The following is a 230686-nucleotide window of genomic DNA, read 5'->3' as shown; positions in this document are numbered from 1 at the left end:
CTCCGAAATGCCGAGATGATACGCGAGCGTCGCACTGGAAACATTGCCATAACCGTTTCGGTTGTATAGCCGCCTCGCCTCCATCACGATCCGGTCGCGGGTTTTCAATTCAGTAATTCTCCAGCTTGACCATCATCTTCTTGTATCCGTGCACAAAACAGGCCGGGACGCGCTCTGGCTCTTCAAGCACATCCACCCGTAGTCGTCGCTTAGCCATTTCCTCCAGCAACACGTGCAGTTGCAACTCAGCAACCCGCGCGCCAACGCAGCGGTGGATACCATAGCCAAAGGACAAGTGTCGCCGCGCGTTTTCGCGATCAACGCGGATGCTGTCGGGATCGTCAAACACGCTCTCATCGCGATTGGCAGAGATATACCAGAGCACAACTTTGTCGCCCTTTTTCATCTGCACGCCTTCGAACTCGGTGTCTTCCATCACCGTCCGGCGCATATGGGAGAGCGGTGTCTGCCAGCGGATCAGCTCACTCACCGCATTGGGGATAAGAGACGGATCAACTTCCAGCTTGGCGCGTTCTTCCGGGAACTGGCTTAGACCATAAGCATAGGCGCTCATCGAATTGCGCGTCGTGTCATTGCCGCCAACGATCAGCAATATGAGATTGCCAATAAATTCTTCCTGGCTCATCTCGCTCATCGCGTCGGATTGCATCATCACCGAGATCAGATCCTTGCCCGGTTCACCGGCTGCCTTGCGCTGCCAGAGTTCGGCGAAGGCCCCAGCCATTTCCATAGCAATGGCATTGCGCCGGGCAATCCCACCCTCCTGATGGACCAGTTCGACATCGCCGAGCATGTTGGACCAATAGGTCAGCTTGTCGCGTTCTTCCCAGGGAAAGTCGAACAGCTTGGCCAGCATGCCGGTGGTCAGTTCGATAGATAGCTTCTCAACCCAGTCAAACGGTTCTCCAATGGGAAGAGAATCGAGAACTTCTGCTGTGCGTTGGCGCACTTCGTCCTGCATTGTCTTGACCTCGCTGGGGCCAAAGGCTGGAGCAATTGTCCGGCGCTGGGCTGTATGCTGTGGCGGGTCCATAGCTATAAATTGCGGCTGGCGAAACTCGTCCGGCAGAAGGCGATCCGGATAAAATGCTATCGAAATACCGCCATATTCAAACGAAGAAGAGAAAATTTTCGGCAGCGCCTCGATGTGGACAATAGGCTTGTAGGTGGAGACCGACCAATAGGGACCGAATTTTGAATCTGGGACATATTGGATAGGTGCATTTGCGCGCAGTTTGCGGAACGGCTCCTGCCAGCGGTCCTCTGTGTAAAGTTCAGCCAGCGAAACGTCGATTGGATCAAATACAGTTTTTTCAGGTGCCAGTGTTGTTGCCATTTACTTTCTCCTCCTCAATCGCTGCTGCGACTCTCCATGTTTAGGGTTATGACCCTATTTTTTTAGTTTGGCAATCTAGCTCTGCGGCTTTGATCCTAATTTTGGGGCGCGATTACTGCGACGGCTGTGCGCTTCAATACTTATTCGGCTCCAAATTCTGTTTCCTAGTGACTGTTACCCAGTCCGAGAAGTTATTCGGCCGTCCGCGTTCAACCAAGATAGTTGGGTAGGCAAACGCCCACAAATGCGTGGTGATTTCAACTGATCGTCATATCAATCTAATCTTTTGAAAGAAGATGGGGCGTTGAAGATGAAACAGAGTCAGCGGATATATTTACCGACTTTCAGAAGTACGAGATATGGGATCGTTGGCAGCGCGGGGAGTCGATAAGCTCGAGTGGTCGCGGGGTTGACCGGTTTCCTCATCGATTTGTCCCTTTTTGTCGCGCACTGACGGCATTCATCCACCAAAGTAGAAGCGATCCAGATTAGGTCTTACGCTTGCTGAGCGCGAAGCGATTTCCGGTTCAATTCGCCCATCTTCATCCCAAAACTATGATCAAGGCTTTCCGATGTTCATCAAGCTCTGTATAAATTGATCCATGTAAATCGCTAGATCCCGGTTGGGGACTTTGGCAAACTGCATTAGTGCGAGAGTATGTCCGCCGCCTATGAACAATCTGGCCGCTGCTTTCACATTGAGATTTTCGCTCAGTATACCTTCACGTTTGCCACGCGAAAAAACCGGTCGAGCAATCGAGTGTAGCTTGTCCAACAAAGTAAGATATCGGGGCCATACGCCAGCGCGAACACCGGTGCTCCAGTCTAGCCAAACTTTAATGATATCAGATTTCGTGGTCGCGTCGTTGGCAAATCGGGTTGCTAGCGTCGTAAGCGCTTCTTCCACGGATTTTTTCCCACCAAGCGAATCAGTGACGAGTTTGATCAGGTAGTTTTCTACTTCGTCGAGCACCGCTGACTCCAGATCCTCCCGTGATCTAAAATAGGAGTGCACGGTTGGTATCGCAACTCCGGCCAGCTTCGCGACGTGAGAATGAGTGGCACGAGCGACACCGTTCTCCGCAAAGGCTTGGAGCGCGCAGAGTGTCAATTGTTTGCGCCTGTCGTCCGGCTTCAGGCGCCTTTTCCCCAATTCGTGCTTGTATTTCAATATACTAGGCTCCTGATTGATGGCCGGCATCACCGCTTAAATCCGAGAGCGCTTGTGTGCCGGTCATCAAAAAAAATCGCAACAGATTTTCCTTGTTGACATTATACTCACTTATAACTGATACTATACTCAATAAAAATCATATATCATCAGAGAGGATGGCCAGCATGACACGAACCGGCACTGAAGCTGCGTATGCGATACCACTTGATAAAATCGACGTAAGCTCACCAGCGCTTTTCAAGGACGATTCGGCTGGCACCTATTTTGAACGTCTGCGCAAAGAAGACCCTGTCCACTATTGCGCTGAGAGTGCTTACGGGCCCTATTGGTCGATCACCAAATATAAAGACATCATGCATGTTGATACCCATCATGACATCTTTTCGTCGGCGGCAGGCTTCGGCGGCATCATCATCGATGACAATATTCAAAAAGGTGGTGGTGAAGAGGGGCTTGACCTTCCTAATTTCATTGCGATGGACCGACCGCGCCATGACGAACAGCGAAAAGCCGTCAGCCCCATCGTAGCTCCCGGTAACCTTGCTCTTCTGGAAAGCACCATTCGCGAGCGTGTCGGGGCCGTATTGGATAGCCTGCCAATAGATGAAGAATTTGACTGGGTTGATCGGGTCTCGATCGAAATTACCACCCAGATGCTGGCCACTCTCTTTGATTTTCCTTTTGAAGATCGCCGCAAGCTTACCCGCTGGTCGGATGTGACGACAGCTGCACCTGGCGGGGGCGTCGTTGATTCATGGGCGCAGCGCAAAGATGAATTAATGGAATGTGCGCAATATTTCCAGACGCTTTGGAATGAACGGGTAAACGAGGATCCAGGCAATGACCTGATTTCAATGTTGGCCCATTCCCCGGCGACCCGAAACATGACACCGGAAGAATATCTCGGCAACGTGCTGCTGCTGATTGTGGGCGGCAATGACACAACGCGAAATTCGATGACGGGTGGGGTTCTTGCGCTGCATCAGAACCCGGACCAGATGGCCAAATTGAGGGCCTCTCCAGCGCTAATTGAAAGCATGGTGCCGGAAATTATCCGCTGGCAGACACCCTTGGCGCACATGCGGCGTACAGCAAAGGAAGATTCGGTTGTTGGCGGTAAAACCATCCGCAAAGGTGACAAAGTCGTCATGTGGTATTTTTCGGGAAATCGTGATGATGAAGTCATTGATCGGCCTGACTCATTTATCATCGACCGCCCGAACCCTCGCCAGCATTTATCCTTCGGGTTCGGCATCCACCGATGCGTTGGTAATCGGCTTGCCGAAATGCAACTGCGAATTTTGTGGGAGGAAATACTCAATCGCTTCGACCGCATTGAAGTGATCGGTGAGCCCGAACGTGTTCAGTCGAATTTTGTTCGAGGTTACACCAAAATGATGGTCTGCGTTCACGCGCGATAAGAGTGAAGGAATACCAATGCCATTAGTAAAGTTTATTACCGCTCAAGGTGACGACCATCTTGTCAATGTAAATGCCAATTCATCAGTCATGGAGGCAGCCCGAGACAACGGAGTCCCGGGCATCGATGGCGATTGCGGCGGATGTGCAGCTTGCGGCACCTGCCATGTTCATATCGACGCGGCGTGGATTGAAAAAACCGGTCACGCTTCGGACGGCAGTGAGAGCGATATGCTCGAATTTGTGGAAGGAGCCGATGAATATAGCCGTCTGGCCTGCCAAATATCGATTACGGAAGAGCTTGACGGACTGATCGTTCGCTTGCCTCTCGCGCAGCATTGATTTCCGTTCAATGACCGGGGCCAGCCGGAAAAATAATTTCGACTATATAATCGTTGGGGCAGGTTCAGGCGGATGCGTAGTGGCTAACCGTCTTTCAGCGAACCCGGCGTTACAGGTCTGCTTGATTGAAGCTGGCGGAGATGACGATCAGATGCTGGTCAACGTGCCGCTCGGCATGGCTGCCATGTTGCCGACCAAAATCAATAATTACGGCTATCAAACTGTTCCGCAGCCGGGACTCAATGGCCGAAAAGGTTATCAGCCGCGTGGCCGTGTGCTTGGTGGATCAAGCTCGATCAATGCGATGTGCTATATCCGCGGCCAGGCCGAGGATTATGACGCTTGGGCGGCGGACAGTGCGCCGGGCTGGTCCTATGATGATGTGCTGCCTTATTTCAAGATGTCGGAATGCAATGAACGCGGTGAAGATCAATATCACGGCGTGTCGGGACCGCTTAACGTAGCAGATCACCGTTCACCCAACCCCGTTACCGATCTCTTCATCGAGGCTGCAGCGGAACAACAACACAAAACAACAAACGATTTTAACGGAGCCGAACAAGAAGGCGTTGGGCGTTATCAGGTAAACCAAAAGGATGGCCGGCGTTGGAGTGTAGCGCGCGGGTAACTAAGGAATTTTGAGTATGCCTTGTTGAGTATGCCTTGTTGGAAGATAAATGGATGACTGCGCAATCTAAGCCAGATGAACAGACGGGTGAGAAAATGCGGGTTCGACTTGTAACCCCTTACCAATTGACGCTCGGTATGGAATTGCTGGAATGCAGCAGCGGGCGTTCGATCAGTCGAATGAAAGCCAATAGGCGGATTGCCAAAGCTCCGGGAAATCCAAACCTTGATCCGCTAGCACTCTTGGGCTTTATGGACCAAGGATTGTCCCAATCGTTGCAAGGTTTGATTGGGACAGAAATCGGGATTTCAACTTTTGATTTGCGGATCGGACTTTTATCAGGATCTTCGATGGGAGATGAATTGACGTTGACCGCCGAAGCGGTGATGGTTGGTAAAGCATCTGCCACTGTAACAGGCAGTGTAACCAACTCGTCCCAAGATATCGTCGGAACAGCAACAGGCCTGTTTCGTTTGGGGAGCTTTCCGGGGGGTGCTCCGGCCGACTATAATTTGGTCGGTGATTTCGATCCTCAAGCAATGCCCGGACCGATGAGCACCAGTTTGGGCTTATCGGGCGCACCAGGCTCGCCACAAATTGCTGCAGGAAACCGGGCCGTTTTGGGCTGGGAGAGCGGAAATATTGTCCATGGCGGCGCCGTTGCCGCTGCGCTGATGTCTGCATGCCAGGGCCGTGTGGCAGGCGGTCAAAGTTCGATCGGCCAGCAGCTAGAGTCAATTGACATTCGTTATGTGCGTCCAGCCATAGGTTCGCGCGATCTATTCACGAACAGCTGTTTTGAACGTGAAGGCAAAGCCGCGAGCTTTGTCCGCGCCACCTGTTTCCATGAACCAGAGAAACCACTAGCCACAGCCATTGCAACCTTTGTGCGCTAGCGCATATTTGATTGGTGTCCCGGCAGGTATCAACGGTATAATTCGCCGTCCGATAATTATTAAATTATTTGGCCAGGACTGCAAAAAAATGGAGCGAATGGCCCCCACCACTCGCTCCGACTGATCCAACGGGAGAGAAGGATCAGAATCAGTTAGATTTTGGGATTGGAGGTGTTCAGCACACCCTTAGATTCCCGACCATTTTTTCCATCGCGTTTCGTATGATGGCCACGTCTGCGTTGGAAACGCCTTTGAACATCTTCTTATAAACAGCGTTAGCTTCTTTCCGAAGTTCCGGAATAATATCGATCGCCTTTGGACGCAGGAATATTCGCCAGACACGCCGGTCACCTTCTGCGGACCGACGTTCGACAAATTCCAGTTTTTCGAGATGATCAATCGTCAATCCGATCGTAGCCCGTTCCAGCTCAAGGCAATTTGCCAGCTCTGTTTGCGTCATTCCCTCGGTCTTGATTAGATAGGCCAATGTTCTCCACTGTGTGCGGGACAGGCCGAACTGGGCAATCGATTCATCAAATGCCTTGCGCAGAACTCGGGGTACTTCCTCCAGCAAAAACGCAAACTCATCGGTCTCATTAAGGAACCCGTCTTGCGCGTTGGCACTCATTGTAGCTGTTTCGGTTGTCATGATAGTGACCATATCGTAAATTCAATATAATATAAAGCTCTTTACTGTCTATCACTATACAGCCTATAAAATCGGTATGGATCATGAAGAGAGCACCTTTACGGGCCACAACGGCTTGAAGATTAAGGCAAGCACGACTGGGCAAAAAACCGGCTTTCCGGTAATGCTTGCGCATGGCGGCGGGCAAACCCGTCATGCCTGGGCGAAGGTACTGGATGAACTCGCCAACGCTGGCTACCGCGCGACGGCCATCGATATGCGTGGCCATGGGGACAGTGAATGGGCATCAGATGGCGCTTACGATATGCGCGATTTTGCGCGTGATCTAATCGCTATTTCCAAGCAGCTTGAAAATCCTCCAGCGTTAGTCGGAGCGTCACTGGGCGGAATCGCGGGTATGATTGCTGCCGGTGAGCTTGCCCCTGCAAGTTTTAGGTCACTCACCTTGGTTGATATCGCGCCGAAGATGGAAGCCGTCGGAGTATCGAGAGTGGTCGGGTTCATGCAGGCCCACATGACAGATGGATTTTCCTCCCCAGAAGAAGCTGCCAAAATTATCGCCGAGTATATGCCACAGCGAGAGAAACGCACCGGCACAGGCAAGCTTGATCGATATTTACGCAAACGGGAAAACGGGCGATATTATTGGCATTGGGACCCCAATTTTATTCACCATGTGACGCACGCTCGGGACAACGCTGCCGAAGCAAAAGAGAATGGTTTCGACAGGTTAAGCGCTGCGGCTGCCAGGTTGACACTGCCGGTTCATCTCATACGCGGAGGTTCCAGCGACATGGTCTCTGAAGAAGCTGTGGCCCATTTCCAAACGCTGGTTCCTAGCGCGCTTTTAACCGACATTGCGGATGCTAGCCATATGGTCGTCGGTGACCGCAATGATGCGTTTTGTTCGGCGATAATCTCCTTTTTGAATGCGACCCACAATCGCGGTGCCGCAGCATGAAATATGATACGGAAAATCTTGCTGACGTAATGCAGATTGCGCCTTTCCATCGCTGGTTGGGTCTGAAAATTGTTCAGCAAAACAACGATCAACTGGAACTGGAAATGCCGTGGCGGGACGAACTCGTATCTAATCCCGTGATTGGAGCCGTGCACGGCGGCATATTGGCGTCTCTGATCGATTTAACCGGGCTTTATGCGATTATTGCTGCAGGGGGTATTGCCAGGGCGACCGTGGATCTGAGGGTAGATTATCATCGGGCAGCCACCAACGGCCCGCTTCGTGCAATTGGGCAGGTCGTGAAGCTAGGAAAAACCATAAGCACCGCAGACACCCGCATTTTAGATGATGATGATCGCTTGGTAGCCAGCGGGCGCGGGACATATTTGAGCACGTAAATGGGTGTCAAAAATATCATATTTCTCTTGTCTGTAGCCATGCTGGGCTTGGTTTCGGGCTGTGCGAACGACGATACTGCGAATGCCAATGATGATGACATTCAAACAAGCGCCGCATTCGAAGTAGACTTTCTGATAGCGAAGTCCGAACCTTTGGCCGATCCTGTCGAGGTTTTTGGAACGATTGCGGCCAAGCAGAGCAGCGCAATCGGCGCTCTCGTGGAAGGACCGCTTGAAACTATGTTTGTGACCGTCGGCGATAGGGTCAAAAAGGGCCAAGCGCTTTTCCAGATCAGGCAAGCAGATTATAAAAGACGTGTTGCAGAAGCATCCGCAGCGCTGCGTTTAACGGAAGCACAGGCTATACAGGCCCAGCGCCAATATGACCGCGTAATTGCGCTTGCCCCGAGAGGCTTCGTGTCAAAAGCGCAAGTCGAACAGGTCGAAACGGACTTAGCCGTCGCCAGAGCACAAGTATCTCAATCGCAATCGCTACTGGCCACGGCCAAACAGGCGCTGCGCGATACTGTTGCCCGCGCTCCATATAACGGCGTCGTTACAGCCAGATTGGTCGATGAGGGGTCCTATCTCAACAATCGCTTTTCGATGGGTGAACAATCTGCAGCCTTGCAACTACAGGAATTAGAAATAGTGGCAGCAATCGTCAGTGCTCCGCAGGCCCGGGTTGATGATTTCAAGCTCAACCAGAAGGCAAAAGTTTATATTGATGGCTTTGATGAGCCTTTCGACAGCTTTGTGTTCATCATCAATGACCGGGTTGACCCGGAATCCCGGACGGTCGAATTGCGATTGCCGATAAGAAATCCTGACTATCGGATCAGTAGCGGACTTGGAGCGCGCGCACTAATCGAAACGCCTCCAGAAGACGTGATTATTCTGCCTAGATCAACAGTTAAAGGCGACAGCGCTGCTGCATATATATTCTTGTTTGAGAAAGGCATCGCACGCCGAAGGGATGTAAAGGTCGAAAGCATAGATTTCGAACGGGTCAAGGTCACCCAGGGCGTCCGGACCGGCGAAAAAATCATCCAAAACCCACCATCCACTTTGCGCGATGGGCAAAAAGTAGAGCGCAAGCAAAGAAAGCCTGCACGGTAAGCTGATGTGGATTTCTGATGTCTCGATCCGGCGTCCCGTTTTTGCGACAATGGTGATTGCTTCGCTAGTCGTTCTGGGTCTGTTGAGTTTCGGGAGACTGGGTGTTGATCTGTTCCCCAAAATCGAATTCCCTTATGTTTCGGTAACAACGACTTTGCCCGGCGCGTCTCCAGATACGATCGAGACTGAAATCACCGACGTTATCGAGGAAGAGGTCAACAGCGTTTCTGGCATTCGGCAAATGCGTTCAGTCAGCGCCGAAGGCGTCAGTCAGGTCGTGTTGGAGTTTGAGTTGTCGGAAGATGCCGACGTCAAGGCCCAGGATGTCAGGGACCGGGTGGCCAGCATATTAAGCAATTTGCCGGAAGAATCGGACGCGCCTATTGTCGAAAAGCTTGATCCGGACGCAGCGCCGATACTGTCGCTGCTTATCGCAGGAGATGCGCCGGTCCGAGAACTCACGGTCTTTGCCGATGAGGTCGTTAAAGAGAGGCTTCAGCGTATTCGCGGCGTAGGTTCTATCTCCATTGTAGGTGGGCGCGAGAGAGAAATGCGGGTCTGGCTTGATCCGGCAAAAATGCGGGCAAGCGCTATTAGCACGGATAATGTCGTAGCCGCCTTGAGAAACGAAAATGCCGAGTTGCCGGGCGGCCGCCTTGAGATTGATGGTCGCAGCAAGCAATATGGGACCAGAACATTGGCGGAAGCCAATACAGCCTCGGAATTTGGCAATCTCGCGGTAGCATATCGGCCCAACGGACAGGTCACACGGGTCCGCGATATCGGTCGCGTGGAAGACTCGGTCGAGGATGAAACCAGCTATGCCCAATTAAATGGTCGCCCCGGGGTTGTGCTTGAGGTTCGCAAGCAATCTGGAAGCAATACCGTTGCAATGACCAGAGCAATCAAAGCGGAAATCGAGCAGATCAAGGACCAGCTGCCGAGCGGGGTTGAAATTGTTGTCACGAGAGAAACAGCGAGATTCATCGAATCGGCCATTGGTGATGTTTTGTTTGATCTGATGATCGCGGTGGTATTGGTTGTTTTTGTCACATTCTTTTTTCTGCTCAGCTGGCGGGCAACTTTTATCGTTATGCTGGCCATCCCGACTTCCGTTATTGCCACGTTCGCTGCCTTTGCCGCCTTCGATTTTACGCTTAATTTCATGACATTATTGGCCTTGACGGTCGCGATTGGATTGCTTGTTGATGACGCTATCGTCGTTGTTGAAGCCGTGCAAAGCGATGTCGATGAAGGCGCTGATCCAATGGAGGCCGCACCAAAAGCAACCAAGCGGGTCGCATTGGCGGTGCTTGCCGGGACATTTGCCACGTTGGCAGTGTTTGTGCCTATTGCCTTTATGGAAGGGATAGTCGGACGTTTCTTTTTTCAATATGGCTTGGCGATAGTATTTTCGGTTAGCGTCTCATTGCTGGTGGCGCTTACCCTGTCGCCCATGCTTGCGTCTCGATTCCTGAAATCGGAAAAAGAGAAAACAGGCTGGCTGGGAAAAATTGAAATCTTCCACGAGATCATGCGGATGCGATACGAGCAGCTTGTAGGTTGGTCGATCAGGAGACGATATCTCGTTTTTTTGGGAGCAATCATAAGCCTTTTGATCGGAGGTCTTTTTGCAGGTATGGTTCCTGCCACATTCATGCCACTCACAGATAGGTCAGAGTTCCTCGCAAGTGTTGAACTACCTTTGGGAACGGGGATTGAAACTGCTAAAGAGGCATCGTTGCTTGCCGACCAGGCATTGCGCAAAATTGAAGATGTAGAATATGTTTTTGTAACCATAGGGGCAGGAACCAATCAGAAAACCAACTTGCTCGATTTCTATTTTGATCTCAGTCCCAAACAGGGTCGATCAGTCGAGCAGGGTGCCATCATGGACCAAGCGCGTGAGGTCCTTGCAAAGACGCTGCCAGAAGCCACGGATATTTCGGTTGTAGAAGTTCCATGGGTTTCCGGTGCCGGTGTGGGATCGGCTCAGATAGAGCTTATAATTTCTGGCTCCGACCTTACGACGATCAACGAATATGCAAATATCATCGCGGAGGAAATGCGCGCTACCCCAGAATTGGTGGATGTCGCCTCTACTTATGAAGGCGGCAGGCCGGAATTGCAGATCAGATTAGACCGCAATCGGGCCGCAGATTTAGGGGTGACGGCACGGGACGTCGCAGCAGCATCGCGAACTTTAATTGGCGGGAGTGATGCGGGAACATTTGAAGCCGACGGCAGACGCTATGATGTGAGAGTGCGAGTGGATGAAGATAAACGGCAAACTTTGAACGACATTGCCCGGCTTCCGGTTCGATCAGGAAGTGGTAGTTTGGTCGATCTTGCGGCAGTTGCAGATATTGAAGTTGCCGACAGCCCAGCTCAGATTGATCGCGTGGACCGAGCGAGGCAAATTACAGTCATGGCAAACACGCCGCCCGGCGTAGCATTGAGCGTCGCTGTCGGTCAGGTTGAAGAAATCCTGATCAACAATCCCCCACCTGAAGGAATGTCGACCAAAATGGAGGGTATGGCGCGGAGGCTGGCAGACACAACTTCTGCCATATTGCTGGCATTCGCGCTTGCTTTTGTGACCCTATACATTGTCCTTGCCAGCCAATTTAACAGCTTCGGACAACCTGTCCTGATCATGCTTACGGCTCCCCTTTCTTTTTCCGGGGCTTTTATCGCACTTTGGCTTTCGAACCAGGAATTGAGCATGTTCGCCCAAATCGGAATGATTGCCCTGATGGGGATCGTGATGAAAAACGGGATTCTTCTGGTGGACCTTGCCAATGAATATCGACGGGGAGGTATGGTCGCAGCGGAGGCCATGCAAAAAGCCGCACCCGAACGGCTCCGGCCAGTGTTAATGACGGCTCTGGCAGCAATTTTCGGAATGATGCCTGTCGCCTTTGCTCAGTCGGATGGAGCCGAATGGCGCAATGCCATGGGCTTTATCATTATGGGCGGATTAGCGACATCGACCTTTTTGACATTGTTGGTAGTGCCTGCTGCATATGCTTTGCCCGATGACTATGCTCGGTTCAAAACTCGCGTACGCGCAAAGCTATCGGGAGGATTTTGAAGGGCCCCTCGGGCTTAGTCAAATTGTCTTATCACATTGTCAACGTCACCTTTTGCAGATGCCGCTGCAACACACGTGATCGGTGTCATAGTTGGCGCTCCACAATCAGCCAATCCAAACCAATCGAATCCTTTTCATCGGTTTGAGCCATTTATTGCAGTCCCATATGGAAGCCGCCGCTTGTTCGCTGCCTTTGCAGTTTGGCAATCATCAAAGTCCGCTTTGGCGAAGCCCAATGTCGAAAGCGCAGTCGGCAAACGGCCGATTACGAGCCTTCATGTTCTGTCCGATTTAGTGGCAGGTTTTAGGTAACAGAAGTTTCGCGCTAAACGACCGCAAGTAGGGCGTTAGCGGAAGGGCAGCTTTATGGTCAAACGACAGGAATTTTAGGAGTCGACGGATAAACGGATATTGGCTACCTAAAATGTAATCTGTTTATCGATCCAGCTATCAATATCAGCCTCTAACCAAGCCACTGCATAGCCACCGAGCGAGTGCGGCCTTGGAAACTTGCCTTCGTCCATCCAGCGATAAATTGTTGATCGTCCCAAGCCAACTCGGTTTTGTACTTCTTTGAGTCGAATTAAACGTTTTACGGGTCGCGGGGTTGTACAGTATTCAATACTGTCACTCATTGCCGCCACCTATTGAATCTCCGTATGCATTACGAAGCAGTACATCCCTACGTGCCAGCTCATCAATATGTTCACCAAGCAGACGCGCAACCCGCTGTGCGGTTCCTTTAGCCCAGCGCGGCTTGATATCGTGGAGCTGATTTCCGAGTTGCTGCTCGAGCGCTTGAGGCATCTGACGGACAAATTCATCAAAGAAGAGCGCGAGATCGGTTTGGAGCCAATCGGCAGCGCGATCTCCATCTGCTGTTATATATAAAGCCAGATGAGCATGTGGAGATGCGCCTGATGCGGCAAGAATACGCAATACTTCACTGACCGTCGGATTGCGTTCGCCCTTCAATACCCGTCGCAATGCATCCCGGTGCATATTCGCCTCTCGCGCGATGGCGCAGCGCGGCCGACCTGACGTTTCAGTTGCGCGGGAAAGCAGTTTTGAAAGACCTGCCCTTATGTGTTGTTCGGAGATTTCAAATTGCTCAGTCATGTCTTTCTTCCATCTTTTTAACAAGAACGACTCACCTGCTACCGCACCGATATGCCTGTAGGAAAATGAAAAGAACATAAAAAGAACAAATAGGATAATCCGAATCACTGTTTCTACGTGATTCGCGCAGATTCCGGTCGATGATGCGCAAAATCCGGCACACTTCGCGCATAATCCAGCACAATCAGCGCGAATAGAAGCACAAGCTGCGCAGATTCAGATCAACTCGCCCAAAATTGTCACTTTTTGCTTGGTGGGCCGCCCCAAAATCCATTTCCTGTTTTCCTACAGGCGGGTCACTGACACAATAAGAACATACAGCGAACACAAGCTGTTCCATGTTTCTCAAACGAAAGTGATTTTTATGACCTCAACCACTCAGACAAAACGCAACCGCGTTACCGATTATATCCTCCCTGCCGCGATTGCGCTCGCTTGCGCTGGTGCTGCCTATGCCGGTGCGGACAATACATTTGATCCAGCGCTTACCAAATTTACGGACTTCCTCGAAGGCTCGGGCGGCAAGATCATCACCGTGCTTAGCCTCGCCGCTGGTCTGATCGGTCTTGCTTCAGGGCGCTTCTCACTCGGGCAAATCGCCGTTCCCGTGGGCGTGGGCATCGGGGTCGGGACCGGCGTTCCCATCGTCACTTCGGTTGTCACCGCGGTCATCTGAACCGCGAACGGCAAGGAGGGCGGCGAACCATGGCTGACAGATATCTTTTACCCCGGCGACTGGATGATCCCGAACTCATCGGACTTTGGACGATCGATGAATTTTTGGGACTCATTATTCCATTCGCCTGGGGCATATTGGCCCAGCATATTTTGGTAGGAATATTTTTAGCGTTCATCGTCTGGTTTGCCCTGCGAAAGGCAAAATCAGGACGTGCAGCGACGCACCTCCTCCATGCTGCCTACTGGTATCTGCCCGGCTCCTTTTTGGGGCTCAAAGCCACGCCGCCCTCCCACTGCCGACTGCTGGCCGGTTGAAGGAGGATAATATGGACGCGTCTATTGCCCATGAAACAGCCCAAAGACTGCTGCGCCAGCGCAACTGGCTTGCGCTTGTCGCAGGAGGATTAACGATTACCAGCGTGATCGCAATTTCCAGCGCGGCAACACGGGAACGCGAACTGGTGCTTGTCCCCATCACCGGACACTCACTCACCATTTCAAGCGCGGGCGTGGCGCAGGAATATATGGAGCTTGTCACCCGCGATACCGCGCTGATGCTGCTCAACCGAAGCCCGGAAAGCCTGGACTATTGGATGGAGCAGATCCTCAAGCTCGCTGATCCCAAGGCGCATGGGAGACTCAAGGCAGAACTGATCAAAATCGTCACCGAACAGCGCGGATCGGACATTGCGCAGGCCTTTGTTATCAGTTCGCTCAAAATCGACACGCACGGACTGACATCAGAAGTTTCCGGGACGCTCAAAACCTTTGTGGGCGCCCAGGTGATCGCCAGCGAAGAACGGCGGTTTCAATTTCAATGGACCTATTCGGGCCTGCGGCTTTCGCTCAGCGGCTTTTCGCAGCTCGCGACTGATGCGGACAAAAACACCAATCAAAAGGATGTCTTGCAATGAGCAGTCTATTCACACCTGCCTGTCTGTTCGGATCTGGTCTCGCCAGCATTAGCTGGGGCGCGACCAGAATTCCTGATACTGGCTTCAAGGAAATTGGAGCGGCGCTGCTTGTTACAGCGGTCGCGCTTACAGCGTCCCCTGCCCGTGCTGATCAGTTTGTCGAAGCGGCCGATGGTGCGCGCGTTGATTGCACTTTGTCGCGCGATGAACTCACCCGGATCGCATTGGTCGGGGACGAATTTTCCAGCGTCTCGAAGATCGCCACCGGCTATCCTTATAATGATTTTGGCGTGACACACGAACCGCTGCGCGGTGATATCTATATTTCCGTGCCGCCCAGCTTTGCCGCAAGATCGCTCTCCTTCTTTGCCACCAGCAAGCAGGGATTTGTCTATAAATTTGCCTGCCGCACGGAACTGATCGAAGCACATCAACTTTTCATCACCAATACAGCGCTAGCCAAACCCAAGGCTGCAGAATGGGAAAATAGCGCAAACCCCGACGACACCGCCATTGCGCTTATCAAAGCAATGGCGGAAGGGATCGCGCCAGTTGGATATGCCGTACGCCAGAAAATGGCGCGGCCCGTTCGCACGGGCGCGGTAGAAGTCCAGCTGATCGCCGAATATCAAGGCGCAGCTCTCAGCGGCCAGCAACTTCTGCTGACCAATCGCGGCAAAACAGCCATTTCGCTCGAGGAAACCGCCCTTGCGCCCAAATCTGCGCGCGCGATTTCTTTGGGGCAAAATATGCTCAATCCCGGCCAAAGCACGTCTGCCTTTGTGGTCACCGCCACACGGGGAGAAAGCCGATGATGGGTGATCGCAAAAACGCCGCAGGACCGCAAACGCTCTCTTCAGCTTCTGAAGCGCAGGGCGGCCAGGCGCGTGCAGGGCTAAATCAGCATATTGCCAAACGGCAAATTATGTTGCTCGCCGGTATTGGCAGCCTCGCCTTGATCGGCGGCGCATGGTTCCTGTTTTCTGGTGAGAATGATGATGAAGTGGATGATGGAAGCGGGATCGTGGCCATCGACACCGGCGGCATCATCAACCGCAACATCTCCGAGCGCGAATTTGTCGCGAGTTATGGAAACCGCCTCAACAATCTGGCGCGCGAACAGAAAAAGCTCAAGGAAGGACAGCTGCCGCAGGAGAAGATTGACGAAAAAATTGAAGCGCTTCGGCAAGAAAATGAAGAAATGCGCACCAACGGCCAGGCGGCCATTGATGCAATCTCGGCAGAGAATGCCGTGCTCAAAACGCAGATTGCAGAAGCAGAGACAGCGCCGCCTTCAGCGCAAGCACCGGCTTACGGTCCGGAAGCCGGGGGTTTTGATCGGCAAGCAGGCTCGCTTGGCAATCCGGACGGCACGGCCATCAGCGCGGGTGGTTCGCCGTCAAGCGCCGTCAAAGTGCTCAGTTTTGAAAGCGCGAAAGCGTCCGGTAAAAATAGCAAATCACGCGATACAGATGTTTCGCCGCTGCTGCTCGAAGACAGCCCGGAATATCTGCCGCCCAACAGCTATGCACCTGCAAAAGTCATTGTCGGTGTTGATGCCTCGGTCGGGGTAGCAAGCCAGAGCGATCCGCTGCCCGTGGTGCTGCGCATCACCGGGCCAGCCCGTTCGGTTGTTAAAAACGGCAAGCTGCTGACCACGAACATTACCGGCTGCATTGTCAATGGCGCGGCGCGCGGCGATCTTTCATCGGAGAAAGTCTACGTAAAACTCGCCCGCATGACCTGCAACCAGCCCGGCGGGCGCGTTGCGGTCAGCGAGGTCAAAGGCTTTATCAGCTTTGCCGGAAAATCCGGTGTCCGCGGACGCGTCGTAAGCCGCGAGGGCAGTCTTGTGAGCCAGGCATTGCTCGCTGGTATCGTCGGGGGGTTCGGTCGCGGTTTTTCAGCCAATGCCAACAGCATTTTTACCGGCAACCTCGACGAGGATGGAAATCGCAAAAATCTTTCCGGCGCCGACATAATCACCGGCGGACTGGGACAGGGCGCGGGCGATGCGGCCGACACCGTCAGCAAATATCTCATCGAACGCGCGGAACAATATCAACCCGTCATCGAGATGCCGACCGGCATCAACGTCGAGATCGTCTTTCTCGATGGCGTCCATGTAAGGAGTGAAGCCAAGTGAATTTTACCAATACAAGAACATCCGTTAAGGCAAAACTTGCGACAATCGCGCTCGCAACCCTGGGTGCAGGGACAATTACCGGCCTTGCGGTAGCAGCTGTGACCTCCGTTCCAGCCCATGCGAAGGAAATGCTCCGTGACGTGCGGACAGCGATCGAGCTGCGCCTTCCGAAAACGCCAATTACCAGTCTGAATTGCGAAGGCTTTGGTGGACTGTGCGAAGTGGTCTCCAAAAAGACCTTGTTCTATATTGATGAACGTGCGCGTTATTTGTTTGTGGGCCGGCTCTATGACATGGAAAGCCGCGCAGATCTGACGGCTGCAAAGCTGCTCGAACTTAATCCGGAATTGCTGGTAGCGAATAATGCGCGCAACAATGTCCGCGACCAACCGGGCACAAATACCGCCTCAAAACCAGCGCAAAACGTCCCCATAGGTGATCTTCCCGCTGCGGGCGCAATCCATTGGGGCAACAAGGCAGGTGCGAAACTGGTTGTGTTTTCGGATTTCAATTGCGGCTATTGCAAGCGCCTGACCGGAGAACTCATCAAGGCGCGCGTCCAAGTCGAGGAGCGGCCAATCTCGATCTTTGGGGAGAAGAGCCGGAAGACTGCAGAAGCGGTAATCTGCGCCCACGATCCTGCAAAGGCGTTGCATGATGCTTATGCCGATAAGCCGGTCAAAGCCAAAAAACCATGTGACACCGCGGGGCTCGATGCCAATGAAGCTTTTGCCCGCAAGCATGGCTTTGGCGGGACGCCGGTTATTGTGCGCGCAAGCGACGGCGCAGTCATTGAAGGTTATCGCAGTGCATCTGATATTCGCGTTTTTGCGGGTCAAACCAAAGAAGCCGCGAAATGACCCGGCATCATCACACAGCAGCGTTACTTATCTCCAGCATCGCGCTTTCGGCCTGCGCCAGTCTTGGCACCAATGTGAGCGGCAGCTTTGACTGCAAGGCGCCGGGCGGCAGCTGCGCGCTTACATCAGAAATTGACGCGGCGGCAAGCGCAGGCCTGCTCGAAGGAGCATCAACAAAAGGACAGCGCCGATCGGCCGTATCAGCCGAAGCCGCGCGCACCGGCGAACGGGTTTTGAAAATCGTCTTCCCGGGTTTCGTTGATATAAACGGCAATCTTCATGATGTGCGCACTGTTCATGTCGTAGCGCGTACGCCCGAGTGGGAATCAGCAGTGATCGGGCGCGAAACACCCAATATTGCAAGATCATTGTCACGCGCCATAGCGAAGCAATCAATAAATGCTTCGCCTCAAGGTTCGAGCGCGCAGGCTTCATCAGAGCCAGAACATTCTCCGGATGCATCAGGCGACGCCGATCCATTTCTCAAAAGTTCATATGAATTGCCTTCGCGCCTTGTCACTCCCTTCTCGGTGCGAGAGGCTATTGCCGGAGCCAAGGCGCCGGCAATCGAGGGGTTCGATTGGTTCCCTCCCCCAGAAAATCGGACCCCTCACTCTGTTCCCGCTTCATCGCCGAAGATCTTTCCGAGCATTGAAGCCATTGAAGCCGCCAAAAAGCCGCGCGCGGACAAAAAATCCCCGCAGGAGAAGGAATGATGGATTTCTCTCTCGGCAAGGCGCGCGACCGGATGCTGGCGGGACTCTTTGGCGATAGCCAGAGCCCTGACCATCAGCGGCCAAGCATGGCGCTCGACATGCTGTCCGACTGGCTTCCCTACCGGGTGTTTGACCCTGGCCCCCGGCTGTATCGCAATGCGCATTCCAAAGGCTTTATCCTGACCGCTGCCCCGCTAATTGGTGCGGATGAACGCACCGGCGAGATTTTGGGGCAATTTTTCTCCGAGGGCATGCCCGAAGGCGCGTGCCTGCAAATTCTTCACTTTGCCAGCCCTCGCATCGGCAAGGTCGTCGCGCCCTGGTTTGCCGCGCGCTACAAACAAGGCGGAGTGTATGAGGCAATGGCGCGGCACCGCGCCAAGAAACTCTATGATCTCGTCTGGCATAGCGGCTCGGATCATGCACCCTTTCATGCGCGCTCGCATAATCTTGTGATTTCGCTGGGCGTGCCGACATCATCAAACATTGATGACAGCGAACTTCTGCAATGCCGCGAAGGATTGATCGGCATGCTGACCTCGCTTGGCATTGATGCAAACGAAATGATGCCGGAAGAGCTGATCGGATTGATTGATGATCTGACCTCACCAACGACGGCGAGCCAGGAAGACCGGATCAACTATAACGTGCTTGATGATATCGCATCCCAGGCCATCCGCCGCGATATCGAACTGGAGGTCGAAGATGACCGGATGATCCTGCGCACCGAACGGTTTCGCGAAATTGGCCGCAGCGCAGATGGCACGCCAGAAATTGGCGCGATATATCCCGATAGTTTTGATTTACGCCATTTTGGCATCCGCCAGATGCCCGAGCGCTGGGCACCTTGGGAATGCGCGCGGCTGATCGGCGACATGTTTACTGACAAGCTGCGCTTCCCCTGCCCGGCTGCCACGATGCTGTGTCTTGTCTATCCCGACCGCGAATCTGCATCCGCCAAGGCCGGGTTCAAGTTCATGCGCACGACCAGTCTCAGCCAATCCAAAAGCGCGCGCTTCCTTCCCAAACTTGCGCAGCAATCTGCCGAATGGAACCATGTTCAGGCGGAACTGCAGGCCGGAAAGCGTCTGGTGCAGCTGTTTTACGGGATTACCAGCTACTCCCCGCTCGGAATGGGCGATGCACATGAGCGTTCGATCAAGGCGATCTACAAAGCGGCAGGCTGGGATCTCGCGGACGAACGTTTTCTTCAGCTCCATGGCTTGATCGCGGCGATGCCGCTTACGCTTGGCGACGGGCTTGCCCATGATCTTAAGCGCCTCAAACGCCTTAAGACGATGCTCTCTACCAGCGCTGCTCATATCGCGCCGATGCAGGGGGAATTTCTGGGCGGTCCGCTGCCGCATCTTCTGCTGGTCGGGCGGCGTGGTCAGCCTTTTTACTGGTCGCCGTTCGAAAATGATGCAGGCAATCACAATGTCGCGATCTGCGGCAAATCAGGATCGGGTAAGTCGGTTTTACTACAGGAGATGTGCGCGAGCCTGCGCGGTGCGGGCGCAAAAGTCGTGGTGATCGATGATGGTCGCTCGTTTGAGCATTCAGCGCTCTTACAAGGCGGGCGTTTTGTGGAGTTCACCCTCAAATCCGGTTTTTCGCTCAACCCCTTCTCGATGGTCGATGATGCGCGTGCGGGCGAAGATGATGATTACAAGCTCGATTGCTTTGCGATGATCAAGGCGATTGTCGGCCAGATGGCGCGCCATAGCGAGAAACTCAGCGATACCGAACGCGGACTTATCGATGAAGCGGTGACCGCAACTTGGGAAGGTCTGGGAAGCGGCGGTTCGATCGATAATGTCGCTGGCCTGCTCAAAGACCATGAAGCCGCGCAGGGACAGGAACTTGCCCAAGCGCTGACGCCCTATACCGCCAAAGGAAGCTATGGCGGGTTCTTCACCGGGCAAGCAAGCTTTGCGCTCGACGATGATTTTACCGTCTTTGAAATGTCCGACCTTGCAAGCCGCGAGGAGTTACGATCTGTCATTCTCTCCGCAATCATGTTCATGACCAGCCAGGCGATGACGAGAACGCCGCGCAGCACCAAGAAATTGCTGCTCATTGATGAGGCCTGGTCGATGCTGAAGGGCGGATCGATGGGCGAGTTTGTTGAAACCTATGCGCGAACAGCGCGCAAATACGGCGGCGCGCTGGCGACCGCCACGCAATCCTTGAATGATTATTATAAATCTGACGGCGCTACCGCCGCACTTGAAAATAGCGACTGGATGCTGGTGCTCCAGCAAAAGCCGGAAACCATTGCCGACTTTCGCAAGAATGACCGTCTCGATATGGACGACCGGACCGAAACGCTGATCCGCAGTCTCAAACGCTCGGGCACCGAATATAGCGAGATATTTATAAAAGGCCCCGATACGCAAGCGGTCGGCAGACTTGTGCTTGATCCCTATTCGGCGTGTGTTTTTTCATCTTCGCCCGATGTCTATGCTGCGATTGAAGACGAGCAGAATGCAGGCGCTAGTCTTTCCGAGGCCATCGCGATTGTCTCTGGCGTTTCGGACGACCGGGACAATGTCGGGAGGAACAGCTGATGCCCGGCCAATCCGATACGTTGTTCGACCAATATCTCGCGCTCGATAATCCCTATCGGCGTAAAACTGGCAAAGCTCGCCTTCCGTGGCGAACCTACTTTGAGCATGCCTGTGAGATAGCGCTGCTGGCGGGCGGCTTTGTCTTCAGCACCGTGATGATCACGCTTGGCCTGCCATTGTTTTTCTTCCTCGCCATTTCAGGCTGGGATTTGGGCGGACTATTCGCCCACCTGGATAATCTGTCCTCGCGCTATCTCGAAGCCGATGCGGTGCGGCGATTGACCTTCTCCTCCGATCTTAAATGGGTGTTTTTCACCGCAACCGCGCTGATCGCCGCGATCCGTTTTCCGGCTTTCTTCAAGCAGATAACCAGCAACTTTCCAGTCGGAGACAGCGATGAATAAGCACGCTCTGGAACGCCGCTTGGTCCCTAGCATCAAATCGATTGGCGCAGTGCTCGTGGTCGTAGCTGCTATTCTCTGGATAATCTGGGTGAGCATCAGTCTCACGAGAAACCAAAAGCCCGAAATCATGCAGGTGCGCCTCTCGGAAATCATGAACGAATTTGTAGACGCCGAAGCGCGCAAGGATGGTGATCCTGAAGTCACGCGGGAAACGATCGCACGCTATTTGAAGATCATGGAAGACACGGTTGCCGATATGAGCCGCGAGGGCCGCGTCATGATCGTTTCGGAAGCAATCGTTTCCCCAAATACGCCCGATGCAACGCCGCTGCTCAAGCAGCGGATTGCACAAAAACTGGCGCAAGGCTCCGGGGAGAAACGCAAATGAGCGCGGCCTTCCCGGTGACACGCGGTTTTCTGGCGCGCCTGAATAGGCCCTTGCTATTGGCAGCGCTGGTTGCATTGCCGCTTATCTATGCGCCAATAGCAAAATTCAGCGACGATCATGCTTTGTTAATCAACGCCTCTCCCAGCCTGCCCCATTGGGCGTTCTGGCTGACGAAAAACAAACCGGTCGGGCGCGGTAGCTTGATCTTTTTCGAGCCGCCTGTTTCACCGCTTCTGGTACATCACTTTGGCGAAAAACCCCTCATATTTGGCAAACGCGTAATGGGTTTTCCGGGCGATAAAGTCCGGCATGTTGATCGGCATGTCTATATAAACAACCGCCGGATCGCGGGCACAAAACCGCGCTCTCGTCTTGGCGTCAAACTCGCTCGAGGCCCAGACGGGATTATTCCGGAAAACTGCTATTATGTCGGCACGGATCATATTGATGGTTTTGACAGCCGCTATGCAGCGATTGGCTGGGTGTGCGCTCGGCAGATTATCGGCACCGGAAAGGCAATCCTGTGAGAGCGCGGCTTCTCCTGTGTCTGGCATTCGTCGCAATGCCAACGCCGCTTTTGGCTCGTGATTACGGTCAGCAGGGCACGCATTTTCCGATTATCGAGCTTGATCTGCTCGAGCAGATCAAGCTGAGGCTCCATGCGATGGAGGCAAGCGGCGAAATTAATCGCCTGAACAACAAACTCAAAGCCAGAACAATCGCGCGCGTCAACCGGCCCACACCGGTCGCGGGTATCGTGCGCGCAGAAAAAACGCGGAGCTGGCAATATGATCCGACGATCACGCTTGCTACTGATATTTTCGATGACAAGGGACGCCGCATCTGGGCGAAAGGCACGCGGGTCAATCCGCTCGATACGGTTCCGTTGCGGCAAAAGTTGATTTTTATTGATGGCGATGATCCGGCGCAGCTCAAATGGGCGATGAACGACAATGCCGCGAGCAAAGCCAAGCTCATATTGGTACGCGGCGCGCCATTGAAATTGATGAAAGCCCGGCAAAAGCGGTTCTATTTTGACCAAGGCGGCAAGCTGACCGAGCATTTTGGCATTAAAGCAGTGCCAGCGATGGTTGATCAGCAGGGACGAGTTCTGCGCGTCAGAGAAGTTGCACTACCTCCCCGAAAAGGATCGATCCAATGATGCGGATTCTCTTCTCTCTTCGCGCATTGCGAATGCTGTTTATGAGCCTGGCTTTGGCAGTGAGCATTTCCGCAGTGCCTGCAAAAGCCGATGCTGGACCGGGCCGATGCACCGGAAAGTTCGTCAATCCGATCACCGATATCTGCTGGTCGTGCCTGTTTCCATTGTCGATTGGGGCGCTGGAAATCTGGCCATCGAGCCGCCCTGATCCCAAAAACCCATCGCTGCCCGTTTGCCTGTGCGGGATCAGACCCGGCATCGCGATGGGGTTCTGGGAGCCTGTCCGGCTTGCCGATGTCAGCATGAAACCCTGGTGTTTTGTCAATCTGGGCGGGCTTAAAATCGATCCCGGTTTTGATATCGGCTATCGCTCGATATCCGGACCATCCGCGATTGGCGGTGCCAGCCAATATTATTCAAGCTGGCATGTGCACTGGTATGCATATCCACTGATCTACTGGATGGAGATTGTTACCGATTTCCTCTGCCTGGAAGCCGGTTCAATCGATATTCTCTATATTTCCGAGATTGATCCACTCTGGCAGGACAGCGAGCTTACCGCCATCATCAATCCCGAAGCCGTGCTGTTTGCCAACCCGCTGGCGCTCGCTGCCTGCGCGGCGGATTGTGTCAGCGCCACCGTCAACCTGCCACGCGATGAGCTCTTCTGGTGCGCGGGCTGTCAGGGCAGCATGTATCCGATGAACGGCAATGTCTCGGCTAGCATCGGTCATGTCCAAGCGTCCAGACTCGTGCTGTCGCGCTTTGCTTTTAAATTGCACCGCCAACTCGTGTCATGGGGGACAATGGGCAAAAAGGGCTTGTGCGGCAAATATCTGATGCCGATCATGCGCAAACAGCAATACCGAATTCAGGCTACCAATCCCAATCCTGCCACCAAGGGCCGCTTCGCATGCCCGCCGATTGGCGCTTCCACCACTTTTCAATCAGCCGGACAGGTCATTCCCGCCATTGGCGAGGATATGGGGTATCTTGTCTGGCGCAAACGAAACTGCTGCGCGCTATGAAAACGCCCCTCATTCTCACCTGCCTATTTGCTTTTGGCGCCACTGCAGCTTTTGCAGCAGCGCAAAACTATGATGGCGAGCCATTGGACATCGAGGCCATTCGCGCATCAGCCAAGGCATACAATGATGAAGCCGAAGCGCTGGCGGAAAATGTCCGCTCGCGAAGCGAAGCCGTGCGTGATGACGCTCGCCAGACACAAGACCAGGCAAAAGCCAATCGCGAACGATACGCGAGGACTGTCGATCAGAAGCACTCAACCAACAATGACGACATCTTCGACTTTGACACGATGATCTCGGATCAGGCGAAAATGGCAAAGACAGACTTTGGCAGCGCGCCGCGCTTCGTCGCCTTTGCGAGCCTGTCAATGCCGCCGCAGGCTCTCAAAATACTCATCCATGATATGGCGGCAGCGGGCGGTATTACGGTGCTGCGCGGTTTTCCAAAAGGTAGCGCGAAGGAACTCACGCGCGCGCTCACAAAAATCGCCACAAAGGGCGAAGAATTACCTGCGCTCGGCATCGATCCAAGGCTCTTCCGTGCGTTCGACATCAAAGCGGCTCCCAGTTTTGTAATCGCTTCCACTGATTTCACGCTTTGTGACGGCTTTGATTGTGTGGGTTCTGTCCCGGCGCACGACCGTATGTCGGGCAATGTGAGCGTCGAATATGCGCTCGAAACATTTGCGCGCGGCGGCGGTCCGGGATCGCATATCGCGCGCCTTCATCTCAATCACCTGAACGGGAGCGCCAGATGATGGGATCATTCAAAACACTCGCGTTTCTTGGGCTTATGGCCGTACAACTGATCGCCCAAGCCCCTATCCATGCGCAGGACCGGGAAGCCGCGAAAGCCGAAGGCAAGGCGTTTGCGAACGAGCAAAAAGCGCGCACGCAGCAAAATGCATCGACGACGCCCGATGCATCGCGGATACCTAATTTTGCGAACAATCCCTCCCAAAGCCGGTATGCAGACGATCCAGACACAATTGAAGGCGATGCAAGGGCTGCGGCGCGGTCGCATGAAGGTCTGAAAGCCATCAAGAATTCCAGCGCGCGCCGCGCAAAATTCTCCGCCGAAGACATCAGAAACACAACATCGCGCGCAAAAGAAATCAACGAAACGCCGCTCGATTATACCAGCGGTATGGATATTGGTGGTAGCCAGGGGCGCTGTGTTCCATTGCCGCCCTCCCCTGGTTCACCGGGCCGCTATACCGCGACCTGCAATAGCGGCGTTGCGCTCGACGAGACCACCGGCAGCTGCACTATCCCGCTCGACGTCACCATTGAGACACCCAGCATCCATCAATATCTCTGCAGCTTTATCAGTCTCTATGGCTTTGGCGGCGTTCCCTCGTGTGAAGTTTTCGTAAGTCGCGGCTGCCGCGCAACCGGGCAGCGCCCCGGCCCCTGCCTCCAGTGGGGCGGTGGTAACGAAATCAATCGCTACTGCGTTGAACCGGGAGAACCTTACATTGAAATGAGCTGTTCCTCACCGGTGCCTGGCGAAACACCCTTTGCGATAACCTCGGAAAATATCGTCACCACAAACCGCAATGATGCGGCCTGTCGGGGATATGCGGACGACGAAAATTGTGCGCTCACGGAAGAAACATGCACCGACAGTGATCCGGTAACGCGCATCATCGACGGCGTGTCGGTCAACCAGCCATGCTGGGCATGGGAACAAAATTATCAATGCAGCGAAAGACGGCCCGCCAATGATTGCGCGGAGCTGGACGCGCGCGGGGATTGCCGGCTGATCCGCGAGGATTGTATCAGCGAGGATATACCCTGTTCAACGATTGAGCGCGTTTATGATTGCCCGCTACCCGGAACGGACGATTCCGGAAATCAATTTATCTGCGACGGCGATGTCTATTGTATCGACGGGTCGTGCGAGACGATTGAGCGCGAGGCCAATGATGAATTTCGGGACGCAGCTGTTGCGCTCCATGCGATGGATGATGCGCGCGGACAATTTGATCCCGACACATTAACGCTGTTCAAAGGCGAACGGGAAACCTGCGGCTCCAAAGTTTTTGGTGTGCTCAATTGCTGTAAAGGCAAGGGTTTCCCTCTTATTCCCGGGATCAGCCTGTTGGTCGCTCTCGGATGCAATACAGAAGAAATTCTGCTGCATCAGCGCGATGCTCAGGGGCTGTGCGCCTATGTCGGAAGCTATTGCTCGAAGAAAATCCTGGGCATCTGCATCACCAAACGCAAAGCCTATTGCTGCTTCGAGTCAAAACTTTCGCGTATCCTGCAGGAACAAGGCCGGGCGCAACTTCCAAAGCCTTGGGCACGTGCGAAGGACGAGCAATGCGCGGGTTTCACCATCGACGAATTTGCCCGGCTTGATCTATCACAAATGGATTTTTCCGAAATCTATTCGGAGTTCACCGAAGCGGCCCGCCTGCCCGACGAGCTCGAAGCGGCCAATGACATCCAGCAAAAAATACAAGCATTCTATGAAAGGTCAGGACCATGAAATATGTTTCTAGCTCTACTCTTCCCCTGCCCTTGGCGCTCGGCGGCTTAGCTGTAATTGTCCTTGCAATCACGTTTCTTATTGATGTCGCTATCAGTCCGGCATTCGCGCAGTCGCTTGCGTCCAAACCAATTAATCCGCAAACCAATGCGGCGAACACAAGCGCGGATGAACTTTACTGCGAGAAGCGTAAACTCGGCTACTGGTTCTATTGTACCAAGCCTAAACGGCCTGAAGTAGAAGTGCTGCCGCCAGAACCCCAAGCCAGCGCAAGTGAGCAACTCGATGCGGTGACAAAAGAGCTACGCGAACTCAAAGCCAAAGCCATCCTCCAACCAACCCGCGAGAATGTGATTGCTTATATCCGCTTTCAGCGTGAACAACTTGATCGGGCATCACTATTCTCCGACGTCTGGCAGCGCGCGATCTGGCAGCAGCCGGATCTCGATTACACTTTGCAGCGCCCGGTCTCGACGCTTGCCAAACGGCAATGGCAGGACAGCCGCAACGAAGCGCGCGATAGCGTCATGGCAAATCTCGGAAAACGCTACGGGCTGTTTTACTTTTTCGCCCAGAGCTGCGGCGCCTGCGAGGTCATGTCGCCGATTGTCAAATCGGTTTCAAGCCGCTGGAAACTGACACTGCGCGCGGTTTCAACCGATGGCGGTCCGTCTAGGCATTTCCCAAAATACACCGTCGAAACCGGACAGCGCACAAAAATGGGGCTGGAGCCGAAAATTACGCCTGCTCTTGTCCTCTGGGATGCCCTCAAAAACCGGCCGATCCCGATTGGCTACGGCATTCTCTCCGCCGATGAACTCCAGGATCGCATCTATTTGCTCACATCAAAGGAAGCCGGACATGATTTTTAGAAAAACTATCGCAGCCCTGGCAGCAGCAAGTCTCATCATGACACCTGTATCCGCCAATGTGGGTGACAGCATGGACCGGTTCATGGACGATATGGGCGGCGCGGCCAATGTCACCGGACCCACAGCGTTCGAAGGCCAATCAGCCGGCTATTATAGTCTTGGCAATGTCTGGACGCGTTTCCCGCAAAAAACGACCAATATTGCCAATCTGCAATTACCTTCTGCGAAAGCAGGCTGCGGCGGCATTGATATTTTTGCAGGCAGCTTTTCTTTCATCAACGCCAGCGAAATTGTCGCGATGCTGAAAGCGGTCGCCAATAACGCAGTGGGGTTTGCCTTCAGCCTCGCCATCGACACCGTGTGTCCGGAATGCTCGAAAATCATGCAGGAATTTTCGCAAAAAGCGCAGCTCATGAATAATCTCAATATCAACAGCTGCGAGATGGCGCAGGGGCTGGTCGGCGGCATCTGGCCCAAGGGCGATCTCGCCGACAAGGCAATTTGCGAAGCGATTGGCAATTCGGAAGGCATCTTTACCGACTATGCCGCCGCAAAACATGGCTGCGGGACCAAAGGGCAAAGAGATTCAACGAATGACGCTGCAGGCGCGGATTATGCCGATGTCCATCCCGGTGTCGCGCGCAACTACACATGGCATATCCTGAAAAAATCAGCCTTCTTCAATCCCGGCGGCACGTTCGACCGGGAACTCGCCGAATATGCAATGACACTCATTGGCACGATCATTTACGTGCCGCCCAGGGATAATGCTCCGGGCAAATTCGTACCTTTTGCAGGCGATGCCTCTTCGACTTTGGTAACTGCGCTCCTCGACGGCACATCGGGGCAGACAATCAAGGTCTTTGATTGCGCTGAGCCGGACCAATGCCTTGATCCGACATTCCGCAATATGAGCCTTGCAACGTCCAAAGCGATACGCCCGCGTGTCGCGGCGCTGATCACCAGCATGGTCGAGGCCATCAGAACCGATACCGCGATTGGCAACGCGGAGAAGGAACTGCTGCAGGTGGCATCGGTGCCGCTCTATAAAATTCTGACCGTCCAGGCCGCTTATGGCCGGGGCATGCCCACCGATGACCGTGAGACCTTGGCTGAAATTGCTTCGGTCGATCTGCTCTTTGCGGTGCTTGAACGTATTGTTGGTGAAGCCGGCCGCTCGATGTCCACCTTCATCGGCGCGGATGAGGCCAAGCTTGCCATGTGGCAGGGACAGATGAGCGAAGTGCGCCGCGCATTGGCTGACAGGCAATCAAATAGCCAGATCAAGGTCAGCGCGATCATGCAGATTATCGAGAAAACCGCGATGATCGAAAACATGCTCTCCGCTTCCATGTCGCCGTCGATGGCAGCAGCGCTCGACTGGTCGCGAGCGGTCCAAAACCGCTCGCTCACCCCTTGAGCGGGAAACCCAAATAGATGGTCGAGATATTCACAATTGGCGGCGGCGAATATATCGTCAATGTGCTGAACGCGATCGCGGCATGGACCGGGGCTGGCGGCTATAAAAGCCTGATCCAGGTCGCGCTTGTGATGGGATTGGCACTGTCAGTGATCGTGGTTGCATTCAACCAAGACTGGCGCGCATGGCTACACTGGTTCCTCGGCGCGACGCTGATCTATATGTGCCTGATGGTGCCCCGTCTGGATGTCCATGTTACCGACCGTATCAATCCATCATTGGCTCCAGCCGACGTCGCTAATCTTCCACTAGGCCTTGCTCTTATGGCGAGCTTTACCAGTCAGGTTGGCGATTATCTGGTGCGCTCATCCGAAACTGTGTTCGGGCTTCCCAATGATCTCGATTATTCCAAAAATGGAATGATCTATGGTTCGCGGCTATTTGATGCGACGCGGAGTTTGCGTATTTCTGATCCGGAATTTGCCGCCAATCTGGATGAACATTTTAAGCAATGTGTGTTTTATGATTTGCTGCTCGGCCGTTATTCAATGAAGGAATTGTCGGAAAGCGATGATATCTGGGCGGTGATTGCTCCGGGCAGCGCAGCGCGCGCGCAGAAATTCCTGACCCGCAATCCCGATGACAGCGTTACAGCAAACATCATTACATGCCGCGCTGCTTACACCAGCCTCAATGGCCAATGGACTGCGATGATTGATGAAATGGGGGCGATTTTTGGACGCCAGCTCTATCCCAAGCAGACCGAAGCGCTTGCCAAAGCCAAGCTGTTCGCTGATTTGCCCATCGCATATAGTTATTTGAGCGGAGTTTCCAAAAACGCCAGCGAGATCTTTCGGCAAGTGCTGACAATCAATGCGATGAACCAGGCGATGCACGGCATGGCGGGTTCAAGCGGCACATCAAGCGTAGATGTTTTTGCCCAAACCAGGGCTGATATCCAGACCGAAAAAACTTATTCATCAATCGCGCAGAACGCCATGAAATGGGTGCCCATCCTCAATATCGTGCTGACGGTGGTTTTCTATGCGCTATTTCCGGTACTGTTCCCGCTCTTCCTGATGCCAAAGACAGGACCGCTGGCGCTGAGGGGCTATATTACTGGATTTTTCTATCTCGCGGCATGGGGGCCATTGTTCGTTATTTTGCACATGATACTGATGTTTAAGGGTGCTTCAGACGTTGGTGGTGCAGCAGGCAGCGCCGGTCTTAGCCTCGCCAATTTTTCCGGTATGGTGGATGTCAACAATGATATTGGCGTGTTGGCTGGTTATCTGGTGGCGTCCATACCGTTTCTGGCAGGCGGGATCGCACGCGGCGCGCTGGCAATTTCGGGGCAAGCCACGTCTTATCTCAACCCCTCTCAAAACGCCGCCGAAGAAGCGGCACGCGAAGCCAGCACAGGCAATGTATCTCTGGGCAATAGCAATATTGAAAACTCCAGCGTGTTCTCTCGGCAATTTGCGCAAGGAACGATTGCGCCCAATATATCTTACGGCGCAGCCCAAACAAGAAGCTTCAGCGCAAGCGGAACGCAGACGACCAGTTTTCCCGACAACTCGTTCGACCAAGTTCCAAATTCTGCCTATCCATTTACACCGACATTGGGACAGGATTTTACCTCGAGACTATCGACGCTGGCGTCTAACAGCCGCTCGCAAAGTGAATCATTTTCCAATCTTGCCCAGCAATCGACGAGCTCGGCGGTCACCAGGTTTAACGAGTTCAGAAATACCTACAGCCAAGGTTCGTCCTCTGAAACTGCTGTAGGAACCAACGAAAGCAACAGCGTCAACAAGGCGTTCACCGAGGTCGATTCAGCATCGAGGAACTTGCAGCGGCAATATGGACTGTCGCGACGTGCTGCAGACGACATTACGGTATCGTGGTTCTTGAATGGAGACGGCGCACTAGGGGTAAAAGGAGAGAAAGGAGCGGGAAGCGCTTCGTTAGGCATCAAGGGGGGACGTAACCAAAGCTGGACCGACAGCGACATCGGTATAGCATCCGAAGATCGAAACCGTATCATGGGAAGCCTCAACCAAATTTCTGATAGTCGGAACTGGTCAAATACTCGGGATGGCTTTGTCCGGAGTGTATCATCCTCTAGCAGTTCGGCAGTTTCAAGCAGTGCGTCGGGTTTGACTAGCTCGCTTACTGAAGCGCAAAGCTATACGGTCGAAGCGAGGCGGGCAGAGGAGCTTGCCAGCCGTCTTGAAAACCAGGCGACGTGGTATGAAAGCAATAGTGCAGCAGGATCGCTTAACCTCAGCCAGGCATATCGGGAGTGGGGCATGGCAGAGATGGAAGCCAATCGCGACTTTTATGGAAATGCGCGTTTTGACGATATTGAGTTCCAAATGAGCGCAGAAGGTCAGGAACTGCAGACACGCTTTGTAGCAGGATATGCGGATCGCCTGCATAACGACATCGAGGATAAACTGACGCTGCCGGAATTTGAGCCGGTTCAGCGACCAAATGTGGGGAGCGCTACCGCTGTCAGAGGAAGTGTGTCACTCGGCGGGTCAGGAGGTGGACAAGTATCCGCACCACCTGATGTTGATGGCATAAGAGAGGAAGTATCTGGCGCTCAATCGCGAGGCAAAAAACGCGTAGGGACGGTCAGAGGTGCAATGGAAAGGAAAACGCGAAACGCGCGGGGTGCTAGCGAAAAATCAGCGGATGATATCAAAGAATGGTAGGAACTAAATTTTGATCAACCCGTCATATATCGCCACAAAAATCGCGAATCCAATGAGTCCAATGAAAATGGTAACTAGCTTCAAACGACCCCACGGGTCTGCCCAGGTTTTTTTCCAAGTATAAGCGGTGAGGCGGTTTTCTGCGAGAGCCTTGTCGACTTCGGACAGGCCAGGCCAGTTTTGCTGATCGCCAGATTGTGGTTTTTTGTCCTCGGTCATTTTTCCTACTCCAAGTTCTCGGTTCAGAAAGGACCAAGCACCCTCTTCTCTTGGGCATAACCGAAAACGAGTGGATAGTCATTTTGAAAAACACTGTGCAAAAGCGGCCAACAACGAAATGAGGCTTGAGATTGCGGTCAATCGCCTCATTGTCCAGAATCTTACCTACCTTTGAGCGCCGCGACGGAGACACCTGGAGTTGATTGAACTACTTTTACTTGGCGCAAGCATCGTCGCTGCTGGTGAAACCTTTGAATGTACGCCTGTTCGTGTCTGGGATGGCGATGGTCCGATCTGGTGTGCAGAGGGACCAAGGGTGCGCTTATCCGGCATCGCATCCCGCGAGATGGACGGGTCATGTTCCAATGGTCATCCATGTCCTAAGGCTAGCGGGATTTCTGCAAGGGATGCGCTTGTAAAACTGGTTGGCAAACCCAAAGGAAAATTGAAGGAAGGCCATATCCTGGTTTCCGGTCCAACAATGACTTGCCGTTCAGACGGAGCCGGAAAGCTGAAAGGCTTGTTTGTTGGACATGAAAGAAGGCAGTCAAAACAATGGATGCGGATGGGCTATCGCCATTGTTTTGGGTCTTCTTCTGATTGAACAATGTTCCGACGATCCCCCAGATTCCGATAGTGACTACCTCCAGACAGCGCCCCAGACAACGTCATCGCTGCTGGACCGAAACTTGGATGGCGAGATAGAAGATATTGACCCAATAACCATGTATGTAACCGCCAGCTCGGTAAACTGCAGATCGGGACCGAGCACTTACCATCGGAAAATTAATTCGTTCGGCTATGCTGAGGCATTGTCCGTATCCAACACCGATTCAGGCTGGTCGGAAATTCCGCAATCGAGCTGCTGGATTTCTTCGCGTTTCTTGAGTGAAGAAAAGCCCGAGCCAGCTCCTGTAGTCCAGAAGCGAGAATATTCAGCACCTTCCCGGCTCTATAATGCGCCTCCACAGTCCAGCCGATCATGCGGCGGCAAGTGGAAATGCGGGCAGATGAATAGTTGCAACGAGGCCTATCACTATCTCAACAATTGCGGTCTGGGCCGCCTAGATGGGGACGGTGACGGCGTGCCGTGCGAGAGTATTTGCTAACCTTAGTAGAGTGTTCAAAATAGCTGCAAATCAGTTGTGGTTATTTGGAATTTTGCATGTTTTAAGACTGAGATTCAATCAAATGGTTGGCATTCGCCAACGGATTCAAACGTTTTCACTCAATGCGAGCAAGTATCGCGAGGTATAAATGTTCAAATAAATCCCAGTCCGGTTTGGTCAGGTGGGAACACACGGCGAGCGATAAAAACACCGATTATTTGGGCTGTAGGATAATGTTGAGATAGGATGGTGTGCATTGCACGATAATGTGTGCCAGCTGTTAGAACATCATCGACGATTGCGATTTTTGTTGGGCTGAAAGATGGGTCGGGCGGATTGATCTCATAGATTGCTAACAGATCATTCACGTCAACTCTATGCCCACCGGCTACATGCGCAGCATCGGTTGAGGTTTGCTGGGTAACCAACTCAATAGTGTCGTGTGTTGCGCCAATTCTCTGACAAACAAGCGTCATTCGATTGTCAAATTCAGCATGATCGATCGCTTTCGAGCCGGGGATGGGAACGAGGACGGCTCCTTGTAGCCATCCCGCGTTCAACCCCAGACGAAGAGCTGCAGCGCATTGATTGATTGCCTGAACTTTATATCGGCGTTGGGCAGCTGGACAGTTTGGTGACTTTTTCAGATTGGAAATCAGTTGATTGGTCTTACTGTAGCTGTAATTTTTGCCACTGGTGTATTCGTACAGAAAATAGCATTCGTCGTTAGCATTAAGCCTGACATGATCACCGATATTGCTTTCATCAATTCGGGTTAGTCTAATCACCTTTTTCTAACGCCGCCCAAATATCTTCAGGTTCCTTGATCCTGATGGCACCCAATGCCTCGAACTTTGCAGGCCAGGTAATGTCCGTCCGTTCGAAGCATGATTCCAGAATCAGCAACTTCCGACCTTGAAAAAGAGCTGCTTTTGCCTGAGTTAGGGTGCCAGACGTGTCTCCAGCTTCGACAATTATGGTTGCTTCCGTCAGCGCGCTCATCGTTGCATTTCTCTCAGGGAAAAATGCTCGATTTTGCCGATAATCTTGCCGGTGGTACCTCAAAAATGGCACTTGTGATATTAGCAGGTGGTCGCGCGCTATCAGATCCTGCAACTGTGCGTTTTCCTTTGGATAATAGACTCCCAAAGGAGTTCCAATCACGGCGATCACATTCCCATTGATCTCGATAGCCGCGTCCAGCGCAGCTTTGTCGATTCCCTTTGCTAAACCGGACACTACTGTTACGCCATTCTTCACGAGTATTTTTGCGATCTTGGCCGCTCGTCGCAAACCGAGGTCACTCGCTTCTCGACTACCAACAATCGCTACACTTCGCGTCTCCGATAATTCCCATGTACCTTGGAAATAAAGCACCTCAATTGGGTGCTTTGCATCCCTTAGGCTGAATGGATAGTCTCCCGCGTGATTGATCCGGATTCCAAAGTTTCTGACGTTTGTATTCCGAAGTTGATCAAATACCTTATCCACGCATTTTCTGGCGACATTAGGCTCAACGAAATCAGACGGTAATGCAGTTGGATCTGCACGAAATCGGTCAGCTAATCTTTTGAAAGTAGCGCCTTTTTCGATCCACAATGCTTCGTAAGCGCCTATCTCCAGCTTTGGTTCAATCGGAGATACAGCGGGGCCGTCTTCCGTTTTTATCGCCAAACTCATTATCGAATCCTCATACTCAACGTTACAATAATCACTGTCGCCACGCAACGCTTGCGGGATTTGCGTTCGGACATCGATTTCGGGATAACATTATATAGAACATTAAGTGAACAAATGCAAATGCCGAGGAGATAACGACTATTGTCGTTGCAACTTCTCCCGGAGTGCTACTCAAGTTTTTCCAGATAAAATTCGACCTTCTTCAACGTCCTCAGCCTCGGTCTCCGTCCTGCCCTCAAGTCCACGACAAACCTCGGATCCCCTACTGCCCGCCTTCCAAAGCGCGACGGCGACATGTGGGTGTCCCTCAGATGTTTTTCGATACGTTCCAGCAGTTTCATCGCCACCTCGAATCATAAATCACTTGTGTTCTTGATTTGTTCCTAGTAGGAAGTTTGCTTATTGTCTAGGATAAATCCTATTACGGGTTCGAAAGGCACAAAAGATGGATGATGTAAGAGAAATACTGGAACGCCTGATCCGGCAAAACGGAGACGATTATTCCGGCCTTTCAAAAATGCTTGGCCGTAACGCTGCCTATATCCAGCAGTTCATCAAACGCGGAAGCCCGCGCAAGCTTGATCCCGATGACAGACGGGCGCTTGCCAGTTTTTACGGAATAGATGAGCAGTTGTTGGGCGGGCCAGCCCCCAAGGACACCGACGGTATGGTGGAAGTCCCTGTTCTGGATGTCAATGCCTCTGCCGGATATGGCGCACTAGCAACAAGTGAGGACAAGGAAACCCGCTTTTCCTTTGACGAGCGCTGGCTACGCAGATTAACGCCCGCTAAAGGTGCCAGTCTTTCGGTGATCCGCGTGATCGGGGATTCCATGGAGCCAACGCTGTCCGATGGTGATGACGTTCTGGTTGATGCATCCGATTATGGCTCGCGGCTGCGAGACGGCATTTATGTGGTCCGGGTCGATGACACGCTTATGGTTAAACGTATTGCGCTACGACCCGATAGCAAGTTTGTGAGCATTTCCAGCGACAATCCAACCTATCCGACATGGAATGATGTTGATCGCGGTACAATCCATATTGCTGGCCGCGTACTCTGGTTTGGTCGCGCGCTTTAATCAGCAGATCGCTGCTGAACCCATTTAAATCCCCATGTCCAGCGGCTTGCTATGTTCTTTCTCCAGTTCTCGCTGGTCCTTTTGCGGTTCTTTGAGCGCCATTTCCTGCCCTTTCGCAAGTCCGGCGGCAGCAGCTTTGCCGAGACGCGCCGTCACTTCGAGCGCTGATGTTTTTGCGCCGTCATTCTTCTCAACCACCGCTTCCAGTTTCTCGCGATTATCAACGATGAGGGTCAATCCATCGCGGAGACGTGTGATTGTGACCAGAAAGGTCTGCTTGTTGGAAAGATTGCGCTCGCGGCTATCCATCACGGCAATCCCGCGATCCGAGGTTAGCCCCTGCGCCATATGGGCATTGAGCGCGTAGGCCAGATCAATGCGTTTGAGCATCGGATCATCATGGGAGAGCCGATGTTCGATACCGGACGATGTTTGGAGGCTGACATGTTTGTCATCAATTGCCGTGATCTTCGCCTGATCGGCGTTAAATAGCCCGCGCTTATGATCGCTGTCAGTCCAGCGGATTTTATCGCCAGCAAAAATTGCGAGCTGTTTCTTTTCATATAGAGCGATTTGATCCTCGTTAGCATTTGCGCGCAGCTTGCTCACCTGAAAGCTTTGCCCCCTTCCCATTCGATCCTTCAGAACAAGCTGTTTTGTGCGCTCATTGACCGAAACGACATGATATTGTCCCTTGCCGAGGCGCTGACTGCGATCGGCTGTTTTAAGTTCGATCATCATGCCGGGTTTATAGCTGTGCACATAGCGCAGTTCCTCGCGGGTGCTGTTGACGCGGTTATACGTCTCCAGTTTCAGTCTGCGCTTTCCCAGTTCGCCGTTTGCTTTAAGGCCAGTCTGGACCGCTTCATTGACCGCTGTGCGCAGTGCCCGTCCGGATGCGTAGATTGCGGTAGCTTGGCGTTCCGCAGGCGGCAATGCGAGCCAGCGTTCGGCAGCAACAAGCGCGCTGCCTTCTGAGGTCTCGACAATATGATCTTTCAAATAGGACATAGCCTCGCCAATTTTGCCAGCCTGGGCTGAATATTGCGCGCGGCGCAGCGTCTTGTCGCGCGCGCGCAAATTGGTGATCATCTTGGCGGTATCAATGCTCGCAGACTGCACCAGAGCAAAAGGCTTTCCGGCATCAACGGCGCCAAGCTGCTTTTTGTCACCGATCATCACCAGACGTTCCACCTCCAGCAGGTTGGCAAGCCGAATGAGCTTTTCCTTTTCGACATTGGAGACCATCGAGGCTTCGTCGAGCACCAGCACATGATTTTTCATGGCAGCTTTGGCTTCCAGAATTTCTTTCTTGCTAGAGTCAGCCTCGAGGATTTTCTTGTGGCTTCCAATGAACCGCGCCAAAGTCATCGACGTAATCCCGGTATCGCGTTCGAGCATTTGCACCAACGTATTCTGCACCGCGAGACCCAGAACCGTTTTGCCGTTCTCGCCAAGAAGCTGCGAGACGGGTTTGAGAAGACTGCTCTTGCCAGCCCCTGCAATGCCCTGGACCGCGAGGGTGCGATTGGACGATGATAAAATCATTCGCCCGGCCGATTCCTGGCCTTTGTTGAGTGTCATTCCAAAATTAAGGCCCGCGACAGCCTGCAACTGCTCGCCTGCCAACCCAGAGGCCAAAACCGGTTCTGTCTTGGCTCTGCCTGCTTCTACCTGACCAATTATACGGTCTTCGATCTGCAATGCATCACGGGTGGTAACAAAATCGCGGTCGCGTCCTTTGGCACGAACAAGTTCGCCCTCTCTGACAAGCGCCCTGACCCGGCGTTCGACATTAGCAATGGATGTGGGGAGGCCAAAATCGAGAGCGGTTTTATAAACCTCGTGGATCCCAAATGCGGCTTCGCGCTGCCCGAGATGACGAATGGCTGAAGCGACCGCCTGCGCAGCGGCTATCTCTTCGCAGGGTTTATTCAGGATATGCGCTGGTACCAAAGGATCGGCGGAAGGCTTTGCAGCATATCCGTGGAGCCTTTCGGCAAAAGCGCGAAGGAAGTTCATTCCCTTTTGTGTCAGCGACAGACCCGGGTTTTTGTCGATACCCAAGCCCGCCGCACGCATATTTGCTTTTTCGATCAGGCGGCCAAGGTCCAGGTCCATCGCCTGTGCGGCGTCTTGCCAGGTTGCGGACAGCGCATCCCTGTCCTTGATGGTTTCTTTGGGCGCGCGGGTTGCAAGGGCGGCAATCTTGCCAGCTTCCATTCCCGGACCGCGCCGGGCGTCGAGCACCTCCTCGCGGCGCGTAGAGAAGGCCATGACCGCATCGCGCGATATGCCTGCTGCTTCAAAATTACCATGCTTGCCCTGCCGGGCGGGCTGATAACCCAGTTTTTCCACCTCGAGTCTAAAACGCGCCATAGCGATGCTGTTGAGAAGCGTATTATTGGACCATAGTTTATCATTGTGAAGCGCTCGCCATTTTGCGTCCGGGCCTTGCGTCACATTGGCGACAACCGCATGAAAATGAACATTGGGTTCCTGATTGCGATTGGTATCGTGCTGAAACAGACCGATCGCGAGATTGCCCGTGCCAACGGCCTTGACCTTGCCGCGAGAAAAAACCCGTGTCTCTGCGATATTTTTTTCGGCCCATTGCAGGGTTTCGGTAACAGCTGATTTGTACGCATCAATGAGCCGTTTATCGCCGCCAACCAGAGCGAGCAGCGACCAGCTTTTTGGTAGCGAGAAAGTGAGATCAGTTCCGGCGCGGTGATATTGTTTATCGCTGCCCACACGCTCGCCATTTGGCAATTCGCCGCGCAGCAGGGCCTCGAAGGCGGGCGCTTCGACCTGACCTCGAAGCCCTAGCCGCTCCGCCCCACCACCAATCCACTCACCGGATCGATCAGCATCGGATTTGGTATAATAATTATCCGCTGCAAAATAGTTCGCGGCACCGCCCGCAGACCGGACATTGGAGGCGGAGAGCATAGGTCAGTTCCTATCATTTGGGCGCGCCCTCCACCGCGCAGGTTTCACATATCATAATCGCCGATATCGCGGTCTGGCTCATCGCGTACCGCGCCTTCACGCAGATCGCGGCCAGCATCGCGGGCCGGGTTGCTGATTATGCGGCTTTTGTTTACCGGGTCAGACGGATCAGGTAGATCGGAGCGCCGCAACTTGTCGTCCTTGGAATCGAATGACTGCGCTAATTCGTCTTCATCCCTCGGGTTCTGAGGTGCATCAGCAACCGGATCCACAGCACTGCCTTTGAGCAATTCCGGAGCAGGTTCGCTGGTTAGCTGAGCATCCGCGATTTCCGAAACTTCATCGAACGCCAACTCTTGCTGGGTGGACTCCGACTGTTTCACGCCTTCTTCATTATCATCGCCGTCGGCTCCGCGCTGCGCCTCAGTGGCAGCGGCGCTATCACTTCCCTGATCACGCTTTGAAGGAGACGGGGTTTCGTCTGCCGGTTCATCTGGTTCATCAAATGCCCGCGCGATAAATCCTTCGGCCTTGCTGGGCCAGGATTGCGGAACCAGGTTAACCGGAGCAGCGGGAAAACCATCGGGGAACTTGATGTAGCCGTTAAGGCGCGGCAAGTTCATAAACTGGTCGGGCAGCAGCAGCGGTTCGACCTGCCTTTTGGGCGTCAGGCTAACCGCATCGCGGGCGTTATTGTAACCATAGCTATAGCCTTCTTCCATGTCGCGTATTTGCCGGTGACCGATAAAATCGGAACACCATGTTGCCGTTTCCCGGTCAGCCGTCGCAAGGATCAATTTGGTGCGCGCCAATGACGACAAGGTCATTGCCATATTTTCCCCGTACACCTCCTTGAGTTTGGCAAAGGCATGGATACCAGTGACGATGGCACCGCCAAAATTACGGGCCGTTTGCAGTCCTTTTTCCAGCGCCGGCAAACGGTGCAATGCGCCGAGCTCATCGATCATGAACCATACGCGCAATTCGGACGTCCGGTTCATCGACATAAGCGTATTCATCGCTGTGTTCATCCACAAGGTCAGCAGCTTAGAACAGATGCTCATATCGACATAGCGTGCGGATATAAAAATGATCCCGCCGGGTTCGCATTCACCCGTTACCCAATCGCGGATTGAGAACTCAGGGCCGCGCTTGGGAAGTAGCATCAACGCCTCCGCATTTGCATTGAGTACAGCCCGGATCGATGTTGCCATGCGCGCCGCCTTTGGCGCGGTCAATTGCTCAGCAACAGTACCTTTCAAAAGCTTATGTACATCGGTTAGATCGGCGGTAATGAGCTTTTGGGCGAGTGCCTCATTGGTCGGCGTACCCGCCTTCAAAAGCTGCATGCAGGATTGTACAAATACCGAGCGCGCACCGATAACCCAGAACTGGTCATCGCCCCCGCCATCTTGCGGCACAAGCGCTTCAGCCGCGCTATGGAATTCAGCGATACCGCTGCAATCATTGAACACGCTCCACTGCGGACAGCGCGCATCGAGCGGGTTTAATATGACATCGCGCGAGGGGTCATAAAAATGTTCGATAAAGGCGCCGGTCAAATCGAATATGACCGCGCGCTGCCCCTTCTTGCGGGCCTCGTCTATCATCTCCAATAGCGCTACGGTTTTACCGGTACCGGTTGTCCCGATGAGCATGGCATGGCTTTGTTCAAGACGCCAAGGGTAGCTGACAGATGCAAGTTTGGAGGGCTTGTAAAAGCCCGCTGCCGCAAGCTGTTTCTGACCAGCGAGTCGCCAGCGCCAACCGAGTTCTTTTTTCAATTCGCGGCCTTGTTCAGACGCATTGTGGCGCGTGATTTCGGCTTCGAGTTCGGGCAACGAAGCAAGCTGCGCGCCGCGTTCATGTTTGCTTTCTTTCGACCGGCCGCCAAAATATTCTGCAACCCAGTAGAACAAGGCGAACGCAGGTAAGAACAACAAAGCTGAGATGGCCAAGGCCGTACGGAACGATGTCCATAATGCCTCCATTGCGCGAACAACGGGAGGGAAATTCTGGACCGCAGAAATTGCCATCTCAATGCTTCCGCCGCCCGCAAGATCGAGATTAATCGGCTTGGCGGGTTCAAACTCCATAAACCCGTAAAGAGAGGCATAGAGGTTCATGCCAACGAGATATTGCTGATTGTCGCTAAGACCGGATGTCACCTGCCAATAGGACATGCCTACCAGAAGCATTGCGGCGATAATGAGGGGTGCTTTAAGACCGCTTGCGAACATGAATCCAAAATGTCCGAGCAACTGACTGCCACGCGTAAAATTGACGAGATTACGCTTCATCGCCGCCTCCATTTAAAGAGGCTGGTACCAGTCCCAATCGTTCCAGGCGCCGGGCATATGCTGCATGGGTTTTTTGCCGGAGCGAACTGTCGGGATGAGCGGTTAAAATGGCATCAAGCGCGACGGAAGAAAATATAATTTCGCGGGCATGATCGAGATCGTTTAACGCGCCGCTGCCAGCTCCCTCCTGCGTAATATATGCCGCCATGACAAGATCGCGAATGAAGACGCTGACACATTCTCCGTGATCGTCAGCTTCCGATCTTACCCACTGTGCAAGCGGATAAGAAAGATAGGTTTGTAAACAAATATGGTTGGTCATACTCAGGTTCCTTGACGTTCAAGAACCTGGTTCACCCTTCGAAAAGCCCAATTAGAATAAATCGTGAACAAGTCTAAGTCAATCGGTTATATTATCCTATTTATCAATAAGTTATAGCGATGTGATTGGAGTGAGACTTGGCAAAAACCCATCAAGTCTTAGAGGATTTGTCTATTACATCGGTCGATTTTGGGACTTAAATGATTGAAATAGAAAGATATATCCAAGGCAGTGAGCTGCGTCCGGTGTACTCTCTTTTGTTCCCAGCTCGGCAGCAGTTATCCAGATGATTTTCTCGATACTTTCATGAGGCGTTATGGCTCATGGATAGACCATAAAAACGCGCGCTGATGATTGTCATCAGCGCTCATCTAAAGCAAAGAAAGAAAGAACAGGTCGCTAGGCAAGCAACAAAAAAGGGCAACGGATGGGAGGATCCATTGCCCTGTTACACCCGGTCTTGGTGTGTCCCGTATCAATACCGGCCCGGGTCGCAAAATGGCCGAGATCGATACGGAAAACTGAATTTGTTTGCCCGAATCTCCTACGCCTTGTCGGGTCTGTATGATTGTATAGAATCGCCTCGATAGCTAGTTAATCATGCGAACAAAAAAATAGGCAGAGACCGCCACCGGCCCCTGCCTAGCGTTCAAAATTCATCAAGAAGCGCCCCGTGCACGGTGTGTACCACGCGGTTTAAGGCCCATGTTGGCAGCGCATTGTAATCACCTTCATCCAGCGCCACATATCCCTGTTCGTCATCCTCGATTACATGCTGGTCAAAGAAGCTGTGCAGTGCCCGCCTCTCTGCTGTTTCAACCGCTGCAAAATAGCTTTGTGAATCGTAATTGCTTTCCAAAACCTGAGTCATAACTACCTCCTGAAATTTGCCAAAATTGACAGGAAGTCAAAAGATGCGTGGGAGGTTGTCGGGTCAGGGATCGCCTTGCAAAGGCGACCGCACCAGCGGCGATGGGGGAAACGATTTTATTGGTGCGGAGGCGCAGCCGCAGCGCCAATAAAATGGTGGGGCCCCGTCGTCCTTGACGCGGTAGCATCCCGCGCATCATCCTCAGACGCACAAGTGAGCAAGACCCTCCTATCCGCAGATACGACTGGTACGGACTGCGCAAATATGCGCTTTCCTACAGGCATATTCTTATGTCAGCACAGCGGCGCAGGGAGATCGTTAAAGACAAGAAATGGATGTTCACATGACACGCAAAACAGGCGCAATAGCCGCTCTCAAGAAACTCGAAACCGACCGCGAAAAACTCAATCAAAGACAGCGCGAACTGGAAACGAAAGCAGCAACCGAACTCGGCCGGGTACTGTTGGGAACGGGCGTGGAAAGCTTCGGCGCGAAGCATCTCAAACAGATTGGGTTGGCGCTGGGCAAAATGGGCGAAGAACAGGCGCTAGAACAGCTTGGAATTTCAAATCATCTGGCAACCAAGTAGTCTATTCTTCTAACGACGCAGTAACAAAGAAAAGGCCCCGCAGGGAAACCGGCGAGGCCTGAATGATTGACGATGAGGATTGCTAATCACTCATCGATATCAGGTGCACCCTTGTTGTCCTGGGACGCTCCGCGAGTAAGAAAGTCCACCTTGTCGGCAAGGATTTCGCAGCCGTAGCGTTTGATACCTTCACCATCTTCCCACTGAGTGTAGTGGATACGGCCTTCGATCGAAACCATCTGGCCCTTGGTGCAGTATTGGGCCACATTTTTGCCAAGCCCGTTGAAGCAGGTGACGCGGTGGAATTCTGAATCCTTGACCGTATAGCCATTGTCGTCCTTGTAGGTCTTGCCTTCGCTGTTGCGGGCGGGACGGTCGGTGACAACGGAAAGGTTGGTTACTGTTGTTCCGCCGTTTGTGTCCCGGCTTTCCGGTTCGCGGGTAACACGTCCAACCAAAAGTGTAATGTTCGTCATGATATTTCTCCTGATATTCTCAAACCGGACCATTCCGGCTTGCGAACTGACGATGAGAAACAGGAGAAGCAGCATTGCACCGCAGGCGCTTTAGCGCCGGAGGGAAACCGGCTTTGTCCGGGTGGTGCGGGCAGCACCTGAAAGGTGCAACACGGCCGGTAACAAAGCCGGTTGCTATGCTGCTGACCTGGTTCAGGAAGGTTCGCGAAAAAGCCGAATTGGCTCTCGGTTGATTGCCATTTCAGGAGAACTGACGAGTTCGTGCTTTGGTGCTGTTATTCGCATGCCTCATAAAGCCACCAGACTGCGGGCCAATTGACCATCGGCGGATACTTCACCCGCTACGTGGGCAAGTTATACGGATGAAAATGCTACGAGGTTTCTTTCGGTTGCGCTGCTGTTCCCTTCGCGGGAAACAAATTTGATGGCCCTTTCACAATCCCGACTGACGGTTAGAACAGCAATCGATCTGCTCACCACAGGCAGGTACCTGACAGCTTTCGCCGGTATGTCCGCATTGCGCCCCAATATAAGACGTTTTGATGGGTCCAGCATTGTCCCATGAGCGGACTAAGCGGTTACCGGAGAATTTTCCCTAAAATACTTTTATGGCGTTAGGAAATTTTCTCGCTATGCTCGAATTTCTAAAAGGAGCTTGAATCGATGCACAAGTTTGTCTTGATACCCGTACTGCTTTTTTTCGGTTTGAATGCTGCGGCGGCTGATCCGCTTCAGGACAGATTGAATCTTATGGAGCAAATGAAATACGGATATATCGACAAGACCGGTACGTTTATTATCGAAGCGCAATATGAGGTTGCCGATCATTTCATAAACGGCGTTGCCCGCGTCAAGCGGAACAAGAGCGACAACTGGACATTTATTGACAAGACCAACACGGCTGTCCCTCATCCGACGCTCGCCATCAAGGATGCGGAAATCGTTGACCGGTTTCCATCAGGCGATGCATGGGTGGTGTCCAAAAAGGTGGACAAAAGCACGCGCTATGCAGTTATCGACAAACAAGGACAATTGCTGACGCAGTTTGATTTCTATGAAATCAAGATTGTTCAAAGCGAAAGCGATATCTCAATCGCCAAGTATCCTGACCGGAAGGGTTGCGTCTATTTTGACGCACAGGGTCGCCGGATCAATGACCAAAGCTATGACAAGTGCGGCGAATTCAACCGGGGACTTGCCAAGGTTGTACGGCAGAACAAGGCGGGATTTCTGGGAAGTGATGGTGCTATGGCCATCCCATTCAATTTTGACGACAAATATGGATTGTCGTTCAGTATTGGTGAACAGGGTCTAATCCCGGCGAAGATTGGGAAGGAATATGGCTATATTGACCGGACAGGCAAAACTGTCATTCCACCAAAATTTTCCGCTGCCGGTTCCTTTTCGGAAGGTTTTGCAAGGATCGCCTATAGAAACGAAAGTGGCAAGGAACAGCGCGCTGTGATCGATCAAAGCGGCCAGATTGTGTTCCAACTATCTTACCGAAAAACCGGTACAGGCATTCATAGCGGTCTGATCTCTTTCCAGGAAAATGGAAAATGGGGCTTCCTTGATAAAGCCGGAAACATTGCTATTCCTCCGACCTTCCCCGGTGGCGGCAGTGGCACCTATTTTGGTCCAGATTTTTCAGAAGGCCTTGCCGATGTGGGGCCAGCCAAAGAGTATCTTAGGGGTTATATCGACGCGAACGGTCGATATGTGATCCCACCAATTTTGAACGATGCCTCCCCCTTCAAAGATGGCGTCGCTCGCGTGATGGCACTGCCAAAGGCGATTAGAGAAAAGGAATATGTACAGATCATTGCCAATTGGAAAAACCAGCAGCAGTAAGATATGCTACCATTTTCGAAACCAGCTACTTTTTCAACCCCGGTGAAAATGGTCTAGGACAAAGCTATCTTATCCCTGACCGGTCGTTCGTAGCTATTGAAAGTTCGCTTCCAATGCAGCGCACTTCTTACCTGTAGCTGAAAGAAATTTTCCATCATCCCATTTTGGTTCGGACATTGTCACAAACAGGGCATCGGTAATTATGTCCGCCGTTTCCTCTGCCGACATAGCCAAGTTTGCTATGGCATGATCTGACCATTTCTGAACCAGCAATGAGTGTCTGTCAGCCTGCTCAGCATCCTGAGTGCTCAGTTTTCCAAACTGCACTTGATGATACATAATGCAAAGCTCGGTGTCGCTCTTGGATGGTCCGGTAGCCGAAATGTTGAAAAAGGCAGCAGCGGTAGAGAGTGCCATTGGCAATAGTATATTCATTTAGTGCCCTTCCTAAGCTTCTTGAACTGAATAGCCTTTGAAGACAATGGACTTCAACTTCGCATTTGACACCATTTGGGTTTTGAAGCGAAATATCAATGTCAGATTGTACGCACAATTCGCACTCAAAAGGCCATGACTGCTTCGCGCCTCAATATCGGACCTTCCTGCGGATTCCGCTTTATCTGGAAAGCGAACGTCAGGATTTGATGGTAGCAATTTGATTCGCTTGATTGGTTCATATCTCAAAAACGGATAATCCGCAGATATTAAACGCTGAGTTGATTCTCCAAGTAACCCAACCATTGATCCAATCCATCTTTCGATTTCGCAGATAACAACAAAATATCCGCGTTTGGATTCACGGATTTGATATTTTTCAGACAAACTTTTTCATCAAAATCGACATGCGGAGCCAAATCCATCTTGTTGACGATCACAAGTTCCGAAGCCTGGAACATATGTGGATACTTTAGAGGTTTATCTTCCCCTTCTGTCGTTGAGATAATCGCAACTTTCATATGTTCACCCAGATCAAACATAGCAGGGCACACCAAATTTCCGACGTTTTCAATGAACAATATTGAACCTGTATCGGGGTCCAGTGTCTTAACGGCATCGGAGACCATATCAGCCTCGAGGTGACACCCCGCACCAGTATTTATCTGTATAGCTTTGGCCCCCGCATTCCGAATTCGTTCTGCATCATTTGTTGTCATCTGGTCACCTTCGATAACCGAAATTCCAACATCGTTTTTCAACGCTTTGATCGTAGCTTCCAACAAGGTTGTTTTTCCCGCTCCGGGCGAGCTCACCAGATTAAGGGCCAATACGCCGCGCCCTTCAAACCAACCACGGTTTCTCTCAGCTATTTGATCGTTCTTCTGCAAAATGGCTGTCTCTAGACTTATAATCTCTCCTCCGGGGCCATGCATATGAGGTTGATCATCGCCGTCGTGATGATGGTGTTCATCGTCATGAGTATCGTGATCATGGGCATGGTGGTCATGGTTCACCTCCGGGGTATTCAGGATCGATCCTTTTCTCACCGTCTGCGTTGCACCGGTTGAAATATCGGTAATCTTCACCGCATTCGCGGTATCGCTACATCCACAAGTTCCACACATTATGCCGCCTCCTCCGTTTCAAATTCTTTGATCAAAAATGTATCGCCTGATGCAGGTAGAATTTCCAATGTAGCATTCTCAACAACCGTTCCCGCCGCGACAACATCGAAACAAAATTCCAAAGCCCTCGTCTCAACGCCAGCTTGCGGGCCAACCGAAAGGCTCACTCGCTTTACTTTACAACCCTTCGCATGCTCGGTGACAATCGTTATGATATTTTTGGTTAGACCCAATTCGTGCATTATCCTGCTCCCCAGGCCACAGGACTGGTTTCAATCAGAATAAGGCCTCCAATAGCTATGGCTAGTCCTGCAGCAGACACAGTTAGCGCTGTGTGCATCCAATTCATACCCTTTTCAACCCATGCCAGAGGCCAAGCTACGGTATATGTCAGAGCTGCCATGCCCAAAATAGAGCCAACCCCAAAAGCCAGAACATATAACATCGCACTACCAACGTTCTGAGTGGCAGCAACAGCTAGCGCCAAAAGACCTGCTGAACCAGCAGCCCCATGAACGAGGCCTATAGAAAACGCCTTAAGCGGAAAGCCATGCGGGTGGTTGTGCCGGTGCGGGTCGGAAACATGAGCTACTTTCGCGTCTTTGTGGGAGTGGACATGGACATGCCTCGGCCCGCCATCATGTTGATGCCCGTGGAAATGAAGTTTTGCCTTTCTAAAACGCCGGTAGACATCCAATCCCAATATTATCAACATCATCCCAACACTAAATTCTAAAACAGCGGTCATTCTCTCCGTTAGGGTCGCGCCAAAAAGTATGACCGCTACGCAAATGGCAGATAATGTAACTGTGTGCCCAAGTCCCCAAGCAGCGCCGCGGAACGCTAGCCTTTTTTTGGATCCTTTTGAATCAGACATCATGGTACTGATGGCCGCAAGATGGTCTGCTTCAAGCGCATGGCTCATGCCAATTAGAAAACCGAGAATGAGAAATCCTGTTATATCAACCTCCTAACAAATACGTGGCAACTGATCACCGACCAGCATGTCGACAATCCTGGCTCCGCCAAACACCGTCGTCATCTCCACCCTCCCCGGCGTCCCTGATTTAACATGTCCAATTATCTTTGATTCGCGGCCTGCAGGAAGCGACTGCATCGCTTCTATTGCTTTTTGCGCCTCTGGCCCCGGAACAAACACAACCAACGTTCCTTCATTTGCAAGATAAAGCGGATCAAGTCCGAGAATTTCACAAATACCTTTTACTTCCTTACGGATCGGGAATTTTGTTTCGTCAATAACGATATGCGTGCCTGAATCTTCCGCAATTTCGTTGAGAACCGACGCCGCCCCACCGCGTGTCGCATCACGAGCACACCGTGTTGTCGGAACAGTATCTACGATGGTTTCCATCAATGCAGACAAGGATTGGCAGTCTGACTCTACTGTTGTTACTAGAGCCAAATCGCCTCGCGCGGCCATAATAGCGGCACCATGATCACCGAGATATCCGTTCACAATTACAGCATCGCCTGGCTGAACAGAATTTGCAGAGAGATTTCGATGCGGCGGGATGACCCCTATGCCAGAAGTCGTGATGAAAACTTTATCTGCACTTCCGCGCTCAACAACCTTTGTATCGCCAGTCACGATTTTCACGCCAATTTCATCGGCCATTGATTTCATTGTCGCAACAATGCGGCGCAATAGAGCGACTTCTGTGCCTTCCTCGATAATGAAGCCAACTGATAACCATAGGGGCCGTGCGCCACCGACAGCCAAATCATTGACTGTTCCACAAATCGCAAGTTTGCCAATGTCTCCCCCTGGAAATTCAACTGGGTCAACAACAAACCCATCGGTTGTGAAGGCCAATTTCGCGCCTGGTTCTGATAACGCATCCTCCGTCAATCGCGCCTGGTCCTCAAGACTGTCAGGTTGAAAAACAGAAATGAATACATCATCAATCAGATCGCGCATCGCGCTGCCACCGCCGCCATGGGCCATCGTTACATGCTCGGCGCGAAAAACCCGCTTTGAAGTGCGTAACAATGTGGCAGCTTTATTCATTCAGCAGGCTCCAATTGTGTCCGCACACCGCCATATTGATAATAGGCAGCACAAGCCCCTTCGGAAGATACCATTAGAGCTCCCAATGGGCGGTCAGGCGTACATCCTTTGCCAAATTGCGGGCACTGCTGCGGTTTGATCCGGCCTGTCATTACAGTGCCACATTCGCAACCTTCTGGGTCTTCATGTTTTGCGCGGGGCCGACCATAGCCCATTTCGAACTTTCGCTCAGCGTCAAACGCTTGATATTTTTCGCGCATTTTCAAGCCGGATTTGTCAATCTCTCCAAGGCCCCTCCACTCAAAAGCTTCCCGGCGCTCATACACATCGGCGCACGCCGCGATTGACACAGGATTGCCATTATCTGGTACAATCCGCGAATATTGATTTTCTACATCGGCGCGACCATCCCGAATCTGTTCGAGTACCATCAAGACTGATTGCAAAAGGTCCAACGGCTCAAATCCCGCGACTACAATGGGTTTATTGTAGTCACGCGCAATGAAGCGATACGGTTCAACACCTATCACCATAGAAACGTGTCCTGGCCCAACAAAACCATCAAGGGTCATATAGGGGTCTTCCAATAGAGCCTTGATGGGTTCTGGAACTGTAATGTGATTACAAAACAGGGAGAAATTGGTCAGGTCTTCCGCCAAGGCTTGTTGAGCACATAGAGCGGTGGATGGCGTCGTTGTCTCAAAACCAAGCGCGAAGAAAACAACTTCCCGATCCGGGTGGCGGCGGGCAAGTTCCAAAGCATCGAGCGGAGAATAGACCATTCTTATATCCGCGCCTTCTGCCTTTGCTTGTAGCAGGGATTTTTTTGTCCCGGGTACACGCATGGCGTCACCAAAAGTTGCAAAAATTACCTCGGGTCGTTCAGCCAGTTCGATGCAGTCATCGACACGTGACATGGGAAGAACGCAAACCGGACAGCCAGGCCCGTGGATAAATTCAAGCGCTGTGGGTGTTAATTTATCCAAGCCATATCTGAATATTGCATGGGTGTGCCCGCCACATATTTCCATGATATGAATTGGTTTTTCTGGAGTTGCGCCAATTTCATCTACAACACGTTCTATCGCCGCAAGAACACCTCTCGCTGCAACAGGATCACGAAACTCATCGGTATATTTCATGCGCTTTCCCCCATGGCGGATTGTGATTGGCGCATCGCTTCAATTTCTTCTTGAGCTTCGCCCAACATCAGCAGAACTTCCATCGTTTTCGCCGCCTCGGCTTCATCAATACGGCTCATTGCAAAACCGACATGGATAAGTGCCCACTCCCCGATCAAGGATTCGATATTCCCATCTTCTGGCATAATGCAGGCAAGATTGACTTGGCGCTGAACACCGGAAACGTCGATCAAGCCTAGTTTTTTAACTGGATCGGAAATTGAAATTATCTGTCCGGGAATACCTAAGCACATAACGTTTCTCCTTTTTCAGCTTCATCCTGAAATGATGCGGCTGCGATAACAGCCTGACCCAATGATAATCCCCCATCATTTGCGGGGACTTTTTTGTGGCTCAGGACATTGTAACCTTTGGCTTTGAGAGCGGTATGAACCAGTTCAAAGAGTACTTTATTCTGGAAACAGCCTCCGCTCAGCGCGATGGTTTGAAATTCATGGGTAGGGCCGGATAATTTTTCGACCATTCGGACGATCACTGCAGCCAAGCCTTTGTGAAAACGCGCCGAAATCACTCCAATATCTGTGCCAACGGTCATATCGCCAAGCATGGCTCTCCACATCCCCAAAGGTTCGACATAGGGTGTATCACTATCCTTGCTTAGCGGTATGGAGAACGGATAGTTGAGAGTATCGGGCTCTTTTAGAGCCTCATGATTGAGTGCCGCTTCAAACAACATCGCTGCCTGACCTTCATAAGTCTGTGTTTCTCGTAAAACACCGGAAACGGCTGCAGCCGCATCGAACAAACGCCCACATGATGATGCTAAAGGACTATGCGTTTGATTTAAGATCATGGCATCCAGCGTCTCACGCGGTGCGTCATTCAAATATTGGAAAATATCAAGATCCGCAAAATTCATAGTGAATTCGGGCCACCCCATTTCGGCAGAGATGTGTGCATAGGCATTACGCCAGGGTTGGCGCACCGCCTGCTCACCACCCGGCAAAGAGACAGGTTTAAATTTCCCGAGGCGTTCATAGGAGCGATAATCACAGGCTAGGAACTCTCCGCCCCAAACCGTGCCATCTGGGCCCCAGCCAGTACCATCAAGCGCAACGCCCAAAACCCGGTCACCGTTTAACGGCCAATTGTTTTCTGCCATGCAAGACGCCAAATGGGCATGGTGATGCTGCACTGGAACAAGTGGAAGGTTGCCATCGCCTGCGATGGCTTGTCCCAATTGAGTCGATGCGAATCCTGGGTGAGCGTCAACAGCGATGGCTTTGGGAGTATGCTCAAATAGCTTTTGATATAGCTTCAAATTCCGGTCCGCTTCATCCCGGGTTGAAGGATATTCCAAATCACCCAGATGCTGGCTCAATATCGCTTCGTGTTCTTTGATCATACAGAAGGTGTTTTTGTAGTCACCACCCAATGCAAGAACATTTAAGTCGCCTGTAAAACCATCAGGCAGCGCTATCGCGCGGGGTGCGTAGCCGCGCGCGCGCCTTAACAATCTGACCTTTCCGTCAACAATATTTGCCACACTGTCATCGACACGGTTCACAATATCCCGGTCGTGCAAACAGGCGAAATCAGCGATATCGGATAAACTGGACCTGACAGCATCATTTGTCAGGCATTGCGGGGCGCCGGATCTATTTCCCGAGGTCATTATGATCGGGCGTTTCATTCGGCGGAACATCAGATGATGCAGCGGCGTATAAGGTAGCATGAAGCCAAGGTAACCAAGCCCCGGCGCGACGACGTCGGGCAGGCTATTGGGTTTAGCTTTAAGCAAAACGATCGGAGCCTCTATCGAGGTCAATAAGGCCTCTTCAGCTTCACTCACATCACAATAGTGACGGATAACGTCGACATTTTTGGCCATCAAAGCAAAAGCTTTATCTTTACGGCCTTTCTGCGCGCGCAGGCGCTCCACGCTTTCGGGTTTGGTCGCATCGCAAGCTAGGTGAACACCTCCTATCCCTTTGATGGCAACAATATGTCCCATCATGAGCATGCCGCCGACCGCGTCAACATCATCCATCATTGAAAATGCTTCACAATTGACGACACCTTCACCCAATTTTTCGATCCAGGCTTTTGGTCCGCAAACATGACAGGCAATGGGCTGCGCATGCATACGTCTGTCCGATGGATTTTCATATTCCAAGCGACAATCTGTGCACATTTCGAACGCACGCATGCTGGTTTTTGCCCGATCATATGGTGCGCTATTGATGATTGAAAAGCGCGGCCCACAATTTGTGCAGTTTGTGAACGGATAACGATAGCGTCGCTGGAAAGCGTCAATGCTTTCTGCATTGCATTCTGCGCAACTCGCGGCATCAGGTGTGATAGCCACCTGCATATCGCCGCCGACCGTGGGGTTGATTTGAAAATCCTCAGGCGGCATTCCATCCAGCGGAGCCCGTGACAAATTGTCGATCTTGGCCAAGGGCGACAGAGCCTCAGGCAGAGCTTCCAGAAAGGCGTCAATATCACGGCCCCATAGTCGGATATCCACGCCGTTCGCAGTATTGCAGACGTCTCCCTTCAATCCAAATTGCGTTGCTAGCTTCCATACCATTGGACGGAAGCCTACACCTTGGACCTGCCCGGAAATTCTGATAGTTTCCGCACCGACGGCGGAAACTGGACACGGTCGAGTTTGCAGCGTTGTCATGAGCTAACTGGCCACAATAGTATGCGGTTATTGCCGCTATCAGCGACAACGGCTACGCCGTCCCGGCAAGTCAAACCATAGGGCCAACACACGCTTTTGCGCTGAGCTATGCCCCAACCATTGTCGCCTTTGGAGGCAAAATCGGGTTGACCGGTTAGCGTATCCGCCTTCGAACCAGTTGCAAGATTCGTCCAACCTAAAAGACGGGAATTGGCGGTATCCGCGACGAGGAGATGTTCGTCCTGCACTGCGACGGCATAAGGCATATTAACGGCCCCAGCATCGGGATAATAGCCTTGGCGATTATGATCACCGGCAGTAAAATTGTTTTGGCCGAGCACCGCATCACAGGCTTGTCCGTTGTGCGAAGGCATGCCGTTCCATAGCATAATTCGGTTATTACCCGCATCGGTGACGGCAAAATGGCCTTGCCAATAGGTTGCACCATGCGGCCAGCGCATCCCCACTGCGCTTATATCTTCGCCAGCATTTTCATCGCGCTTGTCGAAATTGGGCTGCCCTAAGACCAGATCAGCGGCTTGGCCTGTTTCAGTTGGATTATTCCAGATCATAACGCGCCGATTGCCGCAATCACTCACCACTAGATGCCCATTGATCTCATTTACGCCATATGACCAATTCAAGGATGTTGCCGAGGGGCTATCCTTGCCGTGATTTGCCAACGTATTTTCGGCATTTGTTTGACCAAGAACAATATCTGCTGGTTGATTGTTACGCATTGGTGTCGTCTTCCAAAGAAGAATGCGGTGGTTCCAAGCATCCGCCACGGCCAATCCCTCGCCCCATGGACTGATACCTGTTGGGACATTCATTGTTGACGCAGAGGCCGGGCCTTTTGCATTTCGGCCTTCAGAAAAAAAGTCGTGTTGACCGATAACTATGTCTGCGGGTTGATTGTCTGCGATAGGGATACTCCGCCACCCCAAAAGCCGGTGATGGCCTGTGTCTGCCACCCAAAACGACCCATCGGATATTATGCAAGCACCTCTGGGGCCAAACAAGACGCTGGGTGATGGTGCATTTGAAACGGCAAATGACGTTTCATCCCAGCCTAAAATGACGATAGGTCCTTCACGTGAGAGTAAATCTGCGCCCAGCGTTTCAGAGCCGGGCGCCTTTACCGATGGCGAAAGGGATACTTTTACCGCATTCATGTCGTCAACCGCACTTCAATGATATTCTTTGTAACCCGCACACCATGTGGCTGCAGTTGAACTTCCGGCGCCGTCAGACATTCTCCGCTTTCTAGCGAATATCTAAACCCGTGGAACGGGCAAGTAATAAGCCCCTCTTCGATAACACCATCATCCAGCCGCATGCCCATATGGGCGCAGCTGTTGCTAAAACATGTGACCTTATCACCAAACCTTGAAAGCAGAACCGATTCCTGGTTGATGTCCAGCACTTGCGTGGTGCCATCAGGTAGTTCTTTCAACTCAAGGGTCTCTGTCCAACCATCCTTTTGGAAAGAAGCAAATGGAGACACAAATTGAACTCCGTCACCGCCGCCCAGACCTTTAGCTTGTTTGATTTCCGTGGCCTCGGGGACGAAATTTTGGATCGCAGCCTTTACACCGGAATAGAAGGTTAGAGCAGAAGCCGGACATCCATCACAAGCTCCCAAAAATCTGACCGTCACTCTCGGTAACTCAACCGAAACAAGTTCTACATCCCCTCCGTGACTGGCAAGCATCGGGCGAATAGATTCCAGGGCCTCTTCTACGCGCTCGAATAAAGTTGCCTTTAAAATTCCATGACGTCGCAAGACCGTATACACGATTTCATCTGCGGCAGCCGTCTTCAAGGCAGGGCCAAATTCGGGAACTTCTTTCAGAGACTTTATGAGCCGCTTAAACGCGGCTGCGTTTAACGCGTCAATGGCCTCCCCCCACGCATGTGCAGCATTGCGCTGTGCTTCAGGCCATTCACTCGCAAGCTGTTCGAGTGCGGATATGTCGCTAAGCAGCGATGGCAGATCTCGATCGTCTGAATGGGAGGGGGAATTGCTCACTTGAGCTATCTGTATTTCAGATTTTTGTACAGGATTGGTAGCATAAATCCGCCAACAGCTCCTCCCGCTATCGCCGCGAGTAATGTCGACGTAACAATGCCCACGCCAACGGTTACAGCCGCTCCGACAACGGTAGCGAGAATAGCGCGGGTAAACACTTCACCGTAGTTTGCAAATAATCGGCCAGCAAAAAAGAGCTTCATTGAATCCACAATCGTTGAAAACATGTTACGCTCCTTGAATGACAGTTAATACAAGCAAACCGACAAGCGAAGCCGCCGTGCCGCCGAGCACGCCATAGAGTCCGCCCATGCTAGAAGCCATTTCAAGGCCGAGTGCTTCCTTACCGATAATTATGCCAGATATCATTCCAGCAACCAATGCTGTGAAAATGCCTGCAAGCAGGGCCATTAGAAATATTGAAGCCATAAATTCCTCTTCATTTTGATTGATATTAGTTTAGCGTATTTACATCTCGAAGGGGCTGTGCACTTCCAAACGCTTCTGTTTCTAATTCGGTCAAAGCGCCGCTCACGGCCTCCACTTTTTGAATGTCACCAATTTTGCTAAAAATAGAACGCGCTTCGCGATAAAGGCGGATTGCCTGCTGTAGATTTTCCGGATTCCCGCCATCAGGGTCCGCCGGATCATCGGGTAAATTGGAATGACAATTTGCCTTGTTTGATATCGTGTTGGCATATTCCGCTGGTGTATCGGTAGAAGTTCTCACTCTCAGCGCTTCTTCATAAGCCTCTAATGCGCGAAAACCGTTCTCGACCCGATGACTCGATGACGCATATTGCAGGGCGTTTCCCAAATTATTTTGCAACATCGCATATTCGCTCGGGTTATCGACAATATTAACTACTTTCAGGCCTTCTTCAAAAGCCTGAACCGCCAGAGCTTCCCTCATCTTGGAACGTTCATCGGTAAACGGAATGGACATAAAGGCTGTCGCAAGATTATTCTGTAGAATGGCGAATTCAGCGGGATGTTTTGCAGCATTAAATGTGCGAAGCGACCGTTGATATGCAGATATGGAGTCTGTAATTGGCGCACGGTTGTAAGCCGCCAAGTTTTGCAGAATTAGCCCCAAATTCATTTCAGCTTCCGCAATTTCTTCAGGTTTACCTTCCAGGCGCAATACCTCCAATGCAGCATGCATTGAATTACGCGCTGCATCGAGATGCTCTGGAGTGTCGGCAGGTACTGACATTTGGGCGGTCGCCATTCTTGCCATTATACGGGCGGAAAGAAGCGAATCAGTTGATGGGCAAAGTTCGACGGCGTCTTGGTAAAGCGTAATCGCCTCCATTAAGTCATCGAGTGATTTTGGCTTTTGCTGCATACCCATGGCAATTTCCATGAGCATTTCAGCCTTTTCCGCTTCGCTCGCGGTCGCCGTCAGCACCGCTTCGCGGGCTGCAGTGGCCTCTTCCTGCGAACGATCCGCCATTCTTTGCTATCCCTCTCGGTAAGGCCGTTATACTCGGCCTCTTGTCATTGTTTAGGGACAGATCATAAACACCGTAAAAGCGATTCGTCTACATAATAATCATTATGTAAAGAAAGTTTGCACTTATGTGCTTGGAATAGCACAAACGAGAGCGGCTTGGGATTGGTCCCATTCGACCTTGAGATTATCGCATGACCATTCTCCAAGGTCATTGGCAACAAAGACATCCTGCGCCGCGGCAACCCGGTCCCCGTGAGCATTCCTAATTTTCAAAAGGCATCCGCCAGCACTGACATGTTGAACAGGCATGATTTGTAGTACACCATCACGAATGATCGCAATAATGGCTTCAATCTCCGGGAAATATAGCTCGTAAACATCAGCAGGTACATAAATTGACCCCCGCCTAATCGAGATTTCTGCGCTCATCAGATTATTCCTTCAAAATGGAGTTTTCCATTGCTATTTTCGGAATGTGGCGTCGGGCTCGGCGTGTAAAAATAACGGAAATCAAAATGACGACCGGCACAGCAAGTGCAACAATCGAGGTGTCTTCCACTCCAAAATCCGGTAGACCTTTTAGGACATAGCTAACCAGACCTATTCCATAGTATGAGATTGCAGCTACAGATAATCCCTCTACAGCTTGGGCCAAGTGTATCTGTTGGCGTGCACGACGTTCCATTGAGGTCAATAGCCTTTGATTTTGGGCTTGTAATATTTGCTCAAGTTGGGTCCGCGCCAGTTCCATCGCCGATCTGACTGTACCGGAAATTTGTTCTGTGCGGCGATCAAAGGCCTGTATTGTTGCGATGGCCGGAGCAAGTCGATGCTCAATAAAGCCGCGCAAAGTTTGCCGCTGTCCCAATGGGACCTCCTTCAGACTATCAAGTCTGGCATTCACAATATCGTAATAGGCATTAGAGGCGGCAATTCGATACCGTGTCCGTGATTGAATAGCGCCCACATCGGCAAGAATCCCCGCTAAGCTTTCTATCGAATTTCCCAGGGCAATGCGATCAGCGACGGACAAACCCAGTATCGCTTTCTCAGCTCGACGTTCAAGCTCCTGCAGAGACTTGGACGCATTCCGCACAAGAGGCAATGTGAGTAGGGAAATTATACGATATATCTCTAGGTCAATAAGGCGTTTGACAAGGCGGCCGCGTCCAAATCCGTCGTCAAATTCTCCGGTAACAAAATAAGGGACCAGACCATCATCGTCGGTACGGAAAGAGGTCGTGACAACAACGCCATCAAAAAAAATATTTCCACCAAATAGGCGTTGCTCTCCAAAAATATGCGTCACATCCGACTTTGGTTTACTCGACAATATAATCTTAATGCCCGATAGCTGCCGGGCGGGACAGGAGCCGATAACATCAAGAATTCGTGAAGACGGAACGGATTTTCCAACATAGGTTATGGAAACAAATTCAGTATGCCTTTCAAATCTCAGAATACCATCATCCAGTTTGATGATCTGATGACGTTTTGAGGGATCAAATATATCTGGCCAAACATTCGGTTTTTCATCCCTTTCTTGTAGCGACCAACACCAGACCTGGGCGTTGGATAAATCTATATCCAAGGGCGGACGTGAATGAGACTCCGCTTCGATGGCGGCCCAGTCGCTATGCTGTTCTATGATTGGGGAATTCACTTATGGAGCTTCCCAGTGCAAATTATAGCTGACCGCTTCATTCGGATGACCAATCAAGATTAGGAGAACAGGCGAGGCTATGCACCTGCTGTATAACCTCCGTTGCCGCGTGTGCTACTTTTTCGGTCAGACCGATATTCAATTCTAGTGCTTGAGCTTCAATCAGAAACACCTTCACAAACTCGGGAAATTCGTCTCCGTAAATTTTTCGACCAGCATATAGAGCATGGTCCCAGCGAAAATCGTGAAGGTTCATGCTCTGCTCTTTTGGAGCTGCCAATATTTCTCCAGGAACCTCATAAATAGCGCCAGGCTTACCTTCAGGCGCACGGGCGTCGATAACGATCAAATGCGAAGAACCTTTCGCGGCATACATGACACCCATGCCATCTGTACCTGCATCATAAAGTGTCACATAATCCGGCAAATCCGTTTGCCGAAGCACATTTATGACTGTAGCTCCAACGCCATCATCACTGCGATTAGGGTTTCCGCAGCCAATAATCGCAAGTTTCAAATCCGCCATAGGCGGCATGACCACTCTGGTTCAACGGGCAACATTAACTCAGGCAATTCACAGAATTTCCTATGCGCCAGATAATACATACATGTCTCACACGGTTGCTCAATTTCGTCTGCCTCAACGGGGTAATTGGTAAATCCAGAGATTATGAGTTTTTTATCGATATCCTCGTCTGCCTCTTGTTGAAGGCGTGTAACAAACTCGTTGACCATCTCCGATGTTTCCGCACGCGGAAAGACTTCCGTTTTTAAGCCCCCAGTCAATTTTTCAGAGATCTCTTTTCTGATTTTGGTCTCGGCAACAATATCGATTCCTTCCATCACAAACCCGCCTATATTCGCCAAAGGCGGCACCACCATTCCGGTTCCGCAGGCAAGTTAAGTTCTGGTAAGTCGCACCAGCGGCGATGGACTAGATAATACATACATTCTTGGCATCGCATGTCATCCTCACCATGCGGCGCTAGCTTCCACCCACTAATGCCCAGTTTAGCCCGCAACTGATCGGCATCTAGCCCGCGCAATTCGTCTAGAATAGCCGAAAACTCACGATCAGTTTCGGGAAATGGCTCCAACTGCGTCTCAAGTCCTTCCTTGAAACAATCTTCAATCATTTTGATCAAAGTTTCATGGTCAGCGTCGGCGGGCGTTACGCCGTATTTCTTTTTATACGTCTCCGAGCTTTCTTGCATTGTCACGTCGCTTTCTCCAGCTCGCCTCCATATACTCAACAAGTCCGGCACGCATGGAATTGAATATCATCGCCACACCAATGTTCGGCCTATTTTAGGCCGTTCTAAACCTTGCCAATTCTTCACCCGTCGTGGCATCATGAGCATGCACTGTACATACCAAGCAACTGTCGTAGGAGCGGCAGACATGCCCCACTTCGACCGGATCTGTCGGGTCCGCAATTGGCGTGCCAATCAATGCTTCCTCAATCGGTCCGCGCTCTCCGGTGTTCGAGCGTGGTCCCACATTCCACGTTGTGGGTGCAATGATTTGGTAGTTTTTAATCTTACCGCCTTCAACGTCAATCCAATGGCAAAGCGCACCTCGAATAGCTTCCGTCGCGCCCCAACCCCGTCCATCTTTCTCAGTTGGCTTGATATACCACTCGTCATCAAGGCGAAGCTCTCTCAAGTTGCGTTCGGCTTCACGATATAATTTGCACAATTCGTGCATACGGGCAAAGTGGCGCAGAAGTACCGATGGTCCGTCCATTTTCCGATACATATCTAGAATGAGCGGATCAGTATGCTGCCAGTCTTCACCATGGCTGCCTCCTGCAACAAGTTGGCGGGCAAGAGGTCCAGCTTCCAATCGACCATTTTCTGAATGGCTAACCGCTGTTCCCCATGAATATTTACCTTCAGTATCCACCTCATTATTTTTCGTTGGATTGGTGGTACGGTCAAAAGGATGTACCATCTCGCTTCCCTCATCATACCAAGCATGAAGCGTGTCTTCGCGAGCAAAATCTTGCTCCATCAGGCTGTGGGTATCAGTCGCTCCATCATAAACACCGGATTTCATGATCACCGCGGCATTACGACCCTCAATAGTCGGATTTTGATATTTGTCTTCGTGAGGAAGATATCCCCACGTCACAAATTTATTATGACCCCGGCCATAGTTCTGCAGACCGATGTCCATTCCCATGCGCCAGTACAAGCCAAGGTCAGAATTCGCATGCTCGGGTTTTTCATCCAACCACTCAATGAAATCATCGTATGATTTAATCTGCTCGTAGCGCTCCATGGAACAACCGAACCACAATGTTTCGATCCAATTTTTGCGGAAATGCTCCAGAATAGCGATTGAACGCGTGACATCTGTCAGCGTTGGTGCACACATGACACCGCCCGGAACCATGAACGATGAATGGGGCCATTGACCGCCTAGTAGCGCATAAATCTCAACCGGCCGCCCTGAGATCGTAACACCGGCTTCATATGATGTGCCGGTAAAAGGGGAATATCGCTTAACGGCTTCTTCAAAATATTGGCTTTCGGAGTAATTCTTATTCGTGAAGTCGATCATGAAAAGACCATAGTGATGCCGGGGCAACGATTGGAGCGACTCCACCAGCTGCCCCAGATTTCGCGCCAAAATCGCATTGCGAGGAACTGTCGTACCCCAGGCCGTATCAAGTGCCCACGCCGCACATGTCAGATGTGAGGCCCCGCAAATACCGCAAGCCCGCGGTGTAACAACTAGGCCTGCCTGCGGATCTTTGTCTTTCAGGATGACCTCGAAACCGCGGAACAGTTCGGCATGTGTCCAGGCATTGGTAACAACACCGTCTGTTATATCAACGCGGACATCTAGATCGCCTTCAACGCGGCCGACTGGTGAAATATCAAGTGTTTGTACTTGTGACATAATTTTAACTCCTGGTTGCCGATCAAACGACGAAAATATCTTCTTCTGCCCAAGCTGGGGAGGCCCCTTTTGCAGCGGCGGTCAATTTCATATAACCCTTCTTGTCCACGCCGGTCGGCATGTCCTTGGGCACGCCCATAACAGTCTGAGTTTTGAATACCGTTCCAGGGGCCAAGTCAAAGAATGGGAACTCAGGTTCGGTACACCCAAGACACGGCATGCCGGCGCGCGTTTTAGACGACTGACGATTCCATAGAATACGATTGCAAGGACTATGTGTCATGGGGCCTCGGCATCCAAGGTCGTAGAATAAGCAGCCCTTGCGCTGACCAAATGCTGTTGTCGAAACTTTGTATGCGAAGTGCATGTTTCTCGTACAGCCCGTCTGTGTAAAACTGGAGAAAAAGGTTTTTGGACGTTGAAACTCGTCGAGCGTTAGGTCGCCAGCCCGGCCAGATGCTACAGCAACAAGAATTTGGGTAACCCAATCGGGATGGGCGGGACATCCAGGAATATTAATCACCGGCAATCCGGCTTTCGATCGATATTCTTTGCCGAGCAAACCGCCATCATGGTCGCGCTTTAAGAACTGCAGGCCGGTGCTTTCGCTTGGATTGGGAGCCATTGCAGGAATGCCGCCATAGGTTGCACAGTCACCAATAGCGACAACGAACTGAGCGACATCACTCAATTCTTTCACCCATTCTTTCATTGGCCGACCGCCGAAACGGTTCCAATTTCCCGTTCCGTCCGGTGCGTTGACGATTGATCCTTCAAATACAAATATGTCGAGTTCAATCTCTCCGGAGACGCATTTTTTTAGAATCTCTTGGACTTGATCACCCAACTCCAATCCTAAGGAAGGTTGCCAAAGAATATTGATACCAAAGTCAGTAACCAAGTCACAAGCACTCGGTTCTTCAGCGTTAAGAAATGACATCGTATTGCCTGAGCAAGCTCCGCCTTGCAACCAGAGAAGATTAGCCATGCTGTCCCCCATTTTAGAGTTAAGTCCAATAGCAACTCACATTTAGCCGGGCACAAAACTTAAGCCGAAACGCATATCCATGAGTCCTATACTAGAATATGCAGCTTTTCATATTCCTTGTAAAGTACTATGTTCAAAGGCTTTTTTTGGGATTGCAGCAAAGAAACTTACTTATCTTAGGTGAAAAGAAAGTTTACAATTCCATACCAAAAATGCTCCTGCCTGAGGTTTTTCAACCTTGACGGTTTGCGCATATTGGGCATTCTACTTCCGTTTTGAGGCCATACCAAATGCCTTCGCAAGGGGTACACCAGTGACCTGTTGCAAGACCGGGCTTAGCACCCAGCACATTAAGAAGTTTCGTATTGCCAAGCTCTTTTATGGGACGGTGCTTGTTTCGCCCCGAGACTTTTGAAAAGGGAAAGGACAAAATGTCCTTATCTTTATTCATGGCCTTTGGCCTGCTTTGTACATTTTTATATCTCTTTTAGCTTGTAACGCTTAATCTTATTCGCAATCCCAACGCGAGATAGCCCAAGCTGATCAGCCGCGCGCTTCTGGTTCCAGCGATGCCTTTCCAGCGCTTTCGAAACCAGATGCATTTCCAAGCTTTCCACCATTTCTTTGAGCGTTGCACCGTCAACATCAAAATCTGCAGGTGCTTCCTCATCCAAATCAATGTTAGCAATGCTCTCCGAAAGATGTCGGGTCAGAATGTAACTGTCATCGCCCGCCACCGCAACGCACCGGTTAATCTCCATTTGTAACTCACGCACATTGCCAGGGTAGTTATGGCGGCTGAGGCGTTTCAAAGCGTCCATGGCAATGCCTAGTATGTGCCGCCCTGAAACCTCCGACGCCCGCTCCAAAAAATGCGTGGCGAGGGCTGGGACATCTTCCAGCCTTTGTCTAAGCGGCGGAATATTCAGTTGAAACCCTTTAAGTCTATAATAAAGATCTTGCCTAAACTTTCCTTGTTTCACGAGATTCTCCAACGGGCGATTACTAGCGGCAATCACCCGAACATCCGAAAAAAGCGTTTCATCAGAACCCAATGGCTTCACTTCACCTTCTTGCAAAAACCGCAATAGGCTAACCTGAAAGGCTGGCGATACCTCAGAAATCTCGTCCAAGAATATCGTTCCGCCATCGGACGCACGAAAAAGACCAAGGCGCGACGACAACGCCCCTGGAAATGCGCCTTCGACATGCCCAAAAAGTTCCGAATGCAGCACGTCATCAGGAAATCCTCCGCAGTTTTGGACATGCAAAGGTGAGTTTTTGCGAGACGAATTATAGTGCACCGCTCGCGCCATTAGCTCTTTGCCAGTTCCTGTTTCGCCCTGAATCAATATAGGTATTTCGGTCGCTGCAGCCTGCCGGGCAAGCGCGCAAAGCTCATCCATTTTTGGGCTGACATAGATTAGTTTTTCAAACCTAGACCAAGGACTCTTGATGTTTTCTGATTTTGTCGTCTGAAAAATATTGTCATCAATTGAGAGCTTAAGTTCCCTGGACAAAAGACGGTGACGTTTTGACAGCTCACTAATTTCAAGTGCACGCTTAACGACGATTTCCAGTTGCGCAGCTTGGATAGGCTTGATCAAATACACGAATGCCGCAGCACGCGAGGTGATCTCAAGTGATGCATCCGATGATGCTTCACCTGTTATCAAAATACGGGGCATTGACGGGTACTTAATTCGTGCATTTAGCAGTATGTTGTCAGACTTACCTTTAAGCCTGTCGTCGCTACATATAAGAAGGTCGCAATCAACATCTGCTAAAACCCCAAAAGTTTCACGCTCGCTCTCACATGTGATGAGGCGACAATCGTTCTCCGCAACCAAAACCTCGTGTGCAGCTTGAATTATTTGCTTATCGGCGGTCAATAGGATGATCGTGCTATAGCGCAAAGCCAAACTACCTTTTCAATATGTAAACTAAGTTTAATATTGTGGATTTCTCGTTCTGCGTCAACAGTTCTTAGTAGCTCATCGATTCTGCTACGTCATCTCGGAAAAAATCCAAACCAAAGTCTAACAGCCGCTTAGTGCGCGCATAAAGAACATTGAATCCGCCATTCCGGTAACGACCGCAAATGGGGCCTCAGCGGAATGGCAGTTTTCGATAGCAGCAATCTGGAAGCAGACAGTCTGCAACCGGCCCATTTGAAGACGGCCTCAATTGTCTTTAACCGGCCTGTAAGGAGTCAATTGAACCCGTTTTGGTTAGTTTGCTGTACAGCCGGTAGAGGATTTAGTCTTTGGGAAAGTACCTAGCGGACCACGTCGATCAACGACCGTGATCCGGCGTGTCTTGGCTTCAATCACGAGCCGCTCCAGCACGCCGTTTCCGGGAAATGCAATGACGTAGCGGGGCCCTAGATTCAGCATCTGCTCATTGCGTTTGAAGCCCGCTCGCGCGCCAAGTTTGCGATTGAGTGAAAATGTAAGCTGCGCAACACTGCGACGTTCGGCCCAGGATGCCGCCAGACCGTCTGCGCCTTTGCCATCGCCTCCGTGGACAAGCACCATATCAGGAACAGCATCAAAGACCTTGTCGAGCGTGGCCCAGACATTGTTAGCTAAGATCTTGGCATCTTCGGTATCAGCGTGCTTGGTGCGACCACCGGCAAAGACGATGGGCGTGCCTTCGGGCATTAACGCCTTGCGCTTGTTTTCGGAGCGCGCACGCAGGAAATCGCGTCCATGGATCACTGCAGATGTGAGCATCGCACCGTGATTGACCCGGGAACTCGACACAGGCTTCCATGAAGAACTGGTTTCCTGCAGGTAGAGCGCTGCAGCGACTTCGCGCATTTCTTCAAAGGCAATCATCGAGGCTTCTGCAGCCTGCGCGCGTTCAATCTGCTCTTCTAGATTGGAAGTATGCACTTCCGAGCCATCGGCAGATGCAACCAGCGCGCGTACTTGATCTGATGCACGGTCAAGCTGTTTTGCTTTTTGGCAAGCAGACCTGTGAAAGAGATTAACAAAGCCCCAGGCGAGGCTCTCCGCATCGGCTTCAAGGGCAGTATCGGTGAAAAGCGCAAAGAGGTCTGACCAGATCGCTGCAATAGTCTGCGAGATTGCTTCGTGTTTTGGGAAGTCTGATGGTTCAAAGGGCGATTGTTTTATCGTCAATCCGGAAAGATCGAGCCCGGAAAGGGATTGCTTGAATATGTTATCCATGATTTTTCTCCTGATAAGCGGCATCTAAGCGACGATCCGCTTTCCGCGAGGAGTCTGACAGGACCGGTAGGACGCCAAGCGCACCGCCGCAAGGCGGGAAACCTGCAGGGCAAGGCTGGCGCGGGCCACACGGGCCGCAGCCCCGCAGGTTGCGCTTGTCGGACCTGCTGGTCCAAGGCACCTCCGAACAAAAAGAAAGCGGAAGTTGCGGCGACTATTCAGGAGATGTTGTGGAATTACGCCCCGACAGCTGCCCGCTAGCTAAGCGGCTTCTGCGAGGGATTCATCGGCCTTATCGGCCAATGCGGTCTTATGATCGCCCAGTTCAAGAAGCAGACTGGCCGCTTCCTCGGCACGCGCCGCAGCAGTCAATATCGCGCGATCATCATTTTTGAGCAATTTCAGCCAGCTGGCGATATAACTGGCATGATTGTCGAGATGACTGACTGGCAGGCCAAGCTCCGCGCCCAAAATAGCACTTGATAGCTCTGCAACCAGTTCTTCGGCTGCATATGCTGCACTTCTGAAACGCCTTTTGAGATTGCGATCCAATCGCGATTCATGGCCAGTCCAGTGCGAGCATTCATGTGCGAGCGTCGAGTAATAATGATCATAGCTCTCAAACAGATGCACCGGCGGCATGGTGATCCGGTCGCACGCCGGTTCATAGTAGGCCGCACTTCCGTACTCTCGGATTTTGGCGCCAACCGTCTCAAAAAACCTATCAAACGCCTCCTCCCTGCCCTCCGGCTCATTTTCTTGCGCTTCAGCTTTGGGGTAATAGCGTTGGGGCAGATTGTCGCATTGATCAGCGTTGAAAACGGCATAGGATTTGAGGACGCGGCGTGTTTCCGATTCCGGATCATTGCCAGCATTGGTTTGGATCTCTTTGGAATAAGTTTTGTAAAAGATCGCAATGGTCGATTTTTCCCCTTTGCGCACCTGGCCGCCCAAAGCGGCACATTGCCGGTAGGTCATCCAGTAAGGCGACTGAAAGCCGCCTGCCTCGGCGACCATCCAGAGCCAGAACGTATTGATGCCACGGTAGGGGGTTCCACAGTGCCTCAGTGGCCGCGAAAAGGGGGAAGACCTCGCCATGGTTGCACCCAGGGTTTCGTTCCGGCTTCCAGTTTTTCGATAATGGCTGCGGTGATGCGCGCTGCGGGTGATGTCTTTTGTGAACGGCTTGATTTGCGGGACATTTGTTTTCTCCTGATTGCCATCAGCTCAAGTGCTGGATCAATCAGCAAAACCGCCCTCTCCTCTCTCAAATTGGCTGGATTGAAAGAAAAATTGAAAAGAGCGGCCTGCCCATGGGGCAAGCCGCTCTAGCCAGCAGACTACCTGTCAGGAGGATGGTCAGGCGGCCTGATCGGCTATTTCTTCGCTTTCCTGAACTGGCTCTTCCTGTGTGTCGCTTTCTACGGTTTGCGCAAATTGCATTGCCTCGGGCGTCCATTGAGCAGCGCGCGCCTTGACCTCTGCTTCGGCAATGAAGTTACCGGAAAAGACGCGCTCTGCTGTCGCCGCCAAGTCCGCCTTCTTCGAAGCCGCATACCGATTGGATAGCTCCTGGCCGCCGACAGTTTCAAAGTTGGATAGAATTTTCGGTTTCGTTACCCGGTCAAAATAATTGACCGCAGTGGGACGCCACCAGGCTGCCATATCAATATCCAGTTTGTTTCCAAGATGATCATGAAGCGGAACTCTGCGCTCACCTTCAATGTTAAGACTGGCTACCAAGGTTCGAGCAATGACATGGCCAAGCCAGGCGCTGCGCGCTTCATCATCAAGAGCGCGGAATAGTTCGAAACGTTCAACCTGACATTCTGCCGCCTTCCAACTTTCATCAAGCGATGATCTGAGCTCGGCCAGGGCAGCTGTTGCAGGTGCATCGGCGGCTTCAAAATCCGAAGCTGGACCGTGGGCAACTGGTCCCCTGAGCGTAGTGGCTTCCTTAGCGTTCCAGTCATGACCGTCTGCATCAGCGAGCGTGAAGATGGCAAAATCAAGTGCGAGTGTTGGATCGCTTGCAACATGAAGCGCCAAAATATCCCGGCGCTGCATTGCCAGTTCATCGACTAGTCGTTTTGACAAGGCTGCGCGCCTGCGCGGCACTTTCTTGCCATCATCGACCAGCTCAATACCTTCATCGTCAGCGCCTGCAGCCGATTTTTCTGAATAATATTGCGGCACAAGTGTTGGAACACCCTCACGGCTCAATATCAGAAATGCTCCTGCTTCGGCGCGAAGGTCGTCTGCAAGAACTGGTTGGCGTTCATTAAGCTCGCGCATTTCCTTCTCTATTCCCACCAGACGGTTTTCAGCTGCGATGGTATCTTCTTCGCTGGTTTCTTCGTTTTCCAATATTGCTGCTTGAGCATCATACTGGATTTCCAGTTCGGATAGCCGGGCCACAGCTTCATCGCTGAGCGATTCAAATTCTACCGGGAGCTTACTCAATCCCTCAACAAGTTCATGGGAGACATAGCAGTCAAGTGTCGGTCGCACCCAGGCAAGGCCCTGCTCGTCTTTCATTTCATCGGCCCGCCATTCCATTTTTTCCGTGGCAAGGCGCTCAAGAAGCGCAACATTGACCCAGCTTTCGCTTTCATCATCATCGAACAGTTCGCGTTCAATTGCGCCGCCTGCTTCAATATAAGCATCGTGCCCGACCAAAACCGCTCTCGGATCCTTTGCGGTTACACTAGCTTCCAGCATCATTCGCCGGATGCTGTCTGGCGTGACCTGATAGTAGGCCCCAGACACTTCTTCGAAAACCTGCGTCTGTCGCTCGACATTCGCTGTTGCGCCGTAGGCTTTGGCAAGATCAAGCGTGATTTCGCTGCTGGCAAGCGCTCCGAACACGGCCGGAGCAAGCCCTGCAAGCCGCAGCCGGCCTTCTACAAAGCGAACGGTTTTACCGTAACGTTTGGCAACGCCCTCGACATCAGAGCCTGCATCGATAATCGACTGAAAGGCCTCGGCTTCGTCAGCTGGATTAAGCGGTGCGCGCTGAAAGTTTTCAGAAAGACTGATTTCGAGAATCTCATTGTTTTCACCGTTCTTGACCAAACAGATAACGGGTTCGGTCTTCTTAATCGCCTTTTCCTTGGCAAGCGCCTTCAAGGCTTTGAGGCGCCTGCCACCTGCATCAACCTCGAACTTGCCGCTCGCAATACTGCGAACGACGAGATTTTGTAGAAGTCCGCGTGCTTTAATGTCAGCTTTGAGTTCAGCATCCGCAGCCGGATCACTATGCTTGCGAACATTCTTTTTGCTGTAGACAAGTTTGTTGAGTGGAATGGATTTGAACATGAATTTAACTCCTGATTGTTCGAACCATCAATTGCAGCGACCATCGCGGCAATCAGGCTCAACAAGGTCCAGACCCCCTCCACTCTCCATTCGCGCCAATGGGGTTTAAATATTCAGGAAAGATTGAGTTTTAAAGACCGAGCAAACAGCGACTTGCAGCAGCGGCAAGTTCATCAAGCGGCAAACCTCGCGGCCAGTTCATCATTCCAGTCGTCGCCCGGGTTGGGCGGACTTAACCGATATATGCTGCGGCCCGGCATCGCAAAATGAGCGCGCGCCTTCGCCTCGGCAAGATCGCCACCTGCATCATTATCGACAAACAGATACAATTCTCTGACGCTCTCCGGGATGGTCACAATCCCGAAGCGTTCATTGCCAAGCGTCGCCCAGCAGGGGATATCTTTGAGGATGGTGGCTGACAATGCGCTTTCCGATCCTTCGGCCAGTCCCAATATGCCATTTCTTGGAAGAAAGAGCCGAACAGTTCCAATTCCGGGAGTACCCAGTGCGCGTTTTGGATTTTTGAAGTTCGCCTGCGTTGCAGTGCGCGGATCAAGAAATGTGCGCTGGATTGCGATAATGCCCATATCGGTTCGTACAGCGGCAAGTATGGCAGGTAGGAACCGCACATGGCTCTTGGGACCAAACGGCGTGCGCGCCAGATAGCGTAGTTCGGACGATGCAATATCAATATGGCGACCTTTAAGGTACCGCTCGGCTAGACTGCCCGAGACTCTCAAAGCCATCTTCCAGAGCCGCAACGCGTTGGCACTGGGCTTGTCGATGGTTGGTGATTTTGGCGGGATAGGCTGAGAGCTTCCGTTAAACAGTGCAGCCGGTGGAATACCCTGCCGCGCGAGGGCTTCGAGAACCTCGACCTGCGAGCAACCTGCAAAGCAATGAAAAAGAATCGCGCGGGTGCCGATTGAAACGCCAAGCGAAGGCGTGTTGTCATCGTGAGAGGGACAACAGCACATGCCTTTGGTATTTCTCCACGACCCCGAAAACCGCTCGCAAATCTGGCGTGCGGTTGCCTCTAGAGATGATGCGGGATTTGGCGAGATATTGAGGGACACTGAAAATTTCCTTGGCAACTGACCGGCTCCCTGGGTCCGGCATTCCTCTCCTCTTTTGTCTGCGAAAAAACACTTTCCTACAGATATATGTTCATCTTATGTTCTCATCTGATTCGATGCAAGTTGGAGATCTGACGTGATGCTAAGAACACTAATTATTGCTACTTTTCTCGCACTTCCGGGATCTGTAGCAGCACAAGATTCTGCTACCGAAAGGCTGGACGACCCTGAATCGCAGGATTTGGAGATTACGGACCAATCGGCCGAAACAGGCGGCTTCAAATTGTTTCAGCACGGCATTTGGCCCCATGCGGAAGCTTCGGGCAATATCTCATTGCAACCTTTGGCCACGGCAATTCCAAAACCAGTGTCCAAACAACGCAAACCAAAACCTGTCAGCCTTAAGACGGCGGTTCGGCGTAGGACATATCTACCATCCATCCGTGCAGCTGAACGGCGTCACCGTCTACCTTATGGTCTTTTGGATGCGTTAATCTGGGCAGAATCGCGTTATAACCCGGTGGCGCTCAGCCATGCCGGAGCAGCCGGTCTCACACAGCTGATGCCTGGGACGGCCGCTGATCTTGGCGTCAGCAATCGGTATGATCCGGCCGCCAATATAGACGGCGGTGCGCGCTATTTGAGGCAGATGCTGGATAAGTTTGGCAGCGTCCACTTGGCGCTAGCGGCATATAATGCCGGGCCGAATGCCGTGCACAAAGCCAAAGGCATTCCGAGATACCGGGAAACACAGAATTATGTGAAATCTGTTCTGGCACGCTGGACAGAATCAGAGCTGTAAGACAGAGGACGCTCAATTATGAACCGTTCAAATTCAAACAGGCTTCGGCTCACTGGAAAACTCATTAAAGGTGATCGACGCTACGTCCTTCAATGCGATGATCAAAGCGTGTGGAAATTGGATTTTCTGGATATTGAAGTTCCAGAAGATAATGACATTGTATTGGTTGAGGGAGTACAAACCGGAATTGACTCCATAACAGTTGATTGGATTGGAGAATTCCAATGACTTTTGCCAAACTCAGTCACAGATACGAACAAGGTCATCAGACCAAAGTTGCAACGCCTCGCGCTTTTCATCCATCCAGTCATATCGTTGGTAAACCTTGACGATACCAGCCTGAGAACCACTGACGTGGTTGAGAATTGCTTCAGTCACTTCGAGCCTCACTCCTAACCGCTGCAGATTTGTCGCAACTGTGCGCCGGATGTCATGTAACGTCCAATGCGGAACCGGTCTTTGCAAGTCGGCTTCAACGTCCGCCCTTAACCTTCGCAACAACTTAGATATACCTGATGCACTGGTTTTTGGATTTGTAGCCGAAGGAAAAAGCTTACTGCATCCATCAGACGGGGGGCAATCTGAAACGATACGACAAGCGGCATCGGTCAGCGGAATGATAACAGCGCTGTTATTTTTTGCGCTCGATGCAGGTAGGTTCCAGACTTTTTCTTCTAAATCAAACTCCGCTCGTTCAGCACCAAATACCTCGCTTCGCCGCGCAGCGGTAAACAACATGAGTTTCAAGCTGTGCTGCCACGGAAATGGCTGATTTTCAGCGGCCTTCCATAGGCTTTTCAATTCCTCGTTCGACAAGACCCGATCACGAGGCTTCGGTGCTGGTGGCCTGCTTGCTGCAGTTACGGGATTGTACGCTAGTGTTTCTACTCGCGGTAAAACCCAATTAAAAAACACTGACATTTGCGCGGCAACAAGACGTGCCATCACCGGCGCAGGACGTTCGCCATAAGCTATGCCGTCAATTAACCGGGTAACGTCCGTACGGGTTACAGCGTCTACCGGGCGACTACCAATTTCCGGCAAAACATATTTATTGAATATCCGTCTGATTTCCTTTGCAGATCGCTTGTTTTCAACACGCTGTTGATCATAAATGTTCCACAACGCAGACACCGTTTTGTTAGATCGTTTATCGGGTTTTGCCAGCTTCCGGCCATTTTCGATATCCGCGCAGGCCTGAAGTGCCTTCTGTCTGGCTTTTGAAAGGCCAATACCAGGATAATCTCCTAGGGTAATTTTTCTGAATTTTCCTGCAACGCGCTTTCGAACGATCCAACGACTTTTGCCTGTCGATCCTTTTACAAAACGCAATCCCACACAATCATTATCTGCCAGTTCCACCTGTCCTTTAGATGGAGTCTTTACTGCTTTCAATTTGGCATCGGTTAGCTTCGTGTGGGTTGTCATAGTGTCCTCAAAAGACGTGCTACCCAGGTAGCATTTCGCTCGGATACTATCGGACGAATACGAACAAATCAAGAACATTGTTTTTGATAAATCTATGTATTACAGACTGTTACGGAATAATACGGATTCTCAAATTTCGGCTTGTAAAAACTTTTAAATAGTAATTCGATGGTTAGGTTCGAACTCAACAGAACTAATCATTTTTATATTTTTCAAATACTTGTTCCAGCTTGTAATTTTGGAGCATGCGAAAATTCTTCTCGTGGGTAATGATCTACGCAACATTTCGGGAACCGGATGCTGATATCCATACGTAAGATAGGATCGCCCTTTCAATTCCAGAAGGTATTGCGAGCAACAAAGGATTGTTTTGGGGTAGCCATATGTTGAAAAAGAATATTCGGAATATGAGCGTGTTAGCAATTGGCTCGTTGCTCGGGCTGGTTTCATATTCGTTTGCTGTTGCCCAAGATCGAAGTACATTGCCGATTTCCGCTCCAGAATTTTCCGGCAAGTTGGCGCCATCGCTGGACGCTTCGAAGTCATTCTGGCCAGACCTGATCAAAGCTCCCGAAGGTGCACCGAATGTAATCTTGGTATTGACCGATGATGTTGGCTTTGGCGCAGCGAGCACATTTGGTGGCCCAGTCCCGACTCCCAACCTTGATCGGTTGGCGAGAAGTGGTGCCGTTTACAACAATTTTCACACCACCGCCATGTGTTCGCCGACACGCGCATCACTGCTTACCGGACGCAACCATCATGCGGTGGGCACCGGTGCACTCACTAATGTTACCATGGGCTTTCCAGGCTATGATGGAATACTGCCACTTCAATCCGCTACAATCGGTCGAATATTGCGTGACAATGGATTCAGCACCGCATGGATCGGCAAACATCACAATGTTCCAAATGAGGAAACAGGTGAAACCGGGCCTTTCACGCATTGGCCAACAAATCTGGGTTTTGAGGAATTTTACGGGTTCCTGGGATCCGAAAGTGACCAGTTCTATCCGGTGCTGCAACATGGCACAAATCGGGTGGCAATTGAATCTCGCAACAACGAGGTAATCCTCGACAAAGACTTCGTCGATCATGCCATATTGTGGCTTCGCCGTCAGGATGCAGCTGCTCCCGACAAACCATTCTTCCTGTATTTTGCGCCGGGAACAGCACATGCCCCCCATCAGGCACCTCCTGAATGGATCACTCGCTTCAAGGGAAAGTTTGATGCAGGTTGGGACAAGCTGCGCGAAGGAACCTATCAACGCCAGCTGAAAATGGGGCTGATTCCAGCGAAGACGAAAATGACGCCCCGTCCTCGCGAAATTCCAGCCTGGGATTCCTTGTCCAGCGATCAAAAGCGGCTCTACGCGCGGTACATGGAAGTTTTCGCTGCCATGCTTACCTATCAGGACGCGCAATTTGGCAGACTTTTAGATGAGCTCGAGGCAAGCGGTGATTTAGATAACACGCTCATCATATTCATCGAAGGAGACAACGGGGGAAGCGCCGAAGGCGGGCCGGAAGGCAGCCTAAACGAGTTGATGACGGTCATAGGTCAGAAGGATCAGAGTTTTGACGAACAACTTCGAAATATCGACAAGCTTGGTGGGCCAGATACATATCAAGTCTATCCTGCGGGATGGACTTGGGCGACCAACACTCCATTTCCACTCTACAAGCAAATTGGCTCGCATCTTGGCGGCACCCGAAACGGGCTGGTGATTTCATGGCCCGGCCACATTGACAAACTAGGTCATTTAAGAAGCCAGTTTCACCATGTGATCGACATTGCTCCAACAATATTGGAGGCGGTAAAGGTCCCACAACCGAAACTTGTTGATGGCGTTAGACAAGATCCGTTTGACGGTATGAGCATGAGCTACACATTTACAAAGCCAAAAGCGAAAAGCGCCCGGAAAACGCAGTATTTCGAGCTTCTTGGAAACCGGGCAATCTATCAAGATGGCTGGATGGCGTCGACCAATCCTGGCCGAATGCCGTGGCAACCGATATCCTCGTCATCTCCGGAAGAATTCACCTGGTCGCTTTATCATCTCGACACTGATTTTGCGCAGGCTCATGATGTGGCACAGCAGTATCCAGAAAAACTCAAGACATTGAAAAAGCTTTTTGATGAGGAAGCGAGAAAATATGATGTCTATCCGTTGCGCGCTGACCTTGACGCCGTGCAATCTGCAAAATTACGAAGACCCAAGGAACGACGAAGCGAGTATGTTTATCGCGGAAACGATATTCACATTGCATGGTCTGAGCAGCCCATGCTTCTCGGGGCTTTTTCAATCAATGTGCAATATTCGGGAAATGGACCGTTAAATGGGGCATTGCTGGCAACGGGGAGTGCACTAAGCGGCTGGGCATTTGCAATTGAAGATGGCTTTCCGATTGTAAAACATTCCGCCTCCAGTGCTTCAACTGATCAATATGTGATCAGGGCAAGTAGACCGCTGTCCCAAAACAAGGGCAATGTTGCCTTCCGTTTCCGACCCGATGGGCCTCAGAGATTTTCACCTGGCACAGTGTCGATTGTCGCCAATGATCAGGTCATAGGATCCGGAAGAATTGAAAGGATTGGTTTCCTGACCATGGGGCCGGGCGAATCGTTTGACATTGGCAACGACACCGGACGCTTGGTGATGTCCTATCCCAAGGGGCCGGCTTTTTCTGGTTCAATCGATCGCCTCTTGCTCAAACTGGGGCAGTAGGCCGAGTTGAAATCGGTTGAATTGGCAAGCGAATTACAGCACCCTAATTCATCTTGCGGTCGTCCAATCCCAGGCCGCGACCGATAATCTCCAGCATTATTTCGCTGGTACCACCATAAATTCTGCTGATCCGGGCATCTGTGTACATTCGGCTGATCCGGTATTCCTCCATATAACCGGCCCCGCCATGAAACTGGACGCATTGGTCTACCACCCGCCCCTCCAGTTCGCTGGACAGCAATTTAGCTGCAGAAGCGTCTTCTGTCGTTAGCTGCTTGTCGTTCAGTTGCATCACACATTGATCGACAAAGCACTGCGCCATGTCCAACTCTGCACGCATCTGGGCCATCTTAAAACGAGTGTTCTGGAACGCGCCGATTGGTTTGCCGAAAGCGCGCCTTTCTTTCACATAATCAAGGGTCAGATCAAAGGCAGTTTGCGCTGTTCCCATAAAACAAATTGCGGCGATCAACCGTTCCTGCGCAAGCATCTGGGCGAGATATTTAAATCCCTGCCCCGCTTCGCCCAACAAATTGGCCTTGGGGATTTTCACATCATTGAAAAACAGTTCTGCCGTATCCTGGCTTTTTAGCCCCATTTTCTCAAGTTTTCGGCCGCGTTCAAACCCTTCCATTCCGCGTTCGACCAGAAACAGGCTGATACCGTGCGGCCGATCTGGATCTGTGCGCGCGGCTACCACAACGAGATCGCTCAAAATGCCGTTAGATATATAAGTTTTTGTTCCATTGAGTAGCCAATGGTCTCCCTGGTCGACCGCCTTTGACTTCATTCCTGCAAGATCACTGCCGGTTGAAGGCTCGGTCATTGCAACCGCCAATATGGTTTCGCCGGAGACGATACCGGGCATGAATCGGCTCTTTTGCTCGTCACTACCCAATTCGTGGATATAGGGCGCCACAAGATCGCTGTGCAAGTGGACGTAAAAGCCGAGATCGCCGTTGCGCATATTCTCTTCAATAATGATCTGATCGAAGCGCATGTCCTCGATGCCCGCGCCGCCATAGTTTTCATCGGCAAATACGCAGAGAAAACCTTGCTCTCCTGCCTTCAGGAAAGTTTCGCGATCGATGATTCCCGCTTCGCGCCAGCGATCTCGATGGGGAGCTACTTCAGCCAACATGAATTTTCGCACGCTGTCACGGAATTGCTCATGTTCCGGTTCAAAAATTGATCGCTGCATGGGAATCTCACTTCCATTTAAAAACCCCTCACAAAAGCCCGAAAACCTGCCATCTCGAAACGAGGGGATGGCCGAACAAAATCCGCAACTGCTATCCTGATCACCTATCCTGGGACAGGATGAGAGACACAAATTGCAAGAACATGTAATTTACAGTTTCTATCACATGATCAGATGAACCAACTGATTCTAATGGAGAATGCATTGAGCGTTCAACGATATTGAGACGGCTCAGTCAAGACTCTTTGATCGCGCCTGACGACTTAAACAGCAGATACTTCGGACGCCTAACCTTAGCAGTCAACATATGCCTAGCGCTGTCTCGCATGTGATCTTTTTGCCACAAGCTGCGTTGTCTTCACACAAATGCCGTAAGCCCTACCCTAAGATAGGAAATAAATTTCCAAACCTAACTACCTATCGTATGGCGCGTTCACTCAGATGAGCGGTTGAGAATACTGGCTTTCAATATCTAGAGCCAAGCATTGGGAGGATTGATAAGGTGAAATCATTTAAGACAAGAGTCGCACTTGCCACATCAGTTGCAGCAGCAGCGATGCTACCGTCCGCGGGTTATGCACAGTCGGCAGACGAAAGTGCCAGTCAGGACGAAAGCGGGTTTAACGTCATCATCGTCACTGCACGTAAAACTGATGAGGACTTGCAGAAAACCCCGGTCGCTGTGACGGCAATTGGCGCTGAGGCCATTGAAGCACTGCAAGTGGAAACGGCTATTGACGTGCAGCGTGTTGCACCTGGTCTTCTTTCCCGCGGCGCGGGCACTGGTCCATCGGCAATTGTAACCTACGCACTGCGCGGAAATGCCCAGAACAGCCCCAATTCAGTTTCTGACTCCGCCGTCGGTATCTATCTTGATGGCGTTTATCTCGCCCGCCCGATTTCAAGCAATCTAGGCTTCCTTGACGTCGCCAACATTCAGGTTGTGCGCGGAACACAAGGAACATTGTTCGGACGGAATACAACAGGTGGCGCCGTCCAGTTCACCACAGTTCAACCCGATGGTGAGTTCTCGGGCTATGTAAAAGGCGAAATCGGTAACTATGACCATATTCTAGTAGAAGGTGCGGCCACGCTTCCGATCGCTGGCGACGAACTTTCGGTGCGTGTAGCGGCGCGTTATACTGAACGTGATGGCTATGGCCGTAATCAGTTCACCAATGCACCATTAGGTGACATCGATTCTGATGTTTCGGCCCGCGGAACGATTAGATGGGCTCCCGAATCGATGCCAGTAACATTGACGGTGTCGGGCGAATATCTCAAATCAAACGACAACGGCACAATGCACGCACTAGGCGCGTTCAATCCAACTGGGCCTTTGGGAACGCTTTTTCCGGGCCAATTTTCTCCCAATTTTGTTCAGACACGGACGAATTTTTACGACAATTTCGGCAATACAGTAACTGCCTCTCCGAATGTCAACACTCCCAGAAATTTCAACGAAGCCTACGGCTTTACCGGAACGCTTGAAGTTGATCTCGATAGTGTGGAGATCAAGTCAATCACGGCTTACCGAGATTCTGATTCTGGAAACACTCTTGATCTGGACGGGACGCCAGCGGGCGGAATTGAGTTCGATTCACAGTACCGTCAACATCAGTTCAGTCAGGAACTGCAGCTATCGGGAAGCAGTGGAGCGCTGGAATGGATTATCGGCGGTTTCTATTTCAAGGAAAGCGGTGACGAACGGTCTGACTCTTATGCCCTGCACGATGTGCCTGTTTTTGGCGGAGCGCTTAGCTTGGCACCATCAGGCAGAAACCTAACTGATTTTAGTTCACGATCTGTGGCAGTTTTTGCTCAGGCAAACTACAATCTGACCGACGATCTACGAGCAACCGCAGGTCTGCGTTACACTTGGGATAAGCGCAGTATCAATAGTATGGGCGTCAATAATATAAGAGGCGTTCCGGAATTTTTGTTCAATGGGGCGAATCCTGCGATGCCGATCGTGATTCAGCCAGACACTTGCCGAGTTGGGCCAAATGCGGGAACGAATCCTCCAACGCCATGCACTGATCCACAAAGTGCATCATTTAGCTATCCAGCATGGACCGTCGGTCTCGATTATCAAATCAATTCAGATATGCTGATCTATGCAAAAACGGGCGGCGCGTCGCTTTCGGGCGGGTTCAACACCCGGCCTTCACCCCCAGGATCAGAGGCCTTTTTTCCTGAAGATGTCATAGATGTCGAAGCCGGTTTCAAAGGCGAGTTCCTAAACAACCGCTTGCAAACTAACCTCGCGGTATTCCATGTCTGGCGCGAAGGGGCGCAAAATATTGTAAATGGTATCGTCAACGGCGGCCTTACACAGTTTGCACAAAACTCGGGTAACATTCGTTCTTATGGATTTGAATTGGAAGGGCGCGCTCTACCGTGGGAAGGCATGGAAATTCGCGGTGCGGTATCTCGTCTTTGGTCCGAATATGAGAACGGCTCCTTTATCGATATAGGAACCAACGGAACCTTTGATCGTAGCGGGGAAGATGTTGCGCAAACACCGGCCTGGACGTTCAATATTGGGGCCACCCAGACGCTTGAAGCTGACTGGGGTGAAATGTCATTCCATCTCGACTATGCCTATATTTCCTCAAGAAACTTCGGTCAGGAAACAGCCGACTTAACCAACCCGGCATTGACCCCTGCTCAGATCACGCAGATTCAAAACGACGTGGCAATCTCAAACCAGCTGGGTACACTTCCAGGCTATGGCATTTTAAATGGCCGGGTGACGATCCAGTTTGATGAAAACATAGAGCTGGCGATCTGGGGAAGGAATATGCTGGGCAAACGTTATAACCAGAACTTGTTCAACAGTTACCGGCAACTCGGCCTTGTCTCTTACAATCCAGGTCCTCCGGCAACCTTTGGCGGAACTGCAACCTTCCGCTGGTAGAGCTATTTGGAGTGTTTTTCTCCCGAGCTGCTTTTGCAGCCATCTTGTGAGGGTCAGGCAGCGATGCCTGACCCCTTTTTGATTGATCACGGGGTTCAGAGTTACAGGCGGCATTCTTGATCGCTTCGTCGGTAGCAAATACGCTCCAGAGTGCTTTAAGGAATGCTCAAAAAATGACCGAAATCTTGAATATTGAAAAGTTGCTTGCTTTTGAAATTCCCGCAACAAGCGACGAGTATGACCCCCGTGATGCAATTCTCTACGCGCTTGGTGTTGGGACGGGGCTGAGCGAACAGATCGACGAAACGCATTTTCTTTTCGAACGCGGATTACAGACCTTGCCGACAATGGCGCTAGTGCTTGGAACCCCCGGTTTCTGGCCAATGGACCCCAGCTGCGGTCTTGACTGGTTAAAAATATTGCACGGCGAACAACGACTGAAGGTCTTCGAACCGATTGACAGCTTCGGCATGTTGCGGGGTGAGACAAAAGTGACCGACATTGCCGACAAGGGCCCGGGGAATCCGGCGCTGATACGGGCTGTCAAGCAACTTAAATCGCTCAGCGGACTGCTGGTAGCGGAAGCCACTGAAGTTTGGGTCGCTCGGGGCGCGGGCGGTTTCAATGGCGAACGGAACCTGCCGGGCGACCGGTTGCCTCCAGTCCCCGCTCGTGATCCCGATTTCGAAGTCATATTGCCAACGTCACCAGCACAGTCAGCGATCTACCGCCTTTCCGGCGACCGCAATCCACTGCACATCGATCCAGAAACTGCGCGCAAGGCCGGATTTGACCGACCGATATTACATGGACTTTCAACCATGGGTCTCATCGCGCGCGCGTTGATCCACGCCTGTGGGGGCAGCATCGCGCAAAATCTTCGTGAAATTGGTATGCGCTTCACTGCTCCGGTCTATCCCGGTGAAACTATCCGAACATATATTTGGCAGGATGCTGACAGGGCCCATTTCCGAGCAGAAGCCGCTGAGCGCAATCTGTGTATAGTCGACCACGGTCTTGCCAAAATTAGAGCAAACCTCCCAGCAGACTAGTACCAGTCCGGCAAACGTCCGCGCATACCGCCTTCGCAGTCACTATGGCCGCCGCTTTGCCAATGCCCTGCGTCCCGCCAACAAGAACAAGTTACCCTTTCGTTTTCTCGTGCGATACTTTCTCGATCACAGTTCCGGTTTAAAACAATAGGCGCAAATCTTATTGCCATCTGGATCAAACAGATATGCACCGAAAGCATGCGGTACGGCACCGCGCGGCCCGGGCGCACCGGCATCCCTACCGCCTGCCGCCAGTCCTGCCGCGTGAAACGCTGCGACGGATTCCCTGTCAGGTGCTTTAAATCCGACCGTTACACCATTGCCTGGAGAGGCACCCTGCCCGTCTATCGGTTTTAAGACCAAAAATTCAGCGGCCTTCGTCCCGTATGACAACCCCTGGTCTAAAAAGGCACCAAGTCGCTGAATTCCTAGCGGTGAAAGCGCGGCATCATAGAAGCTACCAGCGCGTTCCACATCATTGGTCCCGACACAATTATGCGTGAATATCCCCATCAGCCTGGGGACTCTTCACGCGGCATACGCACCAGCAATATGGCAATAATCGACAGTACCGAACCCACTGAAATAATTAGCGACACTGCGCCGACATCAAGGCCGTTTGCAAATAGCAAGCCAGCGAGCGCCGGTCCCATCGCCGCGCCGGCACGACCGAACCCAATACCAAAACCTGTTCCGGTCGCTCTAGTGCGCGGCGGAAAGGCAAGTGCAAGCAACGCATAAAATCCTACCGCAGCGGCGTTTGAGAAAAAGGCAGTCACGCCGGCGACCCAACCAAGCATTGCGATGTCGGCAGGAGCGCGTCCAAATATGTTCAGCATTACAAAAGCCCCCAATAGCGAGATCACAGTTGCCTTTCGAATTCCGATCTTGAGAGAAACGACACCTAGCAGGCCGCCGCCAATAGCGCCGCCCAGCATTGCAAACGTCAAAACACCGCCTCCCTCGCTGGCATCAAATCCCATATCAACAACCAATTTGGGAATCCATTTTACGAAATAATAATAAGCCGTGACATGGGTGAGATAGGCAAGGGTCAAGAGTACGGTACGCCCGAGCAGCGGCGGCTGCAAAATCTCGACCAGTGATGCACGTGGCTGCTGCTTCGATTCATCTGGCATGCGCTCCGCTTCTGGCAAACCGAAGCGGCGAAGTGTTTTGTTGATCCGCGCGAGCGCATTTTCTGGTCTGCGCGCCACCAACCAGTCGGGTGTTTCGGGAACTAGCCAGAGTGCCAAGGGAATAGTAGCAACGGTTAGTCCGGCGCCCAGATAAAAAACCTCTCGCCAGTCACCGCCAGCCAGAAGAATGCTCGCAAGCAACCCGCCAAGAAAAGCGCCGAGTGGGTAGCCAATCACCATCAGCGGCAAGATGAGATTGCGATAACGGGCATTGGCAAACTCGGCGACCGTCGCATTGAGAGCTGCGAGCATTCCGCCGATACCAAGGCCTGTGAGCAATCGCCAAAGCGACAATTGCGTCACATCGGTTGCCGTCGGCGCGAGCAACATGCCGAGCGCCATCACGCTCAAACACCCAATTATGGTTGGACGGCGGCCAAAGCGGTCCGCCAGACCACCGAGCAGAATTGAGCCCACCGCCATGCCGATTAACTCCATTGATAGGACCCACCCGAGAACATCCATTGGCACGGCCCATTCGTCGGAGATTCCGGGGGCGGCGAAGCTGATCGACATCACGTCGAAACCATCCAGCGCGTTCAACCAGATCGTCATGGCAAGGGCGACGATTTGCCACTTTCCCAATTTCCCCTCGTCAACTATCTCCCGCGGCGTTTTCGCCATGATTTATCTCCATCCGAAGTATTTGTTCGAACCCGTAATCGGTTTCTCTGATTTGACTATGAGCCTGACCTATCGCTCGCAAGATGCAAGACCGGCTCCATTGGAGCTAATGCGATATGATCGACGGGAGGCTTTGGGCCGGCAATGATCAGGCAATCGCGCAAGAGCTTGCGATGCAACAAGCCGACGATATCTGGATCCTCAGCAGAATTCGCAGATTTGATATATGCCATTAGGGCAGAATCAGCATCTACGACGCCTGCAATGTTTTGCTGCGTCAAAGTCCGAACATCTTGACAATAGGCTTCATCGCGCCAACTTTTATAATGTCCCATGCGCAGAAGCATTTGCGGGAGCGAAGCAAGAATATTGCGTTGCCAGCCTTGCATCTGGGCATGTAGCGGGAGGCGCATAATTTCTTCATTTAGCCGTGTCAAAGCGAGATCTTCGAGCGGCGTCTGCTGCGCCGCCGGCAGTGTAATCTCTTGAAGCTGGATATCTTTGAGTTCCGCCAATGCCTCGAGCGCACGCCGGCCGATAATCGCAACCTGGACGTAGCTTTCAACCCAATCTCCGCCCGGACCTTTGTCATGTAACCCGATAAGGGGACCGTAATAGGCTTCAGTCAGGAATGCGGCGGTGTGAAAAGCTAATGCGTGCCAATCAAGTGGATTTCCGGCAGCTGCTTCATATTGCCGGAACAACGATGGCAGGTCTCCGAGATTTTCAATCGGATGACGTCCCCGAAAGCAGGCCAGGTCGCGCATTGGATCACCAATATGACCAATCTCGAAATCCATCAGGCAGGTGATATCAGGTCCTTTGGACATGAATTGCCCGCAATCACCGGTTAAGAATGCTGGTGTAACCTGTTTATCCAGACAATTGCGCCTGAGCCAAGTCGACATGAACGCTATGAACGGATCGCTTATCCCTACTTGCTCTGACATGGCGTGAAAGCGTTCAAAATTACCGAGAACGAGTTGCTCGTTGCTGGCCGGGAGTTCTGCTCCTGCCTCCGCAAACCGTTCGACGGGAATTTTGTGAAGCTGCGCCAATATCTCCATATAGTGCAAGCTGGCCTGCCAGCGATCATCGTCCATTTCTGAACCATTCTCAATTGCTTGCTGGATCAGCCCCGCATCGCGCGCACCGTCCACCCATTCCATTACAATAGTGGCAGGATCAGGTATCCAACCGAGAATTTTGGGAACCTTTATGCCATTTTCGCCCAGCACCTTCTGCATATCGCGTTCATATTCAAGTGAATAGGGATGGGTCGGCCAAGTCCGCTCTCCTTTGAGGAAGTACCGCTCGCACTTTCCATCTCGAGTAACATCCACCTGCATGATTGGGCGCCAGCGATGCATGCGCTGGATGGAAACGGAGCTGCAACCCATTTCACTTTCTAGCCACTCGGTTATGCGCTGCTCTTCCAGCGCAAGATCGCGTTCGACGGTAGCTCTATCGGAATGCATCTCCTACTCCAGTTGCTTTTCCAAATTCCTGTTCGCACGACGCGGAAATTGCTAGGTGTCATCCTTCTGATCAACAGGCGTCATATTGCTCATGAACGCATAGAAATCAGGACCCAATTCCGGTAAATCCATGCCCAGTCGTTCGGCCAAATACTGTGTCATAAAATTGGCATTTAGTGATTTATTTGTAGGGGGAATATTGCCTGCACCGACCTGCCGGTCAAAAGCGCCAACCGCGACCAGGGCCATACGTAGTGCCACAACCACATCATAATATTCCATGTACTGCGCGGTACGTCCCGTCGCTTCCTCCCATATGGCAATCGAAACATTTCGGTTGGGCAAGCCTTCAAGTCGCTCAACGCCAAACCGGCGGCTGAACAGATCGTCAAAATAAAGCCACCAGGCCAAATCCAGTTCCGCTGGTCCCAATGCTGCCAGTTCCCAGTCAATCAACGCATTAACGCTGCCGTCGGGCGCGAACATCACATTAGATGGCGTGCTATCTCCCCAAAGCACATTGATCGTCGTATTTTGAGGCTGTTCGGCGCGGATATATTCTATGGCCGCATCAACGTAGGGCATCGATCGGTCCTTGCGGCATCCCTGGTACCAAGCTTCAATATAGCCTAGATACTGATCCAATCCCGGTTTGCCCCAGTCAGGCCTCGCCATGAAACCAAACCCGTCACGCTGCCAGTCGATGCTGGCCATCGCAGCATAGGATTCAATTGCATTTTTCCAGGATCTACCTCGCTCAGCAGGCGACATGTCCGCCAACCAGCCTTGCTTGTTATAATTGGGATTCTGCGTGGCAGCATGGCCATCGACGCGGCCCATGACCAAAAAAGGCATGTCGAGCACTGAAGGATCCAACTCCATTCCAATCCAGTCAGGCACCTTCACCATACCCAGTGAATCTAGCGCTGCGATCATCTGACCCTGCAATTCCAGGCTAGAACCAAAAACGACTTCATGATCTTGTGGCTGTCTGCGCACCACCAGCGTTCGCGATTGCGGGCCGGAAGCATCGTTGTAGTCAACATCGACAAAAAATATCTCTGCTGAAAAGCCAGATCCGAGTGCGACCTCAAGCGGTTTCAGCCTGATTTCGCTCCAGCCATTGACATTTTTTTCCATCCAATCGCGCAGCCGCGTCTGAACTGTTTCAGGAGACATCCTCACTGTTCTCCTTTCGCGGCAAGTGCGCGCTTCAGTTCGCTCGTAAGCGGTCCCATATCGAATGGGGATGCGCCGTGGAGCAATATCTCATCAGCGCCGGCCTCAAGATAACTCATCAACTGATCTGCACAGGACGCGGCAGAACCCACAGCAGCACCTTCATCAATCCATTGCTGCGGGAGGATCTGCCCGACATCGACAAGTTCCTGCCTGGTATAGGCCTGGTCGGCTGGCTTGCCATTCAGACAGGCAATCTTGGGATGCGCGCGCACCTTGTCGAGTACACCCTTGTCCCATTCGTTGATCTCTACAATAAGATCGCCAAAGCCAGGTAGTTCAAAATAAGTTATCGCGCGGCCGCGGACCACTGCGTCTTCCTCCTCTTTTGGCAGATCGGGAGCGACGATGGTGTTGTGATAGATGCGCACCGCCATTGGATCACGCCCGGCCTTTTCAGCGGCATCCCGGACTATTTTCGTGCTATTGCGCACGCCGGTTGGCGCAACGAATGGGTGGAGCAAAACTCCGTCACAATATGTTCCGGCAAAGGCGAGGCTTTTGGGTCCAATGGCCGTAAAAATAATCGGTGGACGCGGACCGTCGTGATAATCGGTCAGCTTGAGCATCGGAAACTTGCCCAATATACCTTCATATTCGACAGTCTCTCCTTCCCATAAACGCCTGTAAATACTGATGTAATCAGCAAGCCGCTCCATCGTGATCGCGGGCGCTCCCATCATTTTCATATAAGCAGGAACCGCGCGGGCAAACATCGCGCCAAACCGGTTCCCGCTCATCGCCTGCATCATATTGGCGATGCTGGCGGTGACCAGCGGATGGCGCATGGTTGCGTAAAACGTACCATTGATCCTGATTTTGGAAGTGGCTTCGCTGACAGCTCCGGCAAGAACAGCAGGTTCCTTGAGGGCAAAACGTTCGGAAATCCAAACCGCTCCCAAACCAATCCGCTCAGCCTCAAGTGCTTCGTCAATACCCCGGCGAGGATCATCCACACGGCCGGGAAGGATATAGGTACCAAATTTGTCAAATAGCGCCTGCGCGCCTGCTTCTTCGGTCATCAGTGCAAATTCCGCTTTGTTTGAAATTGCACATTCCTAGTTCGTGAGAGGTTTTCAACCTGCCGCAAGGCAGGCGGTAAAATTATGCCGTTCCTTCAATAATTTCGTGATCGGAGAATCGATGGACAGAATGGATGAATTTTTCGCAATTGAGGCGATAAAATTGGTGAAGGCGCGTTATTGCCGCTTTCTAGACACCAAGGACTGGGATGGCTTCGCTTCTCTATTTGTTGCCGATGCAGCGATGGATGTAAGCGAAGATACCGGCAATTCTCCGATCAACGGAATCGAGGACATAGTCGCGCAGGTGCGTTTTGCAGTCGATAACGCAGCATCGAGCCACCAAGTCCACTCACCTGAAATCCTTGTAACGGGCCCGGACAAAGCGACAGGGATTTGGGCGATGCAGGATCGGGTGGTCTGGATGTCCGGAAAATCACCGATTGAAGGGGTCGCATCCATTACCGGTTATGGTCAGTATCACGAAAGATACCGCCTTGATAATGGCGAGTGGCGGATATCCTTCCTGCGCCTGTCACGCTTTCATGTTGATATGCACAAGGCCTGATCAACCACCTCTATAGTCATACATCCCATGCCAACTTTAATTCTGGGACATGGGTAATATTTCCGGCATGATATTGGATTTTGAACCCATCGGCGACGCGAAAAGGAGGAACGAGCTTTAGCCAATGCTCCAATGCGGTCTGGAGTTCCATCCGAGCCAAATGCATACCCAGACATTTATGTATTCCAAAGCCAAGGGAAATATGCGGAGCTTTTCGGTCGAAACGAATTTCTTCCGGACTTTCGTATTGATCTGGATCATATCCGGCAATTGACGTCGATATTCCAACATAGTCACCCGGCATGACTTTTTGCCCGTGAATCTCAATTTCTTTCGCGGCAATACGAAACACGCTGACCGGGGCAAATGCCCTAAGAAATTCTTCAACCGCGAGTACGATTTGCTTCGGATTGTCACGCAGTTCCTGCTGGCGATCGGGGTTTTTGGCCAGGAAGGCGAAGATATTGCCGAGTAGCGAGGTAACGGTATCCAGTCCGCCGATAAACAGATTAAAACAGTGCCCCAAGACTTCGGTTTCATTCCATTTGCGGCCATCGATTTCATATTCAAATATACCGCTAATATAATCATCGCCAGGATTTGCCTGACGCTCGGCGATAACTCCTCTAAGATATTCTACCACTTTCCGCACATTGGTCGTACGCAGCTCAAAATCATTAGTGTGGAAAATGTTTTTCTCCCACTCCAGAAACTCCGGCATTCTTTCCTGCGGCAAGCCGAGTAGATCCAGTACGATGAAAATTGGAAATTTCGATGAAAAGTCTGTGACGAATTCGCATGCCCCTTGGTCGCGGAAGCTTTCTATTTGGGTTATCGCCCGTTCATGCAATTCATCGCGCATTTTGGCGATTTTTTGCGGCGCAAAAAAAGGATTGAGCGCTTTGCGATATTCTCCGAGTTTTGGCGGATCGAGCTCAGTTGGGATGACCAGCCAGTCTTCACCGATAGATTGCGAAAACTTTCCCATCCCGTTTTTGGTGTAATTTTCGGGATCGCGCAAAACTTCCTGCATGTCCTCAGCCTTGGTCAAAAGCCATCCACCATGATCCCCGGGAAAAATATTCGTGCACCAGGTGATTGGCCCAAGCGTACGGTGAATCTCGGGGATCATTGTCTCTTGCGGGCATGTATCGAAGTTTTCACGCGCAAAAAAATCCAGCCTAACGGCTTTTTCAGCCGTGACATGCGGCGGAATTTCCTTTGAGGGTGCGAATGCCATAATCTAGTTCCAGTTCAATCTTTTTACCAAATAGTTCTCATTTGCGCCGCCAGCCTCCGGTTGCGAAGCGCATCTGCGCGCTGCTGGCGGCTGACAGAAGCTGTCGATTTAGGCAGATGCTCCGAAACCTCTGCCAGTTTGACCTTTCTTAAGGTAGGCATCGGTTTTTCACTAGCTTCAAACCATCGCCCCTGGACTGCTCCGCGGGAGTATCCTGAGATGTCGAGCCAGTTGTATACGCCGGGATCGCGCACTGATATCACGGTTCGAAAAACGCCATCATTATCGACCCGGCCCTGCTTATCATTGAGACTCGATTGGTTGTTGTACCAATCGGTCGTTTCATACAGCTCATTGGTCAATATGATCGACCAATATTTATAGCTTTCCGGTACTTTGACCTCACTGATCAACGCCTCATCATCGGCCAGCTCATAAGCGCACTCATAGTAGAACTGCCCTTCCAGCCCGGACATTTGCGAGACATCAAAAATTTTGAACTTGTTGATGAATCCCTCGGCGCGCAGTTCTTCTACATGGGTTGGAAAGGCAAGCGCGCAAACCCTCGCAATTCCCGGCATTTCATCAAAGGCTTGGTGTAGGTTTTCAATGGATGGCCTCCCCTTGCCTTCTGCGACATCCAACCGGATAATACCAAAACGTGGTTCCCGCTCTACACCCCAGTCACAAGAAACAACCCGAACCATGAATTTTTCACATAGCGGATCAAGCTTCATCCAATCACCATTGTGGCCCTGAGGTCGCTCAGGTGACAATAACAGCTCAAAACTGCCATCCGCACTCACCCTTAATTTATCAAAATCGATCTGGGACAGCACTGGATGATGTTTGCCGGTTCTTAGCGTATCAGGCCCCATCTGCGCCAAAATGACCATTCGCACCGTTCCGCGATCACCCTTGATTACATAGCTACCCCCCTTTTCGATCAGGCAGGATTTATAGATTGTATCGGCATTGGGCTGAAAAATATTCTGTGCGATGTTAAGTTCCGGTACAAACATCGGATGGCGTCGGTCGCCGACAATTGCATCGCTGTTTGCACGAGATAAGCCTGCAAGCAAAAGCCGCATTGATTCAGCCATGACTTGTGGGTTTTGGCGTAGTTTTTGAGGAACTCTCTTCCGCATGGCTTCGCCGAGTGGACGCAGTCCGTCGATCAATTTTTCCCACGCCAGTCCGTCGTCCGCCATCTTCGTCTCTCCAGGGATCTCACCCAACACGTTTTTGCTCTTGAGGCCGGTTAGCAACCTTTCTCCTGATAGGTGATTACCAAGACATGCCCCCCAAGCTATCGCCTTCAACAAGGAACGACGCGCGATGATTTCCAATGACATGATGCTGGATGTAACCTCCGCTACTGGTCTGAACGACAAAACGTTAGTCGCGGCAACGTTGCACCTGCCTGACGATATGTCCGATGGGCAATTGCAGTTAGTCTTCGCGCTGCATGGTGGGGGTTATAGCCGCCTATATTGGCACCCGACTTTTGCCGATGAAAGCTACAGCTTTGCTCGCTGGTTTACCGATCATGGGAAGGCGGTCCTAACCGTCGATATGCTTGGAATGGGTGAAAGCAGTAGACCGGAGCCGGAAGATTGCCTCAGTAGAAATATAATTGCCGCCGCGCATGCCGACGCACTAGCGCAGGTTGTTGCCAAATTGGAACAACCAGTCGGGGTTACAGGCATTGGCCATTCGATGGGCGGTATGATGATAATTGCTCAAGCTGCAAATCATTCTGGATTGGATCGTATTGCTGTTCTTGGCTGGGCCAACGAACCGATGGAATTGGGCGATACGAATGTCGAAACCTTGCTCTCAGATCTCCCGGCGAGCGGGTATATTCCAACAGCGCGCGAACCGATGAGAAAACTGTTCTACTGGCCTGATGTACCGCTGAAACTGATAGAGGCCGATGAGGCACATGCCTCAACCACGCCCGTTACATTAGGAAAAGACGCATTGAAGCCCGGGATTGTTCACGAGGCAGCAGCCCAGATTACCTTGCCTGTCTTGATTGTTCAAAGCGTCGTTGACACCAGTCCGTCCCCGCAAAAGGAGATATCTTACTTCAAGACCGCATCATCAGTGGAACTTCAAACTTTGGAAAATGCGGCGCATTGCCAGAATTTTGCAAGCACGCGCGCTACGCATTGGAATGATCTTAACAGCTGGATTGACCGGACAAGCTAGAATGCCTTTCCACGCATCGCAGCGACCGCGCCGCCGTCGACACGGATATCGCTTCCTGTGATATAGCCCGCCTCATTGGATAGAAGGAACTCTACAGCGGCGGCGATATCGGCCGCCGTGCCCCAACGACCCGCAGGCGTTGCATCGACCAGTGCCTGCGCCCGGTTACCACTTTCCGCTTCTTTCTGTCCCATGGGAGTTGCAACGACGCCCGGTGATAGCGATACAATTCGCGCCTTCTTATCGCCCCAGTCCAGTGCGCGCGTTTCGCATAGGCGGAGTATCGCACGTTTAGAGAAAGAATATGCGTGTCCCTCCATTGTACCGCCTTGAGCTGCAACCAGTGCCGTTAGCTTCGGTTCCAAAAGCCCGTAAAGGTCAGACTGTAACGGATTGTCCAGCAGCCTCTCTATCTCGGTATCCGGCGGGCCCAAATGCCCCGCAACAGACGCTATCATTACACAGGCGGTGCCAGCCCCGAGTAACGGCTCCAATACGTTCAACATCTGGACTGGACCAATGATATTGGCCCGAATAATAGAATGCCAATCGGCCTGCGCGGGTGACAAGCCGGCAGCGTTAACAATCGATCGAATGTTGCCGGACCCCGCACATCGCTCTGCCAATGATGCAGCAACATGCGGGTCGCTTAGATCGCCAACCAGTCCTTGTGCCTGTATGCCTTCATCGGACAATTTTTCGAGCAACTCATTCAGTTTTTCTCGATTAACATCCGTTAGCAACAGTTCTTGCGTCCGACCCAGAAGCGAAGCTATGGCAGTTCCCATGCCGCCTGCGGCGCCCGTGATGATGGCAAATTGAGTCATGAATTTTTTAAGTACCTCAGTGTTCGCTTCGCGGCGATCCGTCCGGCAATCCCAGAAACACCCCCGCCCGGATGGCTCCCTGCGCCGCCCAGGAACAGGCCCGGCACTGCAGGTTTCGGGCCACCAAAGCCGGTCGCGGGACGATGCTGACCAGCGCGCAGCGCGCCGAAATCGACATGAGTGACGCAGCCATTGGAAACATTGAGCCGTTTTTCGCGTTCGCGGGCAGTTTCGACAAATCGCCCGACTTCATGCTGAAACCCATCGTAATATTCGGAGACCTGATCGATAATCGATGCCATTGTTCGATTCTTCAACTCCTGTGACCAGCCGTCCCGTGCATCGACCGCAATGGCCGGCAAGTATAAATAGGCGAGTGAACAACCGTCAGGCGCTTGTGAAGGATCGCTGTTCGACAGCGGAGTGAGCGAGACAGCATGCCGCGATGGAATATCACCTCGTCTAGCCGCAGCAAAGCTTTCCCGCACGTCATCGGCCAGACCCATCAAACCAACAGCCTTGTTCAAATCGGCATCATCATGGCGCATGTCTTGATGCTTTTTCAAGCGCAACGGCGATTGCATTGCGATATTAGCCAAGAGCGGTGCTGCATTAGACCGGTTGGAAGGAACGTGCTCAATCCGCTTTACCAATTGTCGATCTATCGTATCTGCTGTTGTCAAAGTGAAAGTCGTCTTTGGATCGCTGGTCGCGATGACAACTTTTGAACGCAGGACACGGCCGTCGGACAAGCGCACACCTTTTGCTTCACCATCCTCAATCAAGATTTCGGCTACGGGTGCATTGAGCAATATCTTCGCACCTGTTTCAGTAATGCTCTTGGCCAAGGCATCGGCAAAAGCCTGGAGGCTGCCAATGGGCTTACCGGTGCCCAAACGGTGTGTGACGGCAAAAATCATATATGCGGCGGCATTGCCGTCCTCATCAACCGGTCCTGCACCTGCTGCGATGCCGTTGAGCAGTGCAATAGTGGCTGGATGTTCAAACCATTCGCACGCCACCTGATCGGCCGTCGCTTTGGAAATGGCAAGGAGCTTGTCCTTTAACTTTACATTGCGGATGGTGTTTTTAATGATCTTGCCGATGTTGCGTAACTCGGGCCGTCCCGGCTCAGCCATCATAATGGGGAAACCGATATCCATCATGGCATCCATGACTTCCATAAAATTAAGATATTGCTTGGCATCACCTGGATGAATGCGAGCTATATCGTCCGCGGTGCGCTTATAGTCCCGGAAAAGGGCAATCGAGCGACCATCAGGATGAAGGTAGGCATATGTCGGATCGGGATCGACCGTTGTTAGTCCGTGCCGCTTGAGCTCCAAATCCTCAATAATTCCCGAACCGCGCGCGAACAATAGCTCGACGGCACAGGGAGTGACCAGATAATCAGGTGCTTCGGGGATCATATAGCCAGCACTTGTCATGCCCCCCACCTTTTCCATACGCTCGACAACCACAACTTTCTTTCCAGCCCGGCTGAGATAACCAGCTGCTGCCATGCCATTATGTCCTGCGCCTATGATCGCTGCATCATAAATTTCGGTCATATTGACCCCTTTTCGATAGCGGCTATTTCTCCTGCAATTGACCGCGAAGCAAGCCAATAGCAAAAAATCGCCAGAACCAGGAACAAGCCCAGTAACAGCAGCGCTTGTTGCAGCCCTGTACCTGCGGCTTCACTACATGCTGCACCGACCGAAACATTTCCGGCAACAAGGCATTCTTCTCCATATGACGAACCGTAACTTAGCTTTGCCAACCAGTCGCTCATAAATCCAAGGAAAGCCGATCCGATACCGAGACCAAAACAAGTCTGCCCAAAGGCATGAATGGCTGCGGCTGTTGCCCGCATCCTAGGTTCCACTATACGCTGCGTCACCGTCATGATCGTGGGCAAAAATGCATAGAGACAAAAGGTCGAGGCAAAAACCAATGCGGCAAGCATGCGCCAGTCATCCTGATAGATTGCCGCAAGGTAAAGAGGCAGTGCCAGGGATATACCAAGCACCGGCAAGAGGCCGTAGCGCCTGTGGTTATCGCTCGCCAATCTATCAGCCAAAATGCCGCCAATCACACCGCCCGATGCCGTCGCAACACTGAACGCCAAAGCAAATGTCAACGCCGCTTCGCCGAGCTCAAACCCAAAGCGCCGGATAAGTAGCGGTATGAGAAAAATATTCAAACCAAATCCCACCAGAGCTACCATGCCGCTGCCAATGGTGAAATTGACGAAGGCAGTCGATTTACCGACCCGGCGCAGGACCTGACCAAAGGGTGGCGCTGTGTCATCAGCATAGCGGCGTCTTGGTTCGCTGATAGTCAGCCAAAGTATGAGGGCTAGCAGCAAACCCGGCGCGCCCATTACCAGAAACGCCATACGCCAACCATATTCCTGCGCGATCCATCCGCCTCCCAGGGCACCTACAGCGCCGCCAACCGATACACCCACCGCTATCAAGGAAAAAACAGTGGCCCGTTTATCGGCTTCAAACCGGTCGGCGATCATTGACACAACCGGCGGCGTAAACCCGGCTTCTCCTACTCCTACCCCCATCCGGGCGAGGAGCAACTGACTGTAGCTTGCAACCGCTCCGGAAAGCATCGTCATTGCAGACCAGAGTGCGGTAGCGGTCGCGACAATCCCTACGCGACTAAGTCTTTCCGCCAATCTTGCGATAGGAATACCAATCCCGCCATAGAACAAAGCGAACGCCGCACCGCCCATGATGCCGAGCTGGAAATCGCTTAACCCGAATTCTTGACGGATCGGTTCACCGACAACAGAAATTATCATCCGGTCGATGAAATTAAACATGTAGATCGTGCCCAATAGAAAGATAAACCACCAATCGCGGCCCGCAAATTTTTTCATGCGTTAAATTTCGCCTTTCGCAGTGACTTCCGTTGGCTTATCTGCGATCCAAATTACGACTAATTGCACTCGAACCCTCCCCAGATTCTTCTTAAACCGGTATCACTTTATGTTCATGCAGAACCTTCCAATTGGCAGGTCACCTGCTTTGCAAATTGTGGCGAGCAGCCAAAGCGAAAGGATTGTTAAATGGCAGGAAATCTGGAAGGCAAAGTCGCGATCGTTACCGGCGCAGCGGGAGGAATTGGCGCTGCGACTGCGAAACGGCTCGCAGAACAGGGCGCGACAGTGGTTTTAGCCGATATTGATCTCGCTGGAGCCGAAACAGCAGCAGTACAGATCGAAGGCGCAAGCGCGCTTCGGGTAGATCTGACCGATGCAGATGCAGTGCAATCGCTTTGCGAACATATCGCAAGCGAGCATGGAAGCATTGACATTTTGCACAATAATGCCGCGATCCAGAACGATGCGCAGCGCCAGAGCGACCTGGACGTGCTCAATCTCGATCTTGCAGCCTGGGACAGGGCGATGGCGGTCAATGTGCGCGGGGCGATGCTGATGGCCAAAAATGTAATACCGCATATGATCGCAACTGGCGGTGGATCGATCATCAACAGCGCATCAGGCTTCGGCGTTCAGGGCGAATCGACCTTGACCGCCTATGGCACATCGAAAGCCGCCTTAATCCAGCTAAACCGCATGATCGCCACACAATATGGCAAGCAGAACATTCGCTCCAACTGTATGGTGATCGGATTTGTTCTGACGCCAATGGCGGTTGAATCTACACCGGACGTGGTTAAAGATATACTGCTCTCGCACCACCTGACTCCCGCACTGGGTCAGCCGGAAGATATTGCAAATTTGGTTGCATTTCTCGCCAGTGATGAAAGCAAGTTCATCACCGGCGCGGCAATCCCGATTGATGGCGGCGTGACCGCGCATCAGCCTAGCTATGCCGATTTCCAGAAGTTATTTGCCGAAATGGGTAGCGGAAAGCTCTAATCGGCAAGTTCCGCCAACCGGTCCATACTCCGCACGGGATCGGTTTTGCCATCCCATGTTGCTTGCGCCTTTTCCATCAGCGCGAGCGATTCCTGAATAGCGTCGGACAGCTCCATCAATTCGACGTAATAGCCATAGTTCTTGTAAGTATCAAACAGACAGAAGCGCTCGCCAGATGGCATCTGTCCGCTAAAAGCGATAGGGAATCCGGCATCGGTCAGTCGTTTATGGCCCGTTTCAAAATCGGTGCGCGGCATGACGTGGTGCAAACCAGGACCATTTTTCGCGAGAAAATCGAGGAAGGGCGATTTGCCCTTGTTGGTCTGCGTCAGCAATTCGATCAATTGCCCGCCCGAAAACCCGAAACCGACTTTCAATGACACTTCGGTAGGTTCTCCATAATAAAGTTGCCCAGGCAAAATCGGCACTTCAAAAACGAAGAATGGCCCTGCTCCCAGATCACGGGTCCAATGTTCCAGCGTTGCATCAAAATCGTCTACCACATGGCATAATTCTAAAATTGAACCATCAGGCTGCATCTTCCCATCCTTCCTTGCTTGTGCGCCGGGAAAAAGCCAAAACCCGTTTCGCAACTTGGGCGGCGCGAACAGTGATATCGACATGGGGAACATCAGAGGGGATATCGGTTAATCTCACTAGCTGCACATCGCGGATCATCTGATCTTTTGGGGGATTGTCCGGTACGCCTTGCCAACGCGTTAGCATCCAGCCTTCATGCAGACCGCATGTATCAATCCAATTGGTCACGCCCGGATCAGACAAAGCAATCGCATAAGTCACCGTGCCATCTTCATTGGGCGCTACCTGCCCTTTGTTCAGGCTGGCCGGACGCAACATTGGGTCGGGCGCGATTGTCCAGGGGTCGACAATTTGAAATCCGGTATAATAGCTGCCCACCGGGTCAAGAGTGAGCAGCAGCGCCTCATCATCTGCAAGTTGGAAACGCCCACCGGCAAGATAGCCCCAATTGCCATCACGCCCATTGGGGCCGACCAATTTGTTCGGTTCGGGAAAGCCAAGAAAATCATCCTTAAACCCGCGCCAGAACCGCACCCAAGCGGGCATATCCTCGATGACAGTCGCTGCGATTTCGTCTTCGCTGCGCGCTTTCCAATCCGCTGGCGGATCAAGACGGCGGACATTCACCTCCGCGGGCAATTGATCCCAATCGGCCTGACTGTCACGGGTATAAATCTGGATACGCCCGCTTTGCGATTTCAAATGCAATGGCCCGCCATCTTCGGGGCCAACCGTCACTATGACCCGGCCATCGCCATCCGCATGGGGCAGCAAATCCTGCAATGTCAGCGCACCAATATTATGGCCCAGTCCAGCATGATGCGCTGGCTCCATTTCTATCACTACACTAAATTGCGGCGGGTTATTTGAAAAACGCAGGTCAATCTCATAATGGCCATCGCCATCAACCGGGATTTCGCGGTTGAAATTATCGGGATTGTCCACCGCCACGGCCGCACCATGATAGACATGGCCAAACCAATGACGCGGCGGATTGGAAACATTCCAAATCACTTTGGGATCGGCGGTATCGCCGTTTGCCTCGCGCATCGCCAGCGCCAATACCCATTGGTCCAGCGCATTATCGAGCGCCAAATTGCCGTGCAGCGTTTTTGCAGCCGGATCCTCCAACATGCCCGTTCGCGCCTGTTCCCGCGCCGCGCGTATATCCGCTCGCTCAATGAGGCGCAGCGCAAGTTTCTCGGCGGCCTCCTGATCGGCAGTATATAGCGGATTGCTCATGATATGGTGCCGACCCGTCCACCTTCGACAAAGACGGTGCTGCCGGTCGTATAGCTCGATGCCTCGCTCGCCAGCAATATTGCCGCGCCCACGGCCTCATCCGCTGCGCCAAAACGCCTAATCGCATTGCGTTCGGCTAGCCCCAAGCCTTTGTGGATTTCTGCTTCCTGTCCATCAGGACTCATCGATCCGACACAAAGCGCATTGACGCGTGTATGCGGGGCCAGCGCCTTTGCCAGTGAGCGGGTGAGGAAGGCCAAGGCCGCCTTGCTAACGCCATAAGCCACAGCAGGCGGTATCGGGGTAAAGCCGCCGCAGCTTTGTACGGAAATTACCACGCCCTTGCCATGCACCTCCATATCGGCGCTGGTCAGTTCGGTCAGCCGCCATGTCGCCAGAACATTGACATCCATTGCGGTTTTCCAGACCTCGTCCGTATTGGCCCACAGGCCGCCATCATGGGCATAGACCACGCCCGCAGCGGCATTGTTAAAGACAATATGTATCGGCCCAAATGCCTCGCGCGCCTTCGCCACCAGATTTTCCAAATCAGCCTTTTCGCCTGCATCGGCTGCAACCGCCAGAGCGCGGCCGCCATTCAGCGCATTTATCTCTGCTGCAATCCGGTCCAGCCTGTCTTGCGAGCGAGCGGAAATCACAACATTCGCGCCCAGCTCTGCATAAGCTTTGGCCACATGTTCGCCCACGCCGGGGCCAACACCAGTCAATATAGCCGTGCGGTCATCAAGGCGGAAACGGTCTAACACACTCATGGCTTTGCTCCGGTTTTCGGCGGGCCGAGAAGGTCACCGAAACGATCATAATAATCGGCCATTCGCTCATGCACTTCACCAATGTCGATGCTATATTCTTCCGGACTATGCTTATGCTTGCCCATCCGTTTGGCAGCGGGGTTTTCGGTCAAAAACCGGTCAATGCGTGCTTTATGCTCTTCTGAAAAATGCAATCCAAATTTGTCATAAATCCGGCTAATTGCCCCTTTGGGATCCGCCACTACATCCTTATGCGCCAGATCGATAATGCGGTCCTCAATCGCGGCATCGGCCCTTGCGGCCAGCCCGCGATTCATGGCAGCCACCCAGGTTTCAATCACATCGCGGCCTATCGCGGCCTTATCCTTATCCCCTCCAAACGCCGCCAGAAAACCGGCAATAAAGCTGGATAATGATGAAAATGTCAGCGCGGGATCGCGGTGCGTCCAGACCAGCATGGCACCAGGGTATGCCTCCAACAAAGCAGGTAAATCAAATAGATGCTGCGGTGATTTAAGAGTCCATCTGCCTTTTGGTCCCTTCCACTGAAAATTTTGCAACATGCGTTTATGCGAGACATATTGCCCCGGCGCGTTGCTATGTCGCAGCCATTCGGCATAATCCGGAACACCCAGCTCGGCAGCAAAATTTGTGCTGGCAAAATGATATTGCATGCCATGATTACACTCGCCAGGCTGCGTACAATCGAAACGCTGAATGTCCAGCAATTGCGGCGCATGTTCCAGCCAATTGTCATAGAGCGCTGTCACTTGGGCAATGCGCGGATCACTATCAAAAGTGGCCTCGTCTGTCGGCGGCCACGGAATATACCATTCCCATTCACGCGGTGCCCGCGCCTGGGGATCAAGGCAGAGCAGATCATAGCTGATCGTCGTGCCAGTGCGCGGCAGGCCGATAACGATCAGCGGATCGCCTATTTCCTGCTGCGCTATATCGGGATGATTTTTATCATCCTCTACAAAATGCAATCGCGTGGCAAGCTGACCGACAATATTTTGGGTTGCCAAATGGCGCAGCTGCTCATTGGGGCTCATCGCTTCCACGGCTGCAACCAGGCGCTCGAAGCCCTCTCGCCAACCGGAATCTGGTCCGAAATCCGAAAGACCGGTTGCTTCACGCGCGGAGGATTCCAGGCCCTTATTCGTCAGCTTTTCAGTCATCTATCATCCCATCGCCTTTTCCATATATTCCATCAAATCGGCATAATGTGGCTGATGGACCAAGCCGCCGCCGGAAATGGAGATGGTTTCACCGGTAATATATTTACTCTCATCTGCAGCCAAAAAGGCGACAAGCGCGCCCACATCGGCAGGCTCGCCAAATTCGGGCGTTAAAATATGGCGCTTGATGATTTCGGGCAGATCGCCCGTGGTTGCGCGCAATGCTTCTGTCATAATTACCCCGGGGGCCACGGTATTGCTGCGGATATTTTGCTTGCCATATTGGGTGGCGATATATTTGCTGAGCGCAATAATCGCGCCTTTCGACGTGCCATAGGCGATACGCGCCAAATCGCCCGCAACACCGCTATTTGAGGCGGTATGGATAATCGAGCCACCACCGCTTTCAATCAAATGCGGAATGGCAAAACGGCATCCCAGCAAATATCCCTTCACATTCACATCCATTGTCTCGTCCCAAACATAGAGCGGAATGTCCGTGGCGGTCGTATCTGCCTGATGCTTGGCCGGGTCGGTCATCGCGGCATTATTGTGCAATATGTCGAGCCGGCCAAAACGTGCGACCGTGGCATCGACCATCGCCTTAACCGACGCCTCGTCCGCCGCGTCAAACTGCACCGCCAACGCGGCATCGCCATGCCCATCGGCAACCTTTTGTGCGCTTTCGGCAGAAATATCAGCAACGGTAACTTTCGCGCCCTCGGAAATCAGCCGCTCGACGACACCAGCGCCAATCCCGCCACCCCCGCCAGTAACGATGGCTACCTTGCCGTCCAAACGCTTCATGTCGTTATCCCCCGGTAAATTGCTTGTTAAATTCCACAAAGCCGACCAGCCGCGCCTTGCGCGCAGCCTCCACGGCAGGCTGTAAATCTTGATCAGGCCCGTCGGGAATAATTTGAAGCGGCTCGCCGGCCTGCAAGCCTGCAAGCGCATTATGCGTCACATGTGATGGATCGCAAGCTTGCGACAAATCAAAGCCCTCTGGCACAGTGCGGCGCAGTGTGGGCGTGTCCATCAATGGCGCGCACACAGCAATCACATCAATTCCGCGTTCATTATATTCGGCCCACAGGCTTTCAGCCAGGTTGATTTCAAAGGCTTTAGTGGCCGAATACATAGCCAGATTGGGCTGCCCGCCAAGGCCAGCGCCCGAGGCCATGACGATCACCCCGCCGCGACCCGCAGCGCCTTCCCCGCGCCCCAGAAATTTGCGGCCAAAGCCATTGGCGGCATCAATCAAAGTCGAGATATTCATTGCTACCAGACGGTGTGCAGACGAGACATCATCCTCAAAAAAGCCATGAAATCCATCTGCACCGGCGTTTGAAATATAAAGACCCACATCCAGATCAGATGCCGCCTCCACTATTTTCGTGCCTGCGCCGCCTTCAGTCAAGTCTTGGGCGACGGCGCGATATTCAATGCCAAATTCGTCCTTCAACTTTTCACCCAAAACTTGCAAAGCATCTGCCCGGCGGGAGACGAGGACGAGGTTTATCCCCATCCCCGCCAATTCCTGTGCATAGCATTCGCCCGTGCCTTCCGATGCCCCGGCAATAACAGCCCATGGGCCATATTTGGCGGCAAAGGCGGCTGTATCGAGCGGCAATTGAGCAAGTTTACGCATGACTTAGTCCGTCTTCTTCATTTCCGCGACGCGCGCCTTGGCCGCCTCAATCCCGCGGAAAATCGCGGTGGTGTTTCCTGCACCTGCATAGAAAAGCAGAAACAGCGGAATTTGTTCCAGTTGTTCTTCGGTAAACTCTTCGTTGACCAGCGCACCGGTCATCTGGATTTCGACCAAATCCTGCCGTCCCAGCATCGCCGTTGCCCCCAGTACCATCAGCCTTTTATCGCGGATGGAAAAAGCTTCATTCCCCCACATATTGGCAAATTGATTGCCAACAATCTCCTGATTGAAAGGAGAGCTCTCAAAGGGCTTGACCATTTCGGATGAACCGGGGCCATAGACTTTATCAAACACCTCAAGGCCTTTTTCCCAATTTTTCTCACTCATTAAATTCTCTCCATTAAAATTTGCGTTGTAGATTCAGGATTCCAGCGGTTGGCCGTTAGGATGTTCCAGACCCGATGTTGAAAGCGCGTTATCGCGGATCAGCTCCACCATTGGCAGGCGCGCACCAAATTTGGCCGCCTCTTCTATGGCGACCTCCAGGTCCTTCACCATCAGACCCATGAAATATTGCCGGATACCTGTCTCCTGCTCATTTCCCTCCGGGTCCGGACGCACCATCATCGCAAGCGCGCCTTCAAGGCCGCCGCCAGCATTTGGATCACCCGACAGCGCCTCGCGTAACTGTTCAAGTTCCACACCATAGTTGCGCGCAATTACTGCGCCTTCATAACCTGCGCGCATGCATCCGAAATAAGTAGTGTTGCGCGCTATCTTGGCGGCCATTCCAGAACCAGGCCCGCCCATGTGAATAACCGAACCGGCAAATCCATCGAAAATGGGTTTGGCAGCTGCCAATTCTTCGTCGCTACCGCCAGCCATGCAAATTAGCCCATTTTCCCCTGATTTTGGGCCATTGGTAACACCGCAATCGATGAGCGTAACACCAGCCGCGGCGCAATGCTTTTGCGCGGCGGCAAGATCGGTCATGGAGATTGTCGATAGAAGAATAACGGTCTGACCAGACTTGTTTGCCGCGAGGACACCATCCGGTCCGTCCAGAACCGCGATCGTTTGATCGCCGTTAAGAACCGCAATCAGCACACAATCAGATGCTGCTGCCAATTCACGGGGCGTTGCGGACATTGCGGGTGCTCCAGGCACGTTATCCGCTGCTTCGGCTCGTACATCATAGATCGCCGCCAACTGACCCGATCGCTCAAGGCATTGGGCAACACCTCCACCAATTCCGCCCAGTCCAATAACTCCACCTGAATTCATCACAACTATCCTTTCAATAATTCAAATCAATATCTTTCAACGAGCATACCAAGAATTTCATTGCGCAGGTTCGGACCAATACCTGCATCGTCAAAATAGGAATCCAGACCGCCCCATCGCTTGTCAACTTCACTCCATGCAGATTGCAGATAATCTGATTGCACGCCGATCAGCGCTTCAATTTGACCATCACTTGGGACAAACCCATAACTCGTCATGAAGCCGTCTCGGACAGTGTCTGTCCGGTGCATGTTTTGACCAAAAACGTTCGAGCGCAAGTAATCCTTCATGATTTCATGTCTTGGTACGCCTACCAATTCCAAAAGTAGCGCGATTGCCACTCCGGTACGGTCTTTTCCGGCTGTACAATTTATCAGCATCGGCATTGATCCGCCGGACATCACACCCGTGATGCGGGCCCAGTGTCTTGTCAGTGATCCTGGGATAGAACGATAAGTCTCCTTCATCGTATCAACTGCAATAGCTGGGTCGGATCCGCGTTGAAGTCGCTCGCGGCCTTCATCACCAAATACTCTAAGGTCAGCATCAACTTCCAGTTCAAGCAATGTGCATTCCGGACTGTGCCAGGCGTGGGGAATTTCCTTGCGTTCATCGACTGACCGGAGATCTATGATGGAGTGAATTCCAAAATTTCTTAGTTCCTCAAAATGTCGGTCGCAAAAATTTCGGGGACCTTCACTACGAAAAAGTAGGCCTGACCTGATCTTCCCTGTTTCGGCAGCAATGCCGCCGAGGTCTCGAAAGTTCAGGCTGGTGACTGGTTCGGACATTCAACAGGCCGGATAAACCGGAATGGCTGCAGACATCTGCTCATAAAACTTGGAATCGAACCAGATATGCTCAACATAGTGACCCAAGCTCGCTCGCTCATCGGTATAAGCGTAACGCATGACATCCGCCATGCCGCCGGTATAAACCACTGCATGTTTCGCTGGATCAATTGATGCCAGATGAGCTTCAAAATCGGCGAGCCTGCCTTCGATCCGCATACAGACATGGTGAAATCGAATTGCAAAGCTATCATCATCCGGCAGTGGATCACTATACATCGCATTCCCGTCTAGCGGCTCAATCAGTTCAATCTCTGTTCCACCGACATTGGCGAGAGCTATTTTCAATCGATAGGGATGACTAGCTTCCAGTCCCGGCGCGTCATTGGTAAACACATGAAAGGAAGGAACATCATACTCATCCCGCCAGATCGAGAGTGCCTGATCCATGTCGGTCGTGACATAAGCCACTTGGCTATGCCTGGCATTTTGACTCGGAAACATGGTCTTTCCTCCTAGTTGCTAATGATCTTGCCGCCGTCGATGATCAAAGTATCTCCGGTATGATATCGAGACAGATCGCTAGCCAGATAGACGGCGGCTCCCCATAGATCGTCGGGCATACCTGCACGGCCAAGCGGGGCTTTCGCCGCAACAGCGTCTGCAATCATCTTGCCTGTTTCGGCGTCCGCCATAGTCATTTCGGTAATGATAAAGCCGGGCGCGATAACATTGCACCGGATAGCGTGTGGGCCAAGCTCGACGGCAATGCCTTTGGCCAGCGCTGCCAAAGCCCCTTTGGCAGCGCCATAATGGGTCATCGTTGGCACGCCCTGAAAAATCGATCCGCTGCCGCAAAAAATGATGGAACCGCCATTTCCCTGATCAACCATATGTTTGGCGACTTCGCGCGCCGTGAATACCGCCCCGTGCTGATTGACATTGATCAAATGATGGTAGGTGCCGGAATCCATTTCGATGAATGGCGTTTGAGAGGCAATCCCTGCATTGGCTATAACTGTATCGATCTTCCCCATATCCTTCAGCGCTGCATCAACGCCGGAAACGATTGCCTCTTCATCAGTAACATCGATGGTATCACAGCGCACTTTCACGCCCATTGGCCTTAGTTTTTCCGCAGCCCGTTCGTTGGCCTCGGCGCGGCGTCCCCAGAGAATGATATCGCTGCCAGCGCGTGCCAGACCTTCGGCAAATCCAAATCCTAATCCCGAATTGGCTCCGGTCACCAGCGCCACTTTTCCAGTAAGGTCAAATAGATTTTGCGCCACTGCGGCTTGCACCCTCTTTACATTTTATCTCATCAGCCGAACTAGCCGGTTTGTTGCACGCAGGCGCATATCTTTCGGTAGGGCAACGTTCAATCATCTGCTGTTGTAGCGATAGAGGAATAAAGGGATCAGCAAATGACAGGCCATAAGCGGAAAGGCAGAGTATTCGAAATACTCGACATGCGTAACCCCGTGCTGAGCGAGGCACAAAAAACAGCACTAGACGCCGCCGCGAGGGCAAGTTTTGATTTTTCCGCGAAAGCAATCATGCAAGCTGCACAGGATCAGACCGGACTGTCGGATTTTGGGAAAATGGATTTCGTCGAACGCCTGGACCTGTGGTGCCAATGCGTGAAAGACGACAAATTTCTTTCACCGGTCAGCCATGCTGCATTGTGGTCAATGTTCCTGCGCTATGCCTGCGACCGGTTGAGGGTTGAAGATATTTGTAATCGCCACCCTGAAATCCTTGACATAGAGATTGACCGACCAATCATTGTTGCCGGTCCGCCCCGGTCAGGGACCACTCATTTGCTCGGCCTCCTTTCGGCAGACAATCGCTGGCGGTCGCTACCCTGGTGGGAGGCAACAGCACCTGTACCAACTGAAGCCGATGCTCCAACGGCGGACAATCCCAATCCGCGCTGGTCCCGCGCGCAAACCGGATGGGAACAGCAGGACGCGTTGATGCCGCTATTCAAATATATGCATGAATTCTCACCAGATCATATCAGTGAGGATATCGAGCTCCAGGCCCTGGATTTCTCCTCCTACCTAATCGAATGGATGGCCTTGGTCCCAAAATGGCGAGACTATTATCTCAGCCATGATCAGTCCGGCACTTATGCCTATCTTAAAAAGGGGCTGCAGGTTCTCACATTTCTGAATGGTCCTAATCGCTGGGTTATAAAATGTCCGCAGCATATGGAGCAGCTACCAGTCTTGCGGAAAACTTTCCCTGATGCAACCTACGTCATCACCCACCGCGATCCGGTAGGATCGATCCGTTCGACATTATCTATGTGGCTATATGCTTCCCGAATTCTGCGCACAAAGAGCGACCCCGAAGAACCCAAAAAATATTGGATTGACCGTTACAAAACACTGTTGCAGCGCTGCGTTCAGGATCATGGCTGCCTCCCCGCAGCGCAAACCGTTGATGTTTTTTTCCATCAGTGGATCAAGGACCCCGATCTGATTTTGAAAGAAATTTATTCAAAGGCAAGCATGCCGCTAGATGCCAAGGTGTTGACCAAGCTGCACAAATATCATTCGGATAATGATCCGGGCGTAAAGGGACGGGTCATATTCGATCTTGAACGCGACTTCGACATCAGTGCGGAAGATATTCGCCAGCATTTCAAATTCTATTTCGATCGATTCCCGGTCGAACAAGAAATCAAATAAGTAACTACGGAGACCTTAATGCCAAAAATACATGTGATTGACCGTTCGGGCAGCAGCAAGACGGTAGAAGCCAATGAGGGTATATCCTTGATGGAAGTTATCCGTGACGAGGGCTTTGACGAACTGCTCGCGTTGTGCGGCGGTTGCTGTTCCTGTGCGACCTGCCACGTTCATATCGACCCGGCCTATTCCGGCAAGCTTCCTGAAATGACCGACGACGAAAATGATCTGCTCGATAGTTCGGATCATCGCGATGAACATTCGCGTTTATCCTGTCAGATTGAAGTTACCGGTGATCTCGAAGGAATCACATTGACAATTGCTGACGAGGATTGATGATGAGCGATGCGCTAGGCGAAGTCCTTTCTTTTTTTGACGAGTGGAAGCCGACTCTGGGTGATATGCTCGCCTCGATGGAAAGGCGATTTACTGCCGAAACCGTCTGGGAAAATATTGGATTGTCCAAAACAACCGGATTTGCTGAAGCCAAATCGTTCATGGACGGTTTTGCGCAAACTCTGCCAATCGAAAGTGGCGAAGTAATCGTGCATCACGCTTCAGCCAATGGAAATGTCGTGCTCACAGAACGCACAGACAATTTTTACGACAAAGACGGAAAACAGATTGTGTCGATAAAATTGATGGGTGTATTTGAAATGGACGGGGCACAAATAATCGCCTGGCGCGACTATTTTGACACCGCTAAAGGCTTCGGCTGATGTTTGAAGGCAAACAAGTTTGGGCAGAACTACCCGTTCTACCTGCGAAAGAATTGGTGCCTCTGGTTCAAAAATTCGAGGCGGCAGGCGTAGAAGGTGTCTGGGCACCGCAGATTTTCGGTGCGCCCTTCACCACATTGGCTGCAGCGGCTACGGTTACCAAAAAGATCAAATTGGGCAGCGGCATCGCACTCGCCTTTACTCGGAGCCCGCTTGAAACGGCATGTAGTGCTATTGATCTAGATCATATCAGCGACGGGAGAGTAGTTCTTGGACTGGGCTCCAGTGCAAAGTCGCAAATTGAGGGCAGCTTTGGCATGGAATATGGCAAGCCGCTGGCCCACATGCGCGAAGTGGTGGCGCAAGTGCGCGCAGTGATCGAAAATGGACATAGCGGCGAGTTACAAAAGCTTGAAGGTGAATATCATACACTCGATCTTTCTCATTTTCGCTTGATCCGGCCTGCCCGGCGCTCATCCGTTCCCATTTTTCTACCTGCTATATTTGAAAAAGCTTGCGAGCAGGCAGGCGCGATAGCTGACGGGTTGCTCGGCCATCCGTTGTGGACGACAGACTGGCTGCAAAGCAAAGTGACGACGCATGTTCAAGCAGGCCTGGACAAGGCGGGGCGCGAGCGCAGCGAAATCGACGTGAATTTGATGATCTTCACGGTCATCAATGATGACCGTGCTGAAGCGATAGCCGATGCGCGCGCCAACATCGCCTTTTACACCCAATCGCCACAATATTTGCGCTATTTTGATGCAATCGGCTTTGGCGGACAGGCTAGGGAAATTCAGGCCGCCTTTGCCGTGCAGGATTATGAAGCGATGACAAAAGCCTGTCCGGACGAAATGATTTCTACGATCACTATCGTTGGTCCGGCCGATGAAGTGCGCGAAAAAGTGGCAGAACGCGCGCAATATGCCAATTCCATTACGCCGGTGGTTCCACAATTTGGATTAGAGCCAGACAAGGCAGCCATTTACAGGCAGCGCATTGCCGATTTATTCTATCCTTCAGTTACGGGCAAATAATCCGGCCAGCAAGAATTCAGCCATGGCATCGGCCTGCGCCTCTTTCTGACTACCCGGTTCGTCTTCGGTAAACGGATCGGACAACAATCTGTCGTGCATTGGACCGAGCGCAAAGTAGGAGCCGACACCGTGGACAAGTAGAGCTAGAAGGGCGCTGGAACTAATCGGCGTCAGTTTCTTCTCCTGTGAAACATCGGCCATCAGAGCCTGAAGCCGTTTCTGAAAAGGCAGAGTAAACTGGTTCGTGATATAGTCGAGACGCCAGCTTTGCCGCCGCCCCTCTTGTTGGCTAAGCGCGACAATATCGGAGTTGATGATTGCCCAACGGCAAAAACGCTTCACCAGATCCCGTAACCGCTCTTGCGCGCTTCCCTGCGTCGTAAATGCGGGCTCAACATCGCGCGCCGCGGCAGCCAAACGCCAGTTAACCGCAGCCTTCCACAGTTCCGACTTACGCCCAAAACGGACGTTGAGCAGATTGTGACTGACGCCTAACTCGCGCGCCATCGCCCGCATAGTTGACGCTTCATAACCCAACGTGGCGAACATAGAAAAAGCGGTCTTCAGCAGATCCGCCTCGTCGACAGAATCCCTTGTAGACGCTTTGGGACGTCCCCGTTTGCGTTCTTTATTTGGAATATTTGCTGCCAATGCTCCGTAGGTTGCCATGAAAGTCAATTGACAATTAAATTGTCATCTGTCAATTTAATTGTCAATGCAGACTGATGAAAGTATGAGTCGCAAATGACAGATCAAATCTGGTGGGCAGTTGCCCGCTCTGAAGACATTCACAAAGACAAGCCGGTCAACGCCGATATCGGCGACCAGCCTGTTGTACTGTGGCGCGATGCAAACGGCGCTGTTCGGGCGTTGGAAGACCGCTGTCCGCACCGCCGTGCACCACTTTCGCTGGGCTGTATATTGGGCAACGGCATGATCCAATGCGGCTACCATGGCTGGACCTATGATGGCGAAACCGGTCATCTGAAGGATATTCCAAACCTAAAATCGACACAGAAATTTCCTCCCGTGTATAAGGCAAAGCCCTTTGGCGTCGCGGAAAGCGGGGGTTTCGTTCGCGTATGTCTAAATCCGAAAGCGGAAAATCCAGCTCCCTTAAGCGAAAAATTGCCGCTATCAGGCCGCGAAACTGTCGCGTTGGACCATCAACATTATGTCGACACTTTGTTTGACGATCCGGGCTTGCTAATCAATATTCGCGGCGTTCGTTTTTCACCCTATTTGATGGCGGAGCTTTCAGAGCGGGACGGGCGTCTTGTTCTTGAACGATCTTGTCAATGGGCGTCGCCGCACTGGCCCGCGCCATTTTCTTCCGACTTCCCGATCACGCTCAAAATATCGGCCGATCCAGCGTCGGGCGAGTCCGAATTGTTGCTGCGCGACGATCAGTTCAACCCGTTGCTGCGCGCAACGCTGGCACCTGTTCCCGGTGCCCGCGGGGTGACACAAGTCCAATGGCGCGCAAAATTGGAACGCAAGCGCCCGGGATTGATGGCCAAAGCTATGGGACTGAGGGCGCCGTTCAATGTGCTTTCGCATATTGATGGCGAGTCACTGCGCGTTTTAAAACCTTCAGCATCCATTCACGCTTCCGATCTGCGCGAAGAAATAGCCAGTCGCAGCGATTCCGCCGCACAAGCCGCTGCCTGACAGCGGCGCAGGAAGATTAGAGGAGACGAGCATGCTAGAAAATCAAGAAGCGCCGCAAGTAAACGATTATGAAGATCCGGTCAGCGCAGACCCGCGCGAATTTGCAGCTAAGGTCAACAATTGGGTTCCGCATGATCTTGTACTGAAAGATGCTTGGTTTCCCGCTGCGCACTGCTTTGCCATCGGCAAAAAACCTATTCGCCGCGCGATTTATTCACAGCCCTATTTTCTATGGCGCGAAAATGGCAAGATTGTCGCATCCGAATTTCATCCGAATGAAGGAATGTTTGCAAATAAAAGCGAATATTCCGACGCTGCAGGCCGTTATCCGGTAATTGAGAAATATGGCTATGCTTGGTGCTGGTTTGGAAATCCTGAAAGTGCTGCGCCGGAACATATACCTAGTATTCCTTATCTCCCTGAACAAGGCGGTGTTCCTGAACATATGCTGGGAACAGTCCGTTTCGATTGCTGCGCCCCGCTTAGTCTGGAAAATCTGATCGACCTTACCCATGCTGATTTCATCCATGCTGATGTCGTGGGTGATGAGAAGATGGACAAGGAAACGGTTGAAGTTTTCCACGATAGCGAAACGATTACCATGGTGCGGACCTGCGTGAATAAATCGGTTGCGCCGATTATGAAGATATTTGGCGGCGTGCGCGAGGATGTGCAGCAAGTGCGTCAGGTTATTCGTATCTATCTACGTAGCCACGCCGCCATCGCCTATGGCAAATTTGACCCTGGCGATAATGTGCAATTATTCCATCCCTGCGTTCCTGAAACGAGGGATCGAACGCGGCTCGACTATGCGATGAACACAATGAATGTGAAGAAGCACAACCTGTTTCGCTATATGATGCCAAAGGCGAGCTATAAGGTTTCGCGCCAAGACAGCAGCATGACCAGCCCGCAAAGCCCGCGCTATATGCGCGAAGAAAAACGCAAGGATTTGCATTCGCCACTCGATGAAGCCGGTCAGAAATATCGTGTCTTGATGCTCGCACTAGCCGAAAGACAGGCGAAAGGTGATTTTGAATATCGTGATAATGTCAGCACCGATTGTAGCGACATTATAGGATATCAAAAAGAATGACAAAATTGACAAACGCAGTTGGTGAAGAACGTAAATATTGGGGCGTGATACCTATCCTCCCTGCCCCGGTCATGGGCGGCATGGCCAAACAGATGGAACAGGTCGGCTTTGAAGGCTGTTTCTCGCTCCAGATTTACGGCGCACCTTTTGTCCCCATGGCTGCAGTTGCTGCAATGACAGACACTTTAAAAGTCGCCCCAGGTATTGCCGTGGCTGGCACGCGCAGTCCTGTTGAGACAGCCTATTGCGCCATTGAATGCGATACAATCAGCCAAGGCAGGTTTGTCCTGGGCCTGGGAACTTCACTGCACAGCGCTTTGGAAGGCATTTATGGAGAGCCACATCGCAAATTGCTCACTCATTTGCGAGAAGTTGTCAAAATTGTGCGCTATGTCAACGCCAATGGCCACAAAGAAATGGAACCGTTGAAGGGCGAATATTATAATCTGGAATGGACAGAAAAAATGATGACCGCGCAGCCGCTGCGCGAAGACATCCCTATCTGGATTGCCGCACTAAAAGACAAGCTGACCGACATGGCGCTGGAAATCGGCGATGGACTGATCGTCCATGCGCTATGGACGGCCGATTACACAAACCACAAGAAACCCTTTATAGAGGCTTCGCTGGCCAAACATGGCCGCAAACGCGAAGATGTCGAAATCAATGCATGGCCGTGGGTTGCCGTAAACGATGACAAGCAGCAAGCAATTGATGACAGCCGTGCAACCGTGGCTGGGTATATCGGCTATAAGGAGTATGAGAGCTTTTTCGATTCCATCGGTTTTGGAGATTTAGCCCGCGAATGTCAGCTCAGCGCTGGCGAACATGGCGATGTTTCCGGCATTATCGACAAGGTAAGCGATGACGCTGTGCAAGCATTTGTAAAATGCGGCTCTGTTGATGATGTTCTGGAGCAGATTGAACCATTTTGGAATGTCGTGGACTCGCTTTGTCCTATGACACCCTATCGCAACCTGTCGATGGAACAGCTGACAAGCTACAATGAAGGCATTTTCAAACTGGTCATGGAGGCCAAAAGCCGGGAAGCCTGAACTGACAGAAAATTGCGGATGGAGAGAGAGAGGCATGACGACTGCGACCGAGACCCTGCTGGTCTATATGGACAATCCCGATCCGTTCCGGGGGGCTCCAGATAAGCTTGCAGAGCTTCAGTTGGAGGCAGTGCGAGAGCGTTTTGCCCAGCAGGTAAAGCGCGTCCCCGTCCTCGCTCGCCGCGCCAAGGAATTGGGCGTGACGGAGATAAAAACGCTGGACGATCTGGTCCCGCTACTTTTCGCACATACCAACTATAAAAGCTATCCAGAGGCCTTTGTCGACAATGGCCAATGGAAGCATATGAGCATGTGGTTGCAAACCTTGAGCTCTGTCAGCACAGCCAATATCGACGTTGAGGGCTGCAAAGATGTTGATGACTGGATTGACAGAGCCAAGGACGCCGGACATTTCGTTTTTTCCTCCAGCGGCACGTCGGGGAAAAACAGCTTTCTAAACGAAGGGGCCGAAGAACGCGAGCGCGCCAAAAACGCTTACCTGCACGGCTTTAACATCGCCACTCCCGACCATAAGCCAGTGCAGGATCGCCATGTGTTTAGCGTAATGGCACCCAAGGGCGTGCACAAGCTGACCCATAGCTGCAATTTTCTCTATGATGCATGGGCAAAACCCGATGGCGGTCTGCATCGTCTAATCGAAGCGCCAATGAAGGCGATGGACACAATGCGCCCGCATCAACTGCGCCGATTGCTGGCATCGGGGAAAATCGGCCCGGCGGAAATGGAAGCCTTCGAAAAAGAAATGGAAACCAAAGCGGAGGAAAATGGCGTGCGCTTTGACAATTGGATTAAAGAGATTGTCGAGCTACGTCACGAACCTCTCTATATCGCCTGCATGTGGGCACAAGCCTGGATGATCGTAGAACGATTGCGAGCGATGGATATAAAAGACGGTGATTTCCATCCGGATACGATTCTTTCGGTTGGCGGCGGAACCAAGGGCGCGAAAATCCCGGTGGATTATCGCGAGCAGATCAAATCCTTCTTCGGCGTGGATGAAAGCCGCCTCTCCAACAGCTATGGCATGGTCGAAATTTCCGGCTTCAATGCGCTGATCCAGCCGCACGGCGTCTATGCTACGCCGCCATGGCTGGTGCCGCTGGTGTTGGACAAAAGCGGAGACAAGCTGCTCAACCCTGCAGATGGCAAGGGGCTAGTCGAGGGGCGCATGGCTTTTTTCGATCTCAATGCCGAATATCGCTGGGGCGGCATTATTTCGGGTGATAAGGTCACTGTCGAATTTGGCTCTGGGCTGGACGGCGTAAAGACGCCGATCGTGCGCAGCATCGCGCGCTATGCCGATCTTGAAGAAGGCGAAGGCAAGCTCACCTGCGCGGGAACCATTGACGGCTATGTCCGCGGGAGCGTTGCTGCATGAACGCGCCCGATATTATAGATTTTGGTGAACGGCTTTTGGTACCTCATGTGATCAAGGGCGAAACGCAAATTTCTGCGGAAGTCGAGCATTTTAGCCGCGCCACGCAGGAAACCGTGATGACGCCAAAGCTGGATTTGGATGCGCTAGTCTGGCGGCGTCACGAAGTCGGCCCCGCTTTTGATACCCCACTTGCCGAGATAATAGACTTTCTGGATGCGGTCAGCGAAGCGCTTGATTATGATAAGAACAGCTATCTGCAAGAGGCAATGGAACAGAACGCGCGTATCGGCACTTTGGGCGCGCGCATATTGGAAAATTGCTACCGCGATATTGCCACATTTTTCACGCGGGAGGCCGCGACAGCTGAAGCGGTCGGTTCATTCGGTTCGCTCGAGGCGCTGGATGGGTGGCATCGACAGTCCATCAGGGGTGCCGAAACCGATATTCGCGCCTTCCCGCCGCGCATGGTGCATATTCTGGCCGGCAATGCTCCTGTTGTACCGCCGATCACCATCGTCCGCGCGGCGCTGTCCAAAGGCCTACATTTGCTAAAAATGCCGTCAAACGACATGTTCACGGCTACGGCATTGCTGCGCACCATGGCTGATGTCGGCCCCGATCACCCGGTCACACGTTCGTTTTCCGCTGCTTATTGGCGCGGGGGCGATGAGGCTGTTGAAGGCCATATTTTCCGCTCACAATATTATGATAAGCTGGCAGTATGGGGAGGCGACGCGGCTGTGCGCCACGCAATGAAATATGCTGCGCCGGGTTTCGAGATTATCAGCTTCGACCCCAAAGTATCGATCGGCCTGATCGGCAAAGAGGCGCATGAATCTGAAGAATCATTGGCCAATGTAGCCGAACGCGCGGCGGCAGATGTTCTGGCATTCAATCAAGATGCCTGCGCATGTGCTCGGTTCCAATTTGTTGAAGGCGATGATGAACAGATTGATGCTTTTTGCAGTGCCTTGCAAAGCGAAATGGGCAAAAACACGCGCTATGGTGATGGCCCAAATGGCCCTGTTCCACCGCAGGAGGCGGTGGAAGAATTAGACATGCTCGACATGCTGGCCCCGCTCTACCACGTTTATGGTAAGCCAAATGGCGGCGGTATGGTCATCAGGTCATCAGAGCCTGTCGGATTTAATCCTTCGGGCAAGATCATCAATGTCGTTCAGGTAAACGAGCTGAGCGAGGCCCTGCCCCATGTTACTGTCGCAACGCAGACTGTCGGTGTCTATCCGCAATCGCGGATGGGTGGGCTACGTGATGCTTTGTCATCATCTGGCGTTCAGCGCATTGTGCGCTTGGGCAATCATATCGGCGGAGCATTTGGCGGATTGCCACATGATGGAGGATGGCCGCTCCACCGGATGATGCATTGGGTTTCGGCTGAAGTTTAAGTATCCGGACGTGATCACTGTCCCGCATGTACTAAAAGTTTCTCGCTTAACTCCCATAACCGCTCTGCGCCTTCATCACTTTGGGCAGCTGGTGTCATGCTGCCGGGCTTGCGCTTGGCGAAATATTGACCGGTCGCTTCAGGTGCACCGCCGCGTGCCAACCAAAGTATTGTATCTGCACCCTGTTCAGGGCTTAGCGAAAATGGTCGACTGAACAAATACATCAGTTTTACCACGATATTGCCGTGACTGTCGAAATTCGTTTGTACGAGGCCGGGATGAACAGAATTAACCCGAATTCCTTTACCCTTCAGGCGCTTTGCTAATTGCCGAGCATGGAGGATATTGGCGAGTTTAGATTGGGTATAGGCATCGCTGGCGTTGAATTTGTTCGTTTGTTGCAGATCGTCCCACTTCATATCCTTGATAAACTTGTGAGCGATCGAAGCGGTGTTGATGACTTGCGCTCCGGGAGCAGCAGCCTGGAGGAGCGGCAGCAACCGGTTCGTCAGAAGAAAAGGTGCAAGGTGATTGGTTGCAAAACATTGCTCAAATCCATCTGCGGTCTCAACCCGTTTTGCAGGAGTGAAACCCGCATTGTTCACGAGCAAATCGATTTTGTCGGTCAGTTTCGCTACTTTCTCGGCAAATTTGGAAACCTGATCCATGACTGAAAGATCGGTTAGCACCATCTCAATCTTGGCTTCAGGCGCTTCATTGCGAATATTTTCCATAGCTGCCTTAGCGCGTTCGGCATTGCGGCCTTGTGCGATAACCCGCCAACCATCTATTGCAAGTTCGCGCGCAACAACCAAGCCAATGCCAGAGCTTGCGCCTGTTACCACTGCTGTTTTCATACCGAAACACTCCTTCCAGCAATGAAGCCGGTCACCAGCGCCGGGCCGACATTGCAGCCGTGCGCTGGCGATTTGCCCTGCCAGATCGAATTGGCATCGAGACCCGCAGCCCACAGGCCGGGAATTGGTTGGCCATCCTCACCCTGGACCCGGCAAGAGGCGTCGATCTTGACCCCGACAGTGGTCGAGCCATCACCCGGGAAGATTTGCACCGCGTAAAATGGGCCTTCGCCCATCGGTCCAAAGCAGGGGTTGGGCTGATGCTTGGGATCGCCAATTTCCTGATCGATCAGCGTGTCACCCTTGCCGAATTGGGTATCCTTGCCGCTTGTCGCGTCTTCATTGACCTTGGCCGCCGTTGCTTCAAGCCCTGCTGGATCGACGCCGATCTCGCCAGCCAGCTCGGCCAGAGACGCTCCCGATTTCATATAGCCGCATTCAACCATTTCCTTGATCTTGCCGCCGCCCTGCAACACCAAGCCGAGGCCGTATTTCTTCACATTCCTAGAACTCGCGATGATCCATGCAGGTACAGTTTCCGTGGCATGCATGATCTCGACAAAATGCACGCTCGCTTCATTGCCAAAGCGTTCGCCCTTGTCATTGACGGCGATGCAGCCGGGTTTCGACATGTCCATCAAGTGGGCAAAACGTTCGACATAACCATCTTCGCGCGTACGCTTGGAGACAACTGCCCAAACTGCATTGGCATGGTTTTCCTCGCCCATCATTGCGCCAGTTGCTTTCGCAGCGTTTATGCCATCACCTGTATTGTCATAGGGCAAAATGGAGACGTGCTGCTCGGCAAAGGGGATATAAGACTTACGCATCTGTTCATTGGCCGAAAACCCGCCTGATGCGAGCACGACTCCGCGTGAGGCGCTGATTTCGATCGATTTCCCATCAATTGTTGCCACCACGCCGGTAACTTTGCCATTGCTGGTCAGGAGGCGTTCGACCGGAGCATTTTCTATCAGATCAACGCCCGCATCCAATGCCGATTTCAACAGACGGCCAGCAAGCGCCGTGCCCATGGTCAGGCGTGAACCACGGCCCAGCTTTCTCTTGTCGAGAGCAAAGCGAATGGCGATCTTGGCCATGTGCCAAAGCCCAGACGGGGCCGGAATCTTGGCCAGATATGGCAGATCGAACAGATCGATCATCATGCCGCCCGGCGCATTGAATTCCTCGCGCGGCTTGGACAGGCGACTTAAATCTTCGCCCAGCTGCTTGCCATCAAATTCAGCCGGAGCAAGCAGGCGGCCATCATGGCGTGCGCCTTCGACTTCGGGATACCAGTCGCTTGAAGGAGGGGAGATCAGGAAGTTGACGGCGCTGTTCTTGTCCATCCATTCGACCATCTCCGGCCCGGTTTCGATATAAGCCTCGATCAGCTCGCGCTCGGCACGATTGCCGACTACGGCGAGCGCATAGTCGAGCGCCACCTGCTTGGAATCATCGACGCCAGCGGCCTTTGCCTGCGGGCTTTCCGGGATCCAGATGCCACCCCCAGAGATTGCAGTCGTACCACCAAAATGCGCCGCCTTTTCCAGCACCGCCACCTTGTGGCCCGCTTTTGCCGCGACAATGGCGGCAGTCAGACCGGCGCCGCCCGATCCCATTACGACTACGTCATATTGCATCGTTATCTATCCCCTCAAGCACACATGATCGCGCGCATCGCCTTGTCATCTATGTCCAACTGCCCCGCACAATCGAGACAATCCCAATATTCGCGCCACCATTTGATTTTACCTTTGGCATCAAGATCAAACACGCCGACAACGTTGGTTGCTGTTGATTGACCATTGGCCAGTTGGCGGACGGTATCAACGCGTTCGGTAAACACGGTCGTTCCATTGACAGCCACATGCAAAATGTCACAAGCACATTCGTCATATAACTCGTATTGCCTTTCCATTTCTCCGCAGATCGCATCGGCTCCCTCGCGAACTGGCGCTATGGGTACCACCGGTTGATAGCGTGCATATCCGCCAGCATCGATCGAAGCGCACTCACATCCAGTTTTTGCGTGTGGAACAGAGCCAGGAAATCACGCACAATTTGCTCATAGTTCATAGCTCATCCTCCTTGCTGGCCAAAGAATGCCTGGACTTTACTGGTGTCAAAATATTCGCGGCCGTGAATGATAAGGCCATCCTCTATGACAAACAGGTCATGATATTCATTCGCGTATGTTCTGTCGCCAAAGTGCATTTCGGACCGGATTTCCGCAGCGACAATATCTCCCTCTGCGATAATCCCGATGATTTCCACTTTGCGGGGAGAGGCATTGAGCAACATGTCTTTCACCGCATCTGTATAGGCTTTGCGCGACATCTCACCTGCACCCAGTACCCACCATGTGCATTGCTCGGCCTGCAATTCCTCAATAATTTCAACATCCCCGGATTCTACAGCGCCCAAAAACCGGCGGACGATGGCTTTATTGGTTGCTTCCTGACTCACGGTGAATTTCTCCTGCTGCAAAATACCGTTGAGCAATCCGGATATTACCGCGCCTTTCCTTGGACAGGTCGTTCAACGATGCGATCTGCAATGATGACCCCGCAATCATTTGTGGGGAGAGTCCGGTTGACGAACGGCGGCACGGTTTCCGGCTATCGCTGGTATGTCTTGGCAATATTGACAATTGCCCAGACGTGCCACGGCATAGACCGAGCCATCATCGGGCTGGTGTTAAAGCCCCTAGGGACGGAATTTGATCTTTCCGGATCCCAATTGGGATTGCTGGCCGGATTAGCCTATGGATTGCCCTTTGCGCTGGCCGCCATTCCCTTTGGATATGCGGTCGATCGTTTTAACCGCAAGAACTTGATGACCATTGCTCTCACGGGCTGGAGTGCTGCTACAGCGTTATGCGGGGCGGCAACCGGTTTTCTCTCCCTCCTCGCCGGACGCGCAGCGGTGGGTATAACCGAGGCCGGAGGATCGCCAACCGGAATGTCTCTTTTGTCTGACTATTTCGGTACCGACAAACGATCCACGGCAATTGGTATCTGGTATCTGAGCACAGGTTTAGGAACGGCGCTGGCATTTTTCGTTGGTGGGTGGATCGTAGAAAATCATGGCTGGCGCTGGGCCTTTGTCGCAGCAGGAATTCCTGGTCTGATGCTCGCGCCAATCCTGTTTGTGACAGTCAGAGAACCAAAGAGGGGACAACAGGACGAGACTGTGGAGGCGAGCGATGCACCTTTGATGCAGCGCAGCCGAACTTTGCTGGGCCGTCCTGGTATTGCCTATTGCATCGCCGCTATCACATGCATCGCAACGGGCATATATGGCATGAGCACCTGGCTCGCCACGTTTTTGATAGACAGCCATGAATTTTCGGTATTTCAGGCCGGAACAACAGTGGCCATTGCATATGGTATCTTGGGGTCTATTGGCGGCCTTGCCGTCGGTTGGGGCGCAGATCGTGTCAATGAAATGCGAGGTGGGTTCGACCCCACCCTTACGTCGGCACTAGGATCAATCATTCCTGTCCTCACGGCAATTACCGGGATGGCAGCAGTCGGGTTACAGGAAACGGCTCATGCTGTTTTCTTTGTCATGGCTGCCGGGTTTTTGAGCGCATCATATAACGGACCCATTTATGCAGTCATTGTCACCGTGGCTGGGCCACAATTGCGCGGACTGGCTGTTTCCTTTGTGCAACTTAGCGCCAACTTGATAGGAGTCGGACTTGGCGCATGGCTCATCGGAAAGGTCAGTGACGTCGTCGGTGGCAAGGATGGTGTGGCTTGGGGGATCGGCGCCGCGATGCTGTTTTGCATTGCGGGCGGCTTACTGCTGATGGCCGCGAGCCAGCAAATTAAAAAATCAGAATTCGCAAGGAGTTAATCATGGACCCGCAGGCACCACCTCAATATCATAACCCGGTCGTCGATCCCAATTGTGTGCCGCGCCCATATCCAGCGCGGACTGATCATATCCCAGCGTCAATGGATGCTATCGATGCTGCATGGCTCAGCCGAATGATGAGCTATAAATATCCGGGCGTCGAAGCGAACTGCATGGAAACCGTCGAAATCCTGAACAGCCATACCACAAAGTGGCGGATCAGGGTCGATTGGAACGATGCCGGTATTGCAGCCGGAATTCCCGAGCATTTATGCATGAAGGCTAATTGGTCGGGCTCTTTTGATAATGTCGACATCCACGCGCTGGAGGCACGCTTCTATCATTTTATGGTCGAGAAAATGAAGGTGCCGACAGCCAAATGCTACTATGCTGACTGGGACGATGATGGCACGGCTCACGGCTTCATAGTGCTTGAAGACCTTGTCCAACGCGGCGGAAAATTTGGACATAGCACCCAGGATAACGGCGTTGACATGATCATGGAAAATCTCAACGGCCTTGCAAAATTACATGGTAGCTTGTGGAACAGCGACAAAATTAGTCCCAAAAACGCGCCATGGCTGCAGACCCAGATGGATACGCCCGTCGATAGCGACCAGGTGCGGATTATGTGGCAATGGATTGAAGCCAATCTGAGAGACCCAAATTTTTGCGCTGTGGCCCCGCAACATTATCGGGACGATCCGCGGAAAATTGAGCGGGCATTTGACCGGCTTGGAGAGATCGAGCGCGCTTATGACGCTCCCTATTGCATTGTTCTGGGCGACTGCCATCAAGGAAATACCTACATCTTGCCAGATGGCGAAGAGCGGTTGTGGCTTGACTGGCAGCTGGTCCGGCGCGGCCGCCCTTGGCGTGATCTGACCTATTTTGTGATTGGCGCGTTGTCGATTGAAGAACGGCGCAAGCATCATAAGGACATGGTCAAACAGTACCGCGAATATTTAATTGAAACGGGTGCGGAAGCCGTGCCCAGTCTTGAACAAGCATGGGAGCAATCCCGGCTGTTTGTCATGTACGGTCTACAAGCTTGGGTCGCCAATCTGGACGAATGGGGTCAGGACGGCTTGCCTATGAACGAACGGTTTTTTGCCGCAGCAGAAGATTATGACACTTGGAAATTGTTAGGAGAATAGAATGGGTTTGGTCGACGGAAAAGTTGCAATTGTCACCGGCGGTGGTGCCAATATCGGAGAAGCTTGCGCAAAAATGCTTGCGAGCAATGGCGCGTCGGTTGTCATCGCAGATATTAACCTGGAAGGCGCACGGCGCGTTGCCGATGAGATTAAAGAAGCGGGCGGAACTGCAATGGCATCCGCCGTCGATCTGGGAGATGAAGATACGATTGTGGCCATGGTCACTGCGGCAGTTGAGCGCTTTGGAAAGATCAATATTCTTCACAATAATGCGGCCAATACAGGCGCGGAACAAATGACCCGGGATGGCTCACTGGCTGAAATGGATCAGCAAGTTTGGGACGCCGCCTTTGACATAAATACGCGCGGGACGATGCTCGTAACCAAGCATACCGCTCCTCAAATCATTGCGGCTGGTGGCGGATCAATTATAAATACAAGCTCTGGCGTTTCGTTGCTTGGAGACGTTTTAAATCCGGCTTACAGCGCATCAAAAGCGGCCGTAAACGCCCTCACGCGCAATACCGCGGCACAATTTGGTCAAGCCAATATCCGTTGCAATGCCATCCTGCCAGGATTGGTGCTGAGTCCTGTCGCACGCGCGCAGATGAGTGAGGAGCAATTGTCAATGATCCAACGTCACGTGCTGTTGCCGCGTGAGAGCGTTGCGGATGATATTGCAGGCGCAGTGCTTTGGCTGGCATCAGATCTTTCGAGCTTCGTGACCGGTCAGATTATTTCTGCCGACGGCGGTATTTGTCATCATCAGCCACATTATGCTGACATGATGGACATGTTTGCCAAGGCATAAAACTGAACGCGTTATGCAGTGCGGGCATGGAGCCGACTGAAAAACGCTTCTGGAAACTTCTTCCGGTTCAAATATGAGGCATAATTTCTTCGGCAACCCAGGTCTGCCGGTCGATCCAGGCCTGCTTGCCGGTTAGCCCTGGAGGAAGCGGAACGATCGTTTCGGTGACCCCAAGTTCCTTCAACCAGCTGATCTGATCGATAATCTTCTGCTTATCGCTGGTTCCCGGCGCGCGCGGATCATCCAATATCTCATGCTGGGCACCAACATTTAGCATCTCCAGAGCAAAGAAGAACTCTAGCGACCGGCCATCATATTCCGGCTGTGATTTGATATAATCGATGCAATCAGGGAATTTTTCCGGCGGTGTGCGGAACGGCGACCAACCATCACCAAATTTGGCAACCCGGCGCTGTACAGCAGGTGCGTCGCCACCGAACCATATCGGAAGATGTGGCTGCTGGACTGGCTTCGGCCCGAAGCCGCAATTTTTGAAATTTACGAACTCGCCTTCAAACTCGGGATCTTCCTTGGTCCATAGTTCGATCATTGCGGCGGCATATTCATCCGCCATTGCGCCCCGCTTGCCAAATGGAACGCCGAGCATGTCAAATTCTTCCTTAAGCCAGCCGACCCCGAAAATTGGTTCCGCACGTCCGCAGGTAAGCCAGTCAAGTGTCGACCATGCCTTCGCCTGAACGATCGGATTTTGCAGTGGCAGGATCGAAATCGAGGAGGTCAGGCGAAGGTTTTTAGTTTGCCCGCCTATAACGCCCAGGGCAACTACGGTATGGAAATACCAATCACCTGACAGCTCAATATGTTCCTTGGGGATGATGAAATGTTCACCAAGCATGCATTTATAGAAGCCGAGATTGTCGGCAACAGCCATCAGCTCTCCAACATCTGCGCCTATCAGGGGGTCTTCCCAGGGCTGAACCATGGCAGCGACCTTCATGCTTTTCGGAACACCGATGCTGAGCTTCATTTTCATGTCCTCCTGAACCAAATGCTGAATTCTATTGGTGCTGGATTGATGCGATCAAAAAACCTTTCTATGGGCAGGCATTCTCAAATCGCAAATCCGTGCACCCGTACAAATTCGGCATCATCCGGCGTATCCAGATCGGCCGCAAGTCCGATCCGTTCCAGAACAGGCATATCGGGATATTGCTGACAATGCAGGGCCCGGCTATTTGCACCGAAACAAAATTGAAAAGGCCTTAAATCGGCAATCGCCAGGGCATTGGTACCTTGGCCTGTACGGTCAGTTGCCAGTGCAGCGCCATTTTGCGCCATGCCAAGCAATGCTTGTACATCGTCTACCGACAATAGCGGGAGGTCAGCATGAACAATGCAAATTGGAGCACCGTCCTGTTTTATGTGCCACGCTGTTACCTCTGGATTGAGGCCGCGCCCCTCATCTCGAACCCATCTTCCTTGCCATGCTTGGGGAGGCACCGGAGAAAGAATGGAGATATCGTTGAGATTGAAGCATTCCTGCAATGTTGACAGGACATGAGATGCCATGCGCTCGGCAAGATCTGACCTGCACTTGCCTTTCATAATTGGACCAAGCCGCGATTTACCTTCATTACCCTGTTTGATCGGAACAAGTACCTGCCAGCCGGTCACGCTGCGATCTCCTTCGCAAGTTGCAGCGCCGCTTCGGCAACTCGTTCACGGTCCTTCGATGACGTCATCAATGTGTCTGTCCGGGAAACGGGCAAATTAGCTGGCGCAGTATCCTTGCCATGGACAACCATCGCATCGAGCCATGTACCATAATGGCTAGCAATGCTTTGATTGCTTGTTTCCAGGCCCAATTCGCCCATCAGCTTTGCTGTAGGTCCTTTTACTGCCTTTCCTTGGATCAGGGGCGATACAGCGACAACTGGTGCCGGGGTTTCTTGGAGAGCTGTTCTGATCTCGTCAATGGAAAGCAGCGGGTCGACACTAAGCCACGGATTGGACGGTGCAATGAAAACCGCTTCACTTTCCATAATTGCCTCCACAACACCTGATGCAGGTACGGCTTCTGCTGCGCCTTCAAAGTGTACTGCTTTGACTTTAGGAGAACATTGGTGCTCTACGAAGTAACTCTGGAAAGGCAGTAACCCCCCATCCGTGTCTACCCAGGTGGCGACGGGATTATCACTCATGGGTAATATAGAAAGCTGTAAATTCCATGCGCTGGCAAAGCGAGCGATGATTACCGACAGAGGCTCGCCGGCAGCGAATGCAGCGGCGCGCAACACATGCAGCGCCAAATCGCCATCACCCAGATTGAACCAGTCTTCACCTCCGAGTGATTTGAGAGCTGCCATGAAATTCCAAGTTTCTCCTTCGCGCCCCCATCCAAGCTCAGAATTGGATTTGCCCGAAAGCGTATAGAGCAAAGTATCAATGTCAGGGGAAATCGGCAGGCCAAAATGGCGGAAATCATCACCAGTGTTGACAATAGCAGTCAGGCTATTTTCTGGCAGCTGGCGATAAAGCCCGTCCACCAGCTTTGCCCCGCCAACGCCGCCGGTCAACACCGCATAACGCGCGCTCACCGGAACAAATCCTCAGCATGCGGGCGCAGGATCATCTCGCTCGTCTGAGCAGCCCCTTCGAAAGACAGTCCGCGTATTATGCAGGCGGGAATGCCCTCCGCGCCCTCGCCCATTGCCAGGCCAGCGGCGCCGGCGACGGCATCGGCGAGCGCGAAATTGGTCACTTGCATGATCCGCCCATCACGATCCTTTGAGCCGCGCTGATCGAGCATAGCGGGCATTCCCGCCACCCCGATAGCGACATTGACCGTGCCCATCCGCCAAGGCCGGCCAAAGCTATCCGAGATTATGACAGCGCCGCCGCATGCCTTGGATATTTTCTTAGCGCTCAAGTCGGGGTTTTTTGGTAATAACAACAGCTTATAGCCATTGTTTGAGCCCAAATTGGAAGCATCGATACCGGCATTGGCCATTACATGTCCCAGTCGGTGCCTAGTAATAAGAATTCCAGGCGCCTTGCGAACCACAGCGCTCGATTCCCGCAGAACAAGCTCGACTAACGCCGCGTCCTTGTCGACCTCTTTGGCAAGTGCGGTGGCTTCTGGAGAAGGTCTAACGCTTCTCAGGTCAACAAAGCAGTTCTCCGCCTTGGAGACAATTTTCTGTGTCACCACCAGCACATCACCATCAAGCAGAGGTGTTTCCTCCCGATCCAAATGTTTAGCGATAATCTGCGGCAACCTATCGCCGGGTTTGATTTCTGGCAGTCCGGTAATGGCAATTATCTGGATCATATCAGTTTCAGCCTAGCGGCTTCAAATCACCTGTAACAGCGATGCCCGCGCCATCCACCTGATAATTTTTATTGATGAAAATCAGCAGCGAGGTCATCGCCTCGGCTGCCGCTGAATTTACCAACGGGCCAGCGTGAATACCGCGCAGGCCAGCGGCATCGGCCAATGCCACAACTTCGGCCCGTGCCGCTTTTTCATCGCCAAACACCAATATATCGCAGGCAACATCCACATCCTGCGCCAGCTTATGTGCTGCGACATTGTGAAAGCCGGACACCAACCGCACATCATCACCCAATAGCCCGGCGGCCTTTGCCGCAGCGGATCCTTCGGCGGGCAACTGAACGCGCATCACCTTGGGGGGCACCAGCGGTACCGTCGTATCGACCACAATTTTTCCAGCCACATGCGGCTTAATTTCCGCAAGCGTGGCTTCCTGCGCGGAAAAAGGGACAGTGATGATTATAATATCCGCAACATCCGCTGCATCTGGATTCGCCATTCCGGTCAAACCATGACCGAGTTCAGCGGCTTTGGCCGATGCGCTTTCCGCTGTACGCGAGCCGATGATCACAGCGCGCCCTGCTCTTGCCAGGCGCCAGGCCAACGCGCTGCCCAGATTTCCAGTTCCGCCAATAATGGCAATTTTGCTGCTCATCTCAAGTCCTGACTTTATTCTACAGTGGCCATTTTCCTGATGGATTGGCCGTAAATGGTGCTGCGTTCGCGCAATGGACGACCAAGGCTGTCCGCCAGAACCTGCATTTGCGAAACATCAAAAATCTGCCCGTTCGCACCGCCTGCTGCTCGCGTGATTGACTCGTCCATTAAAGTACCGCCCAGATCATTCACGCCCGACTGCAGCATTGCCGCCGCTCCATCCGGGCCCAATTTCACCCAGCTTGCCTGAATGTTGGGTATCGCGCCGCCCAGTGCAATTCGCGACACCGCATGCATCAACACCGCTTCGCGCCATGTTGGGCCGGAACGGGTTTCACCGCGCCGCCAATTTGGTGCTTCCATATGCACGAAGGGGAGCGGCACAAATTCGGTAAAACCGCCAGTTTCCTGCTGCAGCTTGCGCAATTGCTCCAAATGTACAGCCCAATGCGCGTAGCCCTCGACATGGCCGAACATGATAGTCGCGGTTGTTTTCAGTCCGACATTATGTGCCGCCCGCATCACCGCCAGCCATTCGTTGGTATTCACCTTGTCCGCACATATGATATCTCGAATATCGTCGGACAATATTTCCGCTGCGGTTCCCGGCAATGTCGCAAGCCCCGCCGCCTTCAAATCGGCGAGATAATCTTCATAAGAAAGCCCCAATGTCGTTGCACCATGATGCACTTCCAAAGGCGAAAAGGCATGGACATGCATTTGCGGAACGGCCGCCTTAACCGCCCGCACAATGCCGCGATATGTGTTGCCGTCATAGCTGGGATGAATGCCGCCCTGCAGACACACTTCAGTGGCCCCGCGCTCCCATGCTTCAACCGTTCGCCGCGCGATTTCGTCATGGTCGATATTATAGGCTGGGCCGCGCTCGCTTTTCGTGCTGCCCTTTGAAAAGGCGCAAAAGCCGCAGCGATAAAGGCAGATATTGGTGTAATTTATGTTGCGATTAACAACATGGGTGATGACATCGCCCACCCTGTCCTGCCGCAATTCATCGGCAAAGGCGCGAATATGATCAAAATCGCTACCCTCTGCTGTAAACAACCGCGTTATCTGCTTTTTGTTTAATTCCTCCCCATGTTCGACCAGTCCTAGCGAAACAGCAATTTGCGGATCGCGGCCTGTTACGATTGATGGCATAAATTCAGGCGCTTTGTCTCCGGAACCGGCATGCCAATTTTGCTCGCGAACCAAACCGCGTGCGTCCACAGCGCGGCGGATGGGAGTTTGCAGTGCTGGATCGGTCCAGCGCGAAACATCGCGGGCATAGGCCGGACCTATGGCAAGGCGCTGGCGCAAATGGCGGCCGGCGGCCTCGGTTTCGGTTTCCAACTTTTCCAAATGCGGCCAAGGCGCTTCGGGATTTACGTGGTCGGGTGTAACGGGCGAAACGCCGCCCCAATCATTCACGCCTGCTTTGGCAAGCTGCGCCAGAGAACCGTCGCGCAAATTGGGCGGGGCCTGAATGGTCATATCCGGACCGAGAATTAACCGCGCAGCAGCAATCGCCCATAAATGTTCTTCTAAGGGCAAATCAGGCTTGCCTCGCATTTGCGTGTCGGGTTTGGCACGGAAATTCTGGATGATGACTTCTTGAATATGTCCATATCGCGCGTGCAAATCACGGATTGCCAGCAGAGCATCTATACGCTCGAGCCTATTTTCGCCAATGCCGATGAGCAGCCCGGTCGTAAACGGAACCTGCGCCTCACCCGCCAGCCGGATGGATCCCAATCGGACGGCGGGAACTTTGTCAGGCGATCCATAATGCGCCATGCCCTTTTCGCCCAACCGATTCGAGCTGCTTTCCAGCATCAGCCCCATAGAGGCCGACAAGGGACGTAATGTTTCAAAATTCTGCGCATTCATGATGCCGGGATTGAGATGTGGCAACAGGCTAGTTTCGGAAAGAACCAGTTTCGCGGCAGCGGCCAGATAGTCGAGCGTGCTTCCGTAGCCGTTATCACCGAGCCATTGGCGCGCTGCACTATACCGCCGCTCAGGCTGATCACCCAGGGTGAACAGTGCTTCTTTGCATCCTGCCGCTTCGCCAGCGCGGGCGACCTCCAATATTTCATCCAGTGTCATATAGGGTGCATGCAGTTCGGACGGCCGGTGCGCGAAGGTGCAGTAATGGCAGACATCGCGGCATAGTTTTGTCAGCGGAATGAAAACCTTGCGCGAATATGTGATGACATTGCCATGCCCTGCCACTGTCATCGCTTCCGCGCGGGAGAACAGTTCCGGCTGCGAAATCGATTCCAGTTGATCCAACCAGTCACGAGCTTCTTGTGTATTCAATGCTGAGGTCATGCCAGCCTACAGAGCCTCTCTGGCTGCGGCGAGGCCGCTTATCGTCGGCAAGGGGGCGCCATGTCCCAGAAGTGCGGCAATCAAAGTAGAGACACCCATCGCCTCCGGCTTGCGCACGACATCGCTCATATGCGGTTCCGGCCCCGCGATGGCGTCAAAATCCTGCAAAAAGCCGGTCAAGCCCCGCTCATTCATCAGCTTTGCAGTCTTGTCGCCGACAACGTCATGTTCGGTGGGAGCAAAGTGGGTCTGGAACGCCTCAATCGATGGCCTTATGTTTGACGGCAGCGCCACCAGAATACAATAAGCAAATATTTTTTGCCGCATCACGAAACCCCGTTTTTTTTTGCGATCTAGCCGCAACGATCACTCAAAATCAGATATTGGTGCGATCACCACCCTTAAGCTGCAATATCTCCCGTGCTTCGTCTGGCGTTGCCACCGAAAGCCCCATATTTTCAATGATCTTGCGAGCCATCTGAACTTGCTCGGCATTGGTTTCGGCAAGTCTGCCGCGTCCCGCCCATAGCGAATCTTCCAGACCGACGCGGACATTACCACCCATCGATGCTGCCATCGCAACGACGCCCATTTGCCGTGCTCCGGCACCCAGTACTGACCATTCATATTGATCCCCAAATAGCCGATCGGCGGTCCGTTTCATGTGCATCACATCATCGGGGTGGCTACCGATACCGCCCAAAATACCAAAGCAGGTTTGCACAAATAGTGGTGCCTTGACCAATCCTCGATCCAGAAAATGGGCCAGATTGTAGAGATGGCTGGTATCATAGCATTCAAATTCAAAACGCGTGCCTAGGGGCGTCAGTAGCTCTAACAGCCCTTCAATATCCTTATAGGTATTCTTAAATACCAAATCGCGTGAAGCTTCCAGAGTTGCTGGTTCCCACTCGTGTTTCCAGTCCTTGTAGCGATCAAGCATCGGAAACAGTCCAAATCCCATAGTTCCCATATTAAGCGAGGCTACTTCGGGTTCAAAAGTCGTCGCTGGCCGGAGTCGCTCCTCTAATGCCATTGATGGATGACCACCGGTTGTCAGGTTTATGACGGCATTGCTTCGCTGCTTTATCACTTTCAAAAAAGGTTCGAATAAGTCCGGGTTTTGATCTGGTCGCCCGTTTTCCGGGTCGCGAGCATGCAAATGGATGATCGCCGCCCCCGCCTCGGCTGCGCCAACTGCTGCATCAGCAATTTCTTCCGCCGTGATAGGAAGGTGCGGCGACATTGTTGGGGTATGGATTGCACCGGTTACTGCGCAGCTTATTATGACCTTGCCTTTTGCCACTTTTGTCTCCTGTCTTTTTGCCTGGGTGGCAGCATTAAGAAACGACTAGCGGCGTTCAATCTTCCCTTCGATAGGTCGTATCGGGATATCTACTGCAAAATTCCCAGTTGCTGGGCCCGAATCACAGCTTGCGGCCGACGGCGCACACCCAGCTTGTCGTATATTTGCTGCATGTACCATTTTACTGTTCCTTCGGTGAGACCGAGGCGATCACCGATTTCCCGGTTACGCAATCCGCCGCGAACCATCGTCAGGATCTCCACTTCCCGCGAGGACAGACCGCTTCCCAGCCCATATTCATCCTCATCATCCCCTTTAATTTCTGGGGCCCCTCGCAAGATAGAAACAAGCTTTGCAGCAAATTTATCAACGGGTGTATCCGGGACTGGACCATCTGCGTAGGATTCTACCAGTAGCGATGAAATGGCTTCGCCTTCATCGACAAAAGGGCGAATCCAGCCTCCAGGTTCTGCTAGTTCTACCGCTGATCTGACTGCCCTCCGGGCTTCCGATCGGTTGCCTGCAAGTACGGCGATCTCTGCCAGCAAGAGTTCAAAAGTTACCGCGGAACGAACGGCACCGCGCCTGCGCACAAATTCCAGCCAGCGCTTCGCAATTTTGCGCGAGCGAACCAGCCGAAAGCGGTGCATTTCCAATCGCAACCAGGCAATTGCCATCCACTCATTCAGCCGAGTTGGATTTAGTGTAGGGACAGGATCACTTTCAAAACTCAGATCGCTGGATTGGAACAGCTTTTCAGCCTGTTCGAGTTTCCCTGACTTAACAAGCATGCGCACCTGTTCGGACAAGATCAAAGCGCGCAGCCGATCAAGTCCGCATTCTATCGCAACCAATTGCGCTTCTTCCAACCCGGATAACGCGCTAGCCAAGTCGCCATCGGCAGCGGCAAGCCGCGCACGCACCAAAAACCCGGATGCCAATTGATCGACAAATCCCCATTGGCGTATGGACGGCAGGTGACTTTCGACTAACTTGGCGGCTTCTTCCAATTCTCCGCACTCATAGTTAAGTTCAGCAAGCGGAAGAGCAGGAAGCGCAGCAAGGCCCGAAATTTCGCTATCCATTTGTGTGGCCAGACTATGTGCCTCAGTCAGAAACTGACGGGCCATCTCAGTCTTGCCTTGTGCAACAAGCGTTGGTGCAACCGATGACTTAAGCGCAATAGACGCCAGATCCGAGCCTGGGCGACCCAAAGCTTTGCGAAGCTCGGCTTCTAGTCGCAACATGTCGTGGAAATGATATAATTCGCGCCGCGCGGATAGTAGTTGGGCAATGAGAGTGCAGCTTAAATAGGGGTGATCATCTCCGAGATCCTCGAGCAGTAACTCCGATTCTCGCTCGACAAATTCCATATTGTCTCTCGCGGCCTCGAGCATGATCTTGCGATGCCGGACCCGGAAGTTCATCTGATTGGATTCATAATCATCTAACAAGCCATTTTTACACGCCCGTTCCAGCGCCGCTTCGGCTGCAACGATCAATCGTTCCGACGATTTGAATGCCAATCTGCGGCTACTGCGCCAGGACATGGCAAGCAATAATGACGGACGGTTTTTGATTAAGTCCCATGGTAGATCACTCGCCAAATCATCAACCTTGTACAACAACCCACCATAGATCATTGGTTCTGCCAGCCGATCCAGCTGGTCTGCGAGAAACTCCTTGTCACCGCTGTTTACGGCAAAATCCAGCGCTTGCTGGAAATCTTCTGTTTCTGAGAAATACAAACTCGCTCTGCGATGCAATTCTGCAGCCCGTTCAGGAGCCTGCATCATCAAGCGCCCAAATACCATATCCCTGAATAAAGAATAGTAGCTGTATCGTCCGAGTTCTCGATCGACTTCATTCAGGAACAAGCCGCGCGTAAAAGCCTCTTCAAGCATTAAGCGCGCATCTTCAGATTTCACAACCGCTGCGCAAATAGATGGCGTCAATTCACCGAGAATGGATGTATCGACGATGAAGTTTCGAACATCCTGGGGCAGACCATCAATCACTTCTTCATGAAAATAACTGGCATATTCGGTCCTAAGGCCAGTTGTTCCACCCTCTGGGGGATGTCCCTCGGCGCGGTCGCGTCGCCAAGCCCGTACGGCAAGGATGAGTCCCGTTACCCACCCCTGAGTATCCACTACAATCTTCTGAACTTCATCATCGGGTATGATCTCATCGCTTTCCTGTTGAATGAGCTGAACCGCCTCGTTGCGATCAAAATAAAGATGCCTTGCGCGAATTTCCTCAAGATAACCAAGCGCTCGCAGCCGGGCCACGTTGATGCCGTTTTCCCCTCGGGTTGCGACAATGGTGGTCAACGAGTCACGGGCACTCGCAATCAATTGGTCAATATAGTCGTAAACTTCCTGCGAAAGCAGTTGAGCATCGTCGATAAAAAGCGCTGGACGAGGGCCGCTTCCATCCGCCAGATTTGCAAGCCAACCTCGAGGGCTGGTATCGTCATTTACGCCTTCATATATCAAACCAGCGGCAACGCTCGCTGATTTCAATGCATCAAGAAATGTCTCTAGCGAATCAATACCTGCGCGGGCAGCAATCCAAATAACTGGACGATCAGTTTCACGGAATATTTCAGCCCAGCGTAGCATCGCAGTTGTTTTACCGAAACCGGCAGGACTATTGACCGTTACAACGCGCGCCGCGGCGACACGGTCTGCCAATTTCTCGATTCCAGCCCGCTTCACATAATGATGTGCCGCACGTGGCGGCATGATCGTGGTCGTCACCACACCCATGTCAAATACCCTCTTCCATAAAGTCTTGGCGAATCAGACCATCGCTCTCTTGATCGGTTGAAATAGTATCTGACAGAAAAATGCCCGGCACAAGCATCAATTCCTATCGGCAGATAGGTGGTGCAAACCTATCTACCGGTCAACACATATAAACTCTGCTTGATTTGGCATCAGCATGGCAAATTAACAAAAGGAGCAAGAGAATGGACTTTGAACTGCCGGAGGAACATCGAGCATTTCGCGATACAGTTCATCGCTGGGTGGAAGCCGAATGCCCTAAAGACTGGGCCAGAGAACTTGAAGCCGATGAACATAATTATCCGCATGAGCTTTGGGCCAAATTTACCGAAGCCGGATTCCACGGCGTTGGTATTGCGGAAGAATTTGATGGCCAGGGCGGCAATGTTCTCATGCAGATGCTGCTTGCGCGCGAATTGGCGCGGTCCCTTGGCGGACTTGCGTGGATCTGGGGCATCACTTCTTTTGCTGGTTCAAAGTCAATTGGACTTTACGGTACTCCGGAGCAAAAGGCCAAATATCTCCCGGAGATCGCAGCTGGCCGCCTGAAGGCTGCTATTTCTTTCACCGAACCAGGTGGCGGGACGGATCTCTTAGGGGGCCTTTCTACAACAGCTGAAAAAGTTGAAGGTGGCTGGGTTCTCAATGGTGAAAAAATCTGGAGCTCATCGGCCCATGTGGCGGATTATCTTTTGTGCATCGCGAGGACCGACAAAAATGTCCAGAAAATGCATCAAGGCCTTACGCTATTCTGGGTTCCTGCAAATAGCAAAGGCGTAAAAATCACTCCTTTGGCCAAGCTTGGAATGCGATCTATGGGCAGCTGTACAGTTGTCTATGACAATGTATTTGTTGCCGACGACGACGTTCTCGCCGAACCAAATAATGCTTGGTACACATTGCTTCCGACACTCAACAACGAACGTATCATGGTTGGCGCTTTTTGCCTGGGCGTGATCGACGGAATACTGGAAGACGCGCTTGCCTATGTCATGCAGCGCAAGGCATTTGGAAAATATATTGGTCAGTTTCAGATATTGCAGCATTATATAGCCGAAATTGCGACGATGCAGCAATCGACGGAATTGTTGTTGCATTTTTGTGCCGACAAGCAGGCGCGCGGTGAAGAAGTCGGCAACCAGGCAAATATGCTTAAGCTGCTTGCATCTGAAAATGCCAACAGGGCAGCTGACATGGGCATCCAGATCCTTGGCGGCATGGGTTATTCCGCAGAGACCGACATGCAGCGATATTGGCGTGATAGCCGCTTGTGGCGGATTGGGCCTGTTACCAACGAAATGGTCAAAAATGGTATTGCCGAATCGCTCGGTCTGCCGCGCTCCTTTTGAAACTTTGGAAAGAACTGAAATATGAAAGCACTCCTGCAAGAAACAACTGATGGGCCCGAAGCGGTGTGTGTCAGCGAAGTAGATACACCAACACCGAAATCCGGAGAAGTCCGCGTTGCCATCAAGGCTGCTTCGATGAACCACCGCGAGATGTGGATATCACGCGGTCTCTATCCAGGTATGAATCTCCCGACCACAATGGGCTGTGACGGCGCTGGCGTAGTTGATATGCTTGGCGATGGAGTGTCTGACGTGACAGTCGGGGACGAAGTTGTGATTTATCCTGGAATGGATTGGGGCTCCAATCGCCATGCTCCAACGCCTGAATTTGGCCTTTTGGGTATGCCTCACGCCGGCACGATTGCCGAATACATCTGCGTGCCGACTGAAAATCTCGCGCCAAAACCCGAATTCATGAGCTGGGAAGAGGCTGCTGCGACGGTACTCACAGGTCTTACGGCCTGGCGAGCATTAATGTTCAAAGGACAATTGCAACCCAGTGATACACTCTTGATCAGCGGCGTGGGAGGCGGCGTCGCAACATTTGGCCTGGCTTTCGCCGCAGCGCTCGGCGCAAGAGTCTATGTAACCGGCGAAAGTGACGAAGTGTTAGCCCGCGCGAAGGAAATGGGAGCATTGGACGGATTGTTATTCACCGATCCTGACTGGCGCAAACAGGTTGGCAAGATGACGGGCGGTATCGACGTTGTACTGGATGGAGCTCCCGCGCCCAGCTACGCTAATTATGTCCGCGCCATAAACCCAGGCGCCCGCATTGTTATCTATGGATCAACGGCCGGTGACAAATTTGAAATCACAGCCACCGGAATATTTCTGAAAAGCGCCAGCATTGTTGGCAGCCAGGTCGGCGATCCGCAGGATTTTCGTGACATGCTGGACTTTGTGAACAAGCACAAGATCAAGCCAGTCATCGAAAAATCCTTTCCACTTGATGCTGCAAAAGATGCCCTGCTTTATCTGGAGAATGAACATAGCTTCGGGAAAGTGGTCGTAACAGTATGAGTAGTCCGTTTGATTTAACCGGAAAAACGGCACTTGTGACCGGCGGCGCACAAGGCCTTGGTCGGATGATCGCAGAAGGTTTGGCCAATGCAGGCGCCCGTGTCGCAATAACTTCCCGTTCTAAAGAAAAATCTGCAGCTGCGGCTAAGGAAATTTCGGATTCTGAAATGTGCGTCGGGCTGGGTGCCGATCTATCGACACCCAAGGCTGCGGTCGATCTGGCAAATGAATTTCGTGAGGTCCTTGGCGACGAATTGCATGTCCTGGTCAACAACGCCGGTCAGTCGTGGGGCGCAGACGTCGATGACTTTCCCGATGAAGCGTGGGACGATGTGCTGGCGGTCAACCTGCAAATGCCGTTCACGCTGGTTCGGGAATTTCTACCGGAACTGGAGAAAGCAGGTCAGGAAGAAGATCCTGCAAGGATATTGAACATAGGTTCCATAGCCGGGGCAACTGCGCTCCGCTTGAGAGCTTATAGCTATTCAGCCAGTAAAGCGGCCATCCATCAGATCACGCGTGATCTGGCAGGAGATCTGGCGAAACGCAACATTACCGCAAATGCCATTTTGCCCGGTTTTTTCCCAACCGGAATGACCGCGCATTTGCGCGATGCTGAAGAGCAGGTGAACCCCAGACTGTTGGCAAAAATCCCTATGAAACGCATGGGCAAACCGGATGAAATAGCTGCATTGTCGGTATTTTTGTCCTGCAGGGCGAGCGCCTATATAACTGGGACGGCAATACCGATAGACGGAGGGATTGTCGGTTGTGGATAAATTTTTGTACATTCTCTAGTCCCACCTATCCAGCGAAAGGATGCAGATATAATTTCAGTTGCAACGCAATATAGTGGTGGCGGGGTGTCTATGGAGAATATCAAACGTGTCTGAAAGAAGCGAAAATCCCGCACGGATACGTACAAGCGTTAGTCCGTTGGGTGATATGCTACTAAATGCCTGGGATCGGTCTCCAGAGGCGGAAGCTTTGGTTTTTCCGGCGGAACGCAAAAGCTATAATGAAGTTGTCCAGTCCGTGTTGTATCGTGCGCGGGGGCTTATCGGCGTCGGCATTAAACCAGGTGATCATGTCGGAATATTGCTCCCGTCGGGGGTAGAATTTGTCGAAACGCTATTTGCTGTTGCGATGGTAGGGGGCGTGTCGGTGCTAATGAATGCCCGGTACCGCGCTCCGGAGATGGCCTATGTCACGGAAAATGCTGATCTGAGCGCCATAATCACCAATAGCGAGTCAGACGATTTCGTGAATTTCTCAGAGCGGTTGACCGAAGCTTTCCCGGCATTGGCCGATGTGGAGGAACCGGAGAAGCTATCGCTAGCGGAGGTTCCAAAGCTCAAACAATTGGTGCTGATGGGCGGTTCCCAAGCACCCGGTTTTATCGATCAGGATGCATTTGAAGCTGCGGCAAAAAATGTCAGCGAAGAGAGCGTGCACCTGGCACGGCTGGGTGTGCGGCTACGCGATACTTGCATGATCCTATACACCTCCGGTACGTCGGCCAATCCCAAGGGATGCCTGCTCAGCCATGAGGCGATCTGCCGAGAGTCTGGTAACCTTGCTCATAATCGCTGGGCGTTCCAGTCTGATGAACGCGTGTGGTCGCCAATGCCACTATTTCACATTGCTGCAATGCTCGCCATGCTCGGGGCAGTTGAGGTTGGCGGAACCTTTATCGGACAACCACATTTCGACGCCGGTGAAAGCTTGCGTCAAATCGAAGCAGAAAAAGCGACCATGTTGTTTTTGCCTTTTGTGACTTTTCATCAGGCTATGATCGCTCATCCTGACTGGGACAAGACCGACATGAGCACTGTCCGATTGATGAATAGCTGTTTTAGCCAGATGCCAAAGGAAGTTGGCGAAGCGTATCGCCATAAAATGCCAAATGCTCTGCAGGTGGGAACCTATGGGATGACGGAGGGGAGCGGAATTGTGACCACCGGCGGCTATGCGATGGATCCGGAAATGGGTTTTCAGGCGCTTGGCTATCCCATGGTGGGAGTGACGGTACGAATTACCGATCTTGAAACCGGGGAAGAAGTTCCGATCGGCGAACGCGGTGAAATTTGCATCAAAGGATATAGTCTGCTCGATGCCTATTACCGCGATCCGGATAAGACCGCACAGGCGCTTGACGCCGATGGCTGGTATCATAGCGGAGACATTGGTTCGATTGACGAACATGGTCATCTGCAGTTCCATGGGCGGTTCAAAGATATGTTAAAAGTGGGCGGGGAAAATGTTGCAGCAGCTGAAGTGGAGGCTGTGCTCGCAAAACACGATGCTGTTCAGCTGGCTCAGGTGGTCGGATTGCCCGACGCACGGCTGGCAGAGGTGCCTGCTGCATTCATCGAACGAAGCGGCAAATGCGAGACAAGTGAAGGAGAGTTAATCGCATTTGCAAAAGAGCAAATTGCCTCGTTCAAGGTTCCTCGACATATCCGCTTTGTGGACGAATGGCCTATGTCGGCTTCGAAAATACAGAAATTCAAACTTCGCGAACAACTCATGTCTGAACTTGATTTAGCAGAATAAGGGACAGGTCATGCGCGTCATCATAACAGGAGCAGCAAGCGGAATTGGACGCGCAGTGGCCGAACAATTGGCTTCGGGCGGCTTGGACGGTCCGCACCAAATGTTGCTAACGGACCGCGACGCTGACGGACTCGAAACTGTTGCGGATGGGATTGGCGCTGCGGCGGCGACCTGCGTAGCAGACCTTGCCGCCTCCGATTGCGGCGAGAAAATCGTAGCAGCAGCATCTGCGCATATGGATGGCATTGACGCAGTCGTCAGCAATGCTGGCATTATCGCAGGCGGTACGCTGGTTGATATGGCCGCTGATGATTTTGACCGCGTCTACAGCATCAACACCCGGGCCGCCTGGTCTTTGGCAAAAGCTGCTCATCCTCATCTTTCGCGAAGCAGGGGTGTCTTCGTCGCCACCGCATCCATGTCAGCGACGCAGCCCACACCGGGGTTAGGATTCTACTCCTCCAGCAAGGCCGCCTTGCTGATGCTCATTCGTCAATTGGCTCTGGAGTGGGGCGGGGATGGCATCAGATGCAACAGCGTTTCGCCCGGTCCTACATATACCCCGATGACCCAGGCCGGTTATGATGATGCCGAACGCAGGGCCCAGCGCGAATCGATGATCCCGCTCGGTAAACTTGGCATGGCTGAAGATGTCGCTAATGCCATTCTTTTTTTGATCGGCCCGCACGCAAGCCATATCACCGGAATCGATGTTTTGGTCGATGGCGGCATGAGCAACAATTTAATGCCAGCCACTGGCGGTGGAACCGGACAAAAACCAAGCAGTTAAAACCGAACAAAGGAAAAAAGAAATGCGCCTCGCACGAGTAACTAAAGATGGAAAAATGGGTCTGGCAGCCAAAAACGGAGATGCCATCACTGTCGCATATGGCGAAGATGTAGCCGATTTGGACACCCATATTTCCAAAGGAACATTGGCAGAAGCAGGAGCGGCGGCAACCGCGGGCGAAACAGTATCGCAAGGCGATCTTGTATTCTTGCCGCCGCTCGCGCGCGCCGGCAAAGTGATTTGCCTTGGCTTGAACTATGCCGATCATGCTGCCGAAGCTGATATGGAAGTTCCCGAATTTCCTACTATTTTTGCGCGTTTCGCGTCAAATTTGATCGGTCACGAAGCGCCAATTTTAAAGCCGGCATCTTCGGACCAACTGGATTTTGAGGGCGAGATGGTTGCAGTCATTGGTAAGCAGGCAAAAAATGTGAGCGAAGCTGACGCTCTTTCTCACGTGATGGGGTATTCGGTGTTTAATGACGGTTCGGTTCGGGACTATCAGCTGAAAACACCGCAATGGACTGCTGGCAAGAACTTTGACAATACCGGATCATTCGGTCCCTGGCTGGTTACAGACGATGAGCTGCCCGCTGGCGGAGAAGGGTTGAAAATTGAAACGCGGCTGAACGGCGAAGTCATGCAGTCAGCCGTAACCGATTTGATGATTTTCAATGTCCAGCAAACCGTGACCCTGCTGTCATCCTTTCTAACCCTTGAACCGGGCGATGTACTGGTCATGGGCACACCATCAGGTATTGGACTGACGCGCGATCCACCGGTGTTTATGAAACCGGGCGACGTGGTCGAAGTGGAAATCGAGAATATCGGGCTGCTGCGTAACCCGATAGAAGCAGAATGAACATCAGTTGCGTGTTGCGGATGAGACAAAGATAAAGGCGAGGAGACTGATATGACGGCAAAAAGAGCGGGCGCTTTGGGCGTTCATTCCATAGACCATTTTGCTTTGCAAGTTCCTGATCTTGCGGAGGCCCGTGAATTTTATGAGGCATTCGGATTGGACGTTAAGGATGAGGGCGATGGCTTGGCGCTTTATTCAAAAGGTTTTTCGCATAGATGGGTTGCTCTTTCGCAGGGCGCCGCAAAGCAGCTTCGTTATTTGAGCTTTAGCTGTTTTGCAGAAGACGAGGAAGCGCTACTTGCACATCTCAATAGCAAGGGCGTGAAGCATATTAATGCCCCTGCAACAACCGAGAGCGCTGGCATGTGGATCGAGGGTTTTGACGGCATGCCGATCAATATTCGTGTTGGCGAAAAATGCTCACCTAACGGCAAGACGCAATTTGTGACTGAGTCATCTGCGGCCGGCGAGTCCGGTGCAGTGTTTAACAGCAGTGCGCCCAAGGTCCATCCCCGCCATATGTCGCACCTGGCTATTTATTGCAGCGATGTTGTCGGAGCAACTGCCTGGTACAGTGATCATCTGGGGCTGCGCCTTTCTGATGGCAGCGGACCGGTAGTCGCTTTTTTGCATGGACCACATGGCAGTGATCATCATCTGCTGGCATTGGTTGGATCCAGTCACCGCGGCCTGCATCATAGCAGCTGGGATGTTGGCTCTGTGCAAGAGGTCGGCCTGGGCTCAGCCCAAATGTTGCGTGCAGGATATGAAAATGGCTGGGGGGTTGGCCGCCATGTGCTAGGCGGCAATTATTTCTACTATGCAACTGACCCTTGGGGCAGCCATGCGGAATATTCGGCGGATATAGATTTCATCCCTGCCGATTGCGAGTGGCCTGCAAATGCCGAGCACTCCCCTGAAGATAGTTTCTACCTTTGGGGCCCGGGTGTTCCGGAAGGTTTTGTTGATAATACCGAACCTGGAGGACCAGCATAATGGCCACATATCTATTAATGCATGGCGGCGGCATGGGCGGCTGGACATGGAAATTCATGCGCGAAATATTGGAGGCTAAAGGACATAAGGTTTACACGCCAACCTTTACGGGTTTTGGCGAGCGTGAGCATTTGATCGGCCGAGATGTTGGCAATGAAACTCATGTAAATGACATCGTCAATGTCCTGAAATATGAAGATTTGAGCGATGTCATTCTTGTTGCGCACAGCTATGCCGGCACGGTCGCGCCCGGCGTGTTGGCGAGAGCGGGAAACCAGATCACGCAAGTGATTTATCTTGACGCCATCGTCCCACATGCTGGTGAGAGAATCGGTTCTCTACTCGGATTCGCGCCGGAGGAAGAACTGGCCGGGCTGGACGCGATGCTGGATTCCGGCGAGGGTCCAATCGGATCGGGCGTGCACGAACAGCAGCGCGCGATGGCGAAAGAACATCCTCATATGATGGACCCGGACCGCGAGAAATGGCTGCTCGATCATCTCTCCGATCAGCCAATGCGCGCAACTTGCTGCGTTATACCTGTTGGAGCGGAATCCATTAAGCATCCTGTCGACTATATCGCTGCGCAAAACACAATCATGACCGCGATGCACGCCCGGGCAAGGGAACTGGGCTGGACTGTTCATGACCATCCCGGTGATCATGCGTTTAACGTCGGTGATCCGGAAGGCGTTTGCACGATCATAGAAAAGATTGTCAGCTGATGGATATTGAGAAGCTTTTTTCGGTAAAAGGTCGTATCGCGCTGGTCACTGGCGGGAGCGCGGGCATTGGCCGAATGATTGCGACCGGACTAGCTAACGCTGGCGCGCGCGTTTATATTTGTGCGCGCCGTGCGGACAAAGTAGCAAGCGCCGTTGATGAAATGCCGGGCGATGTCATCGGATTGACGGCTGATGTCTCCACATTGGAAGGCATCAAAAAACTGGTAGCTGAAATTAAGGATCGCGAACAGGTTCTGCACATTCTGGTGAATAACGCGGGCACATTGTCTGATGCACCGGTTGACGAGTTTAGCGAGGATCAATGGGACGATGTTATTGATCTCAATCTGAAAACACCTTTTTTCCTGATGCAGCAATTGCTCCCGTTGATGCGGGCCGATGCAACAATGGAACTACCAGCTAACGTGATCAATATCGGTTCGGTGGGCGCACTCAAAATTGGCCCTCGTGAAGTCTATAGCTATCAGGCATCAAAAGGTGCAATTCACTGGATCACCAAGTCGCTGGCCAAGAAATTGGGCCCCGATCACATTACCGTAAACGCCATAGCGCCGGGTTTCTTTGAAAGCGATATGACAGTCATTGTCGACGACGACATGCGAAAAATGGTTGAAGGAATGGTGCCTCGCGGGCGAACCGGAACTCCGGAGGATATGGCTGGAGCCGCTATTTATCTAGCGAGCCGTGCAGGCGCATATGTTACGGGCTCCGTAATTCCGGTCGAAGGAGGTCTTGCTATATGAGCCTTACGTTCGATAGGTTTCCAAGTAAGCGTGCCTTGCAAGGATAAATTATGGACTTTAATCTTACTGAAGAACAAAACGCTTTTCGCGACACTGTGCGCCGCTGGGTTAATGCAGAGCTTCCAAAGGACCTGATGCGCGAACTTGAAGCGGACGAGGAAAATTATCCCTACATAATTTGGGACAAACTGAAAGAGCAAGGCTTCTTTGGAGTAGGTATTCCGGAAGAATATGGCGGGCTAGGCGGCGATGTTGTCATGCAGATGATCTTCGCGCGCGAAATGGCGCGTACTGCCGGCGGTCTACTCTGGGTCTGGGGATTGACGTCCTTTGGCGGTGCGAAAACAATTACGGTTGCGGGCAGCGAGGAGCAGAAACAGAGGTGGTTGCCGCAAATGGCGGAAGGCAACATGCGGGTATCACTGTCTATGACCGAGCCTGATGGCGGTACCGACGTATTGGGCGCTATGAAAACCTATGCCGACAAGGTCGACGGCGGCTGGAAACTGAATGGGGCGAAAATGTGGACCACTGCGGCGAAAGCTGCGGACCGCCTGCTGGTTCTGGCCCGCTCGGACCGAGATGCCGAAAGACCGCATCAGGGTCTGATCGCTTTGTTTGTTGACGCAAAGTCTCCCGGAATTACCGCCAGCCTGCTTCCAAAATTGGGCATGCGAGCGATGGGCAGCTGCGAAGTGCATTATGAGGATGTGTTTGTGCCGGACGAAGATGTACTCGGCGAACCCGGGCATGCATGGGGAGCGATGCTGCCAAGCCTCAACAATGAACGTATCATGGTCGGCGCTCAATGTTTAGGTGCGATTGATGGCGTACTGGAAGATGCATTGGAATATATGAAACAGCGAAAGGCATTTGGCGACATCATCGGTCGTTTTCAAATTCTTCAACATTATGTTGCCGATATTGCGACTTCGCAAAAACTAACCGAATTGCTTTTGTTCAATGTGGCCCAAATGCAAGCAGAGGGCCTTCCCTGCGGCACTGAAGCCAATATGCTCAAAATGGTCGCGACTGAAAATGCAGTAAAAGCTGCCGATATGGGCATCCAAATCATGGGCGGGATGGGATATTCTGCTGAGACTGACATGCAGCGCTACTGGCGCGATCATCGCATTTTACGGATGACGCCAATTTCCAACGAAATGGTCCGCAATTCCATCGCCGAGAGTCTCGGCCTGCCGAGGTCATTCTAATGAGCGCTGATTTCCCTCCTGCCCCCGATGTAGCCGGCACTTCGCTTGATGGCACAAAAACTTTCGTCGTCACCGAAAAAGAAAATTCAGCGTTGTGCCAATCGACCGGCGTTAAACCAGCGGCTGACGGGAGCGCACATCCAATTTACTACTATATCGCAACACAGGTGGCGATGGGCAAAACAGTCGCAGGCGTCTGTGAAACCTGCGAATTTGATGTTGATGACGGCCCTATGATGGGCTCTTCCGGCGTAAAATTTTCCGAACCTGTGATGGTCGGTGAAATCTATAAGGTCTCTGGCGAAATACTCAGCCTGGTCCGCAAGCAAAGCCGGAAGCTCGGCATTATGGATGTACTCACCTACCGTCTGCGTCTGCACAAGGAGAAGGACAACACCTGCATTCTTGAAACCGATAATGTCTGGGTTTTGCCGCGCAAGGAGCTGGCCAAATGAGTTATAATGTTGGAGATGAATTGCCGCCATTCACAATTGAGAGTGTCAGTCCGGAGGCAATGAAACAATGGGCCGTATTTCTGGCCGATCCCAATCCAATTCATCTTGATGTCGAGGTTGTAAAGGCCAAGGGCCTTGGCGACAAGGTAATCAATCAAGGTCCTGCCAATGTAGCATATATGATGAACATGTTGATGGCCGCATTTCCCGGTTGCCGGATCGAATCTATGGACTCCCGGTTTCTCGACAATGTTTACGGCGAAGACAAGGCCGTTGCTTCTGGCAAAATTACTGCCATTGAAAACGACAAGATTTCATGCGAATTTACCCTGGACGTTGAAGGGCGTGGAACGGTGAATAGTGGTACCGCAACTATATCCATCTAAATATGAGGAGTTTTAAAAATGCCTAGTAGCCCATTTGCACATGTATGCATGGTCGTCAGCGACCTAGATAGAGCGATAGTAGACTGGACCAAAATCCTGCGCGTACTGGATCCTGGCCAGCTGGAAAAACGTATTGTTAAGTATGACGAATTTTCCAGCGGCGCTGATGCCGGCATGAAATGGGCCACGTTCGTCAATGACCATGGCACCGAAATTCAATTCATCCAGCCCGCCCCCGGGACACCTATGGGCAACCGTCTGGATAAAGTCGGCGAACATGTCCATCATCTGTGTTTTACAACAGATGACCTTGAAGGCGACATGGAGAAACTCAAAGCCGAAGGTATAGATCTGCCCGGAGATGGTGCCATGTATAATGACCCCGATATGACCTGGCAAAAGTGGAGCTGGGTCGGCGCAAAAAGCACCCATGGTTGCCTCATCGAAGTTGCCTCTTCTTATGAAAGCAAAAACGATGGCAACTGGTATCATGCACCCAATAAATTTGCCTATAAAGGTCCTGGCGAACATCCAAGCCATGCGGAAACCGCACCTCCTGCCGTGGCGGCGTAGTTGTTAGCAGATACAATCCGGTTAGAAGGGGATGGGCTGGAGTTGGTGGGCAGCGCTTATGGCGACCCTGAGGATCCGCCCGTCCTTTTTTTTCATGGCGGTGGCCAAAGCCGCAATGCCTGGTTGGGCTCGGCCAAAAAGGTAGCAGTAGCCGGTTTTTACGGTGTTAGCATTGATCTGCGCGGCCACGGAGACAGCGACTGGGCAAAAGATGGTCAGTATCACCTCGAAGATTTTGGCAGAGATGTAGAAAAGCTCGTTCAACAGTTTGATCGCCCGGTTACGCTGGTCGGTGCCTCCCGCGGCGGGCAATCCGCTTTGGTCGGCGGATCGCGGCAACCAAAGCATGTGCGATTAATCATGCTCGCCGACGTTTCCCCTGACATGCAAGATGAAGGGATCGACGGCATTCGCGCTTTCTTTGCAGAGGGTGCTAAAGGTTTTGAAAGTTTAGATCAGGCGGCTGATTCACTGGCCAAACATTTGGGACAGAAGCGGATCGCAGATCCGAGAAAACTTGCCGGTTCCATGCGGCGAGATACCGAGGATCGCTGGCAATGGCGGTGGGATCCGGCCACAGGCAATGCCGAATTTCTTCATCCTCCCAGTGAAAACGAATCTCTGCTCGCTGCAGCGGCGCGCGTGAAGTCGCCGCTAGTAATGGTCCGCGCTGAGTTAAGCCATGTACTTACCGACGAAGGTGTCGACAATTTCAAGAAGTTAGCACCGCAACTCGAAATTATGTTGGCGCGGGGCGTCGGGCATATGTTTACGGCCGACCGAAATGACGGCTTTGCAACAAAGTTGCTGGATGTATTGGCACGAACGCCGGAGGGGATTTTGGCATGACCAAACAGGCAGCGTTCGTCATTGGAGCAACCGGCGGTCTTGGACATGCGGCATGTGACGCATTGGCAAAAGATTGGGATGGTCTGGCCATTGGTTATCGTTCCAGCGAAGAAAAGGCAAATGCTGTTGCCGCTGGATTACCCCACGCTAGCGAAACGCTGGCGGTGCACTGTGATTTGGCCGACAGCGCGTCTATCTCGCAGTCCATCACGCAGGCACGAGATCACTTTGGTGCGATAGGTACGATGATCTTCGCCTCCGGTGTCGCCATTGAACAGCCATTTGTAAGTAGTATCTCCGAAGACCAGTGGCGAGAGGTAATCGATACCGAACTGATTGGCCTGACACGTGTGGTTGCTGAGACACTCCCGATATTCCGGGAACAGGGGCATGGAAATTTCGTGATTGTGGTCTCGGTCGCCAATACAAGATTTCCTCCCGGTGATGCTCTCTCATCGGTTCCCAAGGCCGGAATGGAAGCCATTGGCCGAGCGATCGCAAAGGAAGAAGGAAAGTATGGAATAAGAGCCAATATGGTCGCTCCCGGCATCATCGATGCCGGTTTGGGCACGCATTTTCTGGAAACGCTTTATTCGCCGGACGTCTGGGAAAGCCAGAAAAGGAGCATTGCGCTGCGCCGGTTCGGCACTGGCGAAGATATTGCCAAAGCCATAGCCTTTCTTGCTTCAGACGATGCGAATTACATTACAGGACAAACACTCATTGTTGATGGAGGATTTAGTTTGTGAGTAATCGGAACCATATCCATGTCATAATTTTCCTGGATGACTTCGATATCGAAAGATTATCATATTGCTCCTGACGAATTGAAACTAGCAGCACAGAAGAAAGGGGAGGCTAAATCTCCCCTTTCCATCCCCCGAACTGTCATCCTCTACTTGTAGGGATCGACCGGCTGCGGTGCTTCGATAACTTCCAGATCAATCAGCATCGAAAGCACGTCGGAAATCGAATAAATGTGAACAATCTTGTCGCCTTCAAATTTTATCCAGCTGAACCAGAGCACATCAAGTTGATTACCGGTCGGTTGCACACCCATATAAGGTCCGCCAGTATGTTTGCCGTGATGGTGACACAGGACGCAGATTTCATCGTCGCCTTTTCCCCAAGCCTTCAGCGTTCGATAGGCGCTGGGTGGGAAAGTGTCATAGAGCGCCATTGGCGACGTCACCCATTCCTCAAACTTTCCCAGATCAGGCCGGTTGGGATTGTCATATGTCATTTTATCGGTGTCAAAGAATACGTCGAAAGCATCCCAGTTGCCTTTGTTCAACTGGACATGAAGATCCATCCATTGGTTGACCATGAAGGTTTGGCGTTCAGTAAGTCCGTCACATATTTCAGCCCGCTTTTCCGGCGAAAGGGTAAAATCTTCAATTGTAAAAGGCGGAATTCGACCGGCCATTATAAATCTCCATCATTATCAGCGCGAAATGCGACTTCAGGTTGGCAGAGAGCCGCTTCCTGAACGGAGAGCGCCTCCCTGATTAAACGCCTTTTCCAGTTAGACCCAGCCAGTGCAACCTACCATTGGGCAGGCATCTGATAGGTTAAAACAATTAGACACTAAACATTGATCAAGAAGGGGATGGAGGCAGCTGTGACACTTTCACTTCAGGAAATCTCAGATCGTTTCGAGATACAAGATTTGCTGGTTGGCTATTGCTACGCGGTAGATGACAAGGATTTTGATGCGCTCGACCAATATTTCACCGAAGATGCAGTAATTGACTACAGCGAAATGGTTGGAGTGAAAGGCTCCCTGTCCGAGATAAAGGAATTTTTGCGAACCAGCTTGGAACCGATTCCAATTGCACAACATGCGGTGATGACTACCCAGTACAAGTTTGAAGAGGACAGGTGTGAAACTCGCACCGTCTGTCACAATCCAATGGTTGTCCCGGGCGACGACGGAGCAGAACAGGCAATCTTCTTTGGTCTATGGTACGTCCATACATTCAGGCGAACGGAAGATGGATGGCGAATTTCCAGTCTATACGAGAAAAAGTGCTATAATCATAACCTCCCTGAATATATCAAGGAGCAAACGGTATGAGCGGCACGAATGACATGCGGCCTCCAGTGGATCCATGGATAATGGAGACCGGCAGCATCTATCTTTGGAGTCTATTGCTGTTGGCTACTATTTTGCTAACTCTAAAAAATAGAAAAATGCCTCTGTTTGGCTTGATGTTACTGGCAGGATCCAGCGGTTTTTGGCAAGAGTTTTTTGCTGACTGGGGCGCTTATGTTGCATGGAATCCAGCATTTGCACGCCTTCCCTTCTGGGGCGAAATGGCTTACACAACGCCGGTGAAGCCGCTGTTCATGCCGTTTAGCTGGGGCTGGTGGTTCGCGGTTTCCATACCGCTTCTAACCTCACTCACTATTTGGCTAAAACGCAAATTCACCGCTCGATCGGTATATTTGCTGGCCATGGTGATCGCCTTTCCATTGTTCCTCGTGTATCAGATCTACGTTGAGGGCAGCTCGGTTGCCAATGCATGGTGGACATATGATTCCGTTATTGGTCCCGCATTGGAAAGTGAAAATGGCAGGCTCCCACTGATATTTCCCCTGCTGATCGGTATCTGGGCAGGCTGGTTTGTTGGGATGCTTGCTGACCGCGATGAAAGCGGATTTATGGCGCATGAAATTCGCCTGGGTATTTTAGCAAAACCAACCGGCTGGGGCCGCGAATGGACACGGCTTTGGAGCATGGCTTTGCTCTTTCAGGTCACCTTCCTGATGATAAATGTTATCCCGGCAATGATTGGGCGGGCATTATTTGGTGGGCCAAGCCTGCTTGTGCCTTAATCGGCGATCAAAAGGAATGATGATCCAGTGAAAATTCTCAATTGGCTCCTGGCTCTGCTACTTCTTTTGATCGCGGGCGGATTGATTTGGCTGGGCGGGTCATTGGTCCTGGAGGGCGGTTCACCATATTATCTGATCTCAGGATTGACGCTGGCTGCGCTCGCATGGCTGTTGGCGAAGCAATCTAGCAGATCGCTTACGCTATTTAGCCTTCTGTGGCTGATCACATTGGTGTGGGCGCTTTGGGAATCGGGTCTCAGCTTCTGGCCATTATTTGGCAGGCTCGCTTTGTTGAGCGCAGTTGGAATTTGGCTACTCACTCCCTGGATGCGTCGCTCCTTGGGGGTAGAACCGAGTTCAAAACTAAGCACTGGCATTCTCTCCATAGCCATTATTGGCATTTTTGGGGGCATTGGCTGGACATTCTGGAATGACCGCGTAACGGGCGGAGATGATCTATCGTCACTGGCGGCGGGGCCGACCGATGTGCGCGATGGCGAATGGCATCACTATGGCAACCTGCAAGCTGGACGTCGTTATTCTCCGCTGAGCCAGATTACGCCGGCTAATGTCGGTGCACTCAAGGAAGCATGGAGCTACTCTCTCGGCAGAGAACCCAATGGCGAGGCAGCACCTTTTCAGGCAACACCGCTAAAGATTGGCGGCCACCTATATTTCTGCACGGGCTATAACGATATTGTGGCTCTTGACGCCGAAACGGGAGAGCAGATTTGGCGCTACGAAGCCAATGCAGACACGAGCGGAATATTTGGCCAGACCTGTCGAGGCGTATCCTATTTCGAGCTGGAGGAAAGTGACGACACAGCACCCTGCTCCCAGCGTATCTATACCGCCACAATCGACAGTCGTCTGATAGCGGTGGATGCAACAAACGGAAAACTATGTGAAGATTTTGGAAAGGCTGGTGTGGTCGATCTGCTCAAGGGCATGAGCGATGCACCCCAAGGCTATTATCATGTCTCATCGCCTGCAACAGTGATTTCCGGGAAGCTGGTCGTTGGCGGTTGGGTCACTGATGGTCAGACCGTTGGGGAGCCATCCGGCGTTATTCGAGCCTATGATGCGATTAGCGGCAAACTGGCCTGGGCGTGGGATATGGGACGGCCCGATCGTACCGGCGAACCCGAGGAGGGAGAAACCTATACACCCGGCACGCCCAATAGCTGGAGCGTGATGAGTGCGGATGAAGAATTGGGATTGGTGTATGTGCCGACGGGCAATGCTACGCCCGACTATACCGGGACGCACCGCACCCCCGAGATGGAGAAATATTCGAGTAGCGTGGTCGCGCTCGATGCCAATACCGGGCGACCTCGTTGGCATTTTCAGACAACCCGTCACGACGTATGGGACTATGATGTACCTGCACAGCCCGTGCTATTCGAATTGGCTGATGGCCGCCCTGCCTTGCTGCAGCCTACCAAGCGCGGAGAGCTATTCATGCTCGACCGGCGCACCGGTGAGCCTATTGCTAAAGTGGAGGAGCGCCAAGTTCCCACCAGCGATGTTGAGGGCGCAAAATCCTCACCCACTCAACCATTTTCTGTCGGACTGCCCAATTTTTCGGGTCCTCGTCCCAGTGAAAAAAGCATGTGGGGCTTCGTAATGCTGGATCAGGCCTGGTGTCGGCTCAAATTCAGGCAGGCGCGATTTGATGGTTCAATGACCCCTCTCCAAGCAGATCGTTCCACCGTGGTTTGGCCCGGTTCTCTAGGCGGACATAATTGGGGCAGTGTCGCCGTCGATCCTGATAACCGCATCGCATTTGTCAATTCTACCCATGTTATTGGTTACAGCAAGTTGATCCCACGTGAGGAAGCCGACAATATGGGCTTGAAGCCTGTAGCCAAACCGAGTTTTGAAAATGTCGCTGGTCCCGTAGCGCAAGCAGGCACTCCTTATGCTGCGTCTGTTGCTCCTTTTCTTTCGCCGCTGCTCGCACCGTGCACCGAACCTCCTTATGGCCTTGTCAGTGCTGTTGACCTGACAAACGGAAAATTGCTTTGGCAAAAACCCTTCGGAACAGCGCGCGATAGCGGTCCGCTGATGACTAAGATCGGGCTGCCCATTCCGATGGGCGTACCAAATATTGGCGGTGCTGTAGTCACACGCTCGGGCCTTGCTTTTATCGGCGCGACGCAGGAACATATGATCCGCGCATATGACATCAATACCGGAAAAGAACTTTGGAAAGGGCGGCTGCCTGCGGGCGGTAATGCCACGCCAATGACATATTGGTCTGAAAAATCGAAACGGCAATTTGTTGTGATTGCTGCAGGCGGCCATGGCGGTATTTTGTCCGGCTATAGCGACAAGATAATTGCCTATGCGCTGCCCGTATCAAACGATTGAGGAGATTGAGGGATGGGAAATGTCGTAGTGGTGACGGGTGCGACCCGCGGACTGGGCCGTGGCGCAGCCCGGGAATTTGGCGCGCAGGGTGCAACAGTGGTTGCGACAGGACGTAACGAAGATGATCTTGCAGCAGTGGCCGGGGAAATCACCGAACGTGGCGGCAAGGCGGTACCTATCACCTGTAACCATAGCGACGACGCTGCAGTGGAAGCAGCATTCCAGCAGATAGAAGGCGAATTGGGCGGGATTGACATTTTGCTGAACAATGCAGCCGCTGTGCACGCTGCCGAACTTGTTGCACCGCAGCCCTTCTGGGAGAAGCCGCTTAAACTCGTGGACATGATCGATGTGGGCCTGCGTTCAAATTATGTCGCGTCCTTTTACGCCGCGCCGATGATGGTGAAAGCGGGCAAAGGCCTGATAGCCAGCATCAGTTTTTATGGCGCCGTTTCCTATTTTCACGGGCCGGCTTATGGCGCAGCAAAGGCGGGAACTGACAAGATGATGGCCGATATGGCCATCGATCTTGCTCCTTATGGGGTGGCAGCAATTTCGTATTGGCCAGGATTTGTGCTCACTGATGCCGTACGCGCTATGCCGAAGGAGATATTGCCGCCGGGAATTCAGGAAAATTTACCCAATTGGGAAACCCCGGAATTTACCGCGCGGGTTATTAATGCGCTGTATAGCGATGCCAATTTGATGAAACAAAGCGGTCAGGCTCTGATCGGAGCAGAATATGCAGAATGCCAAGGCATCAGCGATGTCGATGGCAAACAACCGATTTCCTATCGCAAGACAATGGGTTCCCCGCACATTCCGTTTTCGTCGGTAAGAGGGCAGCCTTCATGATAGAAGCAGTTCTCGTCGTTTTGACCAAGGCGCACCCAGGCCGGGAAGATGATCTGGATGACTGGTACACAAATATCCATATCCGGGATGCCTTGCGTTTTCGCGGGTCGATTGCAGCACAAAGATTTGTCCGTAGCGAAAACCAGCCTATGGAAATCGGTGATGACTTTGATTGGAAATATCTGGCGTTTTATGATGTATTTGATGCAGAACTTTTTTCACGCGAGCATTGGGACAATGCACTAACCAGCAGGATGATGGTAACCAATGCGATCGACGATAGCGTGCTGGAGGATTATCATTATTACCCCCTCGCCTTTCGTAATTATGACCCTGAAACTCCGCATACCGGCGGGGTAGTTTTGGAACAGTTGAATGCTGTGCCGGGCGAGGAACAGGCGTTTCGCAACTGGTATGCAGATAGCTACCTGCCGCAAGCTGCGAGACGCCCGGGTGTGCAATCGGCTGGTTTTCTAATGTTCCGCAGCCATGGCCAAATGATCCCTACGGAACCGTCTGTGAATTATGTCGGCATCTACAAGGTGAATGACGATCAAGCCTGGAAGTCTTGGAAAGACGCGCCATCGCTCGCCGACACACCGAGTGTCGAGCAATCCTCATTGCGAGTGACGCACTGGGATCATTTGACCGACAGAATCACCAAGGATGCAGTTCAATATCCCACATCCGAGGGCCTCGCCGCTGAGGAGCGCGCGCGCATTCGAATGGGCGACAAGGTTCTAACCAGCGGAACCGACAAGCTCGGTTCCGCTTGAAGAAATTCCTCGGATAATCACCAGACCAGCGGCAGAGTGACCGGTTGAATCATTCCCAGATGATATTCGATCGCATGCTCTGGTTTGACTTCAAATTCAGGGATTTCCTTCAAGAACTCCTCAATTGCAATCCGCATCTCCCGCTTTGCAAGATGCATCCCTACACACATATGCGGACCATAGCCCCAGGACAACATCCGCGGTCTCCGATCAAAACGAACTTGTTCCGGATTGGGAAACTCGGCCGGATCGCGACCGGCCAATGTGGTGGACATGGCAACCTTGTCGCCGGGCATCATTTTTACACCGCCAAATTCAGTTTCCTTGGTGCAGGTGCGGAAAGTCGTCACCGCCGCGTACGCGCGCATCATTTCGTCAATAGCATGCGGAATTTCCTGCGGATTTTCACTTAGAAACTGCCTGTCCTGAGGATTGCGGGCAAGGTGCAGAAACTGATTGCCCATATTGGTGGATACCGTGTCCAGACCACCGATGAAAAGGTTGAAAGAAAATCCGACCAATTCGTCGTCATTCAGTTTCCGACCATCAATTTCCACCTCCAGTGCATAGCTGATAACATCATCGCGTGGATTTTTCCGGCGATCTTCAATTTGCTCCCGCAGATATCCAACAACATTGCGGGTTGCGTCTGCAATTTTCATCAAGTCCATCGAGTGCAGCAGCCCGAATTCCCATTCCAGAAATTGTTTGGTGTTACTGAGCGGAAAATCCATCAGCTCAAGAAACACCTTGATCGGAAATTCAAAGGCAAATTCGGCCATAAACTCGCACTCGCCTTTTTCGCGAAATCCGTCGATATATTCCGCTGCATAATTCCGGATTCTGTCTTCTAGTTTCGTCATTGCTTTTGGCGCGAAAATCGGATTGACGAAGGCGCGATATTTCGCATGTTCCGGCGGATCCACTTCAGCAGGAGTGTTGGTCCAGCTTTCGCCAACCAATTTCGCAAATGGCGAGAAGTCCTTGCTCGAGAAGGTTTCGGTGTCGAAATATATTTTTCGCAGATCTTCAACCTTACGCACAACCCACGATGGCGTCGCACCGGGATATGCATGAGGCGCATAAAAAATATCCGGGCCTTCATGAACGGCGGCGGCCCAGTCGGAATACGGATCTTCTGTCGTTGTCATTCCAAAAACATACGGGAATGGATGAACCAGCGAAGCTGGAACATGTTCAGGGATGGTTGGATCGGGAAGTTCCATCTGCATTATACATTCTCCTTGCTCAGACTATCGAATCTGATCTGACCAAAACCAGTGGTCCTTATCAGTTAATACTATTTTGCCTATCATTGTAGACCTACCACCGCCGGCGCAATTGCACGCTGCGCCGGCGTTCCCGCAATTGCATCTCCCGCTTCCCGGGTTGAATGACGGGCGTGTCTCTGGGAAGATGTCTTTCCAGCTTATTCATGTCTACCAATCGCAATTGCGGCTCTGGTCCGCTGCTTGCCTCCGTCCAGCGCAGCATAACAGCGCCTTCGCTATTATCTGCAGCGTCCAGCCAGTTGGGAACCCCTGGGTCATCCTGCGAAATGACCGCACGAAATTTGCCATCCTTGTCGATATGAGCTTGTCCGCCATTGAGACTGGATTGCCGGTTCATCCAGTCAATACTGTTCCAAAGCATGTCAGACAGCTGCACATTCCAGTAGCGGACCGAATTTGGTAGTTCCGTTTCCAGCAATAACACCTTACCCGGTTCCAATCGAAACAACCCCTGATAATAATGTTGCCCTTGTACTCCGCCCTTACCGGCCCAGTCGTCATGTTCCAGAGCATTCCACAACTCTTTTTCGCGCTGCGCTTTTATGAAGTTCATCGCCATTCCGGAAAGCCGCGTCGGATAGGAAGCAAGTGCATTCAGCCGCAGCTCTATCTCTTCTGAAGACCACCGACGCGGCTTATGTGCTTTATCGATTCTCTCAATGGCGATGCGGGCTTCGCATCCTTTCCCCCAATCATAGCTGGCCTGGCGAATAGTCAGCGAGCAGACTGATGGATCAAGCTGCTGCCAGTCACCTTCCCAATCCTCTGGCTTGTCGGCGCTTAGCAACAATGAAAACTGCCCGTCTTTATCAAGTGCCAAATTGTCGAAATCCACCGTTTGAAGAGAAGGACCGAGTTCCTCCATGACGCCCAATCCCCCAGCGTTAACATCCATTAGGACGAACAGCGCATCGCCGCGCTCACCGGTCACCAGATAGGAACCGTTGCCGTCGATCGACGCCGTGCCATAAACAAAGTCCGGGTTGGTACCGATGCAGTTAAGATGCGTATTCACAGCAGGAACGAAATCTGGAAAATCAGGATCTGCAAATGCGGTAAACCAGCCAGACGCAAGCGTCTGAAAAAATAGTCTTTCTGCGTTAACTGTCATAAGCGGGTCTTGGGGATCAGCGAGCAGAGACAGCAGTTTGGATGTCTCTTCAAAGCTGACTATTTTTTGATTCCAGCTGCTCATAAATATTCGCCGTAAGCATCTATGTAGTCGGCGTAGACGGTCTCAACCTGTTTTCGTGTCAGCCCGTAGTCAGCCAATTCATACTTGTGCTGTCCATGCTTGTTTGCCGGGTTGTCTTCCCACCAGCGCTGCACCGCCAGCTTTGTCTCTTCGGTAAATTCGATTTTCGCATGGGCATAAATTCCGCGCACTGCAGCAACGGGATCCGAGACGATATCCTTAAAGCGCAGATCATGAACTTTGACATGCGGATTATCTTTTCGCCAGGCCATACTGCGCACCTGCCCGTCATGCCAAAGATGCAACAATTCCCGACCCAAGGCGGCACGATCAATTTCTGTAAAACTGACGCTGCGGATCACTTCGATCAAACGGGATATTGATGCCATAACGGTGACGGGATCGCGGTGCGGTTGTACCAAAATTGCATCTGGATAAACCGAAAACAGTTCCGGTAGGTGATAGGCATGCTCCTGAACCTTTAGCACCCAACGTTTGCGCGAATTTTTCCATGCCAAATGCTGCAACCACATTTTGTGGATCTGATATCCAAAGCGCGTATCCGCATCGCGATACCATTTATAGTAACCTGCCAGACGGAATAGCATAGTTGGATTGATGCCCTGAAATGCCGTCTCCAACATCATGCCGCACTCCTGGGGGATTCGAGCTCCGATGGGGTGAGCTTTGAGCACGTCTTCCCAAGCACCGACAAAATTCTCAGCGACATAGTCGTCAAAACCAGCAGCACGAGGATCACTGTCAAAGGTGGCCACATCCGGAGGCGGTGACGGCGCAGCCACCTCCCATTGCAAGGGGGTACGAACCTGCGGATCAGCTCCCATGAGAGCGTGAAGAATCGATGTACCGCATCTCGGCAAACCGAGGATGAAAACTGGCCGATCAATCTTAACATCGCAAATTTCAGGATGTGCGGTGCGATCTGTCGCAATAGCAGTGAGCCGCTGGAGATTGTCCTCAAACTGAGCAAGAACCCTTGCCAGGCCATCCTTCGAAAGGCCTTTTTCCTGTTCCAGAGCTGCAAGCGCTGCAGTCAAACCAGGAAGTGTGCCGGCTGCTAATTCCGCGGGCATTCCTGAAGAAGCTAGCATTTGGGAAGCGGTAGGAATGGCGGCCAACCTCTTTTCTCCACTGATTGAATGACGCTCCCGTGTTATACACTGCTCGACTGCCCTCACCTGTCAATGGGCAGGTTTATCCGAAAGGCGGTTGCTGCAGGCAAGTCGGCGGCAGAGGAGTAGCATGGGTGGCATCGAACTCGCATTTGGATGATTATAACCTTAGCGACCGTGTTGCGCTGGTCACGGGCGGTGCGCAGGGCATGGGAGCAGCTATTTGCGATATTTTAGCTGCAGCGGGGTCCGCCGTTGTGGTTGCAGATGTGAAGGCGGAAAAAGCGGAAAGAGTCGCTGAAACCCTTCGGGGAAAAGGTCAGCAGGCTATATCGGTAGAAACCGATGTTGCTTCGGAAACCTCCATCTATGATCTGATGAATCGCATCGAAACTGAATTTGGCAAATTGGACATTTTGGTAAACAATGCAGGGATACAGGACCGCAATTTCCTAGAAGACACTACCAGTGAATATTGGGATCAATTGATGGCGATTAATCTTCGCGGTCCAGCTTTGTTGACCCGCGAAACTGTCCGCATTATGCGCAAATGCAAGGTAGATGGGCGAATTGTCAATATCGCCTCCAACAGTGCATTTCACGCATCTGCCCCCAGCCTCTATGCCTATTCAACTTCCAAAGCCGGACTGGCTGGCCTGACGCGCGCCACGGCAATAGAGGTCACCAAGGATGGTATTCGTGCCAACGCGATCTGTCCTGGCAATACGACAACTGAAGGACAGATGAGTGCTTCCGGGCCGGATTTTACGCCTGAGCAGATCGAAAAATTCATGCCGCCAATCGGTCGTACCGGCACACCAAGGGATATCGCCAACGCCGTACTGTTTCTTGTTAGCGATGCTTCATCATTCATAACCGGTCAGACGTTGGTGGTGGATGGCGGCATGTTGAGTTGCTGATGTAATATGAACGGAACATATGATTATATCATCGTCGGCGCGGGTTCATCCGGGTGTGTTTTGGCCAACCGTCTCTCTGAGAATCCGCAACACAAAGTAATGATAATCGAATGCGGACCGGATGATAAAAGCCCGCTGATCCGAATGCCCCGCGGCGTTGGCAAGTTACTTGATCCTGTTAATCCGCATGTCTTTGCCTACCCAGTTACTCCCACTGGCAATCAGCCTGAGGAAGTATGGCTCAAGGGCAAGGCAATGGGTGGTTCCAGTTCAATCAACGGCATGGTCTATATGCGCGGTGCGCCTCGCGAATATGATGCTTGGGAAGAAGCGGGTTGCACTGGCTGGGGCTGGAGCAGAATGGGACGTCAATTTGTTGCATTGGAAGACCATGCACTTGGTCCTTCCGAATGGCGCGGCGTCGGAGGGCCACTAAAGATTTCGCAACATGAAGAGGGGAATCCGGTCGTTTCCGCACTGCTGGAGGCCGGCCGGCAAATGGGAGTGCCTACAGTATCGGACGTCAACGATGTCGATGTGCTTGCCGACCAGGGCATGGGTAGGCAAGTCTTAACGACATGGGAGGGTCAGCGATTTTCTGCCGCGCGCGCATTCATCGACCCGATCCGTGATCGACCCAATCTGACGATACTTACGGGAAAACGCGTAGAACGAATATTGTTTGAGGGGGAAAGTACAACCGGGGTGCTGGTGGATAATCAGATAATCGCCTGTCACGGCGAGGTTATATTAAGTGCAGGTGCGATTGAATCTCCGAAGCTTCTTGAGCTATCAGGCATCGGTGATGGTGACCGCCTGAAAGCGCTAGGCATCGATGTGGTGGCGCACAGCCCTCAGGTAGGTGAAAACTTACGTGAACACCTTTACGTTGCGCTCGATTGGAAGATCACCGGTCATAGCTCGAACCAGAAGTTGCAAGGTTTCGGTCTGTTCGCTTCTATCTTGCGTTACATGCTTTTTCGCAGCGGTCCCATGGCAGACGCCGCGCATGAGATTGGCGGATTTATCAAGACCGAATCTGGTCTCGACAGGCCTGATGCGCAAATTGGTTCGATGCTTGTAACGATGAAGCAGGATGAGGCTGGAAAAGTTGCACTCGACAGCTTTCCGGGCATGCGCATGCTTGGTTACTTCACCCGTCCGAAAAGTCGCGGCTGGAGCCATATTTCGTCTGCTGATCCTAAAAACGCGCCTGATATCAATGCCAATCATTTCGCCGATGATGTCGATCAGCAGCGCGCACTGGCGCTGTTCAAATGGATAAGGCGTTTCGGCAAACAGGCTGCGCTCGCACCCTTCATTGTCGAAGAGACAGGTATCGGGGTGAACATACATTCTGACGAAGACATACTCGCCAATCTGCTCGCACTTGGAGGAACGGCTTTTCACATCGCTGGAACGGCGGCGATGGGTATTGAACCAAATAGCGTTGTTGATCCGCAACTATGTGTTCGCGGAGTGAATGGTTTACGTGTTTGCGATACGTCAATCATGCCCACCCTGCTATCTGGCAATACCAATGGGCCAGCAATGGCTATCGCCCTTAATGCAGCTGACATGATTATTTCCGCAAAGGCAAATATATGACCAAGTCAATTACAGAAATCGACAATCTGTTTATCAACGGGAAATGGGTGGCGCCAGAAGGCGGGAACGAAGCCATAATCAATCCGGCGACTGAAGAGGTTATCGGTTTGGCGCCGCTTGCCAGTATGTCGAATGTCGATGCAGCGATCACAGCTGCACACTATGCTTTCAACCACGGTCCTTGGCCAAGCATGACAATGACAGAGCGCGCCGATGTCATGAATTGCATGGCCGAGGCGCTAGAAGCCAGGCAGGAAGAAATCGTCAATCTAATCATCGCGGAAGTTGGTTGTGCACAGGGCATCACACGCATGATGCAAGTGGCAAATCCGATCAATCATTTACGCTCAACTATAAAATACGCATTGCGTGATGAGCCTGAAAGGTTGCCCCTTGATATCACGCCCAACCCATTTGCGCCGGACGGGCCGAAAAACATAGGGGGCACTACGGTAGTGCACGAACCGTTTGGTGTCGTCAGCGCGATCACCGGTTACAATTTTCCCTTCCTCCTCAATCTCGCCAAGATTGGCCCAGCGCTTATGGCTGGGTGCACCATGGTTTTGAAACCTTCACCCTTCACGCCATATTCTGCATTGCTATTTGGTTGGATTGCAGAAGAAATCGATCTACCAGAAGGAGTTTTGAATATTGTCACCGGCGGTATTGAAGAAGGGCAATTGCTTTGTACAGACGAACGTGTGGACATGGTGACATTCACAGGCTCCGAGGGCGTTGGCGCGACAATTATGGAGCAAGCAGCGCCTACACTCAAGAAAGTGCATCTGGAACTCGGCGGCAAATCCGCGATGATAGTTCGCGAGGATGCGGATGTAGAGCGCGCGGCGGCCATGGCTGTTGGTTTTCTCTCGGTCAATGCCGGACAGGGTTGCGCCATTCCAACCCGCTTTTTGGTTCACAATAGCATTCGTCCAACCTTCGTTGCTGTAGCAAGCGCTGTTGCCGCACAAATTAATATTGGAAACGCGCGTGATCCAATTGTCACAATGGGACCATTGATCCGCGAAAGCCAACGCAGCAAGGTTGAAGAATATATTGAACTGGGAAAATCGGCCGGTGCCAATCTAGTTTGTGGTGGCGGCCGCCCTTCTCATCTCGACAAGGGATTTTTTACTCAACTCACCCTTTTCGACAATGTAACCAACGATATGAAAATTGCACAGGATGAAATTTTTGGGCCGGTTGGCTGTATCATCGGCTTCGAAACTGATGAGGAAGCCGTCAAGATCGCTAATGACTCACGCTATGGTCTCAACGGCGCGATCGAGACCGCAGACGCAGCGACAGGCTACGAAATGGCCAATCGAATTCGCGCTGGCAGCGTGTCTCTAAATGGCGGTACAGGAACGATGAGCTTCGCACCGATTGGCGGATATAAACGCTCCGGAATTGGCCGTGAATATGGCCCTAATTGGATCCGCGAGTACCAGCAGGAAAAATCGATATTCTATCCTGTGGGACATTGAGATCGGCTCATTGCAGGTTCGTACTCCCTTGCAATGGGAAGTGACTGCGCCATCACCGCCTCCGGATGTGGTCATGTTTGAAAGAGACCTGCGCCAGCTCAGGCTTGCAGTATTCAAGGTCAGCAGGCCAGATTTGCAACCCGGTTGCTGGGCCATCATAGCCAACCATGCATAGACTCGATACCAGTTCAATATTCGCAGGTTGCCTTTTTTTTGTGAATAATGTGCCTATCCAAAGAAGGGCCAGCTGCGCGCCAAGGTAGCTAAATTGGCTGCAGAAGACGAGAGGATTAACGGATGAACGAGATGAAGTCCGTGGAATCGGGATTGAGCGTTCAAGATGAACGGGCAATTTCTGCCGTACTGATCTCCTATGGTACCGCAATTGACCGGCGAGACTGGAGCAGCCTGCGCGCCTGCTTTACAGATGACTGCGAGGCTGACTACGGCGCTTTCGGAAAATGGCAAAGCGGGGCTGCCATTACAAATTACATGAAAGATGCACATGCCAATATTGGACCCACGCTCCACCGAATAACGAATATCGAGATCAGCAAAAAAAAGGGGCGAACCTGTGCTCGAACTTATGTTGATGCTCTACTGATGCCGATGAACGAAGGTGGTCCCGTACACCGCGGTATCGGTTATTATGACGATCAACTGGTTCGGACCGTTGGTGGTTGGCGGATCACCCGCCGCATCTTTACATCGGTCTTGATTGATTGATGGGTAATGATTTGAACCTTCCAAAAGGTAAAACCGCGGTTGTAACGGGAGCATCCGCTGGCATTGGCGAAGCCATTGCACGAAAATTGGTGAGCGCAGATATTCGGGTTTTACTGGTGGCCCGCCGCGAAGAAAGGCTCAAAGCGCTCTGCGCAGAAATTGGAAAAAACGCAAGCTGCATGACGCTGGATATGGCAGAAACTGGCGCGGCGCAGGCATTGCTGGAAGCCGCCACGAAGGAATTTGGGACAGTTGATATTCTGGTGAACAATGCAGGTATTTTGCGAACCAGCCATGTTGATGAGTTTGATCTGGATGAACTCGATCCTATGATTGCAATCAACTATGCGGCAGTTGTGCGCACCAGTATTTTATTCGCACGCCGGATGAAAACCAATTCCGGTGGACAGATCATCAACCTGTCCAGCATAGGAGCTGGGATCACGGCAGCGGGTACTGGCATTTATGGTGGATTAAAAGCAGCATTGGAACGCTTTACTGAAGTACTGCGCATCGAACTGGCAGGGAGCGGCGTGCGTGTCGGCCTGATCGCACCAGGTACAACCAGCACAGAAATTTTCGAGGACATGAAAGCGAAGGGTCAACCTGGCTGGGACGAATTTATTCCGGCAATGGAACCCGAAGAGATCGCCAGAGCCGTACTGTTCATGTGCGAGCAGAGCGGAAATGCCAACGCGGCGCGGATACATATTTATGCGACTAGTGAGGGATTCTAGCCATTTGTTTGATCAGTCGAGCCGGGAATAGGCGGTCAGATCAAATGATTCGAAGTCAATGCCAGATTCGACCTTCATCACCCACTCTGCGTCCATGAGAAGCGCCCTACCAACGGTCACCAGGTCGAATTCTTCCGCTTCGAAACGCCGAACGACCTCGTCAAGATTGTCAACCGCGGCGGTTGGCTGGGAAAAACTCTCTGCAAGCTCCTTGTCAAAGCCGATTCCACCAACTGTCATGGTGGGTTTGCCGGATAACTTGCGTATCCATCCCGCCAGACCCATTTCCGAGCCTTCAAAAACAGGATCGGAAAAAATCCGCGTGCTGACGTCAAAAATATCAACGCCCGCGTCTGACAATATGTCGGTGATGATCTTCAATTCCTCGGGCTTGTCAGCAAGTCGCGCTTCATAATCTTGCAATTTCCATTGGGAAATTCGAAAAAGGATGGGAAAATCAGGTCCAACTTCAGTCCGGATTGCCTTTACAATCTCGCAGGCGAAACGCGCACGCCGCGGGAGATCACCACCCCATTTGTCATCGCGTTGATTGGTCCCAGCCCAGAGGAAAGCGTCGATCAAATAACCATGCGCCCCGTGCAATGCCACCCCATCGAAACCAACAGCCTTGGCATTGACTGCGCTTCGGACAAAACCGGAAATGGTTTCAGCGATTTCGGCTTCGCTCATTTCATCGGGTCGCATTGATTTTGCTTCCGGATGAGGGGCGGTGGCCTCCTGCCTGATACCCCCCATGTGCCAGAGCTGCGGTATAATCTTGCCGCCCGCCGCATGAACTTTCTCTACCGCCGTGCGCCAACCTGACAATGCTGCGTTACCATGCAGCACCGGGATGTTCTTTTCCCCCATCGTGCCTTCACCGATAGCAGAGGGGTGGTCGATGCCTACGCCCTCAGTGATGATCAGGCCGACTTTTGCCTTGGCCCGGCGTGCATAATAAGACGCGACATCATCGCCGGGTACACCATTGGGAGAAAACTGCCGGGTCATCGGCGACATAACAAACCGATTTGCCAGCTTTAATGATCCGCAGGTAAACTCAGTAAAAAGAGGGGTCAAGTTGTCGCGCATCGTGATCTCCAAATGTGGTGTTTTGAGACGCTAGCTGGCCGTTGAGCTATTGGACCTTTCAAAAGACAGGGACAACAATTCAATTTGAAAGCAACATTGGCGGTCGGGGATTGGAGATGAGCAGTAGGCAATTAGATATGAGACCGGAAGAATCTCTTCATGTAGCGGCAGAGCAGGACGAGGATATTGTCTCGCATTTTTTTTCGCGTGTTCGGATATCATCCGGAACAGGAGATAATCTTCATTGATGCATCAAACAAATTTGCAGCAATTTGTTGAAAATGAAAACGAGTGCTGTCTAGGCCGGTACAACTTCCAACGCTGATTGCGGACAAGCTTCCGCACCTTCGCGCGCGATGTCTTCCATGCCTGCAGGGACGATTTCATTTTCGACATAGACCATGCCATGCTCATCAAGCTTATACACGTCCGGGCAAATTTCGGCGCAAACGCCGTATCCACAACATGCAGGCTTATTTATCACCACCTTCAGCTTGCCCTCTTCAGACATTCGATTCTCCTCGCGAAACGGTTATGGCATTGCTTTACAGCTTGAACAGTTTATATACAATATGTATAATCCGAATCAAGTCGAATTTTGGAGAGGAAAAAGCATCATGTTGCAAAAATCGAGTCTGGTTTTGCGCGATGGCACATCAATTGATGATCTGATCATGCGGGATTCAAATGAAGTTTCACTTCGGGTAATGACGGATGAGGAGCTGTATCAGCATGAAATGGAACGGATCTTTGCGAAGACATGGCTGCTGCTGGGGCATGAAAGCGAGATTCCCAAAGCCGGTGATTTCATTGTACGCGATATGGCCGAAGACAATGTAATTATTGCGCGCGATCGGGAAGACAATATCAATGTTTCACTGAATGTTTGTCCGCACCGCGGGATGCGCGTCTGTCTGGGCGAAGCAGGCAACAAACCTATTCACCAGTGTATTTATCACGGCTGGGCGTTCAAGCCGAACGGCGATTTTGTCGGAGCACCGGTTGAGCGTGAGAAGATGCATGGCAATGATGTCGATAAGAAAACTTTGGGGCTCAAGAAAGCACGGGTCCATCTATATGGGGGCATGATATTCGCAACATGGAACATCGATGGCCCTTCCTTTGATGAATATCTGGGCGACATGAAATATTATATGGATCAGCTGTTCTGCCGGACCGACAATGGTCTGGAATTGCTAGGGCCGCCACAGCGCTTCGTATTACCCTGCAACTGGAAGGTTCCAGGTGAGCAATCGGGTTCCGACGGATTTCATACGCTTACTCTCCACCGCAGCCTTATGGAAGGCGGTGTAATGGGTGGCACGGCCGAATCGATTTATGATCAGGCACCGGGCATGTATGGCGTCGATGTTTCCTGCGAGCAGGGTCATTCGCTTCGCTGCCTGGAAGCGGAAAAAACCTTCAAAATGTTTGCCGATGTTCCTTTTGAGGGAAAATCGGCGCGTGAGCGTCTTGAACTATTGACCCCGCCGGGCATCACCAAGGAAATGATTCCGGAGTTGTTCAACAATCTTTCGGAAGATCAGGTTGAACAATTGGCCACGATCCCGCCGCAGGTTGGCGGAATGTTCCCTAACATTCTAATAGCCTTCATCTTTGCACCTCGCACAGATGGCGGATCATCCGGGGCATTGGCATTGCATACTTATGTACCAAAGGGGCCTGACAAGGTGGAATTCGTCAATTTCATTTTTGCCGAAAAGGATGCTCCAGAGCAAATGAAGCGCGACATGCTGCAAAATTCTGTTCAGCAAACCGGCACATCCGGAACGATTGAACAAGATGATGCAGATGTCTGGCCGGTGATCATGAAAAATGCACGCGGTGCAGCCGGTAAATCGATGACGCTTAAATATCAGGCGCTGCATGGCCACGAGCGCCCGGAGGGGTGGAAGGGAGACGGCCTCCTTTATCCAGGCTTCACCAAGGACGATACACAATGGAACTGGTGGCTTGCCTACCACAAGTTGATGAGTGAAGCTTGACCGGACAGGAGAACTAAAATGACTTGGGAAACAAAATCGACCGCCGCTCCGGATTCTACAACCATCATTAGAGGACTGGTCTCGCGCAAACGCGTTCCATTGGGGTCACCTGTATATAATGCATTGCTCGAAACGCTATATGATGAAGCTGCTGCACTCGATGAACGGCGCTTTGATGACTGGATGGCAATGTTCTCAGAAGACCTAGTGTATCAGGCACCTATTCGCATTACCCGTACCGGCCCGAACAAGGACCGGGACGTTATGCGGACGATGTTCCATTTTGACGAAGATTATGGTTCCATGCAGATGCGGATGGGCCGTTTGCAAAAAAGTGCCTGGGCTGAAGATCCGCCATCGCGCTGTCGCCGTTTTATCACCAATGTACGTATTGGTGAATGCGAGAGTGCTAACGAATATGAAGTGGTGAGCTATATTTATCTTGAACGCAGCCGCGGTGATAGCCCTGACAATGAATCGATGACTGCCGAGCGCCGGGACATTTGGCGTAAAGTAGACGGCGAATACAAGCTCGCCAGGCGTGAAATCATTGTTGATCAATCCGTACTCGGCATGTCCAACTTCGCAGTTTTCTTCTAAAAATAATGAACGATCAGGTTTCACCATCGATTGTCGTGGTCGGTTCAGGTCTTGCCGGTTTTGGGGTCCTGCGTGAATTGCGCAGGCTTTCCCCGGAAGCCAAATTGACTTCGGTGACGCTGGAAGAGGGGCATTTTTATTCAAAGCCAGCCCTTTCGACGGCCTTGGCAAAAGGCAAGGCTGCGGAGGCATTGATCACATCAGATGCCGGAAAAATGGTGACTCAGTTAAAGCTGGACGCTCGTATCGGGCGAGAAGCAGAGGCGATTGATCGGGCGGGGAGAGCACTTTGTACAACCGGCGGCCCGATTCCGTACGACTCGCTTGTTCTGGCAATAGGTGCCCTGCCCGTCCGGCCGCCTATTGAAGGGAACGCTGCACACCGAGCTATCTCAGTGAACCAGCTCAGTCACTATGATCAATTTCGCAAGGAGCTGCCCGAAGGCGCGCGCATTCTGATTATCGGATCTGGTCTGGTTGGAACTGAATTTGCCAATGATTTGGTAACATCCGGTTACAAACCGATTGTGGTTGATTTGCTCGCCCTGCCCTTACCGCAACTCGTTCCCTCTGCTGTAGGAAAAAGGGTCCGTGAGGCACTGTCCAGCCAAGGCGTGGAGTGGAAGCTCGGCCGCAAGGTCATGGCAATCAATTATCGTGAACCTGGACCGGGATATGTGGCCGCATTGGATAATGGCTCTGAAATCGAAGCAGATATCATCCTCTCCGCAGTCGGCCTGCGTCCCAATGTCGCCTTGGCGGAAGAAGCCGGCCTAGAAATCGGCGAGGGGATCAGGGTCAATCAATATGGCCAGACCAGTGACCCCGATATCTATGCGATCGGTGATTGTGCAGAATATCAAAGCGGGCTGGCTGCTTATGTCACACCGATAATGGCGGCCGCGCGCGGTATCGCGCCGAGCGTGCTTGGCACACCAACACCAATCCGTTTTCCTCCCCTCTCGGTTCAGGTCAAGACAACACTGTTCCCGATCAACCTGCTACCGCCGCCGAGAGGAATTTCAGGAGAATGGATCTGCGAAGAAGATGATGAAGTCGGAGGTATATATTTGTTCGTTTCCGGTGATCAGACCATTCAAGGTTATGTGCTGACTCAGGGCAAATGCGAACAGCGCATGGCAATGGATAAGCGGATGGGGGAACAGATTATGAGGGAGGCAGTATGAGCGGGTTGCTTGCGGATAAGGTAGCCATTGTGACGGGCGGTGCAAAGGGACTGGGATACGGCATTTCTCGGTGTATGGCCAAGGAAGGCGTGCGCCTACTGATTACCGGCCGCGACGGCGCTGCCACTGATAAGGTGGCAAAAGAAATCTGCCAGGAATTTGGAACAAAGGCTGTTGGCATGTCTGCGGATATGGGCGTGAAGGAAGAAGTCGAAGCGATGATCCAGCGTGCTGTCGATGAATTTGGCGGATTGGACATTCTGGTCAACAATGCTTCGCTTCTGTCCGACAATGTATTGCTGGAACATAAAACCGATGAAATGCTGAAGCGTACGCTCGACATCGGCGTATGGGGTTGCTGGTGGGGTATGCGCGCTGCACTCCCGCACATGAAAAAGCGTGGCGGCGGTTCGATCATCAATTTTCACAGCATTGACGCACAAACCGGCGCATGGCTGCACAGCGATTATAACATCAACAAAATGGGAATCATGGGACTGACCCGCAGCGCTGCTGTCGAATGGGGCCGGTTCAACATTCGCTGTAACGCGGTAGCTCCAACCGGGCTCGGTCAAGTTTTTGCCCACCTGGTAGAATCTGTACCTGGCTTCCTGGAACAGGCTACTGCTAACAATCCGCTGAAACGAGCAGGTGATCCGGAAAAAGATATCGGTCCTGTGATCGTTTTTCTCGCCTCGGAAATGTCGGCATTCATCACCGGAGAGATGATAAATGTCGATGGCGGCCAAAACCTGCCGGGTTATGTGAGCATCCCGCACAATCTTGAAGAACTGGAAAAGGGTCCGGCATGAAATTTCAGCCCGATTTCACTACCGATCCGCCGGTTTCAGACGACTTCATATCGTCACCAAGCGTTATCAAGATATTGTCCGGGGCGCTTGATGCTATTGCTGGTAGAGGAGTGACACGCCTTTCGATGAGCGACATCATTGAGGCTAGCGGCGTTTCTCGCGGAACAATGTATCGGTATTTTTCCAACAAAGAAGATGTACTTGCAGCTGTGGCCGAATATGTCTGTACCGGTTTCGAAGAAGGTATTCAGGATGCGGCCCAAGATGTGGACGATCCGATTGAGTGCTTTCGCCAAGTGATGCTCTTTTATTCCCAATATACCAACGAACATTCTCCGGACCGGGTTTTCGAAGTTGAACCACGATTTCATTTGGCATTTTTCCGCAGCCGATTTGATCGGTACAAGATCGCTGTTTCATCGGCTCTGGAACCCGTCTTCAAATTTGTTGAAATAAAACTCGGAAAGCCGGTGAACGCAGAGGCCTTTGTCGAAGCGCTGGTACGGCTCCAGCTCAGTACATTATTGGTTCCTGCCGACGAGAATTGGACAAAATTATGGAATGGCAGCGCAGACAACCTTGAAAAATGGGTGCTCGACTTCGCGCACCAGACCGCCTGAAACACTGAAAGGAAAAAAGAAATGGCTACTGTAGCAAAAGAAAAACCGAACCTAACCGCTGGATGGGCAGATAAACCGATCGCAGAAAAGCTCGTTGCGCGCGCCAAGGAATTACGCGGCTTCCTCGCTGAACAGGCACCCGAAGGCGAAAAACGCCGAAATCCAACACAGGCGGTCGATAAAATGCTGAAGGAAGAAGGCTTTCTTCAAATGATACTTCCTGAACGTCTCGGCGGCTTTGGATTGTCTCCGACCGATTTCAGCCGTGTACAAATGGAACTCGCAAAGGGTGATCCATCCATCAGCTGGGTGGTCCAGATTATTAACGGAACATCATGGGTAACTAGTCTTGCACCCGACAGCGTTCAGGAAGCAGTGTTCGGCGATGGGCCGCAGCCTGTTTGCGGAGCGTACAACCCACCCGGTAAGGCTCGCAAGGTTGACGACGGCTGGATCATCAATGGAGCCTGGCCCTATATGTCGGGTTCGCGTCAGGCAACCTGGACCCAGCAAGGTGTTGTTCTGGAGGGTTATGACGGCCCGGTCGTACCCGGGATCAGCATGTGTTACATCCCGATGAGCGAATTCGAAATCAAAGACACTTGGTTCGTCAGCGGCATGCAAGGTACCGGCTCAGACACCGCCATCGCGAAAGACGTATTTATTCCCGAAGGCCAGATGGTATTAATGGATGAACGGGCTGGTCAGATTGATCCGACCAAAAAACACTTCGGCGCGCCTTCTGATTTAATCCCTGCGGTCCCGATGGTGCGCACCACAGGGCTCGCGCAGCTTGTCGGTGCAGTCGAGGGAATGCTCGAAATTGTTACTGCCGATTCGGTAAAACCCGTGCTTACAACGACGATAGGACCGCGTACCGGTTCGGGCGCATATATGCGCGATCTGGGTGAAGCTGCGGCACTGGTTGATACCGCGAAAACCCTGTTACTAAGTCTGACCGCAAAACTTGACCGGATCGGACTAGGAGAGGAATTCACCTTGGAAGAGAAAGCGCGTCAGCGCGCGGCAGGTGGACAGATTGTTGAATCAATCCATGCTGCAAGCGAATCTCTGATGTTCCAGGCCGGATCATCGGGCTTCTCATTAGACAAGCCGATAAATCGCTATTGGCGAGATATCTCGATGGCGCTGCGTCACATCCAGAACATCCCGACCATCGGCTACGAAATCCAGGGCCGAGCCCTTGCCGGCGGCGATGCGATCGCTCCTCCGGGCTCTTATTAAGGGATCAATCAGGTCGCACTGATCAGGCGCGTGCGAAAGAACTCAAGTATTTCGTCACGGGCCTGAACGGTCGGCTGTCCTGCTTCATCAATTAAATGAAGAGTGACGACGCTGTGCGGTGTTTTGAGCGGAGCGTTGGGATTGGCGGATGAATCGGGCAAAACCTTGCCGATAAATCTGTCCCCCAGCGCATCGCGGTAAGCGGAAAAACGCGCCGATTTGCAAAAGCTGTCACCTTCAAAACGATAAGCTAGTACATTCAAATTATCCTCTTCCAAACGCGCTTTGACTTTCTCCAGTTCGTCGGAGCCGATCGCAAGTCCTGCAGGATTATGCATTGGCAAGGAAGGCTGTGATAATACAGGCGCAACAACGGATTTTTCAAGCATCATTGACAGGGCGAAATTGCCAGTAAAGCACATGCCGATTGCGCCTACTCCCTCACCGCCGCATTCCTTATGCGCTGCCGCTGCCAGTGCTCTTAACCACTGGGTCACCGGGCTTGACGCATTGCTGGCAAAAGCCTTGAACTCCTTACTTATGCAGGTACGAGCCAAGGTGACCATCGCTTTACCATTTCCCGGCAAAACCCCGTCCTCACCGAACAAGGAAGGCATAAAAACAGTTAGGCCCGCATCTCGGACCCAACGGGCAAAACGTGCGACATAGGGGCTGATTCCCGGCATTTCGGACATAACGATCACTGCTGGACCACTACCCGCGACATAAACACGCTTTGTTTTTCCAAGCAAAGTGACTTCACGCTGCTCAAAGTCATCAAGTGGATCTTTATAGTCCCGGGCAAAATCAGCCATAAATTGATTCCATTCGTTATAAGATGCGACACACTTCTTCAAAGTCGAGACGCGGATTGCGAGGAAACAGGCTTTCCTCCCGACCGTAACCCAAGGCGCAAATGAAGTTCACTTGCCAGCGGCCATCCGGGAAAAATTCAGCATTGAGCTTCGGCGCATCAAAGCCAGACATAGGCCCGCAGTCGAGTCCCATGGCCCGAGCAGCAATCATCATGTAAGCACCTTGCAACGGCACATTTCGCGCGAGCAGATCAGAGATTACCGCTTCTTTGCCGGCGAATACTGAACGAAAATCTCGGGATGGAAATAATTTTCGCATTTGGTCATAAAAGGCTGTGTCGCCCGCTATGATAGCGGTCACGGGGGCGGACTTCACCTTTTCGATATTGCCGGGATTTACACAATCCAAAAGGCGCGCCTTGGCCTTGGCAGAGCTGACGAATAAAAAACGTGCGGGGCAACTATTTGCTGATGTAGGCCCCCATTTCAGATGATCGTAAATCTGCTGCAGCAGCGACGGCGGAATGGGTCGATCTTGAAAGTCATTGTACGTTCGCGCCGCCTCAAAAATGGTCGAGATATCCATATTGTACTCCAAACAGTGGGTTTTTGAACATTCGATGCCGTTACTCCGCATATAGCCATCCAACATGGGTAGTATGTTCCTCATCGTGACGAACATCCGCCCGCATTTGAATATCTACCGGAAAATCTATTCCCCAAATGCACATACAACACTTGATGATCGCCAAACTAACATGTCTTTGGGCAGGTTTTTTGAAATGCGAACCTCTGCGATATGCTATTGACCCATTCAACAAGTGCGAGCGGTATTATGAGCAGCAAATCCCTTGATCCTCTTGACCAGATGGTCGCCGACTATTCGTTAGTGACAAATGGCTATTCAGGCGAGGCTCCAGCGAACCCTTATCCAATGCTAGCGGAGAAAAGGTCGCAATGCCCAGTCATGCAGGGTGATATTCTAAAGGAGCATATGGTGCCTAGCATGGCCGATTATATGATGACCGGTCGCCCCACGATGAGCCTTTTTCGCTATGAAGATATTCGCAGCGTACTGATGAATCCAACTGACTGGCTCAGCTATATTGTTGGCGACGGATTTGGAGCAGCGGTAGACAATATGCTGATAACCGCAATGGATGGTGAAGAGCATGATAAGTTCCGCGCAACGCTTCAAAAACCGTTTATGCGCCCACAGATCCGCAAACTGATCGACACGCTAATCCGGCCGGTGGTTGAGGATGAGTTTGTGAACCGGCTAAAACCGAACGGCAAGGCTGATCTGCTGCGTGAATTTGCCCTGCCTTTTCCCATTCGTGCAATGTATGCCTATTTTGGTTTCCCGCATGAGGAAGATCTGCTGTCCAATCTTGCAAGCTGGGCAATCCAGGTTGTCGCTGCTCCTCAAGCAGATCCGGAGGTTGCAAAAATAACTGTCCCGCAATCCATGGTAGCTGGACAATCAATGTACGATACATTGTTTCCCGTGATTCAAGCCTATCGCAAGCGCGGCGAAATGCGCCACGATATTCTCGGCCATATGATGGAAGTCGAGCATGAAGGAAAGCGGTTCAGCGACGAAGAGATCACTGCTTTCATCAGGATGTTGTTACTCGCCGCTGGCGAAACAACGACACGAAGTTTCGCCAACATGATGGTTCAATTGCTTGAGAATCCAGATGTCATGGACGAGGTAAGGCAAGATCGAAAACTGATCCCCAAAGCGGTGATGGAAACTATGCGCCGCGACCCGACAGCGGGTGCGGTGGCACGTATGGCAGCCAGAGATGTGAAATTGGGAGGAGTGCAGATTCCCAAGGGCACAGCTGTGCTATGTTCTATTGCCGCCGCCAATCGCGATCCGGAAACATATGAAGATCCTGACAGGTTGTGGCTGAAACGCCCGATGCGCCCGCTGCTGAGTTTCGGATTTGGACCCCATATCTGCATGGGAATGCACATGGCACTTGCGGAATTGGAGGTTGCTCTGGATGCAATGCTGGACTTGCCTAATTTGCGCTTTGATCCGGATTACCCTCACCCGGAAATCAAAGGGTTGAATATGCGTGGTCCTGACGCGGTTCATGTTTTGTGGGACTAGGGAAGCAAATCTGGTCCCAGAAATGCAAACTTTTTCAGATCATAGAAATGAAAAAATATGAGCATCGAAGAATATAAGGGGTTTGCCGGGATCAGGCTCGAAGCGGAAGCCAGCGGGTCGGAGGATGACCCTTCGATCCTGCTCATTCATGGTGGGGGACAAACAAGAACCGTCTGGTGTGACGTAGCGGTTGCATTGGTAAAGGCAGGTCGCCGGGTAATCAATCTCGATCTTCGGGGCCATGGCGGAAGCGAATGGCCCACCGATGGTCGGTATGATTTTGATGCCTATGTAGAGGATTTGCGCGGTGTACTGGCTCAAATGGGTACGCGTCCTGTCGTGGTTGCGGCTGCTTTGGGCGGATGGATCGCTACCGTTGCACTTGGAAGAGATGCAGCAACGCTAGCCGCCGGACTGGTGCTTGTGGATATTCCTACTCATATCGACAACGAAACATCGCGCGTGATGGCCGAGAATATTCGCAGGCGAGCGGAACAATCAAAAGATGCACCAACCTGGGACTTGAAGCTGATGGATAGTTTCGATGTTTCCAACATGCCTGAACGGTTGGCTGATGCAGCGCCTGGCTTAAACATTCCGGTGTTGGTGGTTCGCGGTGCTCTCAACCAAATGGGGTCAGGAGAAGAAGCGGCTTTGTTCGTCAAAGCCCTGCCTAATGCCGAGGCTGTTGAAGTCGAAGATGCCAATCTTCTTGTCTCCGGAGAGAGCACAGAAGCGTTTGATGCACTGTTGCTCGATTTTCTCGAGCGCCGCCAGCCGAGAGTGACACCGGAATATCGTTCTGGTTCGGATGCCCGGACGCTGCGAGATGCGCTCGGCTGCTTTGCTACCGGTGTAACCGTCGTTACGGCTAACGATGCGAGGGGATCGCCAATCGGGCTTACAGCGAACAGCTTCACGTCGGTTTCGCTTGATCCGCCCCTATTGCTGGTTTGCATAGCCAATACATCGGGTAGCGCATCAACGCTCAAATCGGCGTCCCATTTCGCTGTCAATGTATTGCAAATTGGTCAACAGCCAGCGTCAAATTTGTTTGCCGGAAAAAACAAAGATCGGTTCGCAAGTACATCCTGGGAACCGGGCGAAACGGGAGTGCCTCTGCTCACTGGTTCACTCAGCAGTTTTGAATGCGAACAATCTGAAGTCCATGAAGGCGGTGACCATTTCATTTTGGTCGGTCGGGTCGTGAAAGCGAGTTTTGAACCCAGGCGCGATCCTCTGCTTTTTTTCCGGGGGAAATACCGCCGTCTGCATTTCGCATGAAGGCCTCTCCTCTCTCCTGTTTGACGGCTTTCGTAGATCAAGAAAATATGGCAAAACAAAATACCCGATGGGCTACTGCTGACACACCAATATTGAACGTGAATCCTGGCTGCATGCCAGCTTGCATTGATGGTTGATTGGCTGAACTACGCCATTCTGGGCCTTGGGACGGGGGCAATTTACGCGCTTGCTGCCCAAGGAGTGGTGCTGATCTATCGCGGCTCGGGAACAATCAATTTTGCACATGGTGCCATGGCCATGCTCGGTGCCGCCATATTTATCGAGTTGCGCGAAAATGGCGAACTGCCGGATCTTCTGGCAGCGTTGATAGGAATTGGCGCTACGGCGGCAATTGGCTGGTTGGTCGATATCGCGATCATGCGACATATCCGCCAATCCTCTCCACTGGCACGCATGGTTGCAACCTTGGGCGTCCTCGGTGTGGTCGAGGGAATAGTCATTATTCGTTATGGATCGAGCCTGCGATTTGTGGAACCTATTTTGCCGATTTCCAACCTCGATCTTCCCGGCGGCATTGCTTTGGGGTTGGACCGTTTGTTGCTGCTGGTGATTGCTATGGCAGTAACGGGGCTGCTATGGGTTATGTATCGGCATACAGAGTTCGGACGGCAAACAACGGCTGTCGCGGAGGACCCGGTTGCCGCAGCCACATTTGGAATTTCCGCAGAACTCATCTCCGGTCTGAATTGGGCTTTGGGTGGAGCCATGGCTGGATTGGCAGGCATTTTGCTGGTTCCGCTGACAGGGTTCATGCCATCGGTGTTCGTTTTGATGATCATTCCAATATTGGCATCAGCGCTTGTGGGCGGACTTTCTTCCTTCCCGGTCTGTTTAGCAGGTGGCATCGCCATTGGAGTCGGCCAATCGCTAATCGCGGGGGCGGCCGGCGGGCCCGGCGCTGCGACAGCCATCCCGCTACTAGCCATCGTTGTGGTGTTAGTACTTCGAGGGCACACGCTGCCCTTGCGTGACTTCGCGACAGACCGTTTGCCAAGTGTTGGAATGCCCCGTGCACCCACAGGGTTCATTGCGGTCACGTTTATAGTTGTTTCGGTGATAATTTTCATCGGTTCAGAGGACATTGTCAACGGAGTTACCGGTAGCCTGATTGCTGCGTGTATCATGCTATCGATTGTTTTGCTTGTAGGATATGCAGGGCAGATATCACTGGGCCAATACGCTTTTGCAGGACTTGGCGCATTTATTTCTGGACGGCTTGCTGACCTTTACGGCATCCCGTTCCCAATGGCATTGCTCGCAGGCGTTCTGTTGACCGTTCCTCTGGGACTTCTGTTTGCGCTACCGGCGCTTAGAATACGCGGTATAAATCTTGCGATTGTTACTATGGGTCTGGGCGTGGCGCTAAATGCTTTGATTTTTCAAAACAAGGATTTGACCGGCGGGTTTGAAGGGACCGTGATCGACCCGCCGTCATTGTTCGGGCTGGAGCTTGACTCGATCCTTTATCCGGAACGCTACGCTTTGCTCTGTCTGGTGGTCTTTTTGCTGCTGGCGCTGGTTGTGGCCAATATAAGACGCGGGACGAGCGGACGGCGTATGCTAGCTGTGCGTGCCAATGAGAAGGCAGCAGTTGCGCTAGGGGTCAATGTAACCGGAGTAAAACTATACGCCTTTGCAGTGGCCTCAGCACTAGCAGCCGTTTCGGGAGTTCTGGCGACATTTCGTTATCCCAATGTCCGCTACGATATTGGCTATAGCATGTTCGATTCCATACCGGCTGTACTGATGACCTATATGGGCGGAATAGGATATGTCGCGGGCGCAATGATTGGCGGAATGTTGGCTATCGGCGGGATTATCGATGATCTTTTCGGGACATTTTTCGATCTGCGCGAATGGCTTGGTTTGATTATTGGTGCTGCGGCAATTCTAACCGTCATATCTCTTCCTCAAGGCCTGGCGCCAAGTTTTTTGCGATGGAGCCAGGTCCTAAAAATACCGGTACAATCGATACCAGAATCAATTCGGCATTCGCCGTCCGCGGGCAAAGATAGTGCGCCGCCCGTTCAAGTTCCTCCGTTGGAACTCGATGTGAACAAGGTCAGCGTGCGCTTCGGAGGGTTGATCGCCGTGGATGATGTATCATTTACCGCCCGTCCCGGTGAAGTCCTGGGACTGATCGGACCCAACGGAGCGGGAAAGACAACCCTGCTCGACGCAATAACCGGTTTTACGCCGTGCGATGGTGGTGAGATATTTTTGGACGGTCAGGATCTCAGTAAAACCAGAGCAATCCAAAGAGCGCGTAGCGGGCTTGGCCGGGTATTTCAAAATCTGGAACTGTTCGAGGATCTCAGTGTCGCAGACAATATCAAAATAGGGCATGATCCGTGTTCCGTGAATCCTTACTGGCGAGATCCGGTTCATCCCCATAGCCCCCCATTGTCACATCCCGCGAGAAGAATCCTCGAGCTATTCCAACTGGACAGTAAGCTTGAGATGCTACCGACAGAACTGAGTTATGGCGAACGGCATTTGCTGGCGATTGCGCGTACAGTGGCTTCAGAGCCATCAGTTGTTCTGCTTGATGAACCTGGAGCTGGTTTATCAATCGATGAGCGAACCAAACTCGCCGCCCTGATCCGAAGGCTGGCGGATGAATGGCAGATGACAGTCATACTGGTTGAGCATGACATGAATCTGGTAATGAAGACCTGTGATCGCCTCGTTGTTCTGGATTTCGGAAGGAAGATTGCTGAAGGATCACCACGTGATGTCAGCGGCGAGCCAGCCGTGGTCGAAGCCTATTTGGGGCGGCCTTTCGAAGCGGATGAAACTTCATGATGGAGACACTAGTTGAAACTCATAACCTTAGCGCCGGTTATCAAGGTCAGGCGGTTATCGCAAATTTGAATCTGAATGTTAAAAAGGGAGAGATTGTCGCCCTTCTCGGAACCAACGGCGTAGGCAAGACAACAACGCTAATGACGTTAGCGGGTACATTGCCGCCTGTGGACGGTGAGGTTAGTCTGTTCGGGATTGAGACAAAAAGACCGCTTTATCGCCGCGTGCGTGAAGGGTTAGGATTTATTTCTGACAGAAGGTCACTGATCCGAAAATTAAGTGTCCGGGACAATTTACGCTTGCAAGGAGGATCGGTTGAGGCAGCGTTGTCCATTTTTCCAGAACTAGCAGATCATCTGGGGAGGCCTGCAGGATTGCTGTCCGGCGGCCAGCAGCAGATGCTGACAGTTGCACGTTGTCTTGCTTCGCAGCCGCATTTGCTGCTGGTCGATGAATTGTCGCTTGGGCTTGCGCCGTTAATAGTCAAGCGTCTCTTAGCAACACTGAGAAGCGCGGCAGACAATGGTTTGGGTGTGCTGCTGGTCGAACAGCATGTTTCTCAGGCGCTTTCTATCAGTGATCGGGGTTACGTCCTTGGCCGCGGTAAGGTGCAGCTTGAAGGCAGTGCTCGCGAACTTCGCCAACAGGGAACCGATATAGAAGCCGCCTATCTCCAAGGCGAAACCCTGAGAGAAAAGACAATAAAATGAGGATCATATGATGAGAATGAAGCGATATTTTTCCGGTATCATGGCCGGACTGATACTGTTCACCGCAGGGTGTTCAAAAAGCGGTGAACAAAAAAACGGCGGTGATGGAATAAAGCTGATGTTCATCGGGCAGATAACCGACACTGCCAACACCACGCCGCGCCCAGAAGCGTTGGCCGGTGTACGTGCTGCGATTGCAAGTATCAACGCGTCAGGGGGCATCCGGGGGAAAAGGCTTAACCTGATCATTTGTGATGATCGCGGTGATGCCAATCAAGCCACTAAGTGCGCAAGAAAAGCCGTACGCGAAAACGTCGCTGCAACCGTGGGCAATAATTCAAACTTCGGCAGTGCAATCCTTGCCGTACTTGAGCGAGGAAATGTAGCGAGCATCGGGCATTTACCGATTACACAAAGTGATTTTTCAAGCCCGGTTGCCTTTCCGCTACAGGCAGGTTCTGCCGGGATGATCGCAGGCGCTGCGAGATTGCTGGCTAGTCAGGACGCAAAGCAAGTTGGTCTGGCTGCTGTCGACAGTCCGGCGGGCTCTCTCAACGAAAAATTTGCCAATGCCGGAGTAAAAGGAACCGAAACCAAAGTCGGAGAGCTCACTCTCGTTCCGCTCGACGCACCAGATTATGCCGGTTACGTAAAAAAGGTAACAAGCAGCGGCGATGCTGTTCTCTTGGGAATGAATTCCGATCAGGCGGGAAGATTTTTGCAGGCCATGTATGAGGCTGGTGCAAAGCAGCCCGTAGCTGTCACGGTTGGCGCGTTACCGCCCGATCTGATAGCGCGTCTGGGTCCTGCAGCGGAAGGTCGCTTCATCACCGCGCCGCTGCGTCCGATTGAGGCGGGCGGCAAATCCAATGACCAATACCTGGCCGATCTGGCAGCTCATCAACCCAATACGAATCGCAATGTTTTTTCCCAGGGAGGTTGGCTTGCTGTGCAGGCATTTGCGGCGGCGATGACCACAAAGCAGGTCGAGGATTTCAGTCCTCAAAATGTGCTGGCGGCCATGAATTCGCTGGAAGGACTTGTAGTCGGGGATATGATCCCATCGCTGACGACGACCAAAAAACTCGATCCACCCTACAACCGCCTGTTTATCAACAAGGTTATGTTTGCCAGGGTCGTCAACGGGAAAATCGAGCTGCTAAACAACGATTGGCACCCGACGCTTGCGCAATAAATATATCGCTATTTGATGGGGCGTTCTCCGACGATTGAAAGGCCATAGCCTTCCAGGGCAACCATCGTTTGGTGTGTATTGGTCAATAGGATCATGTCACGAACGCCCAGTTCCGCCAAAATTTGAGCGCCGCCGCCATAATCGCGGCGTTCCGATGAGGATTCTGTAGGATCCAGCTCGCTGCCCCTTTGACCGAGTTTCATGGCGCGCGATACATAGTCTGGAACCGGCCGGTTGATCAGAACCACGACGCCGGCCCCTTCTTCATCTATAATCTTCATTGATTTTTCGATCACACTGCCCTTTTCGTTATCTTCCCCAAAAACATCGGGAAATATCGAAAGCAGGTGCATACGGACCAAAGTGGATTTGGACGGATCTATATGCCCCTTTACAAGCGCAAGTGTCTCTTCTTTTGTCGCCTTGTTATAAAATCCTACCGCTTTCCATGAGCCTCCCCAGCGGCTTTTAAAGTCTCGTGTCCCTCTACGTTCGATAAGGTGATCATTCTCACGGCGATAGGCAATTAGATCGCGGATCGTTCCAATTTTCAGTCCATGTTCGCGTGCAAATCCAACCAGATCATCTAATCGGGCCATTGTCCCATCATCATTCATGATCTCGCAAATGACGCCGGAAGGATTGAGTCCTGCTAGCCGAGCAATATCGACTGAAGCTTCGGTATGACCTGCTCTCACCAGTACGCCGCCATCTCGGGCGAGAAGCGGAAAAATATGACCGGGCGTAACAATATCATCGGCACCTTTCGAACCATCGATCGCAACCGAGACGGTTCGGGCGCGATCAGCTGCGCTTATTCCTGTTGTCACACCTTCCCGCGCTTCGATAGAAGTAGTGAAAGCTGTTTCATAGCGCGTACCGTTGGCACGGCTCATCAATTCAAGTCCAAGCTTCTCAATCCGTTCGCGGCCCAATGTCAGGCAAATCAATCCACGACCATGTGTTGCCATAAAGTTAACTGCCTGGGGTGTCGCCATTTGTGCCGGAATGACCAGATCACCTTCATTCTCTCGATCCTCATCATCGACCAATATGAACATGCCTCCGTTGCGCGCTTCGTCGATAATCTCCTCAACGGAAACAATTACGGGGGAGCCGTCATGGGTAGAGAGGAAGCGTTCCAGTTTGGACAATGTTTCCGATGTAGGATTCCAAGTCGAATCCATACATCCCCTTAGCGAATTTGCATGCAATCCCGCCGCGCGCGCCAGCGCAGTTCGTGACATTTCATCTTTTGAGATTATAGCGCGAACGCGCTCAATAGTGGATTTAGCCATAGGATCCCCATAGCACATTTTAATGTGACTACAACATTACGATGTCGTTGGTAGTCAAAGCCAGCGAACAAAGGCTATCGACACTGCATTAATGGGCCTATTTAGTATTGGAACAGAATTTTTATGGTCATCTGCGGCAGCTGGCCTCCTGGACTAGGATGCCGATGATATGAATGCGACATGCTCCTGATGGTGCACTAGCGAGATCTTTTAGTCGATTAGGATTTGAAAAATTATTGTTCCTGGTTAGTTGTTAGGTACCAAATATCCCAACTGTCCTGCTTTGGATATCGCCTGACCGCGGTTGACGCAATCTAGACGTTCGACAGCACATTTGATGTGCCGTCTGATCGTTGCGGGACTTAGAGACATTATTATAGCGGTTTCTTTATCGGTTTTTCCATGTGCGGCCCACTGCAAACAGGAAACTTGTCGTTTTGTGAGTTCACAGTTAATTGGAAGCCTGTGATTCCGGCGCATTACAGATACATATCCAGCAACAAATTTTCTCGTAATTGTCGCCAAGCTTTCGCCATATGCTTGATAGGTTTGAGTAAGTTTTGTCCAATCTTCGTTTATTGGAGAATAGATTGCGAGCGCGATTTGCCCAAACGGCAAATGAACTGGAATTAGAATCGCTGTTTCAGGGTGCTTATAGGTTGAATGCGAAGAATGGAATGTCGGTTTGATGCTCTTCAAATAGTCATTATCCCAGTTTGTATAGAATCCATTGGAATCATACCACATTGGTTCGCTCTCACAGCGACATGCGCGTGCGAGAGGTGAAGTTAAGGCAAGTCCCCGTTCGTCCCACCACTGCTCGTCTTTGCCAGTCCAGTTGAATATTTCCCGATTGATATTCAGGCCGTTAGCATCGACGAGAGGCGAATTGGAAGCGATGTTGGCGATGACATCCACTCGCATGGCGCAAGATCGCGCAAAATCGGAAAGGGCAAGCGCTGCAGAAACAACGTCTGATTTAGATCGAATGGTAACTCTCTTGACAGCCTCCAGGAAACTCACCCGTTTTATTTCGTTGTCACCGAATGAGCATGTCAATTCCATCAAATGTTCTCCGAAAGGGTTCAGACAATCAGCTGCTTAGTGCAGAAAACCGAAAAAAAAAGCGGCGATGCTTTTGATTGAAAACATGCAACATAGCGGCTCCAATTCCATGTCAAAGAAGGCGTTGCTGGCAACAATCAACAAGCCAATCAATGAATGATCGAATTCTGGGATATTGAGAAATATCCTGATGCACAGCGATCCAAAAATTGCGCTTGATTGTTTTTTCAGGGAACAGTCTGATCAACTTTTCTTCCCTTGACGCCATAAAGAGGGGAAGGATTCCAGGACCCATTCCATTCTTGATCATCTCAATCTGAGCAACAATACTCGATGAACGGCACAATTGTTGTCCAGCCAAATCGAATTCTGACAAATAGTCGAGTTCGGGAGCGTATAATAGTTCCGGAATATAGCTAATCAGTCTCTGGTCATCGAGAGATTTCAGATCCTGTGGTTGTCCATGTTCTATGACCCATGATTTGGAAGCAAATAAGCCCAAATGGTAATCGCTGAGCTTTCTTGATTTCAGCGGCCCTTTTCTCGGTAAAGCGAGCAGAACGGCTATGTCTGCCTCTTTACGAGACGGACTAAGAAACCCACTATTGGCGATTAAATCGACAGAAACATTCGGGTGTTTTTGAAGGTACTCATCTATGTAACGAGTGATGAAAAATGACCCGAACCCCTCACTAACACTCAATCGAATTGTTCCTGAGATATCTGCTTTGCTTTGAGCTTGTTGGGCGCAAGCTGCTGCATGCTCTTCCATGGCCAATACGTCCGGCAATATTTTTCTGCCAAATGGTGATAAAATTTGGCCTTCTCTGGTTGTTTCAAACAATGGCATACCGAGTTTCTGTTCCAATCTCCGAAGATGTCTGCCTGCAGTTGTTGGATCCATATGCAGCACTTTTGCTGCGCCTTTTAAACTCCCAGCGCGAGCAATCTCTGTGAATATTTGCAGGTCATTCCAATTCATACAACTGCAATAATGCAGGTTATGAATGCATGTCCAGCCATTGATGTCGCAATAGTATGCTGCTCAAACTGAAAAAAAGAGACAAAAGGAGTCTTTCAATGCGCAATGTTACTCATGTTCTGGCTGATGGCGGAATCAGTTCAGGCGGTCGCCAGAGCGATATTTTTGATCCCAATAATGGCGGAATTCAGGGCAAGGTTGATCTTGGCGATGCTGCGACATTGCAAACTGCCGTTGATGCGGCTTTGGCAGCGCAACCGGCTTGGGCGGCGACCAACCCGCAAAAACGGGCGCGGGTTTTCTTCAAGTTCAAGGAACTGGTCGAAGCCAATATGGATGAACTGGCGCATATGCTGTCATCCGAACATGGCAAGGTGATTGCGGACTCCAAAGGTGATGTGCAGCGCGGGTTGGAAGTGATCGAATTTTGCTGCGGTATTCCGCATGCGCTCAAGGGTGAATATACGCAGGGTGCTGGCCCGGGCATCGATGTCTATTCGATGCGCCAGCCGCTCGGCATTGGGGCGGGCATCACGCCGTTCAATTTTCCGGCGATGATCCCGATGTGGATGTTTGGCCCAGCGATTGCGACCGGCAATGCGTTTATCCTGAAGCCTTCGGAGCGCGATCCGTCTGTACCGGTGCGTTTGACGGAATTGATGCTGGAAGCGGGTCTGCCCGAAGGTATCCTCCAATGCGTGCATGGTGACAAGGAGATGGTCGATGCAATCCTCGATCATCCGGCCATTGGCGGCGTGAGCTTCGTGGGATCATCGGATATCGCCCATTATGTGTATCGGCAGGGTGTGGCGGCCGGAAAACGCGTACAGGCCATGGGCGGCGCCAAGAATCATGGCATCGTCATGCCCGACGCAGATCTTGATCAGGTGGTGAACGACCTGTCTGGTGCAGCCTTCGGTTCTGCGGGCGAACGCTGTATGGCACTACCGGTAGTGGTGCCCGTGGGCAATGACACCGCCGACAAGCTGCGTGAAAAGCTGATTCCGGCCATTGATGCGCTACGCGTCGGCATTTCGACCGACGAAGAGGCGCATTATGGCCCGGTAGTGAACCCTGCACACAAGGAACGCGTCGAGGGATGGATCCAGAAGGGCGTTGATGAAGGCGCAGAGCTGGTTGTCGATGGCCGCGGTTTCACGTTGCAGGGCCATGAAGAGGGTTGTTTCATCGGGCCGTCGCTTTTCGACAAGGTCACGACGGACATGGAAAGCTACAAGGAAGAGATTTTCGGGCCTGTGCTGCAAATCGTCCGCGCCAAAACCTTTGACGAGGCGGTCTCGCTGCCCAGCCAGCATCAATATGGAAACGGCGTCGCGATCTTCACCCGCAACGGCCACGCGGCCCGCGAATTTGCCAATCGGGTCAATGTCGGCATGGTTGGTATCAATGTGCCAATCCCTGTTCCCTTGGCCTATCACACCTTTGGTGGCTGGAAGCGCAGCGCTTTTGGCGACACCAATCAGCACGGCATGGAAGGCGTGAAGTTCTGGACCAAGGTCAAGACGGTCACCGCGCGTTGGCCCGATGGGACTGCCGATGGCGGCAACAAGGACGCGTTTGTTATTCCGACTATGAGCTAAGCGATGCCACTTGTTCCTTAAGATGCGTGAGTTAATGGTCTGGGTCAGGAAGGTTCGCGGAAAGGCCAAATAGGCCATCGATTGGCAGCAATTCAGTAGAAAACGAAGAGCATCGTGTTTTTGGATCAATCTGCCAATTCGCATGCGAAGGAGTTGAGTCATTGAACTATGATGTTGTAATTGTCGGCGCGGGCCATGCCGGTGCACAAGCAGCCATTTCACTTCGTCAACAAAAGTTCGAAGGTTCAATTGCCATTATTGGAGATGAACCAGAATTTCCTTATGAGAGACCTCCCCTATCCAAAGAATATTTTGCCGGAGAAAAACCATTTGAGCGGATCATGATCCGACCAGAAATATTCTGGCAAGAGCGTGATGTCGTAATGTTGCTGTCGACACGCATCGTTTCAGTAAATCCACAGAACAGAACTGTACGGACAAATAGTGGCAGCGAGATCGGCTATTCCAACTTGATATGGGCAGCCGGTGCAAGTCCACGAAAACTTTCATTGCCTGGATTTACTCTGGAAGGAATTCATTATCTGAGAAATCGAAGCGATGTCGACCCAATGATTGAGAACATGGACGCGGTACAAGATATCATAGTTGTGGGTGGAGGATATATTGGATTGGAAGCAGCTGCAGTTTTGCGAAAAATCGGGAAAAAGGTTACCGTGCTTGAGGCGCTTGACAGGGTTTTAGCACGTGTCGCTGGCGAACCACTATCAAGGTTTTACGAATCAGAACATCGTTCGCAGGGCGTTAAGATACTGCTTGGTCAAAACATTTTAGAAGCGTTTGGCGAAGATAAGCACGTAACTGGAGTGCGCTTACTGGATGGACATGAAGAACCCGCGCAAATGGTGATTGTTGGCATAGGTGTTGAACCAGCGGTACAACCGCTAATTGATGCAGGCGCAGAAGGAAGCAATGGAGTATATGTTGACGAATATTGTCGCACATCCCTTGTTGATACATACGCGATAGGTGACTGTGCAGCACACTCGAATGCTTATGCTGGCAACGAGGAAATTCGGCTCGAATCCGTACAAAATGCGAACGATCAAGCCAAAACTGCGGCATCGGCAATTTGCGGCAACCCCCTGCCCTATGATGCAGTGCCTTGGTTTTGGTCCAATCAGTACGATCTTAAGCTTCAGACCGTTGGTCTTTTCGCTAAGCATGATGACTTTGTCATCCGTGGTGAAATGTCCGCGCGAAGTTTCTCGGTTGTTTATATGCGTGAAGGGCGGGTAACAGCACTAGACTGTGTAAATTCCGTTCGGGATTGCGTCCAAGGCAAGGCACTGATCGAAAGCCGGAAAATTGTTTCGCGTGACCAGCTAAAGTCTGCATCTGCGCTAAAAGACCTGTTGAAATGAGCAGCAATCGGGTCGTGAACAAACCTGATATGTTGCTACTCCGGAATTTTTCTGCTGCAGGTCACGGCGTTTATTATGGTTACAGATTAAGCTTCTATCTTGAAGCAACGGAAGATGTTTGAGAAGCAATCCATTGGTCAATGTCGCTCTCCAGCCATCTGGCGGCATAACCACCAATTGAGTGGGATTTTGGAAACTTGCCTTGATCCATCCAGCGATAAATCGTCGATCGCCCCAATCCAACCCGGTGCTGAACATCTCTAAGCCGCAAAAAACGCGCTCCGGAAAAACCTGATACTTCCTGCGATTCAGATTGAGACATCACCAGCCGGACTAAGGCACTGGAACTACAAACTGAAGTAAATCAAATCCAGATGCAGATGAAGAGTTCACCATTCCTCATCCAACAACTCGACTGCTTTCCTTCTATGAGACGGGGCAAGATGGGCATAACGCAGGGTCATCTCATAGCTACTATGACCAAGCAATTCGCGGATAGCATTCAAGTCAACGCCAGCCATCGCTAGCCGAGATGCGAAGTGATGGCGCATATCATGCCATCTAAATTTGCTAATCCCGGCAGACTTCAACAATTGGGTCCATGATTTTTTGACATTGTCAAACCTGGCGCCGTCACTATTTTGAAAAACGCGACCAGAATTTCGTCGTTTCTTCAGACCGCAAAACACATCCTCACAGGTGACATTCATAGGAATATGACGAGTCTTTCGTGATTTTGCTGTCTCTGCCGTTACCGTTATTATCTTGGCCTCAAAATCGATATTGTCCCAACACAAATCAAATAGCTCACCACGTCGCATACCGGTGTGCAGCGAAATGAGCACCATGGGCTTTAGGTGATCGGTAAAGCTCTTCTTTCTTAGATCTGGGAGGATTGGGTAGCATCTTTCGCGTCGCCAGTTATTTGCACTATCGCGTTCACATCGGCGGCGCTCTTCGCGATCTTCCAAGGCTCGCAGGAGTGAGGAATGCTCCCATGAAGACAAATATCGTACTTTTGGTGAACCGTCTTCACGAGCTTTCTTCACTCGCGCAATCGGATTGTGTTCAAGAACCTCAAAATCTACTGCGCGATTAAAGACAGCCTTAATCGATGCGATATCGCGATTGATTGTGCTCGTTTTGTTACCGATTGCAATCCGCGCCGCGCGCCATCGCTCGAGATCGACGACTCCAATGTCAGCGAGCTTTTTCTTGAGAAGCGGCTTAAAAGCATATTTGATACGATGAAGATTTTTTTCGTGGCATTTTTGATGTGCTTCAGCCCACGGTGTGAAGAATATTTCAATAAACTCCTTCAACGAAATTGCGCTTTGCTTACTCTTTTTTTCTTCAATCGGATCAATGCCGGAATGATATTGCGCCATTATCTTTTTAGCTTGATCTCGTGCTTGACCGACGGGCATTGAATCAACGCGTCCAAGGCGCCACCGTTTTCCACGATCATATTCGCAGTAGAATGATTTTATACCCGATGGTTGTATTCTGACGAGAAAACCATTCAGGCGCGTATCTCTGATCTCATAGGGTCTTTTTGCCAATTTGGCACGATCTATAACTGTCTGTGTAAGTGCAGATTGCACAGCCGATTCCTTTCTATCTCAACAAATGCACCATTTCTGTAAGTGCAATGTAAGTGCAAAATGATGAAATCTGCCGGGATGAATGAGTACAAAACGGGAACACTAAAATCAAGCTATCTTTTTGATTTTATTATATTTATAGTCCCAAAACGTACCAAATCATCCCGGCAAATATCATGCAATTATCGGCTGGGGGTGTGGGGGTCGGAGGTTCGAATCCTCTCGTCCCGACCAATTATTCGAATTATTTAGCGCCGCTCATCAAACCATTGGCGCAGCAGCGCAGCCTGACAGCCGGACCAGCCATTTGTCCCAACAACCGAACAGCTATTGGGTCGAGCGGGCCGGGCGGCCTCTTCATGAGAGGCGACGACCGAGGACCAGCTCTGTTCGCCGCCGCTTTCCTCTTCCGTTTGCCGCAAATCCTTGGGGATACGGTAACGCTCTGATTCCGGCCGGTTGGCGCACACGACAATTTCATCTGCTTGCGCTTCGGGACACTCGTCATCGCCAAATGTAACCAGAACGGAGAACCGCTCCGGCGTATCCACCGGATTTGAATCCGCGGCAAGGGCAGCGGTGTTCCACGACAGGCCTACGAATAGAGCGAGACCGGCTTTCGAAATATGCGCAAGGGACATAATATTACCTTTCAGCCTCTCGGCTTGTAAACGACTGTCCCAGTGAAAGACCCAAATGTGATAATATTATGGATGTTGCGGCAGGCTGAATGAGCCGGAACATTCGATCACAGCTGCAATTGGTCATTCCCCTTCCAGTTTCCGCCACGCCAGATCGGCAAATTCGCACAATAATGGCCGGGTTTCGCGCGGATCGATAATGTCCTCCACGCTAAATTGTTCCGCCGTCCGGAAAGGTGATGTTACCAGATTGAGCTTTGCCTTGATCTCCTCCAGTCGCGCGGCGGGATCTTCGGCGGCCTCTATATCCGCCTTATAGGCGACCTCCAGCCCGCCCGCGATAGGAAGCGAACCCCAATCTCCGCTCGGCCAGGCAAAGCGATACTGGAAATTCTCGGCATTGGACATGGCGCTTCCGGCGATACCATAGGCGCGCCGCACGATGATGCTGGCCCACGGCACAGTGGCTTTATAGACCGCATTCATCGCCTGCACACCGTAACGGATCGTACCCGTGCGTTCGGCATCTTCGCCGATCATGAAGCCGGGATTGTCAACCAGATGGACGACCGGCAGCCGAAACTGGTCCGCCAGTTTCGCAAAACGCTCGACCTTTTCAGATGACTTGGCTTCCCAGCTACCGCCCAGAAAACTGGGATCATTGGCCAGTACCGCAACCGGATAGCCATCCAGCCGTGCAAAGGCGGTAATAGCGGCCCTGCCCCAGCGCTTGCCCATCTCGAACACTGTGCCTTTGTCAAAGACCGAGTCCATGATCCTGCGCATCGAGTAGACCTCTTTTTCTCCGCGCGGAACGGCCGACAGCAGCGTTTCGTCACGGCGGCCAGCCGGATCTCCTGTGACAACGCGCGTGGCGCGCTGGTTAATATTGCTGGGCAGGTAAGAGAGAAATTTGCGCGCGGTGGCAAAGGCCTCGGCCTCGCTGCCAACCTCTTCATCGACCACGCCGTTGCGCGCGTGAATTTCACTGCCGCCCAGTTCTTCCTTGGTCAGCGTATCGCCAATGGCCGCCGCAACGGCCGGGCCGGCGGCAAAAATCTGCGAGAGCCCCCGCACCATGATCGAATAGTGGCTGGCCACGGTTCGCGCAGCGCCCATGCCCGCTGTTGGACCCAGCGCCAGCGCCACCACCGGCACGGTTTCCTGATTCTTGATAATATCTTCCCAGCCGGGCACTGCAGGCACATAGGTAAAGCCCATATCCTCCAGGCTCTTGACCGAACCGCCGCCGCCGGTGCCGTCAATCATGCGGATCATCGGAATGCCCAGTGTATGGGCCATTTTTTCGCATTGGGTAAATTTGCGGTGCAGCGCCGCATCCGCTGCGCCGCCACGAACGGTAAAGTCATCGGCGCTGGCGACCACCGGACGGCCTTCGATATTCGCGCGGCCAAAGATCAGGTTGCTGGGTGCAAAATCTTCAAACTCGGCTTTCTCATTATAGGTCCCGCGCCCCGCAATCTTGCCGATCTCGCGAAAACTGCCCTCATCGACAATTCCGGCAATGCGCGCGCGCGCATCCAGTTTGCCCCGCCCATGCTGGCGCGCGACTTTTTCATCGCCGCCCATTTTTTCCGCCAGCCGCTGCCGCTCGCGCAGCTCTTCAATTTCCGGTTTCCATGTCATGCGATATTTAGTTCCCTGGGCTGCCAATATGGGTCACATGAACGGACCCTTTTCTTTTCTGTGACTTTAGGCACAAGATATTGAAAAATATATGATTCTATTTGCCTGAACGACCCGACAGTGTGACCTTTACAGGGCCTGCCCTCCTCGAAATGGGAAATGCTCATATTCATCATGCTGTCTGCATAGCGCGGCCATGCGATGTAGGACAGAGGCTTTTGCAGCATGATGCGGTACCGTGTTTTGGCATTTGGAATTGATTCTCTTCTGTTTCGTACACCCTCACGGTACGGGCAAAGAGCGTTTACATCAGCCGTATTGGTGATATAACTCACTAAAACAATTGACGGGAGAGAGGATATGCGGAAATTCCTGACAGCGGTGACGGGCTTATGCGCGCTGGCGCTGGCCACGCCGGCAGCGGCCGAAGAGGTGGCTAAAGCGACAGGACCCGAAATTCCAATCTGGGAAATTTCGTTCAGTCCAGAAGGCTTGTCCGGTCCGGGCGGCGACATTTTGCGCGCCGAGATCGAGAAGGCGCAATTTGTCGCACTGGGTGAAGATCACGGTTTTGCGGATGCCCCTGACCTGGGCAGGGGTCTGGCAGCCGAGATGAAGAAACACGGCCGTACCTATCATGCCGTCGAAATCGGTCCCTGGTCCAACAAGGCCGTGCAGCAGGCGCTGCGGACCGATGGCGTCACGGGTGTCGCCACTCTGGTCGCGGGCAAGCCAATTGCCCTGCCCTTCGTCAGCAACCGTGAAGATGCGCTGCTCGCCAATGATTTTGCCGAACCCGAAGGCACGGTGGATCTATGGGGTATTGATCAGGAATTTATCGGCGCGCCAACAATCATTCTGGAGGAGCTAAAGGCCATCGCCCCCAATGCCGCAGCCAGAAAAGCCGTGGACGAATTGCTACAGAAAGATATCGCGGCCGTTGCCGCCGCCGATCAGGGGAATCTGCTGATGCTATCGGCCCCGCCGGCGACCTTTGCCAAGCTGCGCGATCAATTTGCCGGTGTTGAACAAGCCGAAGCGATGATCGACGCGCTGGCCGAAAGCGCGGTCATCTATGGGCATAATAATGAAAAACGCTATTTCGCCAATAATGCCGATCGTATCGCCCTGATCCACCGGCTGTTTCTGGAGCAATATCATGCCGCCGAAGAGGACGCGCCGCGGGTATTGCTGAAAATGGGTGCCTATCATCTGGGCCGCGGGACGACGCCGACCAAGATGTTCGATATCGGATCGCTGCTCCCCGGACTGGCAGCCGCCAACAAGATGCAATCGCTGCACATCGCGTTCAGCGGTCTTGGCGGTGAACAACTGACCATGCGGCCCTCGCCAGAAGGCTATACGCAAGTCAAAGCGGTGGACGACAAGATCATCACGCCAATCCTTGAAGCGGCACAGATAGACAGCGCCCGGATCGGCGATACCGGCCATTATCTCATCCCGCTCGAACCCATGCGGCGCCGGTTGGAAAGCAAAGGCATTAATGACCTATCGACATTCGGGAAATTTGTGGTGCTGGGCTTTGACTATATTGTCACGACAAAGGCAGCCAAGGCGGCGACACCGATGGGTGAGTAGCTAACGCCTATTCCTCATCCCCGTAGATCGCCACGCTCATTGCCCCGTCGCTGGTCGCACGGCCGCGGTACATGCCAGGGGTGTTGAAACTATAGCCCGCCTGGCCCCATGGTGTGGCGAATATGATCCCGCCGGTGCCGCCAATTTCACCAAGTTCCGCGATGACTTCATCGGCAATTTTCTGCACCTCTGCTTCCTCAAGACCAAATTCGCTGGCGTGGATATAATATTCAGGCACGCCGTCTTTGTCCGTGGGTACAGTCGCCTGCACTTCATCGCGCGCGGCCAGAAAGCGGCTCCAGATGCGGCTGCAAATTTCATGAGCGACGCCGAGCCGGATGAAATATTCGCCCGCGCCCGTGGCTGATATCGCGCAGCTGCGGTTGCGCGCATAGGTGCCCGCACCGATAACCGGACTGTCGCCAATCCGGCCCCAGCGCTTGCCGGTCATGCCGCCGGTGCTGGTTCCCGCCGCCATATTGCCTTTGCTGTCCATCGCAACCGCGCCGACTGTGCCGAATTTATAATCGACATCCGCGGCGCTGACTTCCTTGGCCAGCATATCCTCAATCTGTTCGAGACGACGCGGCGTGGCGTAATAATCGGGCGTTGCCTGTTCCAATCCCTGTTCGCGGCTGAACTGGTCGGCCCCTTTGCCGGACAGCATCACATGCGGGCTATTGTCCTTGACCGCACGGGCGAGCAGGATCGGGTTTTTTGTCGCCGTGACGCCGGCCACAGCACCAGCGGAAAGGTCGCTGCCATCCATGATGCTGGCGTCGAGCTCGTTGGTTTTATCCCATGTATATACAGCGCCCTTGCCCGCGTTGAAATTGGGATCATTCTCCAGCAGGATGATCGTGGCCGTGATCGCCTCCATCGCGCTGCCGCCCGCTTTCAGGATTTTGGACCCTTCAGTCAGAGCCGCTTCAAGAGCAGCGCGGATTTCCGCGTCCTTCTCCGGCGTAATCTTCTCACGTTCCAGCGTGCCCGCGCCGCCGTGAATGGCGATCGACCAGCTATCGTCTTCAAAAGGCTGCGCGCTGGCGCTGCTACCAAATGCCAGTGCGGCAAACGTTAAAGCGGATAGGATGGACGAGAATTTGAACATGAAGCAGCTCCTTTTGACCAAGACGTAACGCGCTATCGGAACACTAGCAAGGTCATAGCAACTTGCGCTCAAAGCCGATCCACCTACCAGGGAATTTCGCGGCCACTATAGTCCTTGAAGCTACCTGTCTGCGCGTGATCGGTCTGGTCGATCACCTGCCGCATGCCGCTCACGCTTTCCTCCGGCGTCAGGTCGGCATTTTCGCCGCCCATATCGGTCTGGACCCAGCCGGGATGCATCATGGTGAGCGTCAGGCCTTCATCTTTCCACTGGTTCGACAGGGATTTCCACGCCTGATTCACCGCTGCCTTGCTGGTGCGATAATACATCATGTCACCGCTTTCATTTTCAGCAATGCTGCCGACCTGACTGGAAATCACGACCATTTTCTTGCCATCCGACTTGGCGACATTGTCTTTCAGCGCATTGGCCAATTTGACCGGCGCCACCACATTGACGTTGAGCAGCTGCAGCCAGCCATCCCGATCAAACTCCTGCGGCCCGTATATGCCCGCGTTGTTGATGTAGAGATCAATCGGCTGATCACCAATTTCGCTGGTAAAATTCGCAACGCTGGCATCGTCCGCTGCGTCCAATTGCATCGTCTTCGCATTGGGAATCGCGTTCAGCTCTTCCGCTTTATCCGGTTCCCGCGCCGTGCCGATGACATCCCAGCCATTGTCCGCATATTGCTTGGCCATTTCCAGCCCGATGCCGCGATTGGCGCCTGTGATTAATACGGTTCCCATGATGATTTCCTTTCCAATATTGTGATTATTTCAGATGAAGACGCAATCGCCCCTCGCACCCGCGGTATGAAAACGCTATATAGCCTATAACGAGCAATAGTGTGACAGGTTCCCATCATGACAGCCGATAATCCTTCCTTGCGTCCATGGCGCGACATAGAGCGCCGCAAGAGCCGCCAGATCATGGTGGGTGACGTGCCGGTGGGCGGCGATGCACCGATTACCGTACAGACCATGACCAACACGCTGACCAGCGATCCCAAGGCGACGATTGACCAGATCCGTCGCTGTGAAGAGGCGGGCGTCGATATCATTCGTGTGTCCTGTCCCGATGTCGAGAGCACGGCCGCGCTGAAACAGATCGTCCGCGCCAGCCGTGTGCCCATCGTGGCGGATATTCACTTCCATTATAAGCGCGGGATTGAAGCGGCAGAAGCGGGTGCCGCCTGCCTGCGGATCAATCCCGGCAACATCGGCAGCGCCGCGCGGGTGAAGGAAGTGGTCGACGCGGCCAAGGCCAATGGCTGCGCTATCCGTATCGGCGTGAATGCGGGGAGCCTCGAAAAAGACCTGCTCGAAAAATATGGCGAGCCCTGTCCAGAGGCACTGGTCGAAAGCGCGCTCGATCACATCAAGATTTTGCAGGACCATGATTTCCACGAGTTCAAGGTCGCGGTCAAAGCGTCAGACGTGTTCCTGGCGGTGGCAGCCTATTCGCAGCTGGCCGATGCGGTGGATTGTCCGCTGCATCTCGGCATTACCGAGGCTGGCGGCCTGATCGGCGGCACAGTGAAAAGCTCGATCGGCATGGGCAACCTGCTGTGGGCCGGCATTGGCGACACGATCCGGGTCAGCCTGTCCGCCGAACCGGAAGAGGAAGTCCGCGTCGGCTACGAGATGCTGAAAGCCCTTGGCCTGCGCACCCGCGGCGTCCGCGTCGTGAGCTGCCCAAGCTGCGCGCGGCAGGGCTTTGACGTGATCCGCACGGTGCAGACGCTGGAAGAACGCCTGCAGCATATCCGCACGCCCTTGTCGCTCTCGGTTCTCGGCTGCGTCGTCAACGGTCCTGGTGAAGCGCGTGAAACCGATATCGGCATTACCGGCGGCGGCGCGGGCAAACATATGGTCTATCTCTCCGGCGTGACCGACCACCATGTGTCGGATGGCGATATGGTCGATCATATCGTGAAGCTGGTCGAAGCCAAGGCGGCGGAGATTGAAGCGGCGACAGAACAGGTCGAAGCGGCGGAATAAAACAGGGAAATAGAAGCGGGGGCTTATTAGAACGAAAGTCTCAGATATATGACGAATACGCTTTTCGGATTTGCCAAAATTACACCAAAAACCGAACATTATGACGATGCGCGCGATGCAATCCTGGATATCGTGAAAGAAACGCGCACCGAGCCAGGTTGCATCGAATTTACCGTGCTGGCGGACGCAGATCAGGGTCATCTTTTCCTGTTCGAGGAATGGCAGGATGAAGCCGCTCTAAAAGAACATCATGGCAAGCCTTATACCAAGGCGGTGATGGACAATTATGACCATTGGCTGGCCGAACCCTTGCGGTTCGAAACCATGACCAAGCTCCGATAGCTGGCTAACCACCTTTTTGGCTGAGCGGTTCGGCCTCTGCATTCAGCCAGTTCATTATCGCAAACAGATGGTCTGGTTCTGAATCGTTGACGACCTGCCCTGCCAGGTCTGCCAATGAGATCGCGGCCAGACTCTCCCGAAACGCTTTTTCTGCCGCGGCAAAGGCTGCTGCAATCTGGCAGGGTCGTTTGCAGTCGCTGCGTTTCAATCCACATGGGCCATTTTGGCGAATCTCGGTGCACCTAAATGCCGGCCCCTTGCCATCAACCGCCGCGGTGATATCCCATAAACTTATCTCATCCGCCGGTTTGGCAAGGCGATAACCGCCATGCGCGCCGCGCGACGTTTGCGTGATCCCCGCCTTGCTCAACGCTTGCAACTGTTTTGCCATATAGGCCGCAGGAACACCATGATAGCGCGCCAGTGCTTCCGCCTTCAAACCACGACCGGGGGGAAGACCGTTCAGCAACGCGGCGGCGTGCGCCGCCCATTCAACACCTTTGGAAATCTGCATTGTCTACCTGTTTTCTTGCCATATTCCGATATTTCATATCCGAATAACATAGTGGCAGCAGTTTCCCGAGACCAGATTGACAAAATATTTAATTCGGATATTTATTGTCTGAATTAAAAGACTCAGAAGGGAATTTGTGATGCAAACCGGAAAACCCGACTTTCTCGACAGGCTGGCACAGCTGCTGGTCCTCGCCGTTGGCATAGGCGCACTGTTTTTTGGGATGTTCATGATCATCAGTCCGCTTGACTGGTATACCGCGATCCCCACCGTCATCACCACCGGTCCGCCGAACAAGCATTTCATTCGCGACATCGGGATTGCCTATGCGGCCTGCGGAATCATCCTGCTCTATGCGGGGGCCAGTTTGCACATGCGCTGGCTCGGCGCGCTGGCCGGGGCCTTGTGGCTTTCCCTGCATGGCGTCCTCCATATCTACGAGGTGGCTGTGGGCATCTGTTCCCCGGATATTTTCTGGGCGGACGCCCCGGGCGTGCTCGGCCCGCCGCTATTGGTATTGATCGCGCTCGCCATCCTGTTCTTTCGGCAGCGCATCGTGCCAGCGGGCGTCCCCGACCGTCTCTTTCTGGCAATGGTTGACCGGATGTCACCCGGCGAAAGCGCCTATGTGCATGAGGTGGCTAGCGCGCCCGGGCATATGTTGGAAAAGTTCAAGCATTTCATGCCCGCCAGCAATCACCGTTATGAAGCCAGTGCAGGCCTGTTGTCCGCCACGCGGATTGGCGCCGTGCTGGTCGAGGATTGCGGCCCCTGCGCAATTACCGCTGCGCACGGCGCATTGGCGGAAGGATTGCCTAAAGATGAGGTCAACGACATGCTGTCCGGCAATCTGTCCGGCGACAATAAGCTGGCTTTTGATTTCGGTCAGGCCATTGCCCGGCAATCTGCGGAGGCGGACGAACTGGGGCAGCGCATCGAACAGCAATTCGGGCGCGGCGTCCGGCGGGAACTTGCCATGGCTGCGGCGATGGTCAGGGCCTATCCCGCCATGAAGCGCGGTCTTGGCCTCACCACCGCCTGTTCCCTCACCCCGCTGGAAGTTTGATTGCCCTCTTGCTTTTTAGTCCCTAAGAAATCGGATAATCCAGCGAAGGGACTCTATGTATGGCGCAGGCCGAAACGGATTATCTGATTATCGGCAGCGGTGCTGTCGGCATGGCCTTTGCCGATACGTTGCTGGAAGAAAGCGATGCGCATATCACCATTGTCGACCGGCATGGCAAACCGGGCGGTCACTGGAATGACGCTTATCCGTTCGTGTCCTTGCACCAGCCGTCGGCCTTTTACGGGGTGAACTCGACCCAATTGGGCAGCGGAGAAATCGATACGACCGGCCTCAACAAGGGCTATTATGAGCTGGCCACCGGCGCCGAGGTGAACAGCTATTTCGAGAAAGTCATGCACCAAAGATTTCTGCCCAGCGGACGGGTGAGCTATCATCCGATGTCTGACTATCTGGGAGACGGGAAATTTGTGTCCCTGCTGTCGGGCAAGGAAACCGAGATCAATATCCGCAAGAAAACGGTAGATGCGACCTATTATGGCACCACGGTGCCATCGACCCACACGCCAAAATTCGAAGTGAAGGATGGCGTAAAGATGATCCCGCCCAATGACCTGCCAAAATTGTGGCAAGGCACTGGACCAAGGCCCAAGAAATTCGTCATCCTCGGCGCGGGCAAGACCGCGATGGATGTCGGTGTCTGGTTACTGCGTTCCGGCGCCGATGCGGATGACATCGTCTGGGTCTGTCCGCGCGATAGCTGGTTGCTCAACCGGAACAACACCCAGCCCGGTCAGGAATTTTTTCACCAGACCATTGGTGGTCAAAGGGATTTGATGGCGGCGCTGGCAGCGGCGGAAACAGCGGACGACCTGTTCCTGAAGCTCGAAGCGTGCGGCGTAATGCTGCGCATCGATCCTGAGGCCAAGCCGAGCATGTTCCACTATGCCACCATCTCGCAGGGTGAAGTCGATATCTTGCGACAGATTAAAAATGTTGTTCGCATGGGCCATGTCGAGACTATCGATCAGGGCGGCATGCGCCTGAAAGACGGCGACTATCCGATGCCTGCGGAGACGCTTTATATTGATTGCACCGCCACTGCTGTCGAACGTCGCCCGGTGGTGCCGCAATTTCAGGAAGGCCTGATCACATTGCAGATGATCCGCGTACCGCAACCGGCTTTCAGCGCCGCGCTCAGTGCTTTTCTCGAAGTCACCTATGATGATGACGAGACCAAAAACCGCCTGGGTCAACCGATCCCCCTGCCCGATGGCATTGACACATATCCCGCCGCGACCATGGTCAATATGATGAACCAGTTTCAATGGTCTCAGGACAAGGTCATCAACAAATGGATTGCCCAGAGTAGGCTTGACGGTTTCGGCAAGATGATTTTCGGTGTGTCCCCCGATGATGAAGAAAAAATGGCGATATTGGGCGAGTTCCGTACCAATGCCATGGCCGCTATGGGGAACCTGCCGAAACTGATAGCGCAGGCGGGTGCATAAGATGCTGAAGCATTTTTTCTTTGCTGTGGGACTATCGCTAGCGGCGCCCGGTCTTGCAGCGCCGCAAACTGATGCGGCTGCAGAGCATCCCGAGGCCACACCATATGAAAAGGACGCGAAGGCATCGAAAGACGTCGATGCCGCTTTGGCCCGCGCCGTGGCGACGGACAAGCGTGTGCTGCTCGTAATGGGTGCCAACTGGTGCCATGACAGCCGCGGGCTCGCCGGGTGGTTTGAACAGCCGCGCTTTGCGGCGATGCTGAAAACCAAATATGAAGTCGTTTATGTCGATGTCGGCTACCGGGATCGCAATATCGACATTGCCCAGCGATTTGGCATTAAAAAGATCAAGGGCACCCCAACCGTGCTTGTCCTGTCCCCGCGCGGCGCTTTGCTCAATCCCGAATCTGCTCCGACCTGGCGGAACGCTGCCAGCCGCGATGAAGAAGAAATCTTCTCTTATTTTGATCAGTTTACGCCGGAACTATGATAGTGGATCCGAGATAAATGGGAAAACAGGTGCCGCGCGCTTTGATCTATATTGTGACTGTTATCGGGCTGATCCTATTGGCCCTCATATTCATGCCGCTGAAACTTGCTGTCAGCATGGCGGGCCTGGAAGGTTCGAAATTCTCTGCGCGGGAAATCAGCGGCAGCATCTGGAATGGCCGTATCGAACAGGCGCAACTGGGCGCCTTTGCGCTGGGTGATCTGGATGCGGGCGTGCAATTTTTCCCCTTGCTGACTGGCAAGATAAAACTGGATCTGGAACGCCCTGCCACCACCGGAGATACCGGTTTCACCGCTACGATCGGAAAACAGGGCGCTGCGCTGCTGGTGGAAGATGCCACGACGGTCTTGCGCGTCGGAGAGACACTCGCACCCCTGCCCGCATCCGATATCGCGCTGGATAATATCAGCGTCGCCTTCGCCGGTGGCCGTTGCCAGTCTGCCAGCGGCAAGGTTCGCCTTTCGCTCGACGCCAATATCCCGGGGCTTGATCTCAAACAAGGACTGCTCGGCAATGCCCTTTGCGAAGACGGCGTGCTGGTTCTGCCGCTGACCAGCGGATCGGGCATGGAAGAATTGACGATGAAGCTGGAGGGCAATGGCTTTTATACCGCGCGCTTATTCCTGAACGGAAATGACCGAGCCTGGACGCTGCTGCTGCCCACATTGGGATTTCGAAAAGTACCCAGCGGCTATGCGATAAAAGTGGCCGGTCAGCTGGGGCAAAAGAGGTAGAAAATGAACAAAGCCGTGAAATTCTCGATACTTGACCTGTCGCCGGTTCCGCAGGGCGCGGACGTCAAAACCGCATTGGACCGCTCGCTCGCGCTGGCGCAACACGGGGAATCCCTTGGCTTTGAAAGGTTCTGGATGGCGGAGCATCATGGCATGGCCGGAATCGCGAGTGCGGCGACTTCGGTTGCGCTGGCTCATGTCGGGTCGGGCACAAAAACCATCCGCATCGGTGCGGGCGGGATCATGCTGCCCAATCATGCGCCGATGGTAATTGCCGAGCAATTCGGAACGCTGGAAGCGCTCTTTCCCGGCAGGGTTGATCTTGGCCTTGGCCGTGCGCCGGGTTCCGACCAGCGAGTAGCGCAGGCCATGCGGCGCAACCTGAACACCGACCCCAACCAGTTTCCGCGCGATGTTCTGGAGCTGCAGGCCTTGTTGGAAGGCGACGAGGCGCTTGGCATTCAGGCTACACCCGGTGCCGGTTCGAAAATCCCGCTATATATATTGGGTAGCAGCCTATTCGGCGCGCAGCTCGCCGCCGCCCTCGGCCTGCCCTATGCCTTTGCCTCGCATTTCGCGCCGCAAGCCCTTGATGAAGCGCTGGCCATTTACCGCCGCGATTTCAAACCGTCGGCGCAATTGTCAGAGCCATATGCCATGTGCGGTTTCAACATATTTGCTGCTGACACGGATGATGAAGCCGAACATCTCGCCACCTCGATGATGCAGAGCTTTGTCGCCCTGCGTACCGGCAATCCCGGAAAACTGCCGCCACCGGTTGAAGGCTATCGTGAAAGCCTGCCGCCGCAAGCACAATCCATGCTCGCTCAGATCATGCAGGGCAGCGCCGTAGGGGCGCCCGATGCCGTGCTGAGCAGCGTCCGCGCCTTTCTCGACCGCACGCAGGCGAATGAGCTAATCGTCTGCGGCTCGATCTTCGATCAGACTGCGCGCGAAAAATCCTATGGTCTGGCTGCCGAAGTCCGCGACCTGATTGCGGCATAGGGCCGTTTCCAATGCCGTTCGTCCTGAGCCTGTCGAAGGACATCTCAAGACCATAGATGCACTTCGACAGGCTCAGTGCGAACGGGTATCTGATCAGGACTGGGCCTAGAAAGCCGAGAAAGGCTTGTCCTTGTCGACCCGTACATCCTGCGGCAGGCCCAGCACGCGTTCCGCGATAATGTTTTTCAATATCTCGTCGGTACCACCGGCAATCCGAAGGCCCGGCGCCCACATGAAGCTTTCCTGAAAAATCGCATCCGCTGGGGCATGATCCTTGTCGGAAATAATCCCGTAATGGTCCTGCATCTCGATCGCGCTGTTGCAGATATCCTGCAGATGATTGGCGGTGATCACCTTGCCGATGGAGTTTTCCGGCCCCGGAGTTTCGCCTTTGGACAAGGCTGTCTGGGTACGGAATTTGGTCAGCTTGTAACCCTGCGCCGCGACATACCAGTCCGCCAGTTTCGCACGAAACGCCTGATCGCTCATCGAACCGGATGACCGGGCATAGTCCATAATCTCGGCCCAGTCCGGTCCCGGCGAGCCGCCCACGGCAAGCCGCTCGTTCATCAGCGTGACCAAGGCCACTTTCCAGCCCATGCCCGGTTCGCCAAGCCGGTCGCTGTCGGGAATGCGGACGTCGGTGAAGTAAACCTCGTTAAACTCGCTGCCTCCCGATGCCTGATGGATCGGGCGCACGTCGACGCCTTCCTGTTTCATGTCGACGATGAACATGGTCAGGCCCTTATGCTTCGGCACATCCGGGTCTGTGCGCACCAGCAGGATGCCATAGTCGGAATAATGCGCACCTGAGGTCCAGACTTTCTGGCCATTAATCACCCAGTCATCGCCATCCTTGACCGCTTTGGTTTTCAGGCCAGCAACGTCGGACCCAGCGGCCGGTTCAGAGAATAGCTGGCACCAGATTTCTTCACCGAACAGCGCTTTTTGCACATAGCGCTTCTTATGTTCATCAGAACCAAAAGCGATAACCGTCGGCACGCACATGCCCAGACCAATGGCAAACGGCCCGGTTGGCGCATCAAATTTGGATTCCTCCTGATTCCAGATGACCTGCTGCATCGGCGATCCACCGCGCCCGCCAATTTCCTTGGGCCAGGTGATTTGCGCAAACCGGTTCTCTGCCTTGACCTTTTGCCAACCCTTTGCGCGCTGCAAATAATCGTCGCGCCGGCCCGAGCGAATGGCAGCCGCCTTTTTCGGCTCAAGGTGCTGGCTCAGAAAGGCGTTGGCTTCTGCTCTGAAAGCCGCTTCTTCGGTTGAGTCTGTAAAATCCATTTTCTCGTCCTCGTCTTAAATTGATTACGCGGCGTTTTTCGCTTCAAGCGCGGAAACCAGTTTCTCTTTCCAGACCGCCGGGCTGCCTGCCTGCACTGCCAATAATTTGGCGCGGCGATAATAGAGATGGCAATCCACTTCCCAGGTAAAGCCCATACCGCCATGGGTCTGGATATTTTCCTTGCTGGCAAACCAGAAAGCTTCCGACGCAGCAACCCGCGCCGCCGCCGCAGCTTCCGGCAATTCGGCCGCATCGGTCGACAGGGCCCACGCGCCATAATAGGCGTTGGACCGCGCCACTTCATTTTTCACATATATGTCGGCGAGCTTATGCTTGATCGCCTGATTGCCGCCAATGGGGCGGCCAAAGGCATGGCGCTCTTTGGCATATTCCGTTGCCATCTCCAGACAGCGCGAAGCTCCGCCCAATTGTTCAAAGGCCAATAATACCGCGCCGCGATTCATCACCTGGTCGAGAACAGCCATGCCATTGCCGGTTTCATGGCCCAATCGCGCAGCAGATGCACCGTCAAATTTAATCTCGGCATGGCTGCGGGTAGGTTCGATGGTTTTGAGTGATTTGCGGGAAACCCCGTCCTGATCGAGTGCCACCACATAAAGGCCAGTGCCGCTGCCTTCTCTCGCGAGCACAACAGCATGGGTAGCAATATCGCCATCTGTCACCGGCACTTTGGTTCCGGACAGCGTGCCATCCTTGGCGGTCGATTGAACCGACGAGGCAGAGAGCGCTCCGGGGCCCTCGGTGGTCGCCAGGCATCCGACAATGCTACCATCAGCAACTTTCGGCAACAATTCGGCCTTTTGCTCTTCGGTTCCCGCCAGTTTGATCGCTTCGGCAAAGAAAAAGGCCGAAGAACCAAAGGGTACGGGCGCCAACACGCGGCCCAGTTCCTCGGCGATCACGCATAGTTCCAGCATGCCAAGGCCAAGCCCGCCAAATTCTTCCGGGATAGCCGCACCAAGCCAGCCCATTTCCACAATCTTCTGCCAGACTTCGTCATTATGGCTAAGATTGTCATCATCCAGTACGGCGCGCACATGGGCGCTGGTGCACTCGGCTTCAAGAAATTTGCGCGCTTCATCGCGCAGGAATTTCTGATCATCAGAGAAATCAAAGTTCAATCTACCAGCTCCTAAATAATATTTATTGGCATCTGACAAACACTGCGAAGCGTTTGGCGAATCACTGTGCCAACTCTTCGCCCAAATAGGCCCGAACGAAGTTAATCAGTCAATTAAATTCCATAGTGACAATTTTGGCCTTTCCTACAAATAACCATATAGGTTAATTGTGCGACTCAGCAAAAGAGAGAAGGACCCTGACATGACTATCGACAAGCTAATTGATGAGGTGATCGCGATAGAAGGCGATTATTCCAATCATCCCGCCGACCGCGGTGGTCCCACGCGCTGGGGTGTAACCGAAGCGGTCGCACGCAGGCACGGTTATGCCGGTGATATGCGGGATTTTCCATATGATGAAGCGGTTGCCATATATAAACGCAAATATTGCTGCGGCCCGGCTTCGACAAAATCGCGACGATGGCGCCGCGGCTGGCCGGGGAATTGTTTGATACCGGCATTAATATGGGACCGCCGGTTGCGGCCGGCTTCCTGCAACGCGCACTCAACGCGCTCAACCGCAACGGGCGGGATTTTGCCGATATTGCAACCGATGGCCAAATCGGCCCTCGGACAATCAACGCCCTGCAGCAATTTCTGGCGAAGCGTGGCGGTGGCGGCGAAGCAGTATTGCTCAAGGCCGTCGAAGCCTTGCAAGGTGCGCGCTACATCAAGCTGGCCGAACAGCGTCCCGCCAATGAAGCCTTTCTTTATGGCTGGCTCGCCCATCGCATAGGCTGAAGTTCAGCCTGCACTTCCCCCTCCGTGAAAAGGAAATCAAAACCATGTCTTTACTTTCAACCCTGATCGGACCCGTTTCCAAAATCATCGACAAGATCATTCCCGACAAACAGGCGCGCGATCTTGCCAAGCTGGAGCTGCTCAAGCTGGAAGGCAGCCAGGAAATGGAACAGATCCGTGCTCAGATGTCTGCGATCCTGGCCGAGGCTGGATCCGCTGATCCATGGACCAGCCGTGCGCGGCCCAGCTTTTTATACGTCATGTACATATTGCTGCTCTGGTCTCTGCCGATGGGATTGATCGCGGCGATCCGGCCGCAAGCGGCCGAGGATATTGCGAATGGCATGAACGCTTATCTCGCCGGTATACCCGAACCATTATATGCCTTATTTGGCACGGGATATTTAGGCTATACTATGGCAAGACAATGGGGGAAAATTCGCGGCGTCGAGAAATAAACAGAGAATCGGGCAAATTAACCGCCTGATTTTTAGGCAATTAACCATTTCCCTGCCCAATAAACGGACAATTTCCGCCATTTTTTAACCTATCATACAAATAGACTTGCAATGGCTATATCTTTGCAGATAGAGGGGGAAGTCTAGTTCATTCCAAAGGGGATATTTTAATGTCTAACGAAACAAGTTTCCGCAAAATGCTGGCAGTAGCCGGTGGTCTTGCTCTTGCAGTACCTGCTCTTTCCGCATGTGCTGAGCAAGCCGAAGATGCTGCTGCAGTTGCAGAATGTGCCGCTGATTGTGCTGCATGTGCCGCTGGTGATGCTGCATGTGCCGCTGGTTGTGCTGCTGAAGCCGCTGGTTGTGCTGCTGCATGTGCCGCTGGTTGTGCTGCTGAAGCTGCTGGCTGTGCCGCTGAAGCTGCTGGCTGTGCCGCTGAAGACGCTGCATGTGCCGCTGCATGTGCCGCTGCTGAGTAATATCAGCACATAGCATTGGAAAATGCATTAGAAAGGCTGTTTGAGCTTACGGGCCAGATAGCTAAAGAGGGCGTCTCGCTAGTACCCAGAGTGGTACCGGCAGACGCCCCTTTCGTTCAGTATCAACATTATCCGAAGGGCGACTGTGTTGCACCCGGCAACAAGTCACGCTGGTTTTACCATGCGCACAAGCCTGAGGAACGGGAAGAAGGCGAGCATGGCCATTTCCACTTGTTCCTGCCGCTCGATATGTTCAAAGGCGTCGACGCGCTTTATGAACCTCCCAAAAAACTACCCAATGGCAAACCGACTCAAGGCGTCGTGCATTTTGGTGCGCTGAGCTTTGATCTGGATGGCATGCCGCTCAGCTGGTTCACCACCAACTATTGGGTCACCTATGAATATTTCATGCCCGCCGATGCGATTGCATCGCGGCTCAAGCTGTTCTCGATGAACAAGGCAGCCGGTGATCCGCTGGTCAACGATTGGCTCACCGCCGCTGTGCAGGTTTTCCACGACCCGATCATTGATATGCTACAGGAACGCGACACATTGCTGGCCGAGAAAAAGGCGGAACTCGGAGATGCCGTTTTCGAGAATAAATCGGTCGAAATCATGTCCCGCACGGCATTTGATCTTTAGGCCGCAACGGGCCTTCATAAAGCCACCGTCACAGCTCGCTTAACAATCCAAATAAACAATGCTAGCGCGGCGCGATCGAAACGCTCATCCTCTTGATTGGCCTGGCCCTCACAGGATCAGGACTGGCGCTGGCGCTGCGCAGTGACCTTCCGTATCTGCGCAACCCGATCCGCCGGACAACTGCCAAAATCGTCCGGCATGACCGCCGTTATGAAGACGGCGCGCCGGTTTACCGTCCGGTCTTCCTCTTCGCCGACGAACATGGAACATTTGTCGAGGTCCGCGATAGTGTCTTCCTGCCCTTCCCCAAGCCAGTAATTGGCGAGACAATCGAAATCATCTATCCCGAAGGCTATCCGCAAAAAGCGCGCATCCCCTATCCGGTCTTTCGGATGCTCTTATACGGTGTGCTGGGCTATGCCTTTATAGTGCTGGGAATGGAGATTACCGGCTGGTGGTAGCCGGGATGCACGCCTCTGCTGTACATAGTGGCTTTGCTCCATGACGATTTCGACAGGATAGTTGCCAGCGATGCGATATACTGTCACGATATGGCGAAGAATATAGATGAAGAGATTGCCGGGGAGCGCGTGATGGAACTTGCGGATAAAATTGTCTTACTGACGGGTGGAAGCGCAGGAATCGGCCGCGAGATGGCGCGCCAGTTGAAAGCAAAAGGCGCAAGGGTAACACTGACCGGTCGCAATCCGGAACGCCTGGCCGCGATGCGAGATGAGGGCTTCGACACTATCGTGGCCGATCTTTCGAATGCGGCCGGCGTCGATGCGCTGCTCGCCGAATGGGGGGACAAAGACATTGATATTCTGCTCAACAATGCCGGCCAGCTTGTCGATCATGATTTTCGAGCAGGCGATCCGGATGCCGATGCCGCCGATGATTGCATCTATGCCAATCTTAACGCACCGATCCGGTTGATCACCGGCCTGATGCCGCATCTGCGCACGCGGCCGCAGGCGACAATCGTCAACGTCACCTCGGGCCTCGCCATCGCGCCTGCCGCCCGCACACCAATTTATTGCGCGACGAAATCGGCCCTGCGCTTTTATACGTTAGGCCTGCGCGAGCAGCTCAAGGACACCAAAATCCAGATGATTGAGGCGCTACCGCCCGTTGTCGACACCCAGATGAACGATGGCAATCCGACCAAAAAAATGCCGCCCGAAGAATGCGCGCGGCAGATTGTTGTTGCCATCGAGCGCGACCAGGACGAAGCGAATATCGGCATGACCAAGGCCCTGCGCGTAGCCGAGGCAATTTCACCGGCGCTGGCACGGGGCATCACGTTGCGGTTTTGATGGATTGACGCAGGGGCGGTGCGCGCTGAAATCCTGCCAGGTGGAAAATATTACGAGGGATCGATATCCGCCCCTAACCCATCGCTGCCAGCGGCCTGAGAAGCTCGGGATAGTTGTTCCTGACATTGCCCACGTCATTGGACACCGGCACCGCGTCAATATTGCCGGCGTAGGGCTTTAACATGACGCCCGCCTCGCGCCACTGGCCGGTCAGCCAGCTTTGCACCTGATCGGGCTCCAGAATTGCGGGAAGGCGGTTGTGGATGGGAGCAAAGGCGGGCGTCGCCTCAGTGGTGATAATGGTGTAGGTCATGGTTTCCAGCACCGGATTATCGGCCCAAAGCCCGGCCAGTATCATCGGCTTGCCATCACTGCGTTCCACCTTGTGGGCTTGCTTGTGCTTGCCATCGCGTTTCCATTCGTAAAAGCCGGAGACCAGCACCGCACAGCGACAGGATTTCAGAAGATTTCGAAACGAAGGCTTCTCCTCCAGTGTTTCGGACCTGGCGTTGATCATCGCATAGGATCGCTTCGCATCTTTGACCCATGTCGGAATCAGGCCCCATTGCATGGGTTTCAGAACAGCCTGGCCGCTTTCCCAGACGCAGACCGGCATGACATGGGTTGGCGCGATATTATAATTGGGCTGCAAATTGGAAGTCGGCTGAATGATGCTGAGCATCTCGCGATATTCAGCCCACGTCAGCTCCTCGCTCGCATATTTGCGCCCACACATAGATGCCCCCCGACATTTTATGCGGGCATGTATAAGCAGGTTTGACATTTTCGGCCAATGGAAAATGGTTGAGGTAGTGTGTCCGCTTTGGGCGCAAAAGCGGACACTAGGAATGCAGAAGTTGTCGGTCTGCAATGCGCCCCAATTTCGGACCATCCGATGGTTTCCGCTTCATCAGGAAAACGGGCATTCAGTTGCGCAACGAATAACGTAATCCGATCATCGGGCCATTGGCGCTCAAATCGGCTGAAAGCCCGTGATCTGCTGTAAAACTTCCTTTGGTTGATCGATATCCGGCGACAAGGGCCAACCGATTGCTGGCCTGATACTGAAGACCAATAGCCAGGTTGCGATAACTATTGTCAGTCAAAGAAAGACCAGCAAAGTCGACCTTGCCGATAATCCCCCAGCGATCGTTCAGTTGAACCGCTCCAATCGCACCAACAACCGGATCAACCCACTCATTTTTGCCTGCAACAGCAATGACAGGTCCCGATACTTCTGCCTCCAGATGGACATATCTCACACCAGCATATGGTGAGATATTTATGTGAAAATTGTCTGTCAGTTTTACGTTCTCAATAAATCCAGCACCGGTTTCCAGTAAAAGAGCCGATGCGCTTACCGGTTGATTGGCGAAGGATGAAAACTCAGGATCACCGAATTTGGCACCGATACCCTCAGCGTATAGGAAAACCGGACCCGTTTCATATTGAACATGGCCCATGCCAGCGATTTTTATTCCCGATGCCAATTGTGTCAGGCTAAGATCAACAGGTGCAGAAACCGGGCCGAGAGATACAGTTCCGCCAACATCGGGGCCCCAAAGATAGGGAGAGAATGTCAATTGATCTCGATTTTCACCTTCGGATTGAAAATCATCCACCAATTGCTGTTCAGAGCTAATTGATTGTGCTGCAAGCAGTCCGAAACCTAGAGCAGGAACATTCGTTCCGGTGATTAGAATAGTCGCTAACACCCATCTTACTTTCATCATGGCTCTTTCTCCCGATCAACCTCTTGTTCAATTTTATCAAACAATGTATACATACATAATGTAATATATAATACAATTAATTTCCCACTTGAGGTTCCAAATGACGAAAACCAATGAAACAGAAGCGTTTCCAACCCGGTTGGATCAAATCACCTTTCTTTTTGATGACGTCCCAAGAATGCTTCGCAAGGTTATCGACAGAGTGCTGATCGAGCATAATTTGAGCCGAACCCAGTGGCGCTTGTTAGCTTACGCACTTCGTGATGAAGGCATGACGCAAACCGGACTTGCCCAACGGCTTGAGATTGAGCGAGCCACTGTTGGGAAAGCCGTTGATACGCTGGAAAAGAAAGGAATGATCACTAGAGCTAAGGCAAAGAATGATCGGCGGGTATGGAGAATCGTTCCGACAGATGAAGCCAGAGAGCTACTCCCCGCCCTTCGCGAAACGGTTGATGATATCTATCGACAAATGTTTGTTGGAGTTGCCGATGATGAAATCGACAATCTGCGTGAAACTCTGAAACAACTGGCAGCAAACCTTGGAAGTCTAAATCATCAAGTTAGCGATTTTCTCGAGTAACGTCCGTTTTCGCACCCATTGCAGCCAGAACTGGACAGGCAGCTATCGGCCCAGTTGCGGTCGTTAAAAATGACCTAAGCTAGCGTCCGCTTTCGGGATATTGCGGCCGTTAGGAATATTGACCGCCGCTAGAAGAAACAAACTCCGATTTATGGTTCATGCACCTAGAATTTGTAGTCAAACTTGCTGCAAGAAGTGACAAAGGCTATTGACCTATTGTCTGGTGCTAAGAGGATTATATGAACCGGTTTATTCCCTTATTCGTCATCGTAATTTCGTTAATGTTTTCAGGACCTGCATGGGCAGAATGGGGGAATGATAAAGCACCCGAAATCACAGAACTGGAAATCGCAGATACTGAAGATCGGACGATTCTGCAGAATATCGCTGTGATCTCATCGCCCGTTTCCGATGTTTGGGCTGCCTTTGCTACCGAAGACGGCTATAAATCATGGGCGGTTCCCGTTGCATTCGTAGATTTTCGCGTCGGTGGTGTTTTTGAAACAAGTTATAATCCAGATGCAAAGAAGGGCGATCCGGCCAATATAAAGAACGAAATTCTTGCGTATATTCCCGAAAAATTGTTGGTACTTAAAAACACCCAAGCGCCACCAGGATTTGCATCGCGCGAAGTTTTGGACCGATTGGTTTCGGTATTTCAGTTTGAAGCCCTAGATGATGACCAAACAAAAATCACCATTTCGGGGATCGGTTATGGAAAGGACGAAGAATCTCAGCGTCTCATTAGGTTTTTCAAAGTCGGAAACACTTGGTCGCTTGGAGAGCTCAATAAAATGCTAGCAAAGCAGCGCGACTTTCAAACGGGCCAATAGACTCTGTAACTGCCTTAGGAAGTTCACCCTTTACTCGCGGTTTCTAACGTCCGCTTTCGGGATAAAGCTGCCACTAGCCGATAGTCTGTCGATCTGCGATAACATCAACTTTCCAGGAGCCTGTTGCCAACCATGATCACAATAACCGCTACTATCCACACAACTCCTGCCAACCGCGACGCCGTCACATCTCTCTGCATCAAACACAGTGCCCGGTCCCGCGCTGAGCCGGGTTGTATTTCTCATCATATTCATGCCGACATCGAAGACACTGCGCGACTATTCTACTACGAGCAGTGGCAGCATGAGGCCGCTGTTGCTGCGCATTTTGCACTGCCGGAATCGCTGGATTTTGTGAAGCGGCTTACCGCGCTGGTTGGCGAACGGCCGGATATGCAGATTTACCGGTCTGGGACGTTTTCGGTAGAAGAGATTATGCTCCGGACTTGATCTATGGGCCAATGCCCGCGTCCGCGAGGTGGCAACCCTTCCGGCCCAAGGCGGTTGCCAATACCTGCTTTCCTACAATGTACCATATAGGTTATCATAATCATTCCAATGAACCAATGAAGGCCCGCCAATAGTGGTGTGGTCCCCCGGTCGCTCATTGGCGGGCGGGATGGATAAGGATGATAGTGATGACTTGTGACAAGAATTTTGCGCAGAATAATAATGAAAGATCAGCATGTGCCGACGGCAGTTCGGCGGAGGAAGGTTTCGGGGTGGAATGCCAGAAGGAAACCGGCCATCCCGGCGAAATGACGAGCGGGAAGCCGGATGAACGCTGCGACCAAGTGGATGCCGGGCACCGCTCTCCCAAGCCCCGCTTTGATGGCTGGACGCCGGAGGTGCGGGTCAAGTTTCTTGAGGCGCTGGCCAATTGCGGGAATGTCCGTTCGGCGGTGCGCTATGTTCAGCGGTCGCGGACATCCGCCTATAATCTGAAGCAGCGGGATGTGGATTTTTCGCGCGGATGGGACGCGGCTGTGCTGATCTCCCGCGATGATTCCACCGATGTCCTGCAAGACCGTGCGATTAACGGGATCGAGGAGGACGTCTATTATAAGGGGGAAGTGGTCGGCTCGCGGCGGCGCTATGACAGCCGCCTGCTGCTCGCCCATATTGCGCGGCTCGACAAGCTGGCGGAACGCATAACAGTCAGCCGCGGCGCGGCGCGCTTTGGCGAAATGCTGGATGCCATTGCGGCACAGGAAGACACGACCAGGCTGATTACCGAGCCGACAACAGAGGAAATCGCCGGAATTGTGGCAGAAACGGAAGCACAGGCTACGGTGTCGCAGGTCGAGGCCGCCTGCCTGCGCCAGAATAATGAAACCGCTGCGGCCGAGCTGATCGCCGCGGACATGCGCGAGAAAGACGCCGCACAGGAGGCGCTGTGGGCAGCGGCGGACGCCAAATATGGCCCTATCCATGAAGTTGATTTTGGTGACGGCCAGCCGATCGATTTTTGCCGCATGACCCCGGCGGAAGCTACGCAGTTGATGGCGGACCATCCGCAGGTCAAGGCCCGCGCCATATCACGGGATGACCCCGGCTATGTTGCGGCGATTGTCACGCCTAATGAGGCGACGGCAGTGTTCACGGAGAACGCGTTGGCGGAAGGTTTGATGAGCGGGGCCTAGAATGCGTCAAGGGACTGTGTGCACATTGTCAACTTCGTGCCGATTGAGCGGGATGATGCAAGGCCGGAAAAAATATAAGAGTCCGACGGCTGGGTCGCTTTGCCGCCGGACTCCCAATATTTACGGCGTTTTCGCATGAAGCTTAAACCACCGTAAACCTTATTATGGCCGAAAAAGATAAATTAACTGTGATCAGGCTCACTGGCCGGTAAATTTGTTCAAAAGTCAGGTCTTTACCGGAGATTGGCGCACTTCCTGCCCAAGAAGCCCGATGGCCGGGTCGCTTCGCCATCGGACTTCCGGAGGATTGCCCGTACTGGGCTCCCAAAGGGAAGTGCGATGTCGCCGCCCCCCGCAATAACTCTGCGAATCTAGCGACATCGCCTGATTGTAGTAGCCCGGGATATTGCACATTGTTGTGATGAGGATCACTGGCGGTAAAATATGCTATAATAGCGAAAAATAGAGGAGGAGAATGCAACGAAACGGGGTGCAAACCAGCAAAAAAGGATAGATATGGCGCATTATACCGGACGGCCACGATTTGAATGGGATGAAGATGGGCGGATCATGACTCTGCTCAACCGCTTCGCCTTCATCGATGACGCACGGCTGGTGTGGAGCGTGCCCGCCATGGCGCGCGTCGACGGTGCGTCGATCCCGAAATTTGCCTGGTCGATCCTCGGCAGTCCGTTTGTCGGTCGCTATCGCAAGGCATCGGTCGTGCATGACTGGTATTGCGATGTCCGCACGCGCGAATGGAAGGCCACCCACCGGATGTTCTATGAAGCGATGCGCACTTCAAAGGTCAGCGGCGCCAAGGCGCGGATCATGTACGCCGCAGTCTATTATGCGGGGCCGCGCTGGGATGTCGCTGCGAATTATAATGCCGAGCTGGCGGAGGTGATGACACCGGAAGCCTATAGCAGTCTGGAGCAAAGCGAGATGATGGCTATGCCCGCATCGCCGCCGGACCTGACGCTCTGGCATCGGCGTGAAACCGATCCGGAAGCGTTCGAGGCCATGTGCGACGATTTCGCCAAGAAATGTGCGACCATTGCGGATGTCGAAGCGATGATTGAAGAGAAAATGGGCGCGACGGAATGATCGGTACGGACGTGCCCCTGCCTGCGCAGGGACAAAGGAAGCGCTCCGAGCTCCCGCGCCGCAGCACAGGTATCAAACGGTGCGCTTGGCGCGGTCCTTTTGATTCTGCCCCTCGATCGCCTGGCGCGCGGCCTGCCACTGCTCGTCGCCCCAGGCGGTCAGGGAAGAGAAATTGCCGCCGGTTGCGTTATAGGCGCCGCCATCAATCGCGATGGTCTGTCCGGTCAGATATTCCGAACCCCGCCCCATCAGATAGGCGGCAAGGTTCACCAGCTCGTCCATCTCGCCTACGCGGCCCATCGGGACACTGCTGCCCATCTTGTCCTGATCGCCCTTGCTGGGCGCGAGCCGGTTGGACATGCCTTCGGTCGGGAAAGCGCCCGGCGCGATAGCGTTCAGGCGCAGACCATAGCGTGCCCACTCGGTGGCGAGGCTCTGCGTCATGACATTGATGCCAGCCTTGGACATGGCCGACGGGACCGTGAACGGCCCGCCATTCCAGACCCAGGTGGTCAGGATGGAGAGCACACTGCCTTTGTCACCGGCTGCGATCCAGCGCTTGCCGATATCATGGGTCATATAGAATGTGCCGCGAAAGACGATATTGGCGATTGCGTCAAAACCACGGACCGACAGATCCTCGGTACGGGAAATGAAATTGCCGGCGGCATTATTGACCAGCCCGGTCAGCGGGCCGTGCTGCGACCAGATCAGGTCGTTCATTTCGCTGATCATCTCTGCATTGCGGATATCGCAGGGATGCGGAACCACGGTGCCGCCATGTTTTTCGACCAGCTCTTCGGCCGTCGCTTTGCAGACATCGCCGCGGCGACCGCAAATATGGACTTCCGCGCCCAGCTTCAGGAAACCCTCGGCCATTTCCTTGCCGAGGCCGGTGCCGCCGCCAGTGATCAATATGCGTTCGCCCTTCATCAGGTCGTCGCGAAACATGAGTTTTGAAATGTCCATATTTTCCTGTCCTACATTAGCTTTGCGGCATATCTTTTGCCTTCCAAACAGCCAGTCGATACCAGCTACGCGGCGGAAAGGAAAATATGGTTGAAGGGACCTATCAAAAAGAACGGGTCAAAATGAACAAAGTCAACAAGAGCGGGAACAAAATCTATGGGAATAGCGACGCGAGAAAATCTGGCTTCGCCGGATTGCCCAAAAAAAATGGGAGCCGGTCACCGAACAAGTTCGGTTCGCGGCTCCCACTGCGCCTGATTGGGGATGTTGTCCTCTTGCGATTTCAACGTCCGCTTGTCCGGCGTCCGGTTTCCGGGCCAATATCGTTATGGTTTTCGGTTTTCCACATTCTTGCTTTCGCAATAATGTTTCGGTTTAAACCCGATATTGGTCCAGTCGCCCGATGATTGTCGTCCATCTGATCCGCTCCGGCTTGCGCCTTTGCTTCTCGGGTTTTTTCCAATCATCAATCGAAAGATCATCTTATTTTTCTTGCGAAAAACACTATGTTCGTCTCGATTATCTTCCGGTCTTTTCTCTCCTCAACGGGTCATTGCTGACTGGTCGTCGATTTGGTCTATTTCCTTCCGATAACTTGTATATGACACGGGTTTGCGAGTCGCTCCAAATGGTAGAAGGCGACTTATCCACAGATACTGATTTTTCTTGTGGAAAAGCACTGGCGGTATTGTGGACAAAGTTTTCCGCGGGGCAGAATATCGAAACCGCTTTCCTACACGGTCTTTGCAATGATAGATTTGCACTGGTTTAACGGCGCTGAGGGCGAGAATGATTGTCAGGCCCGTTCATCACCATTTCAAACCAAAGGACCCCCATGTCATTAACAAGACTTCTGATCCCCACATATATGCAAATGTTAAAAGCACTTTCAGGCTGGTTGCAAAAGGCAGAGGCGCAGATGCCAAAAGAAGACGCGGAAGCACTGTTGGCCGCGCGCCTTGCACCGGACATGTTTCCGCTGTCGACCCAGATCCGGTTTGTCTGCGTACAGGCCCAAGAACCGGTATATCGTTTGAGAGGAGAGGCTTTTCCGACATCTATTCATCAACTTGTTGATGAAGGGCGCGATGCTATAGATAAGCCAGGCTCACTGTCCGATGCCCATGCACGGATTGATGAAACGCTGAATTTACTGGATGGTCTTGCTACCGATGCACTGGATGTCGATCCGCGCGCGCCCATCGTGCATGAACTGCCCAGCGGCATGGTGTTTGACCTAACGGCGGAACAATATGCCCGTGACTGGACACTGGCCCAGTTTTATTTCCACCTCATGACTGCTTACGCGATATTGCGCAGCGAGAGAGTCGAACTCGGCAAGGTGGATTATATTCCGCATATGTTGGGGTTTCTTCGTCCTGAAACGATTTCCGAGGCATGATATTCGGTGGAGAGAACGGCCAAAGGGAAATCCGTTGGCCCGGCCTTTCTAGTAGGGGGATATTTGAAAGGGCCGGGCCGTCGGAACAATCCCGGTGCCTATCGGGAGGAGGGGAGGCAACCGGGACTGAAAAATTTGTAGCTGTTAAACCTGAATGGTCGTCATCAAGATGATGCTGCTAACACTCAGGGCGGCTACTATATTGAAAAGCGTTTTCATGGGACAAACTCCTTCTGTTAAAAACGCCGATCAAACATCACTTTTCCTGTCTTACTGATAGTCAGGAGATGGTCGTCAAACAGTTAAGTTGCAATTGAAAACGGAGATTCATTAGTTGCATGTTTTGCAACTGGGCGAGCCTCTAGAATATGCCTTCGAGCAGCTTCTTCCCCTTTTTCAGCGGATTTTTGCGGAATTTGGTTTCTTCCGCACCGATATAAGAGAAGATGCCGTCCATCGCCTGTTCGGTCACGCTATCGGTTAGACCGTCACGGGAAAGATCAAGGCCGCCCAAGGAGGAGAGCGCAGAGATTGAACCGAGGCTTTCTACCTGTTTATAGGCGCCGACCTCACCCAAGGCTTTCTCAACCAGCGGGCGGATTTTGATCGCCAGCTCTTCGCCCGAGGTCTTGCGCAGATAATCGGTCCCACCGGTCCCGCCGCCTGTGGCAATGCCAACACCGTCGGTCAATGTCATATTGTCGATGGCTGACCGGAATATCGGCTTGGCCTCAAGCGCCGCCTTGCCTGCCGCATCATTCAGGTTTTTGGTGATGTCTTTGGTCAAGCCTGCCTTGCTGGTGAAGCGCAATATCTTGGTCGCGTTTTTCAAGGGACCAGGCAGCAAGACCCGCACCGCTTTGTCCGCATAAAAGGCGCCCGGCTGTGACAATTTATCGAGCGCGCCATCCGATGCATCGGCCAGCAGACTCTTCACACCGGTAGATTGTGCATGCGCCGGAACAGACAATAGCGGCGATATGGATAATGGCACTGCCATCATGACTGTTGCCACCGTCAGTTTCAATTTCTTGGCTGTATTCCGCATTATCCTGCTCCTGCTATGTTATGATCGAATGACCATAACATAGCATTTGCGCAGGAAGCTGAACAGGTTCACAAAAATGTGTAAATAGATGTACCGCAACCGACCTGCGGCTTTAGTTTAGTTGCGTTCAGAGAATTCAAGCTTACCGCTGGTTTCGTCTGCGCCCTTCTCGGTTAGCTCCAGCGAAAACGGATCGCCTTCATCGGTTTGACCCGAAAGCTTGTTGCCATCCTTTTGAACAACGAAATTCTCATCCGTCATTTTCTGTTCAAACCAGGATACCAGATCATCGGTGTTGGCCGGCGCATCAAAGCTTAAAATGACCTTGCCGCCCTGCCCGTCCTTGTCTTCAACGTTCAGACCGGTGACCTTTGTGCCCGGATAAAGCGACACATTGTTCAGATCGAAATCATCGCTGTCGAGAGATATCTGGGGCAGATCGACATCCATTGAAAAGCCGTCTGTCTTGATTGAAAACTTGCTGTCTCCATCCTTGCCACCGATTGTTACCTTGTCGGGCGCACCGGTTCCCTCGCCATCGGATTTGATTGACATTTCAAAGCCATCACCCTGCTCACTCTCATCGCCACCAGAGCAAGCAGTCAGGGTCAACGGAACGGCCGCGAGTGCGGCAAGATATTTATAGGTCATTGGGAATCTCCATACTGTATTGTTAATATAATACAGTATGGAGCCATCAGGTCAAGGCAGAGCTTTAAGGCTCTATCGTTGCTCCGGGATTAGCCGCATTCACGACGCCCCCGTCAACGATCAGCGTGGTACCAACGACATAGTCCCCTGCACTGCTCGACAGATATATCGCAGCAGCAGCCATGTCCTCTGGCCGACCTATACGTTTCGCCGGGATGCCTTTTTCGACCGCATCTTCATGATCACGCGCCGCTTTGTTCATGTTTGATGCAAAAGCACCGGGTGCGATACCGGACATTATAATGTCATCGGAAACCAGTTTGGATGCCATCTTGCGGGTCAAATGTACGACGGCAGCTTTCGACGCCTGGTAGCTGTAGGTTTCCCAAGGATTCACCTTGAAGCCATCGATCGACGCGATATTGACGACTTTAGCCGGGCGTTCAAAGCTGGCAGCAGCTTTCAGTAGCGGATGTAGCGCCTGGGTCAGGAAGAACAGCCCTTTGACGTTGGTGTCCATCACCTTGTCCCAACCGGTTTCCGGAAAGCTGAGATACTCTTCACCCCAAGCCACGCCAGCGTTGTTGATCAAGATGTCGAGCTTCTCTTCATGCTTTGCAAGCTCTGCAGCAAGTGCTCTACAACCGTCCACCGTACTGACATCGCCGGGCACAGAAATGCATTTATCCCCCATTTCAGCGGCTGCGGCGTCGCAGGCATCGGCCTTTCGACCCGAGATGTAAACCTTGGCGCCTTGAGCCAAAAACCCTTCGGAGATCATCCGGCCGATGCCCCGATGGCCGCCAGTCACGAGCGCGACACGGCCTTCAAGCGAGAATAGCTTGTTAAAATCCATCATGAATTCCTTTAATAACCGTGCATTTCGGCAACGAGATTGGTGTGATAATTGGCGTCACCCATAAATTCGGCCAGCGCCCGATCGCGCTTCATGTAAAGACCGATATCATATTCATCGGTCATCCCGACACCGCCATGCATTTGAACGCCTTCCTTGACCGAAAGCGATGTCGCTTTGCCTGCCTTTGCCTTGGCAACGGAAACCATCATCTCGGCCTTCGATGAGCCTTCATCTAGCATCTGTTGCGCTTTCAAAACTGTTGCGCGGGCGATTTCCATCTCGCTGTAAAGATGCGCAGCGCGGTGCTGCAGCGCCTGAAACGTTCCGATAATCGTATCAAATTGTTTGCGGCCTTTGATATAATCGATCGTAATATCCATGGCACCGGCGCCAACACCCAGTGTCTCTGCGGCCGAACCAACCCGGCCAGCATTAAGCATCCGTTGGAGCACTGCGCCGCCTTCATCAACTTCACCGATGACCGCATCGGCATCGACGACCACGCCGTCAAATTCGACATGAGCTGCCATCGCACTATCAACCAGACGAACACTATCTCTCATCAGCCCGGAAGAAGTGGTATCGACAGCAAAAAGGGTCAGACCCTTGTCTTCGCCAGCACTTCCACTTGTCCGTGCAGCGACGATCAGCGTATCGGCCGAACCACCTTGAACAACAAATTGCTTCTTGCCATCCAGCTTAAAACCATTGCCTTCCCGGGTCGCGGCCATCGCGATTTGATCGGGACGATGCTTCGGACCTTCGTCAATAGCGAGTGCCAACACGCTATCACCTGACAAGATTCCGGGAAAATATTTGTCGCGTAGTGCTTTGCCGCCTGCGTTTAACGCCTCAACACCAGCAACCGCCGTTGTGAGAAACGGTGACGGAGTTAGATTGCGACCAATCTCCTCAAGGACAACACCGGCTTCGATATGGCCAAGGCCCAAACCGCCTTCATCTTCCGAAACCAATATGCCCGTGAAGCCCATTTCCGCGAATTGCTTCCACAGCGCGTGCGAGAAACCATCCTTGCAGTTCTTGTCCCGAAACTCGCGAAAATGAGCGACATTGCCTTCGCCCTTCATAAAATCCGCTGCGCTGTCCTGCAGCATCTTCTGGTCGTCATTCAAGTAAAGCGGCATCGCTTTCATCCCTCCAATATGTCTGTTTAATCACCTCACGCTGTTAAGCGTTGGGCAATTGCAATATCTGTTTAGAAACGACATTCAGCATCACTTCGCTGGTACCGCCTTCAATACTATTTGCTTTCGTTCTGAGCCATCCACGAGCAGTCAGCCCGCCATTTGAAGCATCACTTTCCCATTCCAGAACTTCACTGCCGCCCGCTGACATGATTAGCTCATGGCGTCGCTTGTTAATTTCTGTTCCGGCATATTTCATCATATTGGGTTGCGCTGGATGGCAAAGATTAGCCTTGAAAGTATCACCGAAGCGTTCTGCCATCGCTCTGAAGGCAAGCACATCAATGTCCATCTCCGCCATCTGTGCACGAAGCATGGGGTCGTCCAGCCGGCCCATTTCATCGCGACCATATTGATCCGCAAATTTGGAGCCGAGCGATGTTGCTCCGGAAGAACCGTCACCGGAGATCATGCTGCGCTCATGGCCCAACAGATATTTGGCAACATCCCAGCCTCGGTTCACTTCACCAACCACGGATGACACACCGTCACCATAGCTTTTCGGTACTTCCACATCAGTGAAAAACGTTTCGCAAAAAGCCGATTGTCCGGAAATCAGGACGATTGGTTTGGTTTCCACACCTTTGGTGGTCATATCGAACAGCATAAAGCTAATGCCTTTATGCTTGGTGGTTTTATCGGTACGCGTCAGACAGAAAATCCAATCTGCCTTGTCAGCATAGCTGGTCCAGATTTTCTGGCCATTGATCAGATAGTGATCACCCTTGTCTTCAGCCGAGGTTTGCAGCGAAGCGAGGTCTGATCCGGATCCGGGTTCCGAATAGCCCTGACACCAACGCACTTCTCCGCGCGCAATCGGCGGTAAAAAATGCAGTTTCTGTTCTTCGGTACCAAAGTGCAGAAGCGCCGGCCCAAGCATCCAGATGCCAAAGCTCGACAGGGGCGAGCGAATTTTCAGACGTCCCATCTCCTGAAGCAGTATCTTGGTTTCGGCACGCGACAATCCGCCGCCGCCATATTCCTTTGGCCAGTCTGGCACGGTCCATCCCTTGGCCGCCATTTTGTCCATCCATTCTTTTTGCCCCGGCTTGAAAGTAGGGTTCTTCCCGCCCCAGCAAATATCGCTTTCATCGACCACGGGCTGGCGCATTTCCGGCGGGCAGTTGGCTTCGAGCCACTCTGCAGTGTCTTTTCGGAAGCTTTCAAGATCGGACATAATCAGGATTCCTTTAATTGCTCAATTAACAGCTGACTATCATAGGTAAGGGCCAAGGTTCAATGATGCGCTTGTCCAATGGCACAAAAAAAAGTTGCGGACAAAGTCATGTGCAGGATTCCGTAAGGGCAGGTTGATCAAATATCGGAATTGATTGACGGCCAATTCACGCTGAGCCTATGTTCAAAAGAAAAATAGGTCGAGAAAGAGGAGCCGGTAACGATGCGATTTGAAGGCAAAACGATTGTCATTACAGGCGGCTCATCGGGCATTGGTCGCGGAACTGTTGATCTGTTTTTGCGCGAAGGCGCTGAAGTTGTCATGGGCGATATCAACGCAGATGAAGGCTCTGCAATGATGTCTACGCTCGGCGACAGTTTCCATTTCCAGAAATGCGATGTCTCGCAGGAAGAAGATGTCAAAGCACTTATGGACTACGCCGCGGAGTCGACCGGAGGACTTGACGTTGTTTTCAATAATGCAGGCGCCGGCGGACCGCGCGATGCAATAGACGAGATAAGCGGAAACGACTGGGACTTTGCGATGGCTTTACTGTTGAAATCCGTTGCCATGGGTATTCGCCATTCCGCACCGCATTTAAAAAAACGCGGCGGCGGTGCCATCATCAATACCGCCTCGGTTTGCGCCTTTCAGGCTGGCTTTGGCCCAGTTGCCTATTCCACTGCAAAGGCTGGCGTCTTGCATCTGACGAAATTATCAGCCGCTGAACTGGCGCAATATAATATCCGCGTGAATGCCATCTGCCCGGGCTTCATTCAAACCAATATTTTTGCGGCTACCGTAGGCGCTAACAAGGAGGAAGCGCTACAGATCAATAGCGTATTAGGGCAAGCAGCGGCAGGTGCTCAACCTGTATCCCGGCCTGGCGTTCCAGGCGATATAGCAGAGGCCGTTGCCTATTTTGCATCCGATGCCGCAGGATTTGTCACTGGTACGCATTTGCTCGTGGATGGCGGATTGCTGGTTGGTACACAGTCCAGTTGGGACCCGGAAGCACCGGGAATGCTGGATGCTATTTTACCGGAGCATCTGCGTTGACAGATACTTCCGACAAGCTCCCCCTGAAAACCAAACTTCTCTACGGCTTCGGTGCCGCGGCCTATGGAGTGAAGGATAATGGTTTCGCCGTTTTTCTTCTCTATTATTATAATCAGGTTGTTGGCATGCGCGCCGACGTGGTTAGCTTGGCCATCGCGATCGCATTATTCGTGGATGCCTTTGTCGATCCACTCATAGGTCAGATGACAGATCGTACCCGAACATCCATTGGCCGCCGCCACCCATGGCTTTATGGTTCGGCCGTTCCCATTGCAATCGCCTGGTTGTTTCTGTGGCATCCACCGGAAGCCAGCGCAACGGTACAGTTCTTCTATCTGTTGGCAATGGCGATGCTCGTGCGTTTCTCTCTTTCGGCCTATGAGGTCCCATCGCTCGCCCTGGTTCCTGAATTGAGCAAGGATTATCATGACCGTACCAGCATATTGCGTTTTCGAACTCTATTTGGCTGGGCAAGCGGGTTGGGCATCATGGTCCTGGCCTATGGTGTGCTCCTGGTTCCCAGTGAGGATTATCCGGTAGGATTACTCAACGCAGATGGCTATGCTTCCTATGCAATTATCGGGGCTGGCATCATGGTCGTCGCGGTCATCATATCGGCAATCAGCACGCATAAAAGAATTGTAAACCGATACAAAGCCGAGACCGCTCATCCCGAAACGGCTGAAGGCTTTAAGCAAATGTTGGCCGCTTTCCGATTTTCTCCGTTCATGCTTTTGATGTTCGCCGGCGTCTTTGCTTACACGAACCAAGGCCTAACATTTGCTATGACGCCTTATCTTTTAACTCATGTTTGGGAGTTCGGTTCGGCAGAATTCACTCTTTATTCTGCGGTGTTATTCATCGGCGTTATTATGGCATTTGTCTTAGTCACTCCTATATCGATGCGTACCGGAAAACCCAACGGAGCGGCAATTCTAACGCTGTTTGCATTGATGGTCGGTACGGCACCCTACTGGTTGCGCATGGTGGAACTTTTCCCTGCACCCGACTCTGACTTTCTGGTTCCCACCCTATTCACATTCCTGGTAATCGCTACCGCTTCAAGCATATCCGCAATGATTCTCACAATGTCGATGATGGCGGACGTTGCCGATGCTTATGAATTCGAAATGGGAAAGCGGACCGAAGGCCTCTTTTCTTCAGGCATGTGGTTCATGCAGAAAATGGTTGGTGGCATGGGCATTCTGCTTTCTGGCCTCATCATCTCCTTCATCCAACTGCCAGAACAGGCTGTTCCCGGCTCTGTCGACCCGGCCATCGTGGACAATCTTGCGTTAATCTATGTATCAATGATCACCGTCATCGGCCTTATCGGTACCTGGGCCTACACCCTGTTTCCGCTTAGCGAAAAAGATCATAGCGAGCGCATCGCCAAATTGGCTGCCGCATCAAGAGCAGCGGAGTGAAAAATAAATCCGGTCCGTCAAGTTCCTTTCCCTGTGGCAAAGCACTTGCGGCTCTGATAAGTTAATCGCATAGTTAAATCAGAAAGCTTTCAAAAAAGGATAGAAGCATGGATTTTGATCTCACGGAGAAGCAGGAATATTGGCGCAATCAGGTACGCGAGCATATCGAGAATCACGTGCGCCCACGCATCGCCGATTACCAAGCCGAAGACGAATCCGGGGATCGCTGGAAAGTCCTGCAGGTTGTGGAGGAAGAAAAAGCCAAAGCGAAAGAAAAAGGTATCTGGAACCTTTTCATGCCGCCAGCAAACCCCAACCTTACGCATATTGACGATGTGTTTCAATTTGAAGGCCCCGGCCTCACCAATCTTGAATATGCGCTTTGCGCTGAAGAAATGGGCCGTGTCGGCTTCGCATCAGAAGTGTTTAACTGTTCCGCACCGGATACCGGGAATATGGAAGTTTTCCACCGCTATGGTACGCTGGAACAGAAGGAACAGTATTTACGCCCGCTTATGAATGGTGAAATTCGGTCCGCCTTCCTGATGACGGAACCTGCCGTAGCCTCTTCTGATGCCACCAACATTGAAACCGCTATTGTTCGTGATGGCGATGAATATGTTATAAACGGCCGCAAATGGTGGTCGTCTGGCCTCGGCGATCCTCGCTGTAAAATTGCCATTGTCATGGGCAAAACTACATTTGAAGGCAGCCGCTATACGCAGCAGTCCCAGATCCTCATGCCGACCGATGCGCCGGGTGTGAATATCATCCGCCATCTGCCGGTATTTGGTTATGACGATGCACCGCACGGCCATATGGAAGTTGAGATGAAAGACGTTCGCGTCCCTGCATCCAACATTATCCTGGGCGAAGGGCGCGGTTTTGAAATTGCACAGGGCCGCCTTGGACCTGGTCGCATTCATCACTGCATGCGCACCATTGGCGTTGCCGAAGAAGCGCTCGAGAAAATGGTCAAGCGCCTCCAATCACGCATCGCTTTCGGTAAGCGTATTTCTGAACATAGTGTTTGGGACGAACGTGTTGCCAGAGCCCGTATCGATATTGATATGAGCCGTTTGCTGTGCCTGAAAGCCGCAGACATGATGGATAAAGTCGGCAACAAATATGCAAAAGCGGAGATCGCTATGATCAAGGTGCAAGCTCCAAATATGGCACTGAAAATCATTGATGATGCCATCCAGGCGCATGGCGGTGGCGGTGTCAGCAACGATTTCGGTCTTGCCAGTGCCTATGCGCATCAGCGTACCTTGCGTCTCGCAGACGGTCCGGATGAGGTCCACAACCGGACGATCGCGAAAATGGAATATGGCAAATATGCCGAAACCGCAGATGGCAGCAAAATGAACCAAGAAATATCGTCCGGCGACCTTGCCGTCACGCGATAAGGGAGGATCGATCAGATGAAAGCAGCAGTCCTGGTTGAAGCGGGCAAACCGCTCGAAATCGAAGATGTTACCATCTCAAAGCCGGGACCGCATGAAGTGTTGATCCGAACGGCAGCCTGCGGGCTCTGTCATTCGGATCTGCACTTCATCGACGGCAGCTACCCGCACCCATTGCCCGCGATTCCGGGGCATGAAGCTGCGGGTATTGTTGAAGCTGTCGGCAGCGAAGTCCGTACTGTTGCGGTAGGTGATGCCGTCATTTCCTGCCTGTCGGCCTTTTGCGGGCACTGTGAATTTTGCGTGTCCGGTCGGATGTCACTCTGCCTTGGGGCAGATACACGCAGAGCCGAAGGTGAAGCGCCACGAATTACACGACCGGACGGGTCGCCTGTCGCACAGATGCTTAACTTATCCGCCTTTGCCGAACAAATGCTGATACATGAGCATGCCTGTGTAAGAATTGATCCGGATATGCCGCTGGATCGCGCTGCCGTCATTGGCTGCGCAGTTACGACTGGCGCCGGAACTATCTTCAATGCTTGCGCGGTAACACCCGGAGAAACCGTCGCTGTAGTTGGTTGCGGTGGTGTCGGGTTGGCGACAATAAATGCGGCAAAAATTGCCGGTGCAGGCCGTATCATTGCGGCCGATCCTATTCCGGAAAAACGGGAACTCGCGTTGAAACTTGGTGCAACTGATACAGTTGATGCACTGGCCGATGACGCGGCGGCGCAGATTTTAGACCTAACCAAAGGCGGTGTCGATCATGCGATCGAAGCCGTTGGCCGCCCATCATCGGGAGAGCTGGCCGTCGGCTCGCTAAAACGCGGCGGTACAGCAACAATCCTTGGCATGATGCCGCTGGATCATCAAGTCGGCCTTAGCGCCATGGACTTGTTATCTGGCAAAAAATTGCAGGGTGTACTTATGGGCGAAAACCGCTTTCCGGTAGATATCCCGCGCTTGGTCGATTTCTATCTGCGCGGATTACTGGATTTGGATAGTATCGTTGCCGAAACCATCCCACTGGAGCAAATCAACGATGGCTTTGAGAAAATGAAAAAAGGTGATGCGGCACGCTCGGTCATCACATTTAACTAAATAGGAAGAGGGAACTTCCATGAATCCACAAGAAGACATGACTGGCACCATGGCGGTGCCAGAAAAAGACAAGCTGGACGAGGCGAGCCTTGCCAATTGGATGGAGTCCAATGTGGAAGGCTTTGCTGGTCCGATGACGATTACAAAGTTCAAGGGTGGTCAGTCCAATCCGACCTACAAGATTGAGACACCGGGTACAGACTATGTTTTGCGCAAGAAGCCGTTTGGTAAATTATTGCCATCGGCTCACGCAGTAGACCGGGAGTTTAGAGTTATTGCCGGGCTTCATCCAGCGGGCTTTCCTGTCGCAAAACCTTACGGCCTTTGTGAAGATGATGATGTCATTGGCACCATGTTTTATATAATGGGCATGGCCGACGGCAGGACGCTTTGGGACGGCACATTACCTGGCATGGAGCCTGCAGAACGACGGGCGATTTATCATGAAATGATCGATACGCTGGCATTGCTCCACAGCTATGATCCTCCAGCGCTGGGTTTGGAAAAGCATGGTAAGCCTGGAAATTACTGCGAACGCCAGATTTCCCGCTGGACACAACAGTATAGGCTATCCGAACTGCAAACCATTCCAGAAATGGATCAACTAATCGAATGGTTGACGAAAACCATTCCGGAACAGAAGAGCTTTGGCATTGTTCATGGCGATTACCGCCTCGACAATATGATCTTTGCTCATGACAAGCCCAAAGTAATAGCCGTACTTGATTGGGAGCTATCCACGCTCGGCGACCCGATTGCCGATTTTGCTTACTGGCTGATGGCGTATGAAATGGAACCGGAAGGCCGCAGCGGCCTGAAGGGTGTTGATCTGGAAGCACTCGGCATTCCTTCACGCGAAGAGGCCATCGCGCGTTATTGCGAAAAGTCAGGTATTGATGACTTGCCACCTATGGACTGGTATCTTGCTTATAATCTTTTCCGGATTGCCGCTATTTTGCAGGGCATCCAGAAGCGTGTAGTAGATGGTACGGCAAACAGCGCAGCGGCCGCCGAAATGTCCGACCGCGTTACACCATTGGTGCAAGCCGGATGGGAAGCAGCAAAACGTGCCGGCGCCTAAAACAGACTGACAGGAGCAGAAACATGGCGGACCTCAAAGATAAAGTAGCCATTGTCACCGGCGCGGGAAGCGGCATAGGTCGCGCATCGGCGCTACTTTTTGCCGAACATGGCGCGAAGGTCATCGCCAGTGATGTTACCGATGCGGTAGAAGAAACGGCCCAAGGTTCCGAAGGCAATATTATCGCCATAAAGGCTGATGCCGGTTCTGAAGGTGATATCGAGATGCTGGTCGAAGCCGCTGAACAAAGGTTCGGCGATCTCCATGTTTTTTTCGCCAATGCCGGAATCGGTGGTGGCTTTGAGGGTATTTTCGACAGCAGTGTTGCTGAATGGCAGGAGGTCCTGCGTGTTAATCTTATTGGGCCATTTCTTGCTGCGAAATATGCAGGAAAAGTCATTGCGGACAGCGGCCACGGCGGTTCGATAATCTGCACCGCCAGTGTCGCAGGCATCCGTTCCGGTGCAGGTGGGCCCGCTTATTCGGCGTCAAAGGCCGGGGTTATCAATCTTGTCAAAGTGGCCGCGCAACAATTTGCTACTGCCAACGTCCGCTGCAATGCCATTTGCCCGGGTATCACGGAAACCGGTATGACCCAGTTTATCTACGACAAAGCGCGGGAGAAAGGCAAAGAGGACCGGCTTGGTTACCTTAATCCCTTGCGCCGCGGCGCCAACCCGATCGAGATGGCGGAAGTTGCCTTATTCTTGGCATCCGACCGGTCATCCTATGTCAACGGGCAGGCGATTGCGGTAGACGGGGGATTAAGTTCTTCGCACCCCGTCACCCGTCAGGAATTTGGCCGCACGGCCGTTTAGAGTTTAGTTCGCGAAAGCGAGCTCACCACTTCCCAACTGGACAAAATCGACGCGGCCATTGGTTGTACCGCACAGGAACGTTGTTTGCGCTGTTCCCGACAAACCGCCTTCCACGCGCCAGCCTTCGCCATCACGGGCAACCGATTGTATCTCGGAAACCCTGGCATCGTCGCCTGCCTGCCGTTCAGCAGCACTGGAACAGACATTGATGGCAGTATCCATCGAACCCGTGCCACGATCATCGCTGCGGCTATCCGACCGGCGATTATCATAGCGCCGGTCATCGTCTCTGCGATCATAGCGATAGTCGCGATTATCAGAATCACGGTCCCGCTTGTTCTTCGAAGCGGCGCTTGCAATGGCAGCTATTCCGCCGATGATTAGAACACCTGCCAGAACATCGCCAGCATCAACCCGATTCCGGTGCCGCCGATAGCCGCGGCCATAACCATAGCCGCGATAGCCCCGGTAACCGCGATATCCGCGCCAGCCTTCGGCCTTGTCGCTATCGGCCGTCCAGCCCAGGCTCTCCAGATCGATAACCGTCGTGGGTGCTGGTGCGGCATTGATCGGTGCTGCCATGGCAGGCGCAAATCCGGTAAATACCAAGGCCGTCGATGCAACGGCAGCGGACAATGTCTTTTGAATATTCATAACTTTCACCCCCAGGTTCACTAGATTCTGTACCTCAGAATCCAATCATATACCACAAATAGTCGGTTCAGCCTGTCACCAGGCTGAACCATATTCTTATATCCTGTAACTTTACCGGCGATAGTTCAGGTCTTTCAAACGGACGCCCGCTACCCGGCGACCTTCGACATAACAGGTAAACTTACCGCGATCATAGCTGCGGCGATATCCGCGATAGCCATCTTTAACCACAATCCGCCCCTTGACCTTATAGCCATAGCGGGTCCGTTTGACGTCGCGGATCTGGGTTACATCGGCCCGGCCATAATAGCTCGCCTTACGCTCAGCAGCCCGAACACATTTGTTTACAGCCCGGCGCGGACGGATACGTTGGCGATCACCATAGCCATAGCGCTTGTCGCGATAACGACGATCACGATAGTCATCGTCATAGCCGACGCTATATCTGTCTTTCTTGTTCGATGACAAAATCGCAGCCAGTCCGCCCAGTACGACGGCTCCGGCAATTACCTCTCCGGCGCTGATTCCATCTCGATCATAATCCTTGGCCATGGCCGGCGTTGCAGAAACGGCCATCGCAGTTGCGGCAGCGGTTCCGATCATTGCTGTTTTAAGAGTGTTCATCTCCACTTTCCTTCTACTCCTACCCGAGAACTATTTTCGAGCTTGTGACACTCTTCTAGGGGACGGTGGTTGAGTACAGACTGAACCCTCTTGTCAGCAGTTGTTCATGTTAGGAGCTACTTTTATGAACGTTATGATCCTCGGTATTCTGCGGAAAAAGGATGAAGTGTACAAAGTTGACACAGTCCTTATGGGCATTCGCGAGAAACCGGATTCAGGTAAAATTACAGAATTTTCTAAACAGATTCATCAAACAGGGGAAAATCGAATCCCGATCCCGGAACGAGGCTGAAGACTATCACAAACCGAGATATGTAGGACAGCCATCGATCTGCCTATCGATAGCGGAATCAAAAAGGCCGGAGATGTTTCCATCCCCGGCATTTCATTTTCTATGCAGTGCTTCAGAAGCCCTTGCGGACGGTCAGGCCAAATGTTCTGGGCTGACCGACGCGGAAGGCCGTGCGTGCCCGTCCGCCGCGTTCCCGGTCGAAGGACAGCAGCGCATTTTCATCAAACACGTTTTTCACGTAGATCGTCACATCCAGTTGATTGTCGAGCTTCACACCCGCGCTGAGATTGACCAGTTCATAAGCTGGCAATTTCAAGTCAATAACTGTCGCGTCATTTCCGGTGGCTCCGCCAAAGGGCAGACCCGAAACAAAGGAGCGCGGATTATCAACTTGATCGCTTGGCTGTGTGAACCGGCTGCCGACATGCTGGGCCGAGGCACTTACAAAAGCTTCGCCGCTACCAATGGGCCAGCTATATGTCGCATCGCCGGAAATCTGGAACTTGGGTACCGAGGGAAGCCGATTGCCGTCTTCGACACCGCCCAATACATTGCCGGCACCATCGACAACGGTGGAATCAAATTCCGCCTCGAGTATGGACCCAGACAATCCGATATCCAGGCCGGTCAGCACTTCTGCCGAAAGCTCCCATTCCAGACCAAGTGTATGGGCTTCCGGAACGTTGAAGGTAATCCGTGAAGAACAGGAACCTGCATCCAGGGTAACCTGCAAATCGCTGATATCGGTGTAGAAGGCGGCCGCATTAAAGGTGATACCGCCTTTTTGCGCTTTCACGCCGACTTCGTAGTTCCACAGCGATTCATCGTCATAATCCTGGAACGAACCGAAGATCGCGGCGTCTTGCGGCGAACATAGCGGGATGTTCAGCGGATCGTTGACCCCGCCAAGCCGGAAGCCTTGCGATGCCTGCGCGTTGACCGAAATATCATCGGTTATGTCATAATTGACCAACAGCCGCGGCGTGAAACCATCCGACGAGGTCACATCGACCACGCCGCTATCGCCATTGGCGAAAAGACCGCCCGTGGTAATCATCCGTGTTTCTTCAAAGTCATAATATCGGCCGCCTGCGGTGATTGTCAGACGGTCGGTAAGATCGAAACTGGCTTCCGCAAAGGCAGCAAATTGTTCGATATCATAGTCCAGATCGGAGTTGAACGGGGAGTCCGCACCAAATCCGTTGGCAACGGCAGCTGACGTTCCGGCGCCCAATGTGGCATCCGTAGCCGCATCATAACCGGGCGTTGGGAGGCGCTGGCGATATTCGCGCGTGACAGACGAATAGAAACCGCCGACAACCCACTGGAACCGGCTGTCATTATTGGAGGCAAACCGGATCTCTTGGGAAATTTGCGACAGATCAGTCGTGTCACGCAAATTGGATGGCAACAATACCGCAGCATCCGGATAACCGAGGTCCACTGATACTGAACCGGTAAGCGCGCTCGCATCGCGGCTGACGAGAATTTCACGGTCAGTATAGCTGGTGACGGCAGTAAAGTTTACTGGGCCCAGATCCGCATTGAACGTCAAGTCGGCGATCATCGTCTGGTCTTCAAAAGCCTCGTCCAGCAACAAATATTGTTGCCGCTCGCCAAGCTGAATGTCCGGCCGGGTGGTGGTGAACGGATTGGCGAAGAGGTTGAACACCTCCTGACGATTGAAGCCGTCAGACTTGATCTCCTGATAAACAATCCGCGGCGTAATCGTCATGCCTTCAACCGGTTGCAGCGTCAGCGCCAGACGGCCACCATAGCGTTCACCACTGTTGATGTCTTCCTCTGATGCCCCGCCTTCACCCAAAGCCTCGATAAAGCCGCCAAACTGGGTGTAATAGCCGACCGCGCGAAGGGCCAGTTTGTCTTCGATCAGCGGGACGTTGACCGCACCTTTCAAACTGTAACCGATATCATCGCCGTCGACGAGATTGATATCGCCTTCGGCAACGGCTTCCAGCTCATTTAGATTGGGTTGATTGGTGATGTAGCGAATGGTGCCGCCAATGGAACCGGAACCAAAGAGCGTTCCTTGCGGCCCGCGCAAGGTTTCAACGCGGTTGAGATCAAACAGATCCAGGTCCGGCGTAAACAGCGATAGTGAGATCACCGACTCATCTAGATAAACACCGACCTGTTCTTTCACGCCGGGCTGGTCGCGGACAATTTGTCCGGCCGATACGCCGCGAATGGCAACCTGGCTTTGGCCGGGCCCGAGATTTTGTATCGAGAGCCCGGCTACATTGCGGGAGATATCCTCTAGCGTGGTTGCACCGCTTTTCTGAATATCTGCCGCTGTCTGGGCATTGATGGAAAATGGGATATCCTGAAGATTGGCATCACGCTTCGTCGCCGTGACAATGATGATGTTATCGTCCGATGCACCTGCTTCATCGGCTTCTTGCGCCAGCGCGGGTTGCGCGGCAATTGCAAAAGACAATGCGGTTAAGCTTGCGAATTTTACTCGTTTCATAGCTGGGACCCTCTCCATATTTATTGCTGGCGATGACCTTTTTGGTCAAATGCACAACCGGAGCTTATTTGCTCACAACCGCAATAAATATGATTTTACATTTTAGTGAAGGTCAAAAACGTCTTTTCACTATTAATTTTGACAGGAGCTGTTTTTCTGTGTCGAATAGGTCACAATTCGGACCTTTTTGTCATATCCACACAAAAAAAGGCCGGGGTGTTTCCACCACCGGCCATAAAGTTGTTGTTCTCAGGAGGAACAAGTTGAGGTGCCGACCTCAAGTTTCTGGGAGGAGAAAGGCCGGCACCAAACTGATTAACCCTTGGCAAATTCGGGGTAGGCTTCAACACCGACTTCGGTGATATCCATACCCAGCCGTTCGTCTTCTTCAGAAGGCCGAACACCAATGGTGAATTTCAAAATAGTCCAGACGATGGCACTAAGCACAAAGGTGAAAGCACCAATCGCGACGACACCCAGAGCCTGTACACCAAGCTGTTGAGCAACGGTCAGGGTCACACCGTCAACTTCGGACTGGGTATTCCAGGCCACAATCAACGTACCCCATATCCCAGCCAGAAGGTGGACGGGAATGGCACCCACGACATCGTCAATTTTCAGCTTGTCGAGCAGCGGCACCGCGAACACCACGATCAAACCGCCAACGCTACCTATAAGGATGGAAGCGGGGACAGATGGTGCCAATGGTTCTGCCGTGATCGAGACAAGGCCGGCCAGCGCGCCGTTGAGCGCCATGGTGACATCGATCTTCTTGTATAGCAGTTGCGTCAGGATAATCGCCGTGATCACGCCGCCAGCAGCAGCCATATTGGTATTGACGAAAATCTTGGAAACATCGCTGACATCGCCAATCGTACCCATGGCGAGCTGTGATGCACCGTTAAATCCGAACCAACCGAGCCACAGGATAAACGTACCCAATGTCGCGAGCGGAATGTTGGAACCCGGCATAACCGTGATCTTGCCATTGACATAGCGTCCCAGACGGGGGCCGATAATCAGCGCGCCAGCCAAAGCAGCCCAGCCGCCCACAGAGTGAACAAGGGTCGATCCGGCGAAATCGCTGAAACCGCGTTGGTCGAGCCAACCTGTGCCCCATTCCCAGCTGCCCGTGATCGGATAGATGAAGCCGGTCAGAACCGCGACAAAGATCATGAAGGGCCAGAATTTTACCCGCTCGGCAATGGTACCTGACACAATCGATGCTGTCGTCGCACAGAATACCATCTGGAAGAACCAGTCGGATGCTACGGAATAGCCGGTTTCAACATCGGCTTCGCCAACGGCTTGCATACCATAAGGGCCGAATGTACCGATCCAGCTGGCCACATCTGTATACATCAGGTTGTAACCCGTGACCCAGAACATGATCCCGGCGAGTGAATAAAGACTGATATTCTTCAGGCACTGCATGGAGACATTTTTCGAGCGAACCAGCCCGGCCTCCAGCATCGCGAAGCCGGCGGCCATCCACATGACCAGAAAACCTCCGATCAGAAATAGCAGCGTGTTAAAAATATAGGCGACATTCGCGCTCGGATCAGCGATCTCAGCCGCCTCCTGCGCCAGCGCGGGTGATGCCATCCCCATGGCTACCAGTCCCGCAGATAGTGTTAGAATTTTTCTCATTATACGCTTCCCTGTTTAAATCGCGGTATCGCCGGTTTCACCGGTGCGAATACGGACGGCATTTTCCAACGCCATGACGAAGATCTTGCCATCGCCAATGGATTCGGTGCCGGCTGTGCTCTGGATGGCTTCAACAGCCTGATCAGCCAGTTCGCTGCTGCATGCGATTTCCAATTTTACTTTGGGAACCATGTTGGTCGTATATTCAGCTCCGCGATAAACCTCGGTTTGTCCCTTTTGACGCCCAAAACCTTTGACTTCCGATACGGTCATGCCCGCTACGCCGACTTCGGTCAGCGCATCGCGCACATCATCCAGTTTGAACGGTTTTATTATGGCAATGATTAATTTCATTATGCCCCCTTCTTGTTACCAAGGGGATCTTCGCAAAGGACGTGCCAGAATCGCAAACGACTGGATTCAAACAATAAAGTGAATCTCAAACTCTAAAGAAAGTGTAAATTTTGTGCAGTGCAGCGCGATTGCCTAAATTTTAGGCAGCACCTTTTTCGATTCTCGCCAAAATATCGGGAATGATCGCAGCGGTTTCCCGGCGGCCGATTTCTATCAGCTCTTCGGCCTTAGTGAAATTCTGCATATCAATATGGCCTACGGGCGGCGACAGCGCAAAATCAGGAGGATCGAGGGCCAGAGAATAGCGGCCCAGATTGCGCAATGACAGGCCGATGGACGCCTTCACAATCGCGATACTGTTCGGATATTTGCCATCTTCCCGGCTGATCCCGGCCATTTCTGCGCGATTGATAAAATCGTCCTGTAAGTTCACCGAAAGGCACAGTGCATCCGGCGCCATTTGACGCGCCGGCGAAACCGGGACGGGCAACGCGGCGCCGCCGTCGACCAGCAGCCGGCCTTCATATTCCACCGGCTTGAAAATACCGGGCAAAGACATCGAGGCGCGAATGGCCGGGACGAGTTTGCCGCTGTTCATGATGATCGTGTCGCCGGTTTTCAGATCAGCCGCGACGGCGGCCACCGGTATCGACAGATCGGCAAAGGTCAGGCTCCCGAGTTGCTCCTCCAGCTCCTTCTCAATCGTCCGCGCACCCATGACGGCACCGCGCTTGAAATGCGGGTCCATGAAGCGCAACAATGTGCGAAAATTGGCGGTCCGCGCGGTTTCCTCAAGATAGTCCAGTTTTCCGGCGGCGAAGCTCGCGCCGGTAATCGCGCCAATGGATGTACCGGATATCGCCGCAATTTCGAGCGGCGAATCCTCAATCGCGCGCAACACGCCGATATGGGTCCAGCCCAAACCGGCGCCGCCGCCAAGAGCCAGCGAAAGTTTCATAATGAAACATCCTCCGCCAGTATCGCTTTCGCCTCAGCCAAGTCCTCGTCGAGCACCATGACACGAGCAGGCAAGGCAATCCCTGCCCCCTCGACAATATTCACGCCGCTGTCGAAACAGACCGCACCAATGCCGGCGGCTTCCAGCCGGCCGCGGATGATTTCCGCTTCATAACCATGCATGTGGCGGGACAGTTCAACCAGACTCATGGTTAGCCATTCCCGCCCAAATACCGGTCGGTCGCGCGCGTTGGCAGGCCGTCAATGCTCTGCACCCGGCCGGCGGTCTTCTCCATCCATTTTTCCGGATCGGACTGGCGGTGATATTTGACCAGCGTTTCGCGCTCCGATTTCAGTTCCATCTGCGGGACGCCCCAGCCGCAACTGGTTTGGACGTTGTCCACCGCGATCTCGAATATTTGCCGTGTGCCTGGCAAAATCTCGAAATGGGCCGCCAGTTCATCCCAGCCTGCATCCTGCGGCAGGACCGGCTTTCCGGTCCCGTAAAGCCGCATGATCAGCGCCGGATTGGCAAAATTGTTGAACATGATCGTCACCCGGCCATCGGCGATCAGATGCGCGTGGGTTTCATTGCCGGAACCGCCAAGATCAAGATAAGCAACCCGCTTTGGCCCGAGCACCCGAAAAGCATCATAACCCTTGGGCGAGAGATTTATCCGCGCATCAGCCGCCGCCGTCGCCACAAAGAATATCGGCTGCTTTGCAATAAAAGCCGTGTGATCATCATTCAGCGCATCGAAAAATTCAGCCATGGTCGCAATTCCTGTTCAATAGAAGGGTCCTCCTAACAGAGATTTCCAGATCAGAACAGCAAACCAGTGTATCAAAATCACCGGCCAAAGCGATTGTGACCTGATCCGTATATGGGACAATATGATGCCCAATATCAACGTGGCGATCCAGAATGACGGGCGCAGAAACATGTCTGCCCAAGGCGGACCGACAGTCAAGGCCTGCAACGGATGCCACGCGACAAATAACAGGGTCGAAAGCCATGCACCCCAACGCGGCGTAAGCTGTGTCAGCCATGATAGCAGGACGCCGCGAAAGACCAGTTCTTCGAGCAACGCAGGAACAAAGAACAGGATGCCGGCCGTGAACAACAACGCCGTCATGTCGGTGACTGGGCTCCAGACGAGCCATTCGGCCAAAAATCCCAGCGCCGCGACTATCGCTAGCGCAGGGACGGCCAAGCGCAAGGCAGCTATCCACTGTGTTGCATCAGGCCAGCTTTTCAAAGCCATGAGTGTTTGCTGGAAAGCTATCTTCACCAAGTGGCGCTACCAGTCCGAACCTTGCTCGATCGCGGCCTGTTCTTCGGGTCGGGTCTCGCGGCCCAGCACAGCATTACGATGCGGAAAGCGGCCATATTTGACGATGATATCACGGTGCGCCTTGGCAAATTTGATATTATTTTCAATGCCTAAGGCGGTGAATAGTCCGAGCGAGCGGGTCTGATCGTCCAGATCCTCGCTATGCATGAACGGCATGTAGACAAACATGCGTTGCTCGTCCGTCAGCTTGTGATCCATTTCGCGGTCGATCGCTTCTCTGGCAATTTGCAGCGCCAGATGGTCGGTAGCAAACGCTTCTGCGGTATCCCGGAACATATTGCGCGGGAATTGGTCGAACAGAATGATCGCTGCGAGCGCGGTTTCAGGGGTCGCCAGGAAATCGGACGCGATTTTTGCTTTTTGCTCTTCCCAAAGCTCCTGAAAGCGTTCGGTAATCTGCTCGTCTATGTCCGCACTCGAACCGAACCAATTGTCAGAACCGAGCTCGTCAAACCAGAAATGAAGGATATCGGCTTGCCAGTTCATCTTGAACTCAACCCAATTCCGTTCATCCTGGGTTTGTCGAAGGACAGTTCAAAACCATCGAGGCACTTCGACAGGCTCAGTGCGAACAGATAAACCATTAAACCTTACGCCGTTCCGCCAACCGTCAAGCCATCCACCAGCAAAGTCGGCTGTCCAACACCGGCCGGCACGGATTGACCGCCTTTGCCGCACACACCGATGCCTTCGTCCAGGGCCATATCATTGCCAATACCGGTTACTTTCGTGAGCGCGGTAGGACCATCACCGATCAGGGTGGCGCCTTTAATCGGTGCCCCCAATTTGCCGTTCTCGATCTTGTAAGCCTCGGTGCAGGAGAAGACGAACTTGCCGGAAACAATATCGACCTGTCCGCCGCCAAAGCTCTTGGCGTAGATGCCGTTTTTGACGCGGCCCATCAGCTCGTCCGGGTCATCCTTGCCGCCCCGCATGAACGTGTTGGTCATCCGCGGCATGGGCGCATGGGCATAGCTTTCGCGGCGGCCATTGCCAGTTGCCGGAACGCCCATGAGGCGCGCGTTGAGCCGGTCCTGCATATAGCATTTCAATATGCCGTCCTCGATCAGGACATTTTCCTGCGTCGGCGTGCCTTCATCATCGATGCTCAGCGATCCGCGCCGTTCGTTGATCGAACCATCGTCGACAACTGTTACGCCGGGCGCTGCTACACGTTCGCCAATGCGGCCGGAAAAGGCACTCGTGCCCTTGCGGTTGAAATCGCCTTCGAGACCGTGACCAATGGCTTCGTGCAAGATGATGCCGGGCCAGCCGGGACCAAGCAAAACGGTCTGTTCGCCAGCCGGCGCATCCACGCTTTCCAGATTGACCAGCGCCTGATTGAGCGCTTCGTCAATCGCCCGGTTCCAGCGGGCTTCTTCAAAAAGCTGATCGTATAAATAGCGCCCACCCATGCCAAAGCTGCCAGTTTCGCGGCGGCCATTTTGTTCGGCGACAATCGAAACG

General features: G+C 52.5%; 229 protein-coding genes and 3 pseudogenes (2 of these 232 only partly in view). 116 read left to right on the top strand and 116 right to left on the bottom strand.

Going from position 1 to position 230686, the window contains the following annotated elements:
• From ACO6S1_RS11695 to ACO6S1_RS11685, 3 genes are all read right to left on the bottom strand, one after another.
• Nucleotides 1–108, bottom strand: partial view of a TetR/AcrR family transcriptional regulator gene (locus tag ACO6S1_RS11695; protein WP_422342875.1) — the 5' portion only. It extends 564 nt beyond the left edge of the window; 108 of the gene's 672 nt are visible here — the first part of the coding sequence; it begins with the start codon at nt 106–108; the stop codon falls past the left edge of the window.
• A 1-nt stretch (nt 109) separates the two neighbouring features.
• Nucleotides 110–1357, bottom strand: coding sequence for a cytochrome P450 (locus ACO6S1_RS11690; RefSeq protein WP_422342874.1), 1248 nt, complete (start codon nt 1355–1357; stop codon nt 110–112).
• A 559-nt stretch (nt 1358–1916) separates the two neighbouring features.
• Entirely contained in the window at nt 1917–2528 is a 612-nt protein-coding gene (locus ACO6S1_RS11685) for a TetR/AcrR family transcriptional regulator (protein ID WP_422342873.1), read from the bottom strand.
• A gap of 167 nt (nt 2529–2695) precedes the next feature.
• On the opposite strand from ACO6S1_RS11685, the gene ACO6S1_RS11680 reads away from it, so the two are divergent.
• Genes ACO6S1_RS11680 through ACO6S1_RS11665 form a run of 4 tightly spaced genes read left to right on the top strand, consistent with a single transcriptional unit; the run spans nt 2696 to nt 5816 of the window.
• Nucleotides 2696–3952: a cytochrome P450 gene (locus ACO6S1_RS11680; protein WP_422342872.1), complete on the top strand. Its 1257-nt coding sequence runs from the start codon at nt 2696–2698 to the stop codon at nt 3950–3952.
• A gap of 16 nt (nt 3953–3968) precedes the next feature.
• On the top strand, nt 3969–4292 hold the full coding sequence (locus ACO6S1_RS11675; protein ID WP_089132075.1) for a 2Fe-2S iron-sulfur cluster-binding protein: 324 nt from the start codon (nt 3969–3971) through the stop codon (nt 4290–4292).
• 10 nt (nt 4293–4302) lie between these two features.
• Complete coding sequence (locus ACO6S1_RS11670) at nt 4303–4920, top strand: GMC family oxidoreductase (RefSeq protein WP_422342871.1); 618 nt, start codon at nt 4303–4305, stop codon at nt 4918–4920.
• Nucleotides 4921–4973: 53 nt separating this feature from the next.
• Complete coding sequence (locus ACO6S1_RS11665) at nt 4974–5816, top strand: acyl-CoA thioesterase domain-containing protein (RefSeq protein WP_422342870.1); 843 nt, start codon at nt 4974–4976, stop codon at nt 5814–5816.
• 175 nt (nt 5817–5991) lie between these two features.
• On the opposite strand, the gene ACO6S1_RS11660 is transcribed toward ACO6S1_RS11665, so the two are convergent.
• Nucleotides 5992–6465, bottom strand: a complete 474-nt coding sequence (locus tag ACO6S1_RS11660) for a MarR family winged helix-turn-helix transcriptional regulator (RefSeq protein ID WP_422342869.1) — start codon at nt 6463–6465, stop codon at nt 5992–5994.
• 115 nt (nt 6466–6580) lie between these two features.
• Between ACO6S1_RS11660 and ACO6S1_RS11655 the strand changes: the two genes are divergently transcribed.
• The 4 genes from ACO6S1_RS11655 to ACO6S1_RS11640 are packed head-to-tail and all read left to right on the top strand — an operon-like array spanning nt 6581 to nt 12037.
• On the top strand, nt 6581–7426 hold the full coding sequence (locus ACO6S1_RS11655) for an alpha/beta fold hydrolase (protein ID WP_422342868.1): 846 nt from the start codon (nt 6581–6583) through the stop codon (nt 7424–7426).
• Nucleotides 7423–7824 carry a hotdog fold thioesterase gene (locus tag ACO6S1_RS11650; RefSeq protein WP_422342867.1) on the top strand — a complete coding sequence of 134 codons (402 nt, stop codon included), beginning with the start codon at nt 7423–7425 and terminating at the stop codon, nt 7822–7824. The genes ACO6S1_RS11655 and ACO6S1_RS11650 overlap by 4 nt, the downstream gene beginning before the upstream one ends.
• Entirely contained in the window at nt 7825–8943 is a 1119-nt protein-coding gene (locus tag ACO6S1_RS11645; protein WP_422342866.1) for an efflux RND transporter periplasmic adaptor subunit, read from the top strand.
• A 4-nt stretch (nt 8944–8947) separates the two neighbouring features.
• The gene (locus tag ACO6S1_RS11640; protein WP_422342865.1) at nt 8948–12037 is read left to right on the top strand and encodes an efflux RND transporter permease subunit; all 3090 of its coding nucleotides are present in this window, start codon (nt 8948–8950) and stop codon (nt 12035–12037) included.
• A gap of 419 nt (nt 12038–12456) precedes the next feature.
• Here the strand turns inward: ACO6S1_RS11640 and ACO6S1_RS11635 are convergent, their stop codons facing one another.
• Both ACO6S1_RS11635 and ACO6S1_RS11630 read right to left on the bottom strand, forming a co-directional pair.
• A complete protein-coding gene (locus ACO6S1_RS11635) occupies nt 12457–12672 on the bottom strand; it encodes a helix-turn-helix transcriptional regulator (protein WP_422342864.1) in 216 nt (71 codons plus the stop codon).
• Nucleotides 12665–13264 carry a hypothetical protein gene (locus ACO6S1_RS11630; protein WP_422342863.1) on the bottom strand — a complete coding sequence of 200 codons (600 nt, stop codon included), beginning with the start codon at nt 13262–13264 and terminating at the stop codon, nt 12665–12667. Before ACO6S1_RS11630 ends, ACO6S1_RS11635 begins: the two co-directional genes overlap by 8 nt.
• Before the next feature lie 256 nt (nt 13265–13520).
• On the opposite strand from ACO6S1_RS11630, the gene ACO6S1_RS11625 reads away from it, so the two are divergent.
• Genes ACO6S1_RS11625 through ACO6S1_RS11540 form a run of 18 tightly spaced genes read left to right on the top strand, consistent with a single transcriptional unit; the run spans nt 13521 to nt 31528 of the window.
• Nucleotides 13521–13832: a TrbC/VirB2 family protein gene (locus tag ACO6S1_RS11625; protein ID WP_422342862.1), complete on the top strand. Its 312-nt coding sequence runs from the start codon at nt 13521–13523 to the stop codon at nt 13830–13832.
• Between the two features lie 29 nt (nt 13833–13861).
• Entirely contained in the window at nt 13862–14149 is a 288-nt protein-coding gene (traL, locus tag ACO6S1_RS11620) for a type IV conjugative transfer system protein TraL (protein WP_422342861.1), read from the top strand.
• 11 nt (nt 14150–14160) lie between these two features.
• A complete protein-coding gene (locus tag ACO6S1_RS11615) occupies nt 14161–14748 on the top strand; it encodes a type IV conjugative transfer system protein TraE (protein ID WP_422342860.1) in 588 nt (195 codons plus the stop codon).
• The gene (locus tag ACO6S1_RS11610; protein ID WP_422342859.1) at nt 14745–15563 is read left to right on the top strand and encodes a type-F conjugative transfer system secretin TraK; all 819 of its coding nucleotides are present in this window, start codon (nt 14745–14747) and stop codon (nt 15561–15563) included. Before ACO6S1_RS11615 ends, ACO6S1_RS11610 begins: the two co-directional genes overlap by 4 nt.
• A complete protein-coding gene (locus ACO6S1_RS11605; RefSeq protein ID WP_422342858.1) occupies nt 15560–16894 on the top strand; it encodes a TrbI/VirB10 family protein in 1335 nt (444 codons plus the stop codon). Before ACO6S1_RS11610 ends, ACO6S1_RS11605 begins: the two co-directional genes overlap by 4 nt.
• Entirely contained in the window at nt 16891–17754 is an 864-nt protein-coding gene (locus tag ACO6S1_RS11600) for a DsbC family protein (protein WP_422342857.1), read from the top strand. Before ACO6S1_RS11605 ends, ACO6S1_RS11600 begins: the two co-directional genes overlap by 4 nt.
• On the top strand, nt 17751–18470 hold the full coding sequence (locus ACO6S1_RS11595) for a hypothetical protein (RefSeq protein WP_422342856.1): 720 nt from the start codon (nt 17751–17753) through the stop codon (nt 18468–18470). The genes ACO6S1_RS11600 and ACO6S1_RS11595 overlap by 4 nt, the downstream gene beginning before the upstream one ends.
• The gene (traC, locus tag ACO6S1_RS11590) at nt 18470–21040 is read left to right on the top strand and encodes a type IV secretion system protein TraC (RefSeq protein WP_422346182.1); all 2571 of its coding nucleotides are present in this window, start codon (nt 18470–18472) and stop codon (nt 21038–21040) included. The genes ACO6S1_RS11595 and traC overlap by 1 nt, the downstream gene beginning before the upstream one ends.
• Nucleotides 21040–21444, top strand: coding sequence for a hypothetical protein (locus tag ACO6S1_RS11585; RefSeq protein WP_422342855.1), 405 nt, complete (start codon nt 21040–21042; stop codon nt 21442–21444). The genes traC and ACO6S1_RS11585 overlap by 1 nt, the downstream gene beginning before the upstream one ends.
• A complete protein-coding gene (locus ACO6S1_RS11580; RefSeq protein WP_422342854.1) occupies nt 21437–21832 on the top strand; it encodes a TrbI F-type domain-containing protein in 396 nt (131 codons plus the stop codon). Before ACO6S1_RS11585 ends, ACO6S1_RS11580 begins: the two co-directional genes overlap by 8 nt.
• Nucleotides 21829–22359, top strand: a complete 531-nt coding sequence (locus ACO6S1_RS11575) for a S26 family signal peptidase (protein WP_422342853.1) — start codon at nt 21829–21831, stop codon at nt 22357–22359. The genes ACO6S1_RS11580 and ACO6S1_RS11575 overlap by 4 nt, the downstream gene beginning before the upstream one ends.
• Nucleotides 22356–22994, top strand: coding sequence for a type-F conjugative transfer system protein TraW (gene traW, locus ACO6S1_RS11570; protein WP_422342852.1), 639 nt, complete (start codon nt 22356–22358; stop codon nt 22992–22994). The genes ACO6S1_RS11575 and traW overlap by 4 nt, the downstream gene beginning before the upstream one ends.
• Nucleotides 22995–23026: 32 nt before the next feature.
• A complete protein-coding gene (gene traU, locus ACO6S1_RS11565) occupies nt 23027–24022 on the top strand; it encodes a conjugal transfer pilus assembly protein TraU (protein WP_422346181.1) in 996 nt (331 codons plus the stop codon).
• A complete protein-coding gene (trbC, locus tag ACO6S1_RS11560; protein ID WP_422342851.1) occupies nt 24019–24780 on the top strand; it encodes a type-F conjugative transfer system pilin assembly protein TrbC in 762 nt (253 codons plus the stop codon). The genes traU and trbC overlap by 4 nt, the downstream gene beginning before the upstream one ends.
• Nucleotides 24777–26516: a conjugal transfer protein TraN gene (locus ACO6S1_RS11555; RefSeq protein ID WP_422342850.1), complete on the top strand. Its 1740-nt coding sequence runs from the start codon at nt 24777–24779 to the stop codon at nt 26514–26516. Before trbC ends, ACO6S1_RS11555 begins: the two co-directional genes overlap by 4 nt.
• A complete protein-coding gene (locus ACO6S1_RS11550; RefSeq protein ID WP_422342849.1) occupies nt 26513–27388 on the top strand; it encodes a conjugal transfer protein TraF in 876 nt (291 codons plus the stop codon). Before ACO6S1_RS11555 ends, ACO6S1_RS11550 begins: the two co-directional genes overlap by 4 nt.
• Nucleotides 27378–28808 carry a conjugal transfer protein TraH gene (locus ACO6S1_RS11545; RefSeq protein ID WP_422342848.1) on the top strand — a complete coding sequence of 477 codons (1431 nt, stop codon included), beginning with the start codon at nt 27378–27380 and terminating at the stop codon, nt 28806–28808. Before ACO6S1_RS11550 ends, ACO6S1_RS11545 begins: the two co-directional genes overlap by 11 nt.
• A 17-nt stretch (nt 28809–28825) precedes the next feature.
• Nucleotides 28826–31528, top strand: coding sequence for a conjugal transfer protein TraG N-terminal domain-containing protein (locus tag ACO6S1_RS11540; protein ID WP_422342847.1), 2703 nt, complete (start codon nt 28826–28828; stop codon nt 31526–31528).
• Nucleotides 31529–31531: 3 nt separating this feature from the next.
• Here ACO6S1_RS11540 and ACO6S1_RS11535 read toward each other — a convergent pair whose 3' ends face one another.
• Nucleotides 31532–31747, bottom strand: coding sequence for a hypothetical protein (locus tag ACO6S1_RS11535; protein WP_422342846.1), 216 nt, complete (start codon nt 31745–31747; stop codon nt 31532–31534).
• 199 nt (nt 31748–31946) lie between these two features.
• On the opposite strand from ACO6S1_RS11535, the gene ACO6S1_RS11530 reads away from it, so the two are divergent.
• Nucleotides 31947–32351 carry a thermonuclease family protein gene (locus ACO6S1_RS11530; RefSeq protein ID WP_422342845.1) on the top strand — a complete coding sequence of 135 codons (405 nt, stop codon included), beginning with the start codon at nt 31947–31949 and terminating at the stop codon, nt 32349–32351.
• A complete protein-coding gene (locus ACO6S1_RS11525) occupies nt 32281–32856 on the top strand; it encodes an excalibur calcium-binding domain-containing protein (protein WP_422342844.1) in 576 nt (191 codons plus the stop codon). The genes ACO6S1_RS11530 and ACO6S1_RS11525 overlap by 71 nt, the downstream gene beginning before the upstream one ends.
• Nucleotides 32857–33008: 152 nt before the next feature.
• On the opposite strand, the gene ACO6S1_RS11520 is transcribed toward ACO6S1_RS11525, so the two are convergent.
• Both ACO6S1_RS11520 and ACO6S1_RS11515 read right to left on the bottom strand, forming a co-directional pair.
• On the bottom strand, nt 33009–33644 hold the full coding sequence (locus ACO6S1_RS11520; RefSeq protein WP_422342843.1) for a hypothetical protein: 636 nt from the start codon (nt 33642–33644) through the stop codon (nt 33009–33011).
• Nucleotides 33637–34536: a DNA-processing protein DprA gene (locus ACO6S1_RS11515; protein ID WP_422342842.1), complete on the bottom strand. Its 900-nt coding sequence runs from the start codon at nt 34534–34536 to the stop codon at nt 33637–33639. Before ACO6S1_RS11515 ends, ACO6S1_RS11520 begins: the two co-directional genes overlap by 8 nt.
• Before the next feature lie 445 nt (nt 34537–34981).
• Here ACO6S1_RS11515 and ACO6S1_RS11510 point away from each other — a divergent pair, with 445 nt between their 5' ends.
• Entirely contained in the window at nt 34982–35617 is a 636-nt protein-coding gene (locus ACO6S1_RS11510) for a S24 family peptidase (protein ID WP_422342841.1), read from the top strand.
• A gap of 24 nt (nt 35618–35641) precedes the next feature.
• Here ACO6S1_RS11510 and mobF read toward each other — a convergent pair whose 3' ends face one another.
• The 4 genes from mobF to ACO6S1_RS11490 all read right to left on the bottom strand — a co-directional run bounded on the left by mobF (nt 35642) and on the right by ACO6S1_RS11490 (nt 42062).
• Nucleotides 35642–38569 (bottom strand): MobF family relaxase, encoded by a 2928-nt coding sequence (gene mobF, locus ACO6S1_RS11505; protein WP_422342840.1) that lies wholly within the window; start codon nt 38567–38569, stop codon nt 35642–35644.
• Between the two features lie 44 nt (nt 38570–38613).
• Nucleotides 38614–40869, bottom strand: a complete 2256-nt coding sequence (locus tag ACO6S1_RS11500; RefSeq protein ID WP_422342839.1) for a type IV secretion system DNA-binding domain-containing protein — start codon at nt 40867–40869, stop codon at nt 38614–38616.
• Nucleotides 40859–41191, bottom strand: coding sequence for a hypothetical protein (locus ACO6S1_RS11495; RefSeq protein WP_422342838.1), 333 nt, complete (start codon nt 41189–41191; stop codon nt 40859–40861). Before ACO6S1_RS11495 ends, ACO6S1_RS11500 begins: the two co-directional genes overlap by 11 nt.
• A gap of 649 nt (nt 41192–41840) precedes the next feature.
• Entirely contained in the window at nt 41841–42062 is a 222-nt protein-coding gene (locus tag ACO6S1_RS11490) for a hypothetical protein (RefSeq protein WP_422342837.1), read from the bottom strand.
• Between the two features lie 343 nt (nt 42063–42405).
• On the opposite strand from ACO6S1_RS11490, the gene ACO6S1_RS11485 reads away from it, so the two are divergent.
• Nucleotides 42406–42651: a DUF6437 family protein gene (locus ACO6S1_RS11485; protein ID WP_422342836.1), complete on the top strand. Its 246-nt coding sequence runs from the start codon at nt 42406–42408 to the stop codon at nt 42649–42651.
• A gap of 86 nt (nt 42652–42737) precedes the next feature.
• On the opposite strand, the gene ACO6S1_RS11480 is transcribed toward ACO6S1_RS11485, so the two are convergent.
• Nucleotides 42738–43127 carry a single-stranded DNA-binding protein gene (locus ACO6S1_RS11480; RefSeq protein WP_422342835.1) on the bottom strand — a complete coding sequence of 130 codons (390 nt, stop codon included), beginning with the start codon at nt 43125–43127 and terminating at the stop codon, nt 42738–42740.
• 663 nt (nt 43128–43790) lie between these two features.
• Here ACO6S1_RS11480 and ACO6S1_RS11475 point away from each other — a divergent pair.
• Nucleotides 43791–44978, top strand: coding sequence for a WG repeat-containing protein (locus tag ACO6S1_RS11475; protein ID WP_422342834.1), 1188 nt, complete (start codon nt 43791–43793; stop codon nt 44976–44978).
• A 93-nt stretch (nt 44979–45071) separates the two neighbouring features.
• On the opposite strand, the gene ACO6S1_RS11470 is transcribed toward ACO6S1_RS11475, so the two are convergent.
• The 26 genes and pseudogenes from ACO6S1_RS11470 to ACO6S1_RS11345 form a co-directional block, all read right to left on the bottom strand.
• Nucleotides 45072–45413 (bottom strand): hypothetical protein, encoded by a 342-nt coding sequence (locus tag ACO6S1_RS11470; RefSeq protein WP_422342833.1) that lies wholly within the window; start codon nt 45411–45413, stop codon nt 45072–45074.
• Between the two features lie 269 nt (nt 45414–45682).
• Entirely contained in the window at nt 45683–46501 is an 819-nt protein-coding gene (gene hypB / locus ACO6S1_RS11465) for a hydrogenase nickel incorporation protein HypB (protein ID WP_422342832.1), read from the bottom strand.
• 38 nt (nt 46502–46539) lie between these two features.
• Nucleotides 46540–46782: a hydrogenase maturation nickel metallochaperone HypA gene (locus tag ACO6S1_RS11460; protein WP_422342831.1), complete on the bottom strand. Its 243-nt coding sequence runs from the start codon at nt 46780–46782 to the stop codon at nt 46540–46542.
• Nucleotides 46782–47486, bottom strand: coding sequence for a high frequency lysogenization protein HflD (locus ACO6S1_RS11455; RefSeq protein WP_422346180.1), 705 nt, complete (start codon nt 47484–47486; stop codon nt 46782–46784). The genes ACO6S1_RS11460 and ACO6S1_RS11455 overlap by 1 nt, the downstream gene beginning before the upstream one ends.
• A 24-nt stretch (nt 47487–47510) precedes the next feature.
• Nucleotides 47511–48569, bottom strand: coding sequence for a hydrogenase expression/formation protein HypE (gene hypE, locus ACO6S1_RS11450; protein ID WP_422342830.1), 1059 nt, complete (start codon nt 48567–48569; stop codon nt 47511–47513).
• Nucleotides 48566–49711: a hydrogenase formation protein HypD gene (gene hypD, locus ACO6S1_RS11445; RefSeq protein ID WP_422342829.1), complete on the bottom strand. Its 1146-nt coding sequence runs from the start codon at nt 49709–49711 to the stop codon at nt 48566–48568. The genes hypE and hypD overlap by 4 nt, the downstream gene beginning before the upstream one ends.
• Nucleotides 49708–49944, bottom strand: a complete 237-nt coding sequence (locus ACO6S1_RS11440) for a HypC/HybG/HupF family hydrogenase formation chaperone (protein ID WP_422342828.1) — start codon at nt 49942–49944, stop codon at nt 49708–49710. The genes hypD and ACO6S1_RS11440 overlap by 4 nt, the downstream gene beginning before the upstream one ends.
• A gap of 50 nt (nt 49945–49994) precedes the next feature.
• On the bottom strand, nt 49995–52400 hold the full coding sequence (gene hypF, locus ACO6S1_RS11435; RefSeq protein ID WP_422342827.1) for a carbamoyltransferase HypF: 2406 nt from the start codon (nt 52398–52400) through the stop codon (nt 49995–49997).
• Entirely contained in the window at nt 52397–53140 is a 744-nt protein-coding gene (locus ACO6S1_RS11430) for a hypothetical protein (RefSeq protein ID WP_422346279.1), read from the bottom strand. The genes hypF and ACO6S1_RS11430 overlap by 4 nt, the downstream gene beginning before the upstream one ends.
• Before the next feature lie 210 nt (nt 53141–53350).
• Nucleotides 53351–53575, bottom strand: a pseudogene (locus ACO6S1_RS11425) (hypothetical protein); the annotation flags it as partial.
• Nucleotides 53572–54432, bottom strand: a complete 861-nt coding sequence (locus ACO6S1_RS11420) for a NifU family protein (protein WP_422342826.1) — start codon at nt 54430–54432, stop codon at nt 53572–53574. The pseudogene ACO6S1_RS11425 and the gene ACO6S1_RS11420, both read right to left, overlap by 4 nt.
• Nucleotides 54433–54437: 5 nt before the next feature.
• A complete protein-coding gene (locus ACO6S1_RS11415) occupies nt 54438–54659 on the bottom strand; it encodes a hypothetical protein (protein WP_422342825.1) in 222 nt (73 codons plus the stop codon).
• A gap of 1 nt (nt 54660) precedes the next feature.
• Nucleotides 54661–54861, bottom strand: coding sequence for a hypothetical protein (locus ACO6S1_RS11410; RefSeq protein ID WP_422342824.1), 201 nt, complete (start codon nt 54859–54861; stop codon nt 54661–54663).
• Between the two features lie 25 nt (nt 54862–54886).
• The gene (locus tag ACO6S1_RS11405) at nt 54887–55888 is read right to left on the bottom strand and encodes a hypothetical protein (protein ID WP_422342823.1); all 1002 of its coding nucleotides are present in this window, start codon (nt 55886–55888) and stop codon (nt 54887–54889) included.
• A 123-nt stretch (nt 55889–56011) separates the two neighbouring features.
• Nucleotides 56012–56317, bottom strand: coding sequence for a hypothetical protein (locus tag ACO6S1_RS11400; RefSeq protein WP_422342822.1), 306 nt, complete (start codon nt 56315–56317; stop codon nt 56012–56014).
• Between the two features lie 4 nt (nt 56318–56321).
• On the bottom strand, nt 56322–57551 hold the full coding sequence (locus ACO6S1_RS11395; RefSeq protein ID WP_422342821.1) for a DUF3422 family protein: 1230 nt from the start codon (nt 57549–57551) through the stop codon (nt 56322–56324).
• A 37-nt stretch (nt 57552–57588) separates the two neighbouring features.
• A complete protein-coding gene (locus tag ACO6S1_RS11390) occupies nt 57589–58077 on the bottom strand; it encodes a hydrogenase maturation protease (RefSeq protein ID WP_422342820.1) in 489 nt (162 codons plus the stop codon).
• Entirely contained in the window at nt 58065–58433 is a 369-nt protein-coding gene (locus tag ACO6S1_RS11385) for a hypothetical protein (protein ID WP_422342819.1), read from the bottom strand. Before ACO6S1_RS11385 ends, ACO6S1_RS11390 begins: the two co-directional genes overlap by 13 nt.
• Nucleotides 58406–58765, bottom strand: a complete 360-nt coding sequence (locus ACO6S1_RS11380) for a hypothetical protein (RefSeq protein ID WP_422346179.1) — start codon at nt 58763–58765, stop codon at nt 58406–58408. Before ACO6S1_RS11380 ends, ACO6S1_RS11385 begins: the two co-directional genes overlap by 28 nt.
• A 94-nt stretch (nt 58766–58859) precedes the next feature.
• Nucleotides 58860–60458, bottom strand: a complete 1599-nt coding sequence (locus ACO6S1_RS11375; protein WP_422342818.1) for a nickel-dependent hydrogenase large subunit — start codon at nt 60456–60458, stop codon at nt 58860–58862.
• 22 nt (nt 60459–60480) lie between these two features.
• Nucleotides 60481–61446: a hydrogenase gene (locus tag ACO6S1_RS11370; protein WP_422342817.1), complete on the bottom strand. Its 966-nt coding sequence runs from the start codon at nt 61444–61446 to the stop codon at nt 60481–60483.
• A gap of 476 nt (nt 61447–61922) precedes the next feature.
• A complete protein-coding gene (locus ACO6S1_RS11365; RefSeq protein WP_422342816.1) occupies nt 61923–63338 on the bottom strand; it encodes a sigma 54-interacting transcriptional regulator in 1416 nt (471 codons plus the stop codon).
• A 339-nt stretch (nt 63339–63677) separates the two neighbouring features.
• Nucleotides 63678–64640 (bottom strand): DUF2493 domain-containing protein, encoded by a 963-nt coding sequence (locus ACO6S1_RS11360; RefSeq protein WP_422342815.1) that lies wholly within the window; start codon nt 64638–64640, stop codon nt 63678–63680.
• Between the two features lie 261 nt (nt 64641–64901).
• Nucleotides 64902–65842, bottom strand: a pseudogene (locus ACO6S1_RS11355) (ArdC family protein).
• A 157-nt stretch (nt 65843–65999) separates the two neighbouring features.
• Nucleotides 66000–67958, bottom strand: a complete 1959-nt coding sequence (locus tag ACO6S1_RS11350) for a ParB/RepB/Spo0J family partition protein (RefSeq protein WP_422342814.1) — start codon at nt 67956–67958, stop codon at nt 66000–66002.
• Nucleotides 67959–68131: 173 nt separating this feature from the next.
• Nucleotides 68132–69034 (bottom strand): DUF7146 domain-containing protein, encoded by a 903-nt coding sequence (locus ACO6S1_RS11345; protein ID WP_422342813.1) that lies wholly within the window; start codon nt 69032–69034, stop codon nt 68132–68134.
• A gap of 136 nt (nt 69035–69170) precedes the next feature.
• Between ACO6S1_RS11345 and ACO6S1_RS11340 the strand changes: the two genes are divergently transcribed.
• Together ACO6S1_RS11340 and ACO6S1_RS11335 are read left to right on the top strand one after the other, a co-directional pair.
• Nucleotides 69171–69836 (top strand): lytic transglycosylase domain-containing protein, encoded by a 666-nt coding sequence (locus tag ACO6S1_RS11340; protein WP_422342812.1) that lies wholly within the window; start codon nt 69171–69173, stop codon nt 69834–69836.
• An 18-nt stretch (nt 69837–69854) separates the two neighbouring features.
• Nucleotides 69855–70064: a DUF5818 domain-containing protein gene (locus ACO6S1_RS11335; protein WP_422342811.1), complete on the top strand. Its 210-nt coding sequence runs from the start codon at nt 69855–69857 to the stop codon at nt 70062–70064.
• 12 nt (nt 70065–70076) lie between these two features.
• Here ACO6S1_RS11335 and ACO6S1_RS11330 read toward each other — a convergent pair whose 3' ends face one another.
• Nucleotides 70077–71264 (bottom strand): tyrosine-type recombinase/integrase, encoded by a 1188-nt coding sequence (locus ACO6S1_RS11330; RefSeq protein ID WP_422342810.1) that lies wholly within the window; start codon nt 71262–71264, stop codon nt 70077–70079.
• A 407-nt stretch (nt 71265–71671) separates the two neighbouring features.
• On the opposite strand from ACO6S1_RS11330, the gene ACO6S1_RS11325 reads away from it, so the two are divergent.
• Complete coding sequence (locus ACO6S1_RS11325; protein ID WP_422342809.1) at nt 71672–73993, top strand: arylsulfatase; 2322 nt, start codon at nt 71672–71674, stop codon at nt 73991–73993.
• Between the two features lie 43 nt (nt 73994–74036).
• Here the strand turns inward: ACO6S1_RS11325 and ACO6S1_RS11320 are convergent, their stop codons facing one another.
• Nucleotides 74037–75194: an acyl-CoA dehydrogenase family protein gene (locus tag ACO6S1_RS11320; protein WP_422342808.1), complete on the bottom strand. Its 1158-nt coding sequence runs from the start codon at nt 75192–75194 to the stop codon at nt 74037–74039.
• Nucleotides 75195–75696: 502 nt separating this feature from the next.
• On the opposite strand from ACO6S1_RS11320, the gene ACO6S1_RS11315 reads away from it, so the two are divergent.
• The gene (locus ACO6S1_RS11315) at nt 75697–78114 is read left to right on the top strand and encodes a TonB-dependent receptor (RefSeq protein ID WP_422342807.1); all 2418 of its coding nucleotides are present in this window, start codon (nt 75697–75699) and stop codon (nt 78112–78114) included.
• A gap of 173 nt (nt 78115–78287) precedes the next feature.
• Nucleotides 78288–79166, top strand: coding sequence for a MaoC/PaaZ C-terminal domain-containing protein (locus tag ACO6S1_RS11310; RefSeq protein WP_422342806.1), 879 nt, complete (start codon nt 78288–78290; stop codon nt 79164–79166).
• Between the two features lie 126 nt (nt 79167–79292).
• Here the strand turns inward: ACO6S1_RS11310 and ACO6S1_RS11305 are convergent, their stop codons facing one another.
• From ACO6S1_RS11305 to ACO6S1_RS11285, 5 genes are read right to left on the bottom strand one after another with little or no spacing between them, the layout of a single operon-like run.
• The gene (locus ACO6S1_RS11305) at nt 79293–79679 is read right to left on the bottom strand and encodes a VOC family protein (protein ID WP_422342805.1); all 387 of its coding nucleotides are present in this window, start codon (nt 79677–79679) and stop codon (nt 79293–79295) included.
• On the bottom strand, nt 79679–80989 hold the full coding sequence (locus ACO6S1_RS11300) for an MFS transporter (protein ID WP_422342804.1): 1311 nt from the start codon (nt 80987–80989) through the stop codon (nt 79679–79681). The genes ACO6S1_RS11305 and ACO6S1_RS11300 overlap by 1 nt, the downstream gene beginning before the upstream one ends.
• Nucleotides 80990–81045: 56 nt before the next feature.
• Complete coding sequence (locus ACO6S1_RS11295) at nt 81046–82467, bottom strand: hypothetical protein (RefSeq protein ID WP_422342803.1); 1422 nt, start codon at nt 82465–82467, stop codon at nt 81046–81048.
• Nucleotides 82468–82518: 51 nt separating this feature from the next.
• Nucleotides 82519–83646 (bottom strand): phosphotransferase family protein, encoded by a 1128-nt coding sequence (locus ACO6S1_RS11290; protein WP_422342802.1) that lies wholly within the window; start codon nt 83644–83646, stop codon nt 82519–82521.
• A 2-nt stretch (nt 83647–83648) separates the two neighbouring features.
• Nucleotides 83649–84728 (bottom strand): TIGR03857 family LLM class F420-dependent oxidoreductase, encoded by a 1080-nt coding sequence (locus ACO6S1_RS11285; protein ID WP_422342801.1) that lies wholly within the window; start codon nt 84726–84728, stop codon nt 83649–83651.
• Nucleotides 84729–84849: 121 nt separating this feature from the next.
• Between ACO6S1_RS11285 and ACO6S1_RS11280 the strand changes: the two genes are divergently transcribed.
• A complete protein-coding gene (locus tag ACO6S1_RS11280; protein WP_422342800.1) occupies nt 84850–85296 on the top strand; it encodes a nuclear transport factor 2 family protein in 447 nt (148 codons plus the stop codon).
• A 16-nt stretch (nt 85297–85312) separates the two neighbouring features.
• Here ACO6S1_RS11280 and ACO6S1_RS11275 read toward each other — a convergent pair whose 3' ends face one another.
• Both ACO6S1_RS11275 and ACO6S1_RS11270 read right to left on the bottom strand, forming a co-directional pair.
• Nucleotides 85313–86536 (bottom strand): cytochrome P450, encoded by a 1224-nt coding sequence (locus ACO6S1_RS11275; protein ID WP_422342799.1) that lies wholly within the window; start codon nt 86534–86536, stop codon nt 85313–85315.
• Nucleotides 86537–86559: 23 nt separating this feature from the next.
• Nucleotides 86560–87747 (bottom strand): DUF1214 domain-containing protein, encoded by a 1188-nt coding sequence (locus tag ACO6S1_RS11270; protein WP_422342798.1) that lies wholly within the window; start codon nt 87745–87747, stop codon nt 86560–86562.
• 127 nt (nt 87748–87874) lie between these two features.
• Here ACO6S1_RS11270 and ACO6S1_RS11265 point away from each other — a divergent pair, with 127 nt between their 5' ends.
• A complete protein-coding gene (locus ACO6S1_RS11265) occupies nt 87875–88750 on the top strand; it encodes an alpha/beta hydrolase (protein WP_422342797.1) in 876 nt (291 codons plus the stop codon).
• Here the strand turns inward: ACO6S1_RS11265 and ACO6S1_RS11260 are convergent.
• The 3 genes from ACO6S1_RS11260 to ACO6S1_RS11250 are packed head-to-tail and all read right to left on the bottom strand — an operon-like array spanning nt 88747 to nt 92473.
• Nucleotides 88747–89577 (bottom strand): SDR family oxidoreductase, encoded by an 831-nt coding sequence (locus ACO6S1_RS11260; protein WP_422342796.1) that lies wholly within the window; start codon nt 89575–89577, stop codon nt 88747–88749. The two genes, ACO6S1_RS11265 and ACO6S1_RS11260, sit on opposite strands and share 4 nt — an antisense overlap.
• Nucleotides 89574–91148, bottom strand: a complete 1575-nt coding sequence (locus ACO6S1_RS11255) for a phytoene desaturase family protein (RefSeq protein WP_422342795.1) — start codon at nt 91146–91148, stop codon at nt 89574–89576. Before ACO6S1_RS11255 ends, ACO6S1_RS11260 begins: the two co-directional genes overlap by 4 nt.
• Nucleotides 91145–92473 (bottom strand): spinster family MFS transporter, encoded by a 1329-nt coding sequence (locus ACO6S1_RS11250; protein ID WP_422342794.1) that lies wholly within the window; start codon nt 92471–92473, stop codon nt 91145–91147. Before ACO6S1_RS11250 ends, ACO6S1_RS11255 begins: the two co-directional genes overlap by 4 nt.
• A gap of 189 nt (nt 92474–92662) precedes the next feature.
• On the opposite strand from ACO6S1_RS11250, the gene ACO6S1_RS11245 reads away from it, so the two are divergent.
• Entirely contained in the window at nt 92663–93478 is an 816-nt protein-coding gene (locus ACO6S1_RS11245) for an SDR family NAD(P)-dependent oxidoreductase (protein ID WP_422342793.1), read from the top strand.
• Here ACO6S1_RS11245 and ACO6S1_RS11240 read toward each other — a convergent pair.
• From ACO6S1_RS11240 to ACO6S1_RS11190, 11 genes are read right to left on the bottom strand one after another with little or no spacing between them, the layout of a single operon-like run.
• Nucleotides 93475–93981, bottom strand: coding sequence for a VOC family protein (locus ACO6S1_RS11240; protein ID WP_422342792.1), 507 nt, complete (start codon nt 93979–93981; stop codon nt 93475–93477). The two genes, ACO6S1_RS11245 and ACO6S1_RS11240, sit on opposite strands and share 4 nt — an antisense overlap.
• Nucleotides 93982–94006: 25 nt before the next feature.
• On the bottom strand, nt 94007–95260 hold the full coding sequence (locus ACO6S1_RS11235) for a hypothetical protein (RefSeq protein WP_422342791.1): 1254 nt from the start codon (nt 95258–95260) through the stop codon (nt 94007–94009).
• Nucleotides 95257–96033 (bottom strand): SDR family NAD(P)-dependent oxidoreductase, encoded by a 777-nt coding sequence (locus ACO6S1_RS11230; protein WP_422342790.1) that lies wholly within the window; start codon nt 96031–96033, stop codon nt 95257–95259. Before ACO6S1_RS11230 ends, ACO6S1_RS11235 begins: the two co-directional genes overlap by 4 nt.
• Nucleotides 96030–97214, bottom strand: coding sequence for a sulfotransferase family protein (locus tag ACO6S1_RS11225; RefSeq protein WP_422342789.1), 1185 nt, complete (start codon nt 97212–97214; stop codon nt 96030–96032). Before ACO6S1_RS11225 ends, ACO6S1_RS11230 begins: the two co-directional genes overlap by 4 nt.
• Nucleotides 97215–97217: 3 nt before the next feature.
• The gene (locus ACO6S1_RS11220; RefSeq protein WP_422342788.1) at nt 97218–98021 is read right to left on the bottom strand and encodes an SDR family NAD(P)-dependent oxidoreductase; all 804 of its coding nucleotides are present in this window, start codon (nt 98019–98021) and stop codon (nt 97218–97220) included.
• A 4-nt stretch (nt 98022–98025) separates the two neighbouring features.
• The gene (locus tag ACO6S1_RS11215) at nt 98026–98865 is read right to left on the bottom strand and encodes an SDR family NAD(P)-dependent oxidoreductase (protein ID WP_422342787.1); all 840 of its coding nucleotides are present in this window, start codon (nt 98863–98865) and stop codon (nt 98026–98028) included.
• 3 nt (nt 98866–98868) lie between these two features.
• Nucleotides 98869–99255, bottom strand: coding sequence for a carboxymuconolactone decarboxylase family protein (locus tag ACO6S1_RS11210; RefSeq protein ID WP_422342786.1), 387 nt, complete (start codon nt 99253–99255; stop codon nt 98869–98871).
• 33 nt (nt 99256–99288) lie between these two features.
• Nucleotides 99289–100152 carry an NAD(P)-dependent oxidoreductase gene (locus tag ACO6S1_RS11205; RefSeq protein WP_422342785.1) on the bottom strand — a complete coding sequence of 288 codons (864 nt, stop codon included), beginning with the start codon at nt 100150–100152 and terminating at the stop codon, nt 99289–99291.
• A gap of 26 nt (nt 100153–100178) precedes the next feature.
• Complete coding sequence (locus ACO6S1_RS11200; protein ID WP_422342784.1) at nt 100179–100943, bottom strand: tyrosine-protein phosphatase; 765 nt, start codon at nt 100941–100943, stop codon at nt 100179–100181.
• Complete coding sequence (locus ACO6S1_RS11195; protein WP_422342783.1) at nt 100944–101447, bottom strand: VOC family protein; 504 nt, start codon at nt 101445–101447, stop codon at nt 100944–100946. It abuts the gene before it with no gap.
• 11 nt (nt 101448–101458) lie between these two features.
• Complete coding sequence (locus ACO6S1_RS11190; RefSeq protein WP_422342782.1) at nt 101459–102232, bottom strand: SDR family oxidoreductase; 774 nt, start codon at nt 102230–102232, stop codon at nt 101459–101461.
• A gap of 135 nt (nt 102233–102367) precedes the next feature.
• On the opposite strand from ACO6S1_RS11190, the gene ACO6S1_RS11185 reads away from it, so the two are divergent.
• From ACO6S1_RS11185 to ACO6S1_RS11170, 4 genes are read left to right on the top strand one after another with little or no spacing between them, the layout of a single operon-like run.
• A complete protein-coding gene (locus ACO6S1_RS11185) occupies nt 102368–103639 on the top strand; it encodes a sulfotransferase family protein (RefSeq protein WP_422342781.1) in 1272 nt (423 codons plus the stop codon).
• An 18-nt stretch (nt 103640–103657) separates the two neighbouring features.
• The gene (locus tag ACO6S1_RS11180; RefSeq protein WP_422342780.1) at nt 103658–103975 is read left to right on the top strand and encodes a 2Fe-2S iron-sulfur cluster-binding protein; all 318 of its coding nucleotides are present in this window, start codon (nt 103658–103660) and stop codon (nt 103973–103975) included.
• Entirely contained in the window at nt 103975–104358 is a 384-nt protein-coding gene (locus ACO6S1_RS11175) for a limonene-1,2-epoxide hydrolase family protein (RefSeq protein WP_422342779.1), read from the top strand. Before ACO6S1_RS11180 ends, ACO6S1_RS11175 begins: the two co-directional genes overlap by 1 nt.
• Nucleotides 104358–105395, top strand: coding sequence for an LLM class flavin-dependent oxidoreductase (locus tag ACO6S1_RS11170; protein WP_422342778.1), 1038 nt, complete (start codon nt 104358–104360; stop codon nt 105393–105395). The genes ACO6S1_RS11175 and ACO6S1_RS11170 overlap by 1 nt, the downstream gene beginning before the upstream one ends.
• Here ACO6S1_RS11170 and ACO6S1_RS11165 read toward each other — a convergent pair.
• Nucleotides 105378–106064 carry a TetR/AcrR family transcriptional regulator gene (locus tag ACO6S1_RS11165; protein WP_422342777.1) on the bottom strand — a complete coding sequence of 229 codons (687 nt, stop codon included), beginning with the start codon at nt 106062–106064 and terminating at the stop codon, nt 105378–105380. The two genes, ACO6S1_RS11170 and ACO6S1_RS11165, sit on opposite strands and share 18 nt — an antisense overlap.
• Nucleotides 106065–106139: 75 nt before the next feature.
• Here ACO6S1_RS11165 and ACO6S1_RS11160 point away from each other — a divergent pair, with 75 nt between their 5' ends.
• The 5 genes from ACO6S1_RS11160 to ACO6S1_RS11140 are packed head-to-tail and all read left to right on the top strand — an operon-like array spanning nt 106140 to nt 112022.
• Nucleotides 106140–107066 carry a Rieske 2Fe-2S domain-containing protein gene (locus ACO6S1_RS11160; protein ID WP_422342776.1) on the top strand — a complete coding sequence of 309 codons (927 nt, stop codon included), beginning with the start codon at nt 106140–106142 and terminating at the stop codon, nt 107064–107066.
• A 31-nt stretch (nt 107067–107097) separates the two neighbouring features.
• A complete protein-coding gene (locus tag ACO6S1_RS11155; RefSeq protein ID WP_422342775.1) occupies nt 107098–108162 on the top strand; it encodes an oxygenase in 1065 nt (354 codons plus the stop codon).
• Nucleotides 108159–109217: an LLM class flavin-dependent oxidoreductase gene (locus tag ACO6S1_RS11150; protein ID WP_422342774.1), complete on the top strand. Its 1059-nt coding sequence runs from the start codon at nt 108159–108161 to the stop codon at nt 109215–109217. The genes ACO6S1_RS11155 and ACO6S1_RS11150 overlap by 4 nt, the downstream gene beginning before the upstream one ends.
• A 34-nt stretch (nt 109218–109251) precedes the next feature.
• Nucleotides 109252–110616: a hypothetical protein gene (locus ACO6S1_RS11145; protein ID WP_422342773.1), complete on the top strand. Its 1365-nt coding sequence runs from the start codon at nt 109252–109254 to the stop codon at nt 110614–110616.
• A complete protein-coding gene (locus ACO6S1_RS11140; RefSeq protein ID WP_422342772.1) occupies nt 110613–112022 on the top strand; it encodes an acyl-CoA reductase in 1410 nt (469 codons plus the stop codon). The genes ACO6S1_RS11145 and ACO6S1_RS11140 overlap by 4 nt, the downstream gene beginning before the upstream one ends.
• Nucleotides 112023–112036: 14 nt before the next feature.
• Here the strand turns inward: ACO6S1_RS11140 and ACO6S1_RS11135 are convergent, their stop codons facing one another.
• The 4 genes from ACO6S1_RS11135 to ACO6S1_RS11120 all read right to left on the bottom strand — a co-directional run bounded on the left by ACO6S1_RS11135 (nt 112037) and on the right by ACO6S1_RS11120 (nt 115348).
• Entirely contained in the window at nt 112037–112879 is an 843-nt protein-coding gene (locus ACO6S1_RS11135; RefSeq protein WP_422342771.1) for an SDR family NAD(P)-dependent oxidoreductase, read from the bottom strand.
• A complete protein-coding gene (locus tag ACO6S1_RS11130; protein ID WP_422342770.1) occupies nt 112876–114522 on the bottom strand; it encodes an FAD-dependent oxidoreductase in 1647 nt (548 codons plus the stop codon). Before ACO6S1_RS11130 ends, ACO6S1_RS11135 begins: the two co-directional genes overlap by 4 nt.
• Before the next feature lie 14 nt (nt 114523–114536).
• On the bottom strand, nt 114537–114851 hold the full coding sequence (locus ACO6S1_RS11125; RefSeq protein ID WP_422342769.1) for a limonene-1,2-epoxide hydrolase family protein: 315 nt from the start codon (nt 114849–114851) through the stop codon (nt 114537–114539).
• A gap of 110 nt (nt 114852–114961) precedes the next feature.
• Complete coding sequence (locus ACO6S1_RS11120; protein ID WP_422342768.1) at nt 114962–115348, bottom strand: nuclear transport factor 2 family protein; 387 nt, start codon at nt 115346–115348, stop codon at nt 114962–114964.
• A gap of 126 nt (nt 115349–115474) precedes the next feature.
• On the opposite strand from ACO6S1_RS11120, the gene ACO6S1_RS11115 reads away from it, so the two are divergent.
• From ACO6S1_RS11115 to ACO6S1_RS11105, 3 genes are read left to right on the top strand one after another with little or no spacing between them, the layout of a single operon-like run.
• A complete protein-coding gene (locus ACO6S1_RS11115) occupies nt 115475–116743 on the top strand; it encodes a spinster family MFS transporter (protein WP_422342767.1) in 1269 nt (422 codons plus the stop codon).
• Between the two features lie 2 nt (nt 116744–116745).
• Nucleotides 116746–117900, top strand: a complete 1155-nt coding sequence (locus ACO6S1_RS11110; protein WP_422342766.1) for an oxidoreductase family protein — start codon at nt 116746–116748, stop codon at nt 117898–117900.
• 1 nt (nt 117901) lies between these two features.
• Entirely contained in the window at nt 117902–118711 is an 810-nt protein-coding gene (locus ACO6S1_RS11105; RefSeq protein WP_422342765.1) for an SDR family NAD(P)-dependent oxidoreductase, read from the top strand.
• 67 nt (nt 118712–118778) lie between these two features.
• On the opposite strand, the gene ACO6S1_RS11100 is transcribed toward ACO6S1_RS11105, so the two are convergent.
• The 9 genes from ACO6S1_RS11100 to ACO6S1_RS11060 form a co-directional block, all read right to left on the bottom strand.
• Nucleotides 118779–119705, bottom strand: coding sequence for a TIGR03619 family F420-dependent LLM class oxidoreductase (locus ACO6S1_RS11100; protein WP_422342764.1), 927 nt, complete (start codon nt 119703–119705; stop codon nt 118779–118781).
• A 77-nt stretch (nt 119706–119782) separates the two neighbouring features.
• The gene (gene cofC / locus ACO6S1_RS11095; RefSeq protein ID WP_422342763.1) at nt 119783–120346 is read right to left on the bottom strand and encodes a 2-phospho-L-lactate guanylyltransferase; all 564 of its coding nucleotides are present in this window, start codon (nt 120344–120346) and stop codon (nt 119783–119785) included.
• Nucleotides 120343–121269, bottom strand: a complete 927-nt coding sequence (gene cofD / locus ACO6S1_RS11090; RefSeq protein ID WP_422342762.1) for a 2-phospho-L-lactate transferase — start codon at nt 121267–121269, stop codon at nt 120343–120345. Before cofD ends, cofC begins: the two co-directional genes overlap by 4 nt.
• Nucleotides 121266–122003 carry a coenzyme F420-0:L-glutamate ligase gene (gene cofE / locus ACO6S1_RS11085; protein WP_422342761.1) on the bottom strand — a complete coding sequence of 246 codons (738 nt, stop codon included), beginning with the start codon at nt 122001–122003 and terminating at the stop codon, nt 121266–121268. Before cofE ends, cofD begins: the two co-directional genes overlap by 4 nt.
• Nucleotides 122004–122010: 7 nt before the next feature.
• Nucleotides 122011–122661, bottom strand: a complete 651-nt coding sequence (gene npdG, locus ACO6S1_RS11080; RefSeq protein WP_422342760.1) for an NADPH-dependent F420 reductase — start codon at nt 122659–122661, stop codon at nt 122011–122013.
• Between the two features lie 14 nt (nt 122662–122675).
• A complete protein-coding gene (cofH, locus tag ACO6S1_RS11075) occupies nt 122676–124994 on the bottom strand; it encodes a 5-amino-6-(D-ribitylamino)uracil--L-tyrosine 4-hydroxyphenyl transferase CofH (protein ID WP_422342759.1) in 2319 nt (772 codons plus the stop codon).
• A gap of 6 nt (nt 124995–125000) precedes the next feature.
• Entirely contained in the window at nt 125001–125321 is a 321-nt protein-coding gene (locus ACO6S1_RS11070) for a hypothetical protein (protein ID WP_422342758.1), read from the bottom strand.
• 49 nt (nt 125322–125370) lie between these two features.
• A complete protein-coding gene (locus ACO6S1_RS11065; protein WP_422342757.1) occupies nt 125371–126300 on the bottom strand; it encodes a 3-keto-5-aminohexanoate cleavage protein in 930 nt (309 codons plus the stop codon).
• Nucleotides 126301–126389: 89 nt separating this feature from the next.
• Entirely contained in the window at nt 126390–129071 is a 2682-nt protein-coding gene (locus tag ACO6S1_RS11060) for a LuxR C-terminal-related transcriptional regulator (RefSeq protein ID WP_422342756.1), read from the bottom strand.
• Between the two features lie 203 nt (nt 129072–129274).
• Between ACO6S1_RS11060 and ACO6S1_RS11055 the strand changes: the two genes are divergently transcribed.
• The 15 genes from ACO6S1_RS11055 to ACO6S1_RS10985 all read left to right on the top strand — a co-directional run bounded on the left by ACO6S1_RS11055 (nt 129275) and on the right by ACO6S1_RS10985 (nt 142380).
• On the top strand, nt 129275–130438 hold the full coding sequence (locus ACO6S1_RS11055) for an acyl-CoA dehydrogenase family protein (RefSeq protein WP_422342755.1): 1164 nt from the start codon (nt 129275–129277) through the stop codon (nt 130436–130438).
• Between the two features lie 21 nt (nt 130439–130459).
• Nucleotides 130460–131461, top strand: a complete 1002-nt coding sequence (locus ACO6S1_RS11050) for a zinc-binding dehydrogenase (protein ID WP_422342754.1) — start codon at nt 130460–130462, stop codon at nt 131459–131461.
• Nucleotides 131458–132240 carry an SDR family oxidoreductase gene (locus tag ACO6S1_RS11045; protein WP_422342753.1) on the top strand — a complete coding sequence of 261 codons (783 nt, stop codon included), beginning with the start codon at nt 131458–131460 and terminating at the stop codon, nt 132238–132240. The genes ACO6S1_RS11050 and ACO6S1_RS11045 overlap by 4 nt, the downstream gene beginning before the upstream one ends.
• 106 nt (nt 132241–132346) lie before the next feature.
• Nucleotides 132347–134017, top strand: coding sequence for a class I adenylate-forming enzyme family protein (locus tag ACO6S1_RS11040; RefSeq protein WP_422342752.1), 1671 nt, complete (start codon nt 132347–132349; stop codon nt 134015–134017).
• Between the two features lie 10 nt (nt 134018–134027).
• A complete protein-coding gene (locus ACO6S1_RS11035) occupies nt 134028–134807 on the top strand; it encodes an SDR family NAD(P)-dependent oxidoreductase (protein WP_422342751.1) in 780 nt (259 codons plus the stop codon).
• A gap of 22 nt (nt 134808–134829) precedes the next feature.
• Nucleotides 134830–135669, top strand: coding sequence for a fumarylacetoacetate hydrolase family protein (locus tag ACO6S1_RS11030; protein ID WP_422342750.1), 840 nt, complete (start codon nt 134830–134832; stop codon nt 135667–135669).
• A 51-nt stretch (nt 135670–135720) separates the two neighbouring features.
• Nucleotides 135721–136665 (top strand): VOC family protein, encoded by a 945-nt coding sequence (locus tag ACO6S1_RS11025; RefSeq protein ID WP_422342749.1) that lies wholly within the window; start codon nt 135721–135723, stop codon nt 136663–136665.
• Entirely contained in the window at nt 136665–137390 is a 726-nt protein-coding gene (locus tag ACO6S1_RS11020; RefSeq protein ID WP_422342748.1) for an alpha/beta fold hydrolase, read from the top strand. Before ACO6S1_RS11025 ends, ACO6S1_RS11020 begins: the two co-directional genes overlap by 1 nt.
• Complete coding sequence (locus ACO6S1_RS11015; RefSeq protein ID WP_422342747.1) at nt 137390–138154, top strand: SDR family oxidoreductase; 765 nt, start codon at nt 137390–137392, stop codon at nt 138152–138154. The genes ACO6S1_RS11020 and ACO6S1_RS11015 overlap by 1 nt, the downstream gene beginning before the upstream one ends.
• A gap of 50 nt (nt 138155–138204) precedes the next feature.
• Nucleotides 138205–139368 (top strand): acyl-CoA dehydrogenase family protein, encoded by a 1164-nt coding sequence (locus tag ACO6S1_RS11010; RefSeq protein ID WP_422342746.1) that lies wholly within the window; start codon nt 138205–138207, stop codon nt 139366–139368.
• Complete coding sequence (locus ACO6S1_RS11005; protein WP_422342745.1) at nt 139368–139823, top strand: hypothetical protein; 456 nt, start codon at nt 139368–139370, stop codon at nt 139821–139823. The genes ACO6S1_RS11010 and ACO6S1_RS11005 overlap by 1 nt, the downstream gene beginning before the upstream one ends.
• Complete coding sequence (locus ACO6S1_RS11000) at nt 139820–140209, top strand: MaoC family dehydratase (protein WP_422342744.1); 390 nt, start codon at nt 139820–139822, stop codon at nt 140207–140209. Before ACO6S1_RS11005 ends, ACO6S1_RS11000 begins: the two co-directional genes overlap by 4 nt.
• Before the next feature lie 18 nt (nt 140210–140227).
• The gene (locus ACO6S1_RS10995) at nt 140228–140782 is read left to right on the top strand and encodes a VOC family protein (protein WP_422342743.1); all 555 of its coding nucleotides are present in this window, start codon (nt 140228–140230) and stop codon (nt 140780–140782) included.
• Nucleotides 140783–141631: an alpha/beta fold hydrolase gene (locus ACO6S1_RS10990; RefSeq protein WP_422342742.1), complete on the top strand. Its 849-nt coding sequence runs from the start codon at nt 140783–140785 to the stop codon at nt 141629–141631.
• Complete coding sequence (locus ACO6S1_RS10985; RefSeq protein ID WP_422342741.1) at nt 141628–142380, top strand: SDR family NAD(P)-dependent oxidoreductase; 753 nt, start codon at nt 141628–141630, stop codon at nt 142378–142380. The genes ACO6S1_RS10990 and ACO6S1_RS10985 overlap by 4 nt, the downstream gene beginning before the upstream one ends.
• A 146-nt stretch (nt 142381–142526) precedes the next feature.
• Here ACO6S1_RS10985 and ACO6S1_RS10980 read toward each other — a convergent pair whose 3' ends face one another.
• Nucleotides 142527–143057, bottom strand: coding sequence for an ester cyclase (locus tag ACO6S1_RS10980; RefSeq protein WP_422342740.1), 531 nt, complete (start codon nt 143055–143057; stop codon nt 142527–142529).
• A 195-nt stretch (nt 143058–143252) separates the two neighbouring features.
• On the opposite strand from ACO6S1_RS10980, the gene ACO6S1_RS10975 reads away from it, so the two are divergent.
• From ACO6S1_RS10975 to ACO6S1_RS10955, 5 genes are read left to right on the top strand one after another with little or no spacing between them, the layout of a single operon-like run.
• Entirely contained in the window at nt 143253–143708 is a 456-nt protein-coding gene (locus tag ACO6S1_RS10975) for a nuclear transport factor 2 family protein (RefSeq protein WP_422342739.1), read from the top strand.
• Nucleotides 143705–144469 (top strand): hypothetical protein, encoded by a 765-nt coding sequence (locus tag ACO6S1_RS10970; RefSeq protein WP_422342738.1) that lies wholly within the window; start codon nt 143705–143707, stop codon nt 144467–144469. Before ACO6S1_RS10975 ends, ACO6S1_RS10970 begins: the two co-directional genes overlap by 4 nt.
• A 27-nt stretch (nt 144470–144496) precedes the next feature.
• Nucleotides 144497–146842 (top strand): membrane-bound PQQ-dependent dehydrogenase, glucose/quinate/shikimate family, encoded by a 2346-nt coding sequence (locus tag ACO6S1_RS10965; protein ID WP_422342737.1) that lies wholly within the window; start codon nt 144497–144499, stop codon nt 146840–146842.
• Between the two features lie 12 nt (nt 146843–146854).
• Nucleotides 146855–147697 (top strand): SDR family NAD(P)-dependent oxidoreductase, encoded by an 843-nt coding sequence (locus ACO6S1_RS10960; RefSeq protein WP_422342736.1) that lies wholly within the window; start codon nt 146855–146857, stop codon nt 147695–147697.
• Nucleotides 147694–148473, top strand: coding sequence for a hypothetical protein (locus ACO6S1_RS10955; RefSeq protein WP_422342735.1), 780 nt, complete (start codon nt 147694–147696; stop codon nt 148471–148473). Before ACO6S1_RS10960 ends, ACO6S1_RS10955 begins: the two co-directional genes overlap by 4 nt.
• A 17-nt stretch (nt 148474–148490) precedes the next feature.
• Here the strand turns inward: ACO6S1_RS10955 and ACO6S1_RS10950 are convergent, their stop codons facing one another.
• The 3 genes from ACO6S1_RS10950 to ACO6S1_RS10940 form a co-directional block, all read right to left on the bottom strand.
• Nucleotides 148491–149705, bottom strand: coding sequence for a cytochrome P450 (locus tag ACO6S1_RS10950; protein WP_422342734.1), 1215 nt, complete (start codon nt 149703–149705; stop codon nt 148491–148493).
• A 91-nt stretch (nt 149706–149796) separates the two neighbouring features.
• The gene (locus ACO6S1_RS10945) at nt 149797–150960 is read right to left on the bottom strand and encodes a DUF1214 domain-containing protein (RefSeq protein ID WP_422342733.1); all 1164 of its coding nucleotides are present in this window, start codon (nt 150958–150960) and stop codon (nt 149797–149799) included.
• Complete coding sequence (locus ACO6S1_RS10940; RefSeq protein WP_422342732.1) at nt 150957–152099, bottom strand: sulfotransferase family protein; 1143 nt, start codon at nt 152097–152099, stop codon at nt 150957–150959. The genes ACO6S1_RS10945 and ACO6S1_RS10940 overlap by 4 nt, the downstream gene beginning before the upstream one ends.
• Nucleotides 152100–152227: 128 nt before the next feature.
• Between ACO6S1_RS10940 and ACO6S1_RS10935 the strand changes: the two genes are divergently transcribed.
• The 5 genes from ACO6S1_RS10935 (at nt 152228) to ACO6S1_RS10915 (ending at nt 157571) form a co-directional block, all read left to right on the top strand.
• Nucleotides 152228–153013 (top strand): SDR family NAD(P)-dependent oxidoreductase, encoded by a 786-nt coding sequence (locus ACO6S1_RS10935; protein ID WP_422342731.1) that lies wholly within the window; start codon nt 152228–152230, stop codon nt 153011–153013.
• 6 nt (nt 153014–153019) lie between these two features.
• The gene (locus tag ACO6S1_RS10930) at nt 153020–154621 is read left to right on the top strand and encodes a GMC family oxidoreductase (protein ID WP_422342730.1); all 1602 of its coding nucleotides are present in this window, start codon (nt 153020–153022) and stop codon (nt 154619–154621) included.
• The gene (locus tag ACO6S1_RS10925) at nt 154618–156108 is read left to right on the top strand and encodes an aldehyde dehydrogenase family protein (protein ID WP_422342729.1); all 1491 of its coding nucleotides are present in this window, start codon (nt 154618–154620) and stop codon (nt 156106–156108) included. The genes ACO6S1_RS10930 and ACO6S1_RS10925 overlap by 4 nt, the downstream gene beginning before the upstream one ends.
• Before the next feature lie 297 nt (nt 156109–156405).
• Complete coding sequence (locus ACO6S1_RS10920) at nt 156406–156834, top strand: nuclear transport factor 2 family protein (RefSeq protein WP_422342728.1); 429 nt, start codon at nt 156406–156408, stop codon at nt 156832–156834.
• A gap of 11 nt (nt 156835–156845) precedes the next feature.
• The gene (locus ACO6S1_RS10915) at nt 156846–157571 is read left to right on the top strand and encodes an SDR family oxidoreductase (RefSeq protein WP_422342727.1); all 726 of its coding nucleotides are present in this window, start codon (nt 156846–156848) and stop codon (nt 157569–157571) included.
• Nucleotides 157572–157583: 12 nt separating this feature from the next.
• On the opposite strand, the gene ACO6S1_RS10910 is transcribed toward ACO6S1_RS10915, so the two are convergent.
• Nucleotides 157584–158663 (bottom strand): NADH:flavin oxidoreductase, encoded by a 1080-nt coding sequence (locus tag ACO6S1_RS10910; protein WP_422342726.1) that lies wholly within the window; start codon nt 158661–158663, stop codon nt 157584–157586.
• A gap of 298 nt (nt 158664–158961) precedes the next feature.
• Nucleotides 158962–159174 (bottom strand): ferredoxin, encoded by a 213-nt coding sequence (locus tag ACO6S1_RS10905; protein WP_422342725.1) that lies wholly within the window; start codon nt 159172–159174, stop codon nt 158962–158964.
• A gap of 106 nt (nt 159175–159280) precedes the next feature.
• Here ACO6S1_RS10905 and ACO6S1_RS10900 point away from each other — a divergent pair, with 106 nt between their 5' ends.
• The 6 genes from ACO6S1_RS10900 to ACO6S1_RS10875 are packed head-to-tail and all read left to right on the top strand — an operon-like array spanning nt 159281 to nt 165133.
• Nucleotides 159281–160669, top strand: coding sequence for an aromatic ring-hydroxylating dioxygenase subunit alpha (locus tag ACO6S1_RS10900; RefSeq protein WP_422342724.1), 1389 nt, complete (start codon nt 159281–159283; stop codon nt 160667–160669).
• An 18-nt stretch (nt 160670–160687) separates the two neighbouring features.
• Nucleotides 160688–161269 (top strand): 3-phenylpropionate/cinnamic acid dioxygenase subunit beta, encoded by a 582-nt coding sequence (locus ACO6S1_RS10895; RefSeq protein WP_422342723.1) that lies wholly within the window; start codon nt 160688–160690, stop codon nt 161267–161269.
• 5 nt (nt 161270–161274) lie between these two features.
• Nucleotides 161275–162456 (top strand): NAD(P)/FAD-dependent oxidoreductase, encoded by a 1182-nt coding sequence (locus ACO6S1_RS10890; protein ID WP_422342722.1) that lies wholly within the window; start codon nt 161275–161277, stop codon nt 162454–162456.
• The gene (locus ACO6S1_RS10885) at nt 162453–163268 is read left to right on the top strand and encodes an SDR family NAD(P)-dependent oxidoreductase (RefSeq protein WP_422342721.1); all 816 of its coding nucleotides are present in this window, start codon (nt 162453–162455) and stop codon (nt 163266–163268) included. The genes ACO6S1_RS10890 and ACO6S1_RS10885 overlap by 4 nt, the downstream gene beginning before the upstream one ends.
• Entirely contained in the window at nt 163265–163888 is a 624-nt protein-coding gene (locus ACO6S1_RS10880) for a TetR/AcrR family transcriptional regulator (protein ID WP_422342720.1), read from the top strand. The genes ACO6S1_RS10885 and ACO6S1_RS10880 overlap by 4 nt, the downstream gene beginning before the upstream one ends.
• Nucleotides 163889–163909: 21 nt before the next feature.
• A complete protein-coding gene (locus ACO6S1_RS10875) occupies nt 163910–165133 on the top strand; it encodes an acyl-CoA dehydrogenase family protein (RefSeq protein ID WP_422342719.1) in 1224 nt (407 codons plus the stop codon).
• A gap of 8 nt (nt 165134–165141) precedes the next feature.
• Here the strand turns inward: ACO6S1_RS10875 and ACO6S1_RS10870 are convergent, their stop codons facing one another.
• Both ACO6S1_RS10870 and ACO6S1_RS10865 read right to left on the bottom strand, forming a co-directional pair.
• On the bottom strand, nt 165142–165948 hold the full coding sequence (locus tag ACO6S1_RS10870; protein WP_422342718.1) for a dienelactone hydrolase family protein: 807 nt from the start codon (nt 165946–165948) through the stop codon (nt 165142–165144).
• A gap of 16 nt (nt 165949–165964) precedes the next feature.
• On the bottom strand, nt 165965–166600 hold the full coding sequence (locus ACO6S1_RS10865; RefSeq protein WP_422342717.1) for a malonic semialdehyde reductase: 636 nt from the start codon (nt 166598–166600) through the stop codon (nt 165965–165967).
• A 183-nt stretch (nt 166601–166783) separates the two neighbouring features.
• Between ACO6S1_RS10865 and ACO6S1_RS10860 the strand changes: the two genes are divergently transcribed.
• The 5 genes from ACO6S1_RS10860 to ACO6S1_RS10840 all read left to right on the top strand — a co-directional run bounded on the left by ACO6S1_RS10860 (nt 166784) and on the right by ACO6S1_RS10840 (nt 174085).
• Nucleotides 166784–168070 (top strand): cytochrome P450, encoded by a 1287-nt coding sequence (locus ACO6S1_RS10860; RefSeq protein WP_422342716.1) that lies wholly within the window; start codon nt 166784–166786, stop codon nt 168068–168070.
• Nucleotides 168071–168127: 57 nt separating this feature from the next.
• On the top strand, nt 168128–169354 hold the full coding sequence (locus ACO6S1_RS10855; protein WP_422342715.1) for an alpha/beta fold hydrolase: 1227 nt from the start codon (nt 168128–168130) through the stop codon (nt 169352–169354).
• Nucleotides 169355–169483: 129 nt separating this feature from the next.
• Nucleotides 169484–172180, top strand: a complete 2697-nt coding sequence (locus ACO6S1_RS10850) for an ABC transporter permease subunit (RefSeq protein WP_422342714.1) — start codon at nt 169484–169486, stop codon at nt 172178–172180.
• Entirely contained in the window at nt 172177–172890 is a 714-nt protein-coding gene (locus tag ACO6S1_RS10845) for an ABC transporter ATP-binding protein (protein WP_422342713.1), read from the top strand. Before ACO6S1_RS10850 ends, ACO6S1_RS10845 begins: the two co-directional genes overlap by 4 nt.
• Nucleotides 172891–172906: 16 nt before the next feature.
• Nucleotides 172907–174085, top strand: a complete 1179-nt coding sequence (locus tag ACO6S1_RS10840; RefSeq protein ID WP_422342712.1) for an ABC transporter substrate-binding protein — start codon at nt 172907–172909, stop codon at nt 174083–174085.
• Nucleotides 174086–174093: 8 nt separating this feature from the next.
• Here ACO6S1_RS10840 and ribB read toward each other — a convergent pair whose 3' ends face one another.
• The 3 genes from ribB to ACO6S1_RS10825 all read right to left on the bottom strand — a co-directional run bounded on the left by ribB (nt 174094) and on the right by ACO6S1_RS10825 (nt 177430).
• Nucleotides 174094–175383, bottom strand: a complete 1290-nt coding sequence (gene ribB, locus ACO6S1_RS10835) for a 3,4-dihydroxy-2-butanone-4-phosphate synthase (RefSeq protein WP_422342711.1) — start codon at nt 175381–175383, stop codon at nt 174094–174096.
• 246 nt (nt 175384–175629) lie between these two features.
• Nucleotides 175630–176448 carry a helix-turn-helix transcriptional regulator gene (locus tag ACO6S1_RS10830; protein WP_422346178.1) on the bottom strand — a complete coding sequence of 273 codons (819 nt, stop codon included), beginning with the start codon at nt 176446–176448 and terminating at the stop codon, nt 175630–175632.
• A gap of 112 nt (nt 176449–176560) precedes the next feature.
• Nucleotides 176561–177430: a LysR family transcriptional regulator gene (locus ACO6S1_RS10825; RefSeq protein WP_422342710.1), complete on the bottom strand. Its 870-nt coding sequence runs from the start codon at nt 177428–177430 to the stop codon at nt 176561–176563.
• Nucleotides 177431–177528: 98 nt separating this feature from the next.
• On the opposite strand from ACO6S1_RS10825, the gene ACO6S1_RS10820 reads away from it, so the two are divergent.
• Together ACO6S1_RS10820 and ACO6S1_RS10815 are read left to right on the top strand one after the other, a co-directional pair.
• Entirely contained in the window at nt 177529–179031 is a 1503-nt protein-coding gene (locus ACO6S1_RS10820; RefSeq protein WP_422342709.1) for a CoA-acylating methylmalonate-semialdehyde dehydrogenase, read from the top strand.
• Nucleotides 179032–179192: 161 nt separating this feature from the next.
• On the top strand, nt 179193–180413 hold the full coding sequence (locus ACO6S1_RS10815; RefSeq protein WP_422342708.1) for an NAD(P)/FAD-dependent oxidoreductase: 1221 nt from the start codon (nt 179193–179195) through the stop codon (nt 180411–180413).
• Between the two features lie 94 nt (nt 180414–180507).
• Here ACO6S1_RS10815 and ACO6S1_RS10810 read toward each other — a convergent pair whose 3' ends face one another.
• The 4 genes from ACO6S1_RS10810 to ACO6S1_RS10795 form a co-directional block, all read right to left on the bottom strand.
• On the bottom strand, nt 180508–180735 hold the full coding sequence (locus ACO6S1_RS10810; RefSeq protein ID WP_422342707.1) for a helix-turn-helix transcriptional regulator: 228 nt from the start codon (nt 180733–180735) through the stop codon (nt 180508–180510).
• 67 nt (nt 180736–180802) lie between these two features.
• Nucleotides 180803–182017, bottom strand: a complete 1215-nt coding sequence (locus ACO6S1_RS10805) for a phage integrase (protein ID WP_422342706.1) — start codon at nt 182015–182017, stop codon at nt 180803–180805.
• Between the two features lie 248 nt (nt 182018–182265).
• A complete protein-coding gene (locus tag ACO6S1_RS10800; RefSeq protein WP_422342705.1) occupies nt 182266–182658 on the bottom strand; it encodes a hypothetical protein in 393 nt (130 codons plus the stop codon).
• Between the two features lie 123 nt (nt 182659–182781).
• Nucleotides 182782–184305 (bottom strand): acyl-CoA carboxylase subunit beta, encoded by a 1524-nt coding sequence (locus ACO6S1_RS10795; protein WP_422342704.1) that lies wholly within the window; start codon nt 184303–184305, stop codon nt 182782–182784.
• A 360-nt stretch (nt 184306–184665) separates the two neighbouring features.
• Here ACO6S1_RS10795 and ACO6S1_RS10790 point away from each other — a divergent pair, with 360 nt between their 5' ends.
• Nucleotides 184666–185904 (top strand): hypothetical protein, encoded by a 1239-nt coding sequence (locus ACO6S1_RS10790; RefSeq protein ID WP_422342703.1) that lies wholly within the window; start codon nt 184666–184668, stop codon nt 185902–185904.
• 7 nt (nt 185905–185911) lie between these two features.
• On the opposite strand, the gene ACO6S1_RS10785 is transcribed toward ACO6S1_RS10790, so the two are convergent.
• Together ACO6S1_RS10785 and ACO6S1_RS10780 are read right to left on the bottom strand one after the other, a co-directional pair.
• Nucleotides 185912–187015, bottom strand: a complete 1104-nt coding sequence (locus ACO6S1_RS10785) for an isoaspartyl peptidase/L-asparaginase family protein (protein ID WP_422342702.1) — start codon at nt 187013–187015, stop codon at nt 185912–185914.
• Nucleotides 187016–187098: 83 nt separating this feature from the next.
• On the bottom strand, nt 187099–187764 hold the full coding sequence (locus tag ACO6S1_RS10780) for an SDR family oxidoreductase (RefSeq protein ID WP_422342701.1): 666 nt from the start codon (nt 187762–187764) through the stop codon (nt 187099–187101).
• A 117-nt stretch (nt 187765–187881) separates the two neighbouring features.
• Here ACO6S1_RS10780 and ispG point away from each other — a divergent pair, with 117 nt between their 5' ends.
• Together ispG and ACO6S1_RS10770 are read left to right on the top strand one after the other, a co-directional pair.
• Nucleotides 187882–189018, top strand: coding sequence for a flavodoxin-dependent (E)-4-hydroxy-3-methylbut-2-enyl-diphosphate synthase (ispG, locus tag ACO6S1_RS10775; protein WP_207987639.1), 1137 nt, complete (start codon nt 187882–187884; stop codon nt 189016–189018).
• Between the two features lie 48 nt (nt 189019–189066).
• Nucleotides 189067–189360 carry a putative quinol monooxygenase gene (locus ACO6S1_RS10770; RefSeq protein WP_422342700.1) on the top strand — a complete coding sequence of 98 codons (294 nt, stop codon included), beginning with the start codon at nt 189067–189069 and terminating at the stop codon, nt 189358–189360.
• 4 nt (nt 189361–189364) lie between these two features.
• Here the strand turns inward: ACO6S1_RS10770 and ACO6S1_RS10765 are convergent, their stop codons facing one another.
• Nucleotides 189365–189874 (bottom strand): RrF2 family transcriptional regulator, encoded by a 510-nt coding sequence (locus ACO6S1_RS10765; RefSeq protein ID WP_422342699.1) that lies wholly within the window; start codon nt 189872–189874, stop codon nt 189365–189367.
• Between the two features lie 139 nt (nt 189875–190013).
• On the opposite strand from ACO6S1_RS10765, the gene ACO6S1_RS10760 reads away from it, so the two are divergent.
• From ACO6S1_RS10760 to ACO6S1_RS10740, 5 genes are read left to right on the top strand one after another with little or no spacing between them, the layout of a single operon-like run.
• Nucleotides 190014–190940: a hypothetical protein gene (locus ACO6S1_RS10760; protein ID WP_422342698.1), complete on the top strand. Its 927-nt coding sequence runs from the start codon at nt 190014–190016 to the stop codon at nt 190938–190940.
• A gap of 59 nt (nt 190941–190999) precedes the next feature.
• Nucleotides 191000–192409 carry an NAD(P)-binding protein gene (locus tag ACO6S1_RS10755; RefSeq protein WP_422342697.1) on the top strand — a complete coding sequence of 470 codons (1410 nt, stop codon included), beginning with the start codon at nt 191000–191002 and terminating at the stop codon, nt 192407–192409.
• A 1-nt stretch (nt 192410) separates the two neighbouring features.
• Nucleotides 192411–192899: a thioredoxin family protein gene (locus ACO6S1_RS10750; protein WP_422342696.1), complete on the top strand. Its 489-nt coding sequence runs from the start codon at nt 192411–192413 to the stop codon at nt 192897–192899.
• Nucleotides 192900–192916: 17 nt separating this feature from the next.
• Complete coding sequence (gene gspN / locus ACO6S1_RS10745) at nt 192917–193654, top strand: type II secretion system protein N (protein ID WP_422342695.1); 738 nt, start codon at nt 192917–192919, stop codon at nt 193652–193654.
• A gap of 3 nt (nt 193655–193657) precedes the next feature.
• Nucleotides 193658–194659 carry an LLM class flavin-dependent oxidoreductase gene (locus ACO6S1_RS10740; protein WP_422342694.1) on the top strand — a complete coding sequence of 334 codons (1002 nt, stop codon included), beginning with the start codon at nt 193658–193660 and terminating at the stop codon, nt 194657–194659.
• A gap of 105 nt (nt 194660–194764) precedes the next feature.
• Here the strand turns inward: ACO6S1_RS10740 and ACO6S1_RS10735 are convergent, their stop codons facing one another.
• Nucleotides 194765–195958: an acyl-CoA dehydrogenase family protein gene (locus tag ACO6S1_RS10735; RefSeq protein WP_422342693.1), complete on the bottom strand. Its 1194-nt coding sequence runs from the start codon at nt 195956–195958 to the stop codon at nt 194765–194767.
• Between the two features lie 24 nt (nt 195959–195982).
• Complete coding sequence (locus ACO6S1_RS10730; protein WP_422342692.1) at nt 195983–197101, bottom strand: acyl-CoA dehydrogenase family protein; 1119 nt, start codon at nt 197099–197101, stop codon at nt 195983–195985.
• A 202-nt stretch (nt 197102–197303) separates the two neighbouring features.
• Between ACO6S1_RS10730 and ACO6S1_RS10725 the strand changes: the two are divergent.
• From ACO6S1_RS10725 to ACO6S1_RS10700, 6 genes and pseudogenes are all read left to right on the top strand, one after another.
• Nucleotides 197304–197842 (top strand): annotated as a pseudogene (locus ACO6S1_RS10725) (glycoside hydrolase family 108 protein).
• Nucleotides 197843–197886: 44 nt separating this feature from the next.
• Nucleotides 197887–198300, top strand: a complete 414-nt coding sequence (locus tag ACO6S1_RS10720; protein WP_422342691.1) for a holin family protein — start codon at nt 197887–197889, stop codon at nt 198298–198300.
• 213 nt (nt 198301–198513) lie between these two features.
• The gene (locus ACO6S1_RS10715) at nt 198514–198792 is read left to right on the top strand and encodes a hypothetical protein (protein ID WP_422342690.1); all 279 of its coding nucleotides are present in this window, start codon (nt 198514–198516) and stop codon (nt 198790–198792) included.
• Between the two features lie 2 nt (nt 198793–198794).
• Complete coding sequence (locus tag ACO6S1_RS10710) at nt 198795–199421, top strand: DUF6969 family protein (RefSeq protein WP_422342689.1); 627 nt, start codon at nt 198795–198797, stop codon at nt 199419–199421.
• A gap of 92 nt (nt 199422–199513) precedes the next feature.
• Entirely contained in the window at nt 199514–199882 is a 369-nt protein-coding gene (locus tag ACO6S1_RS10705; protein ID WP_422342688.1) for a hypothetical protein, read from the top strand.
• 90 nt (nt 199883–199972) lie between these two features.
• The gene (locus ACO6S1_RS10700) at nt 199973–200737 is read left to right on the top strand and encodes an SDR family oxidoreductase (RefSeq protein WP_422342687.1); all 765 of its coding nucleotides are present in this window, start codon (nt 199973–199975) and stop codon (nt 200735–200737) included.
• A 73-nt stretch (nt 200738–200810) separates the two neighbouring features.
• Here ACO6S1_RS10700 and ACO6S1_RS10695 read toward each other — a convergent pair whose 3' ends face one another.
• Entirely contained in the window at nt 200811–201473 is a 663-nt protein-coding gene (locus ACO6S1_RS10695; protein WP_422342686.1) for an SOS response-associated peptidase, read from the bottom strand.
• Nucleotides 201474–201663: 190 nt separating this feature from the next.
• A complete protein-coding gene (locus ACO6S1_RS10690) occupies nt 201664–202470 on the bottom strand; it encodes a hypothetical protein (RefSeq protein ID WP_422342685.1) in 807 nt (268 codons plus the stop codon).
• 100 nt (nt 202471–202570) lie between these two features.
• Between ACO6S1_RS10690 and ACO6S1_RS10685 the strand changes: the two genes are divergently transcribed.
• The 5 genes from ACO6S1_RS10685 (at nt 202571) to ACO6S1_RS10665 (ending at nt 206636) form a co-directional block, all read left to right on the top strand.
• Nucleotides 202571–203053: a MarR family winged helix-turn-helix transcriptional regulator gene (locus ACO6S1_RS10685; protein ID WP_422342684.1), complete on the top strand. Its 483-nt coding sequence runs from the start codon at nt 202571–202573 to the stop codon at nt 203051–203053.
• 239 nt (nt 203054–203292) lie between these two features.
• Nucleotides 203293–203886 carry an SRPBCC family protein gene (locus ACO6S1_RS10680; RefSeq protein ID WP_422342683.1) on the top strand — a complete coding sequence of 198 codons (594 nt, stop codon included), beginning with the start codon at nt 203293–203295 and terminating at the stop codon, nt 203884–203886.
• 132 nt (nt 203887–204018) lie between these two features.
• Nucleotides 204019–204336, top strand: a complete 318-nt coding sequence (locus ACO6S1_RS10675; protein ID WP_422342682.1) for a putative quinol monooxygenase — start codon at nt 204019–204021, stop codon at nt 204334–204336.
• Nucleotides 204337–204524: 188 nt separating this feature from the next.
• Nucleotides 204525–205529: a hypothetical protein gene (locus tag ACO6S1_RS10670; RefSeq protein WP_422342681.1), complete on the top strand. Its 1005-nt coding sequence runs from the start codon at nt 204525–204527 to the stop codon at nt 205527–205529.
• A gap of 516 nt (nt 205530–206045) precedes the next feature.
• Nucleotides 206046–206636, top strand: coding sequence for a DUF1353 domain-containing protein (locus ACO6S1_RS10665; protein WP_422342680.1), 591 nt, complete (start codon nt 206046–206048; stop codon nt 206634–206636).
• 72 nt (nt 206637–206708) lie between these two features.
• Here ACO6S1_RS10665 and ACO6S1_RS10660 read toward each other — a convergent pair whose 3' ends face one another.
• Entirely contained in the window at nt 206709–207605 is an 897-nt protein-coding gene (locus ACO6S1_RS10660) for an SDR family oxidoreductase (protein WP_422342679.1), read from the bottom strand.
• Nucleotides 207606–208440: 835 nt separating this feature from the next.
• Between ACO6S1_RS10660 and ACO6S1_RS10655 the strand changes: the two genes are divergently transcribed.
• Nucleotides 208441–209007: a DUF1993 family protein gene (locus ACO6S1_RS10655; protein WP_422342678.1), complete on the top strand. Its 567-nt coding sequence runs from the start codon at nt 208441–208443 to the stop codon at nt 209005–209007.
• 361 nt (nt 209008–209368) lie between these two features.
• On the opposite strand, the gene ACO6S1_RS10650 is transcribed toward ACO6S1_RS10655, so the two are convergent.
• The 5 genes from ACO6S1_RS10650 to ACO6S1_RS10630 all read right to left on the bottom strand — a co-directional run bounded on the left by ACO6S1_RS10650 (nt 209369) and on the right by ACO6S1_RS10630 (nt 213947).
• A complete protein-coding gene (locus ACO6S1_RS10650; RefSeq protein WP_422342677.1) occupies nt 209369–210055 on the bottom strand; it encodes a DUF4197 domain-containing protein in 687 nt (228 codons plus the stop codon).
• A 117-nt stretch (nt 210056–210172) separates the two neighbouring features.
• Nucleotides 210173–210706 (bottom strand): hypothetical protein, encoded by a 534-nt coding sequence (locus ACO6S1_RS10645; protein WP_422342676.1) that lies wholly within the window; start codon nt 210704–210706, stop codon nt 210173–210175.
• A 64-nt stretch (nt 210707–210770) separates the two neighbouring features.
• Nucleotides 210771–211562, bottom strand: coding sequence for an SDR family oxidoreductase (locus ACO6S1_RS10640; protein WP_422346177.1), 792 nt, complete (start codon nt 211560–211562; stop codon nt 210771–210773).
• An 11-nt stretch (nt 211563–211573) separates the two neighbouring features.
• Nucleotides 211574–212710 carry an acyl-CoA dehydrogenase family protein gene (locus tag ACO6S1_RS10635; RefSeq protein WP_422346176.1) on the bottom strand — a complete coding sequence of 379 codons (1137 nt, stop codon included), beginning with the start codon at nt 212708–212710 and terminating at the stop codon, nt 211574–211576.
• Nucleotides 212711–212753: 43 nt separating this feature from the next.
• Nucleotides 212754–213947 (bottom strand): acyl-CoA dehydrogenase family protein, encoded by a 1194-nt coding sequence (locus ACO6S1_RS10630; RefSeq protein ID WP_422342675.1) that lies wholly within the window; start codon nt 213945–213947, stop codon nt 212754–212756.
• 222 nt (nt 213948–214169) lie between these two features.
• Here ACO6S1_RS10630 and ACO6S1_RS10625 point away from each other — a divergent pair, with 222 nt between their 5' ends.
• From ACO6S1_RS10625 to ACO6S1_RS10600, 6 genes are all read left to right on the top strand, one after another.
• A complete protein-coding gene (locus ACO6S1_RS10625) occupies nt 214170–215006 on the top strand; it encodes an SDR family NAD(P)-dependent oxidoreductase (RefSeq protein WP_422342674.1) in 837 nt (278 codons plus the stop codon).
• Nucleotides 215003–216433, top strand: a complete 1431-nt coding sequence (locus ACO6S1_RS10620; RefSeq protein WP_422342673.1) for an MFS transporter — start codon at nt 215003–215005, stop codon at nt 216431–216433. The genes ACO6S1_RS10625 and ACO6S1_RS10620 overlap by 4 nt, the downstream gene beginning before the upstream one ends.
• 107 nt (nt 216434–216540) lie before the next feature.
• The gene (locus ACO6S1_RS10615; protein WP_422342672.1) at nt 216541–217842 is read left to right on the top strand and encodes an acyl-CoA dehydrogenase family protein; all 1302 of its coding nucleotides are present in this window, start codon (nt 216541–216543) and stop codon (nt 217840–217842) included.
• 15 nt (nt 217843–217857) lie between these two features.
• On the top strand, nt 217858–218943 hold the full coding sequence (locus ACO6S1_RS10610) for a Zn-dependent alcohol dehydrogenase (RefSeq protein ID WP_422342671.1): 1086 nt from the start codon (nt 217858–217860) through the stop codon (nt 218941–218943).
• Between the two features lie 19 nt (nt 218944–218962).
• A complete protein-coding gene (locus ACO6S1_RS10605; RefSeq protein ID WP_422342670.1) occupies nt 218963–220024 on the top strand; it encodes a phosphotransferase family protein in 1062 nt (353 codons plus the stop codon).
• A gap of 23 nt (nt 220025–220047) precedes the next feature.
• Nucleotides 220048–220842, top strand: a complete 795-nt coding sequence (locus tag ACO6S1_RS10600) for an SDR family NAD(P)-dependent oxidoreductase (RefSeq protein WP_422342669.1) — start codon at nt 220048–220050, stop codon at nt 220840–220842.
• A gap of 3 nt (nt 220843–220845) precedes the next feature.
• Here the strand turns inward: ACO6S1_RS10600 and ACO6S1_RS10595 are convergent, their stop codons facing one another.
• Both ACO6S1_RS10595 and ACO6S1_RS10590 read right to left on the bottom strand, forming a co-directional pair.
• Complete coding sequence (locus ACO6S1_RS10595; RefSeq protein ID WP_422342668.1) at nt 220846–221496, bottom strand: hypothetical protein; 651 nt, start codon at nt 221494–221496, stop codon at nt 220846–220848.
• A 111-nt stretch (nt 221497–221607) separates the two neighbouring features.
• The gene (locus ACO6S1_RS10590) at nt 221608–222120 is read right to left on the bottom strand and encodes a hypothetical protein (protein ID WP_422342667.1); all 513 of its coding nucleotides are present in this window, start codon (nt 222118–222120) and stop codon (nt 221608–221610) included.
• A gap of 124 nt (nt 222121–222244) precedes the next feature.
• Here ACO6S1_RS10590 and ACO6S1_RS10585 point away from each other — a divergent pair, with 124 nt between their 5' ends.
• Nucleotides 222245–222412, top strand: a complete 168-nt coding sequence (locus ACO6S1_RS10585; RefSeq protein WP_422342666.1) for a hypothetical protein — start codon at nt 222245–222247, stop codon at nt 222410–222412.
• Between the two features lie 112 nt (nt 222413–222524).
• On the opposite strand, the gene ACO6S1_RS10580 is transcribed toward ACO6S1_RS10585, so the two are convergent.
• The 9 genes from ACO6S1_RS10580 to tldD form a co-directional block, all read right to left on the bottom strand.
• On the bottom strand, nt 222525–224903 hold the full coding sequence (locus tag ACO6S1_RS10580) for a TonB-dependent receptor (RefSeq protein WP_422342665.1): 2379 nt from the start codon (nt 224901–224903) through the stop codon (nt 222525–222527).
• Nucleotides 224904–225218: 315 nt separating this feature from the next.
• Nucleotides 225219–226553, bottom strand: a complete 1335-nt coding sequence (locus ACO6S1_RS10575; protein ID WP_422342664.1) for an ammonium transporter — start codon at nt 226551–226553, stop codon at nt 225219–225221.
• Between the two features lie 15 nt (nt 226554–226568).
• A complete protein-coding gene (locus tag ACO6S1_RS10570) occupies nt 226569–226907 on the bottom strand; it encodes a P-II family nitrogen regulator (protein ID WP_422342663.1) in 339 nt (112 codons plus the stop codon).
• Nucleotides 226908–227046: 139 nt separating this feature from the next.
• A complete protein-coding gene (locus ACO6S1_RS10565; protein ID WP_422342662.1) occupies nt 227047–227865 on the bottom strand; it encodes a patatin-like phospholipase family protein in 819 nt (272 codons plus the stop codon).
• Nucleotides 227862–228074: a DUF2007 domain-containing protein gene (locus ACO6S1_RS10560; RefSeq protein ID WP_422342661.1), complete on the bottom strand. Its 213-nt coding sequence runs from the start codon at nt 228072–228074 to the stop codon at nt 227862–227864. The genes ACO6S1_RS10565 and ACO6S1_RS10560 overlap by 4 nt, the downstream gene beginning before the upstream one ends.
• 2 nt (nt 228075–228076) lie before the next feature.
• Nucleotides 228077–228637, bottom strand: coding sequence for a pyridoxamine 5'-phosphate oxidase family protein (locus ACO6S1_RS10555; protein ID WP_422342660.1), 561 nt, complete (start codon nt 228635–228637; stop codon nt 228077–228079).
• Nucleotides 228638–228652: 15 nt separating this feature from the next.
• On the bottom strand, nt 228653–229129 hold the full coding sequence (locus tag ACO6S1_RS10550; RefSeq protein ID WP_422342659.1) for a type II CAAX prenyl endopeptidase Rce1 family protein: 477 nt from the start codon (nt 229127–229129) through the stop codon (nt 228653–228655).
• A gap of 36 nt (nt 229130–229165) precedes the next feature.
• Entirely contained in the window at nt 229166–229705 is a 540-nt protein-coding gene (locus ACO6S1_RS10545) for a DUF924 family protein (protein ID WP_422342658.1), read from the bottom strand.
• 104 nt (nt 229706–229809) lie between these two features.
• Nucleotides 229810–230686: the 3' portion of a metalloprotease TldD gene (gene tldD / locus ACO6S1_RS10540; protein ID WP_422342657.1), read on the bottom strand. It continues 551 nt past the right edge of the window; only the last 877 of its 1428 coding nucleotides appear in the window; its start codon lies beyond the right edge, outside the window; its stop codon occupies nt 229810–229812.

The organism is Parasphingorhabdus sp., assembly GCF_965233695.1.
Lineage (GTDB): Bacteria > Pseudomonadota > Alphaproteobacteria > Sphingomonadales > Sphingomonadaceae > Parasphingorhabdus.
Note: the sequence above shows the minus strand (reverse complement) of the source record. Positions and strands in the feature narration are given on the sequence as shown.

Excerpts from the sequence above, each read along its gene's own strand:
- ACO6S1_RS11030 (WP_422342750.1), top strand. The coding sequence starts at position 134,830 with ATGCGCCTCGCACGAGTAACTAAAGATGGAAAAATGGGTCTGGCAGCC.
- ACO6S1_RS11690 (WP_422342874.1), bottom strand. The coding sequence starts at position 1,357 with ATGGCAACAACACTGGCACCTGAAAAAACTGTATTTGATCCAATCGAC.
- ACO6S1_RS11140 (WP_422342772.1), top strand. The coding sequence starts at position 110,613 with ATGAACGCGCCCGATATTATAGATTTTGGTGAACGGCTTTTGGTACCT.
- ACO6S1_RS10925 (WP_422342729.1), top strand. The coding sequence starts at position 154,618 with ATGACCAAGTCAATTACAGAAATCGACAATCTGTTTATCAACGGGAAA.
- ACO6S1_RS11490 (WP_422342837.1), bottom strand. The coding sequence starts at position 42,062 with ATGACTCAGGTTTTGGAAAGCAATTACGATTCACAAAGCTATTTTGCA.
- ACO6S1_RS10910 (WP_422342726.1), bottom strand. The coding sequence starts at position 158,663 with ATGCGCGACAACTTGACCCCTCTTTTTACTGAGTTTACCTGCGGATCA.
- traU (WP_422346181.1), top strand. The coding sequence starts at position 23,027 with ATGCTGTTTATGAGCCTGGCTTTGGCAGTGAGCATTTCCGCAGTGCCT.
- ACO6S1_RS10920 (WP_422342728.1), top strand. The coding sequence starts at position 156,406 with ATGAACGAGATGAAGTCCGTGGAATCGGGATTGAGCGTTCAAGATGAA.
- ACO6S1_RS11470 (WP_422342833.1), bottom strand. The coding sequence starts at position 45,413 with ATGAATATACTATTGCCAATGGCACTCTCTACCGCTGCTGCCTTTTTC.
- ACO6S1_RS10960 (WP_422342736.1), top strand. The coding sequence starts at position 146,855 with ATGGGAAATGTCGTAGTGGTGACGGGTGCGACCCGCGGACTGGGCCGT.
- ACO6S1_RS11380 (WP_422346179.1), bottom strand. The coding sequence starts at position 58,765 with ATGCAAGAAAGCTCGGAGACGTATAAAAAGAAATACGGCGTAACGCCC.
- hypD (WP_422342829.1), bottom strand. The coding sequence starts at position 49,711 with ATGAAATATACCGATGAGTTTCGTGATCCTGTTGCAGCGAGAGGTGTT.
- cofH (WP_422342759.1), bottom strand. The coding sequence starts at position 124,994 with ATGACCTCAGCATTGAATACACAAGAAGCTCGTGACTGGTTGGATCAA.
- ACO6S1_RS11060 (WP_422342756.1), bottom strand. The coding sequence starts at position 129,071 with ATGGGTGTGGTGACGACCACGATCATGCCGCCACGTGCGGCACATCAT.
- ACO6S1_RS11165 (WP_422342777.1), bottom strand. The coding sequence starts at position 106,064 with ATGGCAACCTACGGAGCATTGGCAGCAAATATTCCAAATAAAGAACGC.
- ACO6S1_RS11305 (WP_422342805.1), bottom strand. The coding sequence starts at position 79,679 with ATGGGGATATTCACGCATAATTGTGTCGGGACCAATGATGTGGAACGC.
- ACO6S1_RS11310 (WP_422342806.1), top strand. The coding sequence starts at position 78,288 with ATGACCGAAATCTTGAATATTGAAAAGTTGCTTGCTTTTGAAATTCCC.
- ACO6S1_RS11650 (WP_422342867.1), top strand. The coding sequence starts at position 7,423 with ATGAAATATGATACGGAAAATCTTGCTGACGTAATGCAGATTGCGCCT.
- ACO6S1_RS10890 (WP_422342722.1), top strand. The coding sequence starts at position 161,275 with ATGAACGATCAGGTTTCACCATCGATTGTCGTGGTCGGTTCAGGTCTT.
- ACO6S1_RS10895 (WP_422342723.1), top strand. The coding sequence starts at position 160,688 with ATGACTTGGGAAACAAAATCGACCGCCGCTCCGGATTCTACAACCATC.
- ACO6S1_RS10840 (WP_422342712.1), top strand. The coding sequence starts at position 172,907 with ATGAAGCGATATTTTTCCGGTATCATGGCCGGACTGATACTGTTCACC.
- ACO6S1_RS10625 (WP_422342674.1), top strand. The coding sequence starts at position 214,170 with ATGCGATTTGAAGGCAAAACGATTGTCATTACAGGCGGCTCATCGGGC.
- ACO6S1_RS11285 (WP_422342801.1), bottom strand. The coding sequence starts at position 84,728 with ATGACCGAAGAAGCAGGCGCGCAGGCGCTATTTGACAAATTTGGTACC.
- ACO6S1_RS11110 (WP_422342766.1), top strand. The coding sequence starts at position 116,746 with ATGGACCCGCAGGCACCACCTCAATATCATAACCCGGTCGTCGATCCC.
- ACO6S1_RS11480 (WP_422342835.1), bottom strand. The coding sequence starts at position 43,127 with ATGACGAACATTACACTTTTGGTTGGACGTGTTACCCGCGAACCGGAA.
- ACO6S1_RS11025 (WP_422342749.1), top strand. The coding sequence starts at position 135,721 with ATGACGGCAAAAAGAGCGGGCGCTTTGGGCGTTCATTCCATAGACCAT.
- ACO6S1_RS11295 (WP_422342803.1), bottom strand. The coding sequence starts at position 82,467 with ATGCATTCCGATAGAGCTACCGTCGAACGCGATCTTGCGCTGGAAGAG.
- ACO6S1_RS10760 (WP_422342698.1), top strand. The coding sequence starts at position 190,014 with ATGCAAACCGGAAAACCCGACTTTCTCGACAGGCTGGCACAGCTGCTG.
- ACO6S1_RS11680 (WP_422342872.1), top strand. The coding sequence starts at position 2,696 with ATGACACGAACCGGCACTGAAGCTGCGTATGCGATACCACTTGATAAA.
- cofE (WP_422342761.1), bottom strand. The coding sequence starts at position 122,003 with ATGATCCAGATAATTGCCATTACCGGACTGCCAGAAATCAAACCCGGC.
- ACO6S1_RS11185 (WP_422342781.1), top strand. The coding sequence starts at position 102,368 with ATGACAGGCCATAAGCGGAAAGGCAGAGTATTCGAAATACTCGACATG.
- ACO6S1_RS11070 (WP_422342758.1), bottom strand. The coding sequence starts at position 125,321 with ATGCGGCAAAAAATATTTGCTTATTGTATTCTGGTGGCGCTGCCGTCA.
- ACO6S1_RS10830 (WP_422346178.1), bottom strand. The coding sequence starts at position 176,448 with ATGGAATTGACATGCTCATTCGGTGACAACGAAATAAAACGGGTGAGT.
- ACO6S1_RS11610 (WP_422342859.1), top strand. The coding sequence starts at position 14,745 with ATGAGCAGTCTATTCACACCTGCCTGTCTGTTCGGATCTGGTCTCGCC.
- ACO6S1_RS10900 (WP_422342724.1), top strand. The coding sequence starts at position 159,281 with ATGTTGCAAAAATCGAGTCTGGTTTTGCGCGATGGCACATCAATTGAT.
- ACO6S1_RS11220 (WP_422342788.1), bottom strand. The coding sequence starts at position 98,021 with ATGAAGCGTTTGGACGGCAAGGTAGCCATCGTTACTGGCGGGGGTGGC.
- ACO6S1_RS11300 (WP_422342804.1), bottom strand. The coding sequence starts at position 80,989 with ATGGCGAAAACGCCGCGGGAGATAGTTGACGAGGGGAAATTGGGAAAG.
- ACO6S1_RS11475 (WP_422342834.1), top strand. The coding sequence starts at position 43,791 with ATGCACAAGTTTGTCTTGATACCCGTACTGCTTTTTTTCGGTTTGAAT.
- ACO6S1_RS11525 (WP_422342844.1), top strand. The coding sequence starts at position 32,281 with ATGAAAGAAGGCAGTCAAAACAATGGATGCGGATGGGCTATCGCCATT.
- ACO6S1_RS10570 (WP_422342663.1), bottom strand. The coding sequence starts at position 226,907 with ATGAAATTAATCATTGCCATAATAAAACCGTTCAAACTGGATGATGTG.
- ACO6S1_RS11230 (WP_422342790.1), bottom strand. The coding sequence starts at position 96,033 with ATGAGTGTGTTAGACCGTTTCCGCCTTGATGACCGCACGGCTATATTG.
- ACO6S1_RS11255 (WP_422342795.1), bottom strand. The coding sequence starts at position 91,148 with ATGACCGAAATTTATGATGCAGCGATCATAGGCGCAGGACATAATGGC.
- ACO6S1_RS11265 (WP_422342797.1), top strand. The coding sequence starts at position 87,875 with ATGATTTCCAATGACATGATGCTGGATGTAACCTCCGCTACTGGTCTG.
- ACO6S1_RS10565 (WP_422342662.1), bottom strand. The coding sequence starts at position 227,865 with ATGAAACTTTCGCTGGCTCTTGGCGGCGGCGCCGGTTTGGGCTGGACC.
- ACO6S1_RS11390 (WP_422342820.1), bottom strand. The coding sequence starts at position 58,077 with ATGGCGGATTTGAAACTTGCGATTATTGGCTGCGGAAACCCTAATCGC.
- ACO6S1_RS11500 (WP_422342839.1), bottom strand. The coding sequence starts at position 40,869 with ATGAAGCGTAATCTCGTCAATTTTACGCGTGGCAGTCAGTTGCTCGGA.
- ACO6S1_RS10950 (WP_422342734.1), bottom strand. The coding sequence starts at position 149,705 with ATGCAGATGGAACTTCCCGATCCAACCATCCCTGAACATGTTCCAGCT.
- ACO6S1_RS10955 (WP_422342735.1), top strand. The coding sequence starts at position 147,694 with ATGATAGAAGCAGTTCTCGTCGTTTTGACCAAGGCGCACCCAGGCCGG.
- ACO6S1_RS11605 (WP_422342858.1), top strand. The coding sequence starts at position 15,560 with ATGATGGGTGATCGCAAAAACGCCGCAGGACCGCAAACGCTCTCTTCA.
- ACO6S1_RS11675 (WP_089132075.1), top strand. The coding sequence starts at position 3,969 with ATGCCATTAGTAAAGTTTATTACCGCTCAAGGTGACGACCATCTTGTC.
- ACO6S1_RS10985 (WP_422342741.1), top strand. The coding sequence starts at position 141,628 with ATGACCAAACAGGCAGCGTTCGTCATTGGAGCAACCGGCGGTCTTGGA.
- ACO6S1_RS11180 (WP_422342780.1), top strand. The coding sequence starts at position 103,658 with ATGCCAAAAATACATGTGATTGACCGTTCGGGCAGCAGCAAGACGGTA.
- ACO6S1_RS11160 (WP_422342776.1), top strand. The coding sequence starts at position 106,140 with ATGACAGATCAAATCTGGTGGGCAGTTGCCCGCTCTGAAGACATTCAC.
- ACO6S1_RS11415 (WP_422342825.1), bottom strand. The coding sequence starts at position 54,659 with ATGTTTTCAACGATTGTGGATTCAATGAAGCTCTTTTTTGCTGGCCGA.
- ACO6S1_RS11430 (WP_422346279.1), bottom strand. The coding sequence starts at position 53,140 with ATGCGTAACAATCAACCAGCAGATATTGTTCTTGGTCAAACAAATGCC.
- ACO6S1_RS11400 (WP_422342822.1), bottom strand. The coding sequence starts at position 56,317 with ATGAGCGCAGAAATCTCGATTAGGCGGGGGTCAATTTATGTACCTGCT.
- ACO6S1_RS10825 (WP_422342710.1), bottom strand. The coding sequence starts at position 177,430 with ATGAATTGGAATGACCTGCAAATATTCACAGAGATTGCTCGCGCTGGG.
- ACO6S1_RS10600 (WP_422342669.1), top strand. The coding sequence starts at position 220,048 with ATGGCGGACCTCAAAGATAAAGTAGCCATTGTCACCGGCGCGGGAAGC.
- ACO6S1_RS10970 (WP_422342738.1), top strand. The coding sequence starts at position 143,705 with ATGAGCGGCACGAATGACATGCGGCCTCCAGTGGATCCATGGATAATG.
- ACO6S1_RS11615 (WP_422342860.1), top strand. The coding sequence starts at position 14,161 with ATGGACGCGTCTATTGCCCATGAAACAGCCCAAAGACTGCTGCGCCAG.
- ACO6S1_RS10590 (WP_422342667.1), bottom strand. The coding sequence starts at position 222,120 with ATGAACACTCTTAAAACAGCAATGATCGGAACCGCTGCCGCAACTGCG.
- ACO6S1_RS11250 (WP_422342794.1), bottom strand. The coding sequence starts at position 92,473 with ATGAAAAAATTTGCGGGCCGCGATTGGTGGTTTATCTTTCTATTGGGC.
- ACO6S1_RS11405 (WP_422342823.1), bottom strand. The coding sequence starts at position 55,888 with ATGGCGGATCGTTCGCAGGAAGAGGCCACTGCAGCCCGCGAAGCGGTG.
- ACO6S1_RS10870 (WP_422342718.1), bottom strand. The coding sequence starts at position 165,948 with ATGGCTGATTTTGCCCGGGACTATAAAGATCCACTTGATGACTTTGAG.
- ACO6S1_RS11375 (WP_422342818.1), bottom strand. The coding sequence starts at position 60,458 with ATGTCACAAGTACAAACACTTGATATTTCACCAGTCGGCCGCGTTGAA.
- ACO6S1_RS11055 (WP_422342755.1), top strand. The coding sequence starts at position 129,275 with ATGGACTTTGAACTGCCGGAGGAACATCGAGCATTTCGCGATACAGTT.
- ACO6S1_RS11510 (WP_422342841.1), top strand. The coding sequence starts at position 34,982 with ATGGATGATGTAAGAGAAATACTGGAACGCCTGATCCGGCAAAACGGA.
- ACO6S1_RS10640 (WP_422346177.1), bottom strand. The coding sequence starts at position 211,562 with ATGGATTTTAACAAGCTATTCTCGCTTGAAGGCCGTGTCGCGCTCGTG.
- ACO6S1_RS10765 (WP_422342699.1), bottom strand. The coding sequence starts at position 189,874 with ATGCAGATTTCCAAAGGTGTTGAATGGGCGGCGCACGCCGCCGCGTTG.
- ACO6S1_RS11135 (WP_422342771.1), bottom strand. The coding sequence starts at position 112,879 with ATGAAAACAGCAGTGGTAACAGGCGCAAGCTCTGGCATTGGCTTGGTT.
- ACO6S1_RS10790 (WP_422342703.1), top strand. The coding sequence starts at position 184,666 with ATGCGGAAATTCCTGACAGCGGTGACGGGCTTATGCGCGCTGGCGCTG.
- ACO6S1_RS11550 (WP_422342849.1), top strand. The coding sequence starts at position 26,513 with ATGAAATATGTTTCTAGCTCTACTCTTCCCCTGCCCTTGGCGCTCGGC.
- ACO6S1_RS11410 (WP_422342824.1), bottom strand. The coding sequence starts at position 54,861 with ATGGCTTCAATATTTCTAATGGCCCTGCTTGCAGGCATTTTCACAGCA.
- ribB (WP_422342711.1), bottom strand. The coding sequence starts at position 175,383 with ATGGCTAAATCCACTATTGAGCGCGTTCGCGCTATAATCTCAAAAGAT.
- ACO6S1_RS10700 (WP_422342687.1), top strand. The coding sequence starts at position 199,973 with ATGGCGAAGAATATAGATGAAGAGATTGCCGGGGAGCGCGTGATGGAA.
- ACO6S1_RS10855 (WP_422342715.1), top strand. The coding sequence starts at position 168,128 with ATGAGCATCGAAGAATATAAGGGGTTTGCCGGGATCAGGCTCGAAGCG.
- ACO6S1_RS10930 (WP_422342730.1), top strand. The coding sequence starts at position 153,020 with ATGAACGGAACATATGATTATATCATCGTCGGCGCGGGTTCATCCGGG.
- ACO6S1_RS10885 (WP_422342721.1), top strand. The coding sequence starts at position 162,453 with ATGAGCGGGTTGCTTGCGGATAAGGTAGCCATTGTGACGGGCGGTGCA.
- ACO6S1_RS11325 (WP_422342809.1), top strand. The coding sequence starts at position 71,672 with ATGAGCGTGTTAGCAATTGGCTCGTTGCTCGGGCTGGTTTCATATTCG.
- hypE (WP_422342830.1), bottom strand. The coding sequence starts at position 48,569 with ATGAATAAAGCTGCCACATTGTTACGCACTTCAAAGCGGGTTTTTCGC.
- ACO6S1_RS10655 (WP_422342678.1), top strand. The coding sequence starts at position 208,441 with ATGTCATTAACAAGACTTCTGATCCCCACATATATGCAAATGTTAAAA.
- ACO6S1_RS10550 (WP_422342659.1), bottom strand. The coding sequence starts at position 229,129 with ATGGCTTTGAAAAGCTGGCCTGATGCAACACAGTGGATAGCTGCCTTG.
- ACO6S1_RS11640 (WP_422342865.1), top strand. The coding sequence starts at position 8,948 with ATGTGGATTTCTGATGTCTCGATCCGGCGTCCCGTTTTTGCGACAATG.
- ACO6S1_RS11150 (WP_422342774.1), top strand. The coding sequence starts at position 108,159 with ATGACAAAATTGACAAACGCAGTTGGTGAAGAACGTAAATATTGGGGC.
- ACO6S1_RS11515 (WP_422342842.1), bottom strand. The coding sequence starts at position 34,536 with ATGAGTTTGGCGATAAAAACGGAAGACGGCCCCGCTGTATCTCCGATT.
- ACO6S1_RS11035 (WP_422342751.1), top strand. The coding sequence starts at position 134,028 with ATGCGCGTCATCATAACAGGAGCAGCAAGCGGAATTGGACGCGCAGTG.
- ACO6S1_RS11580 (WP_422342854.1), top strand. The coding sequence starts at position 21,437 with ATGAATAAGCACGCTCTGGAACGCCGCTTGGTCCCTAGCATCAAATCG.
- ACO6S1_RS11100 (WP_422342764.1), bottom strand. The coding sequence starts at position 119,705 with ATGAAAATGAAGCTCAGCATCGGTGTTCCGAAAAGCATGAAGGTCGCT.
- ACO6S1_RS10615 (WP_422342672.1), top strand. The coding sequence starts at position 216,541 with ATGGATTTTGATCTCACGGAGAAGCAGGAATATTGGCGCAATCAGGTA.
- traL (WP_422342861.1), top strand. The coding sequence starts at position 13,862 with ATGGCTGACAGATATCTTTTACCCCGGCGACTGGATGATCCCGAACTC.
- ACO6S1_RS11050 (WP_422342754.1), top strand. The coding sequence starts at position 130,460 with ATGAAAGCACTCCTGCAAGAAACAACTGATGGGCCCGAAGCGGTGTGT.
- ACO6S1_RS11200 (WP_422342784.1), bottom strand. The coding sequence starts at position 100,943 with ATGTCCGAACCAGTCACCAGCCTGAACTTTCGAGACCTCGGCGGCATT.
- ACO6S1_RS11105 (WP_422342765.1), top strand. The coding sequence starts at position 117,902 with ATGGGTTTGGTCGACGGAAAAGTTGCAATTGTCACCGGCGGTGGTGCC.
- ACO6S1_RS11290 (WP_422342802.1), bottom strand. The coding sequence starts at position 83,646 with ATGTCTCCTGAAACAGTTCAGACGCGGCTGCGCGATTGGATGGAAAAA.
- ACO6S1_RS11485 (WP_422342836.1), top strand. The coding sequence starts at position 42,406 with ATGACACGCAAAACAGGCGCAATAGCCGCTCTCAAGAAACTCGAAACC.
- ACO6S1_RS11020 (WP_422342748.1), top strand. The coding sequence starts at position 136,665 with ATGGCCACATATCTATTAATGCATGGCGGCGGCATGGGCGGCTGGACA.
- ACO6S1_RS11360 (WP_422342815.1), bottom strand. The coding sequence starts at position 64,640 with ATGGATAACATATTCAAGCAATCCCTTTCCGGGCTCGATCTTTCCGGA.
- ACO6S1_RS11335 (WP_422342811.1), top strand. The coding sequence starts at position 69,855 with ATGAACCGTTCAAATTCAAACAGGCTTCGGCTCACTGGAAAACTCATT.
- ACO6S1_RS11015 (WP_422342747.1), top strand. The coding sequence starts at position 137,390 with ATGGATATTGAGAAGCTTTTTTCGGTAAAAGGTCGTATCGCGCTGGTC.
- ACO6S1_RS11635 (WP_422342864.1), bottom strand. The coding sequence starts at position 12,672 with ATGAGTGACAGTATTGAATACTGTACAACCCCGCGACCCGTAAAACGT.
- ACO6S1_RS11145 (WP_422342773.1), top strand. The coding sequence starts at position 109,252 with ATGACGACTGCGACCGAGACCCTGCTGGTCTATATGGACAATCCCGAT.
- ACO6S1_RS10645 (WP_422342676.1), bottom strand. The coding sequence starts at position 210,706 with ATGACCTATAAATATCTTGCCGCACTCGCGGCCGTTCCGTTGACCCTG.
- ACO6S1_RS11270 (WP_422342798.1), bottom strand. The coding sequence starts at position 87,747 with ATGGCGGACGACGGACTGGCGTGGGAAAAATTGATCGACGGACTGCGT.
- ACO6S1_RS11245 (WP_422342793.1), top strand. The coding sequence starts at position 92,663 with ATGGCAGGAAATCTGGAAGGCAAAGTCGCGATCGTTACCGGCGCAGCG.
- ACO6S1_RS10945 (WP_422342733.1), bottom strand. The coding sequence starts at position 150,960 with ATGAGCAGCTGGAATCAAAAAATAGTCAGCTTTGAAGAGACATCCAAA.
- ACO6S1_RS11460 (WP_422342831.1), bottom strand. The coding sequence starts at position 46,782 with ATGCACGAATTGGGTCTAACCAAAAATATCATAACGATTGTCACCGAG.
- ACO6S1_RS10770 (WP_422342700.1), top strand. The coding sequence starts at position 189,067 with ATGACGAATACGCTTTTCGGATTTGCCAAAATTACACCAAAAACCGAA.
- ACO6S1_RS10880 (WP_422342720.1), top strand. The coding sequence starts at position 163,265 with ATGAAATTTCAGCCCGATTTCACTACCGATCCGCCGGTTTCAGACGAC.
- ACO6S1_RS10995 (WP_422342743.1), top strand. The coding sequence starts at position 140,228 with ATGCCTAGTAGCCCATTTGCACATGTATGCATGGTCGTCAGCGACCTA.
- ACO6S1_RS11210 (WP_422342786.1), bottom strand. The coding sequence starts at position 99,255 with ATGAGTGAGAAAAATTGGGAAAAAGGCCTTGAGGTGTTTGATAAAGTC.
- ACO6S1_RS10695 (WP_422342686.1), bottom strand. The coding sequence starts at position 201,473 with ATGTGTGGGCGCAAATATGCGAGCGAGGAGCTGACGTGGGCTGAATAT.
- ACO6S1_RS11625 (WP_422342862.1), top strand. The coding sequence starts at position 13,521 with ATGACCTCAACCACTCAGACAAAACGCAACCGCGTTACCGATTATATC.
- ACO6S1_RS10720 (WP_422342691.1), top strand. The coding sequence starts at position 197,887 with ATGTCTTTACTTTCAACCCTGATCGGACCCGTTTCCAAAATCATCGAC.
- ACO6S1_RS11010 (WP_422342746.1), top strand. The coding sequence starts at position 138,205 with ATGGACTTTAATCTTACTGAAGAACAAAACGCTTTTCGCGACACTGTG.
- ACO6S1_RS11665 (WP_422342870.1), top strand. The coding sequence starts at position 4,974 with ATGACTGCGCAATCTAAGCCAGATGAACAGACGGGTGAGAAAATGCGG.
- ACO6S1_RS10575 (WP_422342664.1), bottom strand. The coding sequence starts at position 226,553 with ATGAGAAAAATTCTAACACTATCTGCGGGACTGGTAGCCATGGGGATG.
- ACO6S1_RS11555 (WP_422342850.1), top strand. The coding sequence starts at position 24,777 with ATGATGGGATCATTCAAAACACTCGCGTTTCTTGGGCTTATGGCCGTA.
- ACO6S1_RS10595 (WP_422342668.1), bottom strand. The coding sequence starts at position 221,496 with ATGAATATTCAAAAGACATTGTCCGCTGCCGTTGCATCGACGGCCTTG.
- ACO6S1_RS11225 (WP_422342789.1), bottom strand. The coding sequence starts at position 97,214 with ATGACTGAAAAGCTGACGAATAAGGGCCTGGAATCCTCCGCGCGTGAA.
- ACO6S1_RS10875 (WP_422342719.1), top strand. The coding sequence starts at position 163,910 with ATGGCTACTGTAGCAAAAGAAAAACCGAACCTAACCGCTGGATGGGCA.
- ACO6S1_RS10665 (WP_422342680.1), top strand. The coding sequence starts at position 206,046 with ATGGCGCATTATACCGGACGGCCACGATTTGAATGGGATGAAGATGGG.
- ACO6S1_RS11385 (WP_422342819.1), bottom strand. The coding sequence starts at position 58,433 with ATGGTGGTGCCGCCTTTGGCGAATATAGGCGGGTTTGTGATGGAAGGA.
- npdG (WP_422342760.1), bottom strand. The coding sequence starts at position 122,661 with ATGAGCAGCAAAATTGCCATTATTGGCGGAACTGGAAATCTGGGCAGC.
- gspN (WP_422342695.1), top strand. The coding sequence starts at position 192,917 with ATGGGAAAACAGGTGCCGCGCGCTTTGATCTATATTGTGACTGTTATC.
- ACO6S1_RS11005 (WP_422342745.1), top strand. The coding sequence starts at position 139,368 with ATGAGCGCTGATTTCCCTCCTGCCCCCGATGTAGCCGGCACTTCGCTT.
- ACO6S1_RS11660 (WP_422342869.1), bottom strand. The coding sequence starts at position 6,465 with ATGACAACCGAAACAGCTACAATGAGTGCCAACGCGCAAGACGGGTTC.
- ACO6S1_RS10810 (WP_422342707.1), bottom strand. The coding sequence starts at position 180,735 with ATGTCTCAATCTGAATCGCAGGAAGTATCAGGTTTTTCCGGAGCGCGT.
- ACO6S1_RS10980 (WP_422342740.1), bottom strand. The coding sequence starts at position 143,057 with ATGGCCGGTCGAATTCCGCCTTTTACAATTGAAGATTTTACCCTTTCG.
- ACO6S1_RS10675 (WP_422342682.1), top strand. The coding sequence starts at position 204,019 with ATGATCACAATAACCGCTACTATCCACACAACTCCTGCCAACCGCGAC.
- ACO6S1_RS11540 (WP_422342847.1), top strand. The coding sequence starts at position 28,826 with ATGGTCGAGATATTCACAATTGGCGGCGGCGAATATATCGTCAATGTG.
- ACO6S1_RS11330 (WP_422342810.1), bottom strand. The coding sequence starts at position 71,264 with ATGACAACCCACACGAAGCTAACCGATGCCAAATTGAAAGCAGTAAAG.
- ACO6S1_RS10555 (WP_422342660.1), bottom strand. The coding sequence starts at position 228,637 with ATGGCTGAATTTTTCGATGCGCTGAATGATGATCACACGGCTTTTATT.
- ACO6S1_RS10560 (WP_422342661.1), bottom strand. The coding sequence starts at position 228,074 with ATGAGTCTGGTTGAACTGTCCCGCCACATGCATGGTTATGAAGCGGAA.
- ACO6S1_RS11320 (WP_422342808.1), bottom strand. The coding sequence starts at position 75,194 with ATGCAGCGATCAATTTTTGAACCGGAACATGAGCAATTCCGTGACAGC.
- ACO6S1_RS10650 (WP_422342677.1), bottom strand. The coding sequence starts at position 210,055 with ATGCGGAATACAGCCAAGAAATTGAAACTGACGGTGGCAACAGTCATG.
- mobF (WP_422342840.1), bottom strand. The coding sequence starts at position 38,569 with ATGCTCTCCGCCTCCAATGTCCGGTCTGCGGGCGGTGCCGCGAACTAT.
- ACO6S1_RS10750 (WP_422342696.1), top strand. The coding sequence starts at position 192,411 with ATGCTGAAGCATTTTTTCTTTGCTGTGGGACTATCGCTAGCGGCGCCC.
- ACO6S1_RS10740 (WP_422342694.1), top strand. The coding sequence starts at position 193,658 with ATGAACAAAGCCGTGAAATTCTCGATACTTGACCTGTCGCCGGTTCCG.
- ACO6S1_RS10545 (WP_422342658.1), bottom strand. The coding sequence starts at position 229,705 with ATGAACTGGCAAGCCGATATCCTTCATTTCTGGTTTGACGAGCTCGGT.
- ACO6S1_RS11545 (WP_422342848.1), top strand. The coding sequence starts at position 27,378 with ATGATTTTTAGAAAAACTATCGCAGCCCTGGCAGCAGCAAGTCTCATC.
- ACO6S1_RS11575 (WP_422342853.1), top strand. The coding sequence starts at position 21,829 with ATGAGCGCGGCCTTCCCGGTGACACGCGGTTTTCTGGCGCGCCTGAAT.
- ACO6S1_RS11535 (WP_422342846.1), bottom strand. The coding sequence starts at position 31,747 with ATGACCGAGGACAAAAAACCACAATCTGGCGATCAGCAAAACTGGCCT.
- ACO6S1_RS11195 (WP_422342783.1), bottom strand. The coding sequence starts at position 101,447 with ATGTTTCCGAGTCAAAATGCCAGGCATAGCCAAGTGGCTTATGTCACG.
- ACO6S1_RS11235 (WP_422342791.1), bottom strand. The coding sequence starts at position 95,260 with ATGAGCAATCCGCTATATACTGCCGATCAGGAGGCCGCCGAGAAACTT.
- ACO6S1_RS11130 (WP_422342770.1), bottom strand. The coding sequence starts at position 114,522 with ATGCAATATGACGTAGTCGTAATGGGATCGGGCGGCGCCGGTCTGACT.
- ACO6S1_RS11275 (WP_422342799.1), bottom strand. The coding sequence starts at position 86,536 with ATGGCATTCGCACCCTCAAAGGAAATTCCGCCGCATGTCACGGCTGAA.
- ACO6S1_RS10735 (WP_422342693.1), bottom strand. The coding sequence starts at position 195,958 with ATGGATTTTACAGACTCAACCGAAGAAGCGGCTTTCAGAGCAGAAGCC.
- ACO6S1_RS10685 (WP_422342684.1), top strand. The coding sequence starts at position 202,571 with ATGACGAAAACCAATGAAACAGAAGCGTTTCCAACCCGGTTGGATCAA.
- ACO6S1_RS10680 (WP_422342683.1), top strand. The coding sequence starts at position 203,293 with ATGAACCGGTTTATTCCCTTATTCGTCATCGTAATTTCGTTAATGTTT.
- trbC (WP_422342851.1), top strand. The coding sequence starts at position 24,019 with ATGAAAACGCCCCTCATTCTCACCTGCCTATTTGCTTTTGGCGCCACT.
- ACO6S1_RS11260 (WP_422342796.1), bottom strand. The coding sequence starts at position 89,577 with ATGACTCAATTTGCCATCATCACGGGCGCCGCAGGCGGCATGGGAACT.
- ACO6S1_RS11170 (WP_422342778.1), top strand. The coding sequence starts at position 104,358 with ATGTTTGAAGGCAAACAAGTTTGGGCAGAACTACCCGTTCTACCTGCG.
- ACO6S1_RS11000 (WP_422342744.1), top strand. The coding sequence starts at position 139,820 with ATGAGTTATAATGTTGGAGATGAATTGCCGCCATTCACAATTGAGAGT.
- ACO6S1_RS10860 (WP_422342716.1), top strand. The coding sequence starts at position 166,784 with ATGAGCAGCAAATCCCTTGATCCTCTTGACCAGATGGTCGCCGACTAT.
- ACO6S1_RS11645 (WP_422342866.1), top strand. The coding sequence starts at position 7,825 with ATGGGTGTCAAAAATATCATATTTCTCTTGTCTGTAGCCATGCTGGGC.
- ACO6S1_RS10630 (WP_422342675.1), bottom strand. The coding sequence starts at position 213,947 with ATGTCCGATCTTGAAAGCTTCCGAAAAGACACTGCAGAGTGGCTCGAA.
- ACO6S1_RS11045 (WP_422342753.1), top strand. The coding sequence starts at position 131,458 with ATGAGTAGTCCGTTTGATTTAACCGGAAAAACGGCACTTGTGACCGGC.
- ACO6S1_RS10660 (WP_422342679.1), bottom strand. The coding sequence starts at position 207,605 with ATGGACATTTCAAAACTCATGTTTCGCGACGACCTGATGAAGGGCGAA.
- ACO6S1_RS10905 (WP_422342725.1), bottom strand. The coding sequence starts at position 159,174 with ATGTCTGAAGAGGGCAAGCTGAAGGTGGTGATAAATAAGCCTGCATGT.
- ACO6S1_RS10580 (WP_422342665.1), bottom strand. The coding sequence starts at position 224,903 with ATGAAACGAGTAAAATTCGCAAGCTTAACCGCATTGTCTTTTGCAATT.
- ACO6S1_RS11670 (WP_422342871.1), top strand. The coding sequence starts at position 4,303 with ATGACCGGGGCCAGCCGGAAAAATAATTTCGACTATATAATCGTTGGG.
- ACO6S1_RS10800 (WP_422342705.1), bottom strand. The coding sequence starts at position 182,658 with ATGTCCCTTGCGCATATTTCGAAAGCCGGTCTCGCTCTATTCGTAGGC.
- ACO6S1_RS11495 (WP_422342838.1), bottom strand. The coding sequence starts at position 41,191 with ATGACCAACCATATTTGTTTACAAACCTATCTTTCTTATCCGCTTGCA.
- ACO6S1_RS10850 (WP_422342714.1), top strand. The coding sequence starts at position 169,484 with ATGGTTGATTGGCTGAACTACGCCATTCTGGGCCTTGGGACGGGGGCA.
- ACO6S1_RS11205 (WP_422342785.1), bottom strand. The coding sequence starts at position 100,152 with ATGAATTCAGGTGGAGTTATTGGACTGGGCGGAATTGGTGGAGGTGTT.
- ACO6S1_RS10670 (WP_422342681.1), top strand. The coding sequence starts at position 204,525 with ATGACTTGTGACAAGAATTTTGCGCAGAATAATAATGAAAGATCAGCA.
- ACO6S1_RS11155 (WP_422342775.1), top strand. The coding sequence starts at position 107,098 with ATGCTAGAAAATCAAGAAGCGCCGCAAGTAAACGATTATGAAGATCCG.
- ACO6S1_RS10755 (WP_422342697.1), top strand. The coding sequence starts at position 191,000 with ATGGCGCAGGCCGAAACGGATTATCTGATTATCGGCAGCGGTGCTGTC.
- ACO6S1_RS11175 (WP_422342779.1), top strand. The coding sequence starts at position 103,975 with ATGATGAGCGATGCGCTAGGCGAAGTCCTTTCTTTTTTTGACGAGTGG.
- ACO6S1_RS10635 (WP_422346176.1), bottom strand. The coding sequence starts at position 212,710 with ATGCCGCTTTACTTGAATGACGACCAGAAGATGCTGCAGGACAGCGCA.
- ACO6S1_RS11215 (WP_422342787.1), bottom strand. The coding sequence starts at position 98,865 with ATGCGTAAACTTGCTCAATTGCCGCTCGATACAGCCGCCTTTGCCGCC.
- ACO6S1_RS11595 (WP_422342856.1), top strand. The coding sequence starts at position 17,751 with ATGACCCGGCATCATCACACAGCAGCGTTACTTATCTCCAGCATCGCG.
- ACO6S1_RS10610 (WP_422342671.1), top strand. The coding sequence starts at position 217,858 with ATGAAAGCAGCAGTCCTGGTTGAAGCGGGCAAACCGCTCGAAATCGAA.
- traC (WP_422346182.1), top strand. The coding sequence starts at position 18,470 with ATGGATTTCTCTCTCGGCAAGGCGCGCGACCGGATGCTGGCGGGACTC.
- ACO6S1_RS11585 (WP_422342855.1), top strand. The coding sequence starts at position 21,040 with ATGCCCGGCCAATCCGATACGTTGTTCGACCAATATCTCGCGCTCGAT.
- ACO6S1_RS10845 (WP_422342713.1), top strand. The coding sequence starts at position 172,177 with ATGATGGAGACACTAGTTGAAACTCATAACCTTAGCGCCGGTTATCAA.
- ACO6S1_RS10795 (WP_422342704.1), bottom strand. The coding sequence starts at position 184,305 with ATGACATGGAAACCGGAAATTGAAGAGCTGCGCGAGCGGCAGCGGCTG.
- ACO6S1_RS10585 (WP_422342666.1), top strand. The coding sequence starts at position 222,245 with ATGAACGTTATGATCCTCGGTATTCTGCGGAAAAAGGATGAAGTGTAC.
- ACO6S1_RS10865 (WP_422342717.1), bottom strand. The coding sequence starts at position 166,600 with ATGTTGGATGGCTATATGCGGAGTAACGGCATCGAATGTTCAAAAACC.
- ACO6S1_RS10780 (WP_422342701.1), bottom strand. The coding sequence starts at position 187,764 with ATGGGAACCGTATTAATCACAGGCGCCAATCGCGGCATCGGGCTGGAA.
- ACO6S1_RS10690 (WP_422342685.1), bottom strand. The coding sequence starts at position 202,470 with ATGATGAAAGTAAGATGGGTGTTAGCGACTATTCTAATCACCGGAACG.
- ACO6S1_RS10605 (WP_422342670.1), top strand. The coding sequence starts at position 218,963 with ATGAATCCACAAGAAGACATGACTGGCACCATGGCGGTGCCAGAAAAA.
- ispG (WP_207987639.1), top strand. The coding sequence starts at position 187,882 with ATGACAGCCGATAATCCTTCCTTGCGTCCATGGCGCGACATAGAGCGC.
- ACO6S1_RS11280 (WP_422342800.1), top strand. The coding sequence starts at position 84,850 with ATGGACAGAATGGATGAATTTTTCGCAATTGAGGCGATAAAATTGGTG.
- ACO6S1_RS11370 (WP_422342817.1), bottom strand. The coding sequence starts at position 61,446 with ATGGCTAATCTTCTCTGGTTGCAAGGCGGAGCTTGCTCAGGCAATACG.
- ACO6S1_RS11350 (WP_422342814.1), bottom strand. The coding sequence starts at position 67,958 with ATGTTCAAATCCATTCCACTCAACAAACTTGTCTACAGCAAAAAGAAT.
- ACO6S1_RS10820 (WP_422342709.1), top strand. The coding sequence starts at position 177,529 with ATGCGCAATGTTACTCATGTTCTGGCTGATGGCGGAATCAGTTCAGGC.
- ACO6S1_RS10785 (WP_422342702.1), bottom strand. The coding sequence starts at position 187,015 with ATGTTCAAATTCTCGTCCATCCTATCCGCTTTAACGTTTGCCGCACTG.
- hypF (WP_422342827.1), bottom strand. The coding sequence starts at position 52,400 with ATGACAACGCTGCAAACTCGACCGTGTCCAGTTTCCGCCGTCGGTGCG.